The sequence below is a fragment of the Thioalkalivibrio sp. ALgr1 genome (assembly GCF_000378285.1).
In the GTDB taxonomy this organism is placed as follows: domain Bacteria; phylum Pseudomonadota; class Gammaproteobacteria; order Ectothiorhodospirales; family Ectothiorhodospiraceae; genus Thioalkalivibrio.
On sequence record NZ_KB905134.1, the window covers coordinates 10194 to 240879 of the forward strand.

The 230686-nt window shown below is 65.0% G+C and carries 206 protein-coding genes, 3 tRNA genes and 2 pseudogenes (1 of these 211 running past the window's edge); 122 read left to right on the forward strand and 89 right to left on the reverse strand.

What is annotated here, in order from left to right; all coding sequences use genetic code 11:
* Positions 1-85: 85 nt before the first annotated feature.
* From F466_RS0107790 to trxB, 4 genes are all read right to left on the reverse strand, one after another.
* The gene (locus F466_RS0107790) at positions 86-760 is read right to left on the reverse strand and encodes a hypothetical protein (protein WP_018137609.1); all 675 of its coding nucleotides are present in this window, start codon (positions 758-760) and stop codon (positions 86-88) included.
* A gap of 378 nt (positions 761-1138) precedes the next feature.
* Positions 1139-1894, reverse strand: a complete 756-nt coding sequence (gene aat / locus F466_RS0107795) for a leucyl/phenylalanyl-tRNA--protein transferase (RefSeq protein WP_018993795.1) — start codon at positions 1892-1894, stop codon at positions 1139-1141.
* A 324-nt stretch (positions 1895-2218) separates the two neighbouring features.
* Entirely contained in the window at positions 2219-3439 is a 1221-nt protein-coding gene (locus F466_RS0107800; RefSeq protein WP_018993796.1) for a GNAT family N-acetyltransferase, read from the reverse strand.
* Positions 3440-3442: 3 nt separating this feature from the next.
* On the reverse strand, positions 3443-4555 hold the full coding sequence (trxB, locus tag F466_RS0107805) for a thioredoxin-disulfide reductase (protein ID WP_018137606.1): 1113 nt from the start codon (positions 4553-4555) through the stop codon (positions 3443-3445).
* Between the two features lie 451 nt (positions 4556-5006).
* On the opposite strand from trxB, the gene F466_RS0107810 reads away from it, so the two are divergent.
* From F466_RS0107810 to F466_RS0107865, 14 genes and pseudogenes are all read left to right on the forward strand, one after another.
* Entirely contained in the window at positions 5007-7901 is a 2895-nt protein-coding gene (locus F466_RS0107810; RefSeq protein ID WP_018649430.1) for a ribonucleoside-diphosphate reductase subunit alpha, read from the forward strand.
* Positions 7902-8010: 109 nt separating this feature from the next.
* The gene (locus F466_RS0107815; RefSeq protein WP_018993797.1) at positions 8011-9249 is read left to right on the forward strand and encodes a ribonucleotide-diphosphate reductase subunit beta; all 1239 of its coding nucleotides are present in this window, start codon (positions 8011-8013) and stop codon (positions 9247-9249) included.
* Between the two features lie 268 nt (positions 9250-9517).
* Complete coding sequence (locus F466_RS13450; protein ID WP_083918085.1) at positions 9518-9949, forward strand: DUF4160 domain-containing protein; 432 nt, start codon at positions 9518-9520, stop codon at positions 9947-9949.
* A gap of 122 nt (positions 9950-10071) precedes the next feature.
* Positions 10072-10659: a hypothetical protein gene (locus F466_RS0107820; protein ID WP_018993798.1), complete on the forward strand. Its 588-nt coding sequence runs from the start codon at positions 10072-10074 to the stop codon at positions 10657-10659.
* A gap of 196 nt (positions 10660-10855) precedes the next feature.
* Positions 10856-11830, forward strand: a complete 975-nt coding sequence (locus tag F466_RS13455) for a DUF4365 domain-containing protein (protein ID WP_232199155.1) — start codon at positions 10856-10858, stop codon at positions 11828-11830.
* A gap of 137 nt (positions 11831-11967) precedes the next feature.
* Positions 11968-12705 (forward strand): transposase, encoded by a 738-nt coding sequence (locus F466_RS0107825; RefSeq protein ID WP_018993799.1) that lies wholly within the window; start codon positions 11968-11970, stop codon positions 12703-12705.
* A gap of 374 nt (positions 12706-13079) precedes the next feature.
* A pseudogene (locus F466_RS0107835) lies at positions 13080-13346 on the forward strand (transposase); the annotation flags it as partial.
* Positions 13347-13452: 106 nt separating this feature from the next.
* A complete protein-coding gene (locus tag F466_RS0107840) occupies positions 13453-14487 on the forward strand; it encodes a transposase (protein WP_026296433.1) in 1035 nt (344 codons plus the stop codon).
* Between the two features lie 106 nt (positions 14488-14593).
* Positions 14594-14905: a BrnT family toxin gene (locus F466_RS0107845; RefSeq protein ID WP_018649437.1), complete on the forward strand. Its 312-nt coding sequence runs from the start codon at positions 14594-14596 to the stop codon at positions 14903-14905.
* Positions 14880-15155 carry a BrnA antitoxin family protein gene (locus F466_RS0107850; RefSeq protein WP_018649438.1) on the forward strand — a complete coding sequence of 92 codons (276 nt, stop codon included), beginning with the start codon at positions 14880-14882 and terminating at the stop codon, positions 15153-15155. The genes F466_RS0107845 and F466_RS0107850 overlap by 26 nt, the downstream gene beginning before the upstream one ends.
* A gap of 93 nt (positions 15156-15248) precedes the next feature.
* Positions 15249-15899, forward strand: coding sequence for a hypothetical protein (locus tag F466_RS0107855; RefSeq protein WP_018993803.1), 651 nt, complete (start codon positions 15249-15251; stop codon positions 15897-15899).
* Positions 15900-15942: 43 nt separating this feature from the next.
* The gene (locus F466_RS0107860) at positions 15943-16461 is read left to right on the forward strand and encodes a hypothetical protein (RefSeq protein ID WP_018993804.1); all 519 of its coding nucleotides are present in this window, start codon (positions 15943-15945) and stop codon (positions 16459-16461) included.
* A gap of 208 nt (positions 16462-16669) precedes the next feature.
* The gene (locus F466_RS13460; protein WP_232199156.1) at positions 16670-17440 is read left to right on the forward strand and encodes a nuclease-related domain-containing protein; all 771 of its coding nucleotides are present in this window, start codon (positions 16670-16672) and stop codon (positions 17438-17440) included.
* Between the two features lie 165 nt (positions 17441-17605).
* The gene (locus tag F466_RS0107865; protein ID WP_026296434.1) at positions 17606-19603 is read left to right on the forward strand and encodes a S9 family peptidase; all 1998 of its coding nucleotides are present in this window, start codon (positions 17606-17608) and stop codon (positions 19601-19603) included.
* A gap of 78 nt (positions 19604-19681) precedes the next feature.
* Here the strand turns inward: F466_RS0107865 and F466_RS0107870 are convergent, their stop codons facing one another.
* Both F466_RS0107870 and F466_RS0107875 read right to left on the reverse strand, forming a co-directional pair.
* Positions 19682-20158: a YqhA family protein gene (locus F466_RS0107870; RefSeq protein ID WP_018649441.1), complete on the reverse strand. Its 477-nt coding sequence runs from the start codon at positions 20156-20158 to the stop codon at positions 19682-19684.
* Between the two features lie 84 nt (positions 20159-20242).
* Positions 20243-21712: an amidohydrolase family protein gene (locus F466_RS0107875; RefSeq protein WP_018993806.1), complete on the reverse strand. Its 1470-nt coding sequence runs from the start codon at positions 21710-21712 to the stop codon at positions 20243-20245.
* Positions 21713-22097: 385 nt separating this feature from the next.
* On the opposite strand from F466_RS0107875, the gene F466_RS0107880 reads away from it, so the two are divergent.
* Complete coding sequence (locus F466_RS0107880) at positions 22098-22418, forward strand: hypothetical protein (protein WP_018993807.1); 321 nt, start codon at positions 22098-22100, stop codon at positions 22416-22418.
* 58 nt (positions 22419-22476) lie between these two features.
* Complete coding sequence (locus F466_RS0107885; protein ID WP_018993808.1) at positions 22477-22809, forward strand: antibiotic biosynthesis monooxygenase; 333 nt, start codon at positions 22477-22479, stop codon at positions 22807-22809.
* A gap of 10 nt (positions 22810-22819) precedes the next feature.
* Here the strand turns inward: F466_RS0107885 and F466_RS0107890 are convergent, their stop codons facing one another.
* The gene (locus F466_RS0107890; RefSeq protein ID WP_018993809.1) at positions 22820-24175 is read right to left on the reverse strand and encodes an MFS transporter; all 1356 of its coding nucleotides are present in this window, start codon (positions 24173-24175) and stop codon (positions 22820-22822) included.
* Between the two features lie 157 nt (positions 24176-24332).
* Entirely contained in the window at positions 24333-24590 is a 258-nt protein-coding gene (locus F466_RS0107895) for a diguanylate cyclase domain-containing protein (protein ID WP_018993810.1), read from the reverse strand.
* A 351-nt stretch (positions 24591-24941) separates the two neighbouring features.
* Between F466_RS0107895 and F466_RS0107900 the strand changes: the two genes are divergently transcribed.
* From F466_RS0107900 to F466_RS0107915, 5 genes and pseudogenes are all read left to right on the forward strand, one after another.
* Complete coding sequence (locus F466_RS0107900) at positions 24942-26678, forward strand: HAD hydrolase family protein (protein ID WP_018993811.1); 1737 nt, start codon at positions 24942-24944, stop codon at positions 26676-26678.
* Positions 26679-26760: 82 nt separating this feature from the next.
* Positions 26761-28884: an ATP-dependent zinc metalloprotease FtsH gene (gene ftsH, locus F466_RS0107905; RefSeq protein ID WP_018993812.1), complete on the forward strand. Its 2124-nt coding sequence runs from the start codon at positions 26761-26763 to the stop codon at positions 28882-28884.
* A gap of 121 nt (positions 28885-29005) precedes the next feature.
* Positions 29006-29089: pseudogene (locus F466_RS13650) on the forward strand (DUF2442 domain-containing protein); the annotation flags it as partial.
* Positions 29090-29113: 24 nt separating this feature from the next.
* The gene (locus F466_RS0107910) at positions 29114-29830 is read left to right on the forward strand and encodes a nuclease-related domain-containing protein (protein ID WP_018993813.1); all 717 of its coding nucleotides are present in this window, start codon (positions 29114-29116) and stop codon (positions 29828-29830) included.
* A 392-nt stretch (positions 29831-30222) separates the two neighbouring features.
* A complete protein-coding gene (locus F466_RS0107915) occupies positions 30223-32895 on the forward strand; it encodes an AMP-binding protein (protein WP_018993814.1) in 2673 nt (890 codons plus the stop codon).
* Between the two features lie 599 nt (positions 32896-33494).
* On the opposite strand, the gene F466_RS0107920 is transcribed toward F466_RS0107915, so the two are convergent.
* The 3 genes from F466_RS0107920 to F466_RS0107930 all read right to left on the reverse strand — a co-directional run bounded on the left by F466_RS0107920 (position 33495) and on the right by F466_RS0107930 (position 36978).
* Positions 33495-33701 carry a cold-shock protein gene (locus F466_RS0107920; RefSeq protein WP_018649446.1) on the reverse strand — a complete coding sequence of 69 codons (207 nt, stop codon included), beginning with the start codon at positions 33699-33701 and terminating at the stop codon, positions 33495-33497.
* A gap of 578 nt (positions 33702-34279) precedes the next feature.
* Positions 34280-35731: a diguanylate cyclase gene (locus F466_RS0107925; protein ID WP_018993815.1), complete on the reverse strand. Its 1452-nt coding sequence runs from the start codon at positions 35729-35731 to the stop codon at positions 34280-34282.
* A 236-nt stretch (positions 35732-35967) separates the two neighbouring features.
* Complete coding sequence (locus F466_RS0107930; protein WP_018137802.1) at positions 35968-36978, reverse strand: TIGR00341 family protein; 1011 nt, start codon at positions 36976-36978, stop codon at positions 35968-35970.
* Positions 36979-37178: 200 nt separating this feature from the next.
* Here F466_RS0107930 and F466_RS0107935 point away from each other — a divergent pair, with 200 nt between their 5' ends.
* Both F466_RS0107935 and F466_RS0107940 read left to right on the forward strand, forming a co-directional pair.
* Positions 37179-38717 carry an AAA family ATPase gene (locus F466_RS0107935; RefSeq protein WP_018174173.1) on the forward strand — a complete coding sequence of 513 codons (1539 nt, stop codon included), beginning with the start codon at positions 37179-37181 and terminating at the stop codon, positions 38715-38717.
* A gap of 175 nt (positions 38718-38892) precedes the next feature.
* Complete coding sequence (locus F466_RS0107940; protein ID WP_018174174.1) at positions 38893-40017, forward strand: site-2 protease family protein; 1125 nt, start codon at positions 38893-38895, stop codon at positions 40015-40017.
* A 53-nt stretch (positions 40018-40070) separates the two neighbouring features.
* On the opposite strand, the gene F466_RS0107945 is transcribed toward F466_RS0107940, so the two are convergent.
* The 4 genes from F466_RS0107945 to F466_RS0107960 all read right to left on the reverse strand — a co-directional run bounded on the left by F466_RS0107945 (position 40071) and on the right by F466_RS0107960 (position 45468).
* On the reverse strand, positions 40071-41009 hold the full coding sequence (locus tag F466_RS0107945) for a hypothetical protein (protein ID WP_018174175.1): 939 nt from the start codon (positions 41007-41009) through the stop codon (positions 40071-40073).
* Between the two features lie 157 nt (positions 41010-41166).
* Positions 41167-42405, reverse strand: a complete 1239-nt coding sequence (locus tag F466_RS0107950) for an MFS transporter (protein ID WP_018174176.1) — start codon at positions 42403-42405, stop codon at positions 41167-41169.
* A gap of 342 nt (positions 42406-42747) precedes the next feature.
* The gene (locus tag F466_RS0107955) at positions 42748-43530 is read right to left on the reverse strand and encodes a hypothetical protein (RefSeq protein ID WP_018993816.1); all 783 of its coding nucleotides are present in this window, start codon (positions 43528-43530) and stop codon (positions 42748-42750) included.
* 234 nt (positions 43531-43764) lie between these two features.
* Entirely contained in the window at positions 43765-45468 is a 1704-nt protein-coding gene (locus tag F466_RS0107960; protein WP_018993817.1) for an HAD family hydrolase, read from the reverse strand.
* A 297-nt stretch (positions 45469-45765) separates the two neighbouring features.
* Between F466_RS0107960 and F466_RS0107965 the strand changes: the two genes are divergently transcribed.
* Entirely contained in the window at positions 45766-46185 is a 420-nt protein-coding gene (locus tag F466_RS0107965; protein ID WP_018137795.1) for a CBS domain-containing protein, read from the forward strand.
* A gap of 49 nt (positions 46186-46234) precedes the next feature.
* Here F466_RS0107965 and F466_RS0107970 read toward each other — a convergent pair whose 3' ends face one another.
* A complete protein-coding gene (locus F466_RS0107970; RefSeq protein ID WP_038082649.1) occupies positions 46235-47518 on the reverse strand; it encodes a hypothetical protein in 1284 nt (427 codons plus the stop codon).
* Positions 47519-47711: 193 nt separating this feature from the next.
* Between F466_RS0107970 and F466_RS0107975 the strand changes: the two genes are divergently transcribed.
* Positions 47712-48482: a hypothetical protein gene (locus tag F466_RS0107975; protein WP_018993819.1), complete on the forward strand. Its 771-nt coding sequence runs from the start codon at positions 47712-47714 to the stop codon at positions 48480-48482.
* A 53-nt stretch (positions 48483-48535) separates the two neighbouring features.
* On the opposite strand, the gene F466_RS0107980 is transcribed toward F466_RS0107975, so the two are convergent.
* The gene (locus tag F466_RS0107980) at positions 48536-49072 is read right to left on the reverse strand and encodes an HIT family protein (RefSeq protein WP_018993820.1); all 537 of its coding nucleotides are present in this window, start codon (positions 49070-49072) and stop codon (positions 48536-48538) included.
* A gap of 452 nt (positions 49073-49524) precedes the next feature.
* On the opposite strand from F466_RS0107980, the gene F466_RS0107985 reads away from it, so the two are divergent.
* From F466_RS0107985 to F466_RS0108005, 5 genes are all read left to right on the forward strand, one after another.
* Entirely contained in the window at positions 49525-51582 is a 2058-nt protein-coding gene (locus F466_RS0107985; RefSeq protein ID WP_018137791.1) for a sodium-translocating pyrophosphatase, read from the forward strand.
* Between the two features lie 48 nt (positions 51583-51630).
* Positions 51631-51819, forward strand: coding sequence for a hypothetical protein (locus tag F466_RS0107990; RefSeq protein ID WP_018137790.1), 189 nt, complete (start codon positions 51631-51633; stop codon positions 51817-51819).
* A gap of 115 nt (positions 51820-51934) precedes the next feature.
* Complete coding sequence (locus tag F466_RS0107995; RefSeq protein WP_018993821.1) at positions 51935-52555, forward strand: VOC family protein; 621 nt, start codon at positions 51935-51937, stop codon at positions 52553-52555.
* 39 nt (positions 52556-52594) lie between these two features.
* Positions 52595-53074 (forward strand): VOC family protein, encoded by a 480-nt coding sequence (locus F466_RS0108000; RefSeq protein ID WP_018174183.1) that lies wholly within the window; start codon positions 52595-52597, stop codon positions 53072-53074.
* A gap of 1 nt (position 53075) precedes the next feature.
* Positions 53076-53528 (forward strand): SRPBCC family protein, encoded by a 453-nt coding sequence (locus tag F466_RS0108005; RefSeq protein ID WP_018993822.1) that lies wholly within the window; start codon positions 53076-53078, stop codon positions 53526-53528.
* On the opposite strand, the gene F466_RS0108010 is transcribed toward F466_RS0108005, so the two are convergent.
* From F466_RS0108010 to F466_RS13725, 4 genes are all read right to left on the reverse strand, one after another.
* Positions 53503-54150: a dienelactone hydrolase family protein gene (locus tag F466_RS0108010; RefSeq protein WP_018993823.1), complete on the reverse strand. Its 648-nt coding sequence runs from the start codon at positions 54148-54150 to the stop codon at positions 53503-53505. The genes F466_RS0108005 and F466_RS0108010 overlap by 26 nt on opposite strands.
* Positions 54137-54790, reverse strand: coding sequence for a phosphoribosyltransferase (locus F466_RS0108015; protein ID WP_018174186.1), 654 nt, complete (start codon positions 54788-54790; stop codon positions 54137-54139). The genes F466_RS0108010 and F466_RS0108015 overlap by 14 nt, the downstream gene beginning before the upstream one ends.
* A gap of 126 nt (positions 54791-54916) precedes the next feature.
* Positions 54917-55537, reverse strand: a complete 621-nt coding sequence (locus F466_RS0108020; RefSeq protein WP_018174187.1) for a phosphoribosyltransferase — start codon at positions 55535-55537, stop codon at positions 54917-54919.
* A 35-nt stretch (positions 55538-55572) separates the two neighbouring features.
* On the reverse strand, positions 55573-55716 hold the full coding sequence (locus tag F466_RS13725; RefSeq protein ID WP_018137588.1) for a hypothetical protein: 144 nt from the start codon (positions 55714-55716) through the stop codon (positions 55573-55575).
* 102 nt (positions 55717-55818) lie between these two features.
* On the opposite strand from F466_RS13725, the gene F466_RS0108030 reads away from it, so the two are divergent.
* Positions 55819-56367 carry a cyclin-dependent kinase inhibitor 3 family protein gene (locus F466_RS0108030; protein ID WP_018993824.1) on the forward strand — a complete coding sequence of 183 codons (549 nt, stop codon included), beginning with the start codon at positions 55819-55821 and terminating at the stop codon, positions 56365-56367.
* Here F466_RS0108030 and F466_RS0108035 read toward each other — a convergent pair.
* Positions 56364-56825, reverse strand: a complete 462-nt coding sequence (locus F466_RS0108035; RefSeq protein WP_018137590.1) for an SRPBCC family protein — start codon at positions 56823-56825, stop codon at positions 56364-56366. The two genes, F466_RS0108030 and F466_RS0108035, sit on opposite strands and share 4 nt — an antisense overlap.
* A gap of 114 nt (positions 56826-56939) precedes the next feature.
* Between F466_RS0108035 and F466_RS0108040 the strand changes: the two genes are divergently transcribed.
* Positions 56940-58463, forward strand: coding sequence for an NAD(P)H-dependent oxidoreductase (locus tag F466_RS0108040; RefSeq protein WP_018649457.1), 1524 nt, complete (start codon positions 56940-56942; stop codon positions 58461-58463).
* A gap of 103 nt (positions 58464-58566) precedes the next feature.
* On the forward strand, positions 58567-59265 hold the full coding sequence (locus F466_RS0108045) for a transporter substrate-binding domain-containing protein (protein WP_018993825.1): 699 nt from the start codon (positions 58567-58569) through the stop codon (positions 59263-59265).
* 19 nt (positions 59266-59284) lie between these two features.
* Here F466_RS0108045 and F466_RS0108050 read toward each other — a convergent pair whose 3' ends face one another.
* Positions 59285-60373, reverse strand: coding sequence for a lecithin--cholesterol acyltransferase (locus F466_RS0108050; RefSeq protein WP_018993826.1), 1089 nt, complete (start codon positions 60371-60373; stop codon positions 59285-59287).
* Between the two features lie 428 nt (positions 60374-60801).
* Here F466_RS0108050 and F466_RS0108055 point away from each other — a divergent pair, with 428 nt between their 5' ends.
* Both F466_RS0108055 and F466_RS0108060 read left to right on the forward strand, forming a co-directional pair.
* Positions 60802-61506, forward strand: coding sequence for a DUF4197 domain-containing protein (locus F466_RS0108055; RefSeq protein ID WP_018139289.1), 705 nt, complete (start codon positions 60802-60804; stop codon positions 61504-61506).
* 332 nt (positions 61507-61838) lie between these two features.
* Positions 61839-62234, forward strand: a complete 396-nt coding sequence (locus tag F466_RS0108060; protein ID WP_018139290.1) for a DUF4168 domain-containing protein — start codon at positions 61839-61841, stop codon at positions 62232-62234.
* Positions 62235-62299: 65 nt separating this feature from the next.
* On the opposite strand, the gene F466_RS0108065 is transcribed toward F466_RS0108060, so the two are convergent.
* The 4 genes from F466_RS0108065 to F466_RS0108080 form a co-directional block, all read right to left on the reverse strand.
* Entirely contained in the window at positions 62300-63538 is a 1239-nt protein-coding gene (locus tag F466_RS0108065; RefSeq protein WP_018139291.1) for a bifunctional diguanylate cyclase/phosphodiesterase, read from the reverse strand.
* Between the two features lie 258 nt (positions 63539-63796).
* Positions 63797-64744, reverse strand: coding sequence for a hypothetical protein (locus F466_RS0108070; protein ID WP_018993827.1), 948 nt, complete (start codon positions 64742-64744; stop codon positions 63797-63799).
* Between the two features lie 19 nt (positions 64745-64763).
* Entirely contained in the window at positions 64764-65906 is a 1143-nt protein-coding gene (locus tag F466_RS0108075; RefSeq protein WP_018993828.1) for a hypothetical protein, read from the reverse strand.
* A 222-nt stretch (positions 65907-66128) separates the two neighbouring features.
* Positions 66129-67436, reverse strand: coding sequence for a PAS domain-containing methyl-accepting chemotaxis protein (locus F466_RS0108080; RefSeq protein ID WP_018993829.1), 1308 nt, complete (start codon positions 67434-67436; stop codon positions 66129-66131).
* Between the two features lie 241 nt (positions 67437-67677).
* Between F466_RS0108080 and F466_RS0108085 the strand changes: the two genes are divergently transcribed.
* Positions 67678-68436: a hypothetical protein gene (locus F466_RS0108085; protein ID WP_018139295.1), complete on the forward strand. Its 759-nt coding sequence runs from the start codon at positions 67678-67680 to the stop codon at positions 68434-68436.
* A gap of 17 nt (positions 68437-68453) precedes the next feature.
* On the opposite strand, the gene F466_RS0108090 is transcribed toward F466_RS0108085, so the two are convergent.
* Positions 68454-69581 carry a flagellin gene (locus tag F466_RS0108090; RefSeq protein WP_018649461.1) on the reverse strand — a complete coding sequence of 376 codons (1128 nt, stop codon included), beginning with the start codon at positions 69579-69581 and terminating at the stop codon, positions 68454-68456.
* Between the two features lie 194 nt (positions 69582-69775).
* Here F466_RS0108090 and F466_RS0108095 point away from each other — a divergent pair, with 194 nt between their 5' ends.
* Positions 69776-70453 carry a hypothetical protein gene (locus tag F466_RS0108095; protein WP_018174197.1) on the forward strand — a complete coding sequence of 226 codons (678 nt, stop codon included), beginning with the start codon at positions 69776-69778 and terminating at the stop codon, positions 70451-70453.
* Here the strand turns inward: F466_RS0108095 and F466_RS0108100 are convergent.
* Positions 70395-70772, reverse strand: coding sequence for an MliC family protein (locus tag F466_RS0108100; protein WP_018993830.1), 378 nt, complete (start codon positions 70770-70772; stop codon positions 70395-70397). The genes F466_RS0108095 and F466_RS0108100 overlap by 59 nt on opposite strands.
* A gap of 130 nt (positions 70773-70902) precedes the next feature.
* On the opposite strand from F466_RS0108100, the gene F466_RS0108105 reads away from it, so the two are divergent.
* The 3 genes from F466_RS0108105 (at position 70903) to F466_RS0108115 (ending at position 73591) form a co-directional block, all read left to right on the forward strand.
* Positions 70903-71526, forward strand: coding sequence for a hypothetical protein (locus F466_RS0108105; RefSeq protein WP_018139299.1), 624 nt, complete (start codon positions 70903-70905; stop codon positions 71524-71526).
* Positions 71527-71598: 72 nt separating this feature from the next.
* Entirely contained in the window at positions 71599-73134 is a 1536-nt protein-coding gene (locus F466_RS0108110) for an L-lactate permease (RefSeq protein WP_018993831.1), read from the forward strand.
* 244 nt (positions 73135-73378) lie between these two features.
* The gene (locus tag F466_RS0108115) at positions 73379-73591 is read left to right on the forward strand and encodes a CsbD family protein (RefSeq protein WP_018139301.1); all 213 of its coding nucleotides are present in this window, start codon (positions 73379-73381) and stop codon (positions 73589-73591) included.
* Between the two features lie 46 nt (positions 73592-73637).
* On the opposite strand, the gene F466_RS0108120 is transcribed toward F466_RS0108115, so the two are convergent.
* Both F466_RS0108120 and F466_RS0108125 read right to left on the reverse strand, forming a co-directional pair.
* Positions 73638-74375 carry a Crp/Fnr family transcriptional regulator gene (locus F466_RS0108120; protein ID WP_018993832.1) on the reverse strand — a complete coding sequence of 246 codons (738 nt, stop codon included), beginning with the start codon at positions 74373-74375 and terminating at the stop codon, positions 73638-73640.
* Between the two features lie 247 nt (positions 74376-74622).
* Entirely contained in the window at positions 74623-75069 is a 447-nt protein-coding gene (locus F466_RS0108125; RefSeq protein WP_018993833.1) for a PRC-barrel domain-containing protein, read from the reverse strand.
* A 518-nt stretch (positions 75070-75587) separates the two neighbouring features.
* Between F466_RS0108125 and F466_RS0108130 the strand changes: the two genes are divergently transcribed.
* The gene (locus F466_RS0108130) at positions 75588-76385 is read left to right on the forward strand and encodes a GGDEF domain-containing protein (protein ID WP_018993834.1); all 798 of its coding nucleotides are present in this window, start codon (positions 75588-75590) and stop codon (positions 76383-76385) included.
* A 1-nt stretch (position 76386) separates the two neighbouring features.
* Here the strand turns inward: F466_RS0108130 and F466_RS0108135 are convergent, their stop codons facing one another.
* From F466_RS0108135 to F466_RS0108155, 5 genes are all read right to left on the reverse strand, one after another.
* Positions 76387-77088, reverse strand: a complete 702-nt coding sequence (locus F466_RS0108135) for an OmpA family protein (protein ID WP_018993835.1) — start codon at positions 77086-77088, stop codon at positions 76387-76389.
* A complete protein-coding gene (locus F466_RS0108140) occupies positions 77085-78653 on the reverse strand; it encodes an EAL domain-containing protein (RefSeq protein ID WP_018139306.1) in 1569 nt (522 codons plus the stop codon). Before F466_RS0108140 ends, F466_RS0108135 begins: the two co-directional genes overlap by 4 nt.
* A 312-nt stretch (positions 78654-78965) precedes the next feature.
* Positions 78966-79379, reverse strand: coding sequence for a hypothetical protein (locus F466_RS0108145; protein WP_018993836.1), 414 nt, complete (start codon positions 79377-79379; stop codon positions 78966-78968).
* 203 nt (positions 79380-79582) lie between these two features.
* Positions 79583-80566, reverse strand: coding sequence for a pentapeptide repeat-containing protein (locus tag F466_RS0108150; RefSeq protein WP_018862896.1), 984 nt, complete (start codon positions 80564-80566; stop codon positions 79583-79585).
* Positions 80563-81558, reverse strand: a complete 996-nt coding sequence (locus tag F466_RS0108155; protein ID WP_018993837.1) for a patatin-like phospholipase family protein — start codon at positions 81556-81558, stop codon at positions 80563-80565. Before F466_RS0108155 ends, F466_RS0108150 begins: the two co-directional genes overlap by 4 nt.
* A 97-nt stretch (positions 81559-81655) precedes the next feature.
* Between F466_RS0108155 and F466_RS0108160 the strand changes: the two genes are divergently transcribed.
* Both F466_RS0108160 and thiI read left to right on the forward strand, forming a co-directional pair.
* Positions 81656-82594 (forward strand): DUF523 and DUF1722 domain-containing protein, encoded by a 939-nt coding sequence (locus F466_RS0108160; protein WP_018862897.1) that lies wholly within the window; start codon positions 81656-81658, stop codon positions 82592-82594.
* Positions 82587-84068, forward strand: a complete 1482-nt coding sequence (gene thiI / locus F466_RS0108165; RefSeq protein WP_018139311.1) for a tRNA uracil 4-sulfurtransferase ThiI — start codon at positions 82587-82589, stop codon at positions 84066-84068. Before F466_RS0108160 ends, thiI begins: the two co-directional genes overlap by 8 nt.
* A 9-nt stretch (positions 84069-84077) precedes the next feature.
* Here the strand turns inward: thiI and F466_RS0108170 are convergent, their stop codons facing one another.
* The 5 genes from F466_RS0108170 to F466_RS0108190 form a co-directional block, all read right to left on the reverse strand.
* Positions 84078-85085, reverse strand: coding sequence for an MDR family oxidoreductase (locus F466_RS0108170; RefSeq protein ID WP_018993839.1), 1008 nt, complete (start codon positions 85083-85085; stop codon positions 84078-84080).
* A gap of 41 nt (positions 85086-85126) precedes the next feature.
* The gene (locus tag F466_RS0108175; RefSeq protein ID WP_018993840.1) at positions 85127-86386 is read right to left on the reverse strand and encodes a GspE/PulE family protein; all 1260 of its coding nucleotides are present in this window, start codon (positions 86384-86386) and stop codon (positions 85127-85129) included.
* Between the two features lie 56 nt (positions 86387-86442).
* The gene (locus F466_RS0108180) at positions 86443-86760 is read right to left on the reverse strand and encodes a hypothetical protein (protein WP_012982770.1); all 318 of its coding nucleotides are present in this window, start codon (positions 86758-86760) and stop codon (positions 86443-86445) included.
* A gap of 92 nt (positions 86761-86852) precedes the next feature.
* Positions 86853-87602, reverse strand: coding sequence for a bifunctional 2-polyprenyl-6-hydroxyphenol methylase/3-demethylubiquinol 3-O-methyltransferase UbiG (locus tag F466_RS0108185; RefSeq protein ID WP_018649471.1), 750 nt, complete (start codon positions 87600-87602; stop codon positions 86853-86855).
* A gap of 143 nt (positions 87603-87745) precedes the next feature.
* Positions 87746-89056 carry a diguanylate cyclase gene (locus F466_RS0108190; protein ID WP_018993841.1) on the reverse strand — a complete coding sequence of 437 codons (1311 nt, stop codon included), beginning with the start codon at positions 89054-89056 and terminating at the stop codon, positions 87746-87748.
* A 216-nt stretch (positions 89057-89272) separates the two neighbouring features.
* Here F466_RS0108190 and F466_RS0108195 point away from each other — a divergent pair, with 216 nt between their 5' ends.
* Positions 89273-90802 carry an amidase family protein gene (locus tag F466_RS0108195; protein ID WP_051075331.1) on the forward strand — a complete coding sequence of 510 codons (1530 nt, stop codon included), beginning with the start codon at positions 89273-89275 and terminating at the stop codon, positions 90800-90802.
* Between the two features lie 26 nt (positions 90803-90828).
* On the opposite strand, the gene F466_RS0108200 is transcribed toward F466_RS0108195, so the two are convergent.
* The 4 genes from F466_RS0108200 to F466_RS0108215 form a co-directional block, all read right to left on the reverse strand.
* Positions 90829-91836 (reverse strand): adenosine deaminase, encoded by a 1008-nt coding sequence (locus F466_RS0108200; protein ID WP_018993843.1) that lies wholly within the window; start codon positions 91834-91836, stop codon positions 90829-90831.
* A 75-nt stretch (positions 91837-91911) separates the two neighbouring features.
* Positions 91912-92835: an isoaspartyl peptidase/L-asparaginase family protein gene (locus tag F466_RS0108205; protein WP_018993844.1), complete on the reverse strand. Its 924-nt coding sequence runs from the start codon at positions 92833-92835 to the stop codon at positions 91912-91914.
* The gene (locus F466_RS0108210) at positions 92835-94202 is read right to left on the reverse strand and encodes a sialidase family protein (protein ID WP_018993845.1); all 1368 of its coding nucleotides are present in this window, start codon (positions 94200-94202) and stop codon (positions 92835-92837) included. Before F466_RS0108210 ends, F466_RS0108205 begins: the two co-directional genes overlap by 1 nt.
* 81 nt (positions 94203-94283) lie before the next feature.
* A complete protein-coding gene (locus tag F466_RS0108215; protein WP_018139320.1) occupies positions 94284-94901 on the reverse strand; it encodes a rhomboid family intramembrane serine protease in 618 nt (205 codons plus the stop codon).
* 141 nt (positions 94902-95042) lie between these two features.
* Between F466_RS0108215 and F466_RS0108220 the strand changes: the two genes are divergently transcribed.
* The 3 genes from F466_RS0108220 to F466_RS0108230 all read left to right on the forward strand — a co-directional run bounded on the left by F466_RS0108220 (position 95043) and on the right by F466_RS0108230 (position 99184).
* Positions 95043-95573, forward strand: a complete 531-nt coding sequence (locus tag F466_RS0108220) for an Hsp20/alpha crystallin family protein (RefSeq protein ID WP_018139321.1) — start codon at positions 95043-95045, stop codon at positions 95571-95573.
* A gap of 86 nt (positions 95574-95659) precedes the next feature.
* Complete coding sequence (locus tag F466_RS0108225) at positions 95660-96685, forward strand: DUF2235 domain-containing protein (RefSeq protein WP_026296435.1); 1026 nt, start codon at positions 95660-95662, stop codon at positions 96683-96685.
* Between the two features lie 126 nt (positions 96686-96811).
* A complete protein-coding gene (locus F466_RS0108230; protein ID WP_018993847.1) occupies positions 96812-99184 on the forward strand; it encodes an HDOD domain-containing protein in 2373 nt (790 codons plus the stop codon).
* A gap of 6 nt (positions 99185-99190) precedes the next feature.
* Here F466_RS0108230 and F466_RS0108235 read toward each other — a convergent pair whose 3' ends face one another.
* From F466_RS0108235 to F466_RS0108265, 7 genes are all read right to left on the reverse strand, one after another.
* A complete protein-coding gene (locus tag F466_RS0108235) occupies positions 99191-99559 on the reverse strand; it encodes a cytochrome b5-like heme/steroid binding domain-containing protein (RefSeq protein ID WP_018993848.1) in 369 nt (122 codons plus the stop codon).
* 7 nt (positions 99560-99566) lie between these two features.
* Positions 99567-100859 carry a ferric reductase-like transmembrane domain-containing protein gene (locus F466_RS0108240; RefSeq protein WP_018174216.1) on the reverse strand — a complete coding sequence of 431 codons (1293 nt, stop codon included), beginning with the start codon at positions 100857-100859 and terminating at the stop codon, positions 99567-99569.
* Between the two features lie 67 nt (positions 100860-100926).
* Complete coding sequence (locus F466_RS0108245) at positions 100927-101484, reverse strand: CPBP family intramembrane glutamic endopeptidase (protein WP_026278829.1); 558 nt, start codon at positions 101482-101484, stop codon at positions 100927-100929.
* A gap of 29 nt (positions 101485-101513) precedes the next feature.
* Positions 101514-102443: a histone deacetylase family protein gene (locus F466_RS0108250; protein ID WP_018139327.1), complete on the reverse strand. Its 930-nt coding sequence runs from the start codon at positions 102441-102443 to the stop codon at positions 101514-101516.
* A 36-nt stretch (positions 102444-102479) separates the two neighbouring features.
* Positions 102480-102746, reverse strand: a complete 267-nt coding sequence (locus F466_RS0108255) for a DksA/TraR family C4-type zinc finger protein (RefSeq protein WP_018139328.1) — start codon at positions 102744-102746, stop codon at positions 102480-102482.
* A gap of 66 nt (positions 102747-102812) precedes the next feature.
* Complete coding sequence (gene trpB / locus F466_RS0108260) at positions 102813-104012, reverse strand: tryptophan synthase subunit beta (protein WP_018139329.1); 1200 nt, start codon at positions 104010-104012, stop codon at positions 102813-102815.
* Positions 104013-104095: 83 nt separating this feature from the next.
* Positions 104096-105094, reverse strand: coding sequence for an LLM class flavin-dependent oxidoreductase (locus tag F466_RS0108265; protein WP_018993849.1), 999 nt, complete (start codon positions 105092-105094; stop codon positions 104096-104098).
* A 123-nt stretch (positions 105095-105217) separates the two neighbouring features.
* Here F466_RS0108265 and F466_RS0108270 point away from each other — a divergent pair, with 123 nt between their 5' ends.
* From F466_RS0108270 to F466_RS0108280, 3 genes are read left to right on the forward strand one after another with little or no spacing between them, the layout of a single operon-like run.
* Positions 105218-105688 (forward strand): aminoacyl-tRNA deacylase, encoded by a 471-nt coding sequence (locus tag F466_RS0108270; protein ID WP_018139331.1) that lies wholly within the window; start codon positions 105218-105220, stop codon positions 105686-105688.
* Positions 105689-105733: 45 nt separating this feature from the next.
* Positions 105734-106696: a daunorubicin resistance protein DrrA family ABC transporter ATP-binding protein gene (locus F466_RS0108275; RefSeq protein WP_018993850.1), complete on the forward strand. Its 963-nt coding sequence runs from the start codon at positions 105734-105736 to the stop codon at positions 106694-106696.
* A complete protein-coding gene (locus F466_RS0108280) occupies positions 106693-107457 on the forward strand; it encodes an ABC transporter permease (protein ID WP_018993851.1) in 765 nt (254 codons plus the stop codon). Before F466_RS0108275 ends, F466_RS0108280 begins: the two co-directional genes overlap by 4 nt.
* Positions 107458-107484: 27 nt before the next feature.
* Here the strand turns inward: F466_RS0108280 and F466_RS0108285 are convergent, their stop codons facing one another.
* From F466_RS0108285 to F466_RS0108295, 3 genes are read right to left on the reverse strand one after another with little or no spacing between them, the layout of a single operon-like run.
* Positions 107485-109071: a TolC family protein gene (locus tag F466_RS0108285; RefSeq protein WP_018993852.1), complete on the reverse strand. Its 1587-nt coding sequence runs from the start codon at positions 109069-109071 to the stop codon at positions 107485-107487.
* Positions 109064-112138: an efflux RND transporter permease subunit gene (locus F466_RS0108290; protein WP_018993853.1), complete on the reverse strand. Its 3075-nt coding sequence runs from the start codon at positions 112136-112138 to the stop codon at positions 109064-109066. The genes F466_RS0108285 and F466_RS0108290 overlap by 8 nt, the downstream gene beginning before the upstream one ends.
* Positions 112135-113364 carry an efflux RND transporter periplasmic adaptor subunit gene (locus F466_RS0108295; protein ID WP_018993854.1) on the reverse strand — a complete coding sequence of 410 codons (1230 nt, stop codon included), beginning with the start codon at positions 113362-113364 and terminating at the stop codon, positions 112135-112137. The genes F466_RS0108290 and F466_RS0108295 overlap by 4 nt, the downstream gene beginning before the upstream one ends.
* Before the next feature lie 161 nt (positions 113365-113525).
* Between F466_RS0108295 and F466_RS0108300 the strand changes: the two genes are divergently transcribed.
* Positions 113526-114002 carry a TspO/MBR family protein gene (locus F466_RS0108300; protein ID WP_018993855.1) on the forward strand — a complete coding sequence of 159 codons (477 nt, stop codon included), beginning with the start codon at positions 113526-113528 and terminating at the stop codon, positions 114000-114002.
* A gap of 133 nt (positions 114003-114135) precedes the next feature.
* A complete protein-coding gene (gene arsJ / locus F466_RS0108305) occupies positions 114136-115371 on the forward strand; it encodes an organoarsenical effux MFS transporter ArsJ (RefSeq protein ID WP_018993856.1) in 1236 nt (411 codons plus the stop codon).
* A gap of 26 nt (positions 115372-115397) precedes the next feature.
* Here the strand turns inward: arsJ and F466_RS0108310 are convergent, their stop codons facing one another.
* Positions 115398-116270 carry a LysR family transcriptional regulator gene (locus F466_RS0108310; protein ID WP_018993857.1) on the reverse strand — a complete coding sequence of 291 codons (873 nt, stop codon included), beginning with the start codon at positions 116268-116270 and terminating at the stop codon, positions 115398-115400.
* 429 nt (positions 116271-116699) lie between these two features.
* On the opposite strand from F466_RS0108310, the gene leuC reads away from it, so the two are divergent.
* From leuC to iscR, 17 genes are all read left to right on the forward strand, one after another.
* Positions 116700-118112 carry a 3-isopropylmalate dehydratase large subunit gene (gene leuC / locus F466_RS0108315; RefSeq protein WP_018993858.1) on the forward strand — a complete coding sequence of 471 codons (1413 nt, stop codon included), beginning with the start codon at positions 116700-116702 and terminating at the stop codon, positions 118110-118112.
* Between the two features lie 3 nt (positions 118113-118115).
* A complete protein-coding gene (gene leuD / locus F466_RS0108320) occupies positions 118116-118760 on the forward strand; it encodes a 3-isopropylmalate dehydratase small subunit (RefSeq protein ID WP_018993859.1) in 645 nt (214 codons plus the stop codon).
* Between the two features lie 462 nt (positions 118761-119222).
* Positions 119223-120296: a 3-isopropylmalate dehydrogenase gene (gene leuB / locus F466_RS0108325; protein WP_018875312.1), complete on the forward strand. Its 1074-nt coding sequence runs from the start codon at positions 119223-119225 to the stop codon at positions 120294-120296.
* Positions 120297-120395: 99 nt separating this feature from the next.
* Positions 120396-121421, forward strand: coding sequence for an aspartate-semialdehyde dehydrogenase (locus F466_RS0108330; protein ID WP_018993860.1), 1026 nt, complete (start codon positions 120396-120398; stop codon positions 121419-121421).
* A 181-nt stretch (positions 121422-121602) separates the two neighbouring features.
* Entirely contained in the window at positions 121603-123990 is a 2388-nt protein-coding gene (locus F466_RS0108335; protein ID WP_018993861.1) for a FimV/HubP family polar landmark protein, read from the forward strand.
* A 36-nt stretch (positions 123991-124026) separates the two neighbouring features.
* Positions 124027-124740 carry a hypothetical protein gene (locus tag F466_RS0108340; RefSeq protein WP_018993862.1) on the forward strand — a complete coding sequence of 238 codons (714 nt, stop codon included), beginning with the start codon at positions 124027-124029 and terminating at the stop codon, positions 124738-124740.
* Positions 124741-124816: 76 nt separating this feature from the next.
* Positions 124817-125605 carry a tRNA pseudouridine(38-40) synthase TruA gene (truA, locus tag F466_RS0108345; protein ID WP_018993863.1) on the forward strand — a complete coding sequence of 263 codons (789 nt, stop codon included), beginning with the start codon at positions 124817-124819 and terminating at the stop codon, positions 125603-125605.
* A 69-nt stretch (positions 125606-125674) separates the two neighbouring features.
* Positions 125675-126304, forward strand: a complete 630-nt coding sequence (locus tag F466_RS0108350) for a phosphoribosylanthranilate isomerase (protein ID WP_018139348.1) — start codon at positions 125675-125677, stop codon at positions 126302-126304.
* On the forward strand, positions 126301-127509 hold the full coding sequence (gene trpB, locus F466_RS0108355; protein WP_018139349.1) for a tryptophan synthase subunit beta: 1209 nt from the start codon (positions 126301-126303) through the stop codon (positions 127507-127509). The genes F466_RS0108350 and trpB (F466_RS0108355) overlap by 4 nt, the downstream gene beginning before the upstream one ends.
* Positions 127506-128339 (forward strand): tryptophan synthase subunit alpha, encoded by an 834-nt coding sequence (gene trpA / locus F466_RS0108360; RefSeq protein WP_018993864.1) that lies wholly within the window; start codon positions 127506-127508, stop codon positions 128337-128339. Before trpB (F466_RS0108355) ends, trpA begins: the two co-directional genes overlap by 4 nt.
* Before the next feature lie 35 nt (positions 128340-128374).
* Positions 128375-129331: an acetyl-CoA carboxylase, carboxyltransferase subunit beta gene (gene accD / locus F466_RS0108365; protein ID WP_018139351.1), complete on the forward strand. Its 957-nt coding sequence runs from the start codon at positions 128375-128377 to the stop codon at positions 129329-129331.
* Between the two features lie 8 nt (positions 129332-129339).
* The gene (locus F466_RS0108370; RefSeq protein ID WP_018993865.1) at positions 129340-130662 is read left to right on the forward strand and encodes a folylpolyglutamate synthase/dihydrofolate synthase family protein; all 1323 of its coding nucleotides are present in this window, start codon (positions 129340-129342) and stop codon (positions 130660-130662) included.
* Between the two features lie 102 nt (positions 130663-130764).
* Positions 130765-131346 carry an SPOR domain-containing protein gene (locus F466_RS0108375; RefSeq protein WP_018993866.1) on the forward strand — a complete coding sequence of 194 codons (582 nt, stop codon included), beginning with the start codon at positions 130765-130767 and terminating at the stop codon, positions 131344-131346.
* 94 nt (positions 131347-131440) lie between these two features.
* On the forward strand, positions 131441-132019 hold the full coding sequence (locus F466_RS0108380) for a CvpA family protein (RefSeq protein WP_018139354.1): 579 nt from the start codon (positions 131441-131443) through the stop codon (positions 132017-132019).
* Between the two features lie 29 nt (positions 132020-132048).
* The gene (gene purF, locus F466_RS0108385; RefSeq protein ID WP_026296436.1) at positions 132049-133557 is read left to right on the forward strand and encodes an amidophosphoribosyltransferase; all 1509 of its coding nucleotides are present in this window, start codon (positions 132049-132051) and stop codon (positions 133555-133557) included.
* A 10-nt stretch (positions 133558-133567) separates the two neighbouring features.
* On the forward strand, positions 133568-134161 hold the full coding sequence (locus F466_RS0108390; protein ID WP_018139356.1) for a L,D-transpeptidase: 594 nt from the start codon (positions 133568-133570) through the stop codon (positions 134159-134161).
* A 298-nt stretch (positions 134162-134459) separates the two neighbouring features.
* Positions 134460-134939, forward strand: coding sequence for a Fe-S cluster assembly transcriptional regulator IscR (gene iscR / locus F466_RS0108395; protein ID WP_018139357.1), 480 nt, complete (start codon positions 134460-134462; stop codon positions 134937-134939).
* A 105-nt stretch (positions 134940-135044) separates the two neighbouring features.
* Here the strand turns inward: iscR and F466_RS0108400 are convergent, their stop codons facing one another.
* Genes F466_RS0108400 through F466_RS0108410 form a run of 3 tightly spaced genes read right to left on the reverse strand, consistent with a single transcriptional unit; the run spans position 135045 to position 139026 of the window.
* Positions 135045-137087, reverse strand: a complete 2043-nt coding sequence (locus tag F466_RS0108400) for a DUF3488 and transglutaminase-like domain-containing protein (RefSeq protein ID WP_018993868.1) — start codon at positions 137085-137087, stop codon at positions 135045-135047.
* Complete coding sequence (locus tag F466_RS0108405; protein ID WP_018993869.1) at positions 137084-138118, reverse strand: DUF58 domain-containing protein; 1035 nt, start codon at positions 138116-138118, stop codon at positions 137084-137086. Before F466_RS0108405 ends, F466_RS0108400 begins: the two co-directional genes overlap by 4 nt.
* Positions 138100-139026 carry a MoxR family ATPase gene (locus F466_RS0108410; protein ID WP_018174236.1) on the reverse strand — a complete coding sequence of 309 codons (927 nt, stop codon included), beginning with the start codon at positions 139024-139026 and terminating at the stop codon, positions 138100-138102. Before F466_RS0108410 ends, F466_RS0108405 begins: the two co-directional genes overlap by 19 nt.
* A gap of 139 nt (positions 139027-139165) precedes the next feature.
* Here F466_RS0108410 and F466_RS0108415 point away from each other — a divergent pair, with 139 nt between their 5' ends.
* The 13 genes from F466_RS0108415 to F466_RS13790 all read left to right on the forward strand — a co-directional run bounded on the left by F466_RS0108415 (position 139166) and on the right by F466_RS13790 (position 158346).
* The gene (locus F466_RS0108415; protein ID WP_018993870.1) at positions 139166-140314 is read left to right on the forward strand and encodes an ABC transporter permease; all 1149 of its coding nucleotides are present in this window, start codon (positions 139166-139168) and stop codon (positions 140312-140314) included.
* A gap of 2 nt (positions 140315-140316) precedes the next feature.
* The gene (locus F466_RS0108420; protein WP_018993871.1) at positions 140317-141096 is read left to right on the forward strand and encodes an ABC transporter ATP-binding protein; all 780 of its coding nucleotides are present in this window, start codon (positions 140317-140319) and stop codon (positions 141094-141096) included.
* Positions 141093-142106: an MlaD family protein gene (locus F466_RS0108425; RefSeq protein ID WP_020146666.1), complete on the forward strand. Its 1014-nt coding sequence runs from the start codon at positions 141093-141095 to the stop codon at positions 142104-142106. The genes F466_RS0108420 and F466_RS0108425 overlap by 4 nt, the downstream gene beginning before the upstream one ends.
* 2 nt (positions 142107-142108) lie before the next feature.
* The gene (locus F466_RS0108430; protein ID WP_018993873.1) at positions 142109-142762 is read left to right on the forward strand and encodes an ABC-type transport auxiliary lipoprotein family protein; all 654 of its coding nucleotides are present in this window, start codon (positions 142109-142111) and stop codon (positions 142760-142762) included.
* Positions 142755-143258, forward strand: coding sequence for a glutathione peroxidase (locus F466_RS0108435; RefSeq protein WP_018993874.1), 504 nt, complete (start codon positions 142755-142757; stop codon positions 143256-143258). Before F466_RS0108430 ends, F466_RS0108435 begins: the two co-directional genes overlap by 8 nt.
* Positions 143248-143775: a tRNA adenosine(34) deaminase TadA gene (tadA, locus tag F466_RS0108440; RefSeq protein WP_018993875.1), complete on the forward strand. Its 528-nt coding sequence runs from the start codon at positions 143248-143250 to the stop codon at positions 143773-143775. The genes F466_RS0108435 and tadA overlap by 11 nt, the downstream gene beginning before the upstream one ends.
* A gap of 215 nt (positions 143776-143990) precedes the next feature.
* Positions 143991-146162, forward strand: coding sequence for a type I secretion system permease/ATPase (locus F466_RS0108445; protein WP_018993876.1), 2172 nt, complete (start codon positions 143991-143993; stop codon positions 146160-146162).
* The gene (locus F466_RS0108450) at positions 146159-147583 is read left to right on the forward strand and encodes an HlyD family type I secretion periplasmic adaptor subunit (RefSeq protein WP_012982711.1); all 1425 of its coding nucleotides are present in this window, start codon (positions 146159-146161) and stop codon (positions 147581-147583) included. The genes F466_RS0108445 and F466_RS0108450 overlap by 4 nt, the downstream gene beginning before the upstream one ends.
* Before the next feature lie 5 nt (positions 147584-147588).
* Positions 147589-148203: a response regulator transcription factor gene (locus F466_RS0108455; protein ID WP_018139368.1), complete on the forward strand. Its 615-nt coding sequence runs from the start codon at positions 147589-147591 to the stop codon at positions 148201-148203.
* Between the two features lie 308 nt (positions 148204-148511).
* Positions 148512-150281, forward strand: a complete 1770-nt coding sequence (locus tag F466_RS0108460; protein ID WP_018993877.1) for a retention module-containing protein — start codon at positions 148512-148514, stop codon at positions 150279-150281.
* Between the two features lie 100 nt (positions 150282-150381).
* Complete coding sequence (locus F466_RS0108465) at positions 150382-150714, forward strand: hypothetical protein (RefSeq protein ID WP_018993878.1); 333 nt, start codon at positions 150382-150384, stop codon at positions 150712-150714.
* A gap of 147 nt (positions 150715-150861) precedes the next feature.
* A complete protein-coding gene (locus F466_RS0108470; RefSeq protein ID WP_156820965.1) occupies positions 150862-153093 on the forward strand; it encodes a retention module-containing protein in 2232 nt (743 codons plus the stop codon).
* 207 nt (positions 153094-153300) lie between these two features.
* A complete protein-coding gene (locus tag F466_RS13790) occupies positions 153301-158346 on the forward strand; it encodes a retention module-containing protein (protein WP_018993880.1) in 5046 nt (1681 codons plus the stop codon).
* A 62-nt stretch (positions 158347-158408) separates the two neighbouring features.
* On the opposite strand, the gene F466_RS0108480 is transcribed toward F466_RS13790, so the two are convergent.
* Together F466_RS0108480 and F466_RS0108485 are read right to left on the reverse strand one after the other, a co-directional pair.
* Positions 158409-160316, reverse strand: coding sequence for a LapD/MoxY N-terminal periplasmic domain-containing protein (locus F466_RS0108480; protein WP_018993881.1), 1908 nt, complete (start codon positions 160314-160316; stop codon positions 158409-158411).
* Positions 160317-160326: 10 nt separating this feature from the next.
* Positions 160327-161004: a transglutaminase-like cysteine peptidase gene (locus F466_RS0108485; protein WP_026296437.1), complete on the reverse strand. Its 678-nt coding sequence runs from the start codon at positions 161002-161004 to the stop codon at positions 160327-160329.
* Between the two features lie 409 nt (positions 161005-161413).
* On the opposite strand from F466_RS0108485, the gene F466_RS0108490 reads away from it, so the two are divergent.
* Positions 161414-162802 carry a TolC family outer membrane protein gene (locus tag F466_RS0108490; protein ID WP_026182227.1) on the forward strand — a complete coding sequence of 463 codons (1389 nt, stop codon included), beginning with the start codon at positions 161414-161416 and terminating at the stop codon, positions 162800-162802.
* 70 nt (positions 162803-162872) lie between these two features.
* Here the strand turns inward: F466_RS0108490 and F466_RS0108495 are convergent.
* Positions 162873-162948, reverse strand: a tRNA-Thr gene (locus F466_RS0108495).
* A gap of 45 nt (positions 162949-162993) precedes the next feature.
* Positions 162994-163080 (reverse strand) — tRNA-Leu (locus F466_RS0108500).
* Positions 163081-163182: 102 nt separating this feature from the next.
* Between F466_RS0108500 and queA the strand changes: the two genes are divergently transcribed.
* The 5 genes from queA (at position 163183) to secF (ending at position 168624) form a co-directional block, all read left to right on the forward strand.
* The gene (queA, locus tag F466_RS0108505) at positions 163183-164250 is read left to right on the forward strand and encodes a tRNA preQ1(34) S-adenosylmethionine ribosyltransferase-isomerase QueA (RefSeq protein ID WP_018993883.1); all 1068 of its coding nucleotides are present in this window, start codon (positions 163183-163185) and stop codon (positions 164248-164250) included.
* Positions 164240-165355: a tRNA guanosine(34) transglycosylase Tgt gene (gene tgt, locus F466_RS0108510; RefSeq protein WP_018993884.1), complete on the forward strand. Its 1116-nt coding sequence runs from the start codon at positions 164240-164242 to the stop codon at positions 165353-165355. The genes queA and tgt overlap by 11 nt, the downstream gene beginning before the upstream one ends.
* A 98-nt stretch (positions 165356-165453) precedes the next feature.
* A complete protein-coding gene (gene yajC / locus F466_RS0108515; protein ID WP_018139379.1) occupies positions 165454-165783 on the forward strand; it encodes a preprotein translocase subunit YajC in 330 nt (109 codons plus the stop codon).
* Positions 165784-165794: 11 nt separating this feature from the next.
* Entirely contained in the window at positions 165795-167663 is a 1869-nt protein-coding gene (secD, locus tag F466_RS0108520) for a protein translocase subunit SecD (protein ID WP_018139380.1), read from the forward strand.
* Positions 167664-167676: 13 nt separating this feature from the next.
* Positions 167677-168624, forward strand: a complete 948-nt coding sequence (gene secF, locus F466_RS0108525) for a protein translocase subunit SecF (protein WP_018993885.1) — start codon at positions 167677-167679, stop codon at positions 168622-168624.
* An 81-nt stretch (positions 168625-168705) separates the two neighbouring features.
* Here secF and F466_RS0108530 read toward each other — a convergent pair whose 3' ends face one another.
* The 4 genes from F466_RS0108530 to F466_RS0108545 are packed head-to-tail and all read right to left on the reverse strand — an operon-like array spanning position 168706 to position 172229.
* Positions 168706-169224, reverse strand: a complete 519-nt coding sequence (locus F466_RS0108530; RefSeq protein ID WP_018993886.1) for a DUF302 domain-containing protein — start codon at positions 169222-169224, stop codon at positions 168706-168708.
* Between the two features lie 40 nt (positions 169225-169264).
* A complete protein-coding gene (locus F466_RS0108535; protein ID WP_231362281.1) occupies positions 169265-169795 on the reverse strand; it encodes a C40 family peptidase in 531 nt (176 codons plus the stop codon).
* A gap of 46 nt (positions 169796-169841) precedes the next feature.
* Positions 169842-170615 carry a hypothetical protein gene (locus F466_RS0108540; protein ID WP_018993887.1) on the reverse strand — a complete coding sequence of 258 codons (774 nt, stop codon included), beginning with the start codon at positions 170613-170615 and terminating at the stop codon, positions 169842-169844.
* Between the two features lie 51 nt (positions 170616-170666).
* Complete coding sequence (locus F466_RS0108545; protein ID WP_018993888.1) at positions 170667-172229, reverse strand: bifunctional aminoglycoside phosphotransferase/ATP-binding protein; 1563 nt, start codon at positions 172227-172229, stop codon at positions 170667-170669.
* A gap of 152 nt (positions 172230-172381) precedes the next feature.
* Here F466_RS0108545 and mrcB point away from each other — a divergent pair, with 152 nt between their 5' ends.
* Genes mrcB through truD form a run of 5 tightly spaced genes read left to right on the forward strand, consistent with a single transcriptional unit; the run spans position 172382 to position 178997 of the window.
* Positions 172382-174724 (forward strand): penicillin-binding protein 1B, encoded by a 2343-nt coding sequence (gene mrcB, locus F466_RS0108550; protein WP_156820966.1) that lies wholly within the window; start codon positions 172382-172384, stop codon positions 174722-174724.
* Complete coding sequence (locus F466_RS0108555; RefSeq protein WP_018139387.1) at positions 174724-175272, forward strand: tetratricopeptide repeat protein; 549 nt, start codon at positions 174724-174726, stop codon at positions 175270-175272. The genes mrcB and F466_RS0108555 overlap by 1 nt, the downstream gene beginning before the upstream one ends.
* 43 nt (positions 175273-175315) lie before the next feature.
* Positions 175316-177259 carry an ATP-dependent DNA helicase gene (locus tag F466_RS0108560; RefSeq protein WP_018993889.1) on the forward strand — a complete coding sequence of 648 codons (1944 nt, stop codon included), beginning with the start codon at positions 175316-175318 and terminating at the stop codon, positions 177257-177259.
* Positions 177250-177951: a tRNA (adenosine(37)-N6)-threonylcarbamoyltransferase complex dimerization subunit type 1 TsaB gene (gene tsaB, locus F466_RS0108565; protein WP_018993890.1), complete on the forward strand. Its 702-nt coding sequence runs from the start codon at positions 177250-177252 to the stop codon at positions 177949-177951. Before F466_RS0108560 ends, tsaB begins: the two co-directional genes overlap by 10 nt.
* Positions 177948-178997, forward strand: a complete 1050-nt coding sequence (gene truD, locus F466_RS0108570) for a tRNA pseudouridine(13) synthase TruD (RefSeq protein ID WP_081622320.1) — start codon at positions 177948-177950, stop codon at positions 178995-178997. Before tsaB ends, truD begins: the two co-directional genes overlap by 4 nt.
* A 13-nt stretch (positions 178998-179010) precedes the next feature.
* Here truD and F466_RS0108575 read toward each other — a convergent pair whose 3' ends face one another.
* From F466_RS0108575 to F466_RS0108585, 3 genes are all read right to left on the reverse strand, one after another.
* Positions 179011-179454 (reverse strand): PAS sensor domain-containing protein, encoded by a 444-nt coding sequence (locus F466_RS0108575; protein WP_018139391.1) that lies wholly within the window; start codon positions 179452-179454, stop codon positions 179011-179013.
* A gap of 181 nt (positions 179455-179635) precedes the next feature.
* A complete protein-coding gene (locus F466_RS0108580) occupies positions 179636-180244 on the reverse strand; it encodes a DUF3365 domain-containing protein (protein ID WP_038038771.1) in 609 nt (202 codons plus the stop codon).
* Positions 180245-180462: 218 nt separating this feature from the next.
* Positions 180463-181023, reverse strand: coding sequence for a Smr/MutS family protein (locus F466_RS0108585; protein ID WP_018139393.1), 561 nt, complete (start codon positions 181021-181023; stop codon positions 180463-180465).
* A 125-nt stretch (positions 181024-181148) separates the two neighbouring features.
* Here F466_RS0108585 and surE point away from each other — a divergent pair, with 125 nt between their 5' ends.
* Genes surE through rpoS form a run of 5 tightly spaced genes read left to right on the forward strand, consistent with a single transcriptional unit; the run spans position 181149 to position 185083 of the window.
* A complete protein-coding gene (surE, locus tag F466_RS0108590; protein ID WP_018139394.1) occupies positions 181149-181922 on the forward strand; it encodes a 5'/3'-nucleotidase SurE in 774 nt (257 codons plus the stop codon).
* Positions 181912-182577: a protein-L-isoaspartate(D-aspartate) O-methyltransferase gene (locus F466_RS0108595; protein WP_026182228.1), complete on the forward strand. Its 666-nt coding sequence runs from the start codon at positions 181912-181914 to the stop codon at positions 182575-182577. The genes surE and F466_RS0108595 overlap by 11 nt, the downstream gene beginning before the upstream one ends.
* Positions 182578-182624: 47 nt before the next feature.
* Positions 182625-183209, forward strand: coding sequence for a YqaA family protein (locus F466_RS0108600; RefSeq protein ID WP_018139396.1), 585 nt, complete (start codon positions 182625-182627; stop codon positions 183207-183209).
* Between the two features lie 31 nt (positions 183210-183240).
* Positions 183241-183981, forward strand: a complete 741-nt coding sequence (locus tag F466_RS0108605) for a peptidoglycan DD-metalloendopeptidase family protein (protein ID WP_018139397.1) — start codon at positions 183241-183243, stop codon at positions 183979-183981.
* Between the two features lie 25 nt (positions 183982-184006).
* Positions 184007-185083 (forward strand): RNA polymerase sigma factor RpoS, encoded by a 1077-nt coding sequence (gene rpoS, locus F466_RS0108610; protein ID WP_018139398.1) that lies wholly within the window; start codon positions 184007-184009, stop codon positions 185081-185083.
* Positions 185084-185101: 18 nt separating this feature from the next.
* Here rpoS and F466_RS0108615 read toward each other — a convergent pair whose 3' ends face one another.
* Positions 185102-185488: an Mth938-like domain-containing protein gene (locus F466_RS0108615; protein ID WP_018993892.1), complete on the reverse strand. Its 387-nt coding sequence runs from the start codon at positions 185486-185488 to the stop codon at positions 185102-185104.
* Positions 185489-185683: 195 nt separating this feature from the next.
* Here F466_RS0108615 and alaC point away from each other — a divergent pair, with 195 nt between their 5' ends.
* From alaC to thrC, 3 genes are read left to right on the forward strand one after another with little or no spacing between them, the layout of a single operon-like run.
* Positions 185684-186922 (forward strand): alanine transaminase, encoded by a 1239-nt coding sequence (alaC, locus tag F466_RS0108620; RefSeq protein WP_018993893.1) that lies wholly within the window; start codon positions 185684-185686, stop codon positions 186920-186922.
* Positions 186923-186977: 55 nt separating this feature from the next.
* Positions 186978-188291: a homoserine dehydrogenase gene (locus F466_RS0108625; RefSeq protein ID WP_018993894.1), complete on the forward strand. Its 1314-nt coding sequence runs from the start codon at positions 186978-186980 to the stop codon at positions 188289-188291.
* Between the two features lie 38 nt (positions 188292-188329).
* Positions 188330-189472 carry a threonine synthase gene (thrC, locus tag F466_RS0108630; protein WP_012982677.1) on the forward strand — a complete coding sequence of 381 codons (1143 nt, stop codon included), beginning with the start codon at positions 188330-188332 and terminating at the stop codon, positions 189470-189472.
* A 37-nt stretch (positions 189473-189509) separates the two neighbouring features.
* Here thrC and F466_RS0108635 read toward each other — a convergent pair whose 3' ends face one another.
* Positions 189510-190298 carry a RibD family protein gene (locus tag F466_RS0108635; RefSeq protein WP_018993895.1) on the reverse strand — a complete coding sequence of 263 codons (789 nt, stop codon included), beginning with the start codon at positions 190296-190298 and terminating at the stop codon, positions 189510-189512.
* A gap of 146 nt (positions 190299-190444) precedes the next feature.
* Between F466_RS0108635 and ribA the strand changes: the two genes are divergently transcribed.
* Positions 190445-191590, forward strand: coding sequence for a GTP cyclohydrolase II RibA (gene ribA / locus F466_RS0108640; protein WP_018993896.1), 1146 nt, complete (start codon positions 190445-190447; stop codon positions 191588-191590).
* A 36-nt stretch (positions 191591-191626) separates the two neighbouring features.
* Here ribA and F466_RS0108645 read toward each other — a convergent pair whose 3' ends face one another.
* Complete coding sequence (locus F466_RS0108645; RefSeq protein ID WP_018993897.1) at positions 191627-193054, reverse strand: Glu/Leu/Phe/Val dehydrogenase; 1428 nt, start codon at positions 193052-193054, stop codon at positions 191627-191629.
* A gap of 63 nt (positions 193055-193117) precedes the next feature.
* On the opposite strand from F466_RS0108645, the gene dusA reads away from it, so the two are divergent.
* Complete coding sequence (gene dusA, locus F466_RS0108650; protein ID WP_018875309.1) at positions 193118-194095, forward strand: tRNA dihydrouridine(20/20a) synthase DusA; 978 nt, start codon at positions 193118-193120, stop codon at positions 194093-194095.
* Positions 194096-194106: 11 nt separating this feature from the next.
* Here the strand turns inward: dusA and F466_RS0108655 are convergent, their stop codons facing one another.
* Together F466_RS0108655 and purB are read right to left on the reverse strand one after the other, a co-directional pair.
* Complete coding sequence (locus F466_RS0108655; protein ID WP_018993898.1) at positions 194107-195270, reverse strand: cupin domain-containing protein; 1164 nt, start codon at positions 195268-195270, stop codon at positions 194107-194109.
* 3 nt (positions 195271-195273) lie between these two features.
* Positions 195274-196641 (reverse strand): adenylosuccinate lyase, encoded by a 1368-nt coding sequence (gene purB / locus F466_RS0108660; protein ID WP_018993899.1) that lies wholly within the window; start codon positions 196639-196641, stop codon positions 195274-195276.
* A 121-nt stretch (positions 196642-196762) separates the two neighbouring features.
* Here purB and F466_RS0108665 point away from each other — a divergent pair, with 121 nt between their 5' ends.
* Positions 196763-198151, forward strand: a complete 1389-nt coding sequence (locus tag F466_RS0108665; protein WP_018993900.1) for a lyase family protein — start codon at positions 196763-196765, stop codon at positions 198149-198151.
* Between the two features lie 3 nt (positions 198152-198154).
* On the opposite strand, the gene F466_RS0108670 is transcribed toward F466_RS0108665, so the two are convergent.
* The 7 genes from F466_RS0108670 to F466_RS0108700 are packed head-to-tail and all read right to left on the reverse strand — an operon-like array spanning position 198155 to position 206420.
* The gene (locus tag F466_RS0108670) at positions 198155-200104 is read right to left on the reverse strand and encodes a bifunctional diguanylate cyclase/phosphodiesterase (protein ID WP_018993901.1); all 1950 of its coding nucleotides are present in this window, start codon (positions 200102-200104) and stop codon (positions 198155-198157) included.
* 45 nt (positions 200105-200149) lie between these two features.
* Entirely contained in the window at positions 200150-200989 is an 840-nt protein-coding gene (locus F466_RS0108675) for an HDOD domain-containing protein (protein WP_018174360.1), read from the reverse strand.
* Positions 200986-201378: a hypothetical protein gene (locus F466_RS0108680; RefSeq protein ID WP_018993902.1), complete on the reverse strand. Its 393-nt coding sequence runs from the start codon at positions 201376-201378 to the stop codon at positions 200986-200988. The genes F466_RS0108675 and F466_RS0108680 overlap by 4 nt, the downstream gene beginning before the upstream one ends.
* 15 nt (positions 201379-201393) lie before the next feature.
* Positions 201394-204141 carry an aconitate hydratase AcnA gene (acnA, locus tag F466_RS0108685; protein ID WP_018139412.1) on the reverse strand — a complete coding sequence of 916 codons (2748 nt, stop codon included), beginning with the start codon at positions 204139-204141 and terminating at the stop codon, positions 201394-201396.
* A 16-nt stretch (positions 204142-204157) separates the two neighbouring features.
* On the reverse strand, positions 204158-204787 hold the full coding sequence (hflD, locus tag F466_RS0108690; RefSeq protein ID WP_018993903.1) for a high frequency lysogenization protein HflD: 630 nt from the start codon (positions 204785-204787) through the stop codon (positions 204158-204160).
* A gap of 53 nt (positions 204788-204840) precedes the next feature.
* Positions 204841-205962, reverse strand: coding sequence for a tRNA 2-thiouridine(34) synthase MnmA (gene mnmA / locus F466_RS0108695; protein ID WP_018993904.1), 1122 nt, complete (start codon positions 205960-205962; stop codon positions 204841-204843).
* Positions 205959-206420: an NUDIX hydrolase gene (locus F466_RS0108700; RefSeq protein ID WP_018174357.1), complete on the reverse strand. Its 462-nt coding sequence runs from the start codon at positions 206418-206420 to the stop codon at positions 205959-205961. The genes mnmA and F466_RS0108700 overlap by 4 nt, the downstream gene beginning before the upstream one ends.
* A gap of 125 nt (positions 206421-206545) precedes the next feature.
* Between F466_RS0108700 and icd the strand changes: the two genes are divergently transcribed.
* From icd to clpA, 3 genes are all read left to right on the forward strand, one after another.
* Positions 206546-207802: an NADP-dependent isocitrate dehydrogenase gene (gene icd, locus F466_RS0108705; RefSeq protein WP_018139416.1), complete on the forward strand. Its 1257-nt coding sequence runs from the start codon at positions 206546-206548 to the stop codon at positions 207800-207802.
* A gap of 143 nt (positions 207803-207945) precedes the next feature.
* Complete coding sequence (gene clpS, locus F466_RS0108710) at positions 207946-208272, forward strand: ATP-dependent Clp protease adapter ClpS (protein ID WP_018139417.1); 327 nt, start codon at positions 207946-207948, stop codon at positions 208270-208272.
* Positions 208273-208277: 5 nt separating this feature from the next.
* Complete coding sequence (gene clpA / locus F466_RS0108715) at positions 208278-210545, forward strand: ATP-dependent Clp protease ATP-binding subunit ClpA (RefSeq protein WP_018139418.1); 2268 nt, start codon at positions 208278-208280, stop codon at positions 210543-210545.
* Positions 210546-210655: 110 nt separating this feature from the next.
* Here clpA and infA read toward each other — a convergent pair whose 3' ends face one another.
* Positions 210656-210874: a translation initiation factor IF-1 gene (gene infA, locus F466_RS0108720; RefSeq protein ID WP_012982660.1), complete on the reverse strand. Its 219-nt coding sequence runs from the start codon at positions 210872-210874 to the stop codon at positions 210656-210658.
* Positions 210875-211079: 205 nt separating this feature from the next.
* Here infA and fabD point away from each other — a divergent pair, with 205 nt between their 5' ends.
* The 10 genes from fabD to F466_RS0108770 all read left to right on the forward strand — a co-directional run bounded on the left by fabD (position 211080) and on the right by F466_RS0108770 (position 219752).
* A complete protein-coding gene (fabD, locus tag F466_RS0108725) occupies positions 211080-212024 on the forward strand; it encodes an ACP S-malonyltransferase (protein ID WP_018993905.1) in 945 nt (314 codons plus the stop codon).
* Between the two features lie 46 nt (positions 212025-212070).
* Positions 212071-212808, forward strand: a complete 738-nt coding sequence (gene fabG / locus F466_RS0108730) for a 3-oxoacyl-ACP reductase FabG (RefSeq protein WP_026182229.1) — start codon at positions 212071-212073, stop codon at positions 212806-212808.
* A 130-nt stretch (positions 212809-212938) separates the two neighbouring features.
* Entirely contained in the window at positions 212939-213178 is a 240-nt protein-coding gene (gene acpP / locus F466_RS0108735; protein WP_012982657.1) for an acyl carrier protein, read from the forward strand.
* A 130-nt stretch (positions 213179-213308) separates the two neighbouring features.
* Positions 213309-214529, forward strand: coding sequence for a beta-ketoacyl-ACP synthase II (gene fabF, locus F466_RS0108740; RefSeq protein WP_018139421.1), 1221 nt, complete (start codon positions 213309-213311; stop codon positions 214527-214529).
* 9 nt (positions 214530-214538) lie between these two features.
* Positions 214539-215870, forward strand: coding sequence for an aminodeoxychorismate synthase component I (locus F466_RS0108745; RefSeq protein ID WP_018993906.1), 1332 nt, complete (start codon positions 214539-214541; stop codon positions 215868-215870).
* Positions 215867-216676: an aminodeoxychorismate lyase gene (gene pabC, locus F466_RS0108750; RefSeq protein WP_018993907.1), complete on the forward strand. Its 810-nt coding sequence runs from the start codon at positions 215867-215869 to the stop codon at positions 216674-216676. The genes F466_RS0108745 and pabC overlap by 4 nt, the downstream gene beginning before the upstream one ends.
* The gene (mltG, locus tag F466_RS0108755; protein ID WP_026296438.1) at positions 216663-217700 is read left to right on the forward strand and encodes an endolytic transglycosylase MltG; all 1038 of its coding nucleotides are present in this window, start codon (positions 216663-216665) and stop codon (positions 217698-217700) included. The genes pabC and mltG overlap by 14 nt, the downstream gene beginning before the upstream one ends.
* Positions 217697-218356 (forward strand): dTMP kinase, encoded by a 660-nt coding sequence (gene tmk / locus F466_RS0108760; RefSeq protein WP_018993909.1) that lies wholly within the window; start codon positions 217697-217699, stop codon positions 218354-218356. Before mltG ends, tmk begins: the two co-directional genes overlap by 4 nt.
* A complete protein-coding gene (locus F466_RS0108765; RefSeq protein WP_018993910.1) occupies positions 218323-219330 on the forward strand; it encodes a hypothetical protein in 1008 nt (335 codons plus the stop codon). Before tmk ends, F466_RS0108765 begins: the two co-directional genes overlap by 34 nt.
* 83 nt (positions 219331-219413) lie before the next feature.
* Positions 219414-219752, forward strand: coding sequence for a PilZ domain-containing protein (locus F466_RS0108770; RefSeq protein WP_018139427.1), 339 nt, complete (start codon positions 219414-219416; stop codon positions 219750-219752).
* 21 nt (positions 219753-219773) lie between these two features.
* Here the strand turns inward: F466_RS0108770 and F466_RS0108775 are convergent, their stop codons facing one another.
* The gene (locus F466_RS0108775) at positions 219774-220892 is read right to left on the reverse strand and encodes an aminotransferase class V-fold PLP-dependent enzyme (RefSeq protein WP_018993911.1); all 1119 of its coding nucleotides are present in this window, start codon (positions 220890-220892) and stop codon (positions 219774-219776) included.
* 178 nt (positions 220893-221070) lie between these two features.
* Here F466_RS0108775 and F466_RS0108780 point away from each other — a divergent pair, with 178 nt between their 5' ends.
* The 3 genes from F466_RS0108780 to F466_RS13800 all read left to right on the forward strand — a co-directional run bounded on the left by F466_RS0108780 (position 221071) and on the right by F466_RS13800 (position 224087).
* The gene (locus F466_RS0108780) at positions 221071-222432 is read left to right on the forward strand and encodes an adenosylmethionine--8-amino-7-oxononanoate transaminase (RefSeq protein WP_018993912.1); all 1362 of its coding nucleotides are present in this window, start codon (positions 221071-221073) and stop codon (positions 222430-222432) included.
* A gap of 223 nt (positions 222433-222655) precedes the next feature.
* On the forward strand, positions 222656-223354 hold the full coding sequence (locus tag F466_RS13795; RefSeq protein WP_038082667.1) for a LuxR C-terminal-related transcriptional regulator: 699 nt from the start codon (positions 222656-222658) through the stop codon (positions 223352-223354).
* 448 nt (positions 223355-223802) lie between these two features.
* Positions 223803-224087 carry a hypothetical protein gene (locus tag F466_RS13800; protein ID WP_018139431.1) on the forward strand — a complete coding sequence of 95 codons (285 nt, stop codon included), beginning with the start codon at positions 223803-223805 and terminating at the stop codon, positions 224085-224087.
* A 138-nt stretch (positions 224088-224225) separates the two neighbouring features.
* Here the strand turns inward: F466_RS13800 and F466_RS0108795 are convergent, their stop codons facing one another.
* The 5 genes from F466_RS0108795 to uvrB all read right to left on the reverse strand — a co-directional run bounded on the left by F466_RS0108795 (position 224226) and on the right by uvrB (position 229315).
* Positions 224226-224978, reverse strand: a complete 753-nt coding sequence (locus F466_RS0108795) for an S-methyl-5'-thioinosine phosphorylase (RefSeq protein ID WP_018993914.1) — start codon at positions 224976-224978, stop codon at positions 224226-224228.
* Between the two features lie 13 nt (positions 224979-224991).
* Positions 224992-225543 carry a hypoxanthine-guanine phosphoribosyltransferase gene (locus F466_RS0108800; protein WP_018139279.1) on the reverse strand — a complete coding sequence of 184 codons (552 nt, stop codon included), beginning with the start codon at positions 225541-225543 and terminating at the stop codon, positions 224992-224994.
* Between the two features lie 157 nt (positions 225544-225700).
* Positions 225701-226069, reverse strand: coding sequence for a DsrE family protein (locus F466_RS0108805; RefSeq protein ID WP_012982643.1), 369 nt, complete (start codon positions 226067-226069; stop codon positions 225701-225703).
* 126 nt (positions 226070-226195) lie between these two features.
* The gene (gene nagZ / locus F466_RS0108810) at positions 226196-227203 is read right to left on the reverse strand and encodes a beta-N-acetylhexosaminidase (RefSeq protein WP_018649503.1); all 1008 of its coding nucleotides are present in this window, start codon (positions 227201-227203) and stop codon (positions 226196-226198) included.
* 78 nt (positions 227204-227281) lie between these two features.
* Positions 227282-229315, reverse strand: coding sequence for an excinuclease ABC subunit UvrB (uvrB, locus tag F466_RS0108815; protein WP_018174347.1), 2034 nt, complete (start codon positions 229313-229315; stop codon positions 227282-227284).
* A 102-nt stretch (positions 229316-229417) separates the two neighbouring features.
* Between uvrB and F466_RS0108820 the strand changes: the two genes are divergently transcribed.
* Together F466_RS0108820 and F466_RS0108825 are read left to right on the forward strand one after the other, a co-directional pair.
* Entirely contained in the window at positions 229418-230608 is a 1191-nt protein-coding gene (locus F466_RS0108820; RefSeq protein WP_018139276.1) for a pyridoxal phosphate-dependent aminotransferase, read from the forward strand.
* A 55-nt stretch (positions 230609-230663) separates the two neighbouring features.
* A tRNA-Asn gene (locus F466_RS0108825) sits at positions 230664-230686 on the forward strand; it runs 53 nt beyond the window's last position.

The window sequence follows — 230686 nt, forward strand, 5'->3', positions numbered from 1 at the left end:
CAGCCCCAACGTCGGTGCCTGCGTTGGGAGATCGCTTCGCTCGGCTCGCGATGACGGGGGTTGAGCGCGTTCCGTTCGGCTATGGCTACTGCCGGCAGAACGGCCCGAACTGGTAGAAGCGGCGGCAGCGGAACTCGGACTCGCAGCTTTGCAACTGGGAGTCGTAGCGGTTGGCGCGCTGGGCGACCTGGCGCGCGGCCGCCTGGACCTGCGGTTTACTGCGGTAACTGCCGCGGTTATAGCCGCCCTGGCCCTCGTGATAGGCGAGGTAGAGGTGCTCGGGGTTGTTCAATGAGACCCCGGTGATGCGCTGGGTGCGTGCGTTGTACCAGCCGATAAAGTCGGTCGCGTGCTTCATGTGCGTGCGCCGTGCCATCCGGCTGCCGGCATCCTCCCGGTATTCGCCCCAGACCGGGTCCTGCGCCTGGGCATAGCCGTAGGCAGAGGAGGGCCGGCGCCACGGGATGACACCGAGCAGGCGTTCGCGATCCGGGCGCACATGGCTGCGGAACGAGGACTCCTGCTGGATGAACGACATCTGCGTGGCGATGGGCGTGCCCCATTCGCGTTCGGAGTCGCGGGCGTAGTCGTACCAGCGCGGCTGCTCGCGGAAGATCTCGCAGATATTGCTCTGATCCGACGGCGGCGATGGCGCCAGCGTCGCACAGCCCGCCGTGATTGCGGCCAGCGCCAGCAGCAGGCCCGCGCGCAGCCCATTGAGCGCCATGGCCCGCCATTCCCCCTGATATGCCTTGCCCACCCGAATCTCCCGTTCGGTTCCCCAATGGCCGGGAGTATAAAGCACCCCCAACGGGGGCCAAGGGTGCGCCGGGTGACGTGCCCGGTTTCGGAGGCTGCCCCGGCCCCTGCGGCGCCTCGCAGTGACGCGCATACAGGTTCCCCGGCCATCCAACATGCCGTCATTGCGAGCATCGCGAAGCAATCGCCCAATGCAGTCCTCGGCGCCGGGATACCCCCAACCGACTGCCACGTCGGCTGCGCCTCCTCGCAGTGACGGGGGCTGTGGCAGTGGCCTGTGGGAGCGGGCTTGCCCGCGAAGCCCCTGCCCGCGTCGGAACTGGGTAAAAGCCATTCGCGGGCAAGCCCGCTCCCACAAGGGGCTTGGGCCACACTTGTGCTACGGGGCGGTGTTCCAGTCAGGGTCGAGTGGGCTCAGGGCAGGATCGACCCGCCAGGGCCCGGGTGCTTCGGGCGCGTGCGCAATCTCGCGGATGCGTGCGATGAACTCGCGTCGGGGCAGGGTGATCGCGCCGAGGTGGCGCAGGTGCTCGGTCTCCATCTGCACATCCACCAGGGGCCAGCCCCAGGCGACGAGGTGGCGGCACAGCCAGGCCAGCGCGATCTTGGAGGCGTCGCGCTCGCGCGAGAACATCGACTCGCCGCAGAACAGCCGGCCCACGGCGACGCCATAGAGCCCGCCGATCAGGCGCGGGCCGTCCCAGACCTCCACCGAATGCGCGTGCCCCGTGCGGTGCATGGCGATGTAGGCCTGTTGCATGCTCCCGGTGATCCAGGTGCCCGCGGCGTACTCGCGCGGCCCGGCGCAGGCCTCGATCACCGCCTCGAAGGCGCGATCGAAGCTGACCGTGTAGCCGCGATTGCGGATCGCCTTTTTCAGGCTGCGGTGCAGCCGGAAGTGGGCCGGTTCCAGCACCGCGCGCGGGTCTGGGCTCCACCACAGGATCGGCTGCCCGGCCTCGAACCAGGGGAACACGCCGGAGCGATAGGCGTTCAGCAGCCGCGGCACGGAAAGATCGCCGCCGGCCGCGAGCAGGCCATTCGGGTCGCGCAGGGCATGCCCCGGGTCGGGGAACGGCGCCTCCGGGTGCTCCGGGTCCAGCCAGGGTAGCGTGATCTGCGGGCCGCCGGTCATGGGGTGGCGCCCCATCGGCCAGAGCGCTGGCCTCCTACAGGATGGGTCGGGCGTGCGGGATGTTGTAGGAGCGCAGCCCCCTGCGCGATCGGGCGAGGGGATAGGCCCCATCGGCCAGAGGGCTGGCCTCCTACAGGATGGGTCGGGCGTGTGGGGTGATGTAGGAGCGCAGCCCTCTGCGCGATCGGGCGCGGGGATAGGTTCCATCGGCCAGGGGGCTGGCCTCCTACAGGCTGGGCCGGACGTAGGAGCGCAGCCCCCTGCGCGATTGGGCGCGGGGATAGGCCCCATCGGTCAGGGGGCTGGCCTCCTACAGTGGGTGGTTCAGGGGCGGTCATCGTCGGGTTCGACGTGGCGGTAGGGCGAGTGTTCGTGCAGGCGTTCGCACTGGGTGCGCATCAGCTGGGCTTCGCGTTCGCAAAAGTCGCGTACGGGCTGGTCGAAGCCCTCGGTCAGGATCATGTGGGCGGAGTAGGTGGGCGTGGGCAGGAAGCCGCGCGGGATCTTGTGCTCGCCCTGGGCGCCGGGCTCGAAGCGGGCCAGGCCTTCGCGGATGCAGAACTCGATGCCCTGGTAGTAGCAGGTCTCGAAGTGCAGATCGGCCAGCTCCTCGGTGCAGCCCCAGAAGCGCCCGTACAGGGTGTCGTGGCTGCGATAGCAAAGGGCCGCGGCGATGGTCTCGTCGTTCCCCGCCTCGCCGGGTCGTCTTGCCTCGAACAGCACCACCTGATCGCCCAGCGCCGCCGCTGTCTCCACAAAAAAGGCCTCCGACAGCGTCGGGATGCCCATGTGCTTCTCGAAGGTGTCGACGTAGAAGCGGTGGAAGCGCGCCCAGTCTTCGGGCGAACCGGTGGCCCCGGTCAGCGTGCGGAACTCGATGCCGGCCTCGTTGACGCGGCGGCGTTCGCGCTTGATGTTCTTGCGCTTTTTCGAGCTGAGCGCGGCCAGGAAGTCATCGAAGCTTCCGTAGTCCGCGTTGCTCCAGTGGTACTGGCAGCCCATGCGTTCGGCCAGCCCCATCTCGCGGGTCACGTCGAGGTCGTCCGCATTCGGGAACAGGATGTTCACGCCCGAAGCGTTCAGCTCGCGCCCGCGGGTGACCAGGGCGCGCACGAGCAGGGTGCGCAGGTGATCAAAGTCCGGCGCCTCCGGGTGCACCAGCAGGCGCGGCCCGGTGGCCGGGGTGTAGGGTACGGAGACGACCAGCTTGGGGTAGTAGTTGAGCCCGTGGCGGCTCCACGCGCTCTCCCAGGCGAAGTCGAACACGAACTCGCCGTAGTTGTTGGTTTTGGCGTAGGCCGGCGCGGCCGCGACCAGCTCGTCTTCGCGGAAGATCAGCACATGCTGCGGAAACCACCCGAACTGCCGCCCCAGGCAGCCGTGGCGCTCCAGGCCCTCCAGGAAGGCATGGCGCAGGAACGGCTCGGTGCCGCCGGTCAGGGCATCCCAGGCGGCCGGGTCCACGTCGGCCAGACCGTCGCGCAGCTCGATGCGCTCGGCGTGTTCTTCCGGCGGGGTTGCCTGGGTGTCGCCGTCGGCGCTCACGACTCAGCCGTTCTCTTCGAGGTACTTCTCCGCGTCCAGTGCGGCCATGCAGCCGGTGCCGGCGGAGGTGACCGCCTGGCGGTAGACATGGTCCATCACGTCGCCGGCGGCGAACACGCCCGGTACGGAGGTCGCGGTGGCGTTGCCTTCCAGGCCGCTTTGCACCTTGATGTAGCCGCCTTCCATGTCCAGCTGGCCCTGGAAGATGTCGGTGTTCGGCTTGTGGCCGATCGCGATGAACACGCCCATCAGCTCGACGTCCTTCGTATCGCCGCTTTGCGCGTGCTTGATGCGCATGCCGGTCACGCCGGAGTCGTCGCCGAGGATCTCGTCCAGGGTGTGGTTCCACTCGATGGTGACGTTGCCGTTCTTTTCCTTCTCGAACAGCTTGTCCTGCAGGATCTTCTCTGCCCGCAGCGCATCGCGGCGGTGCACCAGCACGACCTCGGAGGCGATGTTGGACAGGTACAGGGCCTCTTCGACCGCGGTGTTGCCGCCGCCAATCACCGCGACCTTCTGGTTGCGGTAGAAGAAGCCGTCGCAGGTGGCGCAGGCGGAGACACCCTTGCCGGCAAAGGTGGTCTCGGACTCCAGCCCCAGATACTGTGCGGAGGCGCCGGTGCAGATGATCAGCGCATCGCAGGTGTACTCGCCGGAATCGCCGACCAGGCGATAGGGCTTGTCCTTCAGGTGCACCGTGTGGATGTGATCAAAGATCACTTCCGTATCAAAGCGTTCTGCATGCTTTTGCATGCGCTGCATGAGCTCCGGACCCTGCACGCCGTCGTTGTCGCCCGGCCAGTTGTCCACGTCGGTGGTGGTCATCAGCTGGCCGCCTTGCTCCAGGCCCGTGATCACGACCGGGTTCAGGTTGGCGCGCGCGGCGTAGACGGCCGCGGTCCAGCCGGCGGGGCCGGAGCCCAGGATCAGCAGCGGGCAGTGGCGCGGCTGCTTCTCGTCGCCCTTCTTTGTCTTGGGCGCGGTCTCGCCGCCACTGGAGAGCGACACGGCACCCGCGGCCGCCTGAACGGCCCCGGTGGCGACGGCGGCCTTGGGCGCGTCCTTCTTCTCGGCCTTCTTGCTCTTCTTGTCGGATGGGTCCTTGGCGTCGCTCATGCGGTACTCCCTGTCGATTCGATGAATACGGCTGGCGCGGCCGGTCGTCCCGGCCGCGCGGAATCTGGTTCGATAAGGCGGGGATTATTGGTACCCGGCGGGGCTTTGTCCAACACCGCCACCCCGCGCGAGGGTCCACCCGGAGTCGGCCTTGAGAAGACCCATCGACGGATACCGATTCGGTAATCGCGGGCCATAAAACATTTTCATGTTCGAGTTTGCTGATGATTGGCCCGAGCGATCACAACAAGGCCGATTTATCCACCACCGGGCGAACGCGCAAAGAATGGCGACAGAGTGCCGGGTTGGCGTTTTTATCCACAGCTTGCCCACGGGTTGTCCGCGGGGTTATTCGGGTGGGAGACACAAGATATTGTGTCTATGCACTTCCGGATCCCCGATCTATAGTACTTCACGTCCATTACCCACAGTTACGCGTGAGGCCGCCACCATGTACAGCGACACCCAGACCGCCGAAGCCCAAGAGGGCATCCAGTACCCGCCGCAAGCCGAGCCGTCGGCAGAGGTCCTGGCGACCAGCCCGGGCCAGCACCAGGTGATCCGCCGTAACGGCAAGGTCACCGGCTTCGACGCCTCGAAGATCGAGGTCGCGGTCACCAAGGCCTTCCTCGCGGTGGAGGGCGGCAATGCCGCGGCCAGCCGTCGCATCCACGACATCTCCAAGGAAGTCGCCGGGCAGGTGGTGGACAGCCTGTTCCGTCGCGCCGGTACCCAGGGCATGACGGTGCACATCGAGGATATTCAGGACCAGGTGGAACTGGCCCTGATGCGCGGCGGCCACCACAAGGTCGCGCGGGCCTATGTGATCTACCGCGAACAGCAGGCGCAAAAGCGCGCCGCCGAGGCCGCCGAGCAGGGTTTGGACGAGCAGGAGATTGCCCCGGCCTTGAACGTGACCCGCGCCGACGGCACCCAGGCCCCGCTGGACGAGGAGCGCCTGCAGGCGGTCGTCGCCGAGGCCTGTGACGGCATCGAGCAAGTCGATGGCGAGAAGATCCTGACCGAGGCGCGTCGCAACCTGTTCGATGGCGTCGCCGAGAAGGACGTCTCCACCGCGCTGGTGATGGCCGCCCGCGTGATGATCGAGAAGGAGCCGAACTACTCCGAGGTCACCGCGCGGCTGCTGATGGACGCGCTGCGCCGCGAGGCCCTGAGCTTCGTGCACGGGCGCCCGGAAGAGGCCACCCAGGCCCAGCTGGCCGAGCGCTACGCCGAATACTTCGGTGCCTACATCAAGCGCGCCGCCGACCTGGAGCTGGTCGACAGCGAGCTGACCCGCTACAACCTGGACAAGCTGGGCGCGGCGATCAAGCCCGAGCGCGACCTGCAGTTCACCTACCTCGGCCTGCAGACCCTGTACGACCGCTACTTCATCCATTCTGACGGCACCCGCTTCGAGCTGCCGCAGGCGTTCTTCATGCGCGTGGCGATGGGCCTGGCGATCAACGAGATCGACCGCGAGGCGCGCGCGATCGAGTTCTACAACCTGCTGAGCTCGTTCGACTTCATGAGCTCCACGCCGACGCTGTTCAACTCCGGCACCCTGCGCCCGCAGCTCTCCAGCTGCTACCTGACCAGCGTCCCGGACGACCTGGACGGCATCTACAGCGCCATCCGCGACAACGCGCTGCTGTCCAAGTTTGCCGGCGGCCTGGGTAACGACTGGACCCGCGTGCGCGGCATGGGCGCCCATATCAAGGGTACCAACGGCAAGTCGCAGGGCGTGGTCCCGTTCCTCAAGGTCGCCAACGACACCGCCGTGGCCGTGAACCAGGGCGGCAAGCGCAAGGGTGCCGTGTGCGCCTATCTCGAGACCTGGCACATCGATGTCGAGGAGTTCATCGAGCTGCGCAAGAACACCGGCGACGACCGCCGCCGCACCCACGACATGAACAGCGCCAACTGGATCCCGGACCTGTTCATGAAGCGCGTGGCCGAGGACGGCGACTGGACCCTGTTCTCCCCGAACGAGACGCCGGACCTGCACGACCTGGTCGGCGCCGAGTTCGAGAAGCGCTATAGCGAATACGAAGAGAAGGCCGCGCGCGGCGAGCTGCGCGTGCACAAGACCATGAAGGCCGTCGACCTGTGGCGGAAGATGCTCGGCATGCTGTTCGAGACCGGCCATCCGTGGATGACCTTCAAGGACCCGTGCAACCTGCGCAGCCCGCAAAGCCACACCGGCGTGGTCCACAGCTCGAACCTGTGCACCGAGATCACCCTGAACACCTCGGATGACGAGATCGCGGTGTGCAACCTGGGCTCGATCAACCTGGCCGCGCATGTGAACGAGGCCGGCGAGCTGGACCAGGACAAGCTCGAGCAGACCGTGAACACCGCCATGCGCATGCTCGACAACGTGATCGACTACAACTACTACTCCGTGCCGCAGGCGCGGCGCTCCAACCTGCGCCACCGCCCGGTGGGGCTGGGGGTCATGGGCTTCCAGGACGCGCTGTACAAGCTGCGCGTGCCGTATGCCTCCGAGGCGGCGGTGGAGTTTGCCGACACCTCCATGGAGGCGGTGTCCTACTACGCGATCAAGGCCTCGACCGACCTGGCCGAGGAGCGCGGGCGCTACGAGAGCTTCCCCGGCAGCCTGTGGAGCCAGGGCATCCTGCCGATCGACTCGATCGACAAGCTGGCCGAGACCCGCGGCGACTACCTGCAGATGGACACCACCCAGCGCCTGGAGTGGGACAAGCTGCGCAAGCGGGTGAAGAAGGTCGGCATGCGCAACTCCAACACCATGGCGATCGCGCCGACCGCGACCATCTCCAACATCTGCGGGGTCAGCCAGTCGATCGAGCCGACCTACCAGAACCTGTTCGTCAAATCGAACCTGTCCGGCGAGTTCACCGTGATCAACCCGTACCTGGTGCGCGACCTGAAAGACCGCGAGCTGTGGGACGAGGTGATGGTCAACGACCTCAAGTACTACGACGGCTCCGTGCAGCCGCTGGACCGCGTGCCGGAGGACATCAAGGCCCTGTACGCCACCGCGTTCGAGCTGGACACCCGCTGGCTGGTCGAGGCCGCCTCGCGCCGGCAGAAGTGGATCGACCAGGCGCAGAGCCTGAACCTCTACATGGCCGAGCCCTCCGGGCCCAAGCTGGACGCCCTGTACAAGCTGGCCTGGGTGCGCGGGCTGAAGACGACCTACTACCTGCGTTCCATGGGCGCGACCCACGTGGAAAAGAGCACCGTGGCCGACTCCTCGCGCGCCAACAAGCTGAACGCCGTCTCCGGCGGCCAGCAGGCGGCCGAGCCCGAGGCCCCGAAAGCCTGTTCCATCCTCGACCCGGACTGCGAGGCCTGCCAGTAAGGCGGCCCCGCCCACGGGCACCGAATACGCAGCACGCACTGATCACAACGCACTGAACAAAAGGCCCGGCCACCGAGCCGGGCCGCCACCGAAAAGAAGAGGGGACACTATGCTTTCCTGGGACGATCCGATCGCAGCCATCAAAGGCGAAGGCCAGAAAGAACCCGCCGTCCGCCCCGGCATGGGCTTTCAGGAGAACGAAGCCCTGATGAGCACCGCCGGCGCCGCGCCCAGCGTCTCGCCGGAGCCCGAAAACGCCGGCCAGCCGCTGGCCGAGCCGAACGAAGACGCCCTGACCGGCACCGGTCTGGAAGACATCGAGATGGGTGCCGAGCGCATCCGCGTGGATGACAAGAAGATCATCAACTGCCACGCGGACCTCAACCAGCTCGTGCCCTTCAAGTACAAGTGGGCCTGGCAGAAGTACCTGGACGGCTGCGCCAACCACTGGATGCCGCAGGAAATCAACATGAACGCGGACATCGCCCTGTGGAAGGACCCGAACGGTCTGACCGAGGACGAGCGCACCATCGTCAAGCGCAACCTCGGCTTCTTCTCCACCGCCGACTCGCTGGTGGCGAACAACCTGGTGCTGGCTGTGTATCGCCACATCACCAACCCCGAGTGCCGCCAATACCTGCTGCGCCAGGCCTTCGAGGAGGCGCTGCACACCCACGCCTACCAGTACTGCGTGGAATCCCTGGGCCTGGACGAAGGCGAGATCTTCAACATGTACCGCGAGGTGCCCTCCGTGGCCACCAAGGCGGAGTGGGCGCTGCCGTTCACCAAGCACCTGGCGGACCCGAACTTCCGCACCGGCACCCCGGAGGCGGACCAGAAGCTGCTGCGCGAGCTGATCGCCTTCTATGTCGTGTTCGAGGGCATCTTCTTCTACGTCGGCTTCGTGCAGATCCTCTCCATGGGCCGGCGCAACAAGATGACCGGCGTCGCCGAGCAGTTCCAGTACATCCTGCGCGACGAGTCCATGCACATGAACTTCGGCATCGACGTGATCAACCAGATCAAGCTCGAAAACCCGCACCTGTGGACCGAGGACTTCAAGAACGAGATGCGCACCCTGATCCGCGACGCGGTGGAGCTGGAGGCGCAGTACGCCCGCGACACCATGCCGCGTGGTGTGCTCGGCATGAACGCCGGGATGTTCGAGGAGTACCTGCACTTCATCGCCAACCGCCGCTGCGCCCAGATCGGCCTGGCCGAGCTGTATCCGGGGGCCGACAACCCGTTCCCTTGGATGAGCGAGGTGCTCGATCTGAAGAAGGAGAAGAACTTCTTTGAGACGCGGGTTACCGAGTATCAGACGGGTGGGGCGTTGAGCTGGGATTGAGGCGGCGCGACCGAGACCCAAAGAAGCGGAGCCAGGGAAATGGCCATGCAGGAACAGAAGAGGGCGCCGGGAGACGGCGCCCTTTTTTTGTACCCTCAGTTCAGATATGAGGGGCGAAAGACAAAGTCTGACCACGGTGCCGCGGACCAAGAGCTTCATTATCGGAGAGACTCCCGGCTTCCTGCCCCGGTCCAATATCCGAATGAACACGCGCGCACGTTCATTTCATATCCGTGCGCGCTACTCAATCACTGTTAGGTGAAAGGGCATGAAGCTATCCGAGCTACCTGTCGAAAAGCTTAAAGAAACGCCCTGGTTTCACAATGTTGATCCGGGAAGGTTACGGTCCTTTGATGATTATGCCGCTTGGTTGGAGGCAATTCTCCATAACCCATGCAATGTGTGGGAAGAGGATGGTGCATTGTTTCTTATCGAGATTAGGCAGCTCGTAACGCGTGTGAACGGCCTAAAGATTGAAGTTTACTCAAACGAGCATCCTCCGCCGCACTTCCACGTGAAATCGCCCAACGTGGATGCAAGCTTTGACATTGAAAGCTGCGCATTTTTGGAGGGTAAAGTTGATAGCAGGGACAGAAAGAAAATTGAGTTCTGGCATGGAAAAGCAAAGCCGCTGCTCATTGAAGCTTGGAACTCTACACGCCCAACGGACTGCACGGTGGGCCTCTACAAAGGCACATAACCAGTATTTGCAGTACGCTCCGGCTCCGGCCCTAGCGGGCCTCCACCGAACTGGCTTTACGGCGCGGTTGCGCCTTCAACCCGGACGCTGAAGATTGATGTTATAGATACTAAGGAGAGAGCATGGAACCCGTCTCCGTCGCAACCGCCTACGCTTCTGTCGTTGGCTTGTTAGGACAATTTCAAGCAAGTCGAGGTGGCTCTGAACAAGCTGATTTTAACGAATTCTTGCAATGGCTTGTGGACAGCAACCATGAAGAGGTCAAGGATCTGATCGAGAGCAACACCAAAACAATGATTGGGATCAAAGCACTTCTCAACCAAAATCACGACGTGCTGCTTCGAAAGTTGGATGCCCTTGATTCCGCGCTCTCGTCATTTGGAAGTCTTATCCCGGGATTCTCAGACATCAGTAGTGGCCTTTATCCCGGTGGCGGTCCACTGTCTGAGCAGGCAAAACACATTCTTTCCCAGTTTCAGAATTCGGGCGCCAGCAAGATTCTTGAACTGCATACCTATGATGGCGTAAGTCTCCTGTATCTTGGCGGGCAAGAGCAACAAATGGAGATACCTGACCCTCGCTTTCTCGAAGACGATCTCAAAACACTGGTTGAACTAGGTTTGTTGCGCCACGATTTAAATGGGAGAGGCGACAATCTCTACATTTTTACTCGCACGGCCTCTGAGCTTGTGCTCTCGGCCAATTTATAACAAGTCGCAGCAGTTCGCGGCCAATGGCCGCCGGACCCCTTTTCCGCGGCCAGTCTAAGGGCGACGATGTGCTGCAGCGTTTGGCGTTGAACGAACTAAAAATCATCTTTTCAATCTGATTACTAGCCAGAGATTTGTGATGAGTAGAAATAGATTCCCGAGGAGACGGACTACTGATGTTACCGCTGAGGTAGGGGTGAACACCGTATCAACAATCATTAATGATCATTTCGGGTGGGTTTTCCGGCGGACACACCAAGAGCATGATTTTGGTGTGGATGGTTACATTGACTACGTGACGAAGGAAGGATCGGTGACAGGTCAGTTTCTTGCCGTTCAAATTAAGACGGGCAAGAGTTATCTCTCAAAAAGTGGGGGTGTGCATTGGTATTCTGATACCAAGGAGCATCTTAATTACTTTTTAAATCTCCCGACTTTCATTATCCTCGTTATATGCGATCCCGAATCAGATGAGTGTTTCTGGGCTCAGTTGGATATAGAAGAGGTAGATTACAGAGGTGAAACTTGGAGGTTCCCGATACCTAAAAGTCAGAGGCTTAGCAAAGAATCTATTCCACAAATCGAGAAGATTTTAGGTATTCCTGAAGATTACGTTACCGAGTTTGAAGAAGACGAGCAATTTTTGAGCCTCATTGGTTCAGATACTTACGTTCAATACGCCGTTCCCAGGCATGATATTGAATCGCTAAAAACAGATAAATTGAAAACGTTTCTAAAAAGAATAACTAGAAACGAGAAGTTGACGCGGGCGGTCCAAGGGAGGTTGTATATATGCACATATGGATATGAGCATGATTCACGAGAAGTCTTCGAAATAAAAGATGTGAGAAAGTGGGCGAAGAAAGCGAGAAGAAAGATCCATTGTTGGTATCTTTGCGCTAACGACCGCTCCATCCCATCAACCTTAATCTGGGTGGCTGCTAGCAGTTGTAGAGTTGACGCCAAGCTGGATAGACGGTCGGATGGTAGCCGAGGTTTCAGGCTTTCCGGGATTTCGGAGGAATGGACCGAGTTCCTGGAAGAGTGCTTTCACGGGCTCAATAAGGACTCAGAAAAATGGGGCTGGTCTACGCAGATGAATAAAGAGATATCCGAGTTGATTTCTAAAGAGCTATGCCCAAGTATGCCTGAGCCAGAGTCGGATCAATAAGCCTAAGAAGCTACGAATGGCGGGGTCGGACCACGGTAACCCACGGAAAGATCGAAGGAAAAGAGTCGGGAAAGGGTGTAATTCGAGCTTATAGGGGCCATTTTGGCCAGGAAACGGGCCTTCCAGGGAGGGAAGCCATGCCACGGGCGAATCGCCATCACTTGCCGGGCCATGTCTGGCATATCACGCACCGGTGCCATAAGCAGGAGTTTCTGCTGAAGTTCGCGCGCGACCGCCGGTTGTGGCGGTATTGGTTGTATCAAGCGCGGCGACGCTATGGGCTGTGCGTGTTGAATTACATCGTCACGTCCAACCACGTGCACCTGCTGGTGCCTGATGAGGGCCGTGGCGAGATCCCGCGGGCCATGCAGTTGATCGCGGGGCGGGTCGGGCAGGCGTACAACCGACGCAAGGGCCGGAAGGGCGCGTTCTGGGAGGACCGCTACCACGCCACGGCGGTAGAGACCGGCACCCATCTGGCGCGTTGTCTGGTGTACATCGACCTGAATATGGTGCGGGCGGGGGTGGTGCAGCATCCGCGCGAGTGGGAGGCCAGCGGCTATCGAGAGATCCAGGAGCCTCCGGATCGGTACCGCGTGATTGACCACCAAGCGCTACAGGAGTCACTGGAGATCGGTTCATTACCAGAGCTGAGGGAATGCCATCGAATGTGGGTGGACGATGCGCTTGCGTCGGATCGTTCCAGTCGGGACGATCGCTGGACGACGTCCGTGGCCGTGGGCAGTCGGCCGTTTGTGGACGAAGTGCAGAAGGCATTGGGGATACGCTCGCCGGGCCGCGAGGTGGAAGAGTTGGGGGATACGGCGTGCGTTCGTGAGGATGCTGCGGGTTATGCCATGGACGGGCGGTTTTGACCATGAAAATGGCCAATAAGGCATTCGTAGATGGGTTCTGGACTGAAGATGTGATTTGAAACAGTCAGGTAATGTGGTCCGACCCGAGTTTTAGTAGATGCCCATAAAGCAAAGGAATGTTAAATGACGGGTGAGACAATTGTGTTTGGGAATAATGGATGGCTGGACTATTTGCTTTTCAGTGGTATTGTTCTCGGAGCAGCGTTGCTTGGGTATTACCGCTGGGCGCAAGGGTTGCAGAGTAGGGTTTCTATAAACAGGCAGAAGGTTGACGACTTTTTTGAATGAAGAAGAGGACACCCATGATTTCTTGACGGTCTGAGGCGGGCTGTCTAGGTTTGTGGGGGAGTGCATGGACTAGGGAGGGTCCGGAGATGACGCGAGCCAGGAAAGAGCTCGTCTCGGTCGAGACGACGCCGTATTACCACTGCATTTGTCGCTGTGTTCGCCGCGCGTTTCTGTGTGGCGAGGATTCCTATTCGGGCAAGAACTACGAGCACCGGCGCGGCTGGGTGCTTGAGCGCCTGCTTGAGCTGCAGGGCGTGTTCGCGGTGGACGTGTGCGCGTATGCGGTGATGTCGAACCACTATCACCTGGTGGTGCGGCTGGACTCGGATCGGGCGGCGGCGTGGAGCGAAGACGAGGTGATGGAGCGCGAGAAAGAAGAGGACACCCATGATTTCTTGACGGTCTGAGGCGGGCTGTCTAGGTTTCAGGGGGAGTGCATGGACCAGGGAGGGTCCAAAGATGACGCGAGCCAGGAAGGAGCTCGTCTCGGTCGAGACGACGCCGTACTACCATTGTATTTGTCGTTGTGTTCGCCGCGCGTTCCTGTGTGGCGAGGATTCCTATTCGGGCAAGAACTACGAGCACCGGCGCGGATGGGTGCTGGAGCGCCTGCGCGAGCTGCAGGGCGTGTTTGCCGTGGACGTGTGCGCGTATGCAGTGATGTCGAACCACTATCACCTGGTGGTGCGGCTGGATGCGGATCGGGCGGCGGCATGGAGCGAGGGCGAGGTGATGGAGCGCTGGGCGCGGCTGTTCTCGCTACCGGTGCTGGTCGCCCGCTATCGGGCGGGGCAGACGAAGACGGTCGCGGAGCGCGAGCGGGCGCAGCTGCAGATCGTCGAGTGGCGGGCACGACTGCAGGACCTGTCCTGGTTCATGCGCAGTCTGAACGAACATCTGGCGCGGCGGGCAAATGCGGAGGATGGCTGCAAGGGCCGCTTCTGGGAAGGTCGGTACAAGAGCCAGGCGCTGCTGGACGACGCGGCGGTGCTGACCTGTATGAGCTACGTGGATCTGAACCCGGTGCGCGCCGGAATGGCGGATACGCCCGAGGCCTCTGATTTCACCTCGATTCAGCAGCGTATACGGGCACTGGCTCGTAAGGATCAGGGGCATGAAGGTCCGGCGTGCGAGGGAGACGAGCCTCGCCTGACGGTATTGGGCCGGGAAGGCGACGATCCACATGGCAATGCGGTGGCCTTTACCACGGAGGACTACCTGGAGCTGGTGGACTGGACCGGGCGGGCGATCCGCGAGGACAAGCGCGGGGCCATCCCGGAATCCATTCCGCCGATCCTGGAACGCCTGCGGATCGATCCAGTGCATTTCCTGCGGCATGTTGGGCGCGGGGGCAGTACGCAGCATGTGGCGGCGCTTGGCGGTGTGGGCAGCATGAGAAGCGCGGCGGTATCGGCAGGGCGATGCTTTATCAAGGGTATCGGGGTGTCGGCGAGGCTCTTCGCGGGTCCGGGCGGATGGATATGTACGCCGTAAGTAGCAGGCGGATTCCCCTTAGGCGGCGCCCAGGCGGACTGGCTCGCATACACCGAAGGGCAGGCGGCCTCTGGAGGCAGGGTGTATATGTTGGTAATATACAGAGATGATCCAGTGGAAGGACATTACCGGGTTTGACTGGGACGATGGAAATGCCCGGAAGAGCGTGGACAAACATGGTGTGGGGCAGTCGGAGGCGGAGCAGGTGTTTTTCAATACCCCGCTACTGGTTCTGGCGGACGAGGTGCACAGCCAGCGTGAGGTTCGCTACCACGCGTTGGGCGTCACCCATGAAAGCCGCGGATTGCACGTTACGTTCACGCTGCGCGATCGAGATACGAAGATCCGTGTTATTTCGGCCCGGGATATGCACCGCAAAGAGCGAGCAATCTATGAGCAACACCAAGAAGATTCCTGAGTTCCAGGACGAGGCGGAAGAACGAGCGTTCTGGGAAAGCCATGATTCCAGCGACTATGTCGATTGGGGCCGAGCCAAGGCCGTCGAGCTCCCGAACCTCAAGCCCTCCACCAAGACGATCTCGCTGCGCTTACCGGAGTCGCTTCTTGACCACATCAAGATCGAGGCCAACAAGCGCGATATGCCGTATCAGTCCCTGATCAAGGCGTGGCTCGCGGACGATGTAAAGCAGGCTCGCAAGAAAGGCTAGCGGTTGGGTTGAGGGGCTGAGTTCTGTACGTGGATGGGTAAGCCTGATCGGACTCGGGCCAATAGTAGTGATAAGCGACGCATGGAGGCGCGCATGGTTTTACTGATTCTGTATATCCCCTCAGTGCTGGTCGCACTGGGAATCCTGTTTATGGCCAGGCGGGCCGCACTGGGGCCTCGGGCGCGGTATGTCCTCGCAACGCTGATTCTGCCCGTTGTTGTGCTCTTTGCAGGCTGGGCTATCGCCGGTGGCGACCCGTCGATGGGGGTGGCGCTGACGGTCGTGTTCTTCGGGTTTGTGGTCGTTCCCGCCGGTCTTGCTCGGATGTTCGTGCGGCGATACCCGTCCGTATCGCCAACGCAGGAGACAAATGTGAATCGGGGGCGGGACCCTCTAGTGACCGACGTCGCGGAGCAGGAGTCTGATGGCGCTGGGCACGAGTCCGATTCGGGGCATGGAAACGATGTGGCGCCGAGGCAGGATGACCGGGCGCGGGCGATGCGGCTTGCCTTCATGGTGCATACGCCCGGAGCGATGTTGCTGGGACTCGGCCTGGCGGAACGACTCGGAAACTCGGATCCGCTCCTGCCGTGGTTCGAGAACGGCTGGGTGGTCGATGGCATGCTGCTACTGGGGGTGGTGTTGATCGCGATCTCCACGCGGATGATTCTCGCCACGGTGTTCGGCCCGTCCTCCAAGGCGCGAGATTCGGGGAGCCTGGGCCGCCGGAACCCACGCCTCTGACTCGCTGCGAAAGCAGGAAGACGAGTCATGGGGGGCGAGAGGAATGGATGAATCCGGCGACGTGGTCGTATTTTCAGAAACACGGTGGGTTCCAGCCAGCTTTCTGGCCATGCTGGTTGTTCCGGCCCTGCTTTTGCTCGAGCTCGCCCACCGGGCGGCGCCAGCCGGGTGGATTCTGTTCGGTCCGCTGGCGTTTCTGCTTCTGGCGTTGGCACCATGGTTGATTGGTATCCTGAGCAAGCCACGGCGGGTGCTGACACTCGATCCGTACGGGGTTTCGTTTGACCGTATGTGCCGTTTTGGCGCTGTATTCGTGCCGTGGTCGGAGGTCGAGAATGTGGGGAGCTTCACCATGGTTCAGACGGGCAGCGTGACGCTCTTCCTCTACCTGCGTCCTGGTGAATTTCGTTCTTCACTAACTTTTCGTGGTTTTTGGACCCGGCCCGGACGTGTCGAGTGTCCGTTGGTAATGTTTAATCCATGGGAGCAGGATCGAATCGTGAAAGCCTGCCGGGCGTTTCATGAGCGGAGCGTCACGACGAGGACACCCGTGATTTCCTAAAAACTGTCACCTGTGCACAGGACTGTCGGGTCGAGTGGTAGTCACCCGGGTGGGATGGCTTCAGCGCAGGCGGCGTACCTCGGCGATCGCGGAGAGAGCGATCGGGAAAGAATAGGACACTCATGATTTCTTGTGAAACCATTCAGGTAGCGAGGTCCGAACCCGGGCTCGCAGCGCCTACAGTGAGATGACGCAGGGAGCAACCAACGTGTCGAAGAAACGATCGCCGCTAAAGGCGAAGCCACTCCGGAATCCGGGCGAGTCGCTTGAGAGGGAAATCGATCGCCTAATCAACGACCGTGCAATGGCCTACGTGGCAGTGGCCATGGTCATGGTGAGCATTGCGCTACTGGAATGGATACGTTGGTGGACGGGATTCAAATTTGCTCTGGGGACGTGGACCGTGGTCACTACTCTTGTGGTAGTGGGCGTTGCAATTCTTGTGTGGCGAACACGTGTTCGGGTGCGGCGCTTGAGGCAGGGGCTGGATGGCGAGAAGGCCGTTGGGCAATACCTCGAACGTTTGCGCGACCGAGGTGCACATGTGCTCCATGATCTGCCTGGTGACGGATTTAATGTGGATCACGTTGTGATTCATCCGAGCGGGGTGTATGCGGTTGAAACGAAGACATATTCCAAGCCAGTAAAAGGTGATGCGCAGATAGTGTTCGATGGAGAGAAGGTAAGGGTGGCGGGATATGAGCCGGAGCGTGACCCGGTCCGCCAGGCACGGGCGTGCGCGGCATGGGTTCGGGAACAAGTTGCCGAGACGACTGGGAAGACGGTTACGGTACGGCCGGTGGTGGTGTTTCCGGGATGGTTTATCCAGCCCACAGCGGAATCAAGGGGCAGTGATGTGTGGGTGCTGAATCCGAAGGCCCTGCCGGCATTCATTGATCACAGTGACCGAGTGATGCCGGATACGGATGTACATCTGCTCGCGAGCTCGCTTAGCCGACACGTTCGCAGCGCGTCATAGAGGGAAACAGCGGGGTCAGACTACGTTAACTCGCGGAAAGAACAAAGAACATCGACCTCAAAAGAGCGAAGAAGAGGACAGCCGTGATTTCGTCTCGAAGAAGAAGAGGACACCCATGACTCGTTGCGGCAAACTCGGGCGCATTCCTTGTCCTTCGAGGGTTCCATGGCCCGAACATTGTTGCTGATCGTTCTCTTTGGCACGTCGGCGGTATGGGCGGAGTCGCCGGAGCCGATGGTCCCCGCTGAATATTATGATTTCGTGTTCACGAGCGACCCTCGGCTTTCGCCGGATGCTACCCGCGTCGCCTTCGTGCGTAGTCACGTGGACGATGAACGCCGCAATCGGGAATCAAACATCTGGGTGGTGCCGGCCGATGGCTCGGAATCGGCACGGCAGTTCACCCAGGGTGATTCCGATCGGCGTCCCCGTTTTTCTCCCGATGGGCGGCAAATGGCCTTTCTGAGGACCGTCGACGAGGACGCCCAGATCCATCTGATGCCTGTTGACGGTGGTGAAGCCCATGCCATCACCGAGATTCAACAGGGCAGTATCTCGGACTTTGCCTGGCTGCCCGATGGTCAGCACCTGATCGTCACCCTGACCATCGACCCGGCCGTCGAAGATCCTGCGCAGCAAGAGCAGGGGGATGACGCACCGCAGGCGGATGTGAAGGTCTACTCGCGCGCGCTCAACCGTCGTGAGTCGCAGGGTTGGCTGGATGAGAGCCGTCGCACCTTGTGGTTGCTGGATTCGGCAAGCGGCGAACTCGAGCGTTTGGCAGGGGACGCCGAGTGGAACTACAACAACCCGACGGTTTCACCGGATGGTCGCTTCCTGGCGTTCAATACCGATCGCAGCGGCGGCGAGTACGACGGCAGCTTCAATCAGGACATCTACCTGCTCGACCTTGAAAGCCGTGAGGAACGCAAGCTGACCGCGCCCGACGGGCGTGCCACCGACCCACTGTTCTCGCCCAACGGGCGCCAGGTCGCCTTCCTCTATCAGTCCGACCGCTTTCGTCCCGTGGAACTGCACCGCATCGGGATCGGCAACGACGACCACAAGGTACTGCACGATGGCATGGAGTTCTCCGTCACGCAGGCCTGGTGGCCCGAGGGGTTCGATCGTCCCCTGGTATGGGCGGACTTCCGCGGCAGCCGCCCACTGATGCGCTTGGAAGCCGATGGTGACAGCGAGGTGGTCCTCGGTGACAAAGCCGCTCTCAGCGATATCGACTTTGCCGCCGACGGCGAGTCCCTGGCCTTGCTGGTCGAAGACGAGACCCGGATGCCGGAGGTGCACGTCGCCGACAGTGACGGGTTCGAGTCGCGACGCCTGACGGGGTTCAACGACGGCCTGCTGGAGTCGCGTTACCGGACCGAGCTGGAACGCTTCAGCTACGAGGTCGAGGACGGCCGCATGGTGGATGCGTTCCTGCTGCGGCCGAAAGGATTCGACGCCGGCGATAACTGGCCGCTGGTACTGAACATTCGTGGCGGCCCGGCGCATATGTGGGGCCATCGCTGGTTCCACGAGTTTCAGATGATCGCGGGCGCGGGCTACGCGATGTTGTTCACCAACTATCGGGGTTCGACCGGCTACGGCCACGAGTTCCAGGCCTCGGTGCACCACGACTACGGCGGGGTCGACTACCGCGACAACATGCAGGCCCTGGACGCGGCGCTGGAGCGCTTCGACTGGATCGACGAGGAGCGCCTGTTTCTGACCGGCGGCAGCCATGGCGGCTTCCTGACCAACTGGATCACCACGCAGACCGATCGCTTCCGCGCGGCGGTCACCCAGCGCAGTGTCTCCAACTGGATCTCCGAGGCCGGCACCCAGGACTACGTGCCGGCACGGATGAATGCCGAGTTTGGCGGCACGATCTGGACGAACTACGACTATTACTGGGGACGTTCACCGCTCAAGTACGCCGACCAGGTGAGTACGCCGACGCTGATCATCCATTCTAGCGATGATCGGATCACGCCGATCGGACAGGGCCAGGAGTGGTTCTACGCGCTGCTCAACAACGACGTGGAGACCGAGCTGGCGGTATTCGATGGCGAAGGCCACAACCTGTCCCGGGACGGCACTCCGGTGAACCTGGTCAAGCGCCTGGAACTCATCCTCGAGTGGTTTAAGCGCCATGAACCGTGATCCGCAGTGCCAGGTATTGATTGCGGGAGAGAAGAGGACACCCATAATTTTCCCTGCACGGTTAAAGCGCTGGGTGAGTCAGTCCCCGCCATGGGTCATGTTACGGAACGCAAACACGGCGCTGGCGATGATCACCGCGATGGCGAGGCCGTAGTAGAGCGTTTCCAGAGATGCGCCAACCTCTACTGCCTGCTCCAGGAAAAGCACCACCAGAATCACGATCGCGACCTGAATGATCGTGACTTTGAGGTCATGGAAATGCCGGATCTCCAACACGGAGAGCAAGCTGCTTTTTCCGCGGGAATCCGGGTTGATGAACAGCCGGAACAAGCCGACCGCGATGATCTGGAAGGTCACGGCGATCAGCAGCATGTCGAGGACCTTGAGGAACCTCACCGCCAGGCTCTTGCCCTCATCGACCGTGCTGGGCACCTGCTGGACAAAATCGACCAAGATATTGAACACAATGAATACGTTGGCGGCATACAGCAGGAGAGCCGCAATGGTGCTGACCACGACCGTCACCAGTACCAGCAGCCGGCTGCTGGTGAACATTCTTTCCATCATTCGTGCATGCCTCCATGGGCGATTGGTGGTGCACCGGAGAATCGACTTTCAGGCAGAGCGAAGGATATTGATCTATTCAGCGCGGTCCAGTTTGTTCCGGACGATGGCGCCGCCCTTCATGATCAGGTGCAGGTGGTCGTCGGGTGCATCCAGCCAGTCCAGCCCGGCCGCCGGGTCGGCATCGACCACGAGCAGGTCGGCCAGGGCCCCTTCGGCGATCACGCCGAGGCGGCCGGGGTAGGGGGCGCGGTCGCCGGACAGGGCGAGCAGTTGGCCGGCCGCGCCGGTGGCCATGTGCAGGGCCTCCAGCGGGGGCATGAAGCGGGTCAGCTTGGCCAGCTGGCGGCCCTGGCTGACGGCGCCCTCGGGGCTGAACAGGATGTCGGTCCCGAAGGCCATGGGCACGCCATACTGGCGGCCCAGTTCGAAGGCTTGCTCGGTGCCCGTGCTCACCTGGAGCTGTTTGGCCCGGGAGACGGGGTCCGTTTTCGGGTTGGCGTCCTCGTCGTCCAGGAAGGGCTGGATGCTCCACCACACGTTGGCGTCCGCCATCATGCGCACCGTCTCCTCGTCGGCCAGCTGGCCGTGCTCGATGGAGCGCACCCCGGCGCGGATTGCGCGCTGGATGCCCTGCGGCGTGTAGACATGGGCGCACACGTAGGTGCCCCAGTCGGCAGCGGCGCGCACGGCGGCATGCATCTCCTCCTCCAGGTACTGAGCGGTGTCCAGCGGGTCGTACAGACTGGAGACGCCGCCCCCGGCCATGATCTTGATCTGGCTGGCGCCTTGCATCAGCTGTTCCCGGGTGCGCCGCAGCACCTCGTCCACGCCGTCCGCAATCGCGGCGACGCCGCTGCTCTCGATGTAACTCGGCGGGGTGCCGGGCATGCGCGGCAATTCGTGGCGCTGGCGAAAATCGCCGTGCCCGGAGGTCTGGGAGATCATCGCGCCGCAGGGGAAGATGCGCGGGCCGGCCACCGCGCCGCGGTCGATGGCCATCTTCAGGCCAAAGGCCGGGCCGCCGAGATCGCGCACGGTGGTGAAGCCGCGCATCAGGGTCGCGCCGGCCTCGCGCCCGGCCATCAGGTGCAGGAAGCCGATGTCCGCGGTCATGGCGGTCATCTGGCTGACCCCGACCAGCGTGCTGTGCCAGTGGGCGTCGATCAGGCCGGGGATGACCGCGCGCCCGCCGCAGTCGATTGCGCGCGCACCGGTTGGGCCCTCGCCGCGCCGGGGCAGCGCGGCGATGCGGCCGTCCTCGATCAGGATGTCCACGTCCTCGCGCAGCGAGAGGGTCTCGCCGTCGAACAGCCGCAGGTGGGTGAGCAGCAGCGGCTGCCCGGGCGCGCCGGCCTTGAGCTCGCGCGGGGCGAGGCCGAAGCCCGCGAACATGCCCAGTACGGCGGCGACACCGCCGAGGAACTGGCGCCGGTTCAGGTCGGCCTCGATGCGCCGGAGGGCCGCCTGGGTGTGGGCCGCGCCACAATGGCAGGGGTTGATGCCGGCGTTCGCGCCGTGCGGTGCACAACAGGCCATGCCCATGATGGTGTGGCTCCTGGTGACGGCACCTGGCGGCTGGACTCGGCGCACGCTGCCGGGTAGTGCGGGATGTGCCCCGGTGCCTTGCGGGTACATGAATCCCGGGCGCCGCCGATTGCGGGCGACGGCCGGGGGCATGCTTGCAGCATACCCCTGTTTGGGCGTTCGTCTACTGGCGGGACCGGGCTATTGGTGAACGTGCGCGGGGGGTGAAGGACGGACCGCCTGCGCGAAGAAAAGGAAGAAAAGAGGACAGCCGTGATTTCGTCTCGATATGAGCTCGCGAGGCCCAATAACGGGGCGTCGTTGCTTGAGCATTGTCGGCAAGCCGTCTAGCGTCACAGGGAAGGCCGAAAGACCGCCCGGGATACCGGGAAGGAGTGACCTCATGGCCAGCGATAACATCCCGACCGTGGACTGGCAGGACGGACGGAACGCGGGACGGGTGAAATTCCAGGTGATGCACGAGGAGCCGGTGGTTTTGATGATGCCAGCGGGTATGGACTGGTCGGTGGAGGGCAGCGAGTTTGGGTGCAAGACGGACCCGGACAGCGGAATGCAGCGCGGCTGCGAGGGTGGAGGCCTGGTGCGGAAGTTGGCCGAGCTCAACGACATGCCCAAGCTGAACGACATTGCGGACGCCTGCGAGTACGCGAGTTGTCGCGTCGATATCGACCCCGCCGGCGCGCGCATCATCTTCCACGACTGACCCGTCCGGTAACGCATCGCCGCGACCGCATGGCCTTGCCGACTGCGAAGAGGGGCGGATGATCTTTGTGTTCGAGATCCATCTCCGGCCCGGCTGTACCGCCGAGGAGTATGCGGATGCCTGGGTGCGGGCCAGCCGGATCATCCAGCAGGCCCCAGGTGCTCGTGGCACCCGATTGCACCGGAAGATTGGCGATCCGCACGTACTGCTGGCCATCGCGCACTGGGACTCGAAGGACCAGCGCGATGCGATGGAGGCGGACCAGCCGGACCACGTGCGCCGCATCATTGCAGAGCAGGCGGCTTGCGTGGATGTGCGGGTCATCGGCGAGTTCGAGGACGCCGAATGGTGCGTCGCCCCACCCGCAATGGATGACACGAGTATCTGCTGAGTCTTCGGCCTCAGGGAGGTCCCGTGCCACCAAAACCGCCCTTTCCCCGCTGTTCTGTCGAAGAAGGTGAGTGACCGTGTGGGCCCTTCGACGGCGGGTTGTCTGACGCTTGCGTGCGAGCTTCCTCCTCGGCCTCGCCTTCGGTCTGGGGCAGCGCCCGCGGGTCGAGATGGTGGATCACCGGGGTGGTGCGGGTGAGGGTGCGGAAGGGCTCTCGGGCCTCGGCCGTGTCGCGCCTGAGCAGCAATGCGATCAGTGCGACCAGCGCGCCGATGGTGGCCATGTAGGCCAGCAGCCCGGGCCCGCCCAGCAAGGCGATGGCCCACCCGCCGAGGATCGGGCCCGCGACGGCCCCGAGGCCCCAGAGGAAGAGCAGGGCCGCGGTCACTGCCACGAAGTCGTTGGGCTGGAGGACATCGTTGGCGTGGGAGACGGCCAGCGGGTAAAGGGTGAACGCGAGCCCGCCGAACACCCCTGCAAGTGTGAGTATGGCCCAGAGCGGGACAGCGCCGATGGTGGCGACGAGCGCGAGCGATATCAGTGCCACGCCACCACCGACCACGATCATCAGCGTCCGGCGGCCGAAGCGATCCGAGAAGTAGCCGATCGGCCACTGGAGCACCACTCCACCGAGAATCAGGCTGGTCATGACCAGCGATACCCCAGCGATGTCGAGGCCCATGCGCAGGGCGAAGACTGGCGTCAGCGTGAAGGCGGCGCCGCTGACCAGTCCGGCGGCGACGCAGACCGTTGCCGCCAGGGGCGAGGCGGTCACCACCTGGCGCAACTTCATGCGCTTGTGGCCAGGGGTGTCCTGCGGCATCCCTGTGCGTGTCAGGGCCACTGGCACCAGGCAGAGGGCAAACAGTGCCGCCACGACCATGAAGAGTTCGGTGCTGACGGGTTCGTAGAGGTTGAGCAGGGGCTGGCCGGCGGCCAGCCCCAGGTAGGCGAGAAACTGGTAGACCGAAAAGACTCGACCGCGCGTTCGGTTCTCCGTGCGGGCATGGAGCCAGCTTTCGACCACCAGGTAGGCGCCTGCGAGACAGAACCCGATCACCACGCGCAGAGCGAACCAGGCCCAGACGTCAACATGGAGGCCCAGGAGGAGGATCGCGACGGTGGCGATCGCCGCGAAGATCGCGAAGGCGCGGATGTGGCCGGTGCGCCGTATTACCCAGTCGCCCTGCTGGGCTCCGATGACCAGCCCGATGTAGTAGGCGGACATGATGAGCCCCTTGAGCTGGGGGTCGATGGCTTCGAGGCTCAGGCGTGTGCTGACTAGCGTCCCCATGAGGCCGCTGCCCATCACCAGGATGGTGACGGAGGCGAGCAGGGCGACGATGGGGATGAGCAGGCGGGCCAACGCGTCGGCTCTCGATGGGCGGGCGATACAGGCAGTTTGTGCCAGCCCCGGGCCGGCCGACAAGCCGAGCCAGGCCGGGGAACCACCTAGGGTAGGGGGCAACTAGAATTTCTTGATGTTACGAGCCGGGCGGGTGCAGGGCGTACTCAATGGGCGGTCAGTATCGTTGTGATGGTGCCAGGACGACCTTGTTGCGGCCATGACGCTTGGCGGTGCTCATGGCATCGTCGGCCCGGGTCAGCAGCGTGTCCAGCGCTTCCGGGCTCTCTGGGATCTGGCTCGCGATGCCGATCGAGACGGTCAGGGGGACAGGGGGGTGCCCCGAGCCGTCGTCGGGGAGGGGCTCGCGTTCGAAGCGCGAGCGCAGCTGTTCGGCATCTCGGGGACCCGTGCCGCGGAAGAAGGGGACACCCATGTTCTGTTTCGTTTCCGCTGCGCGGCACGGTGCTGTTTCCGATTTCCGCTGGGCCGTACGCGGCCGGGCGCAAGGGATCTATCCAGACAAGAAGGGGACATCGACGCCCCTCTCCCTGGTCCGTCCCAAGCGGTGAACATGGGGGCCAGGATCACCGGCCCGGACCGGCACTGAAGCGCGGCATCGTCTACATTGGAAACATAATGGCGAGGCACGAATGCCTCCCTCCCATGTGTTCGGGGTACCGAGGGATGAAGAGATGATTGGGTCGTTTCCGATCTCTCCGTTCTCGTTTGCATGCGTCTGTCAGGCGGGTGTTCCCTCGGATTCGGTCTATGGTTCCGCAACCCCATGAAACTCAAAGCCCTGGCCCTGGATTACGATGGGACGATCGCCGAGGACGGGCGGCTGAACCCTGCCGTGCGCGGGGCGCTGGAGCGTGCGCGTTCGGCTGGCCTGGTGGTGTTGATCGTTACGGGGCGGATTATTGGTGAGCTGCGGCATTTAGCTGGCGATCTCACCTTCGCCGAAGCGGTCGTCGGTGAAAACGGCGCAGTAATCACCTTTCCCCGGAGCGGGCGCTCGACGGCCTTGCACGAACCGCCGCCGCCGGCGTTTCTCGATGGATTGAGTGAGCGCAGCGTCGAGTTCAAGTGCGGCGAGGTTGTGGTGGAGGCCGCCGCGTCCGCTGCCCCCGAGGCCCTGGAACTGATCCGGCGGCTCGAGCTACCGCTGGCGATCCTGTTCAATCGCGGGCGCATGATGATCCTGCCCCAGGCGATCAGCAAGGCCACGGGATTTGCGGTCGCCCTTGAGGCCTTTCGCCTCTCTCCTCATAACGTCCTGGCGATCGGCGACGCGGAGAACGATCATGAGTTGCTTCGCAGCGCCGAGGTCGGAGTGGCGGTCGAGTGGGGCAGTGCCGCGCTCCAGTCGATCGCCGACGAGGTGTTGCCGGGCAAAGGGCCGGCCGCGGTGGCCGACTACATCGATGCAATTCTGGAGGGGCCGGACAAGCTCCGCTCGGGCTATCCCCGTCGAAGACTGGTGTTGGGAACGACGCGTGGCGGCAATGACGTGTCGCTGGCGGTGTCGGGTCGGAACGTGGTTATCAGCGGAGATCCGAGATCCGGAAAGTCATGGGTGGCCGGTCTGGTGTGCGAGCAGCTGATCCTGCATGGCTACAGTCTGTGCATCGTTGACCCTGAAGGCGATTATGCCGGCCTGGAGGGGCTGCCCCGGGTGCTGATGACCGGCGGCGATGATCCGCCGCCCAAGCCGCATGAGCTGACGCGGTTGCTGCGGTATCCGGACCGCAGCGTCATCCTTAACCTGTCGCAGCTTTCTCATCTGCAAAAGCTCGACTACCTCAGAGACATTCTTCCGGAGATCACAGTGGTGCGCCACCGTACCGGGCTGCCGCATCGGGTACTGGTCGATGAGGCGCATTATTTCCTTTGCGACCCGCAGGCCATGTCGCTGCTGGACGTGGGGGCGGGAGGCTGCACGATGGTGACCTATCGGGCATCACAGCTGCACCCCGATGTCCTGCAGGTGGCCGACGTCATGCTGGTCTCGAGGGCGACCGATCCTGAGGAAGTGGCCGCCCTGGCAAGGGCCGCCCGGGTGTCGGTGGATCTGGAGGAATGGAAGAGCCTCCTGGCGGGGTTGGCGGTCAATGAGGTCGCCCTCCTGCCGGGGCCAGAGGAGGCCGAAGGCCGGCTGCGGATCATGCGTCTGGCCGAGCGCCTGACACCCCACGTCCGCCATCGCATGAAGTACATCGATGTCCCGGTGGCCGCGCATCACGCGTTTGTGTTTTCGACAGACGGCCACCCGTCAGGCCAGCGCGCCCATACGCTTAAGGAGTTTGTGGACACGCTGGCGTGGATGGAGCCCAAGCGGTTCCATGGCCACCTGCAGCGCCGCGACTTTTCGAACTGGATCGAGGGGGTGTTCGGAGATCGGCCCCTGGCCGCCCGAATCCGTCAGTTGGAGGACGCCTATCGGGCGGGGCGCATAGCCGACATCCATGAAGCCATCATCGAGGCCGTCCAGTCGCGCTATGCATTCAGGCATGAGGCTTAAGGGAATGCCGGGTGCGCGGGACATGCAACGAACACTGATGATCCTCTCCGACGTTCTCGCGAGTCCGCCCCCTAGGGACGAGATGACTGACCATCGTTCCAACGGAGATCGTGACCGGGAGGACCAGGAGGACCAGGAGCCGGGACACCCCGGCGGGGACGATCGCGACTCGGAAGACCGCGACCGGGAAGACCGAGGCTCGCCCGAGCCGTCGCGCGGGGAGCGACCCGGCGACTCACCTGGCGGCATGCCACCGCGTCGCGGCCCCGACCTCGGTCCCGGCCCGGGTGGGCCCGAACCGGACGGCCCGGGCAACAAGGGTGGGCGGCCACAGTGGCTGTTCGTGCTGTGGATCGCGATCAGCGTACTGGTGCTGTTCCAGCTCCTGACGCTGGTGCAGGAGCCGGACCGAGCGGAACTCACCTACAGCGAGTTCGTGCGCGCGGTGGACCAGGGTCAGGTGCACGAGGTGAAGATGCGCGGCCACGAGGTGCAGGGCACGCTGACTGTGGTCGGGCGCCAGGACCTGGGCATCGACGATCCCGGGCACTTCCGTACCTTCACCCCGGAGCTGACCGGCGAGGAGCTGCTGCGCAAGCTGGAAGACCGCGGGGTGGAGATCTCGGCTGAGGCCGCGGATCCGCCATGGTGGCAGGCACTGCTGGTGGGTTTTCTCCCTTTGCTGCTGTTGCTTGGACTGCTGGTGTGGTTCTGGTCTCGCATGCAACAACGGGCGATGTCAGGTGTGGGCGGCGGCCCGCTGCAGTTCGGCAAGTCCATCGCGCGGCGAGTGGAGCCGCAGAAGAGTCGCGTGCGCATGGACGACGTGGCCGGCTGCGACAACGCCAAGCGCGAGGTGCAGGAGGTGATCGACTTCCTCAAGGAGCCGGACCGCTTCAAGGACCTGGGGGCCACCATCCCGCGCGGCATCCTGATGATGGGGCCGCCGGGCACCGGCAAGACGCTGATGGCGCGCGCGGTGGCCGGGGAGGCCGGGGTGCCGTTCTTCACCGTGACCGGGTCGGAGTTCATCGAGATGTTCGTAGGCGTCGGCGCCTCGCGCGTGCGCGATCTGTTCCGCCAGGCCAAGGAGAACGCGCCGTCAGTGATCTTCATCGACGAGCTGGATGCGATCGGCCGCTCGCGCGGGGCCGGCGTCGGCGGCGGACACGACGAGCGCGAGCAGACCCTGAACCAGATCCTGTCGGAGATGGACGGCTTCGAGCACGAGGAGTCGGTGGTGGTGCTGGCCGCCACCAACCGCCCGGACGTGCTCGATGCCGCGCTGCTGCGCCCCGGGCGTTTCGACCGCAAGATCACCCTCGAAAACCCGCACCGCGAGGCGCGCCGGTCGATTCTCGGCGTGCATACCCGGAAGGTGCCGCTGGCGGACGACGTCGATCTCGACCAGGTTGCTGCCTCGACCATCGGCTTTTCCGGCGCGGAGCTTGCCAACCTGGTCAACGAGGCGGCGCTGTTAGCGGGGCGGCGCCGGCTGAAGCAGGTGGATCGCGCCTGTTTCTTCGATGCTCGCGACCGCATCATGCTGGGCGAGAAGCGCGAGGAGAAGATCTCCGAGCGCGAGCGCCACGTGATCGCCTATCACGAATCCGGGCATGCGCTGCTGGCGTATCTGCTACCGCATGCCGACACCCTGGAGAAGGTCACGGTAATCCCGCGCGGGTTCGCCCTGGGCGTGACCTCGCAGGTGCCGGACGAGGAACGCCACACCTACAACGAGTCCTATCTGCGCGACAGGATCGGCGTGATGTTCGGCGGGCGGCTGGCGGAGTCGCTGGTGTTCGGCGAGGTCAGCAGCGGGGCGGAGAACGATCTGCGTCAGGCGACCCAGCTGGCGCGGCGGATGGTGGCGCACTGGGGCATGAGCAAGCGCGTCGGGCCGGTGTCGCTGCCGCAGAGCGAGGAGCATGTGTTCCTCGGGCGTGAGATCGCGCGCCCGCGCGAACACAGCGAGACCACCGCGGCGTTGATTGACGAAGAGGTGCGCGACCTGCTGGAGGAGATTGAGGGCAACGCCCGCGCCACGCTGGAACATCACCGCGACGCCCTGGATGCCCTCGCCCGCGCACTGGAAGAGCGCGAGACCCTGACCCGCGAGGAGATCGAGGCGATCGTCGACCAGTACGGGCCGGGGCAGCCCGCAGCCGAAAAGTCCGGCAACACCGGAGTCTCTGGCACCCCCTGAGACAGGCAACCCCGACCCCGTGCAAGCACGATCCTGAGAGAGCGGAGCACGAATCGTGGCGGATTCGGCAAGTTTTCGAGGGTCGGCAGCCGGGGCTGTTGGAGGCCTGGAATGAGGTTCTTTGGCCACGAACGCGGATGAGCGTGTTGCGTCTGTGGATTTCACCGAGCATGGTCTGATGGATGGCCGTCGAACTCCCGAACCTTAAGTCCTCAACACCCCAACGCTAATGGCAGACACTCGCTACGTCACCGCAAACCGTCTGACTGAGGAGTCGAAGGCGATCCAGAGGCGCGGGCGCAACCTGGTGCTGCTCCTGGGGTTGCCGGTCGCGCTCGGTGGGTTCTTCGTGCATCCGCTGGTGGGCCTGATCACACTGGCAGGGGTGGTCGCGCTGGTGGGCCTGGTTGGCGGCAGCGCGGTCATCGAGGCGGGTGCGCGGGGCGAAGATGCGGCGTTGGAGTACCTGGCGGAGCTTCCCGGCTCGTTCACGGTCTTCAACCAGGTGGATTTGCCGGATGAACGCTCGCGTACCGGCGTGGCGGAGGCGGATCTGGTGGTGGTGGGGCCGGAGGCGCTGTTCGTGATCGAGGTGAAGCACAACAGCGGGGCCATCGACTGCGACGAGCAGGCTTCGCGATGGACGGTGAGCAAGACCGGGCGGCGCGGCAGCCGCTACACCAAGCAGATGCGCAACCCGGTGCGGCAGGTGAAGAAGCAGGTGTGGCTACTGAGCGAGTACCTGAAGGGCCGCAAGGCCAAGCGTTGGATCCAGCCGATCGTGCTGTTCACGCACCCGGAGGTGTCGCTTGGGCGTGCGGGCGAGCTGTCGGTGCCGGTGCTGACGGGGCCGGAGCTGGTGGAGTACATCCGCAGCTTCCGCCCCGAGCGCCCGCGCCCGGTGAAGGAGAACACGGTTCGGGCCATCGCGGCGCTGAAGGGATGAAGGCGGGGGCGTGCCCCGGACAGGGCCGGCCGGTCCCGCGCGGGCGGTTATTCCTCGGCCGGTTCGCCGGTGACGAGTTCCTGCATGAGTGGACGAATCTTCTGTTCGGTGGCGGGCAGAAGGGGACATCCATGATTTCTCGTTCTGCGGCGTCCTCAAGGCGCGGGGGCCTTGAGGACCTGGCGCCCTCGTCAGCCCGGCCAGAACGGGGATTGTGAAACTCGAGATCCTCCTCTGTGTTCTATGCTCCCAGACTCGAGGGGATGACAGAGACGGCGAATCATGCCTCGACGATGCAGTGATGGACACCGCGAGGCCCTGCTGGCGAGGCTACCGTGCCGCCGCCTCACGGCCTGGCGGGGGGAGCCGGCTCCGGTACAGGGGAGTTCAGGATGAGTGCGCAAACCATCGGGGAACTGCTGTCTTCCCGTTCCGTTCGCGAGGACCAGGACGCAGTCGTCTCCATGAGCCGCGATGGCTCCGATGCCCTCGCTCGGGGGGAACTGCTCGAACGGGCGGGGCGCCTGGCGGCCGGGCTGCAGGAGGCCGGAGTCGGGCAGGGCGACCGGGTCCTGATCCTGGCTCCCAACAGCGCCGAGTGGGTGGTGTCGGCCCTGGGCGTGATGAATGCCGGTGCGGTCCTGGTACCCCTGGATACCCAGATGCCGCGCGAGGACCTGGACCACGCGATCTCGGATTCCGCACCGCGTTTCATCTTTACCACCACGAAGCTCAGGGACCGGCTCCCCGAGGCCCTTGGCGAGGTACGCATCTACCGGTTCGATGCGGACGCCGATGCTGCGGATGCCTGGGAGGGGCTTCTCGCGAAGGCGCCGGCAGACCCGGTTGCGGGCCCGGATGATATCGCGGCGATCTTCTATACCTCCGGCACCACGGGGCCGCCGAAGGGGGTCCCGCTGACGCATGCCAACCTGAGCAGCAACGTGGAGGCGTTGTGCGACCAGGAGCTTGCGGACGATCGCGATCGGGTTCTGGTGCCCCTGCCATTTCACCATGTGTATCCGTTTACCGTGGGCATCCTGATTCCGCTGACCCTGGGCGCGACCATCATCGTGCCGTTCTCGCTGGTGGGTCCGCAGATCGTGCGCGCGCTTCGCGAGGGCGAGGCCACGGTGATGCTTGGGGTGCCGCGGTTGTACGAGGCCGTGTGGCAGGCCCTGGAAGATCGGGTCGCGGGGCGCGGCGGGCTGGCGGCGTTCGTGTTCCGGCGGATCATCGGTGTCTCCAGGCTGGCGCGCCGCCGGCTCGGTCTCAACCTCGGCCGGAGGCTGCTGAAGGGCCTGCACAGTCGCCTGGCCCCGCGCCTGCGGCTGGTCGTCGCTGGCGGGTCGGCGCTCGATCCGGAGCTGGCGCGCAACCTGCAGGCGCTGGGCTGGGAGGTGGCGACCGGCTACGGCCTCAGCGAGACCTCCCCGATCCTGACCTACAACCCGCCGGATCGGCTCAAGATCGAGGCCGCCGGTCTGCCGTTGCCCGGAGTCGAGCTCAAGATCGACGATTCGCAGTCTGGCGACGGGCGTGGCGAGGTGATGGCGCGCGGGCCGAACGTGTTCTCCGGCTACCTGAACCTGCCGGACAAGACCCAGGAGGTCCTGGAGGAAGACGCCTGGTTCCGCACCGGCGATACCGGCGAGATCGACGATGACGGTTACCTGCACCTGCTCGGGCGGGAATCTTCGATGATCGTCCTCTCGGGCGGCGAGAACGTTGATCCGGAACGGGTGGAAGATGCATTGAAGACGATCAAGGACGTACGCGAGGCCGGTATTCTGGCGCACGAAGATCGCCTGGCCGCTGTCGTTGTGCCCGAATCGGGTCTGCTGCGCGAGGTGACCGGCGACGATCTCGAGAAGCGCCTGAGGGAGGCGGTGAACCGGGCGGCGAAGGAACTGCCAAGCCATCATCGCCCGGGCACGGTGCGCGTTGCGCTCGACCCGTTGCCGCGCACGCGCCTGGGCAAGCTGCGTCGGCACAAGCTGGAAGAGTTGTTCGAGGAGCTGGGCCGGGAGGACACGGTCTCCGAGGCGCTGCCGGAGCCGGTTTCGCCCGAATCCTGGGCGCCGGAAGACCAGCAGCTGCTGTCGGATCCTGCAGCGGAGCAGACATGGGCCTATCTTGCCGAACGGTTTCATGACCTGCGTCTGACGCCGGACAGCATGCTGGCGGACGAACTCGGGATCGATTCGCTCAACTGGGTGGATCTGACGCTTGCGCTGGAGGACCGCGCGGGCATCGACCTCGACGATTCGGCGATCGAGCGCGTGGAGACGGTGCGCGACCTGCTGAAGGAGGCGGCCGGAGCCGCGGAGGCGAAGGAAGGGCGAGGGGAGCTCAAGCAGCAGCTCCAGGATCCCGAGTCTTTGCTCGATCCTGCTCAGCAGAGTGCTCTGGAGCCGCCGGGGACGGCCGGCCGGGTGGCCGGGCGTCTGCTCCTGGGAGGTGCGCGGCTGCTGAGCCGATTGTTGATGCGCGTGGAGGTGCGGGGCCGACTCCCCGATCCGGATGCGGGTCCCCATATCCTTGCACCGCGCCATCTGAGCTTCGTGGACCCGCTGGCGTTGCTGCCGGCGTTCAGCACGCGACACCTGGAAGCGCTGTACTGGGCGGGCCTGGAGGCCTATCTGTTTTCCAACCGGTTCTCCCGCGCGTTCAGCCGCATCGCGCGCATTCTGCCGGTCGATCCCGCCGCGGCACCGCGGCGCAGTCTCCTGCAGGCCGCCGCGACTGTGCGGCGCGGCCACAGCCTGGTCTGGTTTCCGGAAGGGCAGCGTTCCCCGGACGGCAGTCTCCAGCGCCTGCGGCCCGGCATCGGGCTGGTGCTCGCAGCACAGCCCGTGCCGGTGGTGCCGATATGGATTGAGGGTACACGCGAGGTGATGGCCCCGGGTTGGATCTTCCCGCGGCCTGGCAAGAGGGTGCGCGTGATCATTGGCGAGCCGATTTCGGTCGATGCCTGCGGCCAGAATGAGCGCGAGATCGTGCAGACCCTTCAGGCCGCACTCGGGGAGCTGGGAGGGGAGCCCGCGGCCGAAGACAAGCGGTAGGGGCGCGCACGCGGCGAGGCCGTGCCAAGGGGGCATCTCGTGCCACACGCATTAATGACGGGGTCGGACCACGGTAACGTTGGGAGAATCTCGGGAACCCAGTCGAGAAGGGAGATGGCGAAGTAGGGGGGCACCCATGACTTGGCTCGCTGAGTGGTGTGTCCGGCGCCGCATCGTCCAGGGCGGCTGGGCTCCTGCGCGTGTGCCTGGGGCAGGGGTGGCTGTAGGTCGCTTGGGCCGTCCGGTGGCGCCGCTATCAGACATTGAATGGGTCGGAGCGATGCCCAGGAAGAGGGCACCCATGAGTTTTAGCACGGCGCGCAGGACGAGGAGGAAACCGGGCGGGATGCCGGACCAGATTTTTGTCCCCGTTAGTCGAGGATGCCGTGGTCGCGGCCGATGGCACGGGCTGGTGCCTTAAAAACGGCCACGCATGGTTTCCAGGGAAACGCTGCTTGCTCAGGACACGACCCGGACACCGATGACCTGCTGAGGCGTTCTCCCGGGCTGCCCTGTTCGGGGCCAGGCCCGATTGCCTCTACGCGCGGAGGAGCTGGCCCTTTACGCCGTGTTTTCTGGGCGTTTGCAGAAACTGGTGCCTACGCTTCGGGCATCACGTTGGTCGCGCTCGGGCCCTTCGGGCCTTGTTCTACCTCGTAGGAGACTTTCTGTCCCTCGGCGAGGGTCTTGAAGCCGCTGCCCTGGATATTGCTGTGATGCACGAATACGTCCTTGGAACCATCCGAGGGGGTGATGAAACCGAAGCCCTTTTCGTCACTGAACCATTTCACTGTACCGGTAGCCATTCTGTCCTGCTCCTTGCGATTGGAGTCGATGCGGACAGGCGTTTCCGGCCGAGTCCGTCGACACGGTGCTGCGCTGCAGTGTCTGTCTGGCGGCAGTCCCTGTGCCGCGAGAGTAGGGCGAGGGCCTGCCAGTCAGCGCGACTGCTGGCGCGGGTGGGGCGGGATGTCGCCCTTGCTTGTTTTATAGCAGTTCGCGCGGGAAGCGGGGCGATTACGCCTGGATCCGGAACGCCCGCGCAGTCGCATGATTTACGAACCGAAGAAGGGCGACGAAGGGGGCACCCATGATTGCGCCAAGAAGATGCCCGAGTTGCAGGACGTGGCAAGGAGAACGGGCGTTCCGCTGAAGTCATGGTCCCGGCGCCTGTGGAGCCCTGGAGCCGAACAATCCGGACAGCTCCAATTGGCCGAGTATTGCGGGGGAGTTGTCATGAATGTAGGGCTTCACGCGGTCACGAGTTACGACTTGCCGCCTATCGAGCGGTGGCTGCGCTCGGATCATGTGCGCGGCACCTGGGGCGACCCCGATGCGAACCTTCGCGAGCTGAGCGAGCCGCCCGGCGAGGGGCGTGCCCGCGCTACCAGGAGGCCTCGGGTAGCGTCAGTGTCTCGACCCGGTTGCGGCCGGCGCGTTTGGCGCGGTAGAGCGCCTCATCCGCCTGGCGCAGCAGGGCCCTGGGCTCCACGGGCCACCGGGTGTGTACGCTGCACACGCCAATACTGATCGTCACGCGTCCTTCGTCGGTGTCGGGTTGTTTCAGGTCGAGCCCGTACACCGCCTCGCGGATGCGTTCGGCGACCCGCAGCCCGCCCTCGGGGTTGGTGTCGGCCAATACGCAGGCGAATTCCTCGCCACCGTAGCGGGCGCCGACATCGGCGGGGCGGTTCAGTACCGAGCGGATGACGTCGGCGACTGCCCGCAGGCAGTCATCCCCGGCCTGGTGGCCGAAGGCGTCGTTGTACGGCTTGAAGTGGTCGATATCGATCATCAGCAGCGAGAGGGAGCGTTCGCGCCGGGCAGCGCATTCCCGCTCGAGCTGGTGGTCGAACTCGCGTCGGTTGGCGAGGCCGGTCAGCCCGTCCACGCGCGCCTGGCGGGCCAGTTCCTGCTCCACCTGCTTGCGTGCCAGGGTGCCGGCGATCATGTCGGCGACGAGCCGCAGCGCGGTGATCTGGTCGTCGGTCCAGCAATGCGGCGCCTCTACGGCATCGAACCCGAGCATGCCGAAGGCATTCTGGTCGCTGACCAGCGGGATCAGCAGCAGGGAGCGGATCTGCTCGCGGCGGAATTCCTCCTGTTCCACCGCCGCCTCCGCCGGCAGTTCGTCGACGTCTGGCACGTGCACGACCTTTCTTGCGAGGACCTGTGAGGTGACCCAGTTATGTTCTTGCAGAGGAATCGCCTGAAGGTGCTCCCGGTAGGGCTGTACGCCGCGGGCGCACCATTCGTTGACCAGACTCATCTGATGGGCGGGGAGGTCGAAGCGAAACACGTAGGCGCGCCCGAGGCCGAAGAAGACTCCCAGTCGGGCCAGGCTCTCTTCCATCACCCGGTCGACGTCTCCGGCCGTGATGTTGATCAGTGCGGCGGAGATCTCGGCGATCATGCCTTGCAGGCGATACTGCCGATCTTGGGCCGCCTCCAGCCGGCGGCGGTCGCTGATGTCGACGGCGACCGCGCTTGCTCCAAGCAATTGCCCGTCCGCGGCAAACAGCTGCTCGGAGTGCCACTCCAGGGTGCGGTCTTCACCCGCGCGGGTGCGGATCGTGCTCTCGAACCCTTGCAGGCCCTGGCCCCGCTCCATGATCTGGCACGCGCGGGCAAAGACCGCCTCGCGGTAGTTGGGATCGGGATATAGCCATTCCCACACGCGGTCGTGCCCCAGCACCTCCTCGCGGGAGTAGCCGCTGATCTGTTCGGCCGCACGGTTCCAGAAGGTGATGCGGCCGTCCACATCCAGTAAATTGATCCAGACCGCTGCGTTGTCGACGATCAGCGCGTTGAACGGGTCCTGATCTTCATACGCCATCGATGCCCCCTGGCCAGGCGAGTGATCACGCTCCATGTTGTCAGAATGCCAGAAAGTCCGGTCGGGGCAAGCATGAGTTAAACCAGAAGCAAGGTTGTAGCAGGGCAGGCATGAAACGGGCGGGCGCACCCAGAAAAGGACGACCAATGCCTCCCCCTTTGGAGGCGTTGGTTCTGAATAAAGACTTTGAATGCAGCGGGTTATCGTGTTTCAGATGCCGATGAGGCTGGAGCGGCCTACAGTGTGATGTCGGCTTCCAGGATCAGGAACACCAGCAGGGCGAGGGTGACGGCCCAAAGCAGCAGATAGCCGGCCATGCTCTGCGCAGCGGCCTCCCGCTGAGCGCGTCCGCGCGGGCGCACGCCCTGATAGAGAAACACGAGCTTGGCCGACAGGTTTACGCACACCACGTTGACCGCCAGTAGCAGGAAGGCCATGTAGGCGGCGGAGAACTCGCCGGAGCCGAGCATGATGCCAACGGTAGCAGCCGGCGGCAGGAGGGCGACGGCCACCATCACGCCGACCAGAACCGTGGGCAGGCCGGTGGTGAGCGACAGCACTGCGGCGGCTCCGGACGCAAGGGCGAGAGCGACCGAGTCGAGACCGACTTGGGTGCGCATTTGCAGTTCGCGCGCGCCGACGTCCACCGACATGACAGTGGCGAGCAGGATCCCGATCAGGATGGCCCCGCCGAGTCCCACCACGTTCGTGCGCAGGGAGCGTCCGATCAGCCGCGTGTCGGCCATGGAGGTCCCGAGCGCCAGTGCCAGGTTGGGACCCAGCAGCGGAGCGATAACCATCGCGCCAATCACCACGGCCACGTTGTCCTCCAGCAGACCAATGGCCGCGACGATGGTGGACAGCACCGTCAACAGGACGAACTGGCCGGTGAGGTCGGCGCCCCCGGCCACGTTGGTATAGAGCTCTTCACGCGAGATGGCGCGGGCCTTCTTGCCGGTGCGTGCAGCATCCTTATCGTCGGCAGTGGAGTCCTGCAACGGGTCGGGCAGGACCGCCTCCACCGGCAGGACCAGGATGCGCGCGGTCTCGACCGCGCCCAGCACACGATAGAGGTCGTCCAGCAGGCGCTGGCGGTAATCCGTGCTGACCAGCATGTGCACGGCCATGCGGTCACGGTTTTCGTCCACCCCGTGCCAGAGGACATCGATGGCCAGCCCGTCGGCGATTCCCAGTACGGTATCCAGATGCCCGGCCGGGCCGACGACTTCAATGATCTTGCTACTCATGGGCCCCCCTTTGCTCCCGGCATCATAGCAGGGGGGGCTGGAGCTGCCGGGCGCGGCAAGAGAACCGGGGGCATGCGCGAACGGGGTACGCAGCATCGCTCAAACTATGCGTGGACCCGGATCGGGGAAGTCGACAACATGGGCGTCACGGGTCTGTGGCATTCGCAGGCAGGAGCCGGTGTTGGGAACGGAGGGAGTGAATGGCAACGGCGCTTCAGAATCAGACGGCGCGCAAGATCCTGCGCGGGCTCAAGTCGCACTATCCGGTGTTCTACCTGCAAGGGTGGGACGAGGACCGCATGGAGCGGCTGCTGCGGGCGGTCGCGCGTTCGTACTACGGCGAGGACGGGCACCTGGAAGTGTGGTCCGCGGGTACAGGGTTCGACAGCGATGCCCCCGACGCCCTGACGACCGATCCGCTGGAGGCGGTGGCACGTGTGGCGAAGGGGCGCACCGAAGGCCCGCGCATGGTGCTGCTGAAGGATCTGCCCACCGGGTTCGAGGGCAACCCGGCGCTGGTCCGCGGGGTGCGCGACCTGTACTACCGGTTGAAGAACAGCCGCGACGTGGTGTTTCTCAGCTGTCCGCTGCTGAAGCTGCCGGAGATCCTGAAGAAGGAGGTCTTCCTGATCGAGGTTGACCTGCCGTCGGAGGAGGAGGTGCTGGAGCAGCTGGAGGCCGCGAGCGGCGCGTCCGGGGTCCCGCGCGAGCAGTTGTTTCGCGTGGCGGCCGGGATGCGCGGGCTGTCGCTGAACGAGGTCGGGCACTTGAGTGCGCGGCTGTTTGGCGGCAAGCCGATGGGCGAGGCCGAGATGCTGGCCGAAATCCAGGAGGAAAAGGGCCAGATCCTGCGCAAGGAGAGCTGCCTGCAGTTCTACCCGCCGCAGCGCTCGCTGGACGACATCGGCGGGCTGGAGAACCTGAAGGAGTGGGTGCGCACGCGCGCGGACCTCTTTACCGAGAAGGCCTGGCGCGACAACGTGCCACTCCCGGCCGGCGTGCTGTTCATGGGGGTCAGCGGCTGCGGCAAGAGCATGGCGGCGAAGGCGATCGCGACCGCCTGGGGCCTGCCGCTGGTGCGCCTGGACATGAGCCTGGTGCTGTCCGGCAGCTTTGGCACGCCGGAGTATGCCTTTGCCCGGGCGACGCGGATTGCAGAGGAGATCGCGCCGATGGTGCTGTGGGTGGACGAGCTGGAGAACGCCTTTGGCTTCGACAGCCAGGCACCGGGCAGCGCCGGTAACGTGAACATTTTTTCGAGCTTTCTAACCTGGCTGCAGGAGAAGTCGCCCCGCGTGTTCGTGGCGGCGACCGCGAACCGCATCCATCAGCTCCCGGCCGAGCTGATGCGCAAGGGCCGGTTCGACCAGCTGTTTTTCCTGGACCTGCCGCAGGCGGAAGAGCGCAAGGAGATCCTGCGGATTCATGTTGAGCGCTACGGCGGCAATATCGAGGAGTTCAATCTGAACTACATGGCCGCCAGCACCGAGGACTGGAGCGGGGCGGAGATCGAGCAGGCGGTGAAGTCGGCGCGCATCGATGCCTATCAGGAGGGGCGGGTGTTCAACCAGCGCGACGTGATCCGCAACGTGATCAACACCGTGCCGCTGTCGCGGACGATGGTGGAGCAGATCCGCGAGATCAAGAGCTGGGTGTTCCAGCGTGCGATCAATGCCTCCAGGACGGAGGCGGGGAGCGCAGCCTCCAGTGCGCCGAAGGCGCCACGGCAGGAGCATTGAGTCAGTAGCGGTCACAGAGGATGGATGGGGTAGACCGCGCGGGGTCCGCGGTGGGGCCGGGAATCGAGGCGGACGGGCGTTTCACAGGGCCGGCCGGCACGTCAGAAGCCCGGTCGAGTGAGGCGGCACCGGTCACGCTGGCCGGTAGCGGTACTGTGATGCAAGGAGCCGAAGAATGTTCAAGACCGTCCTAGTCCTGGGCCATGTCAGTGGCATCCGTATTCAGATCCACATCAGCTGGATCTTCATCCTGATCCTGCTGCTGGCGAGCATGAGCACCGGTTTCTATCACCAGTATCCGGAATGGTGCCTGGCGATGGCGGTTGGCACCGCGGCGGTGACGGCCCTGCTGTTCTTTTCTTCCATCCTCGCCCATGAACTGGGCCACAGCATGGTAGCGCTGCGGCGTGGTGTGCCGGTGGAGTCCATCACCCTGTTCATCTTCGGGGGACTGGCCCAGATGGGGCGAGACCCCGAGCGGGCAGAGGACGAGTTCTGGATAGCGATTGCCGGGCCGGCGGTGAGTGCGGCCCTGGCATTGCTCTTCTGGTGGCTCGCGTTGCTCACCGCGGATTGGTTCGAGCCGGTACCGGTGGCGCTGGGCTGGCTCGCGCTGATCAACATGATCGTGGCCATCTTCAATCTGATCCCGGGTTTTCCGCTGGATGGCGGGCGGGTGTTCCGGGCAGTGATCTGGAAGTTGACGGGCGACCCGCGCAGGGCCATCGAGGCCGCAGTACGGGGTGGGCGGATGGTGGCCTACCTCCTGTTCGGCTTCGCCTTCTGGAACGTCGTGGTGCTGGGCAACCTGATCGGGGGCCTGTGGGTGATGCTGATCGCCTGGTTCCTGCTGAACATGGCCGAGATGCAGGGGCGGATGTATGACATGCGCGAGCGGCTGGTGGATGTCCGTGCGCGGGATCTGGCAAACCCGGATCCGCCATTTGTCGGCCAGGATGTATCGGTCGAGGAGTGGATTGACCGTTTTGTTCTGCCGGGTGGGCGCCGCTCCTTTCTGGTGGGCGATGCGGAGCGGGTTCAGGGACTGGTGACCCTCAGCGACAGCCGCAAGGTGCCGCGGGAGCGGTGGCCGACCACCCGGATCGCCGCGATCATGACCCCCGTGGATGCGCTGAGCCGTGTCGCGCCCGACACGAAGGCGGAGGAGATCCTGCAGGTCATGAGCGAACACAACCTCAATCAGATCCCGGTGATGGATGAATCCGGTCGAGCCATCGGCTGGATCGATCGCCAGCAGCTCCTGCGCACGATCGAGATCCACATGGAGCTCCAGCGTTAGGTGTGATCTCTCAATAGGTTGTCCTCAGGGAGCCCGAGGAGGCGGATGGAGGATCAATTGCGGTGGTCGCGCTGTGTCTGCAGCCTCTCCTGTTCGCGCCATTCCATCTCCTTCTGCCGGAGGTAGGTGTCCTGGTCCAGCTCCCGCAGCTGTTCGGGATAGCGCTCGGTAAGTTCGAACCAGCGCGCCATGCGGAACGCCAGACGATCCTCTTCCGCGACCTCAAGGCTCTCCAGATAGGCCTGGAATGCCAGGTAGAAGCGCATCACGTTGCGCTCGATGACACCTTGCAGACCGTCGACGTAGATCGGCCTTCCGGCATCATCCTCCCCCACCACGGTGAAGCCGGCCCGATCCCCGCCGCCGAAGCGGAGATAGAGGTTCAGGAAGCCCCGGGCCAGGGCTCCGTAATCAACGGCATGCCGAACGTGGATTAGGGTCCGCTCGGCATCCAGAGGTACGGCCTCCAGGGTCATGCGGTAGTCGCGGGTGCCGTAGGGCCCCCGGTCCCCTGCGAGTTTCACGGCCAGATAGTCCTCCTCGGCGATCTGCACCCGGAAGTCCAGGTCCACCCGATAGGCGTTTTCCGGGCGCTGGAAGCGCTTTCTGCTGATGTAGAGTTCGATGCCGGACCGCTCGCCGTCCCCGTGGTGGACGCAGGCCTTCACATTGATATGCAGGAAGAGGGATTCGCACCATACGGCCGCGGACCGGAACTCCTGGGACACCTGATGGAAGGGATGGTCGAGGATGGCATCCACCCGGACCATGACGGTGTCGTTTTGCTGATCGGAGTCCAGCCGTATCGGTTCGGCATCCAGAGGCGTGCGCTCGATGCCCGCGGTTGCGTCCTCGATTCGCTCCGGCAGTGGTCCGTACTCGAGGGCAGACGCCGGGACCCACGCGCTGCCGAGTACCGCCAGGGCCAGCACGGCCGAAATCAGGCCGCTACGCCGCGGGGGCGACCGTTCCGGCGGCAGGTGGAGGCGCAAGGGTTGTTCCGTGTCCATACGGTGAGATTGGTCAAGGCCGGCGGAAAGTGCCAGCACCTGCTGTGCGACGCGGTAAGCACGAATGAGGTCGGGTCACGCTGACTGGAAGAACCGGCAGGGCCAGATGTTCGAAGTTCGATGCCGATGTCTGGCGGTGTCAGGCATTCGCTTCTGCTTGGTGCCGGCGATACAGCCGCCAGGCCGTCAGGCCGACGAGTAGCGAAGCCAGCCCGCCGGTCACGAAGACCAGTGCCGGTGTAATGCCTGCCGGGCCGGTGAGCAGCCAGAACAGTACCGGGGCCACCAGCATCGCGGCGAACGCGAGGAAATTGCTGGCGGCGATGAAGCGGCCGCGTCGCTCGGCGGGGCTGTGGCCCTGCAGGTAGGCCGTGATCGGCACGATGAAAAAGCCGGAGGCGACACCCAGCAGGGCCATGAGCACCAGGGTTGCGTGGTAACTGTCGGCGGCGAAGTACAGCAGTGCGCTGAGCAGGGCTGCGGCGATCATTCCGGCCGGGGCATGGTGCATGGCGATGGTCCCACGCGAGAGATAGCCGGCGAGGATGCTGCCGGCACCGATGCCCAGCGCCAGCGTGGTCAGGATGATGCCGGTTGCAAGCTCGCCGAGCTCCAGGTGGATTTCTGCGAACAGGGGAACGTTCAGCTGGTACAGCGTGCCCAGCGCCCAGAACCACGCGATGCCGAGAATCACCAGGAACAGGACTCGATGCGGCCGAATCTCGTTGATGGACTGTACGATCGTCGCAAACGGGTTGAGTCGGAACGGCGCGGGGTTGTCGGTGGCCACGGTCGGGGTGATGAAGAGGCTTGTCACCAGGCCAGTGATGGACAGTGCCACGACAAGTGCAGCCGGTATCCACAGGTCCTCGCGGGCGAACTCCATCACGAAGCCGGCCAGAGCTGTCCCGAGGATGATGGCCAGGAACGTCCACAGCTGGATATGCCCGTTGGCGCGCGAGAGCTGCTGGTAGCGCACGATCTCCGGCAGGATGCCGAATTTGGACGGGCTGAAGAACGTGCTCTGCAGGCCCATCAGGAAGGTCGTCACCAACAAGCCGGTGAAGTTTTCGGTGATCAGCATCAGCGCGGCGGCCATTAGTACCGCGACCTCGGCCAGACGCGTGGTGACGATCACCGCTTTCTTGCTGTAGCGGTCCGAGATATAGCCTGCCCAGGGCGAGAACAGCACGAATGGCAGCAGGAAAACGAAGCCGACCAGGCTGTAGTAGAAGGTGCCTTCCCCCTCGGCGACGAATTGGCGGATGGCGATGAAAATGACCACCAGCCGGAAGAAGTTGTCGTTGAGGGCATTGATGAAGACGGTCGCCATGTGGGCGATGAAGCCCTTTCTGCGTATGTCCGAGGTCTCGGTCATGGGGGCCGCCTGCCAAGGTTTCCGGAAGGACTCCGGCAAGGGTTGGCGCGGGACAGCGCAATAGTCAAATCGGGTGGATACCGTTCAGGCGGTGGGCTTGCCGGAGTGGCAGGGCTTGGCGGGGCTGCGAGAGGCGGCGTCGGGCTATACCAGTTGCTCTGCTGGCACAGGAAGAGCCGGTACAGGCTCCCCGGCACAGCCGGTGTATGTGGATCGGGCACCCATCCCGTCGAGTGCGGGGCTCTGGTCAGCCCAACAGCCCGTGTTGCCGCCCAGTGATCCGGCGTAGGAAGAGGGCGCCCGTGTATTGGTGCGACCCGCAACGAGCATGTCGGCGCGCGTTCACCTGGCGTCGAATTCTTCTCGCGTGATTTCCACAAACTGGCCGAAGCTGCGCAGTCGGGCGACGTCGCTCCGGTCGACACTCAGCTGCAGTTCGAACGTCTTGCCTGCGACGAGTTCTTCGCGTTGTGCAGTCCCGGTCGATGTCAGTCGTGCCTTGATCGCGGGGATCTTGTTGCCATCCAGGTCCGCTGCCTGGACGAACAGGGTAAGCGTCTGGCCTCGGTGATCCAGGAAATCCCCCGCACCGATGATCGGCGGCCCCCTCAGGGTGAAGGCTGGCGGGGCAGGTTCGTCGCTGTCCGGTTCGGTCAGGTCCTGCGTCAGCGTGGCTGTTCCGGTCAGGATCAGGTGATTGAACGGCATGGGCCTTCTTCCTTCGGTCCTGAGCTCGTCAACGGTGTATGGCCTGGCGTCGATCGGCGTCAATGGGATGGTTTGTCCCACCAGGTTCGTGTGAACGTACGCGGAGATCTTCTCGTCCCAGTGCCGTTCTCTTTCGGCGACGTGACTGCGGAACGCTTCGGCCTGCTCCCAGTCTGTGGCCTGCATCTGTCGCAGTTCCTGCTGTAACTGCGCGGATTCATCGAAGCGCGCCTGCTCGAGTTCGGGCAGGTTCTTCAGATAGGGGTTGGGCGGGCCGAGGCTGCGGGTTTCCTCTGCATCCTCCGGATCCGCCGCATTGGCTGCATCGGCTTCGTCTGGCTGGCCACAGCCGGAGGCGGCGAGCGCAATGCCGACAAGGAAGAAGAGGAAGCGGCTGTGATTGTGGGCGCGTTTCATCAATAGGTTCCCTGGATTGGCTGGCCAGGCCTTGAGCGGCTCCAATCCGCCACCAACGCCCGACGACACGGCCCAAGCGAAGCCCATGCCAACCAAGGGGAAGCAAGAACAAACAGTCAGTTATACGATTGCGAGCGCAGCATTCCCGGATCCCGAGCGCCTGTCTGGAAAGAAACCTGACGTGCTCGAGCCTGACGCGACTGGTGGTGCGCTTGCGCCGGCCGTCCCGCCGGCTCATGGCGGCAGGGTGTAGCGGGCTTGCGCCAGTTCGGTGATCATCTGGCGCGTCTGTGCCGGTGCCAGGTCGGTGCGCTGCTCGACGCGCTGTGCCTCATCCGCCAGGAACTCGTCTCTGACCGCGTGCCGAAACCAGCGCGAATAGTCGCCGCGGCGCAGGTGAAATAGCCAAGTCTGTTCGTCGATGCCCTGGGCGATCTGGCAAAAGATGGCCATGTTCTGTGCCTTCAGGTTGTGGCGGCTGTCGGGCCCTCGGAAATAGAAGCTGTGCCACCGCAGGTCGCCCTCGGCATACTTGCGATGATGGCGCACGCGCTCTGCGCGCCCGGGCATGGGGCGCATGGCGAACGGGGATTCATCGATAAACCAGGCGATCACCTGCTCCGGCTCTCGTGTCAGGCTGTCGGGCCACGGGACCGTTCTGCCCGTGGCCCGCCCGAACTTGGCCAGTGTCTCCTCGGGTGAAGATCCAATGGCGATGACAATGTCGACCGGCGCCAGGATCTCCGATGCGACATGCTCTGGATGCACAGTTACCAGGGCACTCTCGCCGATCCGTTTCGGCAACGCGGATCCGGTATGCCCCCATGTATCGGGGAGCATGTGGTGGGCCTCGTCGAGCACCAGCCAGTGTGGCCGACCAGTGCGTGCGCGCATGGCCTGTAGGTTGGGGATGAGTTGCGCAAAAAACTGGGGCCGGTCCCCAAGCGGGATGCCAAGGAGGTTTATGCTCAGGTTGATCTTCGGATCCTCGAGGATCGAGAGGATCTCCGTGACGGCTGGAGCACGCCATTGGTTGCCGAGTGCCACCACGTCGGCCAGCGTTCCGTAGTCGCCTTCCGGGTCGACGATGCAGACCTGGAAGTCTTTCTCGATTAACCGCTCGATGATGCCCGCGGCGAACGTGGACTTGCCACTGCCCGAGGGCCCGGCAACCAGCATGTTGTGCCCGAATGGCGACAGGTTGATCAGCCTCCCGTCTGCCGCTGTGCCGAGCGGGATCAGGTGCTGTTCGAGCCGGCTGTCCAGCCGGCGCAGATCGTTTGCGATCAAGTCGTCGATCAGTTCGATGACGCCGTTCCCGTTCTCGCCAGCGGTCTCCAGGCTGGCGGACGCCTTCAGGGACGGCACTGCGTTGGCGACTGCCACGGAGCATTCGCACAAGTCCAGAAACGAGTGGTCATTCTCGGCGTCGCCGATTCCCACCACCTCATGACGCGAAAGCCCCAGCTTGCGCAGCGCACGCTCCAGTCCCTTGGCCTTATTGACGCCGGCCGGCAGGACCATCAGGGCGCCACGGTTGGCGATCACCTGTGCTTCCAGTCCGAGTTCCCAGATCACGTCCTGCACGGCCGCTCGTTGTGCTGCCTGAGTCCCGACGACCACTTGCCCAATCTCCAGGGGCTCCACGCCGCGCTCTCGGAGACCCTTGAGCAACAGCTTCGGCGGGGGGTTGGCATAACGCGCTTCCTCCCGGGTCGCAGGGTTGTAGACAATGGCGCCGTTTTCCGCCACGACCAGGTCGAAGAGGCGCGCACAAGGACAGACTGACAACAGGTCATCCACCCGCCGCCCGGTGACCAGGATCGCCCGTCGTCCCGATTTTCTGAGCCGTTCGACGGCACGAACGGTGTCCTCCGAAACCCGGTCATCCGAGGCGAGGGTTCCGTCATAGTCTGCCGCCAGGGCGAGATAACGCATGTGCCTGCCACCTTCCTGTTGCACCGGTGCGGTTAATGGGTTTGCAGCCCTGTTCTGAGGCCGTTCAATGAGTTATAGCCGAGTTCGGTCTTCCGGATCGCATGAGAAATGGCAGTCGATTGGAAACCGATGAAGAGCGAAGAAGATGACATCCATGAGCAACGGCGAACAGATAACGGGATCGGACCTGTAGCCGCAGCAAAACCTCATGGCCTGACCGCTTGCGGAGATTTGCTAGATTCAGAGATGGAGGCGAGCCGGAGCTGCTGGCTTGCGACGAGGACAGGAGATGGAGCCATGGTGTCGAAGAGTGTGCCGGTGGAAGAGTTCACGACCCCCGACCCGATCACCGCGAACGAAGACATGACGATCGCTGATCTTCGGGCATTGATGGAACAGCATGGGGTCCGCCATCTTCCGGTGGTCCGCGGTGGGTCGGTGGTCGGGCTGGTCAGCGACCGGGATGTGCGCATCGTGATGGGCTTGCCGATAGAGGACATCGGCCAGGTTAGCGTGTCCGATATCATGTCAGCCGACCCCTTGACGGTGTCGGCAGCCACGCCCCTGGACGAGGTGGCTTATGCCATGTCCGAGAAGAAGATCGGCAGCGTTATCGTCAATGAAGAAGACGGGAGCCTTTTGGGTATCTTTACGGCGAGCGACGCCCTGAATGCGTTGATCGAGGTCATCCGCGAAGGGGATGCGTCCACCTCGTAACGTCGAGGTCTTGCTCCGGTGCGGTCCGCGTGTTGCCGCGGGGAAAGCATCAACGAAGGCGCCGTACCTCGCTAATGTCGGTCAGGGCGATCGGCATCACCATGTAGCCGCTGCCGATGCGGCGGCGTACGCGGATATGCCCCTCATCGATCTCGAGCAGCTCGCCGTTGCGGGCGCGACCGTCCGCGAGGGTGATCTGCAGGTTGCGGCCGATGTGGTCGCCCAGTGCGTTCAACGCGATCACCGGGTCCCGCGCCGAATGCGGGTGGCGGGCAGAATCGGATGGCAGGGCTGGCGTGGCGTTCCATCCTGCGTTCGGTGTCGCGGCGAGCCTCCCGGGGCGTGGCGTGACTTGGCGCAGGTCGACGCGCCCAAAGGGCCGGCCGGCCACGCTCAGGCTGGATTCGACCTGCCGTAGCCACTGCGTCGGGGAGTCGAGGCCGGCCCAGAGCAGGGCGGGGTTGTCGATCGGACCGATGCGCACGGAGTAACCTCGAGGCTCCTGGATGAAGTGGCCATAGGCCTCGATCATCAGCGGCCCCGGCTGCAGGCCGAGGGGTTCCCAGGCTTCGACCCAGGCCGCCTGGTGGTGCTTGAGGTAGTCCCGGTGCTCCATGTCCATCTCGGCCGCACAGAGCTCCATCAGGGCGGGATAGTACCCGCGGTCCTCGTAATCCACGGTCATGGATTGCAATGAGGTGGCCATCAGGGCGGGCGCGAGGTCACGGGCCCGATTCGAGGCGGCCTGGATGTTGAAATGCGCGGTGGATGTGCCCAGACCCAGGGGACCCATGCCAAAGGTGCTGTGCACGGTCAGGCGGTCCTGGTCCCCCGCGAGATGGTAGCGGATGCTCATGTCCAGCGGGATGTCGCGATAGCCGAGGGCAGCCAGCAGGTCGTCCGCAGGGGCCGCCTGGTAGGCGCCGCAGCCGGCGGTGTCCAGCCACAGGGCCGGGATGCCGTCTTGCGCGCCGGTGGCGAGGCCGGGCGGTAGGGTCAGGCCGTTGACCGCAAAGCCCAGTTGCCGGGGCAGACGGCGGGCATCCAGGGTGTGGCGCAGCCGGAGGAGCTGCCACAGGTTGCCGGTTTCCAGGGTGATGCGTTCGGCCCGCATGCGGCCGATCGCCGTATTGCGCGGCTCGAACAGGAGCCGGTTGACGTGCAGATCGCCGCCCAGGCCGACAGTCACCCCGGCGTAGTGCAGTGTGCCGAGCGGCTCCAGCATCTGCGCCATATCGTCGAGCTTCTGTTCGACCTGGCGGATTTCGTAGTGGTAGTAGCCGATACCCGCGGCGACCACGGCAAGGCCGCCCACGATCCATTTCCCTGGCATGTTCTCCCCCTGCGGTTGCTTGTTCGGGCTCGTCACAGCCGGCCCGACAGCGGGACTGCCCTGTCCCGCGATAACAAGATAGCCGCTGCCGGCACATTCCGCACCTGTAAACAAGGCGGGCGGGCCTGTCTGGGGTACACGTGACAACGTGCTCCGGGCTTGGGCATTAGCCGGAATGGGCGGTTTGACCCGGATGCAGGTGTGCGTCGATGGTGGAGTGATGCGAGGTCCGGTGAACATTCGAGAACGAGAGGATGCGCTGGCGGAGCGATCGGGTGCGGGGTCATTGCGGCTCGGACATAGGCGCTCTGTTCGACGCATCGCGCCCTGGCTCGCGGCGGGCGTCGTCGTCACGCTGATCGTTACCAGTGGTTGCATGCCGTCGGGGGAGGAGGATCAACCGTCAGAGGCCGATGAGGCGTCGGTGCTCGCGCCGCTGGACATTGGTGAGGAGTCTGTTCGGACGGTGGAGGGCGCCACGCTCCTTGGCATTGAAGATCTGCCCGGCGATATCCAGGTGGACGAGCAGAACGCCTTCGGAGCAACGAATCGGTTTCGGGAGGCCCACGCATCCCCGGACAATGCCTGGGTGGCGGTGGTTACCAGCGGTGCCGCTCACAGCGGCGGCTGGTTGGTAAGAGTGGACAGCGGCGAGGCGAGCCCCGCGGCGTTTCAGTACGGGGGCCGCGTCACGATCGGCCCCTGGAGCGACGATGGGCGCCATGTGGTGTTCGCGCAGGAAGGGCCTGCCGGGGACCGCACGCTGACGGTCGTGGATCGCGAATCGCTGGGTGACTCGGTGGAAGCGAACACGATCCCGGTGCGTGCCCCCGAGCATGAGGGCCGCGAGCCAGAGCATCGAGACTACGAGGTGGTCGAGTGGGCCGACGGGAAGCTGGTATTTCGCCTGGGCGAGGAGAGGTGGGTGTTTGATCCAGCCGGTAAGTCGGTTATGCCGGACTGACCATCAGGGGTGCGGGCCCCTGTCGCATGGTACGGGCGGATCGAGTGGCTGGGTCAGGCGCGGTCGGCGCGAACGCCCGGGTGGGCGTGTCGGTGGTAGTTCGCTCGATCCGGGATCACGTTGCGGATGCCGCCACGGGGGTCTTCCACGTCGCCCTCGTAGCGGGGCAGCAGGATTACGTGCAGGTGATCGATGCTCCGCCCGGCCATGCGGCCGTCGTTGTTGCCGACGGTGTAGGCATCGGGTGGATTGCCCAGAAAAGGGAGTTCCAGCACGCCTTCGATATGGTCCTTGGGGCGCTCGCTCAGGTCCTCGCGGACCAGCATGCTGCGGTACAGGCTGGCCAGGTCGGTTGACTCGATCACCTGGCGTACGCCAAGGATGGCGTCGAAGTAGTCCGACTGTTCGGTCTCATTGAGTTCGAAAAGGGAAACCACATGCCGCCGCGGGATGACGAGGGCGTGCCCCGGGTTGACCGGGTTGGTGTCGAACAGGGCGACGAACGAGCGGTTCTCGTAGATGAGGGGATCGGCCAGTCCGGCCGCGACGCGGCAGAAGTAACAATCCTTGATGGGTGTGGCACTGGTCATCGAAACGCCTGATTGATCGGTTTGTTTTGTAAGTCAACGATCTTACGGGATTTTCACCTATTCGTTCGCCTGCGGCCGATGAAGTTCACCTCACGGTATGCCCCGGTCCATGGTCTGTAAGGTGCCGAACACACGCGGTTTGCACCCATCGTGCTTGACGACCTGCAAGTCACCACGTAAGTTCCCTAGCATTGTAAGGGGTTTTTGCGGTCCTTCCTTCGAGCCGTCCTGCGGCCAGACCCACCATCCCCCGATACGTTTGTCGAGGCTGTACGCCCCGCGCCAGCGGTGGCCGCGCGCCTCGACGGTCGCGCGGATGCGCGACGGCAGCACAAACCGGATGCCCGGATTCGCGCCGGGCGGCCGTGTCGCGTCGACAGCCTGCTTGTCGGCCGCCGCGGGTGCCCGACGCCCCGGATGTTTTGTGTCACGACGTATCGAAGGGGGAGTCCATGTCCATGCCATTTTTCGGCCTCGTATTTGCGCTGCTGTGCGGCGTTGCTGCGCTGGCCTATGGTCTGTTTTCCATCCGCTGGGTGCTCTCGAAGTCGGAGGGGAGCCAGGAGATGCAGCGCATTGCCCGTGCCGTGCAGGAAGGCGCATCGGCCTACATGAAGCGGCAGTACACGACCATTGCAGTGGTCGGGGTGGTTCTGTTCATCGGGTTGTGGCTGGTGATCGGCGTGGGCTCCGCGATCGGGTTCCTGATCGGTGCAGTGCTTTCGGGTGCGGCGGGCTTTATTGGCATGCATGTGGCGGTACGGGCCAACGTGCGAACTGCGGCGGCCGCGAAGTCGGGGCTGGAAGCGGCGATGGACGTGGCCTTCCGCGGGGGCGCGGTGACCGGCCTGCTGGTGGTCGGGCTCGGGCTGCTGGGGGTGGCAGGCTATTTTGCCGTGCTCTGGTGGCTTGCACCGGAGGGTGGCGAGGTCGGCCTTTCGCCGCTGGTAGGGCTGGCACTGGGCGGCTCGCTCATCTCGATTTTCGCGCGTGTGGGCGGTGGCATCTTCACCAAGGGCGCGGATGTCGGCGCGGACCTGGTGGGCAAGGTCGAGGCGGGCATCCCCGAGGATGATCCCCGCAACCCGGCCGTGATCGCCGACAACGTGGGCGACAACGTCGGGGACTGCGCCGGGATGGCCGCGGATCTGTTCGAGACCTACGCGGTCACCATCATCGCGACGATGATACTGGGGACCCTCCTGATCCCCGAGCTGGGCCTGATGGCCTCGGTGTATCCGCTGGTGCTGGGCGGCGGGGCGATCCTGGCCTCGATCATCGGTACCTTCGCGGTGAAGGCGCGGCAGGGTTCCGAGATCATCAAGGGACTCTACAAGGGCCTGATGGTCTCCGGCGGGCTCGCCGCGGTGGCCTTCCTGCCGATTACGCTGGTGCTGGTGCCGGACAACGCGCTGGCCACCAGCATGGGCATCGAGAGTGGCGCGGCGATGAGACTGTATGGCGCGGCGCTGGTGGGCCTGGTGCTGACCGGGGTGATCATGGTCGCTACCGACTATTACACCTCCACGGTGTTCCGCCCGGTCCGCCATCTGGCCGAGGCCTCGACCACCGGCCACGCGACCAACATCATCGCCGGTTTGGCGTTGTCGATGAAGGCGACCACCGCGCCGGTGCTGGCGGTCTGCGCGGCGATCCTGGTGGCCTATGCCTTTGGCGGCCTGTACGGCATCGCCATCGCCGCGACCACGATGCTGTCGATGACCGGGATCATCGTGGCGATGGACGCCTACGGGCCGATTACGGACAACGCGGGCGGCATCGCGGAGATGGCCGATCTGCCCTCCGAGGTGCGCGAGACCACCGATGCGCTGGACGCGGTGGGCAACACGACCAAGGCGGTTACCAAGGGTTATGCGATCGGCTCGGCCGGGCTTGCGGCCCTGGTGCTGTTCGCCGACTACACCCACGAGCTGGTGCGCCACACGGGCGGTGTACACAACTTCGAGCTCAGCAATCCGAATGTCATCGTGGGCCTGTTTATCGGGGGGCTGGTCCCGTTCCTGTTCGCGGCGATGACCATGGAGTCCGTGGGCCGGGCGGCCTCGGGCATCGTGAACGAGGTGCGGCGCCAGTTCCGCGAGATCAGCGGGATCATGGAGGGCACCACCAAGCCGGATTACACCCGTGCCGTGGACATGCTCACCGGCGCGGCGATCCGCGAGATGATCCTGCCCTCGCTGCTGCCGGTGCTGGTACCGGTACTGGTGGGTGTGTTCCTCGGTACCGAGGCCCTGGGCGGGCTGCTGATCGGAACGATCGTGACCGGCCTGTTTGTGGCGATCTCCCAGACCGCCGGTGGCGGGGCGTGGGATAACGCGAAGAAGTACATTGAAGATGGACACCATGGTGGAAAGGGCTCCGAGGCCCACCACGCGGCGGTCACCGGCGACACGGTGGGCGACCCGTACAAGGACACCTCGGGCCCTGCGATCAATCCGCTGATCAAGGTCATCAACATCATGGCGCTGCTGCTGGTGCCCGTCCTGTAGGGCCCGCGAAACGCAAGGAGAACCGAGATGCCGACAATCCGACTGCAAATGGCCCCGGATCTGGAGCTGAACATGGAGCTGGACGTCGAGGGGGTCGACTGCGACAGCCGCGACTGGGACGTGCAGCAGCACAAGGCCGAGATCTACGCCGAGTTCGAGCGCCGGCTCAAGGCCGCGTTTCCCGAGGGCTTCAAGATCCATACCTTCGAGTTCGGCCTGGCCTGCAAGCCGCGCTAACGGGGCGGGAGGGCACGCACGTCAGTGTGTTCTCCCGAACCGAAGGTGGTCTTTGGGGGCACGCGAGTGCCGTGTTCCCCCTGACACCATGCACAAGAGCCGACTCGGAAACATCGTGATCGACTGCCGGACGGAGGATCTGGCCGCCGAGGCGCGTTTTTGGGCCAGCGCACTGGGCTATCCGATGCCCGAGGACTTCGATGCGGCCAGCGGCTTTATCCAGCTCGTCACGCCGCCCGGGGAAGTGCAGGTCATCATCCAGCGCGTGGATCACAATCCGCGCGCACACCTGGATATCGACTCCGACTCGGTCGAGGCGGAGGTCGCGCGTTTGCAGAGTCTGGGCGCAACCGTGGTGGCGCGCCATGCAGAGTGGGTGGTGATGCAGGCGCTGAGGGAGACACTGACTGAGTGGCGCATTCGCGCTCGAGTCGCTTTTGCGTGCGAACAAGGCGCGGTGACTGCCGTGCAGTCATTCTGCACAAGGGAACCGCAACGCCGTGCGCGCGCAAAAGCGGCCGAGCCCCTCCGGGGTTGGCACCCCAGGTACCCCGATCCTGCGTTGCGCCGCTTGCGGGTAGAACCACTACCCGCTGCACGGCGCGCCTGGTCTCGGAAAACCTGGGGTACCAACGCGAATGCGCCACTCAGTCAGTGTCTCCCTAATGGGCATCGTTTTTGTGTCGGCAGTCCCTATCGGGGCGGCTTCGAGCAGGGAGCCAACACGTGGGAGTAAGGTCAGAGTAGTAGGCCCCGGCCTTGCGGGAGATACGCGATGGCGACCATTCGGCACAAACTCGTTCCGCACCTGTGGTTCGAGCGTCAGGCCAGGGAGGCGGCCGAGTTCTACGCCTCGGTCTTCGAAAACTCGTGGGTCGAGAGCACGGTCACCCTGGAAGGCACCCCGTCCGGTTCGGTGGAGGTCGTCACCTTCTTCGTGCTGGGGCAGGAGTTCCAGGCCATCAGTGCAGGTCCGCTGGTCCCGTTCAACGAGTCGATCTCGTTCATGGTCAAGTGCGATACGCAGCAGGAGATCGACTACTACTGGGACAAGCTGACGGCCGATGGCGGGCAGGAGGTGGAATGCGGCTGGTTGAGGGACAAGTTCGGCCTGTCCTGGCAGATCGTCCCCGCGGTGCTGGACGAGATGATGCAGCCCGGTGATCCCGCGGCGCTGGCCCGGATCACGCAGGCGTTCCTGAAGATGAAGAAGTTCGACATCGCGGCCCTGGTTCGAGCCTTTGAGGGTCGGTGAAATGGACGCCCGCAGGCCCAGCATGGCCGAGGTGCTGCACCTGACCGTATCCATCGCGCGCACTCCCGCAGATGTCTATGCCTTTGCCTCCGATCCGAGAAATCTCCCGTTATGGGCCGAGGGGCTCGCGCGTTCGGAGGTTCGACAGCAGGGGGATGCGTGGGTCGTGGAAGGGCCCGTTGGGAGGGTGACGGTACGGTTTGCGGCGCCCAACGATCTCGGTGTGATGGATCACGATGTCGAGCTCCCCTCGGGCGTGATCGTTCACAACCCCATGCGCGTCCTGCCGAACGGCGAGGGGAGCGAGCTGGTGTTCAGCCTTTTCCGGCAGCCGGGGATGTCCGACGAGCAGTTTGATTCGGACCGGTGCGCGGTGGAGAAGGACCTGGACCAATTGAAGGTTCGGTTGGAAGGAAACCCGGCCCTCCCTATTCGGGATTCAACCACCGGGTAAACCAGTCCGTGGCCAGATCGGCCGCTTGCTCCAGGGTGCCCGGTTCCTCGAACAGGTGAGTGGCGCCCGGGATGATCGCGAGCCTGCAGGTGGCGTGCATGCGGGCCTGCGCCTGACGGTTGAGCTCGATCACCATCGTGTCGTCGCCCCCGACAATCAGCAGGGTGGGCGACGCCACCCGCGGCAGGGCCTCTCCCGCCAGATCCGGGCGCCCGCCGCGGGAGACGACGGCGCGGATGGTATGGGGGGCCGCCGCGGCCGCCTGTAATGCGGCCGCCGCCCCGGTGCTGGCGCCAAACAGGCCCATCGGTAGACCTGCGAGTCGGGGTTGCGAAGCGGCCCATTCGCAGGCCTGTACGAGCCGACGGGCCAGCAGCGGGATGTCGAACCGGTTCTCGTAGGTGCGATCCTCCGTCTCGGTCAGGAGGTCGAACATCAGCGTGGCGAGATCGGCCGCCTGCAGCACGTGGGCCACCTGGTGGTTGCGCGGGCTGAGGCGGCTGCTGCCGCTTCCATGCGCGAACACGACCAGCCCGGCCGGGGTCTCCGGCAGGCCGAGGATCCCCTGATGCGGACGCCCGTCCAGGGCGAGGGTCACATCGTGTTGCTCAACGCGGGACATCGGGTTTGCGGGAGCGGTGGGCGGTGGCCAGGAGGTCGATCACCTCGTCGTCCGAGGTCTGCTCGAAGGATTCGTAGTAGGACCCGACCGAGCCCCGGTAGTACACCGGGCGGTCCAGGGTCACCACGTGGTCGACCTCGGTCTCGAGCAGCTCCGCCGTATCGGCCGGGGCCACGGGGATCGCGACGATGATCTGCCTGGGGTGGCGTTGCCGGGCGTCGCGGATGGCTGCGCGCATGGTCAGGCCGGTGGCAATGCCATCATCGACGATGATCGCCAGTCTGCCGGCGACGTCCGGGGCGGGCGTGGTGCAGTACAGTTCGCGTCGTCGCCGGGCCTCGGCGCGTTCGCGGGCCTCGGCCCGCTCCAGCCATTCCGGGTCGATGCGCTCCTCCTCGCGGGGGTTGCAGACGCGCTCGCCGTGTTCCGGGACCGCGCAGATCGCGTATTCGGGGTGAAACGGGTGGCCGATCTTGCGCGGGATCAGCAGATCCAGCGGCATATCCAGGTGACGCGCGACCTCGGCCCCGAGCGGGACGCCGCCGCGCGGCAGGGCATACACCACGCCGGGCTGACCACGGAAGCGGTCCAGCGCTTGCGCGAGCCGCCGGCCGGCGTCGGTACGGTCCCGAAAACGCATGGGCCCTCCGGTCAGTACGCAGTTGAACTGTCCTGGAGTGTAGGCCCGAGAGGGCAGGAAAACGGGCGGGTCTGAGCAAAATAGGAGGCCTCGGCCGGTGCCCTTAAGCCCATAGCGGTGTTCGGCCTAGCGGATCTCGAGACTGTGGTAGCGAATCACGCGATCGAGTTCGCCGGGGTGCAGTTCCAGGCCGTAGTCCAGGCGCAGGCGTTCGATCAGTTCCACACGGTAGCTGGGCGGCGGGTCCATCTGCTGGATGAACTGGCCGACATCCTCAACGACCGCCCAGGGATAGAGCAGCCAGCGCCACTCGCGGACGGTGTGGCTGCGGAAGTCCGCCGGACAGGTGGTCGTGGTCTTCTCGTGCAGCACGGCGGTACGCACGGCCCTGGGCTTGAAGGTCTCCAGATGCGGGCGTGCCGCGGCCAGGGTATCGCCGCTGTCGTTGACGTCGTCCACCAGCAGGACGCGCTCCCCGCGGACCTCGCCACTCAGCGGCACCGTCACGGCCGCGGCCTGCTTCTTGCGGGCGCCGGAGGTGTAGTGCTCCACCTTGAGGCTCAGCAGTTTGTGCACCTGCAGGAAGTCGCACAGGAATCGCGCCGGCATGAAGCCACCACGGGCAATGGCGACGATCGTGTCCGGCCGGAAGCCGCTGTCCAGGATCTGGCGGGCGAGGCGGTCCGCGGCGTCGACCACCGCGTCCACACTGATCAGTTGTACCGGCATCTTGCGGGCTTCAGACATCGCGGGCGCTCTCCATCGCGGCTTCAGCAAGGATGTTATCGGCCGGCCAGAAAGAGCAAGCGTGCGATGAAGGCGATGGTCAGGATGATCCATCCGATGGGATAGGGCAGTACGCCGGTAAAGAATGCGGCCAGGCTGGCGACCAGCAGGAGGCCCAGGATGAGTAACGGGGTGTCCATACCGGTAGGATTGGGAGATGCGGCGTTGGTTCGCAGAAAGGGCCCTTGCGGGCCCGAGATCGGAACGACTGGCCTTGGCGCCGGACGATTGAGAGAGGCTTGATGACTCAGACTAGCGACAATCCCGCCCGCTCCCTGGAGATCGGCACGGTGAGCCTGCCCGAAGGCGGAACGATCGGGATGACGCTTTGCCCCGGCAAGTGCGAGGCGGAGGCGCCCGGTGGTCAGCGGGACCTGGCGGCGGATCTGGCAGCGATCCGGGACTGGGGAGCGACGGCCTTGGTCACGCTGAACCAGGGGCATGAACTGGACAAGCTGGGTGTGCCCGAGCTGGGCGAGGCCGTGCGTGCGGCGGGGATGGCGTGGCTGCACCTGCCGATCGGTGACATGGCGGCGCCGGATCGCCCCTGGGAGCTGCGCTGGCGCGAAGTCGGCCCCGAGGTACACCGTCGGCTGCGTGCGGGCGAAGGGGTGATTTTTCACTGCGGTGGCGGGTTTGGCCGTGCAGGGACGATTGCGGCCTTGACGCTGATCGAACGGGGCCTCGCGCCGGAGGAGGCCATCGCAATGGTGCGCGGGGCGCGCCCCGGCGCGATCGAGAGCCCGGACCAGCAGCGTTATTTGTTGAGCCTGTCCGCTACCGGGGTCTAACGATCCGGGCGCGGACCCTCCTGATCGATGCCTTTTCCCGGTGACTTCTGCAGCTCCGCTTCCACGTTGTCGATGATCTCGCGGCTCAGGGTCTGAATCAGTGGTTTGGCCGCCTGGCGGACGGTCTCTTCGAGCAGCGGATTGTCGAGCTCGTACTCCAGACGCAGGTGGATCGTCGTGCCGTTTTGCGCGGGTGTCAGGTGATAGGTGCCGCGATTCTGCACGCCGGTCAGCGATTGCCAGGAAAAGCGCTCCGGTGGTTCCGTTTCTGTGATCTCGACATCGAAACTCAGGGGAATGCCGGCGATGCGGACGACCCATCGGTAGCGGGCCTCCCCGACGCGCGCTATCGTTTCGATGGCCTCGCTGTAATGGACGAACTCCTCGACCCGCGTAATCAGGGCGAATACATCGGGTTGGTCCGCGCGGATGTGTGCCTGGTGTTCGATCGTGGGCATGATCAGAGACGGGGTTCGGAGGACTTCGAGTATGCAGGGAGGCAACCCGGTATGCACCACGTGCCCTGTTCCGGGGCGTAGCGGTCGCAAGGCCCTTTCCGGGAGCCACCTCGCGTGAAGGTGCTCGTGATCCTGGGCCACCCGCGTACCGACAGCCTGTGCGGCGCGCTGGCCGAGGCCTACCGTGACGGGGCCCGATCCTCCGGGGCGGAAGTGCGCTCCCTGGAGCTGGCGAATCTCGAGTTCGACCCGCACGTTCACACGCCTTCGCCGAATCAGCAGCCGCTGGAAGACGATCTGGACGCGGCGCGCGAACTGGTCGCCTGGGCCGATCATCTCGTATTCGTCTTTCCCACCTGGTGGGGCACCATGCCAGCGCTGCTCAAGGGCTTTCTCGATCGCGTGATGACGCCCGAGTTTGCCTTTCGCAGCTGCGAGGGCGGCACCGGATACGAGGGGCTGCTGCAGGGACGCTCCGCACAGCTGATTACCACGATGGATACCCCGGTACTGATCCATCAGTTGTTGTATCGCCAGCCGGGGATCAACGCGATGGCGCGCGCGACCCTGGGCTTTTGCGGCATCCGCCCGGTGCGCTCGCTGATGCTGGGTTCGGTACGCGAGGCCGATGACCGCCAGCGCGAGGCGTGGCTCGAGCGCGCACGACAGGAAGGGCTGCGCCTGGAGCATGGCCGCGAGAGCCTGCGCGAACGGGCGGCCTTCAAGCTGGGGGGCTGGCTGCAGGCACTGCGCCTGCAGTTCTACCCGATGACCTTCGTGGCCTACACCGCAGGGGCCCTGGCGGCGGCCCCGGACGGCGGTGTGTCGCGCAATCCGGTTTTCTGGCTGGGTTATCTGTGCCTGTTCCTGCTCGAGGTGGCGACGGTCCTGGTCAATGAACGGGTGGATTTCGGCTCCGATCGCCAGAACCGTTTCTACAGCGCCTTTACCGGCGGCTCGCGGGTGCTGGTGGAGGGGCGGCTGTCCCTGCGCGAGATCAACGCCGGTACGTCGGTGGCACTGGGGGGCTTCGCGGCGGCGTTTGCCGCGCTGCTCGCGGTCGCGCCCGGCGATGCCGGTCCCATGCTGTGGGTAACGGGCGTGCTGGCGGTGCTCGCGATCGGGTATACGGCGCCGCCCCTGAAGCTCAGCTATCGCGGGCTCGGGGAGGTGGATGTCGCGCTGACCCACAGCCTGGGCGTGTTGCTGTGCGGGTACGTGTTCCTCGCGGGGGACTGGACGGACCCCTTGCCCTGGTGGCTGAGCCTGCCGTTGTTTCTGGCGATCATCCCGTCGATTACGCTGTCTGGTATCCCCGATCGCGAGGCGGACGCGGCTGTGGCCAAACGGACCCTGGCGGTGCGGCTGGGAAATGGTGGTGCGCTCGGTGTGGCGCTGGTGTTCACCGGTCTGGCGGCGGTTGCGGGAACGGCATTCCACCTGACCGGTTGGGCTCAGGGGGCCTATGCAGGCATTGCCTATTTCGTGGTGCCGCATGCGGCCTGGCTGATATGGATGTTGTGGCGCGAGCGTCAGCGCGGGGCACCGGGCGGGCGTATCGACGGCTTGATGGCGGTATCGCTAGCCTATGTGCTTTGGTTTGGTCTGGTGCCGCTGGTAAATCTTGCCGCGGCTTGAGTGACGGGATGCCGACCTCCGGCGGATTCGGGGCCCGGACGGCACGGTATGGAGGGACTGAGCGATGTTTGGACGGCTTTTAGCGGGTATTGCGGTCTTGGGCATGCTGTCGGTGCCGGCGGTGGCCGATCACCGCGAGGCCTTCCATATCGCGGGCGACCGGGACGAGGCGCCGTACGGGTACATCAATCGCGATGGGCGCTTCGCGGGCCACTATGTCCAGTTGATGCAGGAGGCCTTTGCCCACTTGTGGGTGCCACTGCGCCACGAGCCCTACGAATGGGAGGAGGCGCAGCGGCTGGTGAAGGAGGGCAAGGCCGACGCGATCATTACCACCATGACGCCGGAGCGCGAGGAGTATCTGATCGCGAGCGAGGTCGCCCTGGCGGAACCGGAATGGGTGGCCTTCGTGCGCGAGGACCACCCCGAGCGCGACGAATTGCTGGCCAAGGAACGGCTGGAGGACTTTGCCGGATACCGCGTACTGGACTACGCCGGGAACGGCTGGGGCAAGGCCAACCTGGAGGGTCTGGACGTGCAGCGCGAGGGCACGCTGTCGGAGAATCTGCGACGTCTGGCGGCCGGCGAGGGGGACGTGCTGATCAACATGAGTGAGGTGACGGAACACACGATCCGGGAGTTGAAGCGGGCCTATCCCGACGAGGCGGATGCACCGGGTCGGCTGGTGGCCTCCTCGAACGTGCTGGACGTGACCTCGATGCATCTGCTGGTACGCAAGGACTCGCCGCATGCGCACCTGGTGCCACGCATCGACAAGGTCCTGCGGGAGCTGGGGATCTGACCCCTGCGCTGGAGAGACGTTAGTCCTGCGGGTCAATCGCGGGGACAGGCCGGTCCTCGTCCCGCCAGTCGAACAGGATATGCAGGATCGGTTCGACCGCGGGGGGGTATTCCGTCAGGGGGCCGGGAACCAGGAGACCGCGGTGCGAGGCCTCCAGGATCTCGGGTTCGGGGTGTCCCTCCAGTGACAGGGAATCGATCGGCACGACCCCGTCTCCCAGTCCTTCGCTGGTGTCCTCCCACCACTCTTCGATGCGCGCGGGCAAGTCCTCGATGCCGAACTGCTCGCTCAGGGATCGCAGGCTGGCCTCCATCGCCGGGGTCGGCTCGGGTACCACGCCGCCGATGATTCGCACGGGAATGTCCTCTGGCCAGGGGCGCTGATTCAGGTCCGCCAGAAACTCGCTGTCGGGCCGCAGATCGATCTTGGCCGCGCCCGTGCCGTCGCGAAGACCGGCGAAAAGCGAAAAGCGTTGCTCACGTATGTCGGCCAGCCATTCGCGCACCTCGAGCCAGACGCGCAGGCGTGCCCAGTCGGAGCCCTGGTTCGGGGTGGCGACCAGGATTACGCCGGCAATGGGTGGCCCTTCGGCCCGCGGAGCCTCGTCGACGGGGTGTCGCCAGCGGGTGACAAAGTCGCGGATCACCAGGCCGCCCATGCTGTGGCCCACCAGAATCACGGGCTGTTCGGCCTCCAGCGTCTCCCAGTACTCGGCCAGGAGGTCGGCGCTGTGATCAATCGCCTGATCGTTCGGGTAGCGAAACTCCCAGCCATTGATGCCGGCCGTGTCGAGGGCGGACGCCAGCGTGTCCCAGATATCGCCGGGCTCGTCGAGCCCGTGCAGCATTACGACTTCGGGGCGGGTGCTGTCGTCGAATACCGTGGATCGCGGGACAAAGCCGCGAAGCTCGTCGGGTAGTTCCATGACCTCCGGAAACCACTCGTGCAGGCGGTCCTGGACCTCCACACGCAACTCGCGCTCCTGCTCCGGGTGCTGCTCCGTCCATGTGACCCAGGCGATGAACGCGAGTAGCGGCAAGCCGAACAGGACGGCGGCAGCGTACAGGCGCTTGCGGGCGGGTCTTTGGCGGCGCGGTCTGTGGGTCATATCACTCAAGGAAACACTGATTAATGTACACGCTCGCGCTCGAGTCGCTTTTGCGTGCGAACAAGGCGCGGTGACCGCCGTGCAGTCATTCTGCACAAGGGAGCCGCAACGCCGTGCGCGCGCCCGTTTTTGATAACAACGAGCGGCCGAGCCCCTTCGTTTATTGAGTTGTGGGGTTGGTACCCCAGGTTCCCCGATCCTGCGTTGCGCCGCTTGCGGGTAGTACCTCTACCCGCTGCACGATGCGCCTTGCCTCGGCAAACCTGGGGTACCAACGCGAGTGTGTCCATTAGTCAGTGTTTCCTTAACAATTGAGCATGCGCGGGTGGATCGCAAGCCTGGCGCGGTGCTGGATGTGACAAGCGGGGCACGGGGTATGCGAGGCGTGATGTGTATCATGCCCCGTATGATTCTGTCGGAGTGTCCGCATGCGTAATTCGCCGCTCTTGTTGTTGCTGTTTCTGCCGTTTTTTCTCTCGGCCTGTGCCGGACTGGATGTCCGCGACTTCGGTTTGAACGGCGAGGGGAGTGGTGGTGACCGGGCGGAAGAGGCGGTCCGCGAGGCCCTTCGAGTCGGCACCGAACGAACCGTGGAACGGACGGGGCAGGAAGACGGCTACTGGGGCAACCAGGCCATACGGATCGGTCTGCCGCAGGAGTTGCGGCAGGCCGGGGATGTGCTGCGCAGCGCTGGCATGGGCAGCCAGGTGGATGATCTCGAGCGGCGCATGAACCGGGCCGCCGAGGCGGCCGCACGGGAGGCGGCCCCGGTGTTTGTGAGTGCGATTCGGGGCATGCAGCCGTCCGACGTGCACGCGGTACTGCGCGGTGATGACGATGCCGCGACCCAGTACCTGCGCGGTGCGTCCGAGTCGGATCTGCGCGAGCGCTATGCGCCCGTGGTGCGCGAGCATATGGAGGGTGCCGGGGTGTACCGGGTGTACCAGCCGCTGCGCGATGCAGCCAGCCGTATCCCCGGCCTGGCCGATCTGGATGTGGACCTGGATCGCTATGTGACCGACCACGCACTGGATGGTCTGTTTACCATTCTGGCGGACGAGGAACGTCGCATTCGCGAGGATCCGGCCGCGCGCACGACGCAGCTCCTGCGGGAGTACTTCGGGTCAAGCTAACCCAGGCGCCGAGCGCAAACGGCCGGGCCCCGTGGCATTGCGCCTCGGGGCTTTTTTGTGGGTGAAGGGCCTTGCCGGCGTTGAACGAGGCGGCCCCAGGGAGTGAGTCGGAGCGACACGGGTCGGGGCGATGCATGTGTCTGAATGACCCACCTCTGGATGTGATTGGGACCCGTCCGATCACTGCATCCAGGTGCGGAAACCGCCTGGCGGCGCGGCATGCGGCATTCAGGCCATGTTGGCACGGAGGCTGCATCGCTACGGGTCAGACGGCGCGTTCATTGCGACGGGCTAACGCAATCCAACCAATCTGAAGAAGCAGGAGGCGCAGAATGGGACACAAGACCGGTGCAACTTATTCGATCGCCCTGGCTCTCGGGCTCGCATTGGGTGGTGCGGGCACAGTGGCAGCGGATGATCCGCATGTGTTCGAGCAGGAATGGACCGATGATCCCGAAATGTCCGCCGAGGACGTCAGTGAAAGCGATCTGGAAAGCTTTCTGGCGGCTGCGGATGCGGCCCAGGACATCCGCGCGGAATACGCAGATGACATCGCGGAAGCAGAAGGCGAGGGGGCCCAGGAGCTGCGCGACGAGGCCAACGACGAGATGGTCGCCGCAATCGAGGATGAAGGGCTGACCGTCAAGGAATACCAGGAGATTGCTTACCTGATCGACAACGACAGCGATCTTGGTGAGCAATTCGCCGAGGTGGCGGGGGACTCGTAGCCTCCACCAGCACTACGCCTGCTATCTCCCAGGACCCCGGTGGGCGAACCGCCCACCGGGGTTTTCTACGCCCGGGCGCCGCTCGGCGTCGGCGGGTGGTCCGGGTCAACCTCCTCGATCAGCAGAAGGGACGGGATTTCGTCCGCGGTCAGGGGCCGGGCGAAGTAAAACCCCTGGATGCGGTCGAACCCGAGTTCCTCGCTCAGGCCGATCTGGTCCCGGGTCTCGATGCCCTCGGCAACGGTCTTCAGCCCGAGCGATCCGGCCAGCAGTGCGATGCCTCGTGCGAGGTCTTCGGCCGAGGGGTCGTGGCCGAGGCTGGATACAAGCTGGCGGTCGAGCTTCAGCGTATCGATCGGAAACCGATTGAGATAGGCGAGGGACGAATACCCGGTGCCGAAGTCGTCGATGGCGAGCTGTACCCCCAGGTGCTTCAGCGCCTCGAGGGCGGGTTCGGCGTCCTCGAGCGCGAGCACGGTCTCGGTGAGTTCGATGGTCAGGAGTTCGGGTGGCAGGTGGTGGCGCTTGAGCGCGGATGCGACGTCGTACGCGAGTTCGGGGCGAATGAAGTCGCGGGCGGAGAGATTGATCGCGGTGTACCAGGGTTCGCGGCCATGGACCTGCGCAAGGGTCTTCCACTCCTCGGTCTGTCGGCAGGCCTCGGCGATCACCTGCGCGCCGATGTCGTGTATTAGCGAGGAGTCCTCCGCCACGTCGAGAAAGTCCGCCGGCGTCAGCTCGCCGTGTGCCGGGTGCTGCCAGCGGATCAGCGCCTCGACCCCGACGAATCGATGCTGGCGGATCGAGTAGATCGGCTGGTAGCGCAGAAAGAACTCGTTGTGTTTCAGGCCCCGGCGGATATCGAATTCCTGACGCATGCGCCGCAGTTCCTCGGTGACCGGATGCAGCGCGGGAATGACCAGCCAGGCCATCAATTGCCCGATCCCGACGAAGAAGGCGGTGCGCGTCAGCCAGCGTTCGGTCTCCTGTGCGGTGGCGGCGGCGACGTCCACATAGGTCAGGGGCCCGGCCAGTACGCCGGCCACCAGTGCCACGACGAGGGCGGCGCCGGGCCCAAAGCGCGCGGCGGCAAACAGGATTGGCACGTAGTAGAAGTGCGGCACGATGCTGTCGGCGCCACCCGCCAGGTACGGGATCAACCAGGAGAGCAGCAGGCCTGCGACGATGATCAGTGTCGCGGAGACAAAGGACATCCCGACCCAGGCGCGGAGCGTGGTTCGGGCCAGGTAGTCGGAATACCGGGTGTTGCCTGCCAGGGGTTGTGCCGACTCGAACCTGGACATCGCGAGGCATCCTTTGGCCTTCCTGGCCGGCATTGCGCCCTGTCGGGGCAGGACAAGTATGGCGGCGCGGTCGCGGTTCCTCAGCGATATGCACCCAGGTCGTTACACGCAGTTGTAAGTGGTTGTTCTGGTAGTGTAGTTCATAGGAACAGGAAAGAGACGCCCGGGCCGGTCAGCGATCGGTCCGGGCGTCCTGGTTTGAGACCTCGGGGAAGCGGCGCCGGGTGGGAGTCCCGCCGCCGCGGCCGTCAGCGTGGCCTAGTCGCAGGCGGAACGCTCGGCGGGCAGGTTGCCGCGCACGCAGGCGCTGATCTCGGGTGGGCTCTCGTTGCTGCGCATACGTACGAAGAGGCCATCGATTTCGCCAGCGGCGTTGGTCGGGTAATGGTCGCCCATGTGCATGCCGGCCCCGTGCAGGACCCAGTAGTTGAGCATGTTCGCCTCGCCATGGGGCTGTTCCAGGTAGACCAGGGTGGCGCCGTGGGCCATCTCGGTCACGATCAGCCGCCGGATCCGCTCGCCGGCCTCGAATTCGACATAACCGAGCGCATGACTGCTGACATCGCCGCCGCGCATGCCCTGCATCTCGGGTGTGTGATTGGTCTGGATCAGCCGGAAGCGACCGTGGGGCTGGCCGTCCTGCATCTCGCCGTCGAAGCGCATAACCATCTTCATGCTGCTGTCCATGGCGGAGGCGGCGTACAGCCGCCGCGCCTCCTCGATGCTGGAGACGGCCGCCGGCTCCATGGCCTGGTGGTTCTGGTACCAGGTCATCCAGAAACTGACGGGCCCGTTGTCGACCGTATCCGGGCAGGCGCCGTCGGCGTGCAGTTCGAAGCGGTCAAAGCCCAAGTCTACCGAGCCGCGTCCCTTGTTGGTGACCAGGGCGCGGGTAAAGATAACCTCGGACGGCGCTTCGAGGTTGGCCATGATGCGGTAGCGATCGTCCCAGGCGCACTGCGTGGCACTGCGACCCGGCAAGGCCTGACGGCTGATCTGCCGCGCCTCGCGCGATCCACGTTCGCTGCGATAGGCGTCCAGCAGCGCCCGGGTGCCGGGTTCCAGCAGGCCCGTGTCGACCGCCTGGATATTGCGGTCGAATTGGCGGTCGGCGCCCGGCGTGGCGTGGGCGAGCGAGGTCGTCAGGCCCAGGCTCAGGATCGCGCCCATGGCGAGCATGCGGGCAGGCGTCAGGTGGATTCGCATCAGTGGGTTCTCCGTGGGTTTATTGCCATTGCAGGTCCATGCGTTGCTGCATGCGGTGCCATTCGGCGGTGATGATGTCGCCCGCCACGCGATGGGCGGCGTCCATGCGCGGGCGTGCCTCGGGGTAGAGGAGCATCACGGCCTCGCTGGCGCGGGCGAAGTCGCGCCGGGTGCGGTAGTGCACCATGGTGTGTACCAGCAGGCTGTCGAGGTCGTTGAACGAACGGTCGGCGGACTGGCGGTAGCGCACCATGCGCTCCGGGGTCAGTTCGAGTTGACGGTGGGTTTGCGAGAGCCCGTCGAACAGGGCGAAGAACCCCATGCCCAGCTCGGCGCCCTGGCGCAGGGCGTGATCGCCCAGCTGACGTTGCAGCAGCTCCCCGGCGCCGAACAGCCCGGCATCGTGGTCACGGGCCAGCAAGCCAAAGACGCTGGCGGCAGAGCCGGACGATGCGCTGCGGGGCTGGGCCAGTTCGCGCATCTGCTGGTCAAGCCGGTGGTGGCCGGCGTCCAGCAGGAGTTCCAGCGCCGGGGCGGTGTCGTGGTCCAGGGCTCCGAGTACGCTGCGGCGTTGGCCTTGTGGGAGGCGCTCCAGTTCGCGGAGTACCCCGGCGATGTCCCGCGAGCCGATCTGCAGGCGTTCCAGCTCGCCGCGCACGGCGGCCTCCGGGTCCTCCAGCACCTGCGCAAGCCGCCGGACCTGATGGCCGGCGTGTTCGCCCACCAGTCCACGGCTCCCCAGCTCGCCCAGGATGGCGGTGGCCTGCTCAAGGCCCCCGGCCGAGGTGCGGCCGGGTTCGGTGGCCGCGGCAAGGGCATGGCCGAAGTCCATCGCGGGTATGCCGGACGACCGGCTGGCCTGGTCGAGCATGCCGCCCAGACGATTCGACTGCTGCGCACCATAGGCCATCGCCGCCGTTTGCAGCAGGCGTCCGGCCAGCCCGGAGATGTCGCGCGAGGACTCGCCCAGTGCCTCGTCGACCCACCCGGCCAGCTCTCCGGAGGCGGTATAAGGCGAGAGGTAGAAGCCGGTGTTGTGCGGCAGGGGGGCGGGGGTGACCGCAGACAGGGCTTGTGCGGGCAGCAGCGCAGTCAGCCCGAACAGGCTGAGGCCGGCCAGGGGCCCGAGTCTCGCGAACAAGCCGAACATGCGCGCTGGCATGGGGCGTTTCCCTCCCTGTCGGGTGGTCGCAGCCATTCGGATCCGTTCCGGAATGTTTGCCGCCGATCGCTCGGGATCGCCACCCAAAGGAAAGACTAGGCGAGAGAACCCTCGCGGTCAATGAGGGAATGAAGGGGGGATGGCGGGGCTTCGATGGTCAGGAGCGGCCCGTTGCCCGGATGGATTTGCCTTCCGGGTGTGCGAGGCCTCTCGCAGGCCGGGTCATGTGCGCGGGATCGAGGAGACGGATTCGACGACGTGGCTGGCGCCTTCGCGAATCTCGGCCATGATCTGCTGTACCGACAGGACCTGTTGGCGCCCTTGCTCGGCCACCTGGTTCACGGTGTCGATGCGCTCTGCGATCGCCTGGGTGCTTTGCAGGTTGCCATGAATGACCTCGGCGATCTGACTGGTGGCGTCGCGGGTATCGGACGCGAGCTTGCGGACCTCCTGTGCCACCACGGCAAAGCCGCGCCCTTGCTCTCCGGCACGCGCGGCTTCGATAGCGGCATTGAGGGACAGCATCTTGGTGGTTTCCGCCACGCTGCGGATGGTCTCGATGATCGACTCGATACTGCGCGCCTCGGCATTGAGTCGATCGATCGCCGATTTGGTTTCGGCCACATGCTGGCGGATCTGTTCGGAGTTGGTCGCATTGGCCTCCAGCGAGGCCTCTCCGCGTTGCGCGCCATCCGCGGTTTTCTGGGCCATTTCGCAGGCGATGGCGGAGGCCTCCCGGGTGCGCTCGGCCATGTGCACGCTGGCGGTGATGTCCGTGGCGAACTTGATGACCTTCACGGTATGACCCTGGTCATCGAGAATCGGGTTGTAGGTGGCCTCCAGCCAGATCTCCTCGCCGGAGGACTTGAAACGGCGGAATTTGCCGCTCATGAAGCGCCCGCGGGCGAGGTCTTGCCAGAAATTCGGGTTCTCGCGGTAGAAGGCGTCGTCGCAGAACATCCGGTGGTGCTGGCCCTGAATGTGTTCGAGCGGGTAACCGACGGCCTGCAGGAAGTTGTCGTTGGCCTTGAGGATGGTGCCGTCCGGCGTGAACTCGATGACCGCCTGGGAACGATCCAGCGCCTCGAATACGGCTGCCTGGTCGTGGAGCGTCTCCATCTTGCCGGTCACATTCGATGCGATCTTGACGACCTTGTACACGTCGCCCTGGGCATCGCGTACCGGAAAGTAGGTGGCTTCCAGCCAGATGGTCTCGCCAGCCCGCGTGACCCTGGGGAAGGTGCCGGCGTGGGACTCGCCCGTAGCCAGCTGCCGCCAGAATTGGCGGTATTCCATGGAGCGAACGTAGTCCGGGTCGCAGAACATCCGGTGGTGCTGGCCGATCACATCCTCGCGGGGATGACCGACAGTCTCGAGGAAGTGCGAGTTGGCGTCGAGCACCGTACCGTTCGGCGCAAATTCGATATAGGCGACGGCATCGCGGACGGCCGCGAGTATGGCCGTAGCGTCGTCGCTGGAAACCGCAAGGGGCGCCCCCTGGGTGGGGAACCGGGTGGCATTTGCACACATGGGTACGTCCTGAGCGGTTGATTGATGATGCCCTATTGAACTTCATGTACACGCATTGTACAAGAACTATACACAAAGGGTTTTCGAGGGTGCAGAAATGGAAAAGAAGAACAAGACGACATTGCCGGTGTTGCGAGCGAGCGCATGGGTAGTGCCGCTTCTGGTGGTGTCTGTACTGCTGTTGGCGGGTTGTGCCGCTACTTTCCCGGAGCCCGATGAGGGCCGGGCTTTCGCCGACGGAATGACGGCCCAGGAACTGTTCGACCGGACCATGGCCGCGCACGGAGGGGATCTTCGCGAGTACGACGGGGACCTGAACCAGGCTACGGACGGCGAGTGGGGGCGAATGGTTCAGCGTGTGCAGCCGCTGGTGGCGGATGGTGGCTACCGTGGCCAGGGCGAGGAGCGCTACCGCCCGGCGGACGAGTTGTACGCAGTCCATTACACGGGGCCGGAGGGCACCAAGACGGTGATCCGCCAGCGTGACGAGATTCGCGTGTACTACGACGGCGAGCGGAGCGAGGACGAGGACCGGATTCGTGCCACCGCGATGACGACCGATGCCGGCAAGCTGTTCCACTACGGACCGACCTTCGTGAAACACCGCGCGACCTCAATGACGCGGCTGGCGGATCGCCGCGAGGGCGGCGTGGACTACCGTCGCGTGCTGGCGACCATCCAGCCGGGCTTTGGCAAGGCGGACGAGGATCAGGTGGTGATGTGGATCCACCCCGAAACCGATCGGCTCTATCGGGTGCATATCACCCTGACCGGCTTCGAGCCGACCCGGAATGCCCATGTCGATACGACCTTCCTGGAGTACGAGGAGGTCGGCCCGTATACGCTGCCATCGCGTTTCGAAGAACGCGTGCTTGGGCCGATTCGGCTGTTCGTTCACGAATGGTGGGTGACCAGTCGTGACCAGGACCGTGGCTGGACCGATGACGATGTCCGGGGGCCGGAGTTCTCTGGCGCGGCGGCCCGACCCGCAGGGGAGTAGGCGCGCCGGCCCCCTGATTACTGGAGCAGCCGCAGGAAGGTCTGGGGTAGCGCGTTGGCCTGAACGAGCACGGCGAGCCCGGCCTGTTGCAGGATCTGGGCGCGCACCAGGCGGCTGACCTCGGCCGCGTAATCGGCGTCCAGAATGCGGCTGCGGGCCGCCGCCAGGTTGTCGCTGGTGATGCCCAGGTTGGTGATGGTCGACTCGAAGCGGTTCTGGATGGCCCCGAACTGGCTGCGCCGCGCGTTGACCGCATCCAGCGCGGCATCCACACGTGACAGGGCGTCGCTGGCCCCCTGGCGCGAGGTCAGGTCGATATCGTTCAGGCTCCCCCCGGGCTCGGTGGTGGCCGGCAGCCCGAGCGTGGCGAGGGCGGTCTCCCCCGAGATCGTCAGGGTCTCGCGGGCGATCAGGTTGAGCCGGCCGTCGTCGGTCAGGATCGCGCGGCCGGTTGATCCGAGGGCGCGGTCGATCGCGGTCGCCAGTTCCTGGGGGGAGCGATAGGGTCCCGCAGGGATCTCCACTGGGTCGCGCTCGCCCACACGGATGGAGAAATCCTGATCCACCTCCAGCGGATTGCCGGCGAAGGCGGCCTCCAGTTCGCCGGACCAGGCACTGGCAATGTCGCCCACGAAGCGGTTGCGCATGCTGTTGCCGAGGTCGATGGCGAGGGTCTGCCCGGCGTTGGCGCCGATCTGGAAGAACGCGGTGCCCATGGACCCGTCCAGCAGCGAACGGCCGTTAAAGGTTGTCTGGGTCGCGATGCGGTCGTTCTCGGCCAGGAGCTGGCGAACCTCGCGGTCGATGGCGCCGCGGTCCGAGGCCGACAGGGTGGCATTGGCCGCCTGTATCGCCAGCTCGCGGATACGTTGCAGGTTGCCGGTCATGGAGCCCAGGGCGCCCTCGGCGGTCTGGGCCAGCGAGATGCCGTCCTGCGCGTTGCGCATGGCCTGGTTCAGGCCGCGGATCTGGGTTGTGAAGCGTTCGGAGATGGCCAGCCCGGCGGCGTCGTCGCGCGCCGAGTTGATGCGCTGGCCTGAAGACAGGCGCTGGAAGGCCGTCTGCAGGGCGGCCTGCGACTGGCGCAGGTGGCGCTGGGCATTGAGCGACAGGAGGTTGGTGGCAACACTCAACACCTGGGCCATGTTGTCGGGTCTCGCACGCCACAAGGGCGATCCGGCGAAGGGCCGGATTCCGCAGCCGGAATTTCCCGTCTACATTCGCTTAACGGCGGGGTTTGAGGAAACTTTAGGCTTGCAAGGCCACGAAACGATGTACGGCGTGCACATCGGCGCGTGTTTGCTTAGGCTGCGCCGATTGGACTGGATTGGAGAGGGGCATGGCCGATACGCAACCCGAGCGCAGGCAGTCGCTGTTCTGGCGCGCGCTGATCGCGATCCTGCTCGGGGTCGGGCTGGGGATCGTCTGGCTTTATGTCACCGCCCTGCTGGGGCTCGGCGGCGGGATCGACTTTATGCCCGTACCGCTGGCCCGGACCTTTGAGTGGGGTACGCCGCTTTTGCTGGTCGGTGGTGCTGTCGGTTATGTGCTGGGCTGGCGGCGGGTGGCGGCTACGCTGTTCGGGCTGGCGGGGATGCTGTTGCTGGCGGCCCTGGCCTTCGAGGGTGCTCGCGTGATCCTGCAGGACCCCGAGGCGCGCAGCTACGAGCACCAGATGGCACAAACGGCCAGGGAAGGTGCACTGCAGATCGCCGAGTGCGATAACGGCGAGACGTTACTGGTGCGCGAGGACCGGGTGACCTCGGAGGGGATCGCGGTACTGCAGATCCAGCGCATCCATGCCGATGGGCGCCTGGATCCGGAGCTTCTGGCGACCACGGGCGTGGGTTACACGCCGAGCATTGGCGAGGGCATGCGACCGTATCTGGAAGGCTCGGTCGAATGCGGTCTGGAAGGCTTTTCCAGTGCTGGCGAGGCGCTTGGCCGGCTGGAGGCGTTTATTCAGGAACACCCGCCGCGGCACTCCAGTGCCGTGGCGCCGGTGGAGCCGGAGTAGCTGCATCGGCATTGGGCTGGCGAACGCGGCAGGTCCAGTAGATGCCGTGGAATTCGAGCATGGCGGCTTCGCCCTTGGTCCAGAAGACGATCTGCTCGCCGGGGTTGGCGTAGCGTGCCCCGGAGGCGACCTCGGTCGCCTGTAATACGGCCTTGGAACGGCCAAAGCGCAGCTCGGCCTCATTGTCGCTGAAGCTCGCCATCAGGTTCGGCCCACGATCGCAGCTGTAGGGCACATCGCGCGCCTGTTCGGCGGTCGGGGGCAGGGTGCCGCAGGCGGCGAGTACCAGCGTGGCGCTGATGGCAATCCAGGTTCTCACGCGCCGGTTCTCCCGCGGGTCGAATGGACTTTTCATCATACGCGTAACGGGCTGTCGCACGTGAAGGAACACTGTGACTCCGGGTTCGAACCGTTATAGTGAGAGCCCGGCCCCGTCAGGCGATTACGCTTTGTTTCCTCGCTGGTTTCTGGTTGCCTACCTGCTGTTTGTCTGCGTCCTGGTACCGGTCTATGCGGTCCAGTATGGCTGGCTCAATTTCCTCTGGCTGTCCAATCTCGCGCTGATCGCCGGGTGCGCGGCGGCGTGGCTGGAGAGCCGGCGCCTGGCGAGCATGCTGGCGGTGGGCGTGGTCCTGCTCGAGATGGGGTGGGTGATCGATTTCTTGCTGGGGCTTGTGCTGCTGGGGAACCCGCCCTTCGGCTTTGTCGCCTACATGTTCGATCCGGAGGTTCCGCTCTACCTGCGGCTGTTCTCCCTGTACCACCTGCCGCTTCCGTTGGTGCTGTTGTGGATGGTCTGGCGCCTGGGATACGACCCGGTGGCGGGGCGTTTGTGGATCCTGGTGGGCTGGGCCGTCTTGCTGGTGTCGTACCTGCTGTCGACGCCCGAGGCGAACGTGAACTGGGTTCTAGGGCCCTGGGCCCGTCCGCAGGACCTGGTCCATCCCTATGTGTGGCTGGCGGTCTTGATGGCCGGCTGCGCCCTGGTCTGGTGGTTGAGCCATCGCATGCTTTGGTGGGGCATGGGTCGCTTTGGGCGTGTTCATCCGGATCAGGAGGATACGCGCGATTGATCTGACGCAGTGGGCCTCTGCGCGGGACAGGCGATACTCTCCCGATAACGTTTTCTCGAGGATGTCGCACGCATGACGCTTTTCTGGGTGGCCCTGGTGCCGTTTGTGGTGCTGTTTGTCTGGCTGGTCCCGTTGCGCAGGCCGGCCTACGAGGCCGCGCCACTGGCCTATCTGGCGACACTGGTTATTGCCCTGTGGGTCTGGCAGATGCCGGGGGCCGTGCTGGGCGCGAGCCTGCTGGATGCGGGCGTGGTGTTTGTCGAGGTCATGCTGATTGTGGCCGTCGCGCTGCTGGTGCTGAACGTGATGATCGCAACCGGCCACATGGATGCGATCCAGTCGGTGATCGCCAGCGTGTCGCGCGATCCGCGCGTGCTGGCGATGTTGCTGGGCTGGGGTCTGGTCGGGTTCGTGGAGGGTATCGCCGGGTTCGGGACTCCAGCCGTGCTGGCGGCACCCCTGCTCGTCTATTTCGGCATGAAGCCGCTGAAGGCCGTGGCGATCGCGCTGATCGGCAACAGTACCGCGGTGCCGTTTGGCGCGGCGGGTACGCCGGTGGTGATCGGCTTCGCGGGGCTGGGACTGGACGATGCGGTGGTGCAGGAGGCGGTGGTGCGCACGGCGTTCATCCTCGCGCTGCTGGCCGTGTTCATCACCATTTTCATGACCTGGGTTGCCACGCTGGGGGACGAGAAGGGGCGTTTTCGCGAGTTTGTGCCATTCGCGGTGCTCTCCGCGCTCGCGTTCGGTATTCCGTACGCCCTGGTCGCCTGGCTGATCGGGCCGGAGTTGCCCTCGATTGTCGGTGGCGTCGTCGCGATGGTCGTCATCTCACTGGCCGCGCACAAAGGTTTTCTGCTGCCATCGAGCCCGCAACACACCGAGACCGAACCCGCCCCGATCAAGCGGGTACTCGTGGCGTTTGTGCCGTTCGCCGTGATGTCGGTGGCCTTGATTGCCTCGCGCACGGTGATGCCGCTGCGCGAGGCCCTGCAATCGGTGCGCTGGTCCCTGGGCGAGTTTCAGGGGGTGGAACTGGGGCAGAGCCTGGCCCCGCTGTACACGCCGTATTTCTACTTTGCCCTGGCGCTGCTGACTGCACTGATCCTTTTTCGCGTCGGGCGCGCCACGCTGGGCGAGGCCGTGGTGGCTACTGGACGCAAGCTGCGGGTAGCCGCGATCGTGCTGATCTTCATCATCGCGCTCACCCAGATCCTGCTGATGTCCGAGCTCAACGCGGCGGGGCTCCCCTCGATGCCGCAGGTACTGGGGCAGAGCCTCGCCGGGTGGTTGGGGGGCACGTTCGTGCTGTTCAGCGGATTTCTGGGGGCGCTGGGGTCGTTCATGACCGGAAGTGCCACGGTCTCCAATCTGCTCTTTGCCCGCCTGCAGGCCGACACCGCGGAAGCAGTGGCATTGTCGCTGCCGTCGATTCTCGCCTTGCAGCTGATCGGCTCAGGCGTGGGCAACATGATCTCGTTGCACAACATCGCAATGGCGGCCGCGGCCTGCGGCCTCCAGGCGCGCGAAGGGCAGGTGGTACGGGAGACGATTGTTCCCGTGGTGGTGGTCTGTCTCGGGGCCGGCTTGCTGGCGCTCGTCTGGTGAAGCTCCGGCCCCCTGGGAAACCGAGAAAGCTCAGGGTCACCAGCACGATTACGACAAAGCCGACGAGCCAGATGATGTGGGTCATCATGAGTAGATGGCCTGACTGGCTGGGTGGGCACACCAGTGAGTCACACGCGGGGGTGGAACGTCTGTGCGTCGCCGAACAGACGCCAGCCAGGTGGTCTGCTTACGCTCGGGTGTTGATTGGCAATGTCGCCGATCAGCGACTGGAGGAGGACGGGGAATGAACTGGGACATCGTTAAAGGAAACTGGAAGCAGTTCAAGGGGAAGGTCAAGGCGCGCTGGGGGAAGCTGACGGACGACGAACTCGACGCCGTGGCTGGCAAGCGGGAAGAGTTGGCAGGCCGCATTCAGGAACGCTATGGCGTGACGAAGGACGAAGCGGAGCAGCAGCTGGCAGAGTTCGAGAAGAAGATCGACCGGGACGAACACTGAGCGAAGCGGCCCGCTGGCGACGCCCCGGGACTGATGCGTTCCGGGACTAGTACTGTGGCGTCGTCGGTTCATCGAGGAGGCGGGCGTATTCTCGAGATACGACCCCGTAGCACTCGCAGCTGTGCTGCTCGAGCCCCGGGCGGTCGAGAATGACCAGGCGACCTCGGTGGTAGGTGATCAAGCCCGACTTTTGTAACCGCCCGGCGGCCTCGGTGACGCCTTCTCGGCGAACCCCCAGCATGCTCGCGATGAGTTCATGGGTCATTTTGAGTTCGCGATGTGGTGAGCGATCGTCGCTCAGCAACAGCCAGCGGCAGAGCTGCTGCTCCACCGAGTGGTGTCGATTGCAGGCGGAGGTCTGTGCGATTTGCGTGAACAAGGCCTGCGTGTAGCGAAGCATCAGGCGTTGCAGTTCGCCTGTGCGCGAGAAGGCCTCGCTGAGGATGGCGCTGCGGATTCGATAGGCGTGCCCGGCCATGCGTACCGAGGCCCGGGTGGGGGTCGTGTAGCCGCCCATCAACAGCGAGATCCCGACCAGTCCCTCCCGTCCGGCCACCGCGATCTCGCCACACTTGCCGTCTTCCATTACACACATCAAGGCGATGATGGCTTCGGTGGGGAAGTAGACGTAGTGGGTCTCCGACGGGCCCTCGTAAAGGCTGGTGCCCAGTGGCAACAGGACCGGATTCAGGTGTGGCTGGAGATGCTTGTATTCACTGTCCGGCAGGGCCGCGAGCAGTCCATTGTCGAGGGGCGTTCGCCCGGTCGGTCGGGTTAAGGGCACCGGTGCGTCCGTTTGTTGGTCGGGAGCGTTCGAAGGTCGGAAAGATTCGGATAATTAATAGTTTAAGGATAGTCCTTCGCGGTGGGCCAAACCCCGTATCCCCGACTGAAATCTTCCAGACTGGCGGACCATTTTCGCGTTAAGGCAGTTGGCGTAGCGACGCCCAACGTTCTGCACTGGCCAGGCCGGCGTAGCGGAAGACCGAGCCCGAGGGAAGAGCAATCCCTCGGGCCGGGTAGTGCGAGCCCTAGTCGCGTTCGTACTCGGGCGCTTCCTTCAGGGTGTCTTCATTCATATCGATGTACAGCTTGACCTCGTCGCCTTCGGTCGTGCGGTCGATCCGGTCCCAGGCGATTGCGATGTCCTTCTCGCCCATACCCAGGACGCCGCCGGTGCCGATTACGACGGCGATGATCCGGCCGTCCTGATCGATGACGAGGTCGTTGATCTCGCCGACTTCTTCATCGTCGGTCCGGCTGTGGATCTTCTTGTCCATCAGGTCGGAGGCATGCAGTCCTTGCGCCGGCATGCGGTCAATATGGGGGGCATCATGGCGCTCGTCGGCATCACGCTCTTCCATTGCGTTGCGGTCATTGCCGTTCATCTCCTGTTCGCCCGCCATGGGGGTGCTCATGCCAAAGGCGAGAACGGGGATCATCGCGGCGGCGAGTTTGAGTGAGGTGAGTTTCTTCATGGTTCCGCTCCTTGAAGGGGCCGGCGTTAACGCCGGCGGTCAGTGTCAAGCTCATCGTTCGGGCACTCGACCCGCACGATGTATACGCGTCCCCGATCATGTGGCTGGCTGCAATGTCGGTCTGTACGGCGGCCCACAAATCGAGGCAATAGCGGCCAGGAGTGCGATGAACGCTGGTTTGTCGCCAGGATGATTCGTGACTGGCCCGACCAGACGCGGTGTGACCCGCAGGTTGTTTCGCCGACGGGGTGCTAGGCTCAGCAGAAGGGCCGGCACGCAAGCGCCAGTCGATCCGAGGGATGCCGATGACGCTCGTCCAGAACCGTGGCTTTCGCAGCCAAGGCTTGCGGCTTGGCTTCGGGGGGCTGTTGTGGCTGTTCCTCTCCGTCCCCGTCTGCGCCAGCCCGCCGCCTTCGTCTCACGCCGGGGTCTTGCTGCAGGACAGTGATATCCAGGCTCGCCAGGCCCCCTGGCGGTTATCGGGGTCCGGTGGACCGGAGGAACGGTGGGGCAGGGAATTGTTTCCGGCCCAGGCGGCCCGGAATTCGTCGGACCGGGCGGATGATCAGAGCGCCAGCCGCGGTGGGGTCAACCGGGACAGACCAAACCTGCCGCGCCGGCAGGCGGTACGCGTCGCAGTCGACCACGCATGGTGGTACCGGATTGCGCTGATCGCAGGCGCTACCTTGCTCCTGGTTAGCCTGCTCCTGCTGCATTACGTGCGGGTCAGTCGCCGTTTGCGTCAGGAGGCCGCTCTGCGCAAGGAGGTCGAGGCAACACTGCGCCAGCAGCAGGAGGAATTGGTGCGTCTGGCCAATACGGACGCCTTGACCGGGGTTTGGAACCGCCAGAAGTTCAAGACCGAGGCGGAACACGAGGTGGCTCGTGCGGAGCGTTACAACCTGCCGCTTTCGTTGATTTTTCTCGATCTCGACTACTTCAAGGAGGTCAACGATCGCTACGGTCACGCGATGGGGGATGCCATCCTGCGGGAGATGTGCCAGCGGTTGCAGGCGTGCCTGCGCGACTCGGACCGTCTCGGCCGGTGGGGCGGCGAGGAGTTCCTGATCCTCGTGCCGCACGCCGACTCGGACCGTGCAGCGTTGCTGGCGGAAAAACTCCGCCAGGCCATTGCGGACCCACCGGCGGCCCATGGCCAGCCGATGTCGATCAGCCTGGGGGTGGTGTCTCGCGAACCCGGAGATTCCCTGGAAGATCTCGTGCGCAAGGCCGATGCGGCGCTCTATCGCGCCAAGGCGCGTGGCCGAAATCGTGTCGAGGTCCACCGCGCGGAGGGCCCCCCAGACGCTTTGTGAGTCAGGTGGCCGTTAGTGGCTCCACGCGTAGCTCCACGCGGCGGTTCAGGGCGCGCCCATGTGACGTTTCATTCTCGGCGATGGGGCGGTCCGGTCCGTAGCCGATCGCAATGATGCGCGCCTCTCCGACGCCATTGTCGTGCAGGTGACGACCGACCGATAGGGCCCGTTGTTCCGACAGGTGCTGGTTGTAACCGCGTGCGCCCGCAGAGTCGGTATGTCCGGCGATCGTCACCAGGCTGGCGTCGTACTCCTCGAGCACCTGCCCCAGGGCATCGAGGGTGGGTATCATGTCCGGGTGAATCTCCGCGCTGTTGGTCTCGAAGGCCTTGGCGCCCGGAAATATCAGGGTGATGATTCGCCCCTCGCGTTCCATTTGCACATCGTATCCCGAAAGCTCCTGGCGCAACCGTGCGGTCAGCACGTCCATATAGAAGCCCACCCGATCCAGGGCGACGGATTCGTGCCCCTCGTCCAGCAGGTGCTGACGACGTGCGTTGACGGCGTCGTCATCGCGCGCCAGATAAACCGCGTTCCGGCTCGTCCCGTAAGCATCGTCCTGATGGGGGGTATCCCGGGCTTGTTCGCCGTTGGCGGCTGCATCTGGTGAACGTTCTCCCTGAGTGGGCATGGCGTTACACCCGGTCAACAACAGTGCCGCGACGATGGCGGCAAGTGTGTTGTGGCGAATAATGGCGTTCACTTCGAGTCCCCGGCTTGTTGGCACCAATCACGGAATGCGCGCGCCGAGAGGGGGCGGCTGAAGCGATAGCCTTGCCCGAATCCGACCCCTTGCTGGCGCAGCCACTCGACCTGATGCCCGGACTCGATGCCTTCGGCGACGATGTTCAGCTTCAGCGAGCGTGCCATCACGATGATATGGCTAATGATGTTGCTGGTCACCGCTTCGTGGCCAATGGCATCGGCAAATGTTTTGTCAATCTTGAGGGTGTCCAGTTCGAAGCTCTCGAGATAGGCCAGGCTGGAGTAGCCGGTGCCAAAATCGTCAATCGCGATGCGATGGCCGCGCGCGCGCAAATCCTGGATTCTCCTGCGAACGTCATCCGTGTTGAGCAGCGAGCGCTCGGTGATCTCGAGCTTGATTGCGTGGGCCGGAACCTTGGCCTGTTCAAGCTCGCGCTGGAGGGCTTCGCTAAAGCGGGTGGAGGCCAGATCCTGTCCGGTGATGTTCAGGTTGATCGGGCAATCCGGCCGGTCGCGGAGCTGTGGCCCCAGCTCGTGGAGGACACAGCGCAGGATCGCGAGGGTCAAGTCGGTCCCCTGTTCGGTATCTTCGGCCAGAGGCACGAAGACATCCGGGCCAATAGTTTCCCGGTTATCGCGCCGCCAACGCGCCAGGGCCTCGGCACCCTGACAGCTGCCTGTTTCCAGGTCGACGATGGGCTGGAACACCACCTGCAGCTGGTCATGCGCAATCGCCTCGCGCAGCTCCTGAGCCAGGCTGAGCTGGTGGCGGAAGTACCGCAGGATCAGAAACAGCCACAAACCAACGAGTAACAGGCCAAAGGCCCCGGCCCCGGCCAGCGTGGGGAGGTAGCGCTGCCAGAATTGCGCCATCGGCTGCACGGCGATGATGTCGATCGGCAGGATGGTATCGAGCGACGAGCGGCTGACCAGCCGTTGTTCGGCGTGATCCACCGTGAGCCCGGGTTCGAATAACTCGGGATCCGGGACATCGGCCCCCGGGGGATGGGTGATCATGGGCATGGATTCGACCCAGAGCCCGACTTCCTGGTCCTCCAGCAGGCCTGGGTTTACCAGCAGGCGCGGGTCGATGGCCACGTCGTGCTGGCCATAGCGCATCAGGAAGAGCTCTACGCCGCCGATCGCCGTCGTGGGGCCGGGCCACCAGGCCACCAGTCCGCTGTCGTAGATGCGGCTGGCCTGGGGGGGAGTGAGGGCATCGCCCTGGACAAAACCGGCGCCGCATTCGCGTTCCACTGCCCGCCAGTAACCGACGGCGCGAATATGCGGCCGCGAAATCGCGGCTTCCTGCAACTGGTTCAGGTGCTGCGGCGAGCAGGGGGTCACATCGAGGGCATTGAGCTCGTCGAGCAGGTCGCGCGCGTCGAGGATCGCCTGCTCGGTTTGCTGGCCGAGCTTTTGTGCGAGTTCGTCCAGACGCTGTTCCTCCGCGACCACGGACCCTTGCCAGAGATACCAGCCCAGGAGAAACAGCGGCAGCAGGAGCCCCAGGACGGTTACGCCAAAGACGGCAAACAGCAGCTTGTCGCGCCGTGTAGCCATGGCGTTCCATCCTCCGTAAGTCCCGAATAGACGGGATTTCAAGAGTGTAGCATGGGGTTATTGGGATCCTGCCGCATCCGGGAGGATGGTGAGAAGGATGGCCACACCGTGAGGAATCACGATGAACGAAAAGGTCACTGTGAGGGAAAAATCAGGGTCATCACTGAGCCAGCACGAAGGGGTGTCGGTGGCCTGCGACTGTTGCTCCTGCGAGGCGGAGCCCTACTGGTGGGGGGTTGCCGCGGAAATGGGGATCGATCCGCAGTCGGACAAGCCGGACCGGGCGGCAAGTGCCGCCCGGCCGGGAGGTGATTACTCGACCTCGACGGAGCCTTCGGCACCGCCTTCAGCGCCGGCTTCCGCTCCGCCGTCGTCGCCTTCGGCTGCACCGTCAGCACCGGCCCCGGCACCTGCGTCGGCACCCATGCCGCCACGGGCATCGTCGTCCTGACGGACGTCACCGCTGGCGCCGGCATCGCCGCTCGCGCCAGCACCACCCTCGGCACCCGGGGCCTGGCCTTCGGCCGCCGCACCGCCGGCGGTCCCGCCACTGGCTTCGCCGCCCATTTCGGAGCCGCCGGCGGCTCCACCGCTGGCTTCGGCACCGGTCTCGGCAGCACCTTCGGCTGCCGCACCCAGGTTTTGCGCCTGTGCGGTGGCGAGACCACCCAGGGCGAACATCGAGGCCAGGGCAAAGGCAATTGCAGTCTTGCGATAGCTATACATCAGTACAACCTCCTGTTTCGGATTGAGGAACGGTCATTCCGTGCCTCGCGACCGACCGATCGGCCATCGGCTCGTGTCGGTCTGCGTGTACAGGTCTAGCTCCCCCGGGCAGGGGGACGAAAGGGAATGGACGGGAAGGTGCGAACGCCTTCACTGCGCCGAGGGGAGGAATCGAACCTCGGTCAAACTATTTCCCGGTATGGTCAGTCGGTCGCGCTGGATTCGCAATGGCCAACGGAGCCTGCCGCACAGATGCGCCCATCGATCCAGATGGCGCGGTCCAGCCGAGCCCCTTCCAGCCGGGCGTCGGTCAGATCGGCGCCGGAAAGGTCGGCGTGGCGCAGATCCGCATCTTCCAGGCGGGTGCTCCGGAGTCGAGCGCTCCGCAGGTCGGCACCAGTTAATTGGGCGCGTGAGAGATCGGCCCCGTCCAGGCGGGCTCGGTCGAGGTTTGCGTAGCGCAAATCGGCATCCGCGAGTTGCGCGCGCTCCAGCCGTGCGGCGCTCAGGCGGGTGTCATACAGGCTGGCACCGGCCAGGTCAGCTCCGCGCAGCGCAGCCCCGGACTTGTTGCAGTAGTTCCAGTTCACCGAGGGTCCGGGTGGCGCATCGCAATCCGGTGCCGGCGTGATTTCCTGTTGCTGTGCGAACCAGACCAGCAGGCCCGTGGCAAGGAAAAGCGCAACGCCAGACAGGATCCAGGGGCGCGGACCCTGTACCCATTGGCGCCAGGGAAATGGCGTACGGTCGAGCAGGGCGGCCCATAGCTGGCGATGGTTCAACGTCTCCAGGTTCTCGGGACAGCGGCGGTCGCCCTTGCGCTGGTCGCGGTAGAACGAATCCGAGGCATGCGAACGACGTTCCCGCAGGCGTTCGTCCTCGCGCAGCCGGGCGCGCTCGAGGCGTTCCTTGCCACCGGGGGTGTTGGCCAGACGCACTTCCTCGGGAATCAGGTGGGGCCGTTCGGCGATCCGTACCCAGAATTCCCGGTCCTGACTGATCTCGTCCTGTTCGGTCAGGCGCCCAAGGATGAGGAACCGGCCGATCTGGCGAGCCGGGTAGGGCCCGCAGACGCCATCCGGGCGGCGCAGAAACCAGCGCTCGTGGCGCACGGCCTCGGACGAGGAGGGGGGCGGGTCCGTCGCCTCGTGGGTTGTTTCCGATGGATCGGAAGGCTGCGTGGTCACTGGCGGGTCCCCTGATCACGCGTGACGGCGTCGCCGGGTCGCCAGTCCTTCAGGTGCTGGCGCAGCTCGGCGGCGCTTGGCTGGGCAGCCTCCAGGATCAGGTGAATGCGGTTGAAATGGAGCAGTTGCGCGCCACCGGTATCGGGTGCCAGATAAAGGTCCGGTTGTTCGCGCCGGATCATTTCGCGGATCAGCGATTTCTGCATGATGCTGAAGGTCTTGAACAGGAGGTCGGTCAGCCCGGGGAGTGGCTGGTTGGCGACGTTCCATGCGCCGGATACGTCGACCGCGATCACGATATCGACCTTGTCCCGGAGGAGGTCGTATGGCAATGGATTGGAGGCCCCGCCGTCGATCAGTAACCGGCCGTCGTCCGACGGTACGGGTGCGAACAGGCCGGGCACCGCCATGCTGCCCGCAATCGCCGGAAAGAGCTCACCTTCCTGGAGCGTGACCGTCTGGCTGGTCCAGTAGTCGGTCGCTACCACCGTCAGCGGGATGCGCAGTTCGTCGAAGCTGCGGGTCGGGGTGTGCGTTGCGAGAAAGCGCAGGAAGGTATCGGCGTCCAGCAGGGCGTTGCGGCCCAGGCGCAGGGGGATCAGTTCGAACAGCTCGAGATCGGATCGGGCCAGGCGCGAGAGGGCGTCCATCTCTGAACCGGCGAAGTCGTCAAAGATGTCGAGGATCTCCTCCGCGCTGAGGCCGGCGGCATACAGGCCGCCGATGATCGCGCCAATACTGGTCCCCGCGATATAGTCCGGCTGCAGGCCGAGCTCATCGAAGGCCTGCAGTATCGCGATGTGGGCCAGACCACCCGCACCGCCGGAGCCCAGGGCCAGACCAATGGTGGGACGCGTATCGCTCGTTGGTTCCGCGTCGCCGGCATTCGCCGGCATGGCCACCCACGTCAGCAGCAGCGTCAGGGCCAGCAGCAGGAGCGGGCCAGGATGCGTCTTCGAGATGCGACGCTGGAGGGGCTTGATCGCGAACACGCGGATGCTCCGGCAGATACTGTTCGCAGTATAGCGGTCGGTGTCGCATGGCGCGGCTTGCTACCCTGAATGTCCTGCACATCCACCCGCATGGCAGATGAATCCGCAACCAACCCCCAATCTCGGTGTGTCGCAGTGTTTGCTCGGCGAACCCGTGCGCTACGACGGTGGACATCGGCGGGAGGCCTTTGTGGTCGAACGGCTGGCACGCCATGTCACCTGGGTACCCGTCTGTCCGGAGGCGGTGCTGGGCACGCCGCGCGAGCCGATGCACCTGGTTCGTGAAGGCGGACGTCTGGCGCTGCGCGGGAACGAAACGGGTGGGGACTGCACAGGCCCCGTCCAGGACTTTGTTCAAGACCGTGTGCCAGTCCTCGCGGCGGCCGGACTGGATGGCTACATATTCAAGGCACGATCACCCAGTTGCGGGCTGCAGGTTCGGGTGGCGAACGAGGCCGAGCCCGCTGCGGGCCTGTTCGCCACCGCACTGACCGATGCGCTACCCGACCTGCCCGTCGTCGAGGAGGCCGGGCTGGCCGGTCCGGATGCTCGCGAGGCCTTTCTCGAGCGCATCTTTGCGCATGCGCGGGTTCGCGAGCTGTTTGCCGCGCGGTGGACCCTGGGAGACCTCATGCGTTTCCATACGCGCGAGAAGATGCTGCTGCTCGCCCATGACCGGGTCGGCTACGATCAGTTGGGGCGTTTTGTTGCACAAGCCGCTGGGCAGCCGCGGGACGAGGTCGCGCCGGGATACACGCGGCGGTTTATGGGGGTGCTGGCAAGACCCGTGTCGGTCGGCCAACATGTGAATGTGCTGCAGCATATGGCCGGGCACTTTCGCGATCGCCTGGACCCATCCCGCTCGACGGCCCTGCATGAAGCGATCGACGCCTGCCGCCGCGGCGAGTGTCCGCCACGGCATGTCTACGCGCGAATCCGTGCCCTGGCAGAAGAGCTGGATGTCCAGTGGGTGCGCGAGCAAAGCATCCTCAACCCGTTTCCCCAGGAACTCCTGACCGAAGACATTCATGACTGACGTCGCTGCAACCCCGATCATCGTTCGCCTGGCCCCGGAGATTCATCTGAAGTCGCCCAGCACCCGGCGCCATTTCACGCGGGTCCTGCGGCGGAACCTCAAGCGGGCTCTGATCGGCATCCCGCATGATCTGCGTACCCAGCAGGGCCGGCTGGTGCTCTATACACCGAAGCCCGAGGCGGGCCAGTCGATCCTGCGCAAGGCCTTCGGGGTCAGCACCTTTTCGCCGGTCGAGGCGGTGCTCAAAGAGGTCTCGGTGGAACGCCTTTGCGAGGTCGTGGGCGCCCGTTTCACGGAGGCGGTGCGCGGGCGCCGGTATGCCGTTCGCTGCAAGCGCCATGGCCGCAAGGATATCTCGGCGACCGAGGTCGAGCGCCGGGTGGGTGCGGTCCTGGATGGGCCCGGTCGCGTCGACCTGGACAACCCCGAGGTCGTCGTCCGGATCGATCTCGACCGCGAACAGGCCTGGATTTACTCCAGGCGCGAGCAGGGGGGTGGGGGATTGCCCCTGGGCGTGCAGGGGCGCGCCATGGTCCTGATCTCGGGCGGGTTCGATTCGGCAGTGGCGGCCTGGTACATCATGCGCCGCGGGACCGCCGTGGATTTCGTATTCTGCAACGTTGGTGGGTCCGTGCACGAGGAGATGGTGCTCGCGGTCTGTCGCCGTCTGGTCAGCGACTGGGGCGCGGGCATTCGCCCCAGGATGTTCAGTGTCGACTTTTCCGGCGTGGTCGACGACCTGCGCGCGAAGGTGCCCGGCGATGCCTGGCAGATCGTGCTGAAACGGCTGATGTATCGGGCCGCCGAGCCGATCGCGCGTGAGCGTGGCGCGGAGGCGCTGGTGACCGGCGAGGCGCTCAGTCAGGTCTCGTCTCAGACCCTGTCCAACCTGGAAACCATCGATGCGGTAACCGATCTGCCTGTATTGCGGCCACTGATCGGCTTCGACAAGACCGAGATCATGAACCGTGCGCGCGCGATCGGCACGTTCGAGGTGTGCGAGAAGGTCCCCGAGTTTTGCGCAATCGCGAATCAGCGGCCGATGGTGACCAGCAAGCGCGCACACATCGAAAGGCTGGAAGCCGCGCTCAGTGACGGCTGCCTGGACCGCGCCGTTGCCGAGGCCCGGATGCATGACCTGGGGGCGCCGGCCCCATCCGCGGATCGCACGAGCCCGCTTCTGGTCGAGCATATCCCCGCGGCGGCGGAGATCATCGATTGTCAGCCGCCCGATCTGTATCGGCACTGGCACCTGCCGGGCGCGGTGAATCACCCGGCCGATGAACTCGTGGCGTGCTTCGAGCAGTTCCCGCGCGACCGCGCGTACGTGCTCTACTGTTTTCGTGGTACGCAGTCCGCGGTACTGGCCGAGCGCATGCGTGCTGCGGGCTATGATGCGCGGGCCTTCGCGGGCGATGTGAGCAGGCTTCGCCGGCAGTGGGACAGGCAGCCCGTGACTGAGGTGGATGCCTGAGCGCTCTCGTCAGTGGTCTGTTGGAGTGACGAGGACACGCCCGCGGATCTGACCGGCCAGCAGCGCCTCCGCGCGCTCCGGGAGCTGTGACAGGCCGATCTCTTCCGCCAGGCACCGCTTGAGCGTCTCCGGCGAGAGGAGGCGGCCGATCCGTTGCCAGACCCGTTCGCGGTCGGTCGCGGGATATTGCACAGAATCGATGCCCTGCAGCCGAATGCCGCGCAGCAGGAACGGGATGACTGTGGTCGTCAGCCCCGCCCCGCCCGCGAGTCCGCAGGCGGCGACGATGCCGCGGGCCTGGGTCTCGGCGAGTGCATGGGCCAGGGTATCGCCACCCACGCTGTCGATCACGCCCGCCCAGCGTTCGGAAAGCAGCGGGCGGTCGGGCCGCTCGGCAAGCTCGCCTCGGGGCACGATCGACCGGGCGCCCAGGGCCTCCAGGTGCCTGGCGTTTTCCGGCCGGCCGGTGGCGGCCACAACGCGATAGCCCAGCGCGGCAAGGAGTGCGATCGCCAGATTGCCCACGCCGCCGGACGCGCCCGTGACCAGGATCTCTCCGGTCCCGGGGGTGATCTCGCCGTGTTCCAGGGCCTCGATCGCCAGCATGGCGGTAAACCCGGCCGTGCCCACGATCATCGCGCCACGCGCATCCAGCGTGTCCGGCATCGGGGTCAGCCAGTCCCCGTGGACCCGGGCGTATTCCGCGAAGCCGCCCCAGTAGCGTTCGCCGACGTGCCAGCCGGTCAGCAGGACGTGATCCCCGGGTCGGTAGCGGGCATCGCTGGATTCCGTCACGGTGCCCGCCAGGTCGATGCCCGGCACATGGGGATATTCCCGCACCAGGCGACCCAGTCCGTTGAGGATCATTGCGTCCTTGTAGTTCAGCCCCGAGTGTTCAACGGCGACCAGTACTTCCCCTGCCGGGAGGTCGGCCGGGTTCAGGGTGGATACCTCGGCGATCGGTCGAGGATCGCCCTCTTGCAGCAGCAATGCGTTGAATGTGTCGTTTGGGGCCATGGGGGGGGAACGTAATCGAGGTTTGACGATGTGTGGTTGCGCTACGGGGAAAGCAGGCCGGCGCGGAACAACTCGTCGTAGGTCGTCAGTCCGCGTTCGGCCTTGTCCATGCCGTCATCAAGGAGCATGCGCTGGCCCTTGTCGGCCAGGCGCTGGCGCAGGCCCCTGTCGTCGTGGTGGTCGAGGATGGCCGCGCTGTCGGACTCGTCCAGGTGCCAGACCTCGAAGATGCCGATGCGGCCGTAGTAGCCCAGATTGTTGCAGACGGAACAGCCGCGCGCGGCCCAGACCGTCTCGGGGGTCTCGCGACCGCCGATGCCGAGCCACTTTTGCTCTCGGTCGTTCGGTGCCCGGCGCTCGTGGCAATGCGGGCAAAGACGTCGCACGAGCCGCTGTGCGATCACAAGCTCGAGTGTCGGTGCGATCTCGAAGTCTTCAAGGCCCATGTTGCGCAGGGAAGCGACGGTACCGACTGCATCACGACTGTGCAGGGTGGCCATCAGGGAACGCCCGCTGGTGGCGATGTTGATCGCGCCGCGGGCGGATGGCTCGTCGCGGACCTCGCCGACCAGTACGTAATCCGGGTCGAGTCGAAGCAGGGTCTGGGTGCCTTGCTCGAAGTCGAGTCCCTGGTCGGTATTGATCTGGATCTGGTTCACGCCCGGGATGGCGTACTCGACCGGGTCCTCGAGCGTGATGATCTGCTGCGATGTTTGGCCGATTTCGTGCAGCAGGGCGTACAGGGTCGTGGTCTTGCCGCTGCCGGTGGGACCGGTCACCAGCAGTACGCCACCGGCTGTCTGCGTCCATTGGCGAATGGCCTCGACCTCCTGTTCCGGAAGACCCAGGTCGCTCAGGTCCTGGAAGGCATCGGGCTCGGCCAGGATGCGCACGGACAGCTTGTCGCCATTGACGCAGGGTACGGTTGTAACGCGCAGATCCAGGTGCCCTGTGTCCTCGCCGCGCCAGGCGAAGCTGCCTTCCGCGGAGTTCAGGGTGGGCATCGGGTCGAGACTGGCCAGCGTCTTGAGCTGATTGGACAGCAGTTCGCCGAGGCCGGACTCGAGTGTCGTGGCGTCGACCATCAGGCCATCGATGCGCAGCCGAATGCGGTAGCCGTGAGGTTCGGGGTCGAGATGGATGTCGGAGGCGCGTACGGCGACGGCGTCCTCGATCAGGGCATGGGCCTCGAGCCGGCCTTCTGCGTGCTCGTCCTCGTTGAGGTACTCGCGCAGGCCGGGGACCAGATGGGGGTTCAGTGCGCGCCCGTCACCGGGCGTTGGTCGGAGCGATTCCGGCATTCAGCCCCCGGTGAAAGGATTGGGGATGTCGCGATACCGGTCGAAACCGGCAAAAGCTACCGCTGCGGGCGTTCGCGCAGGTCGCTCGCGGAACGGGTGACCTGTGCCTCGCGGTCCAGCATGATCAGGGCCTGCGTCTCCTCAGTCTCCTCGCTGACCATCTGGTCACCCTCGACCCCGGGCGGCGGGCTTTGAGGCCGCATTTCCATGACCTGCGCGAGGGTGGGCAGCTCAACCTTCGAGACCAGCTCGGCAGTGGCGTCCTGGGCTTGCGGATTCTGCATCGTCAGCACGAAGCCGGTCGCGAGCACGAGCAGCGACAGGATAAATGGGTGCTGTTGTTGGGCCGTATGCAGCGGACGGGTATCGAACATCGATGCAGCCTGGGTAAGGGACTTGATCCATGGACAATACCCGCGGGAGCGGGTTCCTTCAAGCAACCATGTTCCGGCCGCGAGTGCGCGTCTCAGGCCACTCGGCGGCAGACCAGAAAGACCTCGCCGACGTCTTCTGTGGGGATCATGCCCGGATAGAGCTGGAGCGTCTTCTGACGCTTCAGGGCCAGCGGCATGAAGTAGCGGTTGTAGTAATGCATGGCCGTATCGCGGTGATGCTGCAGGAACCACATGCCCAGACGGGTGAGGAGTGACGAGCGGGGCTTCATGCCGAAGACGCCGCTCTGATCGATGGTAAGACCATGGCGTTCCAGCAACGCGAACAGGCTGTTGGGCGTGTAGCGGCGGTAGTGACCCACGATTTCGTCGAAGCGGGTCCAGTACTCCGGATGGAGGGGCGTCGAGAGCAGGATGCGCGCCCCCGGGGCGGCGACACGCGTCAGTTCGCGCATGGCCTGCTCGTCATCCTCGACGTGCTCGATGATGTCGAGCGCAGAGATCAGGTCGAAGCGGCCGTCTTCGTAGGGCAGGTCGCTGATGACCGCAGATTCCGTGTGACCGCCTTCGGCGCGCAGCGTGCGCAGGGCGGGCTCGCTGATGTCGGCGAAGTGGGTACCGGCGATGGGCAGCCGCGGCCGCATGCCGGGCCCGACCTCAAGGCGCTCGCAGCCGTCGCGATTGAGTCGGCAGACCAGCGGCCAGGTATTGAACTGGTCGGGCGACACCAGTTGCGAGTCTTTCCACAAGTCATTGTAGAAACGGCGATTGGTGTCGAGCAGCCGATCGTGATCGGCGGTATGCGGGGAGGCAGGATCAGACAAGCAGATTTCCGGGGTGCGAATATGTGAAGAGTATAGGGATTCTGTGACGCTCCATGGCGGAGACCGGGGGGCGCATGTGGGAAGCTGTGAACGGCGTCCGGGTTCCGCCCACGCAAGGGAGCGCTTACCTGGGGCGATGTCGATCAGCCGAAATGTTGTTCCGTGGATTCCTGTGACCGCGTGGGGACCGACACCACGCAGTTCCGCCCTTGGGCCTTGGCGTTATAGACGGCCTCGTCGGCCGCGCGGAACAGGTCGTTGATTTCTACATCGCTTCCCGGTTCCCGGCTGGTTACTCCGAAGGACGCGGTGAGCGGCAGGCCCGCCGGGCGCAGGTCCTGGATCCGCTGGCGCAGGTCCTCGGCACGGGTATGGGCATCGAACAGGTCGTTGCCTGGCATCAGGATCAGCAGTTCCTCGCCGCCGAAGCGGACAGGGACCTCGCCGGGCGCGGCCACGGCGCGCAGGAGTTCGCCAATGGCCGCGAGGACTTTGTCGCCGACCAAGTGACCGTGACGGTCATTGATGTCCTTGAAGTGGTCGAGATCCATCAGGATCAGGGCCAGCGGTTGTTCCCGGCTGCAGGGCTCATCGAAGAAACGGCTGGCGAACTCGGTTAGTGCATTGCGATTGCTCAGACCGGTCAGTGGATCAACCATTGCCATTTCGTAGTGCTTCTGACGCTGAAGGCGGACCTCTTCCATCAGGCGTTTGTTGTTCAGCAGGTTGCACAGGCGCGTCCGAAGTTCATCCCCTTGGAAAGGTTTGGTGATGAAGTCATTGACGCCAAGGCGAAATAGCTCCGCGCGTTGGTGCTGATCATCCAGGCCAGACATGGCGACGATCGGCATCTCGGTCATGTCCGGGCATTGCTGACGGATGCACCCCACAAGCCCCATCCCGCTCAGCTCGCCCTCAACCAGGATGTCGCTCAGGACCAGGTCGAACTGCGAGGGATCGAAGGCCGCGAGGGCGTCGGAGGCACTGGCGTAGTGCACGATATCGAGGCCCATCGGCTCCAGGGCGCCGCGCAGGTAGCGTGCGGCGGTGGGGCTGTCCTCCACAAACAGAATCCGTCCGCTGTGGAGGTTCTCCAGCGGCTGCGCGTACCGTTCGGCCTGCTGGAACAGTTCCCCAATGTTGGTTCGGTCGTGGACATCGGTCGCGCCCGCGGCGAAGGCGCGTTCGCGAATGCGCATATCGGGGTTGGACGTAAGGAGGATCAGTGGCAGCCCGCGGCCGTGACGCTTCTTGCGCGCCGCGCGGCAGAATTCCAGGCCATCCATGTCGGGCAGGCTTAGCGAAACGCAGGCCAGCTCTGCGCGGAAGATGTCCAGGCGTGCGAGCCCCTCGGCGCCGGTGCCGGCCATGCTGGCTTCGTGTCCGGCGGTGCCCACCATGCGGCTCCAAAGGGCCTGGAACACGCGCGAGCGATCGACGACCAGGATCCTCATGATCCCGGCCCCTGTGGGCGATCCTGCCGTGGCCCCCTGTGCCCGTGCATGTCCTTGCTCCCATTCCGTCCGGAAACCGCAGCGTCCGTGCTGCCGCTCCGTATAGTGCGCGCTGCCAGCGTTTGCAACAACTGCGGTACCTCGGCTGTGTTGCCGGGGCATGAATGGAGCGTGGGTCGCCTGACTGCATAAGCCAACCCACGGTACAGTTCCGTCATGACAGGAGACGACGCTGGCAAGGCACCGGGAGCGCGCGATTATCGCCAATGGGATGCCTGCGCCTGTGCGGCAGCCGTGCGTGACGGGGAGGTCGCGCCCGGGTCTCTGCTGCGGTGCGCGCTGGAGCGCCTGGATGCGGTGAACCCCGTGCTCAATGCGGTTTGCATCGATGCCCGATCGCGTGCCCAGGCGCGAATCGACGAGGGCGTTAAGGGACCATTCGCCGGGGTCCCGTACCTGGTCAAGGACCTCCTGCAGGACGTCCAGGGGCTTCCCTCGACCCTGGGCAGTCGGTCCTGCCGTCAGGTGATTGCGCCGGCCAGTGCTGACACCGTCCACCGAGCCGAAGATGCAGGGTTGGTGATTCTGGGCAAGACCGCGACGCCGGAATTCGGGCTCAAGGGGGTTACGGAGTCCGCGCTCTGGGGGCCGACGCGAAACCCGTGGGATATCGATCGCTCGCCCGGTGGTTCCAGTGGTGGGGCGGCGGCAGCCGTGGCGGCCGGGATCGTGCCCATGGCCGGTGCCAACGACGGGGCCGGGTCGATTCGCATACCGGCCTCGTACTGCGGGTTATTCGGACTGAAGCCTTCGCGCGGTCGGGTGCCGGTGACGCCGCTGGCGGGCGAGGCCTGGGAGGGCGCGGTGAGCGAGGGGGTGCTTTCGCGCAGTGTGCGTGACAGTGCCCGGATGCTCGATGTCCTGTCCTCGGGGCAGAGTGCTTCCGCGCCCTTTCGGGTGGAGCCACCTTCGGCAAGCTTCGAGGAACTCGCCCGACGCGAGCCGGGACGCCTGCGGATCGGCTGGAACGTCGATTCGCCCGTTGGCGGAAGAGTCGATCGCGATTGTGTGGAGGCGGTGGAGCGGGCCGGCGCTTTGCTGGAAGCGCAGGGCCACGTCGTCGAGCGGGTAACGGACTGGCCAGTGGATGGCCGGCATGTGGCGCGGTCGGTACTGGCGTTGTTGTACGGACAGGTGGCGGCGTTTGTGGCGCGGGCGCGCGAACGGGGTGCGCGCTGGGACGACTTCGAGCTGGATACGCGTACGCTGGCGCGGCTGGGGCGGGCGTTGACCGCGGGGGAATACGCCCGCGCCCGGCAGGGCTGGAATCGCGTGAGTCTGGCGCTGGCGACGCTGTTCGAGCGCTATGACGTCCTGCTGCTGCCGACCGTGGCGATGCCGCCCCCGCGGATCGGCGAGCTGGAGCCAGCCCCCCTGGTCCGCGCCCTGCAACGGCTTGCCCTGTACCTGCCTGTGGGCCGCTGGATGCTGAACAGCCGCTTTCTGGAGCGGATGACGTTCGAGAACCTGGAGCGCACCCCGTTTACCCTGGCCGCCAACCTGGCCGGAATCCCCGCGATGTCGGTGCCGCTGCACTGGGATCGGGATGGACTCCCCGTGGGTGTGCAGTTCATGGCGCCCTGGGGCGAAGAGGGACGGCTGCTCTCACTGGCGACCCAGCTGGAGGCCGCGCAGCCCTGGTTTGACCGGGTGCCGCCACCCCTGCCGGGCACAGGGCAGGGCTGAAGCATCGTCCCTGCGTCCGATTCGGGTCAGGCGACGCTGCGGCGCCAGTTCGTGATTTCGTCGTGCAGATGCTGGCGGGCCGGATCGTCCAGGAAGGCGGCTTCGACCGCGTTGCGGGCGAGTTGCTCCAGGTCGTCGAGCGACAGGCTTAGCGCTTCGGTCGTTGCGCGGAAGTTTTCGCCGATGTAGCCGCCGAAGTAGGCGGGGTCGTCGGAGTTGATGGTGACCCGCAGCCCGGCAGCGAGCAGGCGCTTGAGGTTGTGGTCCTCGAGCTGGTCGAACACGCAGAGCTTGATGTTCGACAGCGGGCAGACGGTCAGCGGGATCTGTTCCTTCGCAAGCCGTTGCAGGAGGGCGGGGTCCTGTTCGGCCTGCACGCCATGGTCGATGCGATCGACTTGCAGCAGGTCCAGGGCCTGGTGGATGTATTCGGGCGGGCCCTCCTCGCCGGCGTGGGCGACGACACGGAAGCCGGCGTCGCGCACGCGATCGAAGACGGCCCGGAATTTCTCCGGCGGGTTGCCCTGTTCGGCCGAGTCCAGACCGAATGCCGCAATGCGGTCACGGTAGGGCTGGGCCGCCTCGAAGGTCTCCATCGCGGCCTCGGCGCTCAGGTGGCGCAGAAAGCACAGGATCAGCCGGCTGGAGATTTCCAGCTCGCGTTTGCCGTCGTCCAGGGCGCGGGTGATGCCATTGATCACCGTCGCGAACGCCACGCCGCGTTCGGTATGCGTCTGGGGGTCGAAGAAGATCTCGGTGTGGCGTACGTGATCCTCCTGGCAGCGTTTCAGGTAGGCGCAGGTCAGGTCATAGAAGTCCTGCTCGGTCAGCAGGACGCAGGCCCCCGCGTAGTAGATATCCAGAAACGACTGCAGATCCTGGAACTGGTAGGCCGCGCGCACCTCGTCGATCGAGGCATAGGGCAGTTCCACGCCGTTGCGCTCGGCCAGCCGGAACAGGAGTTCCGGTTCCAGGGCACCCTCGATGTGCAGGTGCAGCTCTACCTTGGGTAGGCGGGCGATGGCGTCTTGCATGGTGGCGTCCTGAAGTCTGTACGGGGCGAGGCATGGTAACGGCTTGATCCGATAGGTGCCTGGTGGGGCCGACGGTTACGGGTCGATACGCGTCTCGCTGGCACTGCCGTGCTCGATCCAGCCATGGATCATGCGTGGGGTCGTCGTGCCGGCCGCACAGTGGCCCTCGCGGTCGATCACGATCGCCCCGCCGTAGCCGTCCAGTCGCTCGCGCAGCCGTCGCAGGCTCGCGGTGAGGGCCTCGGCGGCACCGAGGCCCAGCAGCTCGATATGGTCGGCCAGGTCCTTGGCGAAGACACTGCGTAGAAAATGCTCGCCGAGGCCGGTCGCCGAGATGGCGGCGGTGTGATCGTCGGCGTAGACGCCCGCACCCGCGATGGGCGAGTCCCCGACGCGGCCGGGGCGTTGGCCATTCATGCCGCCTGTGGAGGTTGCCGCGGCCAGGTGGCCGTGCTGATCGCGGGCGACCGCGCCGATGGTCCCCGGGGCGGGCTCGTCATGGTCCAGCGTGACTGTGCCGCGTCGCAGTGTTCGTTCCAGTTGCTCCCGCCGTTGCGCCGTGATCAGTCGGCTTTCGTCGATCAGGGGCAGCCCGGCCTGCCGGGCAAAGCTTGCGGCACCCTCCGCGACCAGCAGCACATGCGCGCCGTCCTCCAGGATCGCGCGGGCCAGGCGGATGGGGTTGGCGATCCCGCGCACCGCGCCCACGGCCCCCACACCGAGGGTTTCACCGTCCATGATCGCGGCGTCCAGCTCGACCGTGCCCTCGCGGGTCAGCGCGGCTCCGATGCCGGCGTTGAATAGCGGGTCGTCCTCAAGCAGTGCCGCGCAGTATTCAACAGTATCGAGTGCCCGCTCGCCGCGGGCCAGGCTCTCGCGGCCGGCCTCCAGTACCCGCAGCATCGCGGCGTGGTACTGCTCGGCAACCAGCGGGTCCTGCGCCTCGCGGATGCGCCCGGCACCGCCGTGGATCATCAGCGAGAAGGATTCCGAGGCCATCAGCGGTCCTGCACCTGGCCACGGATGAACAGGATGTCGCTGTGGCTGCCCGGGACAAAGCGGCTCTGGGCGATCGCGATCTCGCCCGCCGCGTTGACCGCCATCCGCCGTTTCAGCTGCCCCTGAAGCCCGCCGCTGTAGGGCCGGTCGACGGTGCCCGGGACGGGCTCGACGGGCGCGAACGCCAGGGTGTCCAGCGTGGCGTGGGTAAACGCCAGACCGTACGGGCGATCGGTTGGGTGTTGATAGCGCTGCCAGACGAGATAGAGCCGGTCGGCGGAGCGCGACAGCGTGGGGAAGCCGCCCGGCCAGTCGCCCGCGTCGAGCTCATTCGCCGGGCCGAACTCCAGGGTGTCGGCATCGGCCTGGGTGATGTGCAGTCTGCGGTGGTAGGGCTGGCGGTAGTCCTCCAGGTCGTTCGCAGGGATGGCCCCGAACGCCAGATGCACGGTACCTCCGTCATCCACTACTAGCGAAGGGGCGTCGGCATGACCTGGCGTTTCAACCGCCGTCGCAGGTGCGGAAAAGCCTTCGCCCAGTTCATCCGAGGTCGCGATGCGGATGTCGGCATACGGGCTGTCACCCTCCGACCAGGCGAGCAGGATCCGTCCCGAGGGGGCCTGAGCCAGACTCGGTGCGCGGGCCGGTTTGTAGGCCCCTTCGTTGATCGTCTCGGGTTCCGCGAAGCTCTCGCCATTGTCGGACGAGTAGGTGACGCGCAGCGGACCCTGGTACTCGGTCCAGGCCGCGACGACCTGACCCTCGGCGGCCAGCAGCAGGTCCAGGCTGCCATTGTCCCAGCGATGGGCGGTGATGCGTCCCTTGCCGGCACCGTCCCGCGAGTTGGACAGATTCTGATGATCCTCGAAGGAGCGTCCCCCGTCCCGGGAGCGGGCATAGAGGATCTCCCCGCCGTGGTCGCCCCCGGTAAACAGGATCTCCTGCCAGAGCAGGTGAACGGTGAATGCGTCCTCGTCATCCGGTGGCGGCTCGATCGCGACGCGCGGCAGCCAGGAGAAGGTGTCCGGTTCCCCGCCGATACGGGTGGGCTCATCCAGGACGGCCTGGCCGTCGCGGTCGTAGCGTTGCAGCAAGATCGCCTGTTCTACCTGGTCAACCCAGACGACCACCACCTCGCCATGATCGTTGATCGCCACCGAGGCATCGTCCACATAGCGAAACTCGGAGGCATTCATGCGCCAGGGGCCTCGGTAGGCCTCGCCGCGGGCGACTTCGCCGGGATCCTGCCAGACAATCCGGTTCTGGGCTTCGTGGTCCGCCAGTGGCGGTGTGGGCGCAATAGCGAAAGCTAGGCCGGCCACGAGGCCAATGGCCGGCCGGGCGTGTGCGTGTGCGGTACGAGCCATGCGACCTCCTGGGATGAAATCCGGGCCGGTTACGTGCGGCTGCGCTTTATGGGACCACCGGGTGCCGGGAAGGATTCACGTCTATCCCCCAAGGGGAGACAACAGTTCCTGGACGAAACGGCCGAACAGTGCTGGTTCCAGCAGGAGCATGAAGCTTACGCCCCAGGCACCGCCCCACAGGTGGGCGCTGTGGTTCACATTGTCGCGAGCCTGGCGCTGCGCCCAGAAGGAATAGGCCACATAAGCCGCCGCAAAAACGATCGCCGGCATCGGGATGAAGAACACGAACAGCATCGACCAGGGCTGCAGCAGGATATAGGCGAACAGAACGGCCGAGACCGCTCCCGAGGCGCCCAGGCTGCGGTAGAAGCGGTTGTCCCGATGGCGCAGGTGGGTGGGCAGGATCGCCAGCACGATGCCGGCCAGATAGAACGCCACAAAGCCCAGTACGCCGATCTCCGGGACCAGCACGCGCTCCATGGCCATCCCGAAGAAGAACAGCGTGATCATGTTGAACGCGAGATGGGTACCGTCCGCGTGAATGAACCCGTGGGTGATCAGCCGCCAGTATTCCCCGCGGGCCACCGCCGGTGGCCAGTAGATCATCCGCTCCATCACGCGCGGTCGCTGCCAGGCCCAGACGGAGGTCGCCACGGTACCCGCGATGATGAACAGCGTGATGTAAAAGTCCTGTTCCATTGATGATCGGCCACGGTCGGGGGGCCGATTTTTCTGATGGGTTCGGCCCTGGATATTGAAAAGTTCGCTCGACTTCCTACGTATCGGGGTAGGAGCCCTGAATGCAAGTGCGTACGACACACAATACGAGGAGGTGACCGCATGGACCTGCAAAAGCTCAAGCCGTGGAACTGGTTCAAGCGCGAGGAACAGGAACAGCCCGAGGTCCTGCCCGCGCGGCGCGACGAAGCCACGGGCGACCCGCTGCTGCGGATGCACCAGGAGATGGACCGGATGTTCGAGCAGTTCTTCGGTCGTGCCCGGGGCGGTGCCCTCGCGGGGCGTACCGGCCCACTGTGGCTGAAGCCCAGCGTGGACATCGCCGAGGGACGCAAGGCCTACCGGATCTCGGTGGAGGTGCCCGGGATCGCGGAGGAGGAGATCGACCTCTCGATCGATGGCGACGACCTGATCGTCTCGGGCGAAAAGCGCCAGGAACACGAAGAGGACGAGGAAGGCTACCACCGGATCGAGCGCAGTTACGGGCGGTTTCGCCGGGTCTTGAGCCTGCCCGGCGACGCCGACACGGACGGCATATCCGCCCGCTTCAAGAACGGGGTGCTGGATGTCCATGTCCCCCGTCGCAAGGATGGCGAGCGCCCCGGGGTGCGGCGAATCGAGATTGGACGTTAGCGTTGCATGGGGGAACCGGTCGGGACATGCGCATCGGCCCTGTGCAGTCTAGGCTGAAGGACAGGTAAGCGGCAGGGAGGCCGATGATGACGCGCCGTATCGTGATCTGCGCGGACGGGACCTGGAACCGTCCGGAGGAGGACGTCGAGTCCGACGTCCCGACGAACGTATTGCGCCTGGCTCGGGCGGTGGCGCCGGTCGACGCCGCTGGCGACACCCAGCAGGTGTTCTATGACTGGGGCGTGGGGTCATACCACGCCCGGGTCAGTGGCGGGGTTACCGGGCGGGGCATCCACAAGAACATCACCGATGCCTATCGCTACATCGTGCAGAACTACGCCTCCGGCACGGAGCTCTTCCTGTTCGGGTTCAGCCGGGGTGCGTACACCGTGCGCAGCCTGTGCGGCCTGATCAACAACTGCGGGATCCTCCGGCGCCCGGATGCACGCCTGATCGAGGAGGCCTTTCGCCTGTACAAGCGGCTGGGGGCGGCGTACAAACCCGAGGGCAAGCACTCGCGCGCCTTTCGCGAGGCCCACAGCCATCCCTCGCGGACGATCCGTTTCGTGGGTGTCTGGGATACCGTCGGGGCACTGGGCATCCCGTTTTCGGTGCTCGGGCTGTTCGACCGCACCGATGAATTCTACGACACCAAGCTGGGCCCGAATGTCCGGATCGCCCGGCATGCACTGGCCATCGACGAGCGCCGCGCGGACTTCGAACCCACCCTGTGGGCACCCCGCGAAGGGCTGGATCTGGACCAGCAGTGGTTCGCGGGCGTGCACGCGGATATCGGGGGTGGCTATCCACCCGACGCCCAGGGGCTGCAGGTCGCCGACATACCCCTGGACTGGATGCTGGAGCAGGCATCCGCCGCAGGACTGGAGTTCGAGCCGCACCTCCCGGCCAGCCTGCGCCCCGACGCTCGCGCCGCGATCCACCAGTCGCGGCGTCACATCTATCGCTTGCGCCGTACACTGGTCCGGGATCTCGACCAGGGGGATTCCCCGACGCGGCTGCACTCGTCGGTCGAAGAACGCTACCGGCAGTCGCGCGACTACCGGCCTCCAAACCTCAAGGCCTATCTCGACAGGCGATCCCGCGACCTGTGACCTCACTGGCCCCGGCTCGTGTCATCATGAATGTACCGGCACGGGGGCGTTTGGAGGTATAACCGCCGCTTTGGCGGGGGTGCCGGGCTCGGGGCGAGAGAGTGGCAACGACTTTGGGGAGGGGGCATGGCGAGGTCGCGTGACGCGAGCCAGGAACGCTGGATCGATCGGTTTCGTGTGCTGGAGACACTAGGGGAGAGTGCGCGCGACGGCCTGTATGTCGCGCATGACGGCGTGCTGGACCGACGCGTGATGGTGCGTACGCTGACGCAACAGGCCCTGGGCGATGCCGAGGCGCGTGATGAACTGATGCGTTCCGCCCGCGCGGTGAGCCGCTTCCGGCACCCCCACAGCGCGGCGATCTTCGAAGCGGGGCCCTGGGACGAGGGTCTTTACCTTGTATGCGAGTACATCGAGGGCGAAACGCTGGATGCCCTGCTCGCCAGGGGACGGCTGCCGCTGGACCGCGCCCTGGCGCTGATGCGCGAGATTGTCGATGCCCTGGCCGCTGCGCACGAGCAGGGGATTGTTCATGGGTCGCTGCAGCCCGCGAACATCACGGTGGGCGCGGATGGTCATGCGCGAGTCACCGGTCTGGGGCTCGCGTTGCCCCAGGGTAGCGAACAGGCCGCGGGGCATCAGACACAGACGCGCCATTACCTGGCCCCGGAGCAGCTGCGCGGCGGCACGCCTGCACTGGCAGGGGACGTGTTCTCGCTGGGGGCGCTGTTCTACGAACTCATGGCGGGGCGTCGGGCCTTTCCCGGGGACACCGACCAGGGTGTTCTGGATACGATGGAAACCGGCGTCTTCGAACCGCCGTCGAAGCACACGGGCGAGGGCGACGAACGCCTGGATGCCATCGCCCTGAGGGCACTGCGGCCCGATCCGCACGAGCGTTACGCAACGGCCCAGGCGCTGCGCGAGGCGTTTCTCGCCGTGACCGAGGGCCGCGAGTCCGACGCGGGAGATCCGGGCGACTTCATCCTTCGAAGGATCCGGCGCAAGCCGGACTTCCCGGGGGTCTCGGCCCACATCCGCGAGATTACCCAGTGCTCGGGCGACAGCCAGCAGCGCTCGGTCGCCGAACTGTCGAATGCGGTGCTGAAGGACTACGCGACGACACAGAAGCTTCTGCGGCTGGCCAATTCCCCTTTCTACAGCAACTTCGGCGGCAACATCCGCACGGTGTCCCGTGCGGTCGTCCTGCTGGGATTCGAGCAGGTGCGCACGGCGGCGCTAGGCCTCGTCCTGCTGGAAAACCTCAAGGGCGGGAGCCAGTCCGCTCGCCTGATGCAGGCGATGGTTCAGACGCTGTTCAGCGCGATGCTGGCGCGCACGCTGGCCCGGCAGCTCGGCGGAGTCGAAAGCGAACAGGCGTTCGTCTGCGCGTTGTTCCACGACATCGGGCGGATGTTGGCGCTCTACTACCTCCCCGAGGAGGCCGACGAGATTCAGATCCGGCAGACGCAGGGCGTTTCCGAGGGCAGTGCGGCGCGCCAGGTGCTTGGGCTCTCGTACGAGGCACTGGCGCGTGCCGTGCTGGAGGACTGGAACTTTCCGCGCGAGATCGTGCAGGCGGTCGAACGGGCGCCCGAGGGCACGTTGCCGGCGGTACGCGACCCGGACCAGCGTCTGCACCGGATCGTGACCCTGGCCAGCGAGATGGCGGGCCGGATTATCCACCAGGACCCGGCGGAGCAGGATCTCGCCCTGGCCGAACTGCGGCGCCGCTACAAGGCGTCGCTGGACGTCGAAGCTACGGGTATGCGCCGGGCCATTCAGGACGGGCGCGAGCATCTCGAGCAGTTTCTGAGCGTGGTCAAGCTGCCGCGCGAGGGGCAGGAACATCTGCGGCAACTGCGACGGAATCTGGGGGTTGGCGAGACCGCGCAGGGTGGCGACGTTCCGGACGAGGAGGCCCTGCTGGATGCCAATGGTGGCCTGGCGGCCGACGGCCCGGGCTCCGGGGCGGCGTCACCGGCCGAGCAGGCGGCGGCGCTGATGGAGTCGCTGACGGACATGCTCGATGCGATGGTCGAGGGATTCGAGCTGAACCCGCTGGTGCAGGCCGCGCTGGAAAACATCTACCAGGTGCTGGGGTTGCGCCGCGCGATGCTGATGCTGGCGGATCGGGAACGCCGCACGCTGGTGGCCCATACCGCGTTCGGGCATGAGGCGGAATCCCTGTCCGGGCGCTTGCGCTTGTCTCTGTCCGGCTCCGGCAATGTCCTCTCGCTGGCCATGACACAGCGCAAGGATATGGTGATCAGCGACAGTTCGGACCCGGCGATCAGCCGCTACATTCCGGGGGAGTTCCGTGATGTGCTGGATGCGCGTAGTTTTCTCTTGCTGCCCTTGGGAGTGCGTGAGCGCTGTGTGGGGCTGCTGTACCTGGAGTTGGCGCCGGGCAGTACGGAACTGGACCCGCTGGTGCTGCGCGCTCTGAAATCGGTTCGGAATCAGCTGGCCCTGGCGATCTGCGAGGCGCGTTCTTGACGCGATTCAAGGCGACCCCTCCCCGGCGAGTACGCCGATGCGGTAGTCGGGGAGCATGTCGTGGGCACGGCGGCTGTGGGGGCGGCCGGTACCCTTCGTATCCCATCCGTGCGAGGCATCCGTCCCGCAGTCGTCCTCGATCGGCGTCGGATGGCGCGGCAGGTACTTGGTGAAGTCATAGACCACGCCATGGATCGCCATCCAGCAGTCGTCTTCGCTGGCGTGGCGGGCCAGTTCCTCGTGCGTGATGCCCTCGTCACCCTCCACAACCGGTGGGGTGGTGTCCGGGCCCAGCAGGTGCACGGCCAGGAGGGTCAGCAGGCTCGCGATGAACGCGACTAGGAGCGTGTAGAGAGTCTGGCCGGTTCGTGTCATGGCGTTCTCACAGCAGATGGAAGGCCTCGGAGTGGATGCGCGCGTTCGGCACGCCTTCGGCATGCAGGAGTCCGCGGACGTAACGATCGACAACCCCCGGACCACAGATCCAGAACTCGGCGGATGCGAAATCCGCACAGTGCTGCCGCAGGAAATCGGCGCTGAGCAGGCCGTCCCGTTCGCGCAGGTGCAATGTCAGGTCCAGATCCTCGATCGTGTTGGCGAGACGCTCGAGTTCGTCATGGTAGGCCGCTGCTTCCCGGCGATCGGCCAGTTGGAACAGGTGCACGGGAGGGTTGGCCGAACGTCCTTCGTGCGCCAGCGCGCGTACCGCAGACACAAAGGGGGTAATGCCGACTCCCGCGCCCAGCCAGACGGCCGGCCGCTTGCGGTCATGCCCCTGCAGGAAGGTGCCGTACGGGCCCTCGACCTGGACCGGGCTACCCTTGGCGACCGTCTGCAACGCGCGCGATCCATCGCCCAGGCCCTTGATTCCAATCCTCAGGTATTCCTCCCCGGGTGCGGAGGCGATGGTAAAGGGGTGTTCTTCGCCCTGGCCGTTGGCCAGTCCCGGGTCGAGCGGCGTCAGATAAACAAACTGGGCCGGTTGATGCGCCAGCGGCTCTCCTTCGGGACGCAGACGCAGCTCGACCATGGTCGGGGTCAGCCGCTCGACTCCGTCGACCCGGTAGTCATGCCGTCCGATGCGGGGCGAGAGCAGCTTGCGCCACAGGTAGGCGGCCAGAGCCAGGATCCCGAGCAGCCACCAGGGCCAGGTCGCCTGCGCCAGCGGCCAGGCATGGACAACCCCCAGCAGAAGCGCGAGGCCGGACAGCACATGCAGGCGTTTCCAGCGGGCGTACCCGGGCTCGCCAAAGAACTTGAAGGTCGGGGCCAGCACGATGACTAGCACGACCAGTGCGCCCCATCCGGCCAGGATGGCCCAGTGATCGGGGCCCGGGAACAGGCGGTGAACGGCGGATGCCACCGAGTGTCCCATCCCCCCGGCGGCGACGAGCCAGACGTGCACGATCGCGAGGAGCAGGGCGGCGGCGCCCAGGGCGTGGTGGCGTCTCCAGAGGTCGATCAGCCCGCCGAACGGGCGGTCGCTGTGCGGTAGCCGGATGCTCAGGATGCCGGCCAGCAGCATGCAGGTGAGGGCGAGTACCCCGGAGACCTGCGTCAGCCAGCGGATGACCTCGTCGCGCTCCCAGATGATGGGCGCCAGGTGGCCACCGGCCCAGAGCGGGACGAGCAGCGCCAGCAGTAACAGAAAATCGCCCCGGTGGAGTCGGTTCACGGCGGCGCCCCTGAAGGGTGACCATCCGTCGAGTATGGAAATGCCTCGTGCGCTTCGCAAGTGGGCGTCAGAGCTTGCGCCGGTACCAGTGGATCACGATCCAGTCGTACAGCGCGTGGGTGATGATGACCACCAGCAGGTTGCCCGTCAGGTAATAGACGAGCCCCAGATAAAGCCCGATGGCCGTGGCAAAGACGAAATAGAGCCGCGTGATCGCATGGGCGAGGCCGAAGACCACCGCGGCGATCAGGATCGCCAGGAACGCCGGCAGGTGGGTGTCGAGCCAGGTCTGCAGGACACCGCGAACCAGGAGCTCTTCGCCGAGTCCGGCCAGCAACGAAATCAGCAGGATGGCCCCTGGCCAGGCGCTTCCGAACAGTCGCGCGATGAAATCGCGCACCTGTCCGGAAAGGGTGTCGTAGGCGGACCCGCCGAAATGCGCGATGAGCCCCAGCATCGCCAGCATCGGCAGCACCGCGATCACGCCGATCAGCGCATGATTCGGATCCCAGTGCAGGTGCTCGCCCAGCGGAACCCCGGCGATTGCGGCCAGGAAGAATGCCAGGGGGATCAGGGCGGCCTGGAACATCAGGCCGACCAGGAGGGGGTGGCTGCGCAGGTTCATGGGCGCAGGGTAGCGCACCCATGGGGTGGTTACGTGTTTTCCGTCAGCGCATGCACATGGCTGCGTACGCTGCGCGCCAGCGCCGCGAGATCGTAGCCACCCTCCAGCACCGAGACCAGACGGCCGGTCGCGTGCCGCTCGGCAATCGCCATCAGCTGGCGCGTGACCCACTCGAAGTCGCTCTCGAGCAGATTGAGCCCGGCGAGCGGGTCGTCCCGGTGGCCATCGAACCCGGCTGATATCAGGATCAACTCCGGCCGGAATCGTTCCAGGGCGGGCAGCCAGTCGCGCTCGATCGCCGCGCGAAAGGCGGGGCCGTCTGTACCCGCCGCGAGTGGGGTATGGACCAGGTGTTCGCGCCGGGACAGCGGCCGGTCCGGATAGAACGGATGCTGGAAGCTGGAACAGAACAGCGCCCGGGGATCATCGCGAACGATGTCTTCGGTCCCGTTGCCGTGATGGACGTCGAAGTCCGCGATTGCGACACGGCTCAGGCCGTGTACGTCCAGGGCCCAGCGTGCCGCGATTGCCACGTTGTTGAACAGGCAAAAGCCCATTGCCCGGTCCCGCTCAGCGTGGTGTCCCGGGGGCCGAACTGCACAGAAGACATTACGGGCCTCGCCCTCGAGGACGCGGCGGGTACCCTCGATTGTGGCTCCCGCCGCATGGTGCGCGGCGCGAATGGAATGCTCGTTGATGTGCGTGTCGGGGTCCACGGCAACGCGAACGCCCGGGTCGGGTTGGGCCGCGTGGATCGCGTCTACATGGGTACGGGAGTGGGCGCGCAATAGGTCCTCGTCCGTGGCCGCCGGCGGGTCCTCGATGCGCTCCAGTCCATTGAGGTTTTGCAGCGCGGCATCGATCGCGGCCAGTCGCTGCGGGCATTCCGGGTGTCCGGGTCCGGCATCGTGGAGCCGGCAGGCGGGGTGGGTGATGTACAGGGTACGGGCCATCGCCATCGACCTCTGCGCAGTGGCCGCGGGGTACGGCAGGGTTCAGCGCAACTGGCTGTCCTTGGAGGCGCGCCGGTTGTAGGGGCTGAAGGCCGCGTCCGTCTCGTCATGCGCCTCCTGGCAGGGGACGCACAGGCGTACGCCGGGCAGGGCAAGGCGGCGGGCCTCGGGGATTGTGGCCCCGCATTCCTCGCACGCCTCCAGGCTCTCGCCCTCGGGGAGTTGGCTGCGCACGCGCGCCAGTGCGTCCTCGACGGTGTCGTCGATCTGTTCCTGTTCCGCGCCGTCTTTGGACCAGCCACCCGCCATCACACCATTCCGTCAAAGCCTGTTGGGTGTTAGATACCCAGGCCCTGGCAGGGAGTTCCCGAGGTGTTAGTCGCCGTGGCCGAATTCGCGGGCGACGTAGTCGATGTCCTTGTCGCCCCGGCCGGACAGGTTGGCGAGGATCGTAACGCCGGGGTTCTCGCGGCCGTACTTCATCGCCCAGGCCACGGCATGGGCGCTCTCCAGCGCCGGGATGATGCCCTCGGCACGCGACAGGCGGTAGAAGGCCTCCAGCGTCTCGTCGTCGCTGATCGCATGGTAGGCCACGCGTTCGATGGTCTTCAGGTAGGAGTGCTCCGGGCCCACGCCGGGGTAGTCCAGCCCCGAGGCGATGGAGTGGACCGGGGCCGGATTGCCTTCCTCGTCGGCCAGCAGCATGCACTTGAAGCCGTGGATCATGCCGGGCTTGCCGTAGGTCATCGTAGCGGAGTGCTCGCCCAGCTTCGTGCCGCGTCCGAGTGGCTCGACGCCGTTCAGCTGGACGCCGGCGTCCTCGATGAAGCCGGCAAACATGCCCATCGCATTGGAGCCGCCTCCAACACAGGCGACCACATGATCGGGCAGCTCGCCGCCGGTCATCTCCATGAACTGCTCGCGCGCCTCGATGCCAACCACGGACTGGAAGTTGCGCACCATCAGCGGAAATGGGTGCGGGCCTACCACGGAGCCGATCGCGAACAGGGCCTCATCGGCCTGCGACAGGTAGGACTGGAAGGCCGAGTCCACGGCCTCCTTGAGCGAACGGCCGCCGAAGGAGACCGGCACGACCTGTGCGCCCATCAGCTTCATGCGGGTGACGTTGGGCGCTTCCTTGGCGATGTCGATCTCGCCCATGTGGATCTCGCAGTCCATGCCGAAGTACGCAGCTGCCGTGGCCAGCGCGACGCCGTGCTGGCCGGCGCCGGTCTCCGCGATCAGCTTGCGCTTGCCCATGTGCTTGGCGAGCAGGGCCTCGCCCATGCAGTGGTTCAGCTTGTGCGCACCGGAATGGTTCAGGTCCTCGCGCTTGAGATAGATATGCGCGCCAGCCTCGCGGCTCAGATTGTGCGCGTAGTACACCGGGGTGGGTCGGCCCTGGTAGTGCTTGCGGATGTAGCGCAGCTCGTTCAGGAAGTCGGCCGAGCGGGCGAGCGTCAGGTAGGCGCGGTTGATCTCGGCAAAATGCGGTTCCAGTTCGGGAGGCAGGAACGCACCCCCGAACTCGCCGAAATAACCTTCCTGGTTCGGAAAATCCTTCAGGTATGACATCGCCCGCCCTCGTGCATGTTCGAAAGGGCGAATGATCCTGTGCCAGGCGCCCCTTGCCAAGCCCGTTCGCGCAAACGCTGCCCTCAGGGGGGTGACAGGCGGTCGCAGACCTGGGCGGTGAGCTCCAGGGAGCGACGACGGGCGTCGTGATCAAAGGTCGTGGTGGTCAGGATCAGCTCATCAACCTGCGTGGCTTCAAGGAAGCGGCGCATCTCCCGCTCGACGGTGTCGGGTGCCCCGATCGCGGAGCAGGCCATGGTCTGTTCGACAATCGCCCGTTCAGCCCGGTCGAGCTGTTCGCGATAGTACGGGATCGGGGGCTGGATCGGTTCGGGTCGGCCGCGGCGCAGGCTGATGAAGGCCTGCTCCATGGAACTGGCCAGCGTCTGCGCGTCGGTATCGGTGTCGGCCACATAGACGTTGTAGCCGGCCATCACGTAGGGCGCATCCAGGTCCGGGGAGGGCCGGAACTCGCGGCGGTAGATCGCGATCGCGTCATGCAGCTGACCCGGGGCGAAATGCGAGGCAAAGGCGTAGGGCAGCCCCAGGTGCGCCGCAAGCTGGGCCCCGAACAGGCTCGATCCGAGGATCCAGACCGGAACATGCGAACCGGCGCCGGGTATCGCCCGAATGGCCTGGTCCGGAGCGGGGTCCGCCAGGTAGCCCTGCAGCTCCACCACATCGCGTGGGAACTGGTTGGGGTTGCTCTCCGCGCTGCGGCGCAGGGCGCGGGCCGTGGCCGGGTCTGTCCCCGGTGCACGGCCAAGCCCGAGGTCGATCCGACCGGGAAACAGGGCATCCAGTGTCCCGAACTGCTCGGCGACGATCAGCGGCGCGTGGTTGGGCAGCATGATGCCGCCTGCACCCACGCGGATGCGCGCAGTGGCGGCCGCGACCTGGCCGATCACCACAGCAGTCGCCGCACTGGCGATCCCCGGCATGTTGTGGTGCTCGGCGAGCCAGTATCGCGTGAATCCCAGTTCGTCCGCCCGTCGGGCCAGGTCGAGGGTGTTGTGCAGGGCCTGCCCTGCGTCCGACCCCGCGGTGATCGGTGCGAGATCGAGTATGGAGAAGTCCGTCATCGGGGTATTGTAGGACAGGGAGTGTTGTGCCGATTGTCGGTTGACGGGGTAGCGGGGAATCGAGGCACCGTGCGGGCAGAGTGGGTCTATAGTCCGGGGTAGGGACGGCAAGAGGGCCGCAGCATGGGCATCGCGAGAACCCTGAGTGACTATCTGGCGGCACAGGGTGTCGCTTATGAACTGGTTCGGCACCCGTATTCCAGCAGTGCCACCCGAACGGCAGAGGCCGCGCACGTGCCCGGTGATCGGCTGGCGAAGGCCGTGCTGGTGGAGGATGCCGGCCATTACATGCTGGCGATCCTCCCGTCGTCGCGGCGCCTGCACTTCGGGCAGCTCCACCACCTGATTGGCGAACACGTCGGGCTGGCCACCGAAAGGGAGGTGGCGGAACTCTTCCCGGATTGTGCACTGGGCGCGATCCCGGCGCTGGCCGAGCCCTACGGCCTGGAGGCGATGCTGGACGAACATGCCCCCACCGAGGGGGATGTATATCTCGAGGGTGGCGATCACGAGACCCTGGTGAAGCTGCCGGCCCTTGCCTGGCGGGACCTCCTGGGTGCCGCCCGGCACGGGTTATTCAGTCGGCATTTGTAGCCGCTGTCGGTTGCACCATCGGCGTGTGCGGTGAATGCTACGCCGATGGATATCGCGATTCGTTTGCAGGGGCTGGTGCGCGGTTATAACGGCACCCGCGCGGTCGATGGTGTCGATCTGGAAGTCCCGAGCGGGAGCATCCTCGGTCTTCTGGGGCCGAATGGTGCCGGCAAGACCACCATCGTGCGCATGCTGTCCACCCTGATCAGTCCGGATGCGGGAACAGCCGAGGTGGGCGGCTTCGATGTCGTCCGCGAGGCGGCGCACGTGCGCGAGATCATCGGGCTGACCGGGCAGTACGCCTCGGTCGACGAGAAGCTGACCGGGCGCGAAAACCTGTTGTTGATTTCACGATTGCTGGGTCTGGGCCGTCGCGACGCGCGCCGTCGCACGGACGAGTTGCTGGCCCAGTTTGACCTTTGCGATGCGGCGAACCGTCCGGCACAGACCTATTCCGGTGGCATGCGCCGCCGGCTTGATCTGGCGGCCAGCCTGGTCGGGAACCCCGCCATCCTCTTTCTCGACGAGCCGACCACGGGGCTGGACCCGCGGGCGCGCCGCGACCTGTGGCGCCTGGTGGCGGAACTGCGGGAGCAAGGCACCACCGTGCTGCTGACGACCCAGTATCTGGACGAAGCGGACGCCCTGGCGGATCGGATCGTGGTGCTGGACCGTGGGCGGATCATTGCCGAGGGGACCTCGTCGGAATTGAAGGAACGTGTGGGTGGCCGCTCGCTGTTCGTGGTGGTGGCGGACTCGGCCCGACTCGATGATGCGACCGAGGCGATTGCACGTATCGTCGGGGAGGGCCCGCAGGCGCGGGACAACACCCTGAGTGTCGCCGTGACGAGCAGTAGCGTTGTGCCGAAGGTGCTTCGGGCCCTGGATCAGGCGGGGATCGAGGTGGTCGAACTCGGTCTGCGCACTGCGAGCCTGGACGATGTCTTTCTGGCGCTGACCGGGCATGCGGCCGAGGTCACGTCCGAGACGACAGAGGAGGGCGCATGAAGGCACTGGACCAGACGCTGGCGCTGGCCTGGCGCAGTCTCGTGCAGGTGCGTCGCAATCCCTGGGAGCTGGGGGATTATTCCATCCAGCCGATCCTGTTTCTGGTGCTGTTCCTGTACGTGTTTGGCGGGGCAGTGGCCGGCTCGACCGAAGCCTATCTGCCGTTCGTGCTGCCGGGCGTGATCGCGATGAACATGCTGTTTGTCACCGTGTATGTCGGGCATGGTCTGAATACGGATCTCACACGCGGGGTGTTCGACCGTTTTCGGGCCCTGCCCATTCCGCGCTGGGCGCCGCTGGCGGGGCGCATCCTGGCCGATCTGCTGAAGCAGGCCCTTTGCATCGCGTTGTTGCTGATCGTGGGGGTGTTGCTGGGTTTCCGGATCGAGACCTCGGTCTGGGAGGTGCTGGCGATGGTGGCGCTGGTGCTGGTCTTCGCCTCGGCCGCATCGTGGATCATGGTCCTGGTGGGTGTTCTGTCACGCGACCCCGAACATGTGCAGCTGTTCGGTTTTACGGCGTTGTTCCCGGTGACGTTCGTCTCCACCGCCTTTGTACCGCTGGATACCATGCCCACCGTGCTGCAGCCCTTCGTGCAGGCCAACCCCGTCTCGTTGCTCGCGGACGCCTCGCGCGCCCTGTTGAGCGGAGGCGACGCGCTGGAGCCCGCTTTGTGGACCCTTGTCTGGGCTGCAGCGATCGCGGTGATCTTTGCACCACTGTCGGTCTGGGCCCTGAATCGGCGTCTGGCCCGGGGATAGGGGCTCGGGTAAAGCGCTAACCCGGAATCACATGCGCAGGTCCACGCGTTCGGAGCCTGGCGCGTCGATGCCGCGGTGCAGCAGCAGCGTACCGCTCGCGTTCAGGAGTTCGGTGGTTAACTGGCGAAAGCTCACCACGGTCTCGGTCAGGCGGAGACGGCTCTCGAGCAGGTCGCGCTGGGCCTGCGCCACGGCCAGTGCTGTGCCGGCTCCGACCCGGAATCGGGTCTGTTCGACTCGCAGGAGTTCCTCCTGCAACTCGATGGTCTCTTCCTGCGCGCGGATCTGCTCGCGCACGCGGGCGGCGTCGAACCAGACCGAGCGCACGTCTTCGATCGCAAGCTGTTCCAGATTGGCCAGGGTCTCGGCGATCTGCTGCCGTGTGAGGCGAGCGCGCGTGTGCTCCGCCTCTGCGGCACGGTTGCCGATCGGCATCTCGAAGCGCAGCCCCGCGGCGAGGTCGTAGCCGTCGCCCTGGGTGTCGCGGAAGGTACGCCCGAAGCTGTCCGCATAGCCCGATTGCCCCAGCGTGACGAAGAAGTCCAGCCGGGGGAGCAGTCCGTTGCGGGTGCGGATGACCTCCAGCTCGTCGCGCTGAACCCGCAGGCGGGTCTCGTTCAAGTCCGCGCGGTGATCGCGCGCCAGTGCCACATAGGTATCGAGCGGCTCGATCTCGTAACGGTCCAGCGCCGGTTCGGAGCTGGTCAGCAGCCGCGTGTCCCACAGGCCCCCGTCGCCCTGGAGCAGGCGCGCCAGGGTGTCCTGGGCGCGGGCGCGCTCGCTGCGGGCATCGATCAGCCCCTGGCGACGCAGGGCGACCTCGGCGCGTGCGGATACGGCCTCGGTCTCCGGCCGATCACCGGCATCGATGCGGCGTTGTGTCTCGTCCAGTTGCTGGCTGGCGACCGCCAGGGCCTCCTCGAAGATTTCGATCTGCTCGCCGGCGAGCACCAGGCCCCAGTAGGCGGTCTCGACGTCGGTGATCAGCTGCTCGACGAAAGCGCGCACCTCGTACTCCGTGGCCTCGACGTCCAGCCCGGCCTGCTGCAGGCGCACGAGATTGGACTCGATCCGGCCCCCGCGCAAAAGGGCTTGCGTCAGCGTCAGGCCGGCGCGCGAGGAGAACTGGGTCTGGTCGACGCGCGAGCTGCTGGCTCGCTGGCTGCGCACGGACAGGCTCAGGTCGGTACCCGTCGGGAGCGACTGACGAATCCCCGCCTCGCCGAAGCGCTGGGTCGAGGTGACCTCGTCGGTATCTTCTTCGGCCTCCTCCAGCAGGCGCACGCTCTGGTCCCGGCTGACCTCGACCTCGGCGAACAGCTCGGGGTCGAATACAGCGCGCTCCTGTGCCTCGAAGGTACCCGCGATCGCGGTTTGCAGGCGTTCGGCGCGCAGGCCACGGTTGCCTTCCAGTGCCCGCGCCACGGCTTCTTCCAGCGAGAGTGTCTCCTCACCGACCGGTTCGCGGGCGAACGGATCGATCGCCATCAGCTGCTCGGCCGGCAGTGAAAGGCGCAACCCGTTGCCGGTCGGCTCGTCTTCCTCTGCCGTGGCGGGAATGGCCAGGGCGAGCGAAGCCAGCAGTGGCAGGGCGACTCGGTACGGGCTAGGCATCTTCGGTTCCGGCTCGGTAGACGGGCTGCGGGCGCTCGCCGCGACGGTGGAACAGCAGGTAGAGCGTCGGGATCAGCACCAGGGTGATCAGGGTAGACGACAGCAGCCCGCCGATCACTACCCGCGCCATTGGCGCCTGGGCCTCGCCACCGTCGCCCATGCCGATGGCCAGGGGCGAGAGGGCCAGTATCGTGGTCAGCGTGGTCATCAGGATGGGTCGCAGACGCTCGCCGGCGGCGGCCACGACGGCCCCGTGCAGGTCCATGCCGTCGTCGCGGTGTCGCCGGGCCATGCGGTCCACCAGCAGAATCGCATTGTTCACCACAATGCCGACCAGCAGCAGGACCCCGATCAACGACTGCACGTTGAGCGTGGTGTCGGTGACGATCAGCGCGCCGGTGACCCCGATGATCGCGAGCGGGATCGAGAACATCACGATCAGGGGATCGCGCAGGGATTCGTACAGGCTGGCCATGACCATGTACACCAGCAAGGTAGCCAGCATCGTACCCAGCAGCAGCTCCGAGAAGGCGGCTTCCTGTTCTTCGATGTCGCCCGTGACGGAGTAGTCGATCTCCTCGGGCAGCGGGATGTCGGCCAGGGCCTCGCGGACCGAGGCCGCGACTTCACCCAGCGAGCGGTCGCCCAGATTAATGAACAGCGTCCGTACGCGGGCCTGTTCACGTCGTTCGATGCTGTCGGGCCCGATCTCGGTGTCGAAGGAAATCAGGCTGCGCAAGGCGACGCGTTCGCCGTCCTCGCTGCGCACGGTCAGGTTGAGCAGGTCGTCCAGCGAGCTCTGGTCCGCGTCGCGCAGCTGCACCCAGATGCGGGTCTCGTCGCCTCCCGCGCGCAACTGCCCGGCGCTGGAGCCGCCCAGCGCGGTCTCCAGCGTCTGGGCAATAGTACGCACATCCACGCCGAGGTCGGCGGCGCGGTCACGATGGATACGGGTGGCGAATTCGGGCTGGCCGCCATCGGTCCCCACCCGCGTATCCGTAATACCGGGGACATCGGCCAGCGCCTCCTCGAACCGTTCGAGCACCGCATTCATGGTCGACAGCTCGAAGCCGCGCACCTCGACCGACAGGCGTTCCTCGTCATCGCCACGCCCGAATCCGCGGAAGAAGATGCCACTGGATGCGCGGACACGGATCTCCGTTCCCGGCGGGGTGCCCAGGGCCTCGCGCAGGGCAGCGGCAATCTCCTCGGAAGAACGGCTGCGACTGTCGCGCGAACCGACCATTACGCGCATGTTGCCGGACGCGGGCGACGACGCTCGGAAGGCAGAGGCGCCAGAGCTGGACACCAGGTTCTGCAGCTCCGGCACCTCGTCGCGAATCACCTCTTCCAGGCTGGCCATGGTGGAATACAGCTCGTCGAGTGGTGTCCCCGGTTCCATGGAGACATGCACGCGCAATTCACCCTCGTCGGTGGCGGGCAGAAACTCGGTGCCGACGCCGCGCAGCCCGGCCAGTGCGATGACCATCAGCAAGGCACTGATCCCGATCACCATCCAGGGATGCGCCAGGGTGCCGCGCAGCAGCCCCTGATAGCGCTGTTCCATGCGGGCGAGGGCGCTGGTGTCGCGCTTCGGCATCGGGGCACGCGCCATCAGCATCGGCACCACGGTGAGGGCCACGATCAGCGAGGCGGCCAGCGCGAAGGCGACTACGGCGGCAAGTGGTTTGAACAGCTGCCCGGCCAGTTCCTGGGCGAAGAACAACGGCAGAAAGATGGCGACGGTGGTCAGCGTACTGGCGATGATCGCGGGCGCCACGCGCCCGGTACCACTGACAGCCGCCTCGACCGCGCTTTGCTCCGCGTGTTCCTCTCGCCTTCGGGCGATGCTCTCGATCACCACGATCGCGTTGTCGACCATCAGGCCCACACCCAATGCGATCCCGCCCATGGTCATCAGGTTGAGCGAGTGTCCACCAAAGTAGACCAGCCCGAAGGTTGAGATGACCGCCAGAGGAATCGCGGTGGCCGCCACCAGCGTGTAACGGATATTGCGCAGGAAGACGAGCAGCACCAGGACGGCCAGCGCGCTCCCGTAGAGGATGGACTGCCCGACATTGGTAATGGAGCTGCGGATGAATCCCGCCTCGTCCGTGACGGCGCGGATGTCGATCTGCGGGAAGTCGCGGTTGAGACGGACCAGTTCGGCGTGGACCGCTTCGGAGACCTCCACTGTATTGGCGTCCGCCAGTTTGCGCACGGCCAGCTGGACGCCTTCTTCCTGGTTGACTCGGAAACGACGGGTGACGCGCTGGTGGGTATCGCGGACCTCGGCGACCTGATGCAGGTAGGTGACGCCGTCCTCGCTGCGCTGAACCACGGTATCGCGTATCTCGCCCACCGAGCGGAACTCGGCCGGTGTACGCAGCCGGTATTCACGGCGACCGTCCATGATCGGGCCACCCGGAGTGATCACGTTGGCATCGCGGATGCGGTTGCGCAGGTCGTCCAGCCCCAGGTCGATCGCCTGTATCCGGTCTGGATCGACCTCCACGCGGACCTCGCGTTCGAGCCCGCCAAACGTATCCACCGCAGCCACGCCGGGGATGCGCTCCAGGCGTGGCGCAATGCGGTTGTCAATCAGGGTGCGCAGGTGAATGGCATCGAGCTGCGAGCCGACGCCCAGGCGCATGATGGGCGAGTCCTGGGTGTCGAACTGGCGCACCAGGGGGCGATCCGCCCCATCCGGCAGCTGACCTTCAATACGCGCCAGACGATCGCGCAGGTCATCAACGGCCTGGCGGATATCCGTGCCCCAGGCAAAGTTGACGCGCACATTGCTGTTGCCTTCGGCCGAAGTGGACCGGATCTCCTGGGCCCCGGTGATCGCGGCCGCTGCCTGTTCCACCGGGCGTGTCACCAGTTGCTCGACCTCCTCGGCCCCGGCGTTGGGGTAGGAGGTCATCACCGTGACCACCGGATAGGTGATGTCGGGCAGTAGGTCGACCGGGAGGCGGGTCAGCGCGGTCAGGCCCAGGATCACCACGATCAGGGCCACCATGCTGGTCAGCACGGGGCGGTGGACGGTAAGTCGAGCCGGATTCACGGCTCTTCGGTCTCCGACAGGTCCGGGGCGAAGTCCGCGCCGGGCACACTGCGCGGATCGGTCAGGCGCAGCGGGGTGCCATCGGCGAGCAGGTGTTGCCCCAGCACCACCACCTCGGTGCCCTCGGGCAACTCGGGTTCCAATAGCTCGATCCAGTTGCCGTCACGCACGCCGGTAACGGCCATGTGGCGGCGCGCCTCTGGCCGTTCGCCGCTACGGTCTACGCTGAACAGGGTGGGACCCGCCTCGCGCTGGATGATGGCGTCCCGCGGTATCGCCAGCGTGTCCGAGCGCTGGCCGAGAGTGATCGCGGTTTCGACAAACATCCCGGGCCGCAGGCGTTCATCGTCGTTCGGTACTTCGACCTCGATTCGTGCCTGGCGCGAACCCGGGCGAAACTCGGGGGAGATCCGTGTGATGGTGCCTTCGAATAACGCGTCGGGGTACGAGGAGGTGCGCACGGTCGCTTCCTGGCCGCGCGAGATCCGCGAATAGTCCGCTTCGGTGACTGCCAGAATCGCGCGGACCGGCTGCAGTGTGACGAGTGCCAGCGCGGGTTCGTTGGCGCTGATCACCGAGCCGGGGTCAACCAGGCGTTCGGCCACCCAGCGGGTGGTGCTGCCCGGGTCGGCGTCGATACGCGTGTAGCCCAGCTGGATTTCGCGGGTGCGCAGGGCAGAGCGGCGTTGTCGAATCTGGGACTCGGCAAGGGCCACGCGTGTCTGTGCCAGCGCGAGTTCGGTCTCGGCGGCCTCCAGCTCCGAGCGCGAGGCGATCCCCTGGTCACGCAATTCGCGGGTGCGCTGCAGGTCGCGCTGGGCGGCGTTACGGCTGGCGACGGCCTCCGCCAGGCTGGCTTCGGCCACTTCCAGCTCGGCCTCGGCCTGCGTGACGTCCTGCTCGAATTCCTCGGTATCCAGTTGCAGCAGGGGATCGCCCGGTTCGACTCGGTCGCCCAGGTTGACGAAGACTTCGCCCACACGGCCCCCGACGCGCGGCGTAATCACGATACGGTCGGCGCCCTCGATGCTGCCGGTGAATCGGCGGCGCTCGACCAGATCCTGTTGTTGCACGGTGGCCACCGCGACGGCCACGGGCCGTGTCTCGCCGCCACCCGCGCGCGAGGAAGAGGCCTGTTCGTCATCCGGGCCCCAAAAGAGCCAGGCGAGCACACCGCCCGCCAGGAGGAACAGGACCAGGGTGATCACGGTGGACAGCTTGGGCATGCACGCGGCTCGAAATGGGTGAACGGGATCACGTTATGCTGCGAGTGTGCCGCAAGCCGCTGAATCGCGCATGAACCTCGTTCATTTTGCTGATTCCGGTTCAAATACGCTGGGCCGGCGTCTACAAGCAAGGGTACGGGACGCGCGGGAGAGGAGGGTCGATGATCAATACAAGGGATGGGGTCGGACTGGTGGGCTGGGTGGCCCTGATGTTCCTGGTGGCCTCCGCGGGCGGGTATGCGACCAGCCTGTCAGTGCAGGACTGGTACCAGACGCTGGAGCGACCCGAGCTGAATCCACCCGATGCCCTATTCGGGCCGGTCTGGACCGTCTTGTTTGCACTGATGGCCGTGGCCGCCTGGCGCGTATGGCGTCGTGTGGGCTTCGCGGGGGCTCCGGTCGCGATGGGGCTGTTCCTCGCCCAGCTGGTGCTGAACCTTGGCTGGTCCGTGCTGTTCTTCGGCATGCAACGGCCCGATCTGGCATTGGTCGAGATCCTGATGCTGTGGCCCCTGATCCTCGCGACCCTGATCGCCTTCTGGCGCCACGACCGGATCGCGAGCGCGCTGCTGGTGCCGTACCTGCTGTGGGTGGGCTTTGCGATCTACCTGAACGCGGCGATCGTTGTACTGAATTAAACACTCTGCAACGCGGCGTCACAGAGGTTCGGTATCCTGCACGCGTTTTCGCGGGACCGTGCCATGGGGGTGTGGTCCGGCCCCGAGGGGGCCAGGCCAATCGGCGGATGATAACGAGGTGTCCGAGATCAGGATGAGCAGAGCGTTCGAGCAGCCGGACCCAGGTACCCCGTCAACCCTCGGTCTGGGCGCCTACGCGCGCATCACCGCGAACTACTGGGCGTTCACCGTCACTGACGGTGCGATTCGCATGCTGGTCGTGCTGTTCTTCCACCAGCTGGGCTACAGCCCGCTGGAGATCGCGTTCCTGTTCCTGTTCTACGAGCTGTTCGGGGTGATCACCAACCTGACCGGCGGCTGGCTGGCCGCGCGGCTGGGGGTGAACACAACGATGATCGCCGGGACCCTGCTGCAGGTCGCCGCACTGCTGATGCTCACGGTGCCCGAGGCCTGGTTGGGCGTGGCCTACGTGATGTTCGCGCAGGCGCTGTCGGGCATCGCCAAGGACCTGAACAAGATGAGTGCGAAGTCCGGGGTGAAGCTGGTCGCCGGCGACGGAGAGGGGCGGCTGTTTCGCTGGGTCGCGGTGCTCACCGGCTCGAAGAACGCGCTGAAGGGGGTGGGCTTCTTCGTTGGCGGCGCGCTGCTGTACTCGGTCGGGTTCCAGATGGCGCTGGTCATCCTGGCCGGGATGCTGGCCGTGGTGATGCTGTTCTCCATCGTCGGCCTGCCCCGCGGGCTGGGCAAGGTCGGCGGCAAGCCTAAATTCACCCAGATGTTCTCCAACTCCGCCGCGATCAACGTGCTCTCGGCGGCGCGATTCTTCCTGTTTGGCGCGCGCGATGTCTGGTTCGTGGTCGCCTTGCCGGTATTCCTCAGCGCGACGCTGGACTGGAACCACATGCAGGTGGGGGCGTTTCTGGCGCTGTGGGTGATCGGTTACGGGATCGTGCAGGCGTCGGTGCCGCGCCTGCTGGGCCGCGGCGGGCTGCACCCGACCGGGCTGACCGCGCGGCTCTGGGCCTTCATCCTGATGCTGCTGCCCATCGGCATCGTGATCGGCCTGGAGACGGGGCTGGACCCGGCCTGGGTACTGATGGTCGGGCTGGGCGTGTTCGGCGTGGTGTTTGCGATCAACTCCGCCGTGCACTCGTTCCTGATCCTCGACTATGCGGAGACCGACCGGGTCGCGATGAAGGTCGGCTTCTACTACATGGCCAACGCCGGTGGGCGTCTGATCGGCACCGTCGCCTCCGGTGCCATCTTCATGGTCTGGGGCCTGGAGGGCGCGCTGATCGCCTCCACGCTGTTCATCTTCGCCACCTGGATGATCTCCTCCCTGCTCCCTCGGGTACCTGCTCGGGCCTGAAAGGGTGGCCCCACGCATGGTTCCGGTTACTGCAATTCCTCGATGACCGCCTCGAGGGTTCGCGAGCGGTAGCGGTCCGCGTGGCGGACCCAGCCGAGCTGGCGGGCGATGGGCGGGGCGGGCCATTCGAGGATGGCCAGCTCGGCGGTGGCCATGGTGCGGGGGAGGAAGCCGATGCCGAGGCCGGCGGCGATCATCATGCGGATGACCTCCAGGTACGGGCTTTCCTGTGCCGCGGCGGGGTGCAGGCCCTCTGCGGCCAGCGCGTGGTCGATCTGGCGGCGGGTGGTGGAGCCCACCGGCGGAAGGATCGCCGGCCAGTCATGCAGCCGTTGCAGTGTCTCCAGCGGGGCATCCTGGGCGCGGCCGCGGGCGATCATCGGGACCAGGTCATCGGTCCAGACGGCTTGGGCCTCCGAGCCCTTCGGCAGGTCGTCAGGCAGGGTGGCCAGGGCCAGATCGGCGTCGCCGTGCATCACCGCCTCGATGCCGGCCTCGGAATCCATGAACGCGAGTTCCAGCTCCAGCTCAGGGTAGCGGGTGCGCAGGCGGGCCAGCGGGGCGGGCAGGCGGTGCAGGGCGATGTGGTGCGAGGTGGCCAGGCGGATGCGGCCACGCACGACCTGGTCGAGGTCGGCCACCTGCTGCTCGATCGCGTGCAGGCGGGCCAGGATCTCGCGGGCCTCGGGCAGCAGGCGCTCGGCGACCTCGGTGGGTCGTACGCGGCGCCCCTGGCGCTCGAACAGGGGCCGTTGCAGGGTCGTCTCCAGCGACTGGATGCGCTTGCTGATCGCCGGCTGGGTCAGGTGCAGCCGCTCGGCCGCGGCGGAGAAGGCGCCGGTATCGACCACCGCCACGAAGGCCTGCAGGGACTCGATGCTGAGCTGTTCCGGACGCATCTAACGCCTCCGTGGGATAATGACCGGCTGATTGATGCGGCGCCGGATCGCCAATCCATAACGAAATGGAATGGTAAAGATAATAAATCGGATTTGAAAGAATAGAAGGGCGGCCGCAGACTCTGCTTAAACGGTCGTCCTGAAATGACGTCATTGCGCGGCGTGGCCAGTGGCACCGTCATTGCGAGGCCCCGCAGGGGCCGTGGCAACCTCCGTCCGGAACCACCGGATACCAATACTGGCGCTCTGCCAGCTTTTGGAGGTTGCCGCGTCGCCTTCGGCTCCTCGCAATGACGGTGCATGTTGCGGCGCTGTTCGATGACGGTGCTAGTGGCGCCGCGGTGCAAGGGCGGGCCTTTGGAGCGCTGGTAGATCATCGGTGGTGGGGCGCAAGAACGATAGAACGCGGCGTGGCCGCGGGAGCAGGTGATGGCAGGCAAGACACTGTACGACAAGCTGTGGGAGGCGCATGTGGTGCGCGAGGAGCCGGATGGCTCGACGCTGCTCTACATCGACCGACACCTGGTGCACGAGGTAACCAGCCCGCAGGCCTTCGAGGGTCTGCGTCTGGCCGGGCGCAAGCCCTGGCGCGGGGATTCCGTGCTGGCGGTGCCGGACCATAACGTGCCCACCGCCAATCGCGACCGCGGGATCGAGGATCCGGTCTCGCGCACCCAGGTGGAGACGCTGGAGACCAACGTCACGAGCCTGGGGCTGAAGTTCTTCCCGATGGCCGATGTACGCCAGGGCATCGTGCATGTGATCGGTCCCGAGCAGGGGGCGACCCTGCCGGGCATGACGGTCGTCTGCGGGGACTCGCACACCTCCACCCACGGCGCGCTGGGCGCGCTGGCCTTCGGCATTGGCACCTCCGAGGTCGAGCATGTGCTGGCCACGCAGTGCCTGTGGCAGAAAAAGACCAGGGCCATGCAGATCCGCGTGGAGGGCGAGCTGCGCCCGGGCGTGACCGCCAAGGATGTGGTGCTGGCGATCATCGGCCGCATCGGCACCGCCGGCGGCACCGGCTACGCGATCGAGTTCGCCGGCTCGGCGATCCGCAGCCTGTCCGTCGAGGGCCGCATGAGTATCTGCAACATGTCCATCGAGGCCGGGGCCCGCGCGGGCATGGTCGCGGTGGACGAGAAGACGATCGAGTACGTGCGCGGCAAGCCGCAGGCGCCGACTGGCGATCTGTTCGAGCAGGCCGCCGCCTACTGGCGCACGCTGGTCTCGGACCCCGATGCCGAGTTCGACGCGGTGGTGGAGATGGATGCCGCCGAGATTGCCCCGCAGGTGAGCTGGGGCACCTCGCCGGAGATGGTGGCGCCGATCGACGGCCGCGTGCCGGACCCGGCGGCCGAGTCCGATCCGGTGCGCGCCGAGGGCATGAAGCGTGCACTGGAGTACATGGATCTGCGGCCGAACACGCCGATGACCGAGATTCGTCCGGACAAGGTGTTCATCGGCTCCTGCACCAACTCGCGGATCGAGGACCTGCGCGCGGCCGCCGAGGTGGTCAAGGGCCGCAGGAAGGCCGACAACATCAAGCTGGCGATGGTGGTGCCGGGCTCCGGGCTGGTGAAGCAGCAGGCGGAGCAGGAAGGGCTGGACCGGATCTTTCTGGACGCCGGCTTCGAGTGGCGCGAGCCGGGGTGTTCCATGTGCCTGGCGATGAACGCCGACCGGCTGGAGCCGGGCGAGCGCTGCGCCTCGACCTCGAACCGCAACTTCGAGGGCCGACAGGGGCAGGGCGGGCGTACCCATCTGGTCAGCCCGGCGCTGGCCGCCGCGGCCGCCGTGGCCGGGCACTTTGTCGAACCGTCGGCACTGAAGGAGGCGTAAGCGATGCAGGCCTTTACCGTACACCGTGGGATTGTCGCGCCGCTGGATCGCTCCAATGTCGATACCGACGCGATCATCCCGAAGCAGTACCTGAAGTCGGTCAAGCGTACGGGCTTCGGGCCCAACGCCTTTGACGACTGGCGCTACCTGGACCCGGGCGAGCCCGGTATGGACAGCTCGCAGCGCCGCATCAACCCGGACTTTGTGCTCAACCAGGCGCCGTTCGACCAGGCAAGCATCCTGCTGGCGCGCAAGAACTTCGGCTGTGGCTCCTCGCGCGAGCACGCGGTGTGGGCGCTGACCGACTTCGGTTTTCGTGCGGTGATCGCGCCGTCGTTCGCGGATATCTTCTTCTCCAACAGCTGCAAGAACGGGCTGCTGCCGGTGGTGCTGGCCGAGGACGAGGTACAGGCGCTGTTCGATCAGGTCGAGGCGAACCCGGGCGCGCAGGTCGAGGTGAGCCTGGAAGAGATGACCGTAGCGGCACCGGACGGTACCGTGTTCCGTTTCACGCTCGATGAGGATCGCCGCCACCGCCTGCTGAACGGCCTGGATGACATTGCGCTGACGCTGCAGTACGCCGATGACATCCGCGCTTATGAGGAGCGCCAGCGCCGCGAGTGGCCCTGGATGGCGGAGCAACGATAGAAACGATAGAGATGGCGCGGGTGGCCTGAACCCGAGCCTCGTCATTGCGAGGAGCGCTGCGACGAAGCAATCTCCCAAACAATGGCCGAGCGCAGGTAGCGGGATCCGGTGGTTTCGCCCGGAGATTGCCACGGCCCCTACGGGCCTCGCAATGACGAGGTAGAGGTGCCGTCATTGCGACGAAGCAACCTCCGTCCGCAACCACCGGATCCATGTGCCGGCGCTCTGCCAGCTTCCGGAGGTTGCCACGGCCCCTGGCGGGGCCTCGCAACGACGGGGCCGGGGCGCACCGTCATCGCGAGGAGCGCAGCGACGTGGCGATCTCTGTGGGTGGCCCCGGCGTCGGCCGGGACGAACGTCGTGGTTCCGTCCGGAGGTTGCCACGGCCCCTTGCGGGGCCTCGCAATGACGGTGCTATTGGAATCGTACAAGTAAAAGCTAACAGTTGGTTAGGAGAGGTTTGTGAGCCGAATTCTGGTATTGCCCGGGGACGGGATCGGGCCCGAGATCGTGGCCGAGGCGTTGAAGGTGCTGGAGCGTGTGGGCGAGATCGGCGGCCTGGATCTGGAGATCGAGCAGGGGCTGATCGGGGGCGCGGCGCACGATGCGGCAGGTCACCCGTATCCGGAGGCCACCCGCGAGGCGGCGCGCCGCGCCGACGCGATCCTGCTCGGCGCGGTCGGCGGCCCGCAGTACGAGTCGCTGGAACGCGACCTGCGCCCCGAGCGCGGACTCCTGGGTATTCGTTCGGATCTGGGCCTGTTCGCGAACCTGCGGCCGGCGATCCTGTATCCGCAGCTGGCCTCGGCCTCCACGCTGAAGCCGGAGGTCGTCAGCGGGCTGGATATCCTGATCGTGCGCGAACTGACCGGCGGGATTTACTTCGGCCAGCCGCGCGGGATCGAGGAGCGCAATGGCGAGCGCTATGGCTTCAATACCGCCGCCTACAGCGAATCGGAGATCGAACGCATCGCGCGGGTTGGTTTCGAGTCCGCGATGAAGCGCGGCAAGCGCCTGTGCTCTGTGGACAAGGCCAATGTGCTCGAGGTCTCGGAGCTGTGGCGCGAGGTGGTCGAGCGCGTCGGGAAGGAATTCCCCGAGGTCGAGCTGTCTCACATGTATGTGGACAACGCGGCCATGCAGCTGGTGCGTGACCCCAAGCAGTTCGACGTGATGGTGACTGGCAACATGTTCGGCGACATCCTGTCCGATGCCGCGGCCATGCTGACCGGGTCCATCGGGATGCTGCCCTCGGCCTCGCTGAACAGCGAGGGGGTCGGTCTGTACGAGCCGATCCACGGCTCCGCGCCGGATATCGCCGGGCAGGGCAAGGCCAATCCGATGGCAACCGTGCTGTCCGTCGCGATGCTCTTGCGCCACAGCCTGAATCGTAATGACCTGGCCGAGCGCATCGAGCAGGCTGTGGGGCGGGTGCTGGATCAGGGGCTGCGCACGCCGGACATCTTTGGTGAGGGCATGACGCTGGTGGGCACCCAGGGGATGGGTGATGCCCTGGTGGCTGCGCTGGAGGGCTAGGCGTTGTAGCCAATGATGCGTTTCGCTGCGCTCAACGCATCCTACGAGTATCACGCATAATCAATATCTTGAAGATAGAACTTAAACCGGGAATGAACGATGAGTGACCGCAAGTTTGACGTGGCCGTGGTGGGCGCAACCGGCGCCGTCGGCGAGACCCTGCTCTCCATCCTGGCAGAGCGCGACCTGCCGCTGGGCCGTGTGCATGCGCTGGCCAGTTCGCGCTCGGTCGGCAAGACGGTCGCCTTCGGCCGCCGCGAGCTGGAGGTGGAGGATCTGGCCACCTTCGATTTCTCCACCGTGCAGATCGGGCTGTTCTCGCCGGGGGCCTCGGTGTCCGCGGAGTACGCCCCGAAGGCGGCCGCGGCCGGCTGCGTGGTGATCGACAACACTTCGCAGTTTCGCTACGACCCGGAGATCCCGCTGGTGGTGCCGGAGGTCAATCCCGAGGCCGTCGCCGGCTACAAGAAGCACGGGATCATCGCGAACCCGAACTGCTCCACCATCCAGATGCTGGTGGCGCTGAAGCCGCTGCATGACGCGGTCGGCGTCGAGCGCATCAACGTCGCCACCTACCAGGCCGTCTCCGGCACCGGCAAGGATGCGATCGAGGAACTGGCCCACCAGACGGCGGCGCTGCTGAACGGCCGCCCGGTGGAGTGCAATGTCTATCCCAAGCAGATCGCATTCAATGCGCTGCCGCACATCGACGTCTTCCAGGGCAACGGCTACACCAAGGAAGAGATGAAGATGGTCTGGGAGACCCGGAAGATCATGGGTGACGAGTCCATCCTGGTGAACCCGACCGCCGTGCGCATCCCGGTGTTCTACGGCCATTCCGAGGCCCTGCACATCGAGACCCGCGAGAAGATCAGCGCCGAGAAGGCGCGCGAGATCCTGTCCGCCGCACCCGGCGTGACGGTGCTGGACAAGCACGAGGACGGGGGCTATCCGACCGCCGTGACCGAGGGTTCCGGCAAGGATGCGGTGTTCGTCGGACGCATCCGCGAAGACATCTCGCATCCCCGCGGGCTGGACCTCTGGGTGGTGTCCGACAACGTGCGCAAGGGGGCCGCGTTGAACACAATCCAGATTGCCGAGGTTTTGATCCGGGATTACCTGTGATTTAATCCGGTAAAAGTCCGGGAAAATTCATACCCGGCAACACGCGGCCAGGGGGCGCTGGGGCCAGGAAGATGGCCCCAGGCGATGACAGGCCGCGCGGCACATTCAGGGGGGATTCGTGCGCAAGTTACTACTCGGGCTACTGCTCTTGCTGCTGGTTGCACCGGCATCATCGAATTCGGTGAGTTTCGGTGAGGTCAACCTGCAATCCCATCTGAACCAGACCTTGCGGGCGGAGATTCCGCTGCGCGGGGGTGCCGCAGCCAGTGATTCACTGCAGGTGCGCCAGGCTTCGGAAAACGAATACCGGCGCGCAGGCATGAGCCGCGGCAGTGTGCCGGGCGACCTGAACATCCAGGTTCAGGGTGAGGGGTCCGATCGTCGGGTGGTACTGACCACGCGTCAGCCGGTGCGCGAGCCCTATGTGGGCATCCTCCTCGAGGCCCGCTGGGATGGTGGGCGCTCGATGCGCGAAGTCTCCCTGTTGCTCGATCCGCCGGACACCATGCCTTCCGGAGCGGCCGCTCCGGTCCCGCGTGACACCGCTCGGGGGGCACCGCGTCGACAAGACACGCCGATGCCGCGTGAAGGTGAGTCCTACACCGTGCGCAGCGGCGATACCCTCTATCGCATCGTGGAGCGCGCGGGTCTGGCCGGTATGGCGGATCAGGCGATGGTGGCGTTCCTGGAGGCCAACCCCGACGCGTTTTCTGACCAGAACATCAACAGCCTGCGCGCGGGTGCCGAACTGACCGTCCCGTCGCGTTCGGAGCTTGAGTCGCGCAGTGCGGCCGAGGCGCGGCAGGAAGTGCAGCGGCAGGTTCAGGCCTGGCGCGACGGAACGGTGACGGCAGCCCGCGAAGAACCCGAGCCTGAAGAAGCAGCGGAAGTCGAGACGGAAGTCGAAGCGGTCCCGGAAGAGGATGAGACGGTAGCGGAGGACGACGAGGCCGCCGCGGATGACGCCGTGGCCGCTACGGACGAGGACGATGAAGCGGCCGCGGCTGACGACCGCCTGGAGATTGTGACAGAACTCCTGCCGGAGACGGATGAAGGCGCGGCTGCCGCGGCCGAGTCCCCCGATCTGCTCCAGGAAGCCATGCTGTCCCAGCGCGCCGAGATGGAGGGGATGCGCGATCAGATTACAGAACTGCGCGAGGAACTGGGTGAGCGAGGCCGTCTTGCGGAGCTTTCGAGCGAGAATATGGCCGAGCTGGAGGAGCAGCTGAGCCAGCTGCGGGCGGAACGCAATGAACTGATGGCACGGCTCGATCGGGCCGATGCCGAACGCAATGCGCCGCTGCACGAGCGGATCATGAACGATCCGCTGCTGCTGATGATGGCGATTGCACTGGTGATCCTGCTGCTGCTGGTGCTGTTGGCCTTTGCGCGCGGTGGTCGGCGCGAGGTGGTGGTTGAAGAGCGTACCGCCGGCATGCCGGCGCGGGCGGACAACAGCGGTGTGCGGGCCGCGGCCGCGGATCCCGTCGGCTACGAAGCGCGTGAGATCGATGGTGCGGGCGTGGGATCGAGCGGCGCCGGTGCAGCAGCCGTAGCCGGAGGGGCCGCAGCGGGCCTGGCGGCCGGAGCGGTCGCGGGCAAGGACGATGATCGCGAGCAGTCGGACGAGCCGGAGGAGTCGGTGAGTGAGCCTGTCGTGGTGAGCTCCAGTGGCGATGCTTCGGTGGACGACGTGCTGGCGGAAGTGGATGTCTGCCTGGCCTACGGGATGAATGATCAGGCCGAAGAGACGCTGACCCAGGCCATCGAGCGCGATCCGGATAATTCCCAGTATCGTCTGAAGCTGGTCGAGGCGCGCGTGGCGCTGGGCGACGAAGAGGGCGCCCGCGAGGCGGCATCCGCCCTGCGCGAACGCCTGCCGGCGGACGATGTTGAAACCCGCAATCATCTGGCGGAGCTGGAATCGCGTATCGGTGGCGCCAGTGATGACAGCGCTGGACCTGCGGGCGCTCCGGCGGGTGTCGGAGGTCTGGGTGCTGCGGTGGAGCCGCAGGCGGCGGGTGACGGCGAAGCGCCGAACGAAATCGACTTCTCCGGCCTGGATCTCCCGGATGTGGAATCCGAAACCGAAGATCTCGGGGACACCGCCGAGCCACAAGAAGAGACCGATTCCGGGCTGGCCTTTGATTTCGACGAGACCTTCGATGAGGGGGCTTCGACGCCTGCGGAGAAGACGTCTTCGGAAACGGACGAAGCGCGCAGCGATGACCTGAACGACTTGTCATTCGATATCGACGACAGCGATCTGCCGAACCTGGATGAAGAGACCCGGGGCGACGCGGCTGGGAGTGACATCCCGGCATTGGATTTGGGAGCCGACGATTTGCCGGCTGCCGGCCAGGAAGAGGACTTGCCGCTGGAGGGCGATGCCTCTGCGACCATCGGGGTGGACGAAGACAATGAGACACGGTTGAGCCTGGCGCAGGCCTATGCGGACATGGGCGATGACGAGGGCGCGCGTGAACTGATCGACGAGATTGTGGCCACCGGGTCGGACGACCAGAAGGCCCAGGCGGAGGCGATTCGTCAGCAATTGGACGGCTCCTGAGCCGTCCATCTGTCTTGTGAAGAGTATCCTGTCGCGATGATGCGGCAGGGTTTCGATAGGCAACAAGAAACGGCCGGGTCGGCGTCCCTGTGGGCGCTCCCGGCCGTTTTGCTGGTGTCGGTGGTGCTGGCGACCGCGAAGCCGGCCGTGGTGCTGGCAGTGCTGGTTGGCGCGGTCGGGTTGGTATGGGGCGGGCCGTTCGCCTGGCGGCGATGCGGGCGCCTGCTCTGGCGACTGAAATGGTTTTATCTCTCGTTGCTGGTGTTCTTCGGCGTATGGCCAGTCGAAGCAGGCGGGGATTCGGTGCTGGCCGGCCTGAGCGAGGCCGCCTGGCGGATCGGGGCGCTGGCGCTGGTGGTGGTGCTGGTGGTCTGGCTGACGGAGCGTTTCTCGCGAGGCGAGCTGGTCTGGGCGCTGTCGTCCTTCTTGGCGGGCCCTCGTGGTTGCTTTGGCGCGTGGGGCGCGCGCTTCGCGCAGCGGCTTTTTCTGGCTCTGGCGCTGTTCGAGTCGGATCGGGTTAATACCGAGCGCGAACGTGAGCAACTCCGGGGTGGATGGCGGGAACGACTGCAGGCGGCGCGCGACTGGCTGATTGCTCGGCTGGATCGGGCCTTGAGTGGGGAGGTGCCAGCGCCAGTGGCTCGCGAGTCCCACCAGGACATGGACGAGGTTCGGAAAGAGGGCGCGGGGGCCGTGGTGTGGTTGTGGATAGTGGCGGTTGCAGGTGGCTGGATCGCCTGGTGGTGGTGATCGGGTGATGACAAATACGACTTCGACAATGCGTGATGCAGACCGGGTGCCTGGAACGGTTTGTCAGCGCTGGGCGTTGGGGGTCGAGTACGACGGGCGTGGGCTGCTGGGCTGGCAACGCCAGAAAGACGGCCCCAGCGTGCAGGGGCATCTGGAAGCGGCGCTGAGTTTCGTGGCCAATCACGGGATCGAGCTCAGCTGCGCGGGGCGCACGGACGCGGGTGTGCATGCGACCGCTCAAGTGGCGCACTTTGACACTTCGGCGGTGCGGGAGCGGCATTCCTGGGTGCTGGGGGTAAACAGTCGCCTACCGGACGGGATTGCCCTGCGCTGGGCCGAGCCGGTCGCTGAAGACTTTCATGCGCGTTTCAAGGCATTCGGTCGCCGCTATCGCTATGTGATCGCGAATCGAGCGGTGCGGCCTGCACTGGAAGCGGGGCGGGTGGCCTGGTGGCGCCGTCCGCTGGATGCCGCGCGGATGCACGACGCGGCGCAGGTCTTCGTGGGCGAACACGACTTTTCCAGCTTGCGCGCCGCCGGGTGCCAGGCCAAGTCGCCGATCCGGAAGGTGCATTCGATTGCGGTCCAGCGGCGGGGTTCGTATGTGATTCTGGATATCCATGCCAATGCCTTCCTGCATCACATGGTACGCAACATCGCCGGGGTTCTTCTGGCGATCGGCGACGGGCGCGAAGAGCCGGGCTGGGCTGCACGGATCCTTGCGGCCCGCGACCGGCGCGTCTCGGGGATCACGGCGCCGGCCGGCGGGCTTTATTTCGTGCACGTCGACTATCCGCCCGAGTTCGCTCTCCCCAGTGCCGAGGGGCCGATGCTGGAAGGAATCCCCGGCAATGGGGCGATCTGATTGCGGGAAAGGGGTCGCGGGCCGCGGTTCTGGTAGGCTTTGGCGCTTGATGAATGAGGCCGGAGCGGGATGCGCTATCGGGTAAAGATTTGCGGGATCACGACGCCGGAGCAGGCGGTGGCCGCGGCGCGTGCCGGGGCCGACGCGATTGGCCTGGTGTTCCATCCGCCCAGCCGCCGTTATGTCGAGCCCGACCAGGCGGCGGAGATCGCTGCGGCGCTGCCGCCCTTCGTGACGACGGTGGGGCTATTCGTGGATCCGGAGCCGGCGCGCGTCGAGGAGATCCTTTCCGGGGTGCGCCTGGACTGCCTGCAGTTCCACGGTCATGAATCGGCAACGGAATGTGCGCGTTTCGGGTACCCCTATCTCAAAGCGGTGTCGATGAACGAGACGGGTGATCCGCGGCCGGTGATGGACGCCCACCCCCAGGCGCAGGGCTTTCTTCTGGACAGCCATGGAGCCGGACGTAGTGGCGGTTCCGGCCACCGGTTCGACTGGGACACGGTGCCCGATGGGCTGGACCGGCCCTGGCTGCTGGCCGGGGGGCTGGACGAGGATTCGGTACGCGAGGCGCTGGAACACCTGCGCCCGTACGGGGTCGACGTAAGCTCCGGGGTCGAGAGTGGCCCGGGAATCAAGGATGCACGGCGCATGGAGGCCTTTGTGAAGGCCGTGCGCCAATGCGAGGTGAACGAATGAGCAAGATCGACTGGGCGGCGTTCCCGGATGCCCGCGGGCATTTCGGGCCCTATGGCGGGCGCTTTGTGTCCGAGACGCTGATGGGTGCGCTGGACGAGCTGCAAAAGGCGTACGAGCAGTACATGGGCGATGCCGATTTCATGGCAGAGCTGGACCATGATCTGAAGCAGTTCGTCGGGCGGCCCAATCCGCTTTACCACGCCGAGCGCCTGTCGAAGGAGCTGGGCGGGGCGCAGGTGTACTTCAAGCGCGAAGACCTGAACCACACCGGCGCGCACAAGGTGAACAACACCATCGGTCAGGCCCTGCTGGCCAAGCGCCTGGGCAAAACCCGCATCATCGCGGAGACCGGTGCCGGCCAGCATGGCGTGGCCACCGCGACCGTGGCCGCGCGCCTGGGGCTGGAATGCGTGATCTATATGGGCGAGGAGGACACGCGCCGCCAGACTCCGAACGTTTTCCGTATGCGTCTGTTAGGGGCCGAGGTAGTCGCGGTGAAATCGGGCACGCGCACGCTGAAGGACGCCTTGAACGAGGCGATGCGCGACTGGGTCACCAACGTCGACGACACCTTCTACATCATCGGTACCGTCGCGGGTCCGCACCCGTATCCGGCCATGGTGCGGGACTTTCAGGCCGTGATTGGCCGCGAGGCGCGGGAGCAGCACCTGGAGATGACCGGCAAGCTGCCGGATGCCCTGGTGGCCTGCGTAGGTGGGGGCTCCAACGCCATCGGCCTGTTCCATCCGTTTCTGGATGACGAGTCCGTGGAAATGATCGGCGTCGAGGCCGCGGGCGCGGGCATCGAGTCCGGCCGGCATTCGGCTCCGCTCTGTGCGGGGCAGCCGGGCGTGCTGCATGGCAACCGCACCTACCTGATGGAGGACGAGCACGGGCAGATCGTCGGGACGCACTCGGTCTCCGCCGGGCTCGATTATCCGGGCGTCGGACCTGAGCACGCCTGGCTGAAGGATACGGGCCGTGCGCGCTATGTCGCCGTGACCGACGACCAGGCGCTGGAGGGCTTTCATCGGCTCACCCGTACCGAGGGCATCATCCCGGCACTCGAGACCTCCCACGCCATCGCGCATGTCCTGGAGCTCGCCCCGACCATGCGCCCGGACCAGAGCATCATCGTCAACCTGTCGGGCCGGGGTGACAAGGACCTCAACACCGTGGCGGAACGCGAAGGAATCACGCTATGACTCGCATCGAGCAACGTTTTGCCAAGCTGCGGTCGGAGAACCGCGCCGCGCTGGTGCCTTATGTGACCGCGGGAGACCCGGAGCCGGCCGCCACCGTGCCGCTGATGCATGCGCTGGTGAAGGCCGGTGCGGACCTGATCGAGCTGGGGGTTCCGTTCTCCGACCCGATGGCGGATGGGCCGGTGATCCAGAAGGCCTGCGAGCGGGCGCTGCGCTACGGGACGAGCCTGCGGGATGTGCTGGACATGGTGGCCGAGTTCCGCAAGACCGACACCGAGACGCCGGTCGTACTGATGGGCTATCTGAACCCGGTCGAGCGGATGGGCTACGAGACCTTCGCCGAAAAGGCCCGTGAGGCGGGGCTGGACGGCCTGCTGACGGTGGACCTGCCGCCCGAGGAATGCGACGACGTCGCGGGGCTGCTGGAAAACGCGCAGATCGCGCCGATCTTCCTGGTGGCGCCCACGACCTCGGACGAACGCATTGCCCATGTATCGCGCGCGGGGCGGGGGTTCATCTACTACGTGTCGCTCAAGGGCGTGACTGGTTCGCAGACGCTGGATACCTCCGCGCTGGCCGAGCGCCTTGAGGCCATTCGCCAACATACGAATCTCCCGCTGGGTGTGGGTTTTGGAATTCGCGACGCCGAGACGGCCGGGCAGGTCGCGCGCGTGGCCGATGCCGTGGTCGTGGGCAGCGCGATCGTGCGTCTCGCCGAGGAATTTGACGGTGACCCGGTCGGTTTCGCTCATGCCGCGTCCGAGGTCGTCGCGGGGATGCGCGTGGAGATGGACCGCGTGCGCGCGTCCGGCGTCGAGGCTTCGGTGTAGTAGAATGCGGCGCTCGCAGGACTAAGGGATTCAGGATGAGCTGGTTTGAAAAACTGATGCCTTCGCGCATCCGTACCGACAACAGCAGCAAGCGGGGCGTGCCCGAGGGGCTGTGGGTGCGCTGCGAGGGCTGCGACGCCACGCTGTACCGCCCCGAGGTGGAACGCAATCTCGATGTCTGCCCGAAATGCGGGCATCACCGGCGCATGAGCGCGCGGCGTCGTCTGGAGACCTTCCTCGATCAGGAGGGGCGCGAGGAAATCGCCGCTCAGATCGAATCTTCCGACGTCCTGAAGTTCCGCGATTCCAAGAAATACAAGGACCGTCTGGTCGCCGCGCAGAAGTCGACCGGCGAACGCGACGCGCTGGTCGTCATGCAGGGCCAGCTGATGGGGCGCCCGCTGGTGGCCTCCGCTTTTGATTTCCGCTTCATGGGCGGGTCCATGGGTTCTGCGGTGGGCGAGCGCTTTGTCCGCGGTGCCAACCGTTCTCTGGAGCAGCGCATTCCGCTGGTCTGCTTCAGTGCGTCTGGCGGGGCGCGGATGCAGGAGGCCTTGTTCTCGCTGCTGCAGATGTCCAAGACCAGCGCGGTGCTGGCGCGGATGCGCGAGGAACGTATCCCGTTCGTCTCGGTGATGACCGACCCCACCATGGGCGGCGTCTCCGCGAGCCTTGCGATGCTCGGCGATATCAACGTCGCCGAACCCAACGCCCTGATCGGTTTTGCCGGTCCGCGCGTGATCCAGCAGACCGTCCGCGAGACGTTGCCGGAGGGCTTTCAGCGGTCCGAGTTCCTGCTCGAGCACGGTGCGGTCGACATGATCATTGAACGCGGCGAGATGCGCCGTCGTCTGGCCTCTGTGCTCGGCATGCTGACGCACGGGCCGGCCCCGGCCCCCGAGGCGCCTCCGGTCGAGGAAGAAGAGCCGGAGGTGGAAGTGATTCGTGCGGAGGACACCGGCGAATCGACGGATGCCCCGCGCTCTACCTGATTCCATCCGTGCGCTACGCCACACTGGCTGAATGGCTGGCCTTCCAGGAGCGCTTGCACCCGGTGGGGATGGACCTCACCCTGGAGCGCATCGCCCTGGTCGCCGATCGGCTGGGGCTGCGTGGTCCGGGGACGCCCCGTACGGTCATTGTCGCGGGGACCAACGGCAAGGGCACGGTCACCACGCGCACGGCAGCGCTGTTGCAGGCCGAGGGCCTGAATGTCGGGCTTTTCACCTCTCCTCATTTGCTCCAGTACAACGAACGCATCCGATTGAACGGCCGCCCGGCTTCGGACTCAGACCTGTGCCGGGCATTCGAGGCGATTGACCAGGCTCGTGGTCACGATTCGCTGACCTATTTCGAGTTTGCAGCCCTGGCTGCGGCCTGGCTCTTCCGTGAGGCTCGGGTCGACGTGCAGGTGCTGGAGGTCGGGCTTGGTGGACGGCTGGATGCTGTGAACATCTGGGATGCGGATGTGGCGGCGGTTACCGCCGTCGATCTCGACCACCAGGCCTGGCTCGGTGATTCGCGCGAGGTGATCGGGCACGAGAAGGCCGGCATCATGCGTGCGGGGCGCCCCGTGGTGCTCGGCGAGTTGTCGCCTCCCCAGAGTGTGCTGGACCATGCCCAGGCGCTTGCGTGTCGTACCGTCCGCCTGGGCCGCGATTTCGACCTGCTGGTTGAACAGGAGCGGCTCGTCTGGCGCTGGAATGGGGCCCAGGTCGAGTGGAATGTCCCGCTGGCGCGTGGGCTGAGTGGTGCGGCGCTGGCAAATACCGCCACCGCGCTGGCGGTGGTCGAGTCGCTTGGCATGGACGCCGGGCTGAGTGCGGCCACAATGGAGCGGGCTCTGAAGGTGCGCCCGCCGGGCCGTCTGCAGCGCCTGAATGGCCCGCCCGATTGGCTGCTGGATGTGGCGCACAACGCCCAGGCCGTCGCCGAGCTCGCCCGCTGGCTGCGCGAGAACCCGTCGGCAGGCCCGACCGTTGCGCTGGTGGCGGTGATGGCCGACAAGGATCGCAGTGCCATGTGGCGCGACCTGGATGGGCTAATCGATATCTGGATTCCGGTACCGCTCGATCTCCCTCGGGCCCTTCCTGCCTCCGATCTGGCCGGGGAGCTGGAACAGGTGGGTCAGTCCGGGGTCCGTCCGGCTGGCGATATCCAGCAGGCCTTGAAACAGGCCGCCGAATCGGCAGGTTCACAGGGTCGTTGCGTCGTATTCGGCTCGTTTCACACGGTGGCTGCGGTCCTTGAACAGGCACCGAAGCTGGCTGCTGCGGCCTTGAGAGAGTCACTCCCGGACTCAGCGGTAGCGGAGGGAGTGTGACATGGCGAGGCTGAAGCGGATCATTCGCCTTGCCCGGGCGGGCGCGTGCGGCGTAAGGTCGCTGGGAAGACCCGACGCACGGGACCCCAATGCGAACATGGCATGACCACCGATAATCCCATTCGCTTTCGCCTCACAGGCGCGGTGATCCTGATCGTGATCGCCGTGATCTTTCTCCCGTGGCTGTTTGATGGCGCGGGCTATGAACACATGAGTGGTATCGATGACCCGGTCCCCAATGCCCCGACCTTCGCCGCACCCGATATCGCGCTTCCTTCCGAACGCGAGGCAACGCCTCCGCGACCCGAGCGTGAGGGGGAAGGGGAGAGCCGAATTGCTGACCTGCATGCGCTGGAGAACGGCGAGGAGGGTCGCGAGACCGCAGCTGACAAGGACAATGGGCCGATCCCCGAACCAGTGGAAGCCGCTCCGGAGTCCAGGGCGATCGAGGCCGGCTGGGCTGTCCAGGTGGGCAGCTATCGGGACGGAGACAATGCGCGCGAGGAGGAGGCGCGCTTGCGCGAGGCCGGCTTGCCGGCGTTCATCGACGAGTCGGAGGCTGAGGGGCGCAGCATCTATCGAGTCAAGGTTGGACCGGTGGCGCAGCGCGACGAGGCCCAGAAGCTGGGCGAGCAGCTGAAGGACGAGCTCGATATTACCGGCATCGTGGTGACCTTCCCGTGAGGTCCGGGCATTCCACAAGCGCGGGCGAGCGCCTGCGAATTGCGATTCGCTGCGGTACACTACGCAGCCTTTTCGCACCCGAAGTCCGCCGCGCGTGAACTGGATCGACCTGGTCATTGTTGCCCTGATCGTTGTCTCGGGGCTTATCAGTCTGTTTCGTGGCTTCGTGCGCGAGTCGTTCTCGCTCGCGACCTGGATTGTGGGCATCTGGCTGGGTATTCGACATGCCGCCGAGGTTGCCGAAGTCTTGCCGCAGGCGCTGTCGGATGCCACTTTGCGCTTGGGCGTGGGGTTCGCGCTGATCTTCATCGGGGTCCTCATTGTGGGCGGCATTCTCGGAGTGCTGGCCAATCGTCTCGTACGCGGGAGTGGCCTGACGGGTACCGACCGCTCGCTCGGCGTAATCTTTGGTCTGCTGCGCGGGGTGGTACTGGTCGCCGTGCTGGTTTTCGCTGCGTCCCTGACCTTGATGCCCGAGGAGGGCTGGTGGGAAAACAGCCGCCTGATCCCCGAGTTCGAGCGTCTGGTCGACTGGATGATCGCGCAATTGCCGGAGGGCTGGCAGGAACAGATTGGTGAGCTGCTGGCCTCCGATCCTGTAGAACCGCCTCCGGATGCCCCTGCCGATGATGCGCCGGCACCACAACCCGAACCCCCCGCCGAAGATCTCTAGTCGATCGCCTTGATGGAGCCCTGAGCCGTATGTGTGGAGTAGTCGGAATCGTCGGGCGTAGCCCGGTGAATCAGCCGCTTTATGATGCCTTGCTGGTGTTGCAGCACCGCGGGCAGGATGCCGCCGGGATCGTGACCTGCGACGACGAGGGTCGGTTGCACCTGCGCAAGGACAACGGCCTGGTGCGGGATGTATTCAACGACCAGCACATGCAGGGGCTGATCGGCAACATGGGCATTGGTCATGTGCGCTATCCGACCGCCGGGAGCTCCAGTTCTGCCGAGGCCCAGCCGTTCTACGTGAACTCCCCGTTCGGTATTACGCTGGGACATAACGGCAACCTGACCAATGCCCGCGAACTGAAACAGGCCCTGTTTGCGACCGATCGTCGGCATATCAACACGGATTCCGACTCCGAGATTCTGCTGAACGTCTTCGCGCAGGAGCTCCTGCGCTATCTGGATAACGGCCTGACCGCCGACTCCGTTTTTAACGCAGTCGAACGCGTGCACGAGCGCGCCAAGGGCGCTTACGGCGTGGTCGCGATGATCGCCGGGCGCGGCCTGTTGGCCTTTCGCGACCCGAACGGTATCCGTCCGATCGTCTATGGCTCGCGTGAAGCCGAGGAGGGCGGGCGAGAATGGATGGTTGCCTCCGAGAGCGCCGCGCTGGAGTCCCAGGGCTTCGAGCTGGAACGCGACCTGGCGCCCGGCGAGGCCGTGTTCATTACCCCCGAGGGCGAGGTCTCGACGCGCGTCTGCGCCGAGGACACCCAGCTCAACCCCTGCATTTTCGAGCATGTGTACTTTGCCCGGCCCGATTCGGTGATCGACAACGTGTTTGTGCACCGCGCGCGCATGCGCATGGGCACCGCGCTGGGTGAGAAGATCCGCCGCATCTGGCCGGATCATGACATTGACGTGATCGTGCCGATCCCTGATACCGGCCGCACCGTGGCGCTGGAGATGGCGCACGAACTGAACATCAAGTATCGCGAGGGGTTCATCAAGAACCGCTACATCGGCCGCACGTTCATCATGCCGGGCCAGACGAAGCGGCGGAAATCGGTACGCCAGAAGCTCAACGCGATTTCGCTGGAGTTTCGGGGCAAGAACGTGATGCTGGTGGACGACTCGATCGTGCGCGGAACCACCTCGCGCGAGATCGTCATGATGGCCCGCGAGGCCGGGGCCAGGAAGGTCTACTTCGCCTCCGCCGCGCCCCCGGTGCGTTATCCGAATGTCTACGGGATTGATATGCCCGCGGCGCATGAACTCATTGCCCATGGCAGAGACGAACAGGAAGTATGCGAGGCGATCGCCGCCGACCGCCTGATCTACCAGGACCTGGAAGATCTGCAAAAGGCCGTGCGGCGGGGGAACCGAAACATCGAGACCTTCGACTGCTCCGTGTTTACCGGCGAGTACGTGACTGGATTGCCCCCTGATTACCTCGAGTATCTGGCCTCGCTGCGGGGCGAAGGACTGGTGAATACGCCCGTGGCGGGCGAGGTGCTGGATCTGGCCAACAAGAAGTGACGAGAGAGTAGTGACCTTGCCGAGTTTGCAGTGGATCGAACCGGTCGTGGAAGCGGCGCGGGCGCAGGCGGGAAGCGGCGAAGGTTTGCCGGCGGTGGTGGTACGCGTGGACCAGCAGCGCCTGTACGTCTGGGAAGACGGCAAGGTCACGGAAATCTTCGATGTCTCGACCTCCGAGCGAGGCATCGGGAACCAGGATGGCACGTACAAGACGCCGCTGGGGCTGCATCGCATTGCCGAGCGCTTCGGCGATGGTGCCGAGCGCGGCACGGTGTTCCGGGCGCGCGCGAACACTGGCGAGATTGCCGAGATCCTGACCGGCGAAGGCGAGCGCAGCCAGCGCGACAACATCACCTCGCGCATCCTCTGGCTCGAGGGCCTGGAGCCTGGCCTCAATCGTGGGGGCAGCATCGATTCCTACCACCGCTACATCTACATCCACGGTACGGATGAAGAGGGGCGGATTGGCCAGCCGGCCTCCGTAGGGTGCGTACGTATGCGCAACGACGAGGTCATCGAACTGTTTCCTCGCCTCCCGGTGGGGACCCTCGTCGTGATCCTGAACGGCCCGGATTACGAAACCGGTCGTATCCTTCCGGTTTAGCACACGTCCGGCGGCCCAGCGCGGCTCGCGTTCGGCGTGATCCAGAAATCCCTAATTTTCTAACAATTTCCGAGGGAACTCCGTCAGCATCAGACGGCTCTCACAATAACCTGCGTTTGGCGTACGTGAATTCGCGGCAATCGCCTGATACAATCAGGGAATTATTCCTGACAACAACTGTCAGGTAAAAAGGGAATTATTCCTGACTATGATTGTCAGGAAAGGTGAACGGATTCGAATCTGTGAATGGATGTCGACCTCGACACGCACGATCACGGTTTCTCGGAGGCTTTAAGACATGAAACTCTCAACCAAGGGCCGCTACGCGGTGACCGCCATGATGGATCTCGCGATCCATGATCGGGTCGGACCGGTGACCCTGGCCGACATCTCGCAGTGCCAGGGCATCTCGTTGTCCTATCTGGAACAACTGTTTGCAAAGCTGCGCAAGGCTGACCTGGTGGAAGGCGTGCGGGGGCCCGGCGGCGGTTACCGCCTGGCCAAGCGTGCGGACCAGATCAGCATTGCCAACATCATCACGGCAGTCGATGAATCAGTCGACGTGACCCGTTGCAAGGGTCACAAGGACTGCCAGCACGGCGAACGCTGCCTGACGCACGAGCTGTGGGATGACCTGAGCCAGCAGCTGTACGACTTCCTCGACGGCATTACGCTGGCGCAGTTTGCCAACCGTCCGGAAGTGCAGAAGGTCGCTCGTCGTCAGGATGAGCGCCGCGGCGCGCGGCACCACTTCATCTTCCGTAACGACGCGGCCTGATAGCGGCCGGACGACCCAGCGGCCCGGGGCTCCCGGCGCCGCTGCGCAAGACCTGAAGGCCCGACCGGGTGCTGAATCCGGCCGGGCCTTTTCCATTGGCGCATCCTATGTCGTCCGCGGTGCAGGCTGGCCGACGGGTGGCTTCCGAAGGTCGGATGCAGCCAGGCGGCGCAGGGCCATCAGATGTCCGGCCCGGTCGTCGGGCCGCGCGGGCGCGAAGCGGGCCAGGTTGTAGTGCTCGGCGAAGGCATCGACGATGGGCGCGAGATCGGGCCGTGCAGCCTTGATCCGTCGGGTCCAGGTGACGACGGGCTCGTGTGCGTGGCGGCCGAGTCCCGTCTGTTGGCGTTCGATGCGACGGGACAGGCGTTGCAGGAGTCGATCCGCTGCGTCGAGGGGACGACGAGGTCGGCGCCAGCCGGCCCAGGCCAGAGCCGCGACCGCCAGCAGCCCAAACCCCGCGCCCAGTGCCGTGACGATGTCGCGCCAGTCCGTTGCGTCGAGCCCGAAACGCGCGAAGAGCTCGCGCTGGCGCTCGGGATCGAATGCCAGCACCCAGCTCTCCCAGCGGAACCGGGCGAAATCGCGCCAGTCTTCGAACCCAAACCGAAGCTGTTGCACCCAGCCCAGCCCGTCACGGCGCAGGAAATCGGGCACGGATTCGCCCTCGCCACCGGTCAGGCCGCCAATACCGGCCTCGATGCGCTCCGGAGCGATCGCCGCGGTGGGGTCGACGCGAATCCAGCCCTCGCCATCCAGCCATACCTCGTTCCAGGCATGCGCGTCGGCGTTTCGCAGGCGCAGATATTCGCCCCGCTGCATCCATTCCCCGCCCTGGTAGCCCGTGACCACGCGGGTCGGGATCCCCGCCGAGCGCATCAGCACGGCGAACGCGGAGGCATAGTGTTCGCAGTAACCGGCCTGGGTTTCGAACAGGAACTGGTCGGTGACATCCCCCGCGAGGGTGGGGGGCTGCAGGGTATAGCGATAGGGGGCGGCGGCGAAGCGATCCAGGGCGGCCTGGATGATCGCGCGGTCATCATCGCCATGCGTGGCGCGCCAGAGGGCGACCTCGGCACGGGAGCGAGGGGCTGCGCTGGGTGGGAGTTCAAGGGCGCGTTCACGGGCGGAGCTGCTTAGGGCTTCCTCGCCACCCGGTGGGCGCGACAGGTCGGCCTCGGCGTCGTACTGGATGCGGTTCACGATGCGTCGATCGCGTATGACCTGATGGTTGTCGCGGTACTCGGCGTTATCCGGCAGCGAAACGGGATAGTCGAGCACCGGCAGGTAACGCACACGGGTGGGTTCCAGCGTGGCGGTATAGGCCACCACGTTGTCCGGGGCGTCGGCTTCCGGGACCTCGATGCTGGACTGGCCGCCTTCAGCCTGCCAGCGCCGCCCGTCAAAGTCCGTCATGACCAGTGCACGCCAGTACTGGGCTGGGGGCGGTGGCACGGTGTCGTGGAACTGGACGCGCATCGCGGTGGTTTGGTCTTGCAGGAGTTCCGCGATGTCGCCGGGATTCAGCTCGCCCGAGAGGGCCGTGGTGGCCACCTCGTCACGCTGCGGATCGCCCCAGAGTGGTCCCTGAACCCGCGGGAAGGCGAGGAACAGGATCAGCATGAACGGGAGGGCATGGACGATCATCCAGCCGGACTGCTTCGCCAGGCGCCACCGTTCGAGGGTGCGTCCGGCGTGTACCTGGACCAGGGCGGCGGTCAGCAGCCAGGCGGACAGCAGGGACCACGCAGCGATCAGCAGCGACTGATCGAAGAAATAGGTCGTGACGACCACGAAGTAGCCAAGGAACAGGCCGATCACGATATCCCGCCGGTTACGGGTCTCGAGCAGTTTGAGGGCCATCATGACCAGCAGCAGCGCGGTACCCGCCTCCTGCCCGAACAGGGTCCCGTACTGCAGAAAGGTCATTGCCCCCGCGAACGCGGCCAGAAGAGCCATCAAACCAAGGGCGGGCGGCTTGCGGTCGCGCAGATGGAGCCAGGTCCGCAGCAGGACGGCGGCCGCCACGAGCAACGTCACCCACGGTGGCTGGTGCCAGGCATGCGGGAGCGCGGCCACCGGCAGGGCCAGGAGGGCGAGTTCCAGGCCTCGTAGTTCCGGTGATCGGTGCTGGCCTGCGCGGTTCACTCCTTCGTTCTCCTGGGAGTTTCTGGGATCGGCAAGGGGATCGGCTCGAAGCGGAATTCGGCGAGGGCGCGAAGACCCCGCTCCCGCTGCGCCGGGCCTTGTCCGGGCGGGAGGATCTGGTCGGGCAGGCGCAGCCCCCAGGCGCGGCCTTCGGCCTCGGCGGCCAGGATCTGGTGGCAGAGCATGGAGAGGCGCGTCTCGGTGTCGCTGGCTGGCATGGAGGACCAGTCGATCCAGAGCGTGTCACGGCCTCCTGCGACCGTTTCGCGGATGTGCAGCTTGCCGGTGCGGGCCAGGGCCTTCCACAGGATCCGGCCGGGCGGGTCTCCGGGGCGGTACGGGCGGATGTGATCGGGTGTGGAGGCTTCCTGACGCCGCTGGGGGCCGGCTTCGTCTCCGAGACCGGTATGGGCGGCGCCCGGCTCCACGGGTTGCGGGTACACAAGGATTTCGGCGGCCAACCCAAGCCAGCTCCAGGCATTCAGGATGCCGAGCGGATACTGGGTGCCCAGGTGTTGGCGGGGTAGCCGGTAGACTCCGCGGCCGAGCGGCGGGAGGGGCAGGCTGGCCACTTGCTGCCCGCGGGCCGGTACTGCAACGGGCACGCTTGTGTATTCGCCAATGCTCAGGTGCAGGGCTTCCCGGTCGCGGCCGCGCGTATCCTCCAGGCGCAGGGAGACGGACAACGGCTGTCCGGCGAACACCGGTGTGGTGGGCAGCGCCGACACCTTGAGCCCGAGCAGGTTGCGATGGGTATACCAGATGGCGTTATGGCCGATCCCGACCAGGAGAAAAGTCAGCAGGAACGCCATGTTGTTGGAGTAGTTGATCGCCCCCAGCAGCATCACCCCGAGGATCGCCAGGAGGGTGTAACCGGCCCGGGTCGGCAGGATGTAGATGCGGTCGCGGCCAAGCGTCGCCTCCGAGCCATCGTCGCGGTGGCGCCGCGTGATCCAGCGGATCACGCCTTCACGCAGGCGTTGCCCCTGCGATCGGAAGCGCTTGTGCAGGGCTAACGAACCGGCACGCATTCCAACAGCCGTTCCACCGTGCGTGCGGGGGTGTCCGGTTCGCGGGCTCGGATCCGATGGCCGGACACGGCCGGCAGGACGTCCGCCAGGTCATCCGGAGTGACGTAGTCGCGCCCATCGAGAAAGGCATGGGCCCGTGCGGCGCGCAGCAGGCCGAGCCCGGCGCGGGGCGAGAGCCCGTGGGCAAAGCGTGCGCGGTCGCGGCTCGCCTGTATCAGGTCCTGCAGATAGTCCAGCACCACTGGCTCGGCATGCACCTGGTTAATTCGGGACTGCCAGCCCTGCAGGTCCTCGGGTGTGACGATCGCGCTCGGGGCAGGATGGGCAACGGGTGCCGCCGCGCCACCGCCGCGTTCGAGCAACGCGCGCTCGGCGCGGACATCGGGATAGCCCAGTTCGATGCGCATCAGGAAGCGGTCCATCTGGGATTCCGGCAGGGGATGCGTGCCGACCTGTTCTTCCGGGTTCTGCGTGGCGATTACGAAGAACGGCTCGGGCAGGGGACGGGTCGCGCCCTCCACACTGGCCTGGCGCTCTTCCATCGCCTCGAGCAGCGCGCTCTGGGTCTTGGGGGGTGCGCGATTGATCTCGTCGGCCAGCAGGACCTGAGTAAAGATCGGCCCGGGGTGAAAGCGGAACTCGCTGGAGCTCTGCTCGAACACGGACACCCCGAGGACATCGCCGGGCAGGAGATCGCTGGTGAACTGCACGCGGCGGTAATCGAGGTTCATTGCTGCGGCCAGCGCGTGTGCGAGGGTCGTCTTGCCAACGCCTGGCTGGTCTTCGATCAGCAGGTGGCCGTTGGCGAGCAGGCAGGTCAACGCCAGCCGGACCCGATCGGGTTTGCCCAGCAGGATGTCGTTCAGCGCGTTCTCGACCTGGTGGAGAGCTTCGTTGGCCGCGGGCATTGGGCTCCTCGTGGTGGATGGTGTCGGGCGAAAAAGACGCAGACCGATCAGCGTGATGCGTGGGAGAGATTTAAGCCCCGCTTCGCGTGCCGGGTGAGTTTGCGGCTACCATGGCCGCAATTGCCCCACGAGCGACAGTATGGACAAGCAGGCCGCCGATTCGGGCCAGACGTTTCGCTATGATGCCACAGCCTCGCCGGATGCCCGCCTGCATCTGGCGGGTCGGCTGGACGTGCATGCAGTGGAGCGGGTCTGGTCGCCTCTGCGCCGCCGCGCCCGCGAACTGGCCGATGGTGCGCAGGCTGCGGTGACGCTGGATGTCGGTGACCTCGAGTATTGCGATGGCGCCGGGGCCGCGTTACTCCATGCCCTGGAGCGCGATATCGAGCGGGCGGGTCGCAAGGTGGAGCTGGTGGGTGTCCAGGGCCTGGTGGAGGAGCAGCTAACCCCGTACCGAGAGCTGGAAACCGTTGAACCGGCACGTCACGAAACACGTGGGGGACTGTGGGCCCAGTCGCTGGAGGCGGTGTCCCGAGTCGGGCAGGCGGCCTATTCGCAGGTCGGGTTCATTGGCGAACTGACACGGGCCCTGGGTTCGGCGCTGGTGCATCCCCGCCAGGTTCGCTGGGGCGATACCTTCCGGGTCGCCGAGGCGGCCGGGTTCCAGGCGCTGCCCATCGTCTCCCTGATTGCCTTCCTGCTGGGCGTGATCCTGGCATTCCAGTCCGCGATCGCGATGCGGCAGTTTGGTGGCGAGATCTTCGTCGCCAATCTGGTGGCGGTCTCGCTGTTCCGCGAGCTGGGACCGTTGATGATGGCGATCCTGCTGGCCGGGCGCTCCGGGGCCGCGTTCGCGGCGGAGATTGGCACGATGAAGGTGAACGAGGAGGTCAACGCCCTGAAGACGATGGGGCTCGACCCGGTTCGCTTTCTGGTGTTGCCGAAGGTGCTTGCCGGCATCCTGGTCGCGCCGCTGCTGGCGCTGTACGCGAACATGATCGGCCTGCTGGGTGCTGCGGTGGTGATGCAGGGCTTCGGGATCCCCTGGACGGCGTTCTTCAATCAGGTGACCGTCGCGCTCAGCCTGTCCGATCTGTTCTCGGGGCTGTTCAAGGCCGTGACCTTTGGCCTGCTGATTGCGGGCGTGGGTTGCCTGCGTGGGCTGCAAACGGCCAGCGGTGCGGCCGCCGTAGGGATCTCCACGACCAGCGCGGTGGTGACGTCGATCATCCTGATTGTGGTGTTCGACGGTCTGTTCGCCGTCCTGTTCTATCACATGGGGGTCTGACGGTGGCGAACGCAGAGCCGGTGATCAAAGTGCGCGACCTCACCATGGGGTTCGGTGACTTTGTGCTGATGCGGGACCTCGACTTTGACGTCCAGCGCGGCGAGATCTTCGTGATCCTCGGCGGCTCCGGGAGCGGCAAGAGTACGCTGCTCAAGCACATGATCGGACTGTACACGCCACAGAAGGGAAACATCTGGGTGGCCGGTGCCGACATCACCACGGCCGATGGCCAAGAGCGCGAGGCGATCCTGCGCCGGGTGGGCGTGATGTACCAAATGGGGGCGCTGTTTGGCTCCATGACACTATTGGAGAACGTCCGGCTGCCGCTGGAGGTCCATACCGACCTGCCACGCGAGGCGATGGACGCAATCGCCAAGGCGCGACTGCAGCTAGTCGGGCTGGGCGAGTTCGCGGACTTCATGCCCTCGGAGATCAGTGGTGGCATGCAGAAGCGTGCGGCGATCGCGCGTGCGATGGTGCTGGACCCGGAAGTCCTGTTCCTGGACGAACCTTCAGCCGGGCTGGACCCGATCACCTCGGCGGAGCTCGACCAGTTGATTCTGCGGCTGGCCCGCAGCCTGGACATGACCATCGTGATCGTCAGCCACGAGCTGGCCAGTATTTTTGCGATTGCCGACCGGGTCATTATGCTCGACAAGGAAAGCAAGGGCATCGTTGCCGAAGGGAATCCGGTGACTCTGCGTGACACATCCGATCACCCGTGGGTACAGCGGTTCCTGCAGCGGGCCGATTCGGCCGACTCCAAAGAGAGATCTACATGAGTGCCCGACAACATTTTAGCCTGGGGTTGTTCATCGTCGGTGGCCTGGTGGCGCTGGTGACCGCGCTGATCATCATGACCGCGGGCAATATCTTTCGCGCATCGATCCCGATCGAGACCTACGTCGATTCCTCCGTGCAGGGGCTGGAGATCGGTGCGCCAGTGAAGTTCCGCGGAGTGACGATTGGCGAGATCACCAATCTGGGCTTTACCTCGGTGGAATACCAGCAAGACGTGGATCCGCGCGAGCGCAAACGCTATGTGATGGTCGAGGCCCGACTCTGGCCAGACCGCTTCGCGGCCAGTGCCCGCGAGCAGGATTTTGAGTCGGAAGTCCTGAAAAACCTGGTGGATGCAGGATTGCGTGTGCGCATCGCGGCACAGGGCATCACGGGCATGAACTATTTGGAGGCGGATTTCTCCGATCCGGAAGAACACCCACCGCTGGAGCACGACTGGGAACCACGGTCGATCTACATCCCGTCGTCCCCGAGTATCGCCGTGCAGTTCATGGAGTACGCCGAGAATCTGCTCATGCGCATCGACGGACTGGACATCGAGGGCGTGATCGAGAACCTGAACTCTTTGCTGGTGACCGTCGACGACACCGTGTCCAGTCTGGACACCGGAGGGCTGAACCAGCGCGCGGATGATCTGATCTCGGAACTCGAGCAGACCATGCGCACGGCTGATCGGGTGATGCAGTCGGTCGAGAGCCTGGTCGAGCATCCGGACACGCAGGCACTTCCGACCGAGACCCGCAAGGCGATCCAGGAGCTGCGTCGTACGGCCGAGGCGGCCGATGTCGCGGGCCTGGTCGAACGCATGGACTCGATGGTCGAACGCCTTGATCGCGGCATGGATGTTAGCGAGTCGAAGTTGCTGGAGACCCTGGACGAGCTGCAAGGCGCGATCTCGGGCCTGCGCGGCCTGTCGGATGATGTACGCCGCAACCCCGGTGGTGCGCTGTTCGGTGCCCCGCCACCGCGCAGCCGCATGGACGAGGAGTAAGCATGAACTGGTGGAAAGTGCCGATCCTGATGCTCGCCGCGCTGGTCCTGGGTGGCTGCACGCTGTTGCCGGACCGCGAGCCGCTCGATCGCTCCTGGTATCTGTTGGAGTTGCCGGACGAGCCACCCGCACGGACGGCGGAGGAGCCGGTGGCCGTCGAACTGGGGTCGGTCCGGGTCGCTCCGGCCTATGCCGGCAATGGGCTGGTATACCGGCTGGGGAATCACCAGTACGAGTCGGATTACTACAACGAATGGTTCCTGAAACCGTCGGAGCAGCTTGAACAACTGCTGCGAGAACGCTGGACGCGCAACGGTGCCGCGCTGGAGCTGGTCGACAACGCATCGGCGGTGCGTGAACAGGGGCGTCCTGCCGTGCGGGTCCATGTCTTGATCACCGCGCTGTACGGTGATCTAGAAGGGGCTGAAGCCGTCGAATCCAATGGGCTGGCCGTGACGGGGACCGGGCATATGGGTCTGCGCGCCCAGTTGAGCCAGGGCGATCGCAGCCGTCTGGTGCATCTGGAATCCGAGCAGGCGCTGGAGCGGCGCTCGGCCTCGCAGCTGGTGGCGGCTCTGTCGCGCGCGACGGCCGAGGTCCTGGCGGATCTGGAAGACGCGATCCTGGAAGATGTCGAGGCCACGCGCGATGACTGATGTCTTCGACTTCTCGGTGCCGGCAGCGGACGGTACCGAACAGCCTCTGGGGGCGTATCGCGGGGATGTCCTGCTGATCGTCAATGTGGCCAGCGAGTGCGGGTTCACCCCGCAGTACGAGGGGCTGCAGGCACTGCAGGAACAGTTCGCCGAGCGACGTTTTCGCGTGCTTGGCTTTCCCTGCAACCAGTTTGGCGGGCAGGAGCCGGGTGATGCGGAGGCCATACAGGCCTGCGGTGTGCGTTTCGGGGTCGGGTTTCCGGTGTTTGCCAAGATCGAAGTGAACGGCGAGGGCGCGCACCCGTTGTACCATCACCTCAAGCAGCAGGCGCCCGGCGCGTTGGGCACGCGGGGGATCAAGTGGAACTTCACCAAGTTCCTGGTCGGCCGGGATGGCTCCGTACTCGACCGATTCGCCCCCCAGCGCAAGCCGCAGGACCTGGTCGGCGCAATCGAACGCGCGCTCGCCGTACCGCGCCCGGACGATGGCGGCTGAGGGCGCGCCCGACCCGCGGAACATGGAACCCGGCGAGCGAGGTCCGGCGCCTACCGAACCCGGTGCGCATGCCTACTGGATGGATGTCGCGCTCGCGCAGGCGGAGCGGGCGGCGGAGGTCGGCGAGGTGCCGGTGGGTGCTGTTCTGGTGGATGCGGAGGGTTATTGTCTGGCCGCCGCCCACAACGCACCGATCGGCGAGCATGACGCCACTGCGCACGCCGAGATTAGAGTCCTCCGTAGCGCAGGAAAGCGGTGTTCCAACTATCGGCTGACCGGCACCACGCTCTACGTGACGCTCGAGCCCTGTTCGATGTGTGCGGGGGCGATGATTCACGCCCGGGTGGAGCGGCTGGTGTTTGCGGCTTCGGACCCTCGCACAGGGGCCGCCGGGGGCGCCATCGACCTGCTTCATCACCCCGCTCATAACCACCGTCTGGAATGTATCGAAGGCGTGGCGGCGCACCGTGCTGCCGAGCTGCTGCGCAATTTCTTTCGTCTACGCCGAAAGCGTTAGATCCCCGTGATGCAAAGGCGTTGCCCGGCGGCACGTTGGGGCGCAGAATCAAGCGAATATGAGAAGGCGTTCACGTTCTGCACATCAATGGTGCACGGGGATGCCGAGATTCTGTGTCCGGCAGCAGGGGTGTACCGATTAGCCAGCCTCCTTCCAATGATGATCGCGGGGATCCTGTCCTGGATTCGGCCACGGGCGCACCCGAGTCGGGGCGCATGGGCGATAAGGATGGCCGCGAGCCGGAGTTCCCGATTGTGGATGGGGAGGGCCGTTCGGACAGCCTTCTCGGCGGGTTGATCCTGATCGCCCGCATGCACGGGCTGCGCCTGACACCGGATTCCGCGCTTGCGGGGCTTCCGCTGGACGAAGGGCGGCTGTGCCCCTCCCTGGTCCCGCGTGCGGCACAGCGGGCCGGACTGACCACACGCACCGTCACCCGCGACGCCCGCGGATTGAAGGACGACCTGCTGCCCGCGCTGCTGCTGCTGGACCAGAACGAAGCCTGGGTGCTGGTCGGCTGGAACGACGACAAGAGCGTGGCCCGGGTGATCGACCCCGAGCTGGGTGATGCGGTCATCGATGTGCCGCTGAAGCGGCTGAAAGAGCGCTACGTAGGGCGGGCCATCTACGTGCGGCCCGAGTTCCGCATGGATGCCCGAGCCCCGCGGGTCTCGAAGGAGAGCAAGGGGCACTGGTTCTGGCGGGTCATTCGCGAGAACCGGCCGCTGTATCGGGATGTGCTGATCGCGGCGGTGATGATCAACCTGTTCGCGCTGGCAATGCCCCTGTTCGTGCTGAACGTGTACGACCGCGTGGTCCCGAACCACGCGACCGAGACGCTGTTCATGTTCGCGGCGGGTGTCGTGATCGTGCTGATCGCCGACCTGATCCTGCGCACCATGCGCAGCCACTTCGTCGACAAGGCGGCGATGCGCGCGGACGTAAAACTCTCCTCGCACATCATGGAACGCGTGCTCGGGCTGCGTATGGAGAACCGCCCGGCGTCGGTCGGGTCGTTCGCATCCAATATCGGCGCGTTCGAATCGGTCCGCAGCTTCATATCGTCGGCGACGATCATCGCCTTCGTGGATCTGCCGTTCGCGTTCATGTTCATCGCCATCATCGCGTTGATCGCCTGGCCGCTGGCGATCCCCGTGGCTATTGGCGCGCTGCTACTGCTGTTCTATGCCACCGCCATCCATCGCAAGCTGCACGGACTCGCGGAGGAGAGCTACCGCGTGGCGGCGCAGCGCAATTCGACGCTGGTCGAGAGCCTGACGGGGGCCGAGACGCTCAAGGCCCTGGGGGCGGAGGGCCGGGTGCAGGCGACCTGGGAACGCGCCACGACGCACCTGGCCCGGACCAATGCGCACAACCGACTGCTGACCGCAAGCGTGACGCACACGGCGATGTGGGCGCAGCACACGGTCGGCGTCGCCATCATCGTGCTCGGCGTGTTCCTGCTGATGGAGGGGGATCTCTCCATGGGCGGCCTGATTGCCGCCTACCTGATCTCCTCGCGCGCGATGGCGCCCATTAGTCAGACCGCCGGGCTGCTGATGCAGTATCACCAGGCCTCGACCGCGCTCGGTTCGCTGAACGAGATCATGGCGCTGCCGGTCGAGCGCCCGGCGGACTCGCACTTCCTGAGTCGTGATCGCTTCGAGGGCGCGATCGAGTTTCGCAATGTCGGCTTCGCCTATCCCGAGTCCGCTACACCGGCGTTGCAGGGGGTTTCGCTGAAGATCGAGGCGGGCGAACACGTCGCCGTGCTGGGTCGCGTGGGCTCGGGCAAGAGCACGCTGGCCAAGCTGATCATGGGCCTTTATCAGCCGACCTCCGGGGCGGTACTGGTGGACGGGATTGACGTACGCCAGCTGGACCCGGCCGAGCTGAGGCGGTCGCTGGGCTATGTGGGCCAGGAAGTCACGCTGTTCTACGGGAGCCTGCGCGAGAATCTGGTGGCGGCCGATCCTCTGGCCAGCGACGAGGCGATCCGCAAGGCGATCGCGATCTCCGGGATCGAGGACCTGATTAACACCCACCCAGAAGGTGTCGATCTGCAGGTCGGGGAGCGCGGGGGCCGGCTTTCGGGCGGGCAGAAGCAGAGTGTTGGTGTGGCGCGTGCCGTGTTGCACGAGCCCAGCATGCTGTTGATGGACGAGCCGACAAGCTCCATGGACAACTCCACCGAGCAGGGCATGAAGCGCCGTCTGGCGGAATTCATCCAGGGGCGGACGACCGTGATCGTCACGCACCGCACCTCGCTGCTAGAGCTGGTGGACCGGATCATCGTGCTGGATCAGGGCCGTGTGGTGGCCGACGGGCCGAAGGAGCAGGTGATCCAGGCGCTGCGGGAAGGCCGCGTGGGCAAGGCGCAGGCATGAGCAAGCGCACGCGCAGGGACGGCCAGGGATTCGAGGCGCTTGGCCGCGGTATGGATCAGACCGGAAAGGTTGGTGCACCGATGGTGGACCGCATCTTTCGCCCGTGGCTGACCAAGGGTGGGGGCGACCACCGCAACTGGGCATCGGACGCCGACTGGACGCAGATACAGGAGCGTCCGATCCGCGCCCGCGCGCTCCTCTACGGGATCCTGATTACGCTGGGCCTGCTGGTTTATTGGGCCTCCGTTGCCGAGATTGACGAGGTGGCCCGCGCGGATGGGCGGGTGATCCCGTCGCAGAACCTTCAGGTGCTGCAGTCGATGGACGGGGGCGTGGTCTCCGAGGTGCTGGTGCGCGAGGGGGATGTCGTGGAACAGGGCGACGTGCTCGTGCGTGTGGACCCGACGCGGTTTTTGTCCGACCTGGGCGAGGCGAGGGCGAGCGAGTTCGCGTTGAAGGCGCGCCGGGCGCGCCTTATGGCGCTGCTGACGGAAACCCCGTTCCTGATCACACCAGACCTGCAGGAAGGGCCGCAGGCCATCGTCGAGCAGGAACAGCAGCTTTACGAAGAAAGCCTGGATGAGCTGCGCTCGCGAATTCGCATTGCCGAAGAGCAGATGCGGCAAAGGCGCGAGGAGCTGAACGAGGTAAGGGCGCGCCGCAGCCAGGCCATCCGTGCCCTGGAGCTGGCCAGTCGAGAGCTGGAGGTGACCGAACCGCTGGTGCAAAGCGGGGCGGTATCCGAAGTGGAGATCCTGCGCTTGCGCCGCGAGGTCTCCAACGCCCGCGGCGATCGTGATCAGGCGACGGCGCAGATTGCCCGTCTGGACGCCGCGATCGAGGAAGCGGAAGAGAAGATCCGCGAGGTGCGGCTGAATTTCCGCAATCAGTGGCGTTCGGAGCTCGCCGACACCCTTGGGCGGCTGCAGGAGCTGGCCGAGGGCACCGAGGGCCTGGAGGATCGCGTGCGGCTGTCCGAGGTGCGATCGCCCATGGCGGGGATTGTGCAGCGGATGTTCATCACCACGCGCGGTGGCGTGATCTCGCCTGGGCGCGAGGTGGCCGAGGTGGTGCCGCTGGAGGACGAATTGCTGATCGAGGCGCGGGTATCGCCCCGTGATATTGCCTATCTGCGCCCGGGGCTTAACGCCAAGGTGAAGTTTACCGCCTATGACTTCGCCATCTACGGCGGCCTGGATGCCACCGTGGAGCACATCAGTCCGGACACGATTACCGACGACGACGGCAACACCTATTACAAGGTCCGCGTAAGAACCGAGGAAACCGGGTTCGACGAGGAGCATCCGATCATGACCGGGATGGTCACGCAGGTGGATATCATCACCGGGCGTCGCACCATCCTGCAGTACCTGCTGAAGCCGATCCTCCGCGCGGGCGAGTTGGCTTTTACGGAGCGCTGAGCAACATGCAGATCTTTATGATGGACCGAGCGTCGCGGCCCTCGTCGCGCTGGGAAGAGGCCTTTCCGGATGCCCAGGTGCTGCGCCCGCCATTTCCGTCGACCCTGCCGGAGGGCACCGAAGCCTGCTGGATTGGTACGGATCTGGCCGACTGGGAGGAGTACGTCAAACAAAGGACTCTGGTTCATCGGGTGATTGTGCAGTCGCGACACCCGAATGACGAAGAAGGCATCCGTGCATTCGACGCGGGGGCCCACGGCTACTGCCATACACTGGCCAACGTCGCCCAGCTGCGAACGATCGCGGCCACCGTCACCGGGGGTGGCTTATGGGTGGGTCCCGACCTGATGACCCGGATGATTCGCACAGTCCGCAGCGCCCAGCCCCGCGATCCGGAAACACCGCCGGAGGGGTTCGAGAACCTTACGCCCCGCGAGCGGGAAGTTGCGCTGGCCGTGACCACGGGGGCGCACAACAAGGAGATTGCGCGCCAGCTCGGCATGACCGAACGCACCGTCAAGATGCACCTCGGCTCCGTCTTCAAGAAGCTCAACGTGGATGACCGCGTTCAGCTCGTGCTCCACCTGACTCGCCTGCGCGAATCGCACCCGACCGTCTGATTCAGGTGAGATACGCGTAGCTCGCCTCCAGCGGCGGTGATGCGATTCGCTGTGCTCATCGGCATCCTACGTGACGCCATCCCCCTCGTTTGATGAGGGTCGTAGGATGCGATTCGCACAGCGAATCGCATCAATCCAGCCCCCGCACCCCGCAGCTTCCATCCGTTTTCATCCAACCGAGCCTCATATCGGTTCTCCCATAACCCCACAAACCCTGTACTTCGGTACACCTGTCGTGCCAACGCCGACTCCCCTAGGCTCGTACCCATCGAAAACTGTGAAGTAATTCTGAATCCAGGGAGAAGATCATGTCTGAAGTCGTCGTAGCTACCGTCGAATCCGTGGTGGGTACCGTCATTGCTCGAGACGAGGACGGCAACACCCGCGTCCTGCAACCCGGAGACGAGATCTTCTACGGCGAAGAAGTCATCACCGAAGACGGCGCCTTCATCGAGATGGCCTTCGAGGACGGCTCCACCATGTCCCTCGCGGGCAACGAGTCCGCCACCATCACCGACGACCTGGCGGAATCCGCCCAGCCCGCGCCCGAGGAAGGCGAGATCGCCGACGCCACCGTCGAAGAGATCATCGCCGCCCTGGATCGCGGTGAAGACATCACCGACATCATCGAAGCCCCGGCCGCCGGTGCCGATGGTGGTGAAGGCGGCGGCGCAAGCTTCGTCCGCATCGCCCGGGTAGGTGAGGAGCCCCCTGCTGTCCAGTACGAATTCCCCACCAATGTTTTCGGCGAGCCGGGTAGTGCCGGGATAAATGACTCTGGCACATTGGCGGAAGATGAAGAAGTAACTACAGCAGACGTCGACGACACCTCTGTCAGCGAAAACCCCATCGTTGACGAGCCGAGTGATGACGAACCGGGTGATGACGAGCCGAGTGATGACGAACCGGGTGATGACGAACCGGGTGACGACGAGCCGGGTGACGACGAGCCGGGTGACGACGAACCGAGTGATGACGAGCCGGGTGACGACGAGCCGAGTGATGACGAGCCGGGTGACGACGAACCGAGTGATGACGAGCCGGGTGACGACGAGCCGAGTGATGACGAGCCGGGTGATGACGAGCCGGGTGACGACGAGCCGAGTGATGACGAGCCGAGTGATGACGAGCCTGGTGATGATGAACCGGGCGCTGAGGAACCGCTTGACCCATCAACCTGGTCGGTGAGTGCTCACACCGTGGGCGGAAGCGACGGCGTTGGGACTATGGCAAATGCTAGGAGTCTCAAGGATGCCCCACATCAGAGTGCCGACTGGACGCGAGATGATAATGGGTTCTTCGCGGTCGACCATAGCGGCAACAATGATCCGGATCGTATCGAGTTTCGAGAAGCGCTTCTGTTTGAGCTGCCTGGGGAGGTTTCTGGGGCCACCTTCGAGATTGACGGGAGTCCAAATGGTGGCGTGTATCACCTGTACGACGGAGAAGGAGAACGGATTGGTGATGCTCGCGATCTGGCGGAAGACCTGACTGACGATAACCTGTTGGTCGTCAGTGAACCTTTTGCATATATCGCCTTCCAGGGAGGTTCAACGGGCCAAGGCAATAGCGGGGAAGGGAGTGCGTACTCGGTTAGGCCGCTTGAAGTGACCATGGAGAGTATGGATGGAGGAACTTTTGTTGGTTCCGATAGTGACGACGTCCTGATTGGGACTGAAGGTGATGATCTGCTCATTGGTGGCGGTGGTGACGACATCCTCACTGGAGGTTCCGGAGACGATGTGTTCCGCTGGAATTCTGGGGACGAAGGGACGGTCGATGATCCAGCTAACGATGTGGTCACAGACTTTGGCAACGGGGGGAACGTTCTGGATGTGTCTGACCTTCTGGACGATGCGAACGTTACTGAAATCTCGAATTTCATGATCGCCGAAGAGGATGGAAACGATACCGTCCTGTACATTAGCTCCACTGGGGGCTTTGTGGGGAATGATACGGACAATGCGGACCAGACCATCCGACTGGAAGGCAAATCGTTTAACGACTTGGGCGGGAGCAGCTCTGAGGAAGTGATCAATCAGCTCCTGAGCAACGACCAGCTCAAGATTGACCAGTAAGCGGTCGTGTTGAGAGCCCCGCCGGTGCCAATCGGCGGGGCTTTGTTGTGTCTGAGGGTGTAGGCTGGGAGCTGGGGCAACGTACGGCCGGGGGCCGCGAATGTATGTGAGACGGAATTCAGAGGGCAGGATCGATTTGGTGAGCCGGGATGCGGATGCCGAGTGTGCGGAGTTCGTGGCGGCCGATGCACCGGAGCTTTTGGCGTTCCTGTCGAGTAGTGACGACGAACCCGTGCCGCCTGCTGCGTTGCAGGCATCGGACCTGGAACTGATCCGGGTGCTCGAAGATCTGGTAGAAGTACTCACGGACAAGGGTGTGATCCGGTTCACGGACCTGCCGGATGCCGCGCAGCAGAAGTTGCTGGGGCGCAAGGATCTTCGGGCTTCGGCTCGGCGACTGAATTTGGTGGAAGACGACGAAGGCCTTCTCTAGAAAGGCTGGCTAGAACATCACGTGTCATGCACAGCGGTGTGCCGGTGGCGATGGACCCAGACCAGGCACTGAGGTTATAGATCGATTATGGACGCGAGGGCGTCTGTTTGAGCCGGTCTTGAGGACTGGCGCAGGAGGGGGGATTCGATGGCAGTGAATACGGTAGTGGCCACCGTCCAGGCATTGACGGGGACTGTGATTGCGAGAGATTCCGACGGTAATTCCAGGGTGCTCGCGGTCGGCGATACCGTGTATGCGGGGGAGGAGGTGATTCCACTGCAGGGGGCGTCGGTTGAGCTACAGGCAATGGAAGGTGGCGTCTTGTCGCTCGGAGAGGGCCAGCAGGCCCTGGTGGGTGAAGCTCTGGCGGATAGTGGCCGTGCGGACAATCCAGAGATTCCGACGGCGGAAGAAGTGATTGCGGCCTTGGAGCGCGGCGAATCACTGGATGCGCTGATTGCGCCACCGGCGGCCGGTCTCGAAGGTGGTGATAGCGATGGCGGCGGTTTCGTGCGTGTCGCACGCATTAATGAGCCAGTAGAGCCAATTAACTACACTTTCCCGGAGAACGTCTTTGGTCGTCCCGATGCGATCGGTGAGACCGTGGCGGTGTCAGGAGGCGAGACTGCTGACACGGTACCTCCTGGCCCGCCTTCGGTAGAGCCACCTCCGGTGACGGCGAACCCGACGCTTTCCGTTTCAGTGTCCCTGGCAGCTGGGTATGGCTATCAAGATGCCAGCGAAGCGCAGGCGGGTGACGTGGTCTTCGACGTCTCGCATGTGCTGGATCTGGATGGCCTGGATCCGGCGCTGGCGAGTGCTATTACGTACAGCATTATCGGTGGGGACACCGCTTACCTCACACTCGCGCAGGATGGTTCTGGCAACTGGGTGGTCCAGCTGACCGCGGAGGGGGCAGAGGCGATTCGCAACGGCACGGTTGACGGCAACGAGCTGAGCGTGACGGTTGAGGGCGAGGTGGGGCTGACCGGCATGGAGGCTCTTGTGGCGTCTGACAGTGCCGTGGCTCCGGTGCCGGAACTGTTTGTCGAGCCGCCGCCGGATGCGGACCCGTCTCTGACGGTGACGGTAGTAGTCGCTGCGGATTACGGCTATCAGGATGCGAGCGAGGCCGCGGCTGGCGATGTGGTGTTCGATGTGTCGCATGCGCTGGATCTGGATGGCCTGGATCCCGCGCTGGCGAGTGCCATTACGTACAGCATTGTGGGGGGTGACGCGGCCTACCTCACGCTGGTGCAGGATGGTGCGGGCAACTGGTTCGTGGTGCTGACCGCAGCAGGAGCCACTGCGGTACGTGCTGGCCTCGTGGATGGCAACCAGTTGAATGTGACCGTAGAGGGAACCGTTGTTCTGGAGGGGCTCGACGATCTCGTGGACACGGACAGTGCCTTTGCGCCGGTCCCGGAGCCCGTCGTGGAGCCACCCGAGCCCGTGCCGGACCTGTTCGCTTCGGCGCATGTGGTCGGCGGCAGTGATGTGCAGGGCACGCTGGCGAATGCCAACAACCTGAAGGAGACCGGCGCCCAGAGTGCCGCGGTATCGCATCAGGACGGTTTTTTTGCGGTGGATCACCGCGCGGCGTCGGACGATCCAAACGCCATCGAGTTTGGTGAGGCGCTCCTGTTCACCCTGGTGAGTTCGACGGATACGGCGGTATTTCTGATTCAGGGCGATATCAACGGGGGCCGCTACCACCTGTACGATGCGGAAGGGGTGCGCATTGGCGAGGCGCGCGATCTCGAGGCCGATGTCAACGAAGATGGTTACCTCGAACTCAGTGGCGAGACCTTTTCCTTTATTGCGTTCCAGGGCGGCAGTACTGGCCCGGGAGCGAGTGGGAACGAAAGCGCCTTTTCGGTGAAGCCGATCGATCTTTCGGTGCAGGTAGGCGAGGGCGAGGATGCCGAGTTCTATCCCGCGACGGGTGCCGAGGAAGGTCTCACTGCCGCGGGTATTGGGGAAATGGACGAGGCGGATGACTACGGGGCGAACTTCCTGACGGTGGATACGGATCAGGACATCTTCGTGATCTCCGAAGGCGGCCAGGGCACCACGGACGATCCCGCCCGCTTTGTGATTCAGGGCTTCAGCCTGGACACGGATGCCTCCAGCGCCAGGATCACGCTGGGGGATCTGCTTTCGGCAGCGAGCCAGGAGACGCTCGATCAGTTCCTGTCGGCCGAGCCGCAGGGTGAGCACACCGTGCTGCATGTGAGCTCGTCGGGCACGATGGGAAGCGAAAGCGGGGGTGCCGACTATGCGATCACGCTGGAGGGCGTGAGCATGAACGGCTTTGATTCGTCCTGGGACTTCATCCAGACGTTGATCGAGAATGGGCATCTGACCATCGATCAATAGGACCTCAATCCCGCAAACCGAGCCCGGGTCGCGTGGCGACCCGGGCTTTTTTGTGTCCCGAGATTGGGTGTTCTGGTGCCATGGTCCTGGCGCGGTATGACCCAACTCATCCCCTGTACTTCAGTACAGCTAACGGGATTTTGACGCCGGGCGTATTCAAGTAGTCATGACCACCCCATTGGGGGGTGTGTGACGAGGAATACGGCCATGGGTGCGGAACCCGTTATTGCCACTGTTCAGTCTGTAATTGGCACCGTGATCGCGCGGGATGCCGAGGGAAATGCGCGGGTTTTCCAGCAGGGCGATTCGATCTATCGAGGCGAGTCGGTCATTGCCCAATCCGGCGGTCTGGTCGAACTGGCCTTCGAGGATGGTTCCACCCTGGCTCTGGCGGAGGGCGAGGAGGCTGTCATTACGGAAGAACTCGCGCAGTCCGCAGACACCGATCCGAACGACTCGCAGATTGGCGAGGCCACGGTTGAGGAAATCATCGCCGCGCTGGAACGGGGTGAAAGCCTGGGCGACCTGCTGGAGGCGCCCGCCGCCGGTCTCGAAGGTGGCAGTGACGGTGGTGTCAGCTTTGTCCGTATCGCACGCAATATCGCAGAGGTCCGCCCGATTGCCTACGAGTTTCCGGTCAATGTGTTCGGCGACCCGGAGTTCGAGCTTGATGGCGCGCGCCTCACCGAGGCGGATGGCGGGCAGCCCAGTATCAGTCTGATCTCCGCAGTGCTCGAGGGGCTTGCCTTGAGACTGGACGAAACGGCATTGCGCGAAGCCGACAGCAACGCCACCAGTATCGATTTTGCCCAGGCCTTTCTGGTCGATTTTGGACCGGATGGCCTGGGAAACGTCGGCTATGCGCTGTCGATTGAGGGAGACGGGTCGACAGGGCTGGTCACCTCTGCTGGCCGCGAGTCGGTTTCGCTGATCAACAACGGCGGTGTGCTCGAGGGTGTCACGGCGGGTGGCGCCGTCGCGTTTACGATCGCCGTGGATGCAGACGGTTTCGTCACCTTCACGCACATGCTCGCGCTGGTGCATCCGGATGCGGGCTCGGCCGACGATGTGATCGATCTGGGTGGGCTCGGGATCATCCTCACGGCCACGGTGACGGACGCGACGGGAGACTCGGCGTCGGCGAGTGTCGAGATCGGCGGCCTCTTGTCGATTGTCGACGATGGTCCGGAGGTACAGGCAAATATCCCCTCTCTGGAAGGCCTCGCGCTGGCGACGGCGGACTGGGCTCTTGAAGACGGGTCCGGCAGCGACCCGGATGCCAGGATCGACCGGGTCGAGCTGGGCCCCTTGTTCTCCGCCACGATTGAATTCGGCGCGGACGGTGCCGCAGCGGAAGGTGCGGAGGTATGGGCCTACTCCCTGGTTCTTGGCGCTGGCATTGAACAGGGGTCCCCGCTGAGCCATGTCGGATCGGATGGTCCGGAGGCCCTTCAGAGTTCTGGAGAAGATGTTCGTATCTATCTGATTGATGGACTGCTCTACGGCAGTACCGCCGCTGAAGAGGCTGCGGTTCATCCCGGCAACACCGTCTTTACGCTGCGCGTGGAGGCCGGTGGCCTGATACTGGAGCAGTTCACTTCTCTGGATCATTCCTCGCCGGATGACGGCGATTACCGTGATGACGTGGTCAGCCTGTCGAGCGGGGTCTTTGGGGTGCAGGCAACGGTCACGGTAACCGATGGCGACGGGGACCAGGCGTCGGATTCGGTCTTCGTCGATGTCAGCGGTGTGATCTCGTTTGCCGATGACGGTCCGACCGTTTCCGTGAGCCCCAGCGAGGATCTGGATGATGCAGGTCTGCTGACCTTCGAGGCGGCCCTGCCGGACGGTTCCGGCGAGCATGCGGCGGGACAGGGTGCGAGTGCCCGTGTGGCGCTCGACACGCTGTTCTCGGCCGCGATCGACTACGGTGCGGACGGCCCGGCGGCCTCCGATGCACAGCAGTGGTCCTACATCCTGCAACTGGGCGAAGGGCTGGGAGATGGCGCCGCCGCAACAACCGGAGAGGATGCGTTCGTCACGCCGCTGACGCGTGGGGGCGCGCAGGTCTATCTGTACCAGGCTGAAGCCGGCGAGATCATCGGCTCGACCGCCAATAGCGTCGACGAGATCAACGTATCCAACACCGTGTTCAGACTGTCGATCGACCTGGATTCCGGCGACATGGTGCTGGACCAGTACCTCGCGGTGGATCATTCCCGGGTCGACAGCGAGGGCTACGCCCAGGATTTGTTGACGCTGTCGGCCGGGCTGCTGGAGCTGAAGGCGACCGTGGTGGTCACCGACGGGGATGGCGATTCGGCAACCGACAGCCTTGTGCTGGATATCGGGCCTCTGACCGGCTTTGCCGATGATGGCCCGGTCGCCATCGCCGAGGTTGCCGATCTGGACGGCATTGTGCTGCTGACCTCGGATGCCGCGCTCGAAAAGGGTACCAGCCCGAGTGACGAAGGCCGCGAGGACCGTGTGTCCCTGGCGGACCTCTTCAGTCTTGGCGAAGGCAGCGCCTATGGGGCCGACGGGCCCGCCGACACGGATTCCGAACAGTGGACCTATACGCTGGGCCTGAAGGATGGCCTATCCGGACAAGAGGCGACGACGGGCGAGGGCGAGGACAGGCGTGGCCTGAGCAGTAACAACGCAGCCGTGTTTCTGTTTGCGATCGGTGGCGTGATCGTCGGGAGCACGGCGATGGCCGCGAGTGAAGTCGACCTGCACAACACGGTGTTCACCGTATCGCTGGATGTAGAAAGCGGTGAACTGGTGCTGTCGCAATACCAGGCAGTGGACCACGCCTCCCGGGACAGCAGCGATTACGCGGATGATCTGCTGCTCCTTTCGTCCGGCCAGATTCAGCTGCGTGGAGAGGTCACGCTAACGGACAGGGATGGAGATACCGCAAGCGATTATGTCTATGCAGACGTGGGCGGACTGCTGCAGTTTGCGGACGACGGGCCGGTGTTCGACCCCGCGGGCATCACGTTCACCTTTGGGGATCTGGGTCTGACCGTGCAGGATGCGGAGACCGTGGAGGGCACCAGTGTCGATTCCGTGCTCCTCGATGGGCTGTTCGAGGTGGCGGTGAACTATGGCGCCGATGGTCCCGGGGAGCTTGTCTGGGCCTATGCGCTGGGGCTATCCGGTATGGCGGTTGAGGAGGGTGAATCGGGCCTGTTCAGCCAGGGCCAGGCGATCGTTCTGACGCTGTCGGAGGATGGACAGACCATCACGGGCCGAGCGGATGGCGAGATGGTGTTCGTACTGCAGCTCACGACCAACGAGACGGACGAGACAATTCTGCAACTGGAGCTGTACCGACCCATCGACCATGCGGACAGCAGCGATCCCGCCGCGATCGAGACGCTGGCAGGGCTGGTGACACTGAAGGCCACGGCGACGGCAACGGATGGCGACGGTGACTATGCGATCCTGTCCACCGAGGCCATTCCCCTTGGTGGTGTGCTGGCTTTCGTGGATGACGGGCCGAGTCCGATTGTTCCCGACCTCGGATTTCTGGTGAATGACCCTGACAACGCGTTCAGCAAGATCGAAGGCGTCCGTCTGGATCTGGACGGTCAGGTCGAGGACAACTTCGGTGCCGATGTGGGTGGTACGGTCCGATTCGCCTATGCCGACGGATACGCGTCCGGCCTCAGTTCGGGTGGGCAGGCGGTGTATTACTACGTGAGCAGTGAGGGTCAGACCCTGATGGCTTCCACGCACCCTGGCGGAAGCGGGACAGACGATCCCGAAGTCCTGGGGGCCAGGGTCTTTATCGCGCGCCTCAACCTGGATCCGGATGGTGCGGATACCTACGACTTCGAGCTGCTGCAGCCGCTTGACGAGCAGCAGCGGTTCTCGGTCGATGATGGTGGCTATTCCTTGGCGGGCGATGCCGGCAACCGTCACTACAACTACTTCACGGGCGCGGACGGCTTCCCGGATATCCTGCTGACTCCGGTCGGCGCCACTTCGGTGAACACGAACTCCAACGAGGGCGGCGTCGGCAACGTGTTTGTGAGCAGCGGCCAGGCGATGCGGGTGGACTATGTCGAAAACGCCTCCGGGATCCCGCCGAACGGTGCGGGATACGACCCGGCGAACCCAGGGCATATGTTCGACGGACACGTACTGGTCGACGGTGCCTCCGCGCGGATCTCGACGGCGAATGACACCACCATTCGGGTCGAGGCCTTCAACGACCCGGATGGCAATAACCGGGTGGGCGATGGTGATCCGGTACGGATCACGGGTGCCTTTGTCGAGTACGGCGGGCAGACGTACACCGTGGACATGACCGGATGGGCAGAAAACCAGTCCGAGAACTTCTCGCTATCGGGGAATCTGTTCTCGATCCGTCTGGTGGGCGATCACGCGGTGTTCGAGGGTGTACAGTCCGGCACGACCATTGGTGTGTTCGCCGAGGATGGCCTGAACAGTGTCGAATATCATCATGCTGGCGGCGGCCGCTTCCAGATCGGTGGATTTGGCGGGCTGACATCGAGTCCGATTGGCAGCCCGCTCGACTTCGGGCTGGATCTGGCGATCGTGGACGGTGACGGCGACAGCATCACGCTCACCGACGCGATCAAGCTGCAACTGGCACCCGACCATTACGTCATCCAGGAGGCCGCAAACGATGACGGGGTGGAGCTGGTGGTGGCAGCCGGGACCGAGGGTATGCTCCTGGGAGGTGCCGGCAACGACACGCTGATCGGCAATGACGGCGACGACATTCTGTTCGGCGGTACGGGCGACGACACCCTGATCGGGGGTGGCGGTAACAATCTGCTCTATGGCGGTGCCGGGAATGACAGCATCATCGGGGGTGATGGTGACGACGTGATCATCGGTGGTGCGGGCAGCGATACGCTCACCGGGGGTGGCGGCAGCAACACCTTCGTCTGGTTCTTTGGCGATCAGGCGATGGATGGCACTCCCGCCGCCCATGACGTCATTACCGACTTCAAGCTATCGGATAACGGCAGTGGCGACGTTCTGGACCTCTCGGACCTCTTGCAGGGCGAGGAGGCAGGCGAGCTGGGTCAGTATCTGTATGCAGAATCGCAGGGAGGCGATACCGTACTGTTCGTGCATTCCACCGGGCAGCTGGGTGCGAACGGGGATAATGCGGATCAGATCATCACGCTGCAGGGCGTTGATCTGGGCGGCAGCTCCGATGTCATCATCCAGGCATTGCTGGATAACGACCAGCTAAAGATCGACCAGTAGAACGCGCGGTTCGTTGGTATCCGCGAGGCCCCGCCATTGTTGGCGGGGCTTTTTTGTGGCGATCAAGCCTTGAGGGACTGAACGGCTCGGCCGGTCACGCCGTCGATGCCAAGCTCCATCAGGGGCTCGATATCGTCGGTGCTGTCGCAGCCTTCGGCGATCACCAGAATGCCGATCGAGTGCGCGAGGGTGCAAAGCCCGCGAATCAGCGCCTGGGTCTCCGTGGATCGATGGACACCCTGGATCAGCGAGGCCTGCAGCTTCACGTAATGCAGCCCATACGCGGTAAGGTCGTGTGAGCGGAACGCCTCCGGCCCCGCGTGCTCTAGACCGACCACGAAGCCCGTGACACGCGCGATACGGCACAGGTCGCGCAGTTCGGCCGGATGCGCCAGGGCGCCCCGGGCCGGGAATTCCAGCCACAGTCGACCGGCCACTTCCGGGTCGGAGGCCAGGCGGGATTCCAGGCGTTGGCGAAAGTCGGTGTCCTGCAGGCTGTCGACCGACAAATTGATTGCGAGGCGCTCGTTTCCTGCTCGTAGCTGATCGATGGCGGCATCGAGGACGGCGTCGTCCAGCTGCCGGATCAGGTCCAGGCGTACGGCCCAAGGCATGAAATAGCCCGCCGGGCGCGATTCGCCATCCAGCAGCAGGCGCATCGGCGCTTCGTGGTGCATCAGCTGGTGGTCGGCGTCCATCACCGGGAATCGCGCGAGCTTCACGCCATGCGTGGCCATGGCCACGGTGATCGCGGTGCGCCATTCGTTCTGATTGGCATGTGGCAGCACGGCATGAGGTTCTTCGGCGATGGAATCGCCCGGCTCCAGTTCCGCGCGGACCAGCGCCTGGTCGACGCGGCTGAGCACCTCTCCGGTGGTGTCGTCGGGGTGGTAGGGCGTCCCGGCCAAATGCAAGGCCATGGCTTCGGGAGCTTTGGGGCCCAGCTCCGCGCGGATCGCCGTCAGCAGGGACTCGGCAAAACGGCGGCTGTCCCCTATGCCGTCGCCAAAGACGGCAATATCGGAACCCTTGAGGCGCCCTGCGGCGCCGTAATCGGTCACGCTGGTTTGTTGTTCCGCGACTTCGGCAATGCGTGCCAGAAGCTCATCCAGCTTGTCGTGTCCGATCGCCTGGTTGAGCTCGGGCAGGCTGGCGACGCGCAGGACGACAAAGCTCCCGGCGGAACCGGCGTGCCGATTTTCGAGGGTCGACTGGAATCGGGCCAGGAAGGATTCGCGGTTCAAAAGGCCCGTTACATCATCGTGTTGAAGGCGAGTTTTCAGGCGTTCTAAACGCGTGGATTCTTCCTGCAGCATCATCCGGACGTGCTCGGTCAGCCGGTTCATGGCGCGGACCAGTGCCTGGAACTCCCAGGTGCGGGGTTCCGGGGTGGTCACGAACCGCCTTTCGCCGACGGCCTCGGCCTGTTCCACCACTTGCTTCAGAGGCCGAATCAGCCGGCCGAGCAGGAACGACCCAATCAGGCCGATGATCAACAAACCGCCGGCAAAGATCGCGGTGAGGCGGAGGGTGCCGTCCCACAGGGCCTCGTAGGCGTAATTCGTCTGGCTCTCGACGATCAGCGTGCCGAAGGAAGACCAGCCATCGGACACATGCGCGATCCCGGGGCGCACGTTGAAGGCCAGGCGCTCGACAAACCATTCGGGCACGCCCTGGGGTGGCTCGGGGTTGCGGCGTTCGATCATGAGGTCGCCGGTCGGATCGATCAGCCGGATGTGCTGGTAGTGGCCGGTGTCGAACTGCGAGGCGATTTGCAGCTCCACGGTGGTCTCGTCCTTGGGCAGCTGGGAAAGCGACAAGGCCAGGGATGCGGCGTTGTCGATGTTCTTGGTCAGCAGCTGCTGCGCCAGGTAGTCGCGGGCGGACAGGGTGCTCACCACGATGCTGACCAGTAACGCCAGCAGCATAATGATGGCTACCGCGATCCAGAGTTGTTTTCTCAGCGTCATGACTGCGCCCTCATTCCGGGGTCGAGTTGATGGGTCGGTCGAGATCAAGGCCGTATTCGTCCAGCTGCTCCAGGACGCGGCGCCAACGTGACAGGCGGGCCGTGGGGTCGGCCGCGGACTGTGCCTGCCCGTCGGGCCAGAGTCCCTCGCTATTGAACGAGAAGATCGGCGTCAGGTCGTCGCGCTGGGATGCGCGTTCAATTCGGGTCACCAGGTTGTCCAGGACCTTGGGCTCGTCTCGCGGGTCGGTGAAATAGCCGAGAACCATGTGCGCCTGGCTGAGATTGCTTCCAGGCCCGCCAAGGCGGGCTCGGACGTAGAAAAGCCGCAGGCGTTCATCGGGGATACCCAGTTTGCGCAGGCTGACGTACTTGGCGATGGAGTAGTCCTCGCAGTCGCCAGCACCCTTGTCCAGGGCCTCCAGGGGGGTGGCCCAGAAGTCTTCCTGGCCCCAGGTGACCTGGTCGTCCTGGTAGCGCAGCTGACGATTGAAAAACTCGTTCACCCGCGTGATCTGGGTCTGTTCGTCTTCATCAGCGAGATCTTCCAGCAGCTCGCGCCAGCGCCGCACGCGCTCGGCGGTTTCCGGCCCATAGCGGTCGGCCGCAACCTGCTCGAGCTGAGCGAAGCTTTCGAGGCCCGCATGGCTGGCGCCCAGTAGCCACGCCCCGGCGACCAGCACGAGCACGAGGCTTGCGCGCCGTATCAGTCGGGACGGGTTGCGGGGCCAGATGCCAGGCACGTCGGCGCGCTCTCCGGTGGCTGAAAAAAGCACTACTTCCCGAATGATGGGCTACGCCTTTGTGGAAAGCCAGAAACATAAATCCCAAGCGTAGTGCTGTGCGGTGTTTCTCGCCTTATCAGGCGTTTGTTTGCCGTTATGTGAACCATTTCAAAAATGATTGCGCGGGTAAGGGCTTAGGCCTATCGTTCAAATGTGTGAGGCGTACATAAGCGTTTCTTCCGGTTAGCGGTATGCGCTGGCTCGGTGACAAAAAGAGTGGGCGAACAGGTTTTATGGGAGGACAAAAATGATGAACCGAATTAGGCCTGCGGTTGGCAAAGGTGGTTTGCTGGCCCTGACGGCGGCCGTGGCGATGGTAGTGGGTGGTTCGGCGCAGGCCGACGCCCCGGAGCCGTTGCGTGACGCCGCGATGGAAGCGGTACTCTCCAACCCCGATGTGCAGTCGCGGTGGCATGCCTTTCGCGCCTCCGGGGAAGAACAAACGGGCGCGCGCGGGCGCTTCCTGCCCGAAATTGATCTGAACGCCCGTGCCGGTTATCAGCGCCAGCGCTCCAGCGACGACAATTTTGATTCGTTCTCGCGTAACCCGCGTGGTGTCGATATCACGCTGACGCAGATGCTGTACGACGGTTTCGAGACCGCAAGCGAAGTGAGCCGCCTGGGCGAGATTCAGCGGGTGCGTTATTTCGAGCTGCGCGAAACAACCGAGGAGATCGCACTGGAAGCCGTGCGTGCCTTCGCCGATGTCCAGCGTCAGCGTGCCCTGGTCGACCTGGCGCAGGAGAACTACGACGCGCACAAGGAGGTTTACGACCAGATCGTGGACCAGACCGATCGCGGCGTGGGCCGGGGCGTTGACCTCGAGCAGGCCTCGGGGCGTCTGGCTCTGGCCGAGTCCAACCTGCTGACCGAGCGCCAGAATCTGCACGACGTGAATGCGCGGTACTACCGGATCGTAGGGCAGATGCCCGCTGACGACCGGGTGGATCTGGTCGGGACCTTCTCTGACGAGCCGATTCCCGGCACGGTTCAGGAGGCCCTGACCGAGGCCATCACCAAGAACCCGGCCATGTTCGCCTCGCTGCGCAACATGGAAGCGGCCCAGGAACAGCGCAACGTGGCCCGTTCGGCCTTTCATCCGCGTCTGGACCTGCAGCTGCGTCATGCCTACGAGAATGATGTGCTCGAACGTGAGGACATCCGTATCCATGACACCTCGGCGCTGGTGGTGATGACGTGGAACCTGTTCCGCGGCGGCACTGACCAGGCGCGGGTCCGCCAGTTCACCGAAGAGTTCAACCAGGCGCGCGATCAGCAAGAGTCGGTTTGCCGCAATGTGCGCCAAACGGTGTCGGTGGCCTACAACGACATGCGTTCGCTGGACAGTCAGCTGCGCTTCCTGCGCCAGCATCGGGACTCGTCCGACCGCGTGCGTACCGCCTATCGTCAGCAGTTCGGGATCGGCCAGCGCAGCCTGCTGGATCTGCTCGACACCGAGAACGAGCACTTCGAGGCGAGCCGCGCCTACATCAACGCCCAGCACGACATGGAAATTGCCAAGGCGCGGGCGCTGAATGGCATGGGCCGACTGCTCGAGTATCTCGATATCTCGCGTGGCGACATGCCGACTGCTGCCGAGCTGGGGCTCGTGGATGATGCCGCCCGGATTGATCCGGAGTCGGTCTGCCCGGCGGATGCGCCGCAGATGAGCGAAGCCCGCCACGAAAGTATCTTCCGCTAGGACCGACCCGCGGGAGTGCAGACAAGCAAAGGGCCAGCCATTTCGGCTGGCCCTTTTGCTGTGTGCGATATGGAGCCGGCGACAGGAGTCGAACCTGCGACCCTCTGATTACAAATCAGATGCTCTACCAACTGAGCTACACCGGCCAGGTGCGCGGTTTCGAGCCTGGCGGAGGGCCCGAGATAAAGAGGTGGTGCCGGGAGCGAGAATCGAACTCGCACTCTGTTGCCAGAACCGGATTTTGAATCCGGCGCGTCTACCAGTTCCGCCATCCCGGCTTTCGAGGCGCTAGTGTAGCGCACGAGCAGGGTGTGGCAAGGGAGATTGCGCCTTCGCTTGATCCGCATTCAGGGCGCCGGTGCGTGGTAGCATCGCGCGCCATGCGTGTTTCCGATTTCGACTACGAGCTCCCGCAGGAGCTGATCGCCCAGTATCCGCTGCCCGAGCGAGCCAGCTCGCGCCTGCTCGTGCTGGAAGACCAACGGGCGGAAGATGCCGCGTTTGGCGCGATTGAGTCACTGCTGCGGCCGGGCGATCTGTTGGTGCTGAATGACACGCGCGTGATCCCGGCGCGGGTCTTCGGGCAGAAGGCGAGCGGTGGGCAGGTCGAGGTCCTCGTGGAACGGATCGAGTCACCGACCCAGGTGCTGGCGATGGTGCGGGCCAGTCGGGCACCGAAGCCCGGCACCTGCCTCCACCTGGCGGATGCCTTTACGGTGGAGGTGACGGATCGTCAGGGGCCGTTTTTCCGGCTGCGTCTGGTGGACGGCGCCGACATGCTCGCACTGCTGAAGCAGCATGGTCATATCCCGCTGCCGCCGTACATCGAGCGGGCGGACGAGGGCAGCGATGCCGAACGCTACCAGACCGTGTTCGCCCGCAAGGAGGGCGCGGTGGCGGCGCCGACGGCTGGGCTCCATTTTGACGATGCACTGCTGGACCGGCTGCGCGCGCAGGGGGTCGAGACGGCCACGGTGACGCTGCATGTCGGGGCGGGGACTTTTCAGCCGGTGAAGGTGGACGACACCTCGCGCCACGAGATGCACGCCGAGTGGCTGGAGGTGGGGCCGGAGGCCTGTGCCGCCGTGGCGGCCTGCAAAGCGCGTGGCGGGCGCGTGGTGGCTGTGGGCACGACCTGTGTACGGTCGCTCGAGACGGCCGCGGCGGAGGGCGGGCTTAAGCCTTTTCAGGGTGAAACACGACTGTTCATCCAGCCCGGATATCGTTTTCGCGTCGTGGACCGGATGGTGACGAACTTCCACCTGCCGCAGAGCACGCTGCTGATGCTGGTAGCCGCCTTTGCAGGATATCGGCGGATCCTGGACGCCTATGCCCATGCGGTCGCGAATCGCTATCGCTTTTTCAGTTACGGGGATGCCATGTGGTTGGCGCCGGGCGATCCCGCGGATCTGCCGCCGAGCGTCCGGGAGGAACACGATGGAGTTTGAACACCTGGGGCAGGATGGCGCGGCACGCCGAGGCCGACTGCGGTTTCCGCGTGGTGAAGTCGAGACGCCCGCCTTTATGCCGGTGGGGACCTACGGGACCGTAAAGGCTATGACCCCGGAGGAGCTGCGCGAGCTGGGGGCACAGATCATCCTGGGCAACACCTTCCACCTGATGCTGCGGCCGGGTACCGAAGTGATCCGGGCACATGGTGACTTGCATGACTTCATGCACTGGGAAGGACCGATCCTGACCGACTCCGGTGGATTCCAGGTTTTCTCGCTGGCCGAGATGCGCAAGATCAGCGAGGAGGGCGTGCGTTTCCAGTCGCCCGTGGACGGTTCGAAAGTGCTGATGACGCCGGAGTCGTCCATGCGGGTCCAGCGCGAGCTGGGGTCGGACATCGTGATGATCTTCGACGAGTGCACGCCCTATCCGGCCACCGAGGACGAGGCGCGCAAGTCGATGGAGCTGTCGCTGCGCTGGGCCGCGCGATCGCGCGAGGCGCATGGTGACAATCCGGCGGCACTGTTCGGTATTGTGCAGGGTGGCATGTACCCGGCGCTGCGTCGGGAATCAGCCGCCGGTCTGCGCGAGATTGGCTTTGACGGCTATGCGATCGGCGGGCTGTCGGTGGGCGAGCCGGAAGATGAGCGGCTCGCCACGCTGGATGTGACCCTGCCGCTACTGCCGGAGGACCGCCCGCGCTACCTGATGGGCGTGGGGCGGCCCGAGGACATAGTGGAAGCCGTGCGCCGCGGCGTGGACATGTTCGACTGCGTGATGCCTACCCGCAACGCACGCAATGGATTTCTGTACACCCGGGAAGGGGTCCTGCGTATCCGTAATGCGCGCTTCCGTGACGACACGGGCCCGATCGATCCGGAGTGTGGTTGTTACACCTGCCGCAATTATTCAAGGGCTTACCTGAAACATCTCGACAAATGTAACGAGATTCTCGGGTCGCGCCTGGCGACGACCCACAACCTGCATTACTACCAGGACCTGATGCGCGGCCTGCGCGAGTCGATTGCGGCGGGCACGCTTCAGGCGTTCGTCGCCGATTTCTATGGTCGGCGCGGCATGGAAGTGCCGCCTGTGCCATAATCCGCGCGGCAATTTTCGCGAGCCCGGTCACGGGTCTCGCGGGCGCCGGGCGCCAGGCCCGGCGGCCCTGAACCGATTCGCTAGACGGGAGTGTTCCAATGGATTTTCTGATTTCTGCAGCGCATGCCCAGGACGGTGGTGGCGCCGGTGGTGGCATGATCGAATTCCTGATCATGATCCTGATCTTTTTCGCGATCATGTACTTCCTGATCATTCGCCCGCAGAGCAAGCGCGCGAAGGAACACCGGTCGATGGTGGAGTCGCTGTCCAAGGGTGACGAGATCGTGACCAATGGCGGTGTGGCCGGCACGATTACCGAGGTAGGCGAGAACTTCATCAAGGTCGACATCGCCAATGGCGTGAACATCGCCGTGCAGAAACAGTCGGTTCAACAGGTTATGCCCAAGGGCACCCTCAAGGACCTCTAGGGTCTTCGAATATGCGCAATTCCTATCCGGCGTGGCTGTACGCCCTGATCGTCGTCATCATCCTGGGCGCGGGGCTTTATGCCGCGCCCAACCTGTTCCCGGAGGACCCGTCGGTCCAGATCGGGAACCCGACCACCGGCGAGATCGATCAGAACATCCGTGAACTGATGGGCACCATCCTGGGCGCCCAGGGCGTCACGCCGCACACGGTCGAGGAGCAGGACGACGGCCAGATCCTGTTGCGCTTCGAGACCACAGACGAGCAGTCCACCGCTGCCGAGATATTGCGCAACGCGCTGGATGACAATCACACCGTCGCCCTGAACATGGCCCCGGCCACCCCGCGCTGGTTGCGAGCCATCAATGGCCAGCCCATGGCGCTCGGCCTCGATCTGCGTGGCGGGGTTCACTTCCTGATGGAAGTGGACCTGGACGCGGTGATCGGTACCGCGATGGAACGCTACTCGAACGAGCTGCGTGGCCGCCTGCGTGAAGAGCGTATTTCGTTTGACACCGTGGAGCGTGGCTCCCGCGATCTGACCGTGATGTTCGAGAGCGAGGCGGACCGCGAAGCGGCCGAGAGCTGGCTACAGCGCCAGTATCGCGAGGAACTGGTCTGGGAGTCGCGTGGGTCCGGGGACACCAGCCGACTGGTAGCCACGCTGGATGACGACCACCTGACGGAACTGCGTCGTCAGGCCCTGCAGCAAAACATCTCCACGCTGCGTTCGCGGGTCGACGAGCTGGGCGTGGCGGAACCGATCATCGCTCAGCAGGGCGAGAACCGGATTGTGGTGCAGCTCCCGGGCGTGCAGGACACGGCACGGGCAAAGGAGGTCCTGGGCGCGACTGCGACGCTGGAATTCCGCCTCGTGTCGGAGAGCGGTGATGCGCGGGAGGCTGACGAGACCGGGCGTGCGCCGTCGGGCACGCGTCTTTACCACGAACGCGACGGGACACCGGTGCTGCTGCAGCGTCAGGTCATGCTGACCGGTGACTACATCACGGATGCCTCCTCGGGCATTGCCCAGGATACGGGCGGTCCGGCGGTGTTCATTAATCTGGACGGTCAGGGTGCGCGGATTTTCTCCCGCGTGACCTCGGACAACGTCGGTCGGCTGATGGCCACCGTGTTCATCGAGACCTCGACCGAGACCGTTGAGGAAGACGGTGAGCAGGTGATGCGCACCTCGCGTAGCGAAGAGGTAATCAACGTCGCACGCATCAACGAGCCGCTGGGGCGTCGCTTCCAGATCTCCGGACTCGACAGCAGCCGCGAGGCCCGCAACCTGGCGCTTTTGCTGCGCGCCGGGGCGCTCGCCGCGCCGATGTCGATCGTCGAAGAACGTACGGTGGGCCCGAGCCTCGGTCAGGAGAACATCGATCGCGGTATGCAGTCGGTGGTGATCGGCTTCATCGCCGTGATGATCTTCATGGTGCTGTACTACCGGGTGTTCGGGGTGATCGCGAACGTCGCGCTTGCGTTGAACCTGATCTTCATTGTCTCGGTGTTGTCGATGCTGCAGGCGACACTCACCTTGCCGGGCATTGCGGGGATCGTGCTGACGGTGGGTATGGCCGTCGATGCCAACGTGCTGATTTTCGAGCGAATACGCGAAGAGTTGCGAAACGGGTTGTCACCACAGGCCGCGATCGCCTCGGGCTATGATCGCGCGTTCACCACGATTGCGGATGCCAACGTGACCACGCTGATCGCGGCGCTCGTGCTGTTCCTGTTCGGCACCGGCCCGATCAAGGGGTTCGCGATCACGCTGTCGATCGGGATCATCGCCTCGATGTTCACGGCGATCATCGTGACCCGCGCCATCGTCAACCTCACCTACGGGCGGCAGCGTCGGCTGAACCGTCTGGCTATCTGAGGCGGAGAACGACATGCTTCCGCATTTGAATTTCGCCGAATCGAATCTCGATTTTCTCGGCAAGCGCAAGATCACGATCACGGTTTCCCTGATCCTGATCCTGATTTCTGTGGCGCTTCTGGCCACGCGCGGGCTGAATTTCGGGATCGACTTTACCGGTGGCACGCTGGTCGAGGTCGGATATCCCGAGGCGGTCGAGCTCGATCCGATCCGCGAGACGCTGGCCGATGGCGGCTTCGCCGGGGCCCAGGTGCAGACCTTTGGTACTTCACGCGATGTCCTGATTCGTCTGCCCCCGAGCGAGGACGACGATGATCCGGCCACGCTGTCCAACCGCGTACTCAATGTCTTGCAGGATGGAGGTCCGGATGACCCGGATCTGCGGCGTGTGGAGTTCGTGGGGCCTGCCGTGGGCGAGGAGCTGCGCGAGCAGGGGGGGCTGGCGATGATCTACGCCCTGGCCGGGATCCTGATTTACGTCGCGGTCCGCTTCGAGTGGCGATTCTCGATCGGTTCGGTGCTTGCGTTGATCCACGATGTGGTGATCACGCTCGGGATTTTCTCGCTGCTGCAGCTCGAGTTTGACTTGGGGGTCCTGGCGGCGGTGCTTGCGGTGATCGGGTATTCATTGAATGACACGATCGTGGTGTATGACCGAATACGCGAGAATTTCCGAATATTGCGCAAGAAGGGCACCGAAGAGGTGATGAACATCGCGGTGAACAAGACCCTGGCGCGTACCATTGTCACCAGTACGACGACCCTGCTGGTGTTGTTCGCGCTGGCGTTCCTGGGTGGCGCTGCGCTGCAGAACTTCTCGATCGCGCTGATCATCGGGGTGATTGTGGGTACCTATTCGTCGATCTTTATCGCGGCCACAGCGGCATTGCTGCTAGGCGTGGACCGCCAGGTGCTACTCCCGGTGAAGAGGGAAGGCGCCGAGGAAGATCAGACGCCTTAGCGGACATCCGCTGGAATCAGTGGGCACAAAAAAGCCCGGCAGCCTGCGAGGCTAGCCGGGCTTTTCGCGTTCAGGCGGTGGTCAGAACGACAGCGCTTCCTTGATGATGCGCTCCACCAGTTCGTTGACGTCGCGCAGGCTCTTCTTGGAGTCTTCTTCACCGATCTCGGGGACAGGGGTGTAGCCCATGTACACCACGCCGGGCTCATCGGTCAGCTCGTACACCGTGATGATGTAGGGGCAGAACACCATGTTGTGCGGGTCGGCCTCCATCGTGGCGCGCGAATAGCTGGCGCTACAGAAGTCCAGGGACTTGCCATTGAGATAAATGCCCTCGCCACTCTCCTGGCCAGCGGTGCGGTCCAGCATGTTGGCGATGTAGCCGACGTTGTTGATCACCAGACCCTCGGATGCGATGGCTTCCTCGACCATTTCAAAGTAGTGATCGAACTCGCCTTCGATCTTGAAGATCACGCGTTCGTCGGTTTCCATCACGGTTTCGTACGCGGTGGCAGTGGCACCCAGTGCCAGGCCGGCGCCCAGCGTCAGGGCGAGCGCCGAACGGCGCAGCAGTTGGGACAAATTAGGGAATGCCTTCATGGTTCCTTCCTCGTAGTAGGTTCCAGGGGCCCAAGGCCCATTAGTCGAAGAAATGGCCCGCGAATCGGGTGCGTGGAGCCCAGTAGGGATTGTCGAGTTCCTCAATTCGGACCTGCCCGCGCGAGCTTGGCGCGTGGACAAATCGGCCTTCACCGACATAGACCCCGACGTGGTCAATTTGATTCCCGTTGATCGCGAAGAACACGACGTCTCCGGGGCTCGGGTCGCCATCGCGCTTTACGGCGGCCGAGGCCTGTTCGCCCGTGGTCCGAGGGACATCTTGACCCGCCTCGCGGTAGGCGCGCTGTACCAGGGCGGAGCAGTCGAGCCCGTTGGCGTCGGTGCCGCCGTAGCGGTAGGGCGTGTCGAGGTGTCCGAGCGCCGCCAGTACGACCTCGGAGCGCTTCAGCTCGGCCTCGGGAACATAACTCATCGGGCCTTCGGCTACCCGGGGTTCCGGATCGACCTTGAGGGGCTCCGGTGCCGGCCCGCGTGGTTCAGGGCTGCTTGCGCACCCGGCCAGTACGAGCGCTGCCCCTAGCAAGGGGAGAACGCTGTGGGAGGATGGTATGCCGGATTGGGACCCGTAGGCCGGGGAGGGCGTTGGCCCCGGAGCATTAGAACATCTCGGTTTCTTCATAGCTTTCCGGTACCTGGAACAAGGCCTCGCTAAGGGCGTCCGTCGACAGCCCTGCCAGTCGGGTCGTGACGCCATCGTGTTCGCGGACCTCGAGAGGGATGCCCTCCACACGGGGAAGGAGCGACGCCCCCATCTGGGAGGCCATGGGGCCTCCGGCCTCAAGGGCGCGCAAGGACAGCTCATAGAGGCGATCCATCAAGGCCCCGAGGGTCTGAAAATCGGACGCCTCCAGGCCCAAGGATTGCGCGTCGGCGACGCAAACGGTGCTCTGGGGGCGGTCATCGATCAGCACTTCGATTTCGCTGCAGACAAAGTCCCCGATCTCGCGTTGCTCATTGGTCTCGCGGGTACTGATTTCGGCCTCGAACCCCTCGGGGCCGATCCCAAGCTGCTGTTTGAGCTGATCGCGAACGTCCGGGGGGAGCTGCTCCATCTGGCGGCGCAGGTCGCTGACCATGTCGGTCATCGCCTGGATCTGTTGATCCATCACCTCGCGCGTCAACGGCAGATAGGTCTGCTCGTCGTCATCCACGACGGTGAGCTGGTCGTTGCGCGCGTCGAACAGCATGTACCCGGAAGTTCCGCTGATCGCCTCGTTCAGCTCCATGCGGATCATGTGATCGCGCACGAGGATCTGGCTCTCGAGCCCTTCGTCGTCGATGTAGTGCAAAAGGGCGTCAGCCTGGGCCGGCAGGCCGGTCGCCAGGACAATCAGACAGGCAGCCGGGAGTAGGGCGAGGGTACGGGACATAGGCATTCGCAGATGTTGTGTCAGGCTGTATTTTGGCACGTACGCGGACAATTAGGCGGAAACCGGTTGCAGAAGCTGGCGTGCCAGGGCATCGGTATCCAGCGGCTGTTCCGGGGCAACCTCCACGACGCCCTCCGCTCCGGTCGGCCATTCCTGCTGCGGGCGTTGCTGCTGCATCACCTGGTAGTCGGCATCGGACGCATCCTTACCGGCCGCAGAGCGTTGCTCGAGGCGTTCCTGCAGGACGCGATCGCTGGCGTGGCAGGCGACGACTGCAAACCCCGCCTGGTGCCGGGTAGCGAGCTGCTGGAAGGGTGCCCGCTGGGCACGGGTCAGGAAGGTCGCGTCGACGATCACGGTGTGCCCCAGCGCCAGCAGGGTGTCCGCGCGGGCGCGCAGGTGGTCGTAGATCTGCCCGCGAGCCTCTTCGCTGTAGGAGACCGCGTCGCCCATGCGCTTGCGCTCGATATCGGAGCGCAGCCGCAGCGCCCCGAGGGCCTCAACGATCTGCGTGCTGATCACGGTCTTGCCGCTGCCGGATACGCCATGCATCAGCACCAGGCGCGGCGCAGACGGCTCGGTCAGGCGTTCGGCGAGTGCGAGATAGCGCCCCATTTCGGCGCGGTGGGCCGCCTGTTCGTCCGAGGGGAGATGCGACTCCTGCGCGTGGATGCCCTGCACCTTGGCGCGGATCAGAGCGCGATAGACCTGATAAAGGGGCAGCAGGCGGAGCCCGGCGATGTCGTCACGACCGTCCAGGTAGGCATTCAGCAAGCGCCAGGCATGCGCCCGGGCCTTGCGTGCCAGCAGGTCCATGGTGGTGAACGCGATCTCGGAGATCACGTCGATCCAGCGCAGCTCGGGATCGAACTCGATCGCATCAAACGCCGCCAGCGTCTCGCCGTTTTCCGGATCGTCGACATACACGATGTTGCCCAGGTGCAGGTCGCCATGCCCGTGGCGGATGAAGCCCTCGCGGTGGCGTGATTCGAGAAGCGGGCCCAGGCGTTCGATTTCGTTCCGGGTCCAGCGCTCCAGCGCCGTGAGCCGGGCCCTGTCGACCTCGCCATGGATCGCTTCGCCCAGGGCCGGGAAGTTGTCGAGCATGGGCTGGGTCGCCGCTTCCGGGGTGCCATGGGGCGAGTCGGCGCCGGCCCGCTCGGTGCGCTCGTGAAAGGCAGCGATGTAGTGGCCCAGTGCCTCCATGGCCTCGGTGGGCAACTGGCCCTGTTCCAGCAGGTTATCCAGTTGCTTGCGGCGATCGAATCGGCGCATGCATACGGCGTAGTCGAGGATCGGGCCTTCGCCATTGATGCGGGGAGCCGAGGCATCTCCGTTCAGGGTCACCACATCGAGATAGATTTGCGGGGCGAGGCGGCGATTCACCTTCAACTCGGTTTCACAGAAGTGCTGACGCGCGTCGAGCGTGGAGAAGTCCAGGAATCCCAGTGCGAGTGGCTTCTTGAATTTGTAGGCATGGTCACCGGCGAGAATGACGGTCGAGATGTGGGTCTCGATGCGCTGCACCTGATCTTTCGTTGGTGTGGGCTCCGGGAATCCCAGCGTCGCAATCAGGGTCTGCAGTTGTTGTTGGTGTTGTTCCAGCGCGCTCATCACGCCTCCATGGGATTGGCAGATCGCGATCGGGTGGACGGGTTTTGTGCCGATTCGTTCCCGGAAACGCGGCATTTGCGGCATGTCTGCTGTTCCCGGTCAGGTTAACATTGGGACTGATCCCTTTCCTTGTGCCGTTTCCAGAAGCCCTCATGCCCCGAAAACGTACGACCCGTTCCCGCCGAGGTGCCCGATCCGGAGGCCTGCGCCGTTTCTTTGGTGCCGGGGTGTGGCTGTTCGCCGGTCTGGTGCTGGCCGGCGTCGGGGTTGGGGCGATCTACGTCGTCTCGCTCGATCAGGAGATTCGCGAGCGCTTCGAGGGCCAGCGCTGGGCCTTGCCGGCGCGCGTCTACGCGCGACCGCTGGAGCTGTACGAGGGTCGGGCGCTAACGCCCCAGGCGTTGGAAACCGAACTGGAGACACTGAACTACCGCAGTAGCGCACAGGGAAGTGGCCCGGGCGAGTATCGCGTGGACGGCAACCGGGTGTCGTTTACCACGCGCCCGTTCACCTTCGGCGACGGTCCGGAACCGGCCCATTCGGTGCGGGTGGATTTCTCAGGTGGAAGGGTGCAGTCCGTCCAGGAGCAGGGGAACGGAGAGCGCGTCGATCTGATGCGGGTCGAGCCCTTGCTGATCGGGAGCATCTACCCGACCCATGGCCAGGATCGCATCCTCGTGGCCATAGACGAGGTGCCACGTGAATTGATCGGTGCACTGCTCGCAATTGAGGATCGTCGCTTCATGTCGCACCGCGGGGTGGACCCGGCGGGGATTGCCCGGGCCGCCATGGCGAATCTGCGCGCGGGGCGGACGGTGCAGGGTGGCAGCACGCTGACGCAGCAGCTGGTCAAGAACTTCTACCTGACACGGGACCAGACCCTGGCGCGCAAGGCGAACGAGGCGGTCATGGCCTTGTTGCTGGAGCGACGCTATTCCAAGCGCGAGATCCTCGAGGCCTATATCAACGAGGTCTACCTGGGCCAGTCGGGCGAGCGCGCGATTCACGGATTCGGCCAGGCGTCCCAGTTCTACTATCAACGTCCGCTGAACGAACTCCGCCTGGACCAGTTGGCGCTTCTGGTAGGGCTCGCCCGCGGTGCCAGCTACTACGACCCCCGGCGTCACCCCCAGCGTGCCGAGGCGCGCCGTGATCAGGTGCTGCGGGCGATGCTGGAGACCGGGCTGGCCGATGCCGACCAGGTCGAGGCCGCGCTCGATACTGAACTCGATGTAACCCCCGTGGTGCCACAGGGCCGCAGCCGATTCCCGGCGTTTCTCGACATGGTGCGCCGCGAGTTGCGCGCTGACTACGCGGACGAAGATCTGCGCAGCGAGGGGCTACGCATCTTCACCACGATGGACCCGGTCGTGCAGCTCACGCTGGAGGAGCGCGTGAAGGCAGGTGTGGATCGGGTGATCGAGCAGCGCGGGTCCAGCCTGGAGCGCCTGCAGGCGGCTGCCGTTGTGACGGATCCCCAGGCGGGGGAAGTGCTCGCGGTGGTCGGGGACCGCGATCCGCAGTATCCCGGCTATAACCGGGCGGTCGAGGCGCAACGTCAGGTCGGGTCGGTACTCAAGCCCTTCGTCTATCTGGCCGCGCTCACGCAACCCGGGCGCTATACGCTAGCAAGTCTGCTGGATGACAGCCCAATGACCATCCAGCTGCCGCATGGCGAACCCTGGACGCCGCGCAACTTCGATCGCGAGCACCGCGGCGACGTGACGGCGTGGGAGGCACTGGTCCAGTCCTACAACGTCGCCACGGTCCAGCTGGCCGAAGAGATCGGTATTTCGCAGCTGATCGACGTGCTGCAGACGCTCGGCTTGCAGCGCACCCCGGCGCCGTTGCCCTCGCTGGCCCTCGGGGCGATCGAGTTGTCGCCACTGGAGGTGGCCGGGCTGTACCAGGCGCTTGCCAATGGCGGCTATGCGACCGGCACCCGCGCGATTCGCGATGTCCTCGATCTCGAGGACGAGGTCCTGTCCCACTACGGGCTGGAATTGCGCGGTGCCGTACCCGATGGGGCGGTCAGCCTGCTGACCCACGCCCTGCATGATGTGACTACCGAGGGGACCGGGCGGCAGATCAGCCAGCGCCTCCCGGGGCGCGTCGTGGCCGGCAAGACCGGCACCACGAACAACTTCCGCGACAGCTGGTTCGCCGGGTTCGATGATCGCCATGTCACGGTGGTCTGGCTGGGGATGGACGACAACGAGGCGACCGGCCTGACCGGAGGGGCGGCCGCCGCCCCCATCTGGGCGGACATAATGGCAGGTCTCGGCGCCCAGTCGCTGCGCCTCGACCGTCATCCGGAGATTGCCTATCAGGCGATTGACCTGAAGTCCGGGCTCCGTGTCGAGCAGGACGACCATGCCTGCGAGGCGGTGAAAACGCTCCCGTTCTGGCAGAATTCCATCCCCGAGAGCCGTGCCGACTGCGACACGGGCCGTACCCCGGATGAGCGGGGCTTTTTCGAGAGATTGTTCCGCTGATGACTTCAACCACCTCCTTACGCTCGAGCCTGCCGTTTCGACCTCGCCCGGTCGCCGCACTGCTGACGGTGCTGTTTCTGGCGGCCTGTGCGGTGCCGGAGACACGGGCCCCGGCCCCCGAGCAGCCGCCGGCGGCCGAGGCACCGGAGCCTGAGGCGATCCCGCACGAGGAGTCGCGCGAGCCTGAACCGGCGGCGGAGCCAGACGCCACGCCGTCGGCCGCGCTGGCCCTGGCCGAGCAGGCTGAAGGCTCGCGCAGCGAGGGGAACCTCGAGCGCGCCGCCCAGCAGCTGGAGCGTGCGCTGCGGATTGCGCCGCGCGATGCCTCGCTGTGGCATCAGATGGCCCACATCCGGCTGGAGCAGGGCAATTACCCGCAGGCGGACCGTCTGGCAGGGCGCTCGCTGCAACTGGGCGGCGAACGGGATCGCTCGCTTGCTCTGGAGAACTGGCGTGTGATCAAGGCCGCGCGCGAGGCGATGGGTGACGAAGAAGGCGTCCGGGAGGCCCAGGAGGCCATTCAGAGGCTGGAAACCGGCGTTGTCTGAGTCCGCCGAATCACCCGCGACGGCCCCATCCGGGTCGGCGGCCGTGCGCGCGCTGAGCCCCGGCGGCGATCTGGCCGAGGCACTGCACGGGTTTCGCCCGCGCGAGCCGCAGCAGCGCATGGCGGCGGCCGTGGAGTTGGCCCTGGGGCAGGCCCCGACTGCATTGCTCGTGGAGGCCGCCACAGGGGTGGGCAAGACCTTTGCGTATCTGGTGCCGGTCCTCCAGTCACGCCGCAAGGCCCTGGTGTCGACGGGCACCAAGACGCTGCAGGACCAGCTCTTCGAACGGGATCTTCCGACCGTATGCGAAGCATTGGGCTATCGCCCGCGCACCGCACTGCTAAAGGGCCGCGCTAACTACCTGTGCCATTACCGCCTGGAACTCGCGGCCGCCGAGGCCGGGGGCCAGACGCAACGTAGCGCGCAGCGCGAGCGCATGCCCGTTATCGAGGCGCTGCGGCAGTTCGCGCGCACCCATGCCACGGGCGATCTGGGACAAGCGGGCATCCTGGCCGAAGACTCGCCCCTGTGGCCGCAGGTGACCTCCACCGTCGACAACTGCCTGGGCAGCGAGTGTCCGCAATACAACGACTGCTTCGTGGTGCAGGCGCGCAAGCGCGCGCAGGACGCCGAAATCGTGGTCGTGAATCACCACCTCCTGCTCGCCGATATGGCGCTGAAGGAAGAGGGTTTCGGCGAGCTCCTGCCGGAGGTGGATGCCGTGATCGTCGACGAGGCCCATCAGCTGCCGGAGATCGCCGGAGCGTTCTTCGGCGTTGCCGTGGGGAGCCGGGCGTTGCGCGACCTGGCGCGCGATGTGCGCCGGGAGCAGGAGCAGGCCGCCCCGGAGATGGTGGTGATCCGCGAGGCTGCGGTCGAGCTTGAGACTGTGGCGAAGAAGCTGCTCGACGCGACACAGGGCATGGAACCGCGCGCCGCCTGGGACGTGGTGAACGAGAAGGGCCGGGTGGAGCCGTCGATCGAGGAGCTGGACGAGGCCCTTTGCGGGTTGAGTGATGCGCTGGCCCCGGCCAACGAGCGCGGACCCGGCCTCGAGCAGGTGCAGGGGCGGGTACTGCTGATGCGGGAACGTCTGCAGACCTGGCGCGAGGACACGCCGGATACCGTAGCCTGGGTGGAGCGCTTCGCGCAGAGTCTGATCCTGCACAGGACGCCGCTGGATGCCGCGCGACCGCTGGCGCAACGGCGGGCCGCGCGCCCGGCTGCCTGGGTCTTCACCTCGGCTACGCTGGCCGTTGGAGAGGACTTCACCCATGCCTCGCGCCGTCTGGGACTGCCCGCGGACGTCGCCCAGGAACGCCTGGAGAGCCCCTTCGACTTTGCCCGGCAGGCCTGCCTGGTGCATCCGCAGCCTCCGCTGCCCAACCCGAACAGCCCCGAATACACGCGCGCCTGTGTCGCCTGGGCCTGGCCTCTGCTGCGTGACAACCCGGGCGGCGGGTTTTTTCTGTTCACCAGCCATCGTGCTCTGCAGGAGGCGGCGGCACTGCTACGGGCCGAGCTGCCCGATCGCGAACTGCTGGTACAGGGCGAGCAGCCCCGTAACGACCTGCTGGCACGGTTTCGCGAGAGTGGTAACGCCTGGTTGCTGGGTGCCCACAGCTTCTGGGAGGGCGTCGATATCCGCGGGGAGGCGCTGTCGGTGGTGATCATCGACCGCCTGCCGTTTGCGGCGCCAAACGACCCGGTGCTGCAAGCCCGCGCGCAGGCCCTGGAGGCCGAAGGGCGTTCGCCGTTCATGGAGTTCAGCCTGCCGCAGGCGGTGCTGGCCCTGAAGCAGGGGGCTGGACGCCTGATTCGTGATGCGGATGACTCCGGCATCCTTGCGATCTGTGATCCCCGGCTGACCGGAAAGTCCTATGGACGCCGGTTCCTGGCCAGCCTTCCACCGTTTTATCGGACGCGGGACCCGATCGCGGCTCTGCAGTTTCTGGCGACCGCACGGGAGCGTGTCGAATGCGACTGATCGCCATCGAGACCTGCACCGAGACGTGCTCCGCCGCGTTGTGGGTGGATGGGGCCCTGGAAAGCGTCGAGGTGCGTGCCCCACGCAAGCATGGCGAACTGATACTCCGGCAGGTGGAGGAGCTGCTGGCGCGGTCGGATATTGCACGCTCGTCCCTGGATGCCGTTGCCGTCGGCCGTGGACCGGGGGCATTTACCGGCGTTCGCCTTGGGCTGGGTGTCGCACAGGGCATGGCCTTTGCCCTGGATTGCCCGGTGCTCCCGATATCGACCCTGCAGGCGCTTGCGCAGCAACTGGTCAGCGAACGGCCCGACTCACCGTCGGGCGAGATCCTTGCGGCCCTCGACGCCCGCATGGGCGAGGTGTACTGGAGTCTGAATACGGTCGTCGAAGGGCGTGCGCAGGCAGCGGCGGAACAGGTCGCGGCGCCCGGACAGATATCCCCCGCCTGGCGTGGCGCACCCGACCGTGGCATCGGTTCCGGTTTTGCCGCCTATCCTGAACTGGGCGAACGCTGCGGATTGGGCGAGGAGCGGCTCTATCCGGACGCACTGCCGCGGGCGCGCGAGGTGGCCATGCTGGCCGTGGATGCATGGGCACGGGGCGAGGCAATTCCGCCCGAACAGGCGCAGCCGGTTTACCTGCGCGATAACGTTGCCGCGCCGCCCAGTCCGCGAGGGGCGAAGACATGACGCCGGTATATCCATGGTCGCCACCGATTACCGGGCGCATGAAAGAGGCCCCGGAAGATTTCTGCGTATTCGAGCTTCCTGCGACCGAACCGGAAGGCAGTGGCGAGCACCTGTGGCTGGAGATCGAAAAGCGGCTGCTCAACACCGAAGATGTCGCCGTCGCGCTGGCGCGGGCTTGCGGGGTGCCGCGCGGCCAGGTGAGCTATGCCGGGCGCAAGGACCGGCAGGCCGTGACGCGGCAGTGGTTCAGCGTGCAGTGCACGGCCGCTGCCGAACCGGACTGGCAAGATCCAGCGACCTTGATACAACGCATGGGCAAGGACGCTGTGGGCGAGGCCCGAGTGCTGCGGGCCGAGCGGCATTCGCGCAAGCTGCGTACCGGACACCTCGCGGGGAACCGTTTTGTCGTCTGGCTGCGGGACGTTGCGGGCGATCGGGACATGGCGGGGCAGATCCTTCGGCGTATCCGGGAGGAGGGGGTCCCGAATTACTTCGGTCAGCAGCGGTTTGGCCGCCGAAACCTGGAACAGGCCGAGCAGTGGCTAAGCGGGGGGAGGGCGCCGCGGGGGCGCAACCAGCGCAGCCTGCTGCTCTCTGCGGCGCGCTCCGCGATCTTCAATGCCGTTCTGGCAGAACGGGTAGCCGACGATTCCTGGGCACGGTTTCTGCCCGGTGACGTGGCGACGTTTCAAGGCTCCGGCAGTGTGTTTGCCGTCCCGGAGGTGACTGCTGATATCGAACAACGCCTGGCGGAGGGGGTGATACACCCGACGGGCCCGCTGTGGGGTCGTGGCGAGCCACTGACGGCGGGCGATGTGCGTGCGCGGGAGGCAGAGTGTGCCGGTCGTTTCGAGAGCCTGGCGTCCGGTCTGGAGGCCCAGGGCGTGAAGTCGGCACGCCGTGCCCTGCGCATGCTTCCGGGGTCACTCGGTTTCGAGTGGCAGGGGAATGACCTGCGGCTTGAGCTGGAACTTGGCCCCGGCGAGTACGCGACCAGCGTCATCGACGCATTGATGGACAGCGCACCGAAAGCGGATACCCCCTAGGGAGCGGCCGCGCTCAGGCGGAGCGGGCCTCGGTCTGCTTGAGCTTCTGTTCGGCTTTCTCGGCGCGCTGCTCGGCCTCGACCCGGGCCGTGATGTCTTTCTGGATACCGATGTAGTAGGTCAGATGGTCTTCGTCGTTGAACACCGGCGTAAGCGAAAGCTCGTTCCAGAACTGCGAGCCATCCTTGCGGTAGTTGCGCAGTGTGACGCGGCAGGGACGGTTCTCCTGGATTGAAGCTCGGATCTCAGCGATTGCCTCCTGATCGGTATCGCCCCCCTGCAGGAAGCGGCAATCACGGTAGAGGATCTCCTCGGAGCGATAGCCGGTCAGTTCTTCGAAGGCGCGATTGACGTAGATCAGGATGTTGTCATCGCCTTCGCGTTCGGCGATTACGACACCGTCGTTGGAGGCGTCTATCGCGAGGGCCAGGAGTTCGGCATCAATCGTTCGCGTCATAGTTCGGTCACGTTCGTGTTCGGGTCTGGCGGGCGGGACCGTCCTTCAGGGGGATGCCCGTGTTTGAGAATCAAGTGTCTCGAAAATATCACGAATGTGCCCCCTCGCGGGGCATTTTTTGCGCCGGACACGAAAAAGGCCGCCCGGAGGCGGCCTTTCAGGGGGCGAGATGCCCGCTGGATTACATCTCTTGCGTGATAGTGAATGCACCGCGGACGTCGCCTTCGCTGTACCCGGTTGCCTGGTCATCCGGATACAGACGCTCGAGCGCGTGCTTGACGTCGCTACCAATGTCCGAACCGTGGCAGGCCAGGCAAGCACCGCCGGTCGGAATCGCCGCCATGAAGCGGAAACGGGCGCCATCGTCGCCCTCGACCACTTCGTGGCGCGGAGCAAGCTCGTTGGCGGGGGTGCCGTCGGCATGCTGGGACTGGAAATGCTCCAGCTGGATGCGTTCCCATTCGTCCGGACTGTTGTCAGGGTTGCGGATCTTCAGGCTCGTGCGACCGACTTCCCAGCCGGTGTCGGCCGCAATCTCGTCCGCAATTTCGGGAGCCCGCTGGTTGCAGACCTCAATGGCTTGGGTCGGCCCGCCTTCTTCCATGGCGGCGACCAGTTCCCCCTGGAGAGTGCTTGCGAACTGTTCGATCGCCGCTCGAGTTTCGGCGATGCGTTCTTGCAGTTCTGCTTCGGTCATTTCTTTTGCGTGATCGTCGCCAAGGGCGTGTCCGCTAGTGCTGACGAACGCGGCCAAGCCAAGGGCGATCGGGGCTAGCTTCCAATTCTTCATGAACAGGACCTCCCAATGCAGTGTCCGTTGCGTCCCGTAGAACTGTACAAGACTTGTACAGAGCATGGTACGGATTACCGAAGATTGCAAGGACTGGCGTAGGAAAAACGTGAACCAGTCCCGCGCTGAATCCCCAGCCTGGAATCAGTCTAAGCCCAAGAATCAGCGAATGGGAATATGTGACTTAAGTATAGCTGGTGGGCGTGGTAATGCGCGTGCTAGCGCTGCGCTTTCGGCCGCTTCAGGAGGACATACACGGCGCCCGTACCACCATCGGCGGGCGGCGCGGAGCAGAACGCCAGCACGTCGTGGCGCTGGCGCAGCCAGTGATCCGTGAGCCCCTTCAGGACGGGTCCTTTTTGCCGCGAGCGCATGCCCTTCCCATGCACCACACGGACGCAGAGGCGCCCATGCGCGCGGGCTTGATCGAGAAACTGCCCGATCGCCTGTCGCGCCTCGTCCGCGAACATGCCGTGCATGTCGAGTTCATCTTCCACGCGGTAGTGGCCACTGCGAAGTTTACGAAAAATGCGGTGGCTGATGCCGTCGCGGGCATAGCGCAGCTCGTCACCCGGCTGGAGCTCGGAGGCGCCGATCGGATCGCTGAGCCAGTCGGAATGGGCGGCCGCCTCGTCGCGGTCACGTTGATGGGCGCGGGCAGGGGGGCGCGGCTTGCCGGTGTCGGCCTGGTCATGGTGCAGGCGTCGCACATCGCCAATCGCACGCAGGAATTCGTCCGCGTCATCGGGCATATCGTTGGGATCATCACCGGAGTTCATGGCAGGATACTCGCGTTTTCCGTGGCGTGGACGGAGAAGAACCTCAGGCAGACGGTGAGGTTCGTGACCGCGCTCGGTGTTCCGAATCCAGTATATTAGGCCACTTCCCAGCGACCCCAATCCGAATGCGCATTCTGGTAAGCAACGACGATGGTATCCATGCGCCCGGCATCCAGTGCCTGGCCAAATGTCTGCGTGAAGTCGCGGAGGTGCGGGTTGTGGCGCCGGATCGTGACCGCAGCGGTGCGTCCAACAGCCTGACGCTGGTGCGTCCGGTGCGAGCACGGGAAGTGGGGCATGACGGGATTCAGGTGGACGGGACGCCGACGGACTGTGTGCATCTCGCATTGACCGGCCTGCTGGGCGAGTGGGAGCCGGATGTCGTGATCTCCGGGATCAACTCCGGTGCCAATATGGGTGACGATGTGCTGTATTCCGGCACCGTCGCCGCAGCGATGGAAGGGCGTTTCCTGGGTTTGCCGGCTATTGCGGTCTCGCTCGTCGGCACGGACCTCACGAACTATGACGCGGCCGGCCGTATCGTGCTGGATCTGCTGGACCGGATTCATCGCGTTCCCCTGCCGGCCGCGACGATCCTGAACGTCAATGTCCCCGATCTGCCGCGTGACGAGATCCGCGGTGTACAGGCGACACGCCTGGGTAACCGGCACCGGGCCGAGCCGATGATCGCGGACGCCGATCCGCGTGGGCGACCGATCTACTGGGTGGGCCCGGCGGGGTCGGAACAGGACGCCGGGCCGGGTACGGATTTTCATGCGGTGCGAGAGGGCTATGTGTCGGTGACTCCTATTCAGGTGGACTTAACGCGTTACGACGCCATCGATACGGTGGGCCGCTGGCTGGAGGATGCAACGCCCGGGAGCCATCATGGTTCCTGATGCGCGCGGGGCCGGTTTGACGTCGGGCCGAGCAAGAGAACGACTGATCCGCTTGCTGGAAGGTCAGGGTATCCATGACCGCCGGGTGCTCGAGGCCGTTCGCGATGTCCCTCGCCACTTGTTTGTCGAGGAGGCGCTGAGCCATCGGGCTTACGAGAACATCGCGCTGCCTATCGGGCATCGTCAGACGATCTCGCAACCGTTTATTGTCGCGCGCATGACCGAGGCCCTGCTGGAGGGCGGTCCTGTGAGCACGGTGCTGGAGATTGGCACCGGGTCCGGCTATCAGGCGGCCGTTCTCGCCAAGCTCGTGGACCGCGTCTACTCCGTCGAACGCATCCAGGCGCTCAGCCGCAACGCGCGGGAGCTGTTAAGCCGCCTGGGGATCAACAACGTGAACCTGCGGCACGGCGATGGGGCGGAAGGCTGGCCCGAGCGCGCGCCGTTCGACGGCATCATCCTGACCGCCGCACCGCACAACGTTCCGGAGACCCTGCTGACACAGCTGGCCCTCAACGGCCGTCTGGTAGCCCCTGTGGAGGGACCGGACGGGCGCCAGCAACTGGTGCGCTATACGCGGACCGAAGAGGCCTATGTGCGCGATATCCTCGATGCGGTCATGTTCGTTCCTATGTTACCCGGGGCCGAGCAGTGAGGTGGGCGGGTGCCGAGGCGTGATGTCTGCAGCCACCGGGGATCGGCATGAAGCTGTTTGAGCCGTTGTACGATCGGGTCATGCAGTGGTCCCGCCACCGTCATGCCCCGCGCTACCTGGCGACACTGTCGTTTGCCGAATCCTCCTTTTTTCCAGTGCCACCGGATGTCATGCTGGCGCCGATGGCGGCCGCCCGACCACGGGCGGCCTGGCGCCTCGCCGCCCTGACGACGATCTTCTCCGTACTGGGCGGCTTGCTGGGGTATCTGATCGGGTGGGCCGCGTTCGAATGGATTGGACCATGGCTGGAACGCTGGGGATACGGCGGCGAGATCGCGCAGGCCGAGGCCTGGTTTGCCGTCTGGGGCGTGTGGGTGGTGCTGATCGCCGGGTTCTCGCCCATCCCGTACAAGCTGTTCACGGTGACCGCCGGGGCCCTGTCGATGGCCCTGATCCCATTCGTGATTGCATCGCTGATCGGGAGGGGGCTGCGGTTCTTCCTGGTCGCACTCGTGATGGCCTGGGCGGGGCCTCGAGCCGAGCAGCACCTGCGGCCCTATATGGAACGTATTGGCTGGGCAGGTGTGGTCGTGCTGCTGGGCGCGATGGTGATCGTGCTGTTGATGGAATGACGCCTTGAGTCGGCGATTCTTGCAAACGCTCATGCTGGTGGCCATCGCGGGCCTGGTTGTCGCTTTGGTCAGCGGTTGCGCGACACGTGCCCCCAGCGGCAGCAGCGACACGTCGCGTGCCAGTGGCCCGGTGCCTGCGACCCATACGGTTCAGCGCGAAGAAACCCTTTACCGCATTGCCCACCGCTACGGTCTGGACTGGCGTGAAGTCGCCCAGCGCAACGCGATTAGCGCGCCGTACATCATCTACCCCGGGCAGGAACTGCGTCTGCGCGGGGCTGCGCGCTCGTCGCCGCCGCAGGCCCCACGCCAGCAGCGGCAGGAATCCTCAACCGCGAGCAGCAGTGACGGTGATAGTGGTGCATCGCGGGAAGCCGCGCGCTCGGATCCACCGCCGGATGACCCGGGTGGGTGGCGTTGGCCGGCGGATGGCGACGTCCTTCGTGGTTTCTCCAGCAGCGGAACGCGGCGAGGGCTCGCGATTGGCGGAGAACGCGGCGACGAGGTGCGGGCGACGCGGTCCGGAGAGGTGGTCTATGCAGGTGGCGGCCTCGTGGGGTATGGTCGACTGATCATCTTGAAACACGACGCGCGCTTTCTGAGCGCCTATGGCCACAACGACGAGCTCCTGGTCTCCGAAGGGGATCAGGTCGAGGCCGGCGAGACGATAGCGCGTCTGGGTTCATCGGGTGCGGAGCGCCCAATGCTGCACTTCGAGATACGGGTAGACGGAACACCCGTGGATCCGACCCGATATCTGCCGGATCGCTAGATAGAAAAGGGAGTACAGGGCATCCATGGCTAAATCCCGGAAGCCGGTCGATTCCGCACTGGACGAAGAACACCTGATGGATGACGGAACCGGTCAGTCGGGTGAGGAGAATCCTGCCGAACACCTCGGCGCGAACGGCGATCCTCTGGCGACTGGAGAGAGTCCCGAAGAGGTCGAGGTCCCGCCCCCGGAAGACGAGAAGGAACTCTCCCCGGAACAGGATGTTCCAGTACGCCCCCGAACACTGCGCGATGCCCGGCCGGCCGAGCTCGACGCCATCCAGATTTACCTGCGTGACATTGAATACCGGCCCCTGCTGACCCCCGAAGAAGAGCGCAAGTACGCGCGCCTGGCCCGTGATGGCGACGAATCCGGGCGGCGCCGCATGATCGAGTGCAACCTTCGGCTGGTGGTGAAGATCGCGCGGCGCTACCTGAATCGCGGTCTGCCGCTCCTGGATCTGATCGAGGAGGGCAATCTGGGCCTGATGCACGCGGTGGAGAAATTCGACCCCGAACGCGGTTTTCGGTTCTCGACCTACGCGACGTGGTGGATCCGGCAGACGATCGAGCGCGCCCTGATGAACCAGGGGCGCACGATTCGCATCCCGGTGCATGTCAGCAAGGAGCTGCGGATGCACGCGCGGATCGCCCGCAACCTGACGCAGGAACTGGGCCGTGACCCCACCGAGGAAGAGCTGGCCCAGCGCCTGGGCAAGCCCGTGGCCGAGATCCAGAAACTCCGGGCGATGTCGGAGCCGTCGACCTCCATGGACCTGCCGCCCGGGCCGGACGGCGAACGTTCGCTTACGGATATCCTGGCGGACGTGAATGCGCAGGAGCCGTCGTCGCTGCTGGAGGATCAGGACATTCAGCACCTGGTGGACGAGTGGCTGGGTGAACTGGATTACAAGCAGCGCGAGGTGCTTGTGCGACGCTTCGGGTTGCATGGATTCGAGCGTTCGACCCTGGAGCAGGTGGGGGCCGAGATCGGCGTGACACGCGAACGGGTGCGCCAGATTCAGATGGATGCCCTGAAGCGCTTGCGGCGTTTGCTTGAGTCACGCGGTATGAAGGGCGACGAGGTACTGCCCAACTCCTGACGGCGAGGTGCCGTAAGGCTAAACTCGGTCGCCGCCGTCGATGATCAGGGCGGCCGCCACCTCGCGACCCTCGGCCATGATCAGGTTGTAGGTCCGGCAGGCGGCAGCGGTATCCATGATCTCCACGCCAAATCCTTCGCGGCGCAAATGCCGCCATACGGCCCGGTCCGGAAAGCGTTGCACCTCGCCGGTACCGATCAGCAGCACCTCCGGGGGATGATCGATCACGGGTTGCAGGTGTTCGACCGCCAGCGCGTCGACGGAATCGACCGGCCAGTCTTGCTGCAGCGCATTCGGGCGCACGATCAGGCTGCGGGTGTACCCCACCTGGTTGATCCCCACCGCACCCGACTCGTAGCCGGTCACGATGTAGGTCTCTTCGCTGGTGACTTCGGAGAACAGCATGCGCTACACGCTACCCCGCGCGCGAGGCAGGCTCAAGATCAGGCATTTGTAGCCGGGCCAGTTTGGTGCCCGATTCGTTGACAGAGGCGGGCCCGGGTTATACTTTGGCGCGCTTTCCGGTGCGGTATTCAAGGGGATTCCGCGGCGTCTCCCCGACCTGCTGCCGGCTCGCTTGGCCCAACCAGGACCTGACCTGTGACCGACGTCTTTCCCCGTATCGAGCGCCTCCCGCCCTACGTCTTCAACATCGTGAACCAGTTGAAGGCCGAGGCGCGTGCCCGCGGCGAGGACATTATCGACTTCGGTATGGGTAATCCGGACCAGCCGACCCCGCGTCACATCGTCGACAAGCTCTGCGAGGCCGCGCAGCGCGGCGATACGCATCGCTATTCGGTGTCCAAGGGCATTCCGCGGCTGCGCAGGGCGATTACGCGCTGGTACAAGAGCGAATTCGATGTGGAGCTGGACCCGGAGACCGAGGCGATCGTGACCATCGGGTCCAAGGAAGGTCTCGCGCATCTGGCGCTGGCCACCCTGGGGCCCGGGGACGCGGTGCTGGTTCCGAATCCCGCCTATCCGATCCACCCTTATGGCTGCGTGATTGCCGGGGCGGACGTACGCCATGTGCCGCTGACGCCGGACGTCGACTTCTTCGCCGAGCTGGAGCGGGCGATTCAGGACTCCTGGCCGAAGCCGAAGATGCTGATCCTGAACTTCCCGGCCAACCCGACCACGCAGTGCGTGGACCGGGACTTCTTCGAACGGGTCGTGGCGATTTGCAAGGAGCATGGCATCTGGATCGTGCACGATCTTGCCTATGCCGAGATCAGCTTCGATGGCTACAAGGCCCCTTCGATTCTGGAAGTGCCGGGTGCGAAGGATATCGCGGTCGAGTTTTACACCCTGTCCAAGACCTACAACATGCCGGGCTGGCGAGTCGGTTTCATGTGCGGCAACCCGACGTTGGTAGCCGCACTGGCGCGCATCAAGTCCTATCTGGATTACGGCACCTTCACGCCGATCCAGGTCGCCGCGATCGCCGCGCTGGAGGGTCCGCAGGACTGCGTCGACGAGATTCGCGAGCTTTATCGTTCTCGCCGCGACGTGCTGTGCGAGGGGCTCGGCAAGCTGGGCTGGCATGTGGAGAAGCCGAAGGCGACCATGTTCGTTTGGGCGCCGATCCCGGATGCCTATCGCGAGATGGGGTCGCTCGAGTTCGCCAAGAAGCTGTTGCGGGACGCCAAGGTCGCGGTCTCGCCGGGCGTTGGTTTCGGCAACTACGGCGACGACTTCGTGCGCTTCAGCCTGATCGAGAACGAACAGCGCACGCGGCAGGCCCTGCGCGGGATCAAGGCCATGTTCCGCGCGGACTCGATCCTGGCGGATGCCACCGTCGAGCCGACCGAGCCGACCGAGCCGGCTCGGGGCGAATAGCAATCAAGCACTCATTCGGGCGGTAGCGCCCGCACGCAGACAAGACAAGGCTTTTATGACGCCGGTAAAGATTGGAATCCTGGGGCTGGGCACGGTTGGCTGTGGCACCGTCAATGTGCTGGACCGTAACGGAATCGAGATCGCGCGCCGGGCTGGCCGTGGCATCCAGGTGGTCGCAGCCGCCGCGCGTGATATCAAGCGTGAGCGCGACTGCGATTGCTCGCAGATCCGCCTGACCACGGACCCGGCGGCGGTCGTCAATGACCCGGAGGTTGAGGTCGTTGTCGAACTGATGGGCGGCACTGACCCGGCGCTGAACCTGGTGCTGGCCGCAATCGACGCCGGCAAGCATGTGGTCACCGCGAACAAGGCCCTGATCGCCCTGCACGGCAACACCATCTTCCAGCGCGCCCAGGAGAAGGGCGTGATGGTCGCGTTCGAGGCTGCGGTGGCCGGGGGTATCCCGATTATCAAGGCCATCCGCGAGGGCCTGGCCGGCAACCAGATCGAGTGGCTCGCCGGGATCATCAATGGGACCGGCAACTTCATCCTGACGGAGATGCGTGACAAGGGCCGCGACTTCGACGATGTGCTCGCCGAAGCCCAGGCGCTCGGTTATGCCGAGGCCGACCCGACCTTCGACGTGGAGGGCATCGATGCCGCCCACAAGCTGGCGATCCTGGCGTCCATCGCCTTCGGTATCCCGCTGCAGTTCGACCGGGTTGCGGTCGAGGGCATCAGCAATATCACCCGCGAGGACGTCGGTTTCGCCGCCGAACTGGGCTACCGCATCAAGCATCTGGGGATTGCCCGGCGCACCGACAAGGGCTACGAACTGCGCGTGCACCCGACCCTGATCCCGGAGCGCCGGCTGATCGCCAACGTCGACGGCGTGATGAACGCGGTGCTGGTCAATGCCGACGCGGTGGGCCCGACGCTGTACTACGGCGCGGGTGCCGGTGCCGAGGCCACCGCCTCGGCGGTGGTGGCCGATCTGGTCGACGTCGTGCGCGCCCTGACCACGGACCCCGAGAACCGGGTCCCGCATCTCGCCTTCCAGCCGGATGCCCTGTCGGACAAGCCGGTGCTGGATCTGTCCGAGGTGGAGACGTCCTTTTATCTGCGCCTGCGTACCCAGGACCGTCCGGGCGTGCTGGCCGATATCACCCGTATCCTGGGCGAGCACGGCATCAGTATCGAGGCGATCCTGCAACGCGAGCCGGATGCGGAGCGCGGCGAGGCCACGATCATCATGCTGACGCACAAGGTCCGCGAGGGCGCGATGAACGAGGCGATCGCCGCGCTCGAGGCGCTGGATCACCTGCTAACCCCGATTACTCGTATCCGCATGGAAGCGCTGGGCCGCTAGGCTCCGAGTTTCCTGCGCAACACGCTAAAGAGAACACCATGGCCTTTGGACATCGCTATACCGGACTGATCGAACGTTACCGTGACCGCCTGCCGGTGCACGACGACACGCGCATTATCTCCCTGGGTGAGGGCAACACACCGCTGATCCGCCTGAACAATATCCCGCGGGACCTGGCGCGCGAGGTCGAGATTTACGTGAAGTTCGAGGGCCTGAACCCGACCGGCTCGTTCAAGGACCGCGGCATGACCATGGCGGTCACCAAGGCCGTGGAAGAAGGCTCGCGCGCGATTGTCTGCGCCTCCACCGGTAACACCTCCGCCGCGGCGGCCGCCTATGCGGCACGCGCCGGGATCACGGCATTCGTCGTCATCCCCGATGGCAAGATCGCGATGGGCAAGCTGGCCCAGGCGATGATGCACGGCGCCACCGTGATCCAGATCGAGGGCAACTTCGACGATGGCATGCGGCTGGTGAAGGAGGTCGCCTCCAACACGCCGGTGACCCTGGTGAACTCGGTCAATCCGTATCGCCTGCAGGGCCAGAAGACCGCGGCCTTCGAGATCGTCGAGGAACTGGGCCGCGCCCCGGACTATCACTGTCTGCCGGTGGGCAATGCGGGCAACATCACCGCGCACTGGATCGGCTACAGCGAAATGGCCGCCAAGAGCAGCGACGACGTGACGGATGCCTGCTCCTATTGCAAGGGCCACTGCAAGTACGCCGGTGGTGGCATGGTGGGTAACCGCCCGCACATGGTCGGCTATCAGGCGGCCGGCTCCGCGCCCTTCATGCGCGGCGCAATGGTCGACGACCCGGACACCGTGGCCACTGCGATCCGCATTGGGCACCCACAGTCCTGGGACATGGCCTGGAAGGTGCGCGAGGAATCCAGCGGCTGGTTCGACGAGTGCCAGGACGACGAGATCCTGGCCGCGCAGAAGCTCCTGGCCGAGAAGGAAGGCGTGTTCTGCGAGCCCGCCTCGGCGGCGTCGCTGGCCGGCGCCCTGCGCGATATCCGTGAGGGCAAGATTCGGGAGGGCTCCACCGTGGTGTGCACCCTCACGGGTAACGGCCTGAAGGATCCCGACACGGCCATCGCACAGAGCGTGGTCCAGCCGACCAAGGTCCCGGCGGAGCTGGACGCGGTCTCCCGCGCGATCCGCGACAACCTCGCCTGAGACCCTTTAATAATCGCAGCGAGCAGCCCCGAAGGGCTCAGGGCTTGCTGCGCAGGTCCAGGTCGTAGAGGGTGTCGCCACCCAGCCGGAAGATCCGGCAGGGCGGGCGCAGGGCCTGATCGAGGGTGTCGATCTCGGGCAGGGTGATGCCGTGGCGCCCGGAGCCGATCAGCATCGGTGCGATCGTCAGATGCAGGCGATCGAGAGTGTCACTGGCGAGAAAGCGCGACACCGTCCGGCCTCCGCCCTCGACCAGCAGTCGATGCAGCCCATGCTCGGCCGCCAGGCGGTCGCGGAGCTCGGGCGGCGCAAAGCGGCCATCGGCATCGACGGGCATCTCCATGCATTCGACGTGGCCGGGCATGTCGCAGGGGCCGTGGCCCTCGGCGTGAAGGACCAGCGTTTTCACCTCGCCGTCCTGGAAGACGCGGGCACTGGACCGGATTCGCCCATCCGGGTCGAGGATGACCCGCACCGGATGGACGCCCTCGGCCTTGCGGACGGTGAGACGCGGGTCGTCGGCGACTACGGTGCCGGCACCCACTACGACGCCGTCCACCAACGCACGCAAGCGGTGCAGGTGCTCGATGTCCTCGGGGCCGGTTACATACTGGGAGTGCCCGCTCTGAGTGGCGATGCGGCCGTCCAGGCTCTGGCCCAGTTGCGCGACGGTGATGCTCTCCGCCTCGATGATCGGGCCGTAGAGCTCCAGCAGGTCGTGCGCAGCCGGGGCAAGGGGGCCGGGCAGGGGGCAGCAGCCCGGATCGGCACGCTGGGCCAGCAGCCAGCGCCAGGCCTCTTCCTCGGTCACCGGATAGGCGGTCATGCCTGGAAAACCCGGGTTTCGCGACCCTTTAGGGGCACATGCGATAGGCTTGGGGGAGACGACAGGGGTGACGGGTCGCGGCTGGACAGAGTGGAATTCGCGTCCTGCGGGCTGGTCATAAGAAAAACTCCATTGGGAAGGACCTGATGCACAACGCCGATCGTGGGATTTTCGACCTTCGCCGGGGCCATCCGGTTTTGCTGAGCGGCGAGCAGTCCAGCGTACTGGTTGCTGCCGTTGAAGGTCTGACCCCGGTGTTGCTGGATCGCCTGACGCATATGACCGGCGGCCGCCCCCGTCTGATTCTAACGCCCCACCGCGCGTCCGCAATGGGCTGGCCGCAACCACTGGCCGAGGGATGGGAAGGCGTGGCGCTGGAGTTTGCGCCCGGAACGGACCCCGAGGCACTGTTTACCCTGGCCAGTGCGCCTGAGGCCTCTAACGAGGCCGAGCACCCGACCCACGCGCTGGACCAGGCGGACGTTCGGCCCGCCGAGCCCGCGGAAGTCGCGGCGCTGGAGCTGGCCCGCGCCGGTCGTCTGCTGCCTGCCGTCGTATCGGCGCGCGTGCCCGAACCCGTACCCGAGGCCATCCACTCGGCGCTGGCCGACGGGATGTTCCTGGACGTGGACGAGCGCGAGGCACGAGCGGTCGCACATCACCCACGCCTGGAACTGGCCTACGTGAGCGAGGCCCCGGTACCCCTGGCCGATGCCCCGGTGACCCGCTTCATGCTGTTCCGGGAGGGGAACGGGATCCTGGAACACGTGGCGGTGGTCATCGGCGAGCCGAACGAATGGCCGGAGGCCGTCCCGGTACGGCTGCATTCGGCCTGCCTGACGGGCGATCTGTTTGGCAGCCTGCGCTGTGACTGCGGCGATCAGTTGCGTCTCGGTGTGAAGACGATCAACGAGAGTGGTGGCGGGGTGCTGCTGTATCTGGCTCAGGAAGGGCGGGGCATCGGCCTGGCCAACAAGCTGCGCGCCTACACCATGCAAACGGCGGGTCTGGACACGATTGACTCCGACTGCCAGCTGGGGTTCGAGGCCGATGGACGCCGCTACGATGCGGCCGTGGAGATGCTGGAATTTCTCGGCATCGACACGGTGCGTGTGCTGACCAACAACCCCGCGAAGATCGAGGCGCTGCGCGCCGGGGGCATCCAGGTGGTGGCCCGCGAGCCCGTCCACGGCACGCTCAACCCCCACAACTTGCGCTATCTCAGTACCAAGGCGGACCGCGGCGGCCACTGGCTGCAGGAACTGCTTGCCTCGGAGGCGGAGCGGGGCTGAGCCGGCCGCCGGTCTACGCAGGCGCCCGGATGTGCGTCAGATCAGCCTCAGGTCACTGCGGGCCCGCACGATCTTGCGCAGGGCAATCAGGTAGGCCGCAGTACGGTAATCCAGCACCGCTCCATTGCTCTCCACCTCGCGGGTCTCGTACATCTCGCTGAAGGCCTCGCGCATGGTGTCATCGAGGCCGGAGCGGACCAGGTCGATCTCCTCTGCGCCGCGCACGATGGATTCGCGTATCCAGTCCGGCAGCTTGTGGTCCGTGGACATCTCGATCGCGGTGACCAGATGCTGGCCCTGCGACTGGTCATAGCGCCGCTCGAGGCGTCCGAAGCGCATGTGGGCGAGATTGCGCACCCACTCGAAGTACGAGACCACGACCCCGCCGGCGTTGACGAAGACATCCGGCAGGATGGTAATGCCGCGGTCCTGCAGGATCTGGTCGGCCTCGAAGGTCACCGGGCCGTTCGCGGCCTCCGCGATCAGTCGGGCCTGGATGTTGGGCGCATTCTCGCGATGGATCGCGCCCTCGAGTGCCGCCGGAATCAGGATGTCACATTCGCGTTCCATGATCCGGTTGCCATTGCGCTCGAATTCCACGCCGGCGAAGCCCTCCATGGTACCGGAGCGGCGTACGTAGTCGTTGAGGGCGTCGACGTCGATCCCGTCCTCGCAGTAGACCCCGCCATCACTCTTGATCACCCCGACGATTTTGGCGTGGTCGTCGTTCTGCAGGAAATGGGCGGCGTGATAGCCCACATTGCCGAAGCCCTGAACGATGATGCGCTGGTCGCCCAGGCCGCCTTCCAGCCTGGCTTCGCGCGCGGCATTGCCCTCGCGGAAGAAGGCCTGCAGGGCGTACTGAACGCCGCGCCCGGTGGCCTCCAGGCGACCGCGCATGCCGCCCAGGTCAACGGGCTTGCCGGTCACGGCGGCACTGTGGTTGACGTCTTCCGGATGGCGTTCGCGATAGGTCTCCATGATCCACGCCATCTCGCGCTGCGAGGTCCCGACGTCCGGGGCCGGCACGTTCTGCGCGGGACTGATGTAGTCGCGCTGGATCAGTTCGTGGGCGAAACGGCGGGTGATCCGCTCCATCTCCCACTCGTCATACTTGCGCGGATCGATGCGCAGCCCGCCCTTGGAACCCCCAAACGGGATATCCACGATCGCGCATTTGTAGGTCATCAGGGCGGCCAGGGCCTCCGCATGTCCCTGGTCCATGGTGGGGGAGAATCGCAGTCCCCCCTTCACCGGCAAACGGTGGGAGGAGTGCACGGCACGCCAGCCGGTAAAGACCTCGATGCGGTCGCGAAAGCGGATCGGAAAGCTCACCTGGATGACCGAGTCGCAGGCCTTGATGGCATCCATCGCACCTTCGGGCAACTCGAGGAAATGCATGGCGCGATCGACCATGTGTGAGACACTGTCCAGAAAGGTTTCCGGCGTTTCGTTTTCCGACATGCGTATTTATCCCTTGGCATTCCGGGCACCACCCGCAGGGCGGGCGGCGCCTTGACTGAATCGTTGCGGTTTCCCGATCCGCGTTTTTCGGTGGCGCCGATGATGGACTGGACCGACTCCTGGTGCCGGCGTTTCCATCGGCTGCTGACCCGGCGCGCGCTGTTGTACACCGAGATGGTACACGCCAACGCGGTGATTCACGGTGATCGCGACCGGCTGCTGGGCCATGTCGCGGCGGAACACCCGCTGGCGCTGCAGCTAGGTGGATCGGATCCCGACACGCTCGCTCAGGCCGCCCGCATCGCGGCAGAGCGAGGCTTTGACGAGATCAACCTGAACGTCGGCTGCCCCTCCGACCGCGTGCAGTCGGGCACGTTCGGCGCCTGCCTGATGGCGCAACCGGAGCGGGTGGCCGAAATGGTGCGCGCGATGCAGGATGCGGTCGACGTTCCGGTGACCGTCAAGCATCGTATCGGGATTGACGAACAGGATTCCGAGGCCGATCTGCGCACGTTTGTCGAAACTGTGGCGCGGGGCGGCTGCCAGCAATTCATCGTGCATGCCCGCAAGGCGTGGCTGCAAGGCCTGAGCCCCAAGGACAACCGCGATGTTCCGCCACTGGACTACGAGCGCGTGTTCCGTCTGAAGGCGGAGTTTCCGGAACTGACCATCGTGCTGAATGGCGGCCTGGACAATGTCCGCGCGGCGCACGGCTATCTCGAGCGGGTGGACGGGGTGATGTTCGGGCGACTGGCCTACCACCAGCCGTGGGTGCTGTCCGAGGTCGACCAGCTTTATTTCGACGAGCCCGGGACGGTGACACGCGAGGCCGTGCTGCAGGGTCTGATCGACATGGCCCGCGAGATGCGCGCCGAGGGCGTCCCGCTGGCACGGCTGACACGGCATGTGCTGGGTCTGTTTCACGGCGAGCCGGGGGCGCGCCAGTGGCGGCGCATCCTGACCGAGGGTGCACATCGGCCGGATGCCGGACCGGAGCTGATCGAGCGTGCGGCGGAGCCCTGCCTGCGGGCCTGTGCCTGAATGTCCGGGCCTCAGGTCTGCGTGGAGTCCTCAGCGGGCTCCAGCCAGCCTTCCTCCAGGCCGTCGCGAAGCATTTCGTGAATCTCCGGCCATTGGTGTTCCCAGTGCCGCGGATCGAGGGTCTCCGTAGCGCACAGCTGCTCCAGTTGGTCCGGCGACAGGGTGTCGGCCGGGTAGCTGTGCCCGGCGGCGCAGAGGACCGGCCCCGTCGGCGTCTTCAGCCAGTGGCGCCGAATACCCGGGTGAATACGGCACGCCCTCGCTGCGGCGAGAGGATCTCCGGGATGCAGTTCGACGTTCCCCGCAGGCCGGCTCAGTACGCGCCCGAGGAAGGCATCCAGTTCCGTGTCGTCGGCGGCGAGCATCTCGCGCAGGATGCCGCGCAGCCGGGTTCGGTCGTGTGACGGCAGTTCGCTCGCGTAGGCGGACACCGGGCGCTGGGGATCGCCGTATCGGGGCGCCTCGCCGACCCGGTTAGCCCGTTCCTCCAGGAATCCGGTCAGCAGATCGAGGTAGGTCGGGGCACGAAAGCCGACCGACCAGGTCATGCACTGATCATCCAGTGACAGGCCGTAGTGGGGCAGGTTGGGAGGCAGGTAGAGCAGGTCACCGGGTTCAAGATCCCAGCTCTCGCTTGGCTGGAACTCACGCAGGATCGCCAGCGGCAGGTCGTCGTGGCATTCCAGTGCCCCCGGTGGCGACTGGATCTGCCAGCGCCGACGCCCGGCCGCCTGAAAGAGAAAGACATCGTAGGCATCGACATGGGGCCCGACCGATCCCTCGGGTGCTGCGTAGGAGATCATCAGGTCATCGCGGCGCCAACGCGGGACAAAGTCGAACCGCGCCAGGAAGTCCCGTCCCTCGGGCCAGAAGCGCTCGACGTCGCTAACCAGCAGGGTCCACGCGCGATCGGGCAGGGATGCGAAGCGATCCTCTGCGAACGGGCCGTATTCGACCGACCAGTCACCGTGGTCGGTGTCACCAAGTACGAGCCGGGCACCGGTATCCGGCTCACAGGCGAGCCCGGCCAGATCGTCGGGCTCGATGGGGTTGGCCAAGTCCGATACTGCGCCGCGCACGAGCAGCGGCTTTTGTTGCCAGTAGTCGCGCAGAAACTCCGCCGGTGAGAGCCCGCCCAGCAGCCTCAGGCCCAGATTCGGGTCGTGGGCGGGCACGCCTTACTCGTCGCGAGCCAGCTGGCTGGCGATCCCCGTGTAGCGGCCCGGGGTCAGTTCGCGCAGGCGCTGTTTCGCCTCGTCCGGGATCTCCAGGCCATCGATGAACTCGGCCAGGGCCTGCGGTGTGATGCGCTGGCCACGGGTCAGGGCCTTCAGTTTTTCGTAGGGAGAATCGATCCCGTAGCGGCGCATTACGGTCTGCACCGCCTCGCCCAGCACCTCCCAGTTCTGGTCGAGATCCTCGTCCAGCCGGCCGGGTTCGATCTCCAGCTTGCCCAGACCGCGCTGGAAGGCCTTGTAGGCGATCAGCGACCAGGCGAACCCCATGCCGATGTTGCGCAGCACGGTCGAGTCGGTCAGGTCACGCTGAAAGCGCGAGACGGGGAGCTTGCTCGCCAGGTGATCGAACACGGCATTGGCCAGCCCGAGGTTGCCCTCGGCGTTCTCGAAGTCGATCGGGTTGACCTTGTGCGGCATGGTCGAGGACCCGACCTCGCCGGCCACGACCTTTTGCTTGAAGTAACCCAGCGAGATGTAGCCCCAGATGTCGCGTGAGGCATCCAGCAGGATCGTGTTCAGACGCATGAAGGCGTGAAACAGCTCGGCCAGGAAGTCGTGCGGCTCGATCTGGGTGGTGTGGGTATTGGGGACCAGCCCGAGGCTTTCCACCATGCGCCGCGAGAGCGACGGCCAGTCCACCTCCGGGTAGGCCGCGTAGTGGGCATTGAAGTTGCCCACCGCACCGTTGATCTTGCCCAGACACTCATTGGCGGCGATGGCGGCGCGCTGCCGCTCCAGACGATGGACCACGTTGGCCAGTTCCTTGCCCATGGTCGTGGGCGAGGCCGGCTGTCCGTGCGTCCGGGCCAGCAGGGGCTGATCGGCGAAGCGCTGTGCCAGCTCGCGCAGCGGCTCCAGCACGGTGTCGAGCGCCGGTAGCATCACATGATTGCGCGCCTCGCGGACCATCACGCCGTAGGCGAGGTTGTTGATGTCCTCTGAGGTGCAGGCAAAGTGCACGAACTCGATCTGGCTTTGCAGATCGGTCCGATCGCGCATCTGCTCCTTGATGTAGTACTCGATGGCCTTGACGTCGTGATTGGTCGTGGCCTCGATCTCTTTCACCCGGGCGCCGGCGACCTCGTCAAATTCCAGGGCGATCTCGTCGAGGAAGGCCTCCGCTTCGGCGGTCAATGACGGGACCTCGGGGATAGCGGGCTCCGCCGCCAGGGCCTTGAGCCAGGCAATCTCCACCCGCACCCGGGCCTGCATCAGGCCCTGTTCGGAGAAATAGGGGGCCAGATCGCGGGTGTGCCGGGCATAGCGGCCATCGACGGGACTGATCGCGGACAGGGGGCTCAGGGACATGATGCACTCGAGTCGGAATGGATGGGGTCCGTCAGGGGGGCGTGGGTCATGTGTCCTGCGGACGGTCGATTGACGCGGCGCAGTATAATACAAAGCTACGCCCGATCATTTGGAGGAGTGCATGTCGAAGTCCCCGACCCGCCAGGAGCAGGACAGCCTCGGACCGGTGGAAGTCCCCAGGGATGCCCTGTGGGGCGCCCAGACCCAGCGCGCCATCGACAACTTTCAGATCGCCGGCCGGCCCATGCCACAGGTGTTCATTCGGGCCCTCGCGCTGACCAAGGCGGCCTGTGCGGAGGCCAACCAGGAACTGGGGCAGCTCCCGGACGCCGTGGCGAACGCGATTGTGGCGGCGGCCGAGGCGGTCGCGGCGGGCGAGCATGCGGACGCCTTCCCGGTTGACGTCTATCAGACGGGGTCGGGCACCAGCACCAACATGAACATGAACGAGGTGCTCGCGCGGATCGCATCGGGTAGTGAGGAACCGGTCCATCCGAACGATCATGTCAATCGCTCGCAGAGCTCCAACGACGTGATCCCGACCGCGTTGCATGTATCTGCGGCGCTGGCGCTGGAGGAGGAACTGGTCCCTGCGCTGCGTCACTTGATTGCCACGATCGCCCGCCGCGAGCGCGATGTGGGGGCGCTAGTCAAGACCGGGCGTACGCACTTGATGGATGCGATGCCCGTGACGATGGGGCAGGAACTCTCCGGCTGGCGTACCCAACTGGAACTGGACCTGGATCGCCTGGAGCACACCCGTGTGCGCATCCAGCGTCTGGCCATTGGCGCGACTGCAGTGGGCACCGGCATCAATGCACCGCCGGCCTTCGGCGCGCGTGTAACAGGGCGCCTGGCCGAGCGAACCGGCCTGCCGTTTGTGCACGAGGGTAACGGTTTTGCGGCACTGGCCAGTCAGGACAGTGCGGTGGAGCTTTCCGGGCAGTTGCGCACGGTGGCCGTCGGGCTCACCAAGATCGCGAACGATCTGCGCTGGATGAACTCGGGCCCCCTGGCGGGGCTGGGCGAGATTGCCTTGCCGGCCCTGCAACCAGGCAGCTCGATCATGCCGGGCAAAGTGAACCCGGTAATCCCGGAGGCCGTGATTATGGCTTCGCAACAGGTGATCGGCCTGGATGCGGCGATCACCGCCGCCGGCGCCGCGGGCAATTTCCAGCTGAACGTCGGCCTCCCGCTGATTGCCGACAATCTGTTGAGTCAGATCGGTCTGCTGGCACGGGCCTCTACCCATCTGTCGGATCGGGCGATCGCGGGCTTCACCGTGAACGAGGACAACCTGCGGGCCGCGCTGGATCGCAACCCGATCCTGGTCACGGCCCTGAACGCCGAGATCGGCTACGAGGCGGGGGCGCGCATCGCCAAGGAGGCCTATGCCACCGGGCGGCCCATCCTGGACGTCGCGGCGGAGCACACGGATATCCCGCGCGAGCGGCTGCAGGTACTGCTGGATCCGGCGAAGTTGACGGGCCCGGAGGGTGCCGGCGGGTAAGGCTTATCCGGCCCACGGGAGGCGGGTCCGGTCCTGCAGCAGGGTGTGGAAGTCATTGAAGGGCATGGGGTGCGCAAAGAAATAGCCCTGTGCCTCGTTGCAGCCGAATTCGCGCAGGATTTCGGCCTGGCGTTCGGTTTCGACGCCTTCGGCGATGATGTTCAGCCCCAAGGTATGCGCCATCTGGATGATGGCCTGAACAATCCGCGCGTCGCCGTCGCTGCGTTCGAGGTCCTGGACGAAGGAACGGTCGATCTTGAGGGTGTCCGCTGGCAGCTTCTTCAGCTGAATCAGCGAGGCATGGCCGGTACCGAAATCGTCCACGGCCAGCCGCATACCGATCTTGCGCAGGCGCTCAAACATGCGGGCGGCACCCTTCGGGTCATCCATGATGGTGGTTTCGGTCAGTTCCAGCTCGATGCACTCGGGCGCGACGTTCGCGGCCTGCAGGATGGCGTGAAAGTCTCCGGCGAGGTCGGGCTGGCGTAGCTGCCGTGCGGAGACGTTGATGGCGACACGGAAGGCGTGATCCCGGCCCTGCGAGGGCAGTCGCTTGAGGTCCTGGCAGACCTGGCGCAGCACCCACTCCCCAATGGCCTCGATCAGGGTCATGTCCTCCGCCAGCTCGATGAAGTGGCTGGGGGGCAACAGCCCAAGCTTCGGGTGCTGCCAGCGGATCAGCGCCTCTGCGCCGAGGATATCGCCGGTATGCAGGTCGACCTTTGGCTGGTAGTGCAGGACCAGTTGATCTTGCTCAATGGCGGTCCCCAGTTCCTTTTCCAGCTCGAAATGGCGAAAGGTGCGGGAATTCAGGTCCTGGGTGTAGAAGCGGAAGCCGTTGCGGCCACGTTGCTTGGCCTCGTACATGGCCGCATCGGCGTTGCTGAGCAGGACATCAGAGTCTTCCCCGTCGTAGGGAAACACGGCGATCCCGCAGGAGGCGCTGGTCACCACGGGCCGATCAAAGATCGTACGTTCGACCGCGGTCGTGCGCACGACGTCGGTGACCAGTCGCACACAGCCCTCGAGACCCTGTAGATCCTCGACCAGGATGCCGAACTCGTCGCCCCCCAGGCGCGACAGGGTCGCGCGCAAGGGACGCCCCGATCGGTCGTGGCTGCGATCCAGCAGCTTTCCGAGATCCTGTGCCACCTTGCGGATCAGCTCGTCGCCGGCGCGATGGCCGAGCGAGTCGTTCAGGCGCTTGAAGTTGTCCAGATCCAGCAGGATCAACGCGATGTGATGATCGGTTCCCTGATGGCGGTTAATGGCTTGGGACAGACGGTCACTGAACAGCATCCGGTTGGGGAGGTTGGTCAGCGAGTCGTGGGACTGGTGATGAAGCAGTTCGCGTGACTGGTGCTCGGTAATCCGCTGCAAGGCCTTCTGGCGCCGGTCCATCATCTGGAACAGGTCGGCGCTCTCGAGGGCATAGGCGGTATTGAACAGGACCATCGTCAGGGTCGAGAGGGTCATCTCGTGGCGCTGGAGGTCGTTCTGGCGAAAGCGGGCGGCAAACATGCCGCGAATGCGGGTCCGGGTCGAGATGACATGGAGCAGCACGTTCTCGCCGTCGAAGCGTGAAGGCAGGCAGACCGGATGATTCTGATGCAGCGCCCAGGAGAAAGTGCCTTCCTGAATCAGATCCTCGACGGCATCCGCGAGGCCGTATTCATCCTCCTGAGGATGCTGTTGATAGGCGAGATCAAACGAAGACTCGCCGTCGAGGATGTAGACGGCCATGTCGCGGGCCGGCAGCAGACGCCGGATGGATTCCAGACTGCTCTGGATGATCAGGTCTGGGCTGCGATTGCGGTCGGTGTCGCCAAAGATCGCGGTAGTCGAGGCGAGCACGTCCATCGCGTAGGCGTTCGCCTCCAGCGCTTCCTCGAGGAAACGGATGCGCTCATGCAGCGCATTGACCTCTTCAGGGCTTTTGTACGAAGGGCTCATGCCGGGTCGTCCTTTACCTGCATCCGTGCGCTCATCCGTCCCTCGTCAGTCCAGCAGGATCGCCTGCATCTGTCCGAGCTGTTTCCGGGCATCGCCGATCACGGCCTCGTAGGTCTCCATCTCCAGACCAATGCGGTCGAAGATCTCTGCTTCCACGGGCGGAACGAAACGTTCGCCAGACGAGCCCAGCCGCAAGGCGTTGGCGATGCTGTCCGCCACATGGACGATCGCGGTCTCGACCGGGAACGCCTGTGCGTCACCCGGCGCATGGTGGAAACGGGTGGCCTCCACCTGTGCCGGTGACATGCCCCAGCGCTCCATCAATTCCGCCCCAATGGCGGCATGGTCGAAGCCGAGAAATTCGGTTTCCGCTTCGAACAGCAGCATGCGTTCGCGCTCGCGGATATTGATCAGCTCCTCGGTGCGACTGGACAGATGCAGGAACATCAGCAGACGTCCCAGGTCATGCATGATCCCGTAGAGATAAAGCCGTTCGATGTTGGCCTCGCGCCGGAATCGCGCGATCGAGCGGCTCAGCACGCCGACGGCCAGGCTGTGCCGCCAGAAGGACTCCATGTCCACGCCGATCACCGGCACGCCGCGAAAGTGTTCGATCACGACCGTCGATATCACGATCTGGCGCATCTGCTGCAGGCCGATGATGGAGACGGCCCTGTGCAGGGTGTCGATCGGTTCCGGGAAGCCATAGAGCGAGGAGTTCGCCACCTTGAGCGTCTTGGCCGCGATCGTGGGGTCCAGTTCCACAGCCTCGGTGATGGCCGCGACGTTGGCCGTCGGGTCGCTCAGGCGCGTGAAGATGGTGTTGTAGCTTCCGGAGAAGCTGCACAGGGCATCGTCGGTCGCGAGGAACTCGTCAACGGTCATGCCTGTTCACTCTGCCTTCTCGGTGCGTAGCGGCACAGGTCATCCAGCAGGGCTTTCCGCGCCAGAAGGTAGATGCCAGACATGGGGTGATCCTCGATCGAGCAATGCTGAAAACGCTCGGCCAGGATCTCGTCGGCGCGGGCCTCTATCTCTGGGGTGGGCTCGGTGGCGGGGGGCTCATCAGGCTCGTGCGGGGACGACATGGAGGCGTCGTCGGCACCCTCGTCGAGCACTTCAACCGCTGTGATTCCCCAGGACAGCAGTACTCGAATCTGCTTGTCCTGGAGGACCATGCCAGCGGGGATCAGCAGCCTGCCCGAGCGGTCATAAACCGCAGTCGCCAGTGTATTGCCGGACCTCACGTCCTCTATGGATACCCGACGCGTCATGCTGTGACCTTAGTCTCATTGCGCCAGTTGGCGCAACACGTAGGGCAGGATGCCCCCGTGGCGGTAGTAGTCGATCTCCTGCGGGGTATCCAGCCGCACACGGACGTTGAAGGTCGTGCGCTCGCCGTCATCGGCCACGGCGGTGACGGTGGCCTCGCGTGCCTCGCCGTTGTTCACGCCGGTGATCGAGAACGTCTCCCGACCGGTCAGCCCCAGACTGGCCGCGTTGTCGCCCGCCAGGAACTGCAGCGGCAGCACACCCATGCCCACCAGGTTGGAGCGGTGGATGCGCTCGAAGCTCTCCACGATCACGGCCTTCACGCCCAGCAGCAGTGTGCCCTTGGCCGCCCAGTCGCGCGAGGAGCCGGTGCCGTACTCTTGCCCGGCGATCACGATCAGGGGCGTGTCCTGCTCCTTGTACTGCATGGCCGCGTCATAGATGGACATCTGGTCGCCATCCGGCAGGTGGACCGTGACGCCCCCCTGCGTGCCGGGAGCCAGCAGGTTGCGCAGGCGCACGTTGGCAAAGGTGCCGCGCATCATGACTTCGTGGTTGCCGCGCCGCGAGCCATAGGAGTTGAAGTCTGCGGGCTTCACGCCCTGTTCTTCCAGGTAACGTCCGGCCGGGCTGTCCTTGGCAATGGAGCCGGCGGGGGAGATGTGGTCGGTGGTCACCGAATCACCCAGCAGGGCCAGCACACGGGCACCCTGGATGTCGGTCAACGGCTCGGGCGTCATGCCCATGCCGTCGAAATAGGGCGGGTTGCGCACGTAGGTGGAGTCGTCCTGCCACTCGAAGCGGTCCCCAGTGGGGGCCTCCAAGTTGCGCCAGCGATCCTCGCCGCTGTAGAGATCACCGTAGGCCTTGGTGAAGCTCTGGGCATCGACATGCGCCTGCACAGCTTCGTTGACCTCTTCGGTGGTTGGCCAGACATCCTTCAGGAACACGGGGTTGCCCTGTGCGTCCTCTCCGATGGGGTCGTTGTACAGATCCAGGGTGCTGCGCCCGGCCAGCGCATAGGCGACCACCAAGGGCGGCGAGGCGAGGAAATTCATCTGCACCTCGGAATGGATCCGCCCCTCGAAGTTGCGGTTGCCGGAGAGCACGGAGCTGACGATCAGGTCATCCTTGATGATGGCCTCGCTGATCGGCTCGGGCAGCGGTCCGGAGTTGCCGATACAGGTCGTGCAGCCATAACCGACCACGTGGAAACCCAGCGCCTCGAGATCTTCGAGCACCCCGGCCTTTTGCAGATAGTCGGTCACCACCCGGGAGCCGGGCGCCAGGGAGGTCTTCACCCAGGGCTTGACCTGCAGGCCGCGTTCGCGGGCCTTGCGGGCGACCAGGCCGGCGCCCAGCATGACCGACGGGTTCGACGTGTTGGTGCAGGAGGTAATGGCCGCGATCACGATGTCGCCGTGGTCGAGGGTGAAGGTCTCGCCGTTCATCTCGATGGCCGTATGGCGCGGCTCTTCGGCCTGATGCTCAACGCCGACTGCGGTATGACCACCCTCGGCCGCGAAGCGCTCGGCCTCCTCCGGCTCGTCCGCGCCGCTGTCGCGCTCCTTGAGCATGGTGTCCAGGTGGCGGCTGATCTCGGCTCCGGCCTGGCTCAGGGCGATGCGGTCCTGCGGGCGCTTGGGCCCGGCCAGGCTGGGCTCGACCGTCGCAAGGTCGAGTTCCAGCATGTCGGTGTAGCGCGCCACCGGGGCGTTGTCATTGCGCCACAGCCCCTGGGCCCTGGCATAGGCCTCGATGAACTCGATATGGCCCGCCTCGCGGCCGGTCAGGCGCAGGTACTCGAGGGTCTCGTCGTCGATCGGGAAGATGCCGCAGGTCGCGCCGTATTCCGGTGCCATGTTGGCGATGGTGGCGCGGTCCGCCAGCGGCAGATCGGCCAGCCCGTCCCCGAAGAACTCGACGAACTTCCCGACCACGCCCTTCTTGCGCAGCATCTCGACGATCACCAGCACGAGGTCGGTGGCGGTGGCCCCTTCGGCCAGCCGGCCGGTCAGGCGGAAACCCACTACCTGCGGGATCAGCATGGAGATCGGCTGACCGAGCATCGCGGCCTCGGCCTCGATGCCGCCGACGCCCCAGCCCAGGACGCCCAGGCCGTTGATCATCGTGGTGTGCGAGTCGGTGCCGACCAGGGTGTCCGGGTAGGCCAGACAGGAACCGTCTTCACGGTCCTCGACAAACACGGTGCGCGCAAGGTGTTCAAGGTTGACCTGGTGCACGATCCCGGTGTCCGGTGGGACGACCTTGAAGGTATCGAACGCCTGCTGGCCCCACTTCAGGAAGCTGTAGCGCTCGCGGTTGCGGGAGTATTCCAGCTCTGCGTTCAGGTTCATCGCGTTCGCATTGCCATACTCGTCGACCTGCACCGAGTGGTCGATTACCAGTTCGGCCGGCTGCAGCGGCGTGATCTTCTTGGGATCGCCGCCGAGGGCCTCCATCGCGTCGCGCATGGCCGCCAGGTCCACGACCGCGGGCACACCGGTGAAGTCCTGCAGCAGTACGCGGGCCGGGCGGAAGGCGATCTCCTGCGTGGGCTCGGCCTTCGGGTCCCAGTCAAGCAGGGCCTCGATATCGGCGCGCCTGACCGTGCGCTCGTCCTCGAAGCGCATCAGGTTCTCGAGCAGGATCTTCAGCGCGTAGGGCAGGTCCCGGGCGCGCGGGTCATCGGTAATCGGCACGTAACGGCACTCGCGGCCGCCGGCAGAGAGGTTTTCGGTCTTTTTCGGTTCTGCGTGGCTCATGATGCGCTATCCGCTGTCAGGTGTTCAGTCGTTGAAGGATGTGGTCCGCTTGGCGAATCAGTCGCTTGCGGCCCAGAAGGAGCTTCCACCGAGATCCAGCCGCCTGGCGCCAGAGCACGGCGGCACGGATGCCCGCCAGCAGCAGGGCGCGCACGCGCGCGGCGATCTCGGGATTGGAAAGATGATTCTGTTCGCCCTGGACGACGATCCGGGGGCCCAGCTCCGAAATGGTCTCCTTGTAGATCTCGGCCAGGCGCGCGATCACGCTCTCGTGCGTGATGGTGAAATAGTCCACCTGCCGCTGGGCACCCTGCAGGCCGTCGCCTAGTTTTTGCAGCATGTCCGGGCGTTTTTGCAGCTTGCGCTCCAGAAAGATCAGGCCCACCGCGTAGCGGGTGATCTCCATATCCGGTGGCTTGCCGCCGTTTTGCAGCTGGCTCTGCACCCGCTCCAGGCCCGGGCGCAAGCTGCTGGCGCCGCGGTAGACATCCTCGGGCGTCTCCGCGTCGAACGCGAACAGGCTGCCGATCAGGATCTCGAATTCGTACTCGTCGCAGCTGCCGCGCCAGGCCAGGTCCTTGACCAGACTCGCGCATTGGAAGAGGGCGGCCAGCGCCAGGGTGCGGTTGTGGTCGTTACGGTCCAAGCCGGAGGGCTCCCGGAGCAGGCGTGAGTGGGTGGATACGGAAAACGCGCCTACTATACCGGAACCGGGGCTTCTGACTCACTGGCGAGTGTGCGGCGGGTGGCAATCACGCCCCCCCCCAGACACACGTCGCCGTCATAAAAAACCGCCGACTGACCGGGCGTGGCCGCACGCTGAGGGGCTTCGAAGCGAACGCGTAGACGGTCCCCATCGACGGATTCCAGCTGGCAGGGCTGCAAGGGCTGGCGATGACGCAGACGCGCCATGACTGGCTGTCCCGGTTCGGGCGGGCGGTGAATCCAGTGGGCGGCCTCCGTCTCGATCTCGGGACTCATCAGCAGCGGATGCTGCGGGTCCTGCGCGACAATCAGCCGATTGCCTCCCAGGTCCTTGTCCACGACATACCAGGGGGCCTCGGGAAACCCGTCGATCCCGCCGATGCCCAGTCCCTGGCGCTGGCCCAGGGTGTAGAACATCAGGCCCTGGTGGTGCCCCACGACCTGACCTTCCGGCGTGCGCATCTCGCCCTCCGGCGCCCGCAGGTACTGCGCCAGAAAATCGCGGAAGCGACGTTCTCCGATGAAGCAGATGCCGGTGGAATCCTTGCGGGCGTGGTTGGGCAGACCCAGCTCGCGGGCACGCGCCCGGACCTGATCCTTGGGGATGTTCCCCAGCGGGAACAGCGCGGGGCGCAGCTGCTCCTGCGTCAGGGTGTGCAGGAAATAGGTCTGATCCTTGTTGGCATCCGCCGCCATGCACAGTTCGCTGTGGTCAGGGAGGTGGCGCACGCGGGCATAATGGCCGGTGGCGATCCATTGCGCACCGAGTTGCCGGGCGTGCTCCAGGAACGAGCGGAACTTGATCTCGCGGTTGCACAGGATGTCCGGATTCGGCGTCCGGCCAGCCTCGTACTCGTGCAGGAAGTGGCGGAACACCCGCTGGCGATAGTCCTCGGCGAAGTTCGCCTTGTGCAGGGGGATCTCGAGACAGTCCGCGACCTCGCGGGCCATCTCGTAGTCGGCCTCGGCCGCGCAGTATTCCGCGTCGTCGTCATCCTCCCAGTTCTTCATGAACAGGCCTTCCACGCGATAACCGGCCTCCAGCAGGCGGCTGGCCGCCACGGCCGAATCCACCCCGCCCGACAGGCCCACGATGACCCGATCGGGACCGCTCACGGCCCCTCCGCATGAACCAGTGAGCCGGCCGCCGCGAGCGGCAGGCGCATCCCGTCCTGATAGCGGCGGATGCTGCGCAGGACCAGCGGGCTGCGCAGCGGCCATCCGCGACGCGCCTCATCCGGTGTCAGCCAGTGGAGGGCATGGATGGCGGGATCGCGGGCCGGCGGATGGCTGGGGTCGCTTGTCGTGCCGCAGAACGCGACGCGCAGCGTCACCGCGCCATTCGCCAGCGCGAGCAGGTCGCAGCCAAGCAGGGCCTCCGGCTGGAAGTCCAGACAGGTTTCTTCGCGGACCTCCCGGATCACCGCTTCGACCAGGTCTTCTTCGGCATCGAGATGGCCGGCCGGCTGGTTCAGTACATGGCGGCCGTCGTCGGTCTCCTCGACGAACAGGAAGCGCCCGTCCCGCTCGATGACGGCGGCGACGGTGATATGGCAGGGCAGGCGTTCGGTCATGCCGTGAATGATAACGCAGCGGCCCGTCTTGCTGGCGTTCTCGAGACCACGTTCCCCTCGGCGGGGGCGGATGGGTATGTATAATCCGGGAGAACGATTTCAATTCTTGCGCACAAGGAGTTTGCATGGCCTACCAGCACATTCAGGTCCCGGAAAAGGGCGAACGCATCACCGTCGACGAGCAGGGCAAGCTGGTGGTGCCAGAACGCCCGATCATCCCCTTTATCGAGGGGGACGGGATCGGTGTGGACATCACGCCGGTGATGCGCCGGGTGACCGATGCGGCCGTGGAAAAGGCCTACGGTGGCCAGAAGGCGATCGAATGGATGGAGGTCTACGCGGGCGAGAAAGCCACGCAGGTCTACGACGACGACTCCGGGCTGCCGGATGAAACCCTGGAGGCGGTCAAGGACTATCGCGTGTCCATCAAGGGCCCGCTGACCACCCCGGTGGGCGGCGGTTTTCGTTCGCTTAACGTCGCGCTGCGCCAGAAGCTGGACCTGTTCGTCTGCCTGCGCCCGGTGCGCTACTACGAGGGCACCCCGAGCCCGCTGAAGGAGCCGGAAAAGACCGACATGGTGATCTTCCGCGAGAACTCGGAGGACATCTACGCCGGCATCGAGTTCGAATCCGGCACGCCGGAGGTGAAGAAGGTCATCGACTTCCTGCGAAACGAAATGGGCGTAACCCAGATCCGCTTCCCGGATACCGCCGGCATCGGCGTGAAGCCGGTCTCCAGCGAGGGCACCAAGCGCCTGGTGCGCAAGGCGATCGAGTACGCGATCGACAACGATCGCCCCTCGGTGACGCTGGTGCACAAGGGCAACATCATGAAATTCACCGAGGGCTCGTTCAAGGCTTGGGGCTACGAACTGGCGCGCGAGGAGTTTGGTGCGAAGGATCTGGACGGTGGTCCGTGGCAGACCTTCAAGAACCCGAAGACCGGCCGCGACATCGTGATCAAGGACGTGATCGCGGACGCCTTCCTGCAGCAGATCCTGTTGCGCCCGGAGGACTACTCGGTGATCGCCACGCTCAACCTGAACGGCGACTACATCTCCGATGCGCTGGCCGCGCAGGTTGGCGGTATCGGGATCGCACCCGGCGCCAACCTGTCCGACACCACGGCGATGTTCGAGGCGACCCACGGGACCGCCCCGAAATACGCCGGCCAGGACAAGGTCAATCCGGGCTCGCTGATCCTGTCGGCCGAGATGATGCTGCGCCACCTGGGCTGGCCCGAGGCCGCCGATCTGGTGGTGAAGGGTATGGGTGGCGCGATCAGCGCGGGCGAGGTGACCTATGACTTCGCGCGCCTGATGGACAACGTCGAGCCGGTGAGCTGCTCGGCCTTTGGCGAGGCCCTGATCAAGCACATGTAACGACAGCGGGTGCGGGCACTTGGTCCGAGCCCGGAACCGAACGACCATGAACGTGGCCTAAGGAGCCAGGGAGACATTGGATTCGTGTTTCCCTGGATGGCCGAACTGGCATGACTAAACCGCTGAAGGCGTGAGTTCGACCGATGAGTGAGAAAAAGCCCCAGATCCCCGATCACGACAGCAATACCGCGGTCGAAGAATCGAGGCCGGAGCTCAAGCCACCGCGGCAGTACAAGGTGGTACTGCTCAACGACGACTTCACGCCAATGGAGTTCGTGGTCGAGGTGCTGGAGACCTTCTTCAGTATGGATCGCGAAAAGGCCACCCAGGTGATGCTGCACGTGCATACACGCGGCAAGGGAGTATGCGGCATCTATACCCGGGACGTGGCCGAGACGAAGGTGGCACAGGTGAACGATTACGCCCGTAGCCACCAGCATCCACTGCTTTGCTCGATGGAGGAGGTCTGACTCCCATGCTCGACAAGGAACTCGAATTCAGCCTGAACATGGTCTTCAAGGAAGCGCGAGAGAAGCGCCACGAGTTCGTGACCGTGGAGCACCTCCTGATGGCGCTCGCGCAAAACCCCAGTGCCGCGACGGTGTTGCGCGCCTGTGGGGGTGACCTCGACCGCATCCGCGACGAGCTCGAGGTGTACATTGACGAGAACACCCCGCGCATCCCGCCGAATGACTCACGCGAGACGCAGCCGACCCTGGGGTTCCAGCGGGTCCTGCAAAGGGCGGTCTTTCATGTGCAGTCCAGTGGCCGCAAGGAGGTCTCCGGGGCAAACGTGCTGGTCGCGCTGTTCGGCGAACAGGACAGCCAGGCCCTCTACGTGCTCGGACAGCAAAACATCAGCCGCCTGGACGTGGTGAATTTCATCTCGCACGGCATCTCCAAGGTGGGCGAAGACGAGCTAGGGGCCCAGCAGAACCCGAACGACCCACAGCCGGAGCAGGTCGAGGGCGAGCGCGAGGAAAAGACCAATGCGCTGCAGCTGTACGCGACCAATCTCAACGCGAAGGCGCGCAAGGACGAGATCGACCCGCTGATCGGGCGGGACCACGAGATCGAGCGCACGATCCAGATCCTCTGCCGCCGACGCAAGAACAACCCGCTGCTGGTGGGCGAGGCCGGTGTCGGCAAGACCGCGATCGCCGAGGGCCTGGCGCGCCGTATCGTCGACGAACAGGTGCCCGAGGCGATCGAATCTGCGACCGTCTATGCGCTCGATCTGGGCGCGCTGGTAGCGGGCACCAAGTACCGCGGTGACTTCGAGAAGCGCCTGAAGGGTGTGCTGGCGCAGCTGAAGAAGGAACCCGGCGCGGTGCTGTTCATCGACGAGATCCACACCATCATCGGTGCGGGTGCCGCCTCCGGCGGGGTGATGGACGCCTCCAACCTGATCAAGCCGATGCTCGCCTCGGGCGAGCTGAAGTGCATCGGCTCGACCACCTACCAGGAATATCGCGGCATTTTCGAGAAGGACCGCGCCCTGGCCCGTCGCTTCCAGAAAATCGAAGTGCCGGAGCCGACCGTGGACGAGACCGAGCAGATCCTGCGGGGGCTGAAGTCACGCTTCGAGGCACACCACAATGTCCGCTTCACGCGCCCGGCGCTGCGGGCCGCGGCGGAACTGGCGGATCGCTACATCACCGACCGGTTTCTGCCGGACAAGGCGATCGACCTGATCGACGAAGCCGGTGCCAGCCGGCAGCTACTGCCAATGAGTCAGCGCAAGAAGACCATCGGCGTGCAGGATATCGAGACGATCGTGGCCAAGATCGCGCGCATCCCGCCGAAATCGGTTTCCAGCTCCGACAAGGAGACGCTGCGCAACCTCGAACGCAACCTGAAGATGACCGTCTTCGGCCAGGACGAGGCGATCGGGACGCTCGCAACCTCGATCAAGATGGCGCGTTCGGGGCTTGGCGACATGGACAAGCCGATCGGTTCGTTCCTGTTCGCCGGGCCGACCGGGGTCGGGAAGACCGAAGTGACGCGTCAGCTGGCGCAGCAGCTGGGGATTCATCTGGCGCGCTTCGACATGTCCGAGTACATGGAGCGCCATACGGTCTCGCGCCTGATCGGGGCGCCGCCCGGATATGTCGGCTACGACGAGGGAGGGCTGCTGACCGATGCCATCCTCAAGCATCCGCACTCGGTGCTGTTGCTGGACGAGATCGAGAAGGCCCATCCGGATGTCTTCAATGTGCTGCTGCAGGTGATGGACCACGGCACGCTGACGGACGCCAATGGCCGCGAGGTGGACTTCCGCAACGTGATCCTGGTGATGACCACGAATGCCGGTGCGGAGCAGGCCAGCCGCCCGTCGGTGGGCTTTACCCAGCAGGATCACTCCAGCGATTCCACGGAGGCGATCAAGCGGACCTTCACGCCGGAGTTCCGCAACCGCCTGGATGCCACGATCCAGTTTGGTCCGCTGGACGAGGCGACCATCCTGAATGTCGTCGACAAGTTCTTGACGCAGTTGCAGGCCCAGCTGGACGAGAAGAAGGTGCACCTGACGGTGGAGCCGGATGCCCGTGCCTGGCTGGCCGAGCATGGCTACGACGTGAAGATGGGCGCGCGTCCGATGGCGCGTACGCTGCAGGAGCACATCAAGAAGCCGCTGGCCGACGAGTTGCTGTTCGGGCGCCTGGCGCAGGGGGGCGAGGTTGTAGTCCGGGTGGGCGAATCCGGGCTGGAGCTCGATATCCGCGAGCCGGCTGTCTCCTGAGCCAAACCCCGGCCTGCAGAAACCACGAAGCCCCGGTCCAGCCGGGGCTTCGTCATTCGGGGGGTCGACCCTTATGTCTTACGAGCGGCCCCGCAACCCCCGGGGCGGAACTACTTGTTGCGGTAGACGATACGGCCCTTGGTCAGGTCGTAGGGGGTCATCTGCACGATCACCTTGTCGCCACGCAGGATGCGGATGTAGTGCTTGCGCATCTTGCCGGAGATGTGGGCGGTGATGGTGTGCCCGTTTTCGAGCTCTACCCGGAACGTCGTATTCGGCAGGGTCTCTACTACCGTTCCTTCCAGCTCGATTTCGTCTTCCTTCGCCATGCAGTTCCTCGCGTATTGAATTCGGTGGCGACATTATCCGGATGCCACGCGCGAACACAAGTCAACACGGGGTTTTCGGCGTGGCAGGGCTCCGTGCCGGTCGCCGAGTGGCCGCCATTCGCGGAGGATGGCGAGCGTGTACATTGATCAGTGTTTCCCGTGGCCCTACACTACGCCCGCTTTTTACGCGCGAGATGAATAGCGAATGACCACTACCTGGGCCGCAGTCTTTCCGGGGCAGGGCTCCCAGTCCACCGGCATGCTCACCGATCTGGGCGACGACCACGCGGTCGTACGCGATACCTTCCAGGAGGCGTCGGACTGCCTCGATGCCGACCTCTGGAGCCTGTGCCAGCACGGTCCGGTCGAACAACTGAACCAGACAGAATGGACCCAGCCGGTCATGCTCGCTGCCGGCGTGGCCACCTGGCGGCTGCTGACGCAGCAGACGGACGCGCGTCCCGCGGCTGTGGCCGGCCACAGCCTGGGGGAGTACAGCGCGCTGGTCGCGGCCGGCGTGCTGCGCTTCCCCGATGCCGTGCGGCTGGTGGCCGAACGTGCCCGCGCCATGCAGGCCGCCGTGGCCGAGGGCGAGGGCGCAATGGCTGCGATTCTCGGTCTCGACGATGCTGCGGTCGAGCAGCTCTGTGCGGACAACGCGAGCGGCGAGGTCCTGGAGGCCGTCAACCTGAATGCCCCCGGGCAGGTGGTGATCGCGGGGGCGGCCGCGGCGGTCGACCGAGCGGTCGGTGCGGCCAAGGACGCCGGGGCGAAACGGGCGCTCAAGCTGCCCGTATCCGTGCCGTCCCATTGCGCGCTGATGCGCCCGGCCGCCGAGCGTTTGCAGTCGGTTCTCGACTCTACGAGCTTTGCGACCCCGCAAATCCCCGTTTGGCAGAATGTGACCGCGGCGCCCGCCGAGACGGCCGATGCGATCAAGGCCAATCTGGCCGCGCAGCTCTACCGACCGGTGCGCTGGGTGGAGACCATACAGGGGCTTCGCGGCCAGGGTGTTGCGGTACAGGTAGAATGCGGACCGGGGCGCGTGCTGACCGGCCTGTCCAAGCGGATCGATCGCGGGCTGGAACTGTTCGATGTGGCCGATCGCGATACCCTGGATGCCACCGTGAACCGGCTGAACGCCGGCTGACCTTCTACACTCGATTCCCAGTACGTCCAATTACAGAAGGCGAATGATGTCCGATAACAAACGAGTGGCCCTGGTGACCGGGGCCAGCCGCGGCATTGGCGCGGCCATTGCCCGTCGTCTGGCGGAGCAGGGCCTGCAGGTCGTGGGAACCGCGACCAGCGAATCCGGCGCCCAGCGCATCAGCGAGGCGTTGTCCGAATGGAACGGGCGCGGTATCGCTATGGATGTCACGGACGCCGATTCGGTCGCGACCGGTCTGGCGGGTATCCAGGAGCAGGAAGGACCGGTGGAGGTGCTGGTGAACAATGCCGGCATTACCCGCGACAACCTGTTCATGCGGATGAAGGACGAGGAGTGGGATGCGATCATCAACACGAACCTGTCCTCTGCCGCCCGGCTGACGCAGCGCCTGCTGAAAGGCATGATGAAGCTGCGCCGCGGGCGGATCATTCTGATCGGCTCGGTGGTCGGTTCCGCCGGCAATGCCGGCCAGACGAACTACGCCGCGGCCAAGGCGGGGCTTGCGGGATTCGCCCGCTCGCTGGCGCGCGAGGTGGGCAGCCGGAACATCACCGTCAATACGGTCGCGCCGGGCTTCATCGATACTGATATGACCCGCGAACTCGGGGACGAGACCAAGGAACACCTGCTGGGCCAGATCCCGCTGGGGCGCCTGGGCGCGCCGGATGAGATCGCGGCTGCCGTGGGCTTTCTCGCCTCCGAGGAGGCGGGCTACATCACCGGCGAAACACTGCATGTGAACGGCGGGATGTTCATGCACTGATCAACCCGCGGGGCCCTCGGTCCCGCGCAGGCCCGAGAGGTTCGCGTCTCCCTGGAACGCAGCCGGGCTTTTCTCTAGAATGGCGAACCTTCAAACGAAGCCGCCTCAATTGGAAGGGGATTTCTGAACCATGAGTAGCATTGAAGAACGCGTCAAGAAGATCGTTGTCGAGCAGCTGGGCGTCAAGGAAGAGGACGTCACCAACAGTGCCGCCTTTGTCGACGACCTGGGTGCCGACTCGCTGGACACCGTGGAACTGGTGATGGCGCTCGAAGAAGAGTTCGAGACGGAAATCCCGGACGAGCAGGCGGAGAAGATCACCACCGTGCAGCAGGCGATCGACTACATCAACGAGCACATGAAGGACTGATTGGGCGCCCCCCTGGGCGCTCGAACAGGACGCGGACGGGCCTCTCTGCGAGCAGAGTGGCCCTTCGTCGTTTCGTTGAGCGCGTATTTCAGTCTTTCCGAGGAGAACATCATTGGCTAAGCGACGTGTCGTGATTACCGGACTGGGCATTGTGTCCCCGGTCGGCTCTACCATCGACAAGGCCTGGTCCAACATCAAGGCCGGCAAGAGCGGCATCTCTCCCATCGACGTGTTCGATGCATCGGAGATGCCGGTCAAGATTTCCGGAGCCGTGCGGGACTTCGACGCTAATGACTATGTTCCGACGAAAGACCAGAAGAAGATGGACACGTTCGTCCTCTACGGTCTGGCCGCCGGGATTCAGGCGCTGGACGACTCGGGTCTGGAAGTAACCGAGGAAAACGCGGACCGCATCGGGGTCGCGATTGGGTCCGGCATTGGGGGCCTGCCGTATATCGAACGGTCTTATGCCGCCTATCTCAAGGGCGGTGCTCGCAAGATCTCGCCGTTCTTCGTGCCCAGCGCCATCATCAACATGGTGGCGGGTAATCTCTCCATCATGCGCAACCTGCAGGGCCCGAACATCTCCATCGTGTCGGCCTGCGCGACCGCGACGCACAATATTGGCGATGCGGCTCGGATGATTGCCTATGGCGATGCGGATGCGATGGTGGCCGGCGGAGCCGAGATGGCCACGACGCCACTGGGGATCGGCGGCTTTGCGGCGGCGCGCGCGCTGTCGACCCGGAATGACGACCCCGAGCGGGCCTCGCGCCCCTGGGATCAGGATCGCGACGGCTTTGTGCTCAGCGACGGTGCCGGCGTGATGATGCTCGAGGAATACGAGCACGCCAAGGCGCGCGGGGCTCATATCTACTGCGAGGTCGCCGGTTTTGCCTGGAACGCTGACGCCTACCACATGACGCAGCCGTCTCAAGATGGCGCGGGGGCCGCCAAGTGCATGCTTCGCGCACTGAAAGATGCCGGCGTGAACCCGGAAGAGGTGGGCTACATCAACGCCCACGGTACTTCCACCCCCGCGGGCGACCTGGCCGAGACGCAGGGCCTGAAGAAGGCCTTTGGCGACCACGCCTACAAGTTGCTGGTGAATTCCACCAAATCGATGACCGGGCACCTGCTGGGAGCGGCGGGTGGCATCGAGGGTGTGTTCACGGCACTGGCGCTTCGCGATCAGGTCTCTCCGCCGACAATCAACCTCGAAAACCCGAGTGAAGGCTGCGATCTGGATTATGTGGCCAACGAGGCGCGTGAGATGAACACGAAGGTCGGCCTGTCGAACTCCTTCGGTTTTGGGGGCACGAACGGCACCCTGGTGTTCCGCACCCTCTAGTCCGCCCATATGGCAGTCGAACGCCTGGGGCGCGGGATCGATCTGGCGCCCCTGGCCCGGCGCTTTCCGGAGCGCTATCCCCACCTGCTCGAGTCGGCCCTGATTGGTCAGGCGCCGGCTCGTTACTCCATCCTGTTCGCCTTTCCGGGTGTAACGGTCGATGCCCGAACGGATGACGATCTGTTGGCCGTGCTCGATCAGGACCTGAGCGATTCAAGGGCCTCCTCTGAAATCGAGCCGGGTTATGACCATCTGCCTTTTCTCGGCGGCTGGTTTCTCTATTTAGGGTATGAATGGGCATGGCAGCTGGAACCTGCCCTGGGCCGCTGCCGCGCGGATCCCTGGCTGCCCACCGCCCGGGCCATCCGCTTTCCCGCCGCCATCATTGTGGATCACCACGACGATCAGACCTTTCTGGTGAGCGAGGAGGGGCCCGACCCGCTCGCGGAGATGCGGGCCGATGTCGAGTTGTGCCGGGAGGATGTGCTGGTGCCAGGGGCCTTGCCGGAGCTTGTGATCGACGAGGAGAAGCCCGAGCGCTATCGCGAGGCGGTGAAGCAGGGACTTGAGTACATTCGGGCGGGCGATACCTTTCAGGTGAATCTGTCGCGCGAGTGGAAGGCCACCAGCCCAGAGGCACTCGATGGGGCTTCGTTGTACGCCCGCCTGCGGCGCGCGAATGCAGCACCGTTCGCCGCCTGGTTGCAGTTTCCCGAGGGTCAGGTGATCAGTTCATCGCCCGAACGTCTGGTGTCTGTGGACGGCGGCGAGGTCGAGACGCGGCCGATCGCCGGCACACGCCGCCGGGACGACAATGCGGATAAAGACTCCAGTCTTTTTAGTGAGCTAACGGGCAATATTAAGGAGCGATCTGAGCACGTGATGCTGGTCGACCTTGAACGCAACGATATCGGCCGGGTGGCCTCTGCCGGGAGCGTGCGGGTAGCCGAATTGATGACCGTCGAGAGTTACCGACGGGTCCATCACATCGTCTCGAGTATCGTGGGGCGGTTGAAGCCCGGGACGCGCGCGGGCGATGTGCTCCGAGCCGTGTTTCCGGGCGGGACGATTACCGGGTGTCCCAAGATACGGAGCATGCAGATCATTCAGGAGCTCGAGGATGGCGCGCCCCGGGGGGCGTACACCGGGTCCTGTGGCTATTTGAGCCGGCATGGGCGCATGGATACCAACATCCTGATCCGTACCCTGGTGCTGCGCGGCAACGAACTGCGCTTTCGTGCCGGCGCGGGCATCGTGGCGGACTCGGATCCCGACCGTGAACTCGCCGAGACCCGCCACAAGGCCCATGGTCTGCTGGATGCACTGGAGAACCGGGCGTGATCCTCGTGAACGGCGTCGAGAGCTGTGTGCCGGGCGACGATCGGGGTCTGTTGCTGGGCGACGGTCTCTTCGAGACGATCATGATGGAGGGCGGCCAGCCACGCTTGTGGCCTTATCATGTCGCACGGCTTGAACGGGGACTGAAACGACTCGGCTTTCCGCGCGTTGACGCAGCGCTCCTTCGCGAGGAACTGCAGCAGGTGGCGCCAGAGGGGCAGCGTATGGCGCGCATTACTGTGACCAGGGGGCAGGGGCCCCGGGGTTACGCGCCACCCGAAAATGTGGAGATGACGAGGGTTGTGTCCGCGGGTCCCGTGCTGCGTCAGTCTCGCGGTGCCGAACCGAAGCCACTGCGTATGGGCTGGTCGCGGGTCGCCATGGCGATTCAGCCCGCGCTGGCAGGACTCAAGCACACGAGCCGCCTGGAGCAGGTGGTAATCCGGCAAGGATGGGAGTCCGGCTGGGACGAGTCCGTCGTTTGCGATACGCAGGGGCGGCTGGTGAGCGCCACGCAAGGCAATCTCTGGTGGCGTCAGGGGATGGACCTGTTCACCCCCCCGGTGGACGAGGCCGGGATCGCGGGTACGCGCAGGGCCTGGATATTTGACCATGCGGCTTCCTGTGGCTTCGCCGTGCACGAGCAGAGCGCGGAACCGCAGGCGCTGGATCAGGTGGACGGGCTTTATGTCAGCAATGCGCGCCTGGGATTACACCCAGCCCGCCTGATCGAAACGGACATGCCGGACACGGCGTGGCAGGATGACCCGGTTAGGGTTCTGAGTATGGCGCTCCATGAAGCGGATTAGTGGTCTGATAATCGGAATTGTGCTGGTCGGCGTGATGGCTGGAGGCTGGTGGTTTGGCGATCGCTATCACCAGAATCTCAACCAGCCACTGGCGCTCGACCAGACAGAGCGGTTCCAGCTTGAACGCGGGCAGGGGCTGCGTCAGGTGAGTAAAGAGTTCGAGCGGCGCGGCTGGGTCGAGCAAGCCTGGATGATCGAGCTGTACGGGCGGCGCCAGGGACTGGCACCGCGTTTGCAGGCGGGTGAGTACGCGGTCGACGCGGGTGCGACCCCGCGCAGCCTGCTGCACGCCATGGCGCGTGGCGAGGTCGTCCAGCATCGATTGACTGTCCCGGAAGGCTGGACGGTTGCTCAGGCCCTGCGTGCCTTGCGCCAGCATCCCGAGATCGAAGGGCCAGCGGAATCCGTCGGGGTCGACAACCTGCTGGACGCGCTGGGCCTCGAAGAGCTGGAGCATCCCGAAGGCTGGTTTTTGCCGGACACCTACTTTTTTGGCTCGGGGACCGATGCCCTGGATGTGTTGCGGCGCGCGCACCGCGCGATGGATGCCACCTTGCACTCTGCCTGGGATTCCCGCACCGAGGACCACCCGGTCGAGTCACCGTACGAACTCCTGATCCTGGCCTCGATCATCGAACGCGAGACGGGCCGCGGCGAGGAGCGTGATCGAGTCGCAGGCGTGTTCGTGAACCGGCTCCGCCGCGGGATGCTGCTGCAGACCGATCCGACGCTGCTCTATGTCCAGGAGCCCGGCGTGCAACGGCTCACCCGCGCCGAGCTCCAGCGCGATCACCCCTACAACACCTACACTCGCACCGGGCTGCCACCGACCCCCATCGCCTTGCCGGGACGAGCGGCGATCGAGGCGGCCGCGCAGCCGGCCGAGACGAACGACCTGTTCTTCGTCTCCAGGGGCGACGGCACGCACCACTTCTCCGAGACGTATCGCGAGCATCGCCAGGCCGTCATTCGCTATCAACTCGGCGGCGATGGCAGCCGCTACGGCATCCGGAACCGCCAATGACCACCGACGCATCCAGCAATGCACGCTTCGTGGTACTGGAAGGCATCGAAGGCTCGGGCAAATCCACGCAGCTCGCCACGGTGGTGGAGGCCCTGCGCGCCATGGGCATCGAGCCTGAATGCACGCGTGAGCCGGGGGGTACGGCGCTGGGCGAGCGGTTGCGGGGGTTGCTGCTCGATCCCGACCTTCCCGGTATGTGTCCGGAGGCGGAGCTGCTGTTGATGTTTGCCGCCCGTGCGCAACATCTCGCCTCGGTGATACGGCCTGCACTCGCGGCGGGCCGCTGGGTAGTCAGTGATCGCTTTACCGACGCCAGTTTTGCCTATCAGGGTGCAGGGCGAGGACTGGGGATGGAGCGCGTGGCCCGGCTGGAAGAATGGGTGCAGAGCGATCTGCGGCCCGACCTGGTCCTGTTGCTGGATATCGATCCGGCCACCGGGCTGGAACGCGCCGTGCAGCGGGGTCGACGGGACCGCATCGAGCGCGAGGCGCTGGATTTCTTCGCACGGGTGCGTGAGGCCTACCTGGAGCGGGCCCGCGCCTACCCGGATCGCTACCGGATTATTGATGGGCATGCCGCTCCTGAACAGGTGGCGGAACGGGTTCGTCAGGCGCTGCAAGAGTGGCGCACCAAGATCATGCCCCGGGGCGCCTGATGTCGACCCAGCCACCCTGGCTCGAACCCATCCGCCAGCGGCTCGTGCTGCGCGGGCGGGATGGATGGCTCCCCAGCGGGGTTCTGATCAGCGGGAGCCCCGGGGTGGGCAAGGCCCTGCTGACGACCAGCGTGGTCCAGAGCCTGCTGTGTCAGCGTGTGTCCAGTGATGAACCCGCCTGCGGCGAGTGCAACGCCTGTTGCAGCCTGGAGGGCGGCGTGCACCCGGAGGTACGGTTACTGGAGCCCGCCGAGCCCGGCAAGGATATCCTGGTCGATGCCGTACGCGACGCCACGGAATTCCTCACCCTGAGTGGCTCGGGCGGGGCGCTGCGCGCGCTGATTATCCGTCCGGCCGACGCACTGAACGTCAACGCAGCCAATGCCCTGCTCAAGACGCTGGAAGAACCTCCCGCCGGGGCCACGCTGTTTCTCGAGGCAGCGCGTCCGGCCAGTCTCCCCGCAACCATTCGGAGTCGTTGCCAGCAAGTCGATGTCGCCTGTCCCTCGATAGAACAGGTCCACGAGTGGCTTGCGGCTGAAACCGATCAGTATGAACGAGTCGCGGAGGCTTATGCTGCGAGCCTCAATCGTCCGCTCCTGGCGCGGGAGATCCTGACCGATTCCGCGGCGCTGGAGGCCTGGGAGACCGATCGACAGATCCTGACGGGGCTCCTGAGTGCGGCGGATCTGCATTCCACCGCTGCTGCCCTGCAGCGCAGCGTGCCGGAACGCCTGATCCCTCGCCTGCAGGCCTTGCTGTTGTCGGCGCAGCGCCTGCTACTTGTGGGGCAGCTGGATGCCTTTGGCGAGCAGTTCCCGCGTGAGCGGCTGCTGGACTTCGCACGCGCGCGGGGCGCGCGTCGTCTCGCATGGCTCGCGCAGCAGGCGTTGGAGTGGCAACGCCAGAGTGGCGCAAACCTGAATCCGGCGCTTCGCAGCGAGACCATCGCGCTTGCGCTGGGGCGACGCTGACAGCGAGGCCCCAAAGGGGGGGTGGCGCGCGCCACGCGGGATAGGGGATACTCGCGAGTCCAGACACCGTCACGGGAGGGAACATGGCCGGGCAGGGCATGCTGACCTTGGCAATCAAGGAAAAACCGGCGCTGTACGCCGCGTACATGCCCTTCGTGACCAACGGCGGGCTGTTTATCCCCACGGACAAATCCTACAAGCTCGGGGACCAGGTCTTCCTGCTGTTGTCTCTGCTGGAGGATTCCGACCGCCTGCCGACCCCGTGCACGGTCGTGTGGATCACGCCGCCCAGGGCGCAGGGCAACCGCCTGCGCGGCATTGGCGTGCAGTTCAACAAGTCCGACAAGGGTGTGACGCACCGACGGATCGAGGAACACCTGGGCGGCATGCTCAATTCCGACCGCAAGACCCACACGTTCTGAGCATCCGATCCCTGCGGCCCGTCAGGCCGCGATCCCAAGCGCCTCTTTCACCTGATCCAGGGCACGCCCGATCTGCTGATCCGTCAGGTAGTAGTGGGGCGAGAAGCGGATGCCGCCGCCCCGTACCGCGCACAGGACTCCGCCGGCCTGAAGCCGCGCATAGACGGCGTCGAGATCCGCCGCAGGGGGCCGGAAAGTCAGGATCCCCGCGCGGCGGCCACGCGGCGTAAGCACCTCGCACCCCATCGCCTCCAGGTCCTCGGCCAGGTGGTGCCAGTGGAAGCAGATGTCGTGGTCGATGTTCTCGATCCCGACCTCCAGGAGCAGCGAGAGGCTGGCATGCAGCGCATGGATGCCCAGCATGTTGTGGCTGCCCGGTTCGAAACGGCGTGCCGACGGGGCCGGGGTCAGGCTCGGATTCGCGAAGTCGCCGGCGTGCGCCAGCATGTTCCACCCGTACTCCTGTAACCGGAGCTGGTCGCGAACCTCCGGATTGACGTAGAAGATCCCGATCCCCTCCGGTGCCAGCATCCACTTGTGGCCATCCGCCATCACAAAGTCCGCGTGGCAACCCGGGGCGTCGAAGGGCAGCGCCCCCAAGTGCTGGATCGCGTCGACACAGAACAGGATCCCGCGGGCGCGCAGCTCTGCCCCGAGTGCCTGGATATCCACGCGGATGCCCGAATCATAGCGCACCGCGCTGGTCGCGACCAGCCGTGTCCGGCGATCGCAGGCAGCCAGCAGGTCGCGTTCGGGTTCATCACCCACCTTGACCTCGCGTACCTCAATGCCAAACCGCTCACCCGCCGCGTGCCAGACGACCCGGTTGGACGGGAACTCCCCAGCGGGAAAGACAATGTTCTCCCCCTCCGACCACGGCAGGCCGAAGGCCACCATCGACAGCGCTTCCGAGGTGTTCTTGACGAAGGCGATATCCGCCGCGTCGCGGGCCCCGATCAGGGCGCGTGCCAGCTCGCGCGTCGCATCCACCTGCTTGAGCCATCGGCCATAGTCCTTCGAGCCCTGGCGTACGTTCTCGCGCGCGAACTCGCAAACGGCCTCTTCCGTACGCCTCGGCCAGGCGCCGACCGCCGCGTGGTTCAGATGGATGATGTCCTGCTGCGGAAATTCGGGATGCATGGGATCCTCCTGGCCGGCAGAAAAGGGTACATCAGAAGAGGGGGCCGGCTGAATCCCGGGGCGCATGCGCGATGCCTTGTCCGGTCAGGGACCCCCTGCTACTTTCCGCCCATCGAAAACTGGCCCCTCCGGTGCGTTTCCGGCGGCTAGGGGCCCACAGCGCCAAAGAGTTCACCGCATGGATAACGAACAGCTCAAACGCCGGGACCTGCGTGCCCTATGGCACCCCTGTACCCAGATGAAGGATTACGGAGAGGAGGGGACCTTGCCCCTGCTCCCGATTCAGCGCGGGGAGGGCGTCTGGTTGTACGACTTCGACGGCAATCGGTACCTCGATGCCATCAGCTCCTGGTGGGTCAACCTGTTCGGCCATGCAAACCCGCGAATCAATGCCGCGGTGCGCGACCAGCTGGACCAGCTCGAGCACGTGATCCTTGCGGGCTGTACGCATGAACCCGTCGTGGAGCTGTGTGAGCGGCTGATCGACCTCACCCCCGATGGACTCGACCGGGTCTTCCTGGCAGACAACGGCAGTGCCGGCGTGGAGGTCGCGCTCAAGATGAGCTTCCACTACTGGCTGAACAGTGGCCGGAGCGAAAAGACCCGGTTCATACGACTGTCGAACAGCTACCACGGGGAGACCCTGGGCGCACTTTCCGTCAGCGATGTCCCGCTCTACAGCGCCACCTACAAGCCCCTGATGCTGGATGTCATCACCGTACCGGCTCCGGACTGCTACGAGCGCGAGCCCGGGGAGACCTGTGCCGATGTGGCCCGGCGCCAGTTCATCCAGATGGAGGCCGCACTCGCGGAACACGCGGATGAAGTCTGTGCGGTCATCGTGGAGCCCTTGGTGCAGTGCGCAGGGCACATGCGTATGTACGACCCTGAATATCTGCGCCTGCTTCGTGCTGCATGTGACCGTTATGGCGTTCACCTGATCGCAGACGAGATCGCGGTGGGCTTTGGGCGCACGGGCACCATGTTCGCCTGCGAGCAGGGGCCGGTCATCCCGGATTTTATGTGCCTTTCCAAGGGGCTGACAGGCGGTTACCTGCCCATGGCAGCTGTGCTGACGTCGGAGCAAATCTACCGCGCCTTTTATGATGACTATGAGAAACTCAATATGTTTCTCCACTCGCACTCTTACACGGGTAATCCTTTAGCGTGTCGTGCTGCCCTGGCCACGCTCGACATTTTTACTACAGAACCCGTTCTTGAGCGGAACCAGGGGCTGGCCTCCCACATCTCCAAACGTCTTGCTCCGCTTATGGATCACCCCCATGTTTCCGACGTGCGACAACACGGCATGATTGCGGCGGTTGAACTCGTACAAGACAAGGCCTCCCGTACCCCTTACCCCTGGCAGGAACGTCGAGGCCTGGAAATCTACCGGTATGCCCTTGGTCGAGGTGCGCTTTTGCGTCCGTTGGGCAATGTCTCGTACCTCATGCCGCCCTACGTAATCACGGAGGATGAGATCGACTTCCTTGTCGAGGTGATGACCGAGGGTATCGACCGCGCCACACATCGGCCTTAACGCCGTTTAATCACTTTGTGTGCCCGTTGGATGAGTTTCATCGCGCTGTGCTTGACGGACCTTCGGACCTGTGTCTATATACTTTCTAAAAGTGCGCATACGCAGTTGGTACTAGGCCCATCGGAAGGGCACCCGAGGTAAGTCTGAAAAATCTAATCGGTTGACTCGGACCCGCCTCGTCTTTCCAATATCAATGGTTCAAATGTGGAGAGCAGGTGACGTCATGAACGATTCAAACGATGATTCACAAGTACTGATTGTAACGTCGGCATCCCCCCAGTCGGCCCTTTTTATCGAGTACGTTTCCGAGAAAACCAAATGTTCGGTAACGGGACTAGAACCTGGGTCCCCAAAGGTCGCCCAGACGCTCAGGGATTACAGCCTTGCCCTGTTTGACGCCAGTTCCCTTGACGAGCGTGACATTGGGCATGTTCAGCAGGCCGTCGCGGACGGGGCAAAAACGGTGTTTGCCGGATTCAATATTCCCAACGAGGACGAGGCACTCCGGCTCCTCGATGTGCTGTACCTGCAGGGCATTTTTTACAAGACCGATCAGCTGGACCTGTTGTGCAAGGGGATCCTGTGCCTGCTGAACGGTGACTTCTGGATGTCCCGGCACCTGATGACACGGCTGGTGCGGCTGTATCGTCAGCAGCGCACCAACACCTATCGGCCCGCCTGTGGCTTGACTCAGCGCGAGCTGGAGATTCTGGCCATGCTGGGTTCAGGCGAGACGAACATGAATATCGCGAAGCAGCTGTTCATCAGTGAACACACGGTCAAGTCCCACCTGTACAACATCTTCCGCAAGATCGAGGTCAAAAACCGCACGCAGGCGATCAACTGGGCCAAGGATCATCTGGGCGCTCCGCCACCCCAGGTGATGTGGCGTCGCCGTCGTGCCGAGGCGCGCGCCGTCTAACGCGCGCTGGCCCCTGGGCGGGGCGATAGGGGTGAGGGCGGCTGCAATTGCCGAACCGTCCTCACCAAACGGGTGCAATGCCCGAAGCTGATGTGCCTGCGCCATCAGTCACACCGGGAGCTTAGGACGAACGACTGGCGTAGCTCGCGATCCTCGGTCGAGTCGCACCCACATGGCTCATACTTCTCGCTTGATAACGACCGACAAAGCTCTCCCGGAAAACCACCCGTTATTCTGATGCCTGCTGCCAATCCGACCGCCATACTGCAGTTGGATTAACGGTCGGAGGCCGCCTCATTCCTGCAATTGCCGCAAGGGGCACTCAAGCCTGCCTGGCGGCGATGCCGGAACTTGCACCGACCCGACGCCCGCGATCGGCCAGACATCCTGATCCGTCGTGTTCCTGGCGATCCCTGCCGGATTGCCCCTGGCTGGAGGTGTTCACGCGATGTCGACATCGCCCAACGAATCGCGTATCGGCCTGCAAGCCTCCGGGCCCGAGGGTACTGCGTATTCCATTACATGCACGGTCACCCGAATCCACGACGTCGAGGAAGTGGAATTCGAAGGCGTCGTGCCACTGGAAGTGGAATTTGAAGGGATCGGAGTGGATTGCAGGGTCGTACAACTCAGTGGGCCGGGATATCTGGACCTGGTCCTGACGAAGAATGGGCATGTCACGCGTTCGCGTTGCCATGGTCTGAACAGCACAATGAATCTGCGAATCCGGTGACAGGGGCTCTTGGTTAACGCCACCCATTACGACGCATAATACATATTATGTTAAGTCTGGGATCGGTGAGGGTCAGCTTTCTGTTCTAGCCCGCCTGCTCCCCTGGCCGAAAACGACGATCGTTCCCGGTCCTGCGCCTCAGGACAGCGTCTCGATCACGTGCGTAAGTACATCCTTCGCCCGCGTCATCCCTTGATCCAGGTTGCGGCCGATCTCGTCCATGGTGATCTCGCCCTCGGCACGACCGGCCGCCCAGTTGGCGATCACGGCACAGCAGGCGTAGTTCAGCTCCAGTTCGCGCGCCAGCGCCGTCTCCGGCATGCCGGTCATTCCCACCAGGTCGCAGCCATCACGCGCCATGCGGTCGATCTCGGCCGCCGTCTCCAGCCGCGGGCCCTGGGTGGCCCCATACGTCCCTCGGTCCGTAGCCTCGATGCACAGGTCATCAATCGCGTTCAGCAGCGTCTCCCGCACGCCCTGGTTGTAAGGCCAGGTCATGTCGATATGGGTGACCTCTTCGAGGTCACCGCCCTCGAAAAAGGTGTTGGCGCGTGACCAGGTGTAATCGATGATCTGATCGGGAATCGCGATCATGCCCGGCTTCATCGATTCGGTAATGCCGCCCACGGCGGCCACCGCAATCACGTTGTCGACCCCGGCATGCTTCAGGGCCCAGATGTTGGCCCGGTAGTTCACCTGGTGCGGCGGGATAGTGTGACGTGCGCCATGGCGCGGCAGAAACACGATTTCCGTGTCATTCAGCCGCCCGAAGACCAGCGGCCCCGACGGTTCGCCATACGGGGTATGCATGACCTGCCTGCGGGTAATCTCCAGCGACTTCAGCTGGGTCAGTCCGGTGCCGCCGATCACGGCAAGACGGGGTGTCGACATATGGCGGGTATCCCTAGTGGTTCGCGACGGCAAAGATGCCGGGTGCGTTGCGGAGGTAATCCTGGTAATCCATCCCGTAGCCAAACACGTACCGATTCGGCACCTCCAGGGCCGCAAAATCGACGGTAATGGCCGGATCGCGTTCCGGGTTGGCCTTGTCCACCAGCACCACGGAATAAACTTTCTCGGCGCCCTGCTCTTCGCAGAAAGCCTGGATGCCTTCCAGGGTAATGCCACCGTCGAGGATGTCATCCACGATCACTACGGTGCGCCCCTGGATCGGAGTCTGGGGGCGCGCCAGCCAGTGCAGCTGCTCCCCTCCCCGCGTGCCGCCGCGATAGCGCGTGGCGTGCAGATAGTCGACCTGCATTGGAAACGACCAGCGAGTCAGCAGCCCGCCCATCAGGACGACCCCGCCATTCATCACGCCCAGAACCAGGGGGTTACGGTCCTTGAGCGCCTGCGCCGAGCGTTCGGCCAGGCGGTCGATCGCGGTCTCGACTGCATCGCGGCTATAGAGGCAGTCGGCATCTCGGAGCGTTGCACGGGCCTGTTCCGGGCTCATCAAGGGTCCTGCGGTGGGGGGTGGAGGAAGGATGTTGGCCGAGCGTCTGGCAGACGGCAAGGTCTGGGTCCGGTATGCGCGGGCCCTACAGGGCCCTTAAACGCAACCGGCCGGCACAAGGGCCGGCCGGATGGCAAAGCTACGGACGTGTGGACCCTTAGTAGGTAAAGGTCACGGTGTCGTCGTCCATGGCTTCGGAAATCACGTAGGCGCCGCCCACGGTTTCTTCGATTTCCGGGATCAGGTCGTTGCCCCACAGATCCAGAGTCGGGGTGCAGACCTTCATCACCACGCCGGCTTCGTGGGCGTCCTTCATGAAATCGTAGACGCTCTTGCTGGAGCCTTCCTGGACAAACAGGTTTTCGGCAACGCCCTTCTTGGCCAGCTCGCCGGCACGGCCGGTCATGACGACTTCAACGTCATATTCCATCGCGGCGGCCACGGTGGCCTGGAAGAACGGGGCACCCAGTTCAGACGGGTTGCTCGGATCGGTATTAACCATGACGATCAGGAGCTTGTCGGCCATTTTTGATCTCCAACTTCAGTGGTGAGTGTGAATATTAACAGCTGCTCAAGCGCAAACCGGTGGCGCATTATAGGCGCGCGAGCGCCTGTGCGCCAATGAGTGACTCCCCCGCCGCGGAACGGGGTTTCAGGCCGTCGCTGCCTGACGGGCCGCGAGCCAGTGATGCAGCTGAGCGCGAAGGGCGTGAATTCGCCTGGGTTCATGCGCAGTGGACTGTGCGCGCAATGCCTCGACTCTTCGCAATGCCTGGGCATCGAGCGGCTGTCCCTCCTGCGCCTCGAGGATGGCGTCGGCCTGCTCGGGCTGGTTGCAGATCAGCACCATGTCGCAGCCTGCCGCACGCGCTGCCGCGGCCCGTTCGGCCGGGCTGCCGATGGCCTCGGCGCCGGCCATGGCCAGATCATCGCTGAGGATTGCCCCGCGGAACCGAAGTTCGCGGCGCAGGATGTCCTGTAGCCAGATCCGCGAAAATCCGGCGGGCTGGTCATCCACCTGTGGGTACAGGACGTGCGCGGGCATCACGGCATCGAGATCGCCCAGCACCGGGCGAAAGGCCGCGATGTCATCGGCCTCGATCTCGGCCAGCGGGCGGTCATCTACCGGGAGCGCGAGATGGGAATCCGCCTGGACAGCCCCGTGTCCGGGGAAATGCTTGCCCACACTGGCCATGCCGCCGGCCGCGAGCCCGCGAATCAGCTCGCCTGCCAGGCGTGCGATGACATCGGGATCATGGTGGAACGCACGATCCCCAATCACCTCGCTGACGTCGATGTCCCGGTCCAGTACAGGCGTGAAACTGAAATCGATTCCCACCTCGCGCAGTTCCAGCGCCAGCAATTCCCCGGTCGCATGGGCCAGCTCACAGGCCTTGTTGCGATCGTAATCATCGACATGCCCCAGCTCGCGCATGGGCGGGAGCGCGGTGAAACCGTCTCGCAGACGCTGTACGCGCCCACCCTCCTGATCCACCGCGATCAGGATGCCGGGTCGCTCCGCGCGTATCGCATCGGTGAGTGCCCTCACCTGCTCGGGCGTACCGGCGTTGCGGGCAAAGAGGATGACGCCGCCTGTCGCCGGGTGGCGCAGGCGTTCACGGTCTTCCGGGGTCAGTTCCAGGCCTGTCACATCGAGCATGACCGGCCCCAGGGGCAGGGATACGGGAGAAGCCATTGAACCTGTACTCAACTGGCGCTCGTGACCCGAGCAATCTTTTTAGGATAGCGAGGCTTCCGGGCGGAACGCGAGTGCTTTGAGCTTCTCGATGCGGTCACGGATCCGCGCGGCCTCCTCGAACTCCAGGTCGCGGGCCTTCTGGAACATCTCCTGTTCCAGCTTCTCGATCTCCTTGGCGGCCTGCTCCGGGGCGTCGATGTAGTCGGGCGCATCCTCGGCCACCTTCTTCTGGCCACGACGCCGCCCGGAGCCTGGCGTAGCGTTGCGGGCCTCGAGTATGTCGGCGACATTCTTGCGGATGCCCTGCGGGGTGATGCCGTGCGCCTTGTTATGGGCGATCTGCTTCTCCCGCCGGCGCTCGGTCTCGTCGATCGCCCTCTGCATCGATCCGGTCACCTTGTCGGCGTACAGGATCGCCTTGCCGTTCACGTTGCGCGCGGCACGCCCGATGGTCTGAATCAGCGAGCGATCGGAGCGCAGGAAGCCCTCCTTGTCGGCGTCCAGGATCGCCACCAGCGAGACCTCGGGCATGTCGAGGCCCTCGCGTAGCAGGTTGATCCCCACCAGCACATCGAACTCGCCCAGGCGCAGGTCGCGGATGATCTCCATACGCTCGACGGTGTCGATATCCGAATGCAGATAGCGCACCCGCACGCCGTGTTCCGAAAGATAGTCAGTCAGGTCCTCGGCCATGCGCTTGGTCAGCGTCGTGATCAATACACGCTCGTCGCGCTCCACCCGGTCGCGCACCTCGGACAGACAGTCGTCGACCTGGCTGCCCGCCGGGCGCACCTCGAGAATCGGGTCCAGTAGCCCCGTGGGCCGGACGACCTGATCGACGATGGCCCCGGCATGCTCGCGCTCGTACGGCCCCGGTGTGGCGGACACGTAGATGGTCTGCGGCTGCAGGGCCTCGAATTCCTCGAAGCGCAGCGGGCGGTTATCCAGTGCCGAAGGCAGTCGGAAACCGTATTCCACCAGCGTCTCCTTGCGCGAGCGGTCGCCCTTGTACATCCCGCCCACCTGGGGCACCGACACATGCGACTCGTCGACCACCAGCAGCGCGTCCTTCGGCAGGTAGTCGAAGAAGGTGGGCGGCGGCTCGCCCGGTGCCCGGCCGGAGAGATAACGCGAGTAGTTCTCGATGCCGTTGCAGTAACCGATCTCGAGGATCATCTCCAGGTCGAACAGCGTGCGCTGCTCCAGGCGTTGCGCCTCGACCAGGCGATCCTCCTTGCGCAGGAAATCCAGACGCTCCTTGAGTTCGTCGCGGATATGGTCCACCGCCTCCAGCAGTGTCTCGCGCGGGGTCACGTAGTGCGTCTTCGGGTAGATGGTCAGGCGCGGGACGGTGCGCAGCTGCTCGCCGGTCAGCGGATCGAAGTACGACAGCCGCTCGATCTCGTCGTCGAACAACTCGATGCGCACGGCCTCGATTTCGGATTCGGCGGGATGGATGTCGATGACCTCCCCACGTACCCGGTAGGTGGCGCGCCGCAGCTCGGTGTCGTTGCGGGTGTACTGCAGCTCTGCCAGACGCCGCAGCAGGTCGCGCTGGTCAATGCGATCCCCGCGCTGGAGGTGGAGCACCATCGACAGGTACTTGCGCGGATCGCCGAGGCCGTAGATGGCGGAGACCGAGGCCACGATGATCGCATCCCGGCGCTCCAGCAGGGCGCGCGTCGCGGACAGTCGCATCTGCTCGATGTGGTCGTTGATCGAGGCATCCTTCTCGATGTAGGTGTCCGAGGACGGGACGTAGGCCTCCGGCTGGTAGTAGTCGTAGTACGAGACGAAGTACTCCACCGCGTTGTTCGGGAAGAACTCCTTGAACTCGCCATACAGCTGCGCGGCCAGGGTCTTGTTCGGCGCCAGGATGATAGTCGGGCGTTGCAGGTTCTCGACGACGTTGGCGATCGTGAAGGTCTTGCCCGACCCCGTCACACCCAGCAGGACCTGATGCGCCAGCCCCGCCTCGATGCCATCGATCAGCGCGCGGATCGCCGCGGGCTGGTCGCCGGCAGGCTGATACTGCGATACCACCTTGAATTGTTCGCCTTCATCTGGCTGCACGCCTTATCCTCCGCGCCTGATTTCAGTATTATTTCGCCACTTGCGGCCGGTTATGCATTCGCGCCCGGCCGCCCACCCCGCCCAACCCGCATGAGGCCCGCCTTGGATATCGAGCTCTCCGATCGCGTTCAGCGCATCCAGCCCTCCCCCACCCTGGCCGTCAGCGCGCTGGCCGCGCAGCTGCGGGCCGAGGGCCGCGATATCGTCGGTCTGGGGGCCGGCGAGCCGGATTTCGATACCCCGGAGCATATCAAGCAGGCGGCCATCGACGCCCTTGCCCGCGGGGAAACCAAGTACACTCCAGTGGATGGTACGCAGGGCCTGAAAGACGCCATCATCCGCAAGTTTGATCGCGACAACGGGCTTACGTTCGAGCGTGACCAGATCCTGGTCTCCTCTGGTGGCAAGCAGAGCATCTTCAACCTCTGCCAGGCCCTGCTGAACCCGGGCGACGAGGTGGTGATCCCGGCGCCCTACTGGGTCTCCTACCCCGACATCGCACTTCTGGCCGGTGCGCGGCCCGTAGTGGTCAGCGCCACCCAGGAGGCGGGATTCCGGATTACGGGCGAGCAACTCGCGGCGGCGATCACGCCGAACACCCGCCTGGTGTTCATCAACAGCCCGTCCAACCCCACTGGAGCGGCCTACTCGGCCGACGAGTTGAAGGCCCTGGCCGACGTGCTGCGCGAACACCCCCGGGTGGTGATCGCCACCGACGACATGTACGAACACATCCGCTTCGGCTCCACGCCGTTTGTGAACATCGTGAATGTGGCTCCGGATCTGCTCGAGCGCACCGTCGTGCTCAATGGCGTGTCCAAGGCCTACGCGATGACCGGCTGGCGTATCGGTTATGCCGGTGGACCGAAGAATCTGATCGCGGCGATGAAAAAGATTCAGTCGCAGAGCACCTCCAACCCCACCTCGATTGCGCAGGCCGGAGCGCAGGCCGCGCTGGATGGCGATCAGGGCTGCGTGATCGCCATGTGTTCCGCGTTCGCCGAACGGGCGCGGCACGTGGTCGACGGCCTGAATGCGATCGACGGCATCGACTGCCTGATGCCCGACGGCACCTTCTACTGCTTTCCACGGGTCACCGGCCTGATGCAGGCGGCCGACATCGACACCGATGTCGCCCTCACCAAGCAATTGCTGGACGAAGTCGGAGTCGCCCTGGTGCCCGGCAGTGCATTCGGCGCCCCGGGTCATGTGCGCGTCTCGTTCGCCACCAGCGTCGACATGCTCGACAAGGCACTGGACCGGCTCAGGCAATTCGCCTCGACCCACCGCTGAAGCAATAATTGAAGCTTGACGGGGTGGCCGCCCCCCATTAGGATCTGCGGCCAATTCCCCGGTAGCTCAGTCGGTAGA

Coding starts and splice junctions, on each gene's coding strand:
- aat (WP_018993795.1), bottom strand. CDS start 1,894: ATGACCGGCGGCCCGCAGATCACGCTACCCTGGCTGGACCCGGAGCAC.
- trxB (WP_018137606.1), bottom strand. CDS start 4,555: ATGAGCGACGCCAAGGACCCATCCGACAAGAAGAGCAAGAAGGCCGAG.
- F466_RS0107810 (WP_018649430.1), top strand. CDS start 5,007: ATGTACAGCGACACCCAGACCGCCGAAGCCCAAGAGGGCATCCAGTAC.
- F466_RS0107815 (WP_018993797.1), top strand. CDS start 8,011: ATGCTTTCCTGGGACGATCCGATCGCAGCCATCAAAGGCGAAGGCCAG.
- F466_RS13450 (WP_083918085.1), top strand. CDS start 9,518: ATGAAGCTATCCGAGCTACCTGTCGAAAAGCTTAAAGAAACGCCCTGG.
- F466_RS0107820 (WP_018993798.1), top strand. CDS start 10,072: ATGGAACCCGTCTCCGTCGCAACCGCCTACGCTTCTGTCGTTGGCTTG.
- F466_RS0107825 (WP_018993799.1), top strand. CDS start 11,968: ATGCCACGGGCGAATCGCCATCACTTGCCGGGCCATGTCTGGCATATC.
- F466_RS0107840 (WP_026296433.1), top strand. CDS start 13,453: ATGACGCGAGCCAGGAAGGAGCTCGTCTCGGTCGAGACGACGCCGTAC.
- F466_RS0107845 (WP_018649437.1), top strand. CDS start 14,594: ATGATCCAGTGGAAGGACATTACCGGGTTTGACTGGGACGATGGAAAT.
- F466_RS0107850 (WP_018649438.1), top strand. CDS start 14,880: ATGAGCAACACCAAGAAGATTCCTGAGTTCCAGGACGAGGCGGAAGAA.
- F466_RS0107855 (WP_018993803.1), top strand. CDS start 15,249: ATGGTTTTACTGATTCTGTATATCCCCTCAGTGCTGGTCGCACTGGGA.
- F466_RS0107860 (WP_018993804.1), top strand. CDS start 15,943: ATGGATGAATCCGGCGACGTGGTCGTATTTTCAGAAACACGGTGGGTT.
- F466_RS0107865 (WP_026296434.1), top strand. CDS start 17,606: ATGGCCCGAACATTGTTGCTGATCGTTCTCTTTGGCACGTCGGCGGTA.
- F466_RS0107870 (WP_018649441.1), bottom strand. CDS start 20,158: ATGTTCACCAGCAGCCGGCTGCTGGTACTGGTGACGGTCGTGGTCAGC.
- F466_RS0107875 (WP_018993806.1), bottom strand. CDS start 21,712: ATGGGCATGGCCTGTTGTGCACCGCACGGCGCGAACGCCGGCATCAAC.
- F466_RS0107880 (WP_018993807.1), top strand. CDS start 22,098: ATGGCCAGCGATAACATCCCGACCGTGGACTGGCAGGACGGACGGAAC.
- F466_RS0107885 (WP_018993808.1), top strand. CDS start 22,477: ATGATCTTTGTGTTCGAGATCCATCTCCGGCCCGGCTGTACCGCCGAG.
- F466_RS0107895 (WP_018993810.1), bottom strand. CDS start 24,590: ATGGGTGTCCCCTTCTTCCGCGGCACGGGTCCCCGAGATGCCGAACAG.
- F466_RS0107900 (WP_018993811.1), top strand. CDS start 24,942: ATGAAACTCAAAGCCCTGGCCCTGGATTACGATGGGACGATCGCCGAG.
- ftsH (WP_018993812.1), top strand. CDS start 26,761: ATGACTGACCATCGTTCCAACGGAGATCGTGACCGGGAGGACCAGGAG.
- F466_RS0107910 (WP_018993813.1), top strand. CDS start 29,114: ATGGCAGACACTCGCTACGTCACCGCAAACCGTCTGACTGAGGAGTCG.
- F466_RS0107915 (WP_018993814.1), top strand. CDS start 30,223: ATGAGTGCGCAAACCATCGGGGAACTGCTGTCTTCCCGTTCCGTTCGC.
- F466_RS0107920 (WP_018649446.1), bottom strand. CDS start 33,701: ATGGCTACCGGTACAGTGAAATGGTTCAGTGACGAAAAGGGCTTCGGT.
- F466_RS0107925 (WP_018993815.1), bottom strand. CDS start 35,731: ATGGCGTATGAAGATCAGGACCCGTTCAACGCGCTGATCGTCGACAAC.
- F466_RS0107930 (WP_018137802.1), bottom strand. CDS start 36,978: ATGAGTAGCAAGATCATTGAAGTCGTCGGCCCGGCCGGGCATCTGGAT.
- F466_RS0107935 (WP_018174173.1), top strand. CDS start 37,179: ATGGCAACGGCGCTTCAGAATCAGACGGCGCGCAAGATCCTGCGCGGG.
- F466_RS0107940 (WP_018174174.1), top strand. CDS start 38,893: ATGTTCAAGACCGTCCTAGTCCTGGGCCATGTCAGTGGCATCCGTATT.
- F466_RS0107950 (WP_018174176.1), bottom strand. CDS start 42,405: ATGACCGAGACCTCGGACATACGCAGAAAGGGCTTCATCGCCCACATG.
- F466_RS0107955 (WP_018993816.1), bottom strand. CDS start 43,530: ATGAAACGCGCCCACAATCACAGCCGCTTCCTCTTCTTCCTTGTCGGC.
- F466_RS0107960 (WP_018993817.1), bottom strand. CDS start 45,468: ATGCGTTATCTCGCCCTGGCGGCAGACTATGACGGAACCCTCGCCTCG.
- F466_RS0107965 (WP_018137795.1), top strand. CDS start 45,766: ATGGTGTCGAAGAGTGTGCCGGTGGAAGAGTTCACGACCCCCGACCCG.
- F466_RS0107970 (WP_038082649.1), bottom strand. CDS start 47,518: ATGCCAGGGAAATGGATCGTGGGCGGCCTTGCCGTGGTCGCCGCGGGT.
- F466_RS0107975 (WP_018993819.1), top strand. CDS start 47,712: ATGCAGGTGTGCGTCGATGGTGGAGTGATGCGAGGTCCGGTGAACATT.
- F466_RS0107980 (WP_018993820.1), bottom strand. CDS start 49,072: ATGACCAGTGCCACACCCATCAAGGATTGTTACTTCTGCCGCGTCGCG.
- F466_RS0107985 (WP_018137791.1), top strand. CDS start 49,525: ATGTCCATGCCATTTTTCGGCCTCGTATTTGCGCTGCTGTGCGGCGTT.
- F466_RS0107990 (WP_018137790.1), top strand. CDS start 51,631: ATGGCCCCGGATCTGGAGCTGAACATGGAGCTGGACGTCGAGGGGGTC.
- F466_RS0108000 (WP_018174183.1), top strand. CDS start 52,595: ATGGCGACCATTCGGCACAAACTCGTTCCGCACCTGTGGTTCGAGCGT.
- F466_RS0108005 (WP_018993822.1), top strand. CDS start 53,076: ATGGACGCCCGCAGGCCCAGCATGGCCGAGGTGCTGCACCTGACCGTA.
- F466_RS0108010 (WP_018993823.1), bottom strand. CDS start 54,150: ATGTCCCGCGTTGAGCAACACGATGTGACCCTCGCCCTGGACGGGCGT.
- F466_RS0108015 (WP_018174186.1), bottom strand. CDS start 54,790: ATGCGTTTTCGGGACCGTACCGACGCCGGCCGGCGGCTCGCGCAAGCG.
- F466_RS0108020 (WP_018174187.1), bottom strand. CDS start 55,537: ATGTCTGAAGCCCGCAAGATGCCGGTACAACTGATCAGTGTGGACGCG.
- F466_RS13725 (WP_018137588.1), bottom strand. CDS start 55,716: ATGGACACCCCGTTACTCATCCTGGGCCTCCTGCTGGTCGCCAGCCTG.
- F466_RS0108030 (WP_018993824.1), top strand. CDS start 55,819: ATGACTCAGACTAGCGACAATCCCGCCCGCTCCCTGGAGATCGGCACG.
- F466_RS0108035 (WP_018137590.1), bottom strand. CDS start 56,825: ATGCCCACGATCGAACACCAGGCACACATCCGCGCGGACCAACCCGAT.
- F466_RS0108045 (WP_018993825.1), top strand. CDS start 58,567: ATGCTGTCGGTGCCGGCGGTGGCCGATCACCGCGAGGCCTTCCATATC.
- F466_RS0108050 (WP_018993826.1), bottom strand. CDS start 60,373: ATGACCCACAGACCGCGCCGCCAAAGACCCGCCCGCAAGCGCCTGTAC.
- F466_RS0108055 (WP_018139289.1), top strand. CDS start 60,802: ATGCGTAATTCGCCGCTCTTGTTGTTGCTGTTTCTGCCGTTTTTTCTC.
- F466_RS0108060 (WP_018139290.1), top strand. CDS start 61,839: ATGGGACACAAGACCGGTGCAACTTATTCGATCGCCCTGGCTCTCGGG.
- F466_RS0108065 (WP_018139291.1), bottom strand. CDS start 63,538: ATGTCCAGGTTCGAGTCGGCACAACCCCTGGCAGGCAACACCCGGTAT.
- F466_RS0108070 (WP_018993827.1), bottom strand. CDS start 64,744: ATGCGAATCCACCTGACGCCTGCCCGCATGCTCGCCATGGGCGCGATC.
- F466_RS0108075 (WP_018993828.1), bottom strand. CDS start 65,906: ATGCCAGCGCGCATGTTCGGCTTGTTCGCGAGACTCGGGCCCCTGGCC.
- F466_RS0108080 (WP_018993829.1), bottom strand. CDS start 67,436: ATGTGTGCAAATGCCACCCGGTTCCCCACCCAGGGGGCGCCCCTTGCG.
- F466_RS0108085 (WP_018139295.1), top strand. CDS start 67,678: ATGACGGCCCAGGAACTGTTCGACCGGACCATGGCCGCGCACGGAGGG.
- F466_RS0108090 (WP_018649461.1), bottom strand. CDS start 69,581: ATGGCCCAGGTGTTGAGTGTTGCCACCAACCTCCTGTCGCTCAATGCC.
- F466_RS0108095 (WP_018174197.1), top strand. CDS start 69,776: ATGGCCGATACGCAACCCGAGCGCAGGCAGTCGCTGTTCTGGCGCGCG.
- F466_RS0108110 (WP_018993831.1), top strand. CDS start 71,599: ATGACGCTTTTCTGGGTGGCCCTGGTGCCGTTTGTGGTGCTGTTTGTC.
- F466_RS0108115 (WP_018139301.1), top strand. CDS start 73,379: ATGAACTGGGACATCGTTAAAGGAAACTGGAAGCAGTTCAAGGGGAAG.
- F466_RS0108125 (WP_018993833.1), bottom strand. CDS start 75,069: ATGAAGAAACTCACCTCACTCAAACTCGCCGCCGCGATGATCCCCGTT.
- F466_RS0108140 (WP_018139306.1), bottom strand. CDS start 78,653: ATGGCTACACGGCGCGACAAGCTGCTGTTTGCCGTCTTTGGCGTAACC.
- F466_RS0108145 (WP_018993836.1), bottom strand. CDS start 79,379: ATGTATAGCTATCGCAAGACTGCAATTGCCTTTGCCCTGGCCTCGATG.
- F466_RS0108160 (WP_018862897.1), top strand. CDS start 81,656: ATGAATCCGCAACCAACCCCCAATCTCGGTGTGTCGCAGTGTTTGCTC.
- thiI (WP_018139311.1), top strand. CDS start 82,587: ATGACTGACGTCGCTGCAACCCCGATCATCGTTCGCCTGGCCCCGGAG.
- F466_RS0108170 (WP_018993839.1), bottom strand. CDS start 85,085: ATGGCCCCAAACGACACATTCAACGCATTGCTGCTGCAAGAGGGCGAT.
- F466_RS0108175 (WP_018993840.1), bottom strand. CDS start 86,386: ATGCCGGAATCGCTCCGACCAACGCCCGGTGACGGGCGCGCACTGAAC.
- F466_RS0108180 (WP_012982770.1), bottom strand. CDS start 86,760: ATGTTCGATACCCGTCCGCTGCATACGGCCCAACAACAGCACCCATTT.
- F466_RS0108190 (WP_018993841.1), bottom strand. CDS start 89,056: ATGAGGATCCTGGTCGTCGATCGCTCGCGCGTGTTCCAGGCCCTTTGG.
- F466_RS0108195 (WP_051075331.1), top strand. CDS start 89,273: ATGACAGGAGACGACGCTGGCAAGGCACCGGGAGCGCGCGATTATCGC.
- F466_RS0108200 (WP_018993843.1), bottom strand. CDS start 91,836: ATGCAAGACGCCATCGCCCGCCTACCCAAGGTAGAGCTGCACCTGCAC.
- F466_RS0108205 (WP_018993844.1), bottom strand. CDS start 92,835: ATGGCCTCGGAATCCTTCTCGCTGATGATCCACGGCGGTGCCGGGCGC.
- F466_RS0108210 (WP_018993845.1), bottom strand. CDS start 94,202: ATGGCTCGTACCGCACACGCACACGCCCGGCCGGCCATTGGCCTCGTG.
- F466_RS0108215 (WP_018139320.1), bottom strand. CDS start 94,901: ATGGAACAGGACTTTTACATCACGCTGTTCATCATCGCGGGTACCGTG.
- F466_RS0108220 (WP_018139321.1), top strand. CDS start 95,043: ATGGACCTGCAAAAGCTCAAGCCGTGGAACTGGTTCAAGCGCGAGGAA.
- F466_RS0108225 (WP_026296435.1), top strand. CDS start 95,660: ATGACGCGCCGTATCGTGATCTGCGCGGACGGGACCTGGAACCGTCCG.
- F466_RS0108230 (WP_018993847.1), top strand. CDS start 96,812: ATGGCGAGGTCGCGTGACGCGAGCCAGGAACGCTGGATCGATCGGTTT.
- F466_RS0108235 (WP_018993848.1), bottom strand. CDS start 99,559: ATGACACGAACCGGCCAGACTCTCTACACGCTCCTAGTCGCGTTCATC.
- F466_RS0108245 (WP_026278829.1), bottom strand. CDS start 101,484: ATGAACCTGCGCAGCCACCCCCTCCTGGTCGGCCTGATGTTCCAGGCC.
- F466_RS0108250 (WP_018139327.1), bottom strand. CDS start 102,443: ATGGCGATGGCCCGTACCCTGTACATCACCCACCCCGCCTGCCGGCTC.
- F466_RS0108255 (WP_018139328.1), bottom strand. CDS start 102,746: ATGGCGGGTGGCTGGTCCAAAGACGGCGCGGAACAGGAACAGATCGAC.
- trpB (WP_018139329.1), bottom strand. CDS start 104,012: ATGTCATACCTGAAGGATTTTCCGAACCAGGAAGGTTATTTCGGCGAG.
- F466_RS0108265 (WP_018993849.1), bottom strand. CDS start 105,094: ATGACGGACTTCTCCATACTCGATCTCGCACCGATCACCGCGGGGTCG.
- F466_RS0108270 (WP_018139331.1), top strand. CDS start 105,218: ATGGGCATCGCGAGAACCCTGAGTGACTATCTGGCGGCACAGGGTGTC.
- F466_RS0108275 (WP_018993850.1), top strand. CDS start 105,734: ATGGATATCGCGATTCGTTTGCAGGGGCTGGTGCGCGGTTATAACGGC.
- F466_RS0108280 (WP_018993851.1), top strand. CDS start 106,693: ATGAAGGCACTGGACCAGACGCTGGCGCTGGCCTGGCGCAGTCTCGTG.
- F466_RS0108285 (WP_018993852.1), bottom strand. CDS start 109,071: ATGCCTAGCCCGTACCGAGTCGCCCTGCCACTGCTGGCTTCGCTCGCC.
- F466_RS0108295 (WP_018993854.1), bottom strand. CDS start 113,364: ATGCCCAAGCTGTCCACCGTGATCACCCTGGTCCTGTTCCTCCTGGCG.
- F466_RS0108300 (WP_018993855.1), top strand. CDS start 113,526: ATGATCAATACAAGGGATGGGGTCGGACTGGTGGGCTGGGTGGCCCTG.
- arsJ (WP_018993856.1), top strand. CDS start 114,136: ATGAGCAGAGCGTTCGAGCAGCCGGACCCAGGTACCCCGTCAACCCTC.
- F466_RS0108310 (WP_018993857.1), bottom strand. CDS start 116,270: ATGCGTCCGGAACAGCTCAGCATCGAGTCCCTGCAGGCCTTCGTGGCG.
- leuC (WP_018993858.1), top strand. CDS start 116,700: ATGGCAGGCAAGACACTGTACGACAAGCTGTGGGAGGCGCATGTGGTG.
- leuD (WP_018993859.1), top strand. CDS start 118,116: ATGCAGGCCTTTACCGTACACCGTGGGATTGTCGCGCCGCTGGATCGC.
- F466_RS0108330 (WP_018993860.1), top strand. CDS start 120,396: ATGAGTGACCGCAAGTTTGACGTGGCCGTGGTGGGCGCAACCGGCGCC.
- F466_RS0108340 (WP_018993862.1), top strand. CDS start 124,027: ATGATGCGGCAGGGTTTCGATAGGCAACAAGAAACGGCCGGGTCGGCG.
- F466_RS0108350 (WP_018139348.1), top strand. CDS start 125,675: ATGCGCTATCGGGTAAAGATTTGCGGGATCACGACGCCGGAGCAGGCG.
- trpB (WP_018139349.1), top strand. CDS start 126,301: ATGAGCAAGATCGACTGGGCGGCGTTCCCGGATGCCCGCGGGCATTTC.
- trpA (WP_018993864.1), top strand. CDS start 127,506: ATGACTCGCATCGAGCAACGTTTTGCCAAGCTGCGGTCGGAGAACCGC.
- accD (WP_018139351.1), top strand. CDS start 128,375: ATGAGCTGGTTTGAAAAACTGATGCCTTCGCGCATCCGTACCGACAAC.
- F466_RS0108375 (WP_018993866.1), top strand. CDS start 130,765: ATGACCACCGATAATCCCATTCGCTTTCGCCTCACAGGCGCGGTGATC.
- purF (WP_026296436.1), top strand. CDS start 132,049: ATGTGTGGAGTAGTCGGAATCGTCGGGCGTAGCCCGGTGAATCAGCCG.
- iscR (WP_018139357.1), top strand. CDS start 134,460: ATGAAACTCTCAACCAAGGGCCGCTACGCGGTGACCGCCATGATGGAT.
- F466_RS0108405 (WP_018993869.1), bottom strand. CDS start 138,118: ATGCGTGCCGGTTCGTTAGCCCTGCACAAGCGCTTCCGATCGCAGGGG.
- F466_RS0108410 (WP_018174236.1), bottom strand. CDS start 139,026: ATGCCCGCGGCCAACGAAGCTCTCCACCAGGTCGAGAACGCGCTGAAC.
- F466_RS0108415 (WP_018993870.1), top strand. CDS start 139,166: ATGGACAAGCAGGCCGCCGATTCGGGCCAGACGTTTCGCTATGATGCC.
- F466_RS0108425 (WP_020146666.1), top strand. CDS start 141,093: ATGAGTGCCCGACAACATTTTAGCCTGGGGTTGTTCATCGTCGGTGGC.
- F466_RS0108430 (WP_018993873.1), top strand. CDS start 142,109: ATGAACTGGTGGAAAGTGCCGATCCTGATGCTCGCCGCGCTGGTCCTG.
- F466_RS0108435 (WP_018993874.1), top strand. CDS start 142,755: ATGACTGATGTCTTCGACTTCTCGGTGCCGGCAGCGGACGGTACCGAA.
- tadA (WP_018993875.1), top strand. CDS start 143,248: ATGGCGGCTGAGGGCGCGCCCGACCCGCGGAACATGGAACCCGGCGAG.
- F466_RS0108445 (WP_018993876.1), top strand. CDS start 143,991: ATGGGCGATAAGGATGGCCGCGAGCCGGAGTTCCCGATTGTGGATGGG.
- F466_RS0108450 (WP_012982711.1), top strand. CDS start 146,159: ATGAGCAAGCGCACGCGCAGGGACGGCCAGGGATTCGAGGCGCTTGGC.
- F466_RS0108455 (WP_018139368.1), top strand. CDS start 147,589: ATGCAGATCTTTATGATGGACCGAGCGTCGCGGCCCTCGTCGCGCTGG.
- F466_RS0108460 (WP_018993877.1), top strand. CDS start 148,512: ATGTCTGAAGTCGTCGTAGCTACCGTCGAATCCGTGGTGGGTACCGTC.
- F466_RS0108465 (WP_018993878.1), top strand. CDS start 150,382: ATGTATGTGAGACGGAATTCAGAGGGCAGGATCGATTTGGTGAGCCGG.
- F466_RS0108470 (WP_156820965.1), top strand. CDS start 150,862: ATGGCAGTGAATACGGTAGTGGCCACCGTCCAGGCATTGACGGGGACT.
- F466_RS13790 (WP_018993880.1), top strand. CDS start 153,301: ATGGGTGCGGAACCCGTTATTGCCACTGTTCAGTCTGTAATTGGCACC.
- F466_RS0108480 (WP_018993881.1), bottom strand. CDS start 160,316: ATGACGCTGAGAAAACAACTCTGGATCGCGGTAGCCATCATTATGCTG.
- F466_RS0108490 (WP_026182227.1), top strand. CDS start 161,414: ATGGTAGTGGGTGGTTCGGCGCAGGCCGACGCCCCGGAGCCGTTGCGT.
- queA (WP_018993883.1), top strand. CDS start 163,183: ATGCGTGTTTCCGATTTCGACTACGAGCTCCCGCAGGAGCTGATCGCC.
- tgt (WP_018993884.1), top strand. CDS start 164,240: ATGGAGTTTGAACACCTGGGGCAGGATGGCGCGGCACGCCGAGGCCGA.
- yajC (WP_018139379.1), top strand. CDS start 165,454: ATGGATTTTCTGATTTCTGCAGCGCATGCCCAGGACGGTGGTGGCGCC.
- secD (WP_018139380.1), top strand. CDS start 165,795: ATGCGCAATTCCTATCCGGCGTGGCTGTACGCCCTGATCGTCGTCATC.
- secF (WP_018993885.1), top strand. CDS start 167,677: ATGCTTCCGCATTTGAATTTCGCCGAATCGAATCTCGATTTTCTCGGC.
- F466_RS0108530 (WP_018993886.1), bottom strand. CDS start 169,224: ATGAAGGCATTCCCTAATTTGTCCCAACTGCTGCGCCGTTCGGCGCTC.
- F466_RS0108540 (WP_018993887.1), bottom strand. CDS start 170,615: ATGTCCCGTACCCTCGCCCTACTCCCGGCTGCCTGTCTGATTGTCCTG.
- F466_RS0108545 (WP_018993888.1), bottom strand. CDS start 172,229: ATGAGCGCGCTGGAACAACACCAACAACAACTGCAGACCCTGATTGCG.
- mrcB (WP_156820966.1), top strand. CDS start 172,382: ATGCCCCGAAAACGTACGACCCGTTCCCGCCGAGGTGCCCGATCCGGA.
- F466_RS0108555 (WP_018139387.1), top strand. CDS start 174,724: ATGACTTCAACCACCTCCTTACGCTCGAGCCTGCCGTTTCGACCTCGC.
- tsaB (WP_018993890.1), top strand. CDS start 177,250: ATGCGACTGATCGCCATCGAGACCTGCACCGAGACGTGCTCCGCCGCG.
- truD (WP_081622320.1), top strand. CDS start 177,948: ATGACGCCGGTATATCCATGGTCGCCACCGATTACCGGGCGCATGAAA.
- F466_RS0108575 (WP_018139391.1), bottom strand. CDS start 179,454: ATGACGCGAACGATTGATGCCGAACTCCTGGCCCTCGCGATAGACGCC.
- F466_RS0108580 (WP_038038771.1), bottom strand. CDS start 180,244: ATGAAGAATTGGAAGCTAGCCCCGATCGCCCTTGGCTTGGCCGCGTTC.
- F466_RS0108585 (WP_018139393.1), bottom strand. CDS start 181,023: ATGAACTCCGGTGATGATCCCAACGATATGCCCGATGACGCGGACGAA.
- surE (WP_018139394.1), top strand. CDS start 181,149: ATGCGCATTCTGGTAAGCAACGACGATGGTATCCATGCGCCCGGCATC.
- F466_RS0108595 (WP_026182228.1), top strand. CDS start 181,912: ATGGTTCCTGATGCGCGCGGGGCCGGTTTGACGTCGGGCCGAGCAAGA.
- F466_RS0108600 (WP_018139396.1), top strand. CDS start 182,625: ATGAAGCTGTTTGAGCCGTTGTACGATCGGGTCATGCAGTGGTCCCGC.
- F466_RS0108605 (WP_018139397.1), top strand. CDS start 183,241: ATGCTGGTGGCCATCGCGGGCCTGGTTGTCGCTTTGGTCAGCGGTTGC.
- rpoS (WP_018139398.1), top strand. CDS start 184,007: ATGGCTAAATCCCGGAAGCCGGTCGATTCCGCACTGGACGAAGAACAC.
- F466_RS0108615 (WP_018993892.1), bottom strand. CDS start 185,488: ATGCTGTTCTCCGAAGTCACCAGCGAAGAGACCTACATCGTGACCGGC.
- F466_RS0108625 (WP_018993894.1), top strand. CDS start 186,978: ATGACGCCGGTAAAGATTGGAATCCTGGGGCTGGGCACGGTTGGCTGT.
- thrC (WP_012982677.1), top strand. CDS start 188,330: ATGGCCTTTGGACATCGCTATACCGGACTGATCGAACGTTACCGTGAC.
- F466_RS0108635 (WP_018993895.1), bottom strand. CDS start 190,298: ATGACCGCCTATCCGGTGACCGAGGAAGAGGCCTGGCGCTGGCTGCTG.
- ribA (WP_018993896.1), top strand. CDS start 190,445: ATGCACAACGCCGATCGTGGGATTTTCGACCTTCGCCGGGGCCATCCG.
- F466_RS0108645 (WP_018993897.1), bottom strand. CDS start 193,054: ATGTCGGAAAACGAAACGCCGGAAACCTTTCTGGACAGTGTCTCACAC.
- purB (WP_018993899.1), bottom strand. CDS start 196,641: ATGTCCCTGAGCCCCCTGTCCGCGATCAGTCCCGTCGATGGCCGCTAT.
- F466_RS0108665 (WP_018993900.1), top strand. CDS start 196,763: ATGTCGAAGTCCCCGACCCGCCAGGAGCAGGACAGCCTCGGACCGGTG.
- F466_RS0108670 (WP_018993901.1), bottom strand. CDS start 200,104: ATGAGCCCTTCGTACAAAAGCCCTGAAGAGGTCAATGCGCTGCATGAG.
- F466_RS0108675 (WP_018174360.1), bottom strand. CDS start 200,989: ATGACCGTTGACGAGTTCCTCGCGACCGACGATGCCCTGTGCAGCTTC.
- F466_RS0108680 (WP_018993902.1), bottom strand. CDS start 201,378: ATGACGCGTCGGGTATCCATAGAGGACGTGAGGTCCGGCAATACACTG.
- acnA (WP_018139412.1), bottom strand. CDS start 204,141: ATGAGCCACGCAGAACCGAAAAAGACCGAAAACCTCTCTGCCGGCGGC.
- F466_RS0108700 (WP_018174357.1), bottom strand. CDS start 206,420: ATGACCGAACGCCTGCCCTGCCATATCACCGTCGCCGCCGTCATCGAG.
- icd (WP_018139416.1), top strand. CDS start 206,546: ATGGCCTACCAGCACATTCAGGTCCCGGAAAAGGGCGAACGCATCACC.
- clpS (WP_018139417.1), top strand. CDS start 207,946: ATGAGTGAGAAAAAGCCCCAGATCCCCGATCACGACAGCAATACCGCG.
- clpA (WP_018139418.1), top strand. CDS start 208,278: ATGCTCGACAAGGAACTCGAATTCAGCCTGAACATGGTCTTCAAGGAA.
- infA (WP_012982660.1), bottom strand. CDS start 210,874: ATGGCGAAGGAAGACGAAATCGAGCTGGAAGGAACGGTAGTAGAGACC.
- fabD (WP_018993905.1), top strand. CDS start 211,080: ATGACCACTACCTGGGCCGCAGTCTTTCCGGGGCAGGGCTCCCAGTCC.
- fabG (WP_026182229.1), top strand. CDS start 212,071: ATGTCCGATAACAAACGAGTGGCCCTGGTGACCGGGGCCAGCCGCGGC.
- acpP (WP_012982657.1), top strand. CDS start 212,939: ATGAGTAGCATTGAAGAACGCGTCAAGAAGATCGTTGTCGAGCAGCTG.
- F466_RS0108745 (WP_018993906.1), top strand. CDS start 214,539: ATGGCAGTCGAACGCCTGGGGCGCGGGATCGATCTGGCGCCCCTGGCC.
- mltG (WP_026296438.1), top strand. CDS start 216,663: ATGAAGCGGATTAGTGGTCTGATAATCGGAATTGTGCTGGTCGGCGTG.
- tmk (WP_018993909.1), top strand. CDS start 217,697: ATGACCACCGACGCATCCAGCAATGCACGCTTCGTGGTACTGGAAGGC.
- F466_RS0108770 (WP_018139427.1), top strand. CDS start 219,414: ATGGCCGGGCAGGGCATGCTGACCTTGGCAATCAAGGAAAAACCGGCG.
- F466_RS0108775 (WP_018993911.1), bottom strand. CDS start 220,892: ATGCATCCCGAATTTCCGCAGCAGGACATCATCCATCTGAACCACGCG.
- F466_RS0108780 (WP_018993912.1), top strand. CDS start 221,071: ATGGATAACGAACAGCTCAAACGCCGGGACCTGCGTGCCCTATGGCAC.
- F466_RS13795 (WP_038082667.1), top strand. CDS start 222,656: ATGAACGATTCAAACGATGATTCACAAGTACTGATTGTAACGTCGGCA.
- F466_RS13800 (WP_018139431.1), top strand. CDS start 223,803: ATGTCGACATCGCCCAACGAATCGCGTATCGGCCTGCAAGCCTCCGGG.
- F466_RS0108795 (WP_018993914.1), bottom strand. CDS start 224,978: ATGTCGACACCCCGTCTTGCCGTGATCGGCGGCACCGGACTGACCCAG.
- F466_RS0108800 (WP_018139279.1), bottom strand. CDS start 225,543: ATGAGCCCGGAACAGGCCCGTGCAACGCTCCGAGATGCCGACTGCCTC.
- F466_RS0108805 (WP_012982643.1), bottom strand. CDS start 226,069: ATGGCCGACAAGCTCCTGATCGTCATGGTTAATACCGATCCGAGCAAC.
- nagZ (WP_018649503.1), bottom strand. CDS start 227,203: ATGCTCGATGTGACAGGCCTGGAACTGACCCCGGAAGACCGTGAACGC.